150 protein-coding genes, 1 tRNA gene, 3 pseudogenes and 1 riboswitch (1 of these 155 only partly in view) are annotated in these 166,651 nt (G+C 69.4%); of the genes and pseudogenes, 63 read left to right on the top strand and 91 right to left on the bottom strand.

Annotated elements, in window-relative coordinates; all coding sequences use genetic code 11:
* Nucleotides 1-130: 130 nt before the first annotated feature.
* The 3 genes from ACFYW7_RS23665 to ACFYW7_RS23655 form a co-directional block, all read right to left on the bottom strand.
* The gene (locus ACFYW7_RS23665) at nt 131-2,638 is read right to left on the bottom strand and encodes an ATP-binding protein (RefSeq protein ID WP_389505450.1); all 2,508 of its coding nucleotides are present in this window, start codon (nt 2,636-2,638) and stop codon (nt 131-133) included.
* Between the two features lie 265 nt (nt 2,639-2,903).
* Nucleotides 2,904-3,227 carry an STAS domain-containing protein gene (locus ACFYW7_RS23660; protein ID WP_020136551.1) on the bottom strand — a complete coding sequence of 108 codons (324 nt, stop codon included), beginning with the start codon at nt 3,225-3,227 and terminating at the stop codon, nt 2,904-2,906.
* A 229-nt stretch (nt 3,228-3,456) separates the two neighbouring features.
* A complete protein-coding gene (locus ACFYW7_RS23655; protein ID WP_389505447.1) occupies nt 3,457-4,305 on the bottom strand; it encodes a 3-hydroxyacyl-CoA dehydrogenase family protein in 849 nt (282 codons plus the stop codon).
* Nucleotides 4,306-4,598: 293 nt separating this feature from the next.
* Here ACFYW7_RS23655 and ACFYW7_RS23650 point away from each other — a divergent pair.
* A pseudogene (locus ACFYW7_RS23650) lies at nt 4,599-4,820 on the top strand (ABC transporter permease); the annotation flags it as partial.
* Between the two features lie 13 nt (nt 4,821-4,833).
* A complete protein-coding gene (locus tag ACFYW7_RS23645; RefSeq protein ID WP_389505445.1) occupies nt 4,834-5,406 on the top strand; it encodes a cob(I)yrinic acid a,c-diamide adenosyltransferase in 573 nt (190 codons plus the stop codon).
* A gap of 90 nt (nt 5,407-5,496) precedes the next feature.
* Here ACFYW7_RS23645 and ACFYW7_RS23640 read toward each other — a convergent pair whose 3' ends face one another.
* Nucleotides 5,497-6,060 (bottom strand): hypothetical protein, encoded by a 564-nt coding sequence (locus ACFYW7_RS23640; protein ID WP_389505443.1) that lies wholly within the window; start codon nt 6,058-6,060, stop codon nt 5,497-5,499.
* A 152-nt stretch (nt 6,061-6,212) separates the two neighbouring features.
* Between ACFYW7_RS23640 and ACFYW7_RS23635 the strand changes: the two genes are divergently transcribed.
* The 3 genes from ACFYW7_RS23635 (at nt 6,213) to ACFYW7_RS23625 (ending at nt 10,110) form a co-directional block, all read left to right on the top strand.
* On the top strand, nt 6,213-7,418 hold the full coding sequence (locus tag ACFYW7_RS23635; RefSeq protein WP_389505441.1) for a sensor histidine kinase: 1,206 nt from the start codon (nt 6,213-6,215) through the stop codon (nt 7,416-7,418).
* Nucleotides 7,415-8,056 carry a response regulator gene (locus ACFYW7_RS23630; RefSeq protein WP_389505438.1) on the top strand — a complete coding sequence of 214 codons (642 nt, stop codon included), beginning with the start codon at nt 7,415-7,417 and terminating at the stop codon, nt 8,054-8,056. The genes ACFYW7_RS23635 and ACFYW7_RS23630 overlap by 4 nt, the downstream gene beginning before the upstream one ends.
* Before the next feature lie 215 nt (nt 8,057-8,271).
* Nucleotides 8,272-10,110 carry a glycosyl hydrolase family 18 protein gene (locus ACFYW7_RS23625; RefSeq protein ID WP_389505436.1) on the top strand — a complete coding sequence of 613 codons (1,839 nt, stop codon included), beginning with the start codon at nt 8,272-8,274 and terminating at the stop codon, nt 10,108-10,110.
* 293 nt (nt 10,111-10,403) lie between these two features.
* Here the strand turns inward: ACFYW7_RS23625 and ACFYW7_RS23620 are convergent, their stop codons facing one another.
* From ACFYW7_RS23620 to ACFYW7_RS23495, 26 genes are all read right to left on the bottom strand, one after another.
* Nucleotides 10,404-10,850: a DUF2550 domain-containing protein gene (locus tag ACFYW7_RS23620; RefSeq protein WP_389505434.1), complete on the bottom strand. Its 447-nt coding sequence runs from the start codon at nt 10,848-10,850 to the stop codon at nt 10,404-10,406.
* Nucleotides 10,851-11,010: 160 nt separating this feature from the next.
* Nucleotides 11,011-11,385 (bottom strand): F0F1 ATP synthase subunit epsilon, encoded by a 375-nt coding sequence (locus tag ACFYW7_RS23615; protein ID WP_389505432.1) that lies wholly within the window; start codon nt 11,383-11,385, stop codon nt 11,011-11,013.
* Between the two features lie 130 nt (nt 11,386-11,515).
* Complete coding sequence (atpD, locus tag ACFYW7_RS23610; protein ID WP_389505430.1) at nt 11,516-12,952, bottom strand: F0F1 ATP synthase subunit beta; 1,437 nt, start codon at nt 12,950-12,952, stop codon at nt 11,516-11,518.
* Nucleotides 12,952-13,866 carry a F0F1 ATP synthase subunit gamma gene (locus ACFYW7_RS23605; protein ID WP_389505428.1) on the bottom strand — a complete coding sequence of 305 codons (915 nt, stop codon included), beginning with the start codon at nt 13,864-13,866 and terminating at the stop codon, nt 12,952-12,954. Before ACFYW7_RS23605 ends, atpD begins: the two co-directional genes overlap by 1 nt.
* A 21-nt stretch (nt 13,867-13,887) precedes the next feature.
* A complete protein-coding gene (gene atpA / locus ACFYW7_RS23600) occupies nt 13,888-15,477 on the bottom strand; it encodes a F0F1 ATP synthase subunit alpha (RefSeq protein WP_389505426.1) in 1,590 nt (529 codons plus the stop codon).
* 127 nt (nt 15,478-15,604) lie between these two features.
* Nucleotides 15,605-16,426, bottom strand: a complete 822-nt coding sequence (locus ACFYW7_RS23595) for a F0F1 ATP synthase subunit delta (protein ID WP_389505424.1) — start codon at nt 16,424-16,426, stop codon at nt 15,605-15,607.
* Complete coding sequence (locus tag ACFYW7_RS23590) at nt 16,423-16,968, bottom strand: F0F1 ATP synthase subunit B (RefSeq protein WP_351543471.1); 546 nt, start codon at nt 16,966-16,968, stop codon at nt 16,423-16,425. The genes ACFYW7_RS23595 and ACFYW7_RS23590 overlap by 4 nt, the downstream gene beginning before the upstream one ends.
* Nucleotides 16,969-17,010: 42 nt before the next feature.
* Nucleotides 17,011-17,253 (bottom strand): F0F1 ATP synthase subunit C, encoded by a 243-nt coding sequence (locus ACFYW7_RS23585; RefSeq protein ID WP_389505421.1) that lies wholly within the window; start codon nt 17,251-17,253, stop codon nt 17,011-17,013.
* A 75-nt stretch (nt 17,254-17,328) separates the two neighbouring features.
* Nucleotides 17,329-18,150 (bottom strand): F0F1 ATP synthase subunit A, encoded by an 822-nt coding sequence (gene atpB, locus ACFYW7_RS23580; RefSeq protein ID WP_389505418.1) that lies wholly within the window; start codon nt 18,148-18,150, stop codon nt 17,329-17,331.
* Nucleotides 18,151-18,375: 225 nt separating this feature from the next.
* Complete coding sequence (locus ACFYW7_RS23575; protein WP_389505416.1) at nt 18,376-18,813, bottom strand: hypothetical protein; 438 nt, start codon at nt 18,811-18,813, stop codon at nt 18,376-18,378.
* Between the two features lie 294 nt (nt 18,814-19,107).
* Nucleotides 19,108-20,460: an MraY family glycosyltransferase gene (locus tag ACFYW7_RS23570; protein ID WP_389505414.1), complete on the bottom strand. Its 1,353-nt coding sequence runs from the start codon at nt 20,458-20,460 to the stop codon at nt 19,108-19,110.
* 129 nt (nt 20,461-20,589) lie between these two features.
* Nucleotides 20,590-21,828: a serine hydroxymethyltransferase gene (gene glyA, locus ACFYW7_RS23565; RefSeq protein ID WP_389505412.1), complete on the bottom strand. Its 1,239-nt coding sequence runs from the start codon at nt 21,826-21,828 to the stop codon at nt 20,590-20,592.
* A gap of 68 nt (nt 21,829-21,896) precedes the next feature.
* Nucleotides 21,897-22,565 (bottom strand): protein-tyrosine-phosphatase, encoded by a 669-nt coding sequence (locus ACFYW7_RS23560; protein WP_389505410.1) that lies wholly within the window; start codon nt 22,563-22,565, stop codon nt 21,897-21,899.
* Nucleotides 22,562-23,209, bottom strand: coding sequence for an L-threonylcarbamoyladenylate synthase (locus tag ACFYW7_RS23555; protein ID WP_389505408.1), 648 nt, complete (start codon nt 23,207-23,209; stop codon nt 22,562-22,564). Before ACFYW7_RS23555 ends, ACFYW7_RS23560 begins: the two co-directional genes overlap by 4 nt.
* Before the next feature lie 101 nt (nt 23,210-23,310).
* Nucleotides 23,311-24,150, bottom strand: coding sequence for a peptide chain release factor N(5)-glutamine methyltransferase (gene prmC / locus ACFYW7_RS23550; protein WP_389505406.1), 840 nt, complete (start codon nt 24,148-24,150; stop codon nt 23,311-23,313).
* Between the two features lie 78 nt (nt 24,151-24,228).
* Nucleotides 24,229-25,305, bottom strand: coding sequence for a peptide chain release factor 1 (prfA, locus tag ACFYW7_RS23545; protein WP_389505404.1), 1,077 nt, complete (start codon nt 25,303-25,305; stop codon nt 24,229-24,231).
* Nucleotides 25,306-25,476: 171 nt separating this feature from the next.
* Entirely contained in the window at nt 25,477-25,698 is a 222-nt protein-coding gene (rpmE, locus tag ACFYW7_RS23540; RefSeq protein WP_100595864.1) for a 50S ribosomal protein L31, read from the bottom strand.
* Between the two features lie 169 nt (nt 25,699-25,867).
* Nucleotides 25,868-27,004 (bottom strand): LCP family protein, encoded by a 1,137-nt coding sequence (locus ACFYW7_RS23535; RefSeq protein WP_389505401.1) that lies wholly within the window; start codon nt 27,002-27,004, stop codon nt 25,868-25,870.
* A 213-nt stretch (nt 27,005-27,217) separates the two neighbouring features.
* Nucleotides 27,218-28,897 carry a trypsin-like serine protease gene (locus tag ACFYW7_RS23530; protein WP_389505592.1) on the bottom strand — a complete coding sequence of 560 codons (1,680 nt, stop codon included), beginning with the start codon at nt 28,895-28,897 and terminating at the stop codon, nt 27,218-27,220.
* Nucleotides 28,898-29,153: 256 nt separating this feature from the next.
* On the bottom strand, nt 29,154-31,229 hold the full coding sequence (gene rho, locus ACFYW7_RS23525; RefSeq protein ID WP_389505398.1) for a transcription termination factor Rho: 2,076 nt from the start codon (nt 31,227-31,229) through the stop codon (nt 29,154-29,156).
* 389 nt (nt 31,230-31,618) lie between these two features.
* Entirely contained in the window at nt 31,619-32,548 is a 930-nt protein-coding gene (gene thrB, locus ACFYW7_RS23520) for a homoserine kinase (protein WP_389505396.1), read from the bottom strand.
* Nucleotides 32,549-32,962: 414 nt separating this feature from the next.
* Complete coding sequence (gene thrC / locus ACFYW7_RS23515; RefSeq protein ID WP_389505394.1) at nt 32,963-34,021, bottom strand: threonine synthase; 1,059 nt, start codon at nt 34,019-34,021, stop codon at nt 32,963-32,965.
* A 6-nt stretch (nt 34,022-34,027) separates the two neighbouring features.
* Nucleotides 34,028-35,326 (bottom strand): homoserine dehydrogenase, encoded by a 1,299-nt coding sequence (locus tag ACFYW7_RS23510; protein ID WP_389505590.1) that lies wholly within the window; start codon nt 35,324-35,326, stop codon nt 34,028-34,030.
* Between the two features lie 166 nt (nt 35,327-35,492).
* Nucleotides 35,493-36,884, bottom strand: coding sequence for a diaminopimelate decarboxylase (gene lysA / locus ACFYW7_RS23505; protein ID WP_389505392.1), 1,392 nt, complete (start codon nt 36,882-36,884; stop codon nt 35,493-35,495).
* A 22-nt stretch (nt 36,885-36,906) separates the two neighbouring features.
* Nucleotides 36,907-38,130: an ArgS-related anticodon-binding protein NrtL gene (gene nrtL, locus ACFYW7_RS23500; protein WP_389505390.1), complete on the bottom strand. Its 1,224-nt coding sequence runs from the start codon at nt 38,128-38,130 to the stop codon at nt 36,907-36,909.
* A 672-nt stretch (nt 38,131-38,802) separates the two neighbouring features.
* Complete coding sequence (locus tag ACFYW7_RS23495) at nt 38,803-39,246, bottom strand: response regulator (RefSeq protein WP_389505388.1); 444 nt, start codon at nt 39,244-39,246, stop codon at nt 38,803-38,805.
* Nucleotides 39,247-39,445: 199 nt separating this feature from the next.
* Between ACFYW7_RS23495 and ACFYW7_RS23490 the strand changes: the two genes are divergently transcribed.
* Nucleotides 39,446-39,517 (top strand) — tRNA-Arg (locus ACFYW7_RS23490).
* 231 nt (nt 39,518-39,748) lie between these two features.
* On the opposite strand, the gene ACFYW7_RS23485 is transcribed toward ACFYW7_RS23490, so the two are convergent.
* The 13 genes from ACFYW7_RS23485 to ACFYW7_RS23425 all read right to left on the bottom strand — a co-directional run bounded on the left by ACFYW7_RS23485 (nt 39,749) and on the right by ACFYW7_RS23425 (nt 46,911).
* Complete coding sequence (locus ACFYW7_RS23485; protein WP_389505386.1) at nt 39,749-41,122, bottom strand: tyrosine-type recombinase/integrase; 1,374 nt, start codon at nt 41,120-41,122, stop codon at nt 39,749-39,751.
* Nucleotides 41,119-41,289 (bottom strand): AlpA family transcriptional regulator, encoded by a 171-nt coding sequence (locus tag ACFYW7_RS23480; protein ID WP_179857265.1) that lies wholly within the window; start codon nt 41,287-41,289, stop codon nt 41,119-41,121. The genes ACFYW7_RS23485 and ACFYW7_RS23480 overlap by 4 nt, the downstream gene beginning before the upstream one ends.
* 11 nt (nt 41,290-41,300) lie before the next feature.
* Entirely contained in the window at nt 41,301-42,689 is a 1,389-nt protein-coding gene (gene repSA / locus ACFYW7_RS23475; RefSeq protein WP_389505384.1) for a replication initiator protein RepSA, read from the bottom strand.
* The gene (locus ACFYW7_RS23470; RefSeq protein ID WP_389505382.1) at nt 42,686-42,934 is read right to left on the bottom strand and encodes a hypothetical protein; all 249 of its coding nucleotides are present in this window, start codon (nt 42,932-42,934) and stop codon (nt 42,686-42,688) included. Before ACFYW7_RS23470 ends, repSA begins: the two co-directional genes overlap by 4 nt.
* Nucleotides 42,931-43,152 carry a hypothetical protein gene (locus tag ACFYW7_RS23465; RefSeq protein WP_389505381.1) on the bottom strand — a complete coding sequence of 74 codons (222 nt, stop codon included), beginning with the start codon at nt 43,150-43,152 and terminating at the stop codon, nt 42,931-42,933. The genes ACFYW7_RS23470 and ACFYW7_RS23465 overlap by 4 nt, the downstream gene beginning before the upstream one ends.
* A 90-nt stretch (nt 43,153-43,242) precedes the next feature.
* Complete coding sequence (locus ACFYW7_RS23460; RefSeq protein ID WP_389505379.1) at nt 43,243-43,578, bottom strand: SpdD-like protein; 336 nt, start codon at nt 43,576-43,578, stop codon at nt 43,243-43,245.
* 24 nt (nt 43,579-43,602) lie between these two features.
* Entirely contained in the window at nt 43,603-43,758 is a 156-nt protein-coding gene (locus tag ACFYW7_RS23455; protein ID WP_183127172.1) for a hypothetical protein, read from the bottom strand.
* Nucleotides 43,759-43,773: 15 nt separating this feature from the next.
* Nucleotides 43,774-43,965: a mobile element transfer protein gene (locus ACFYW7_RS23450; protein ID WP_326842333.1), complete on the bottom strand. Its 192-nt coding sequence runs from the start codon at nt 43,963-43,965 to the stop codon at nt 43,774-43,776.
* A gap of 19 nt (nt 43,966-43,984) precedes the next feature.
* Nucleotides 43,985-44,653, bottom strand: a complete 669-nt coding sequence (locus tag ACFYW7_RS23445; protein ID WP_389505377.1) for a DUF2637 domain-containing protein — start codon at nt 44,651-44,653, stop codon at nt 43,985-43,987.
* Nucleotides 44,654-44,728: 75 nt separating this feature from the next.
* Nucleotides 44,729-44,923, bottom strand: a complete 195-nt coding sequence (locus tag ACFYW7_RS23440) for a hypothetical protein (RefSeq protein WP_389505375.1) — start codon at nt 44,921-44,923, stop codon at nt 44,729-44,731.
* A 2-nt stretch (nt 44,924-44,925) separates the two neighbouring features.
* Nucleotides 44,926-45,132, bottom strand: coding sequence for a hypothetical protein (locus ACFYW7_RS23435; RefSeq protein WP_389505373.1), 207 nt, complete (start codon nt 45,130-45,132; stop codon nt 44,926-44,928).
* A gap of 82 nt (nt 45,133-45,214) precedes the next feature.
* Nucleotides 45,215-46,552, bottom strand: a complete 1,338-nt coding sequence (locus tag ACFYW7_RS23430; protein WP_389505371.1) for an FtsK/SpoIIIE domain-containing protein — start codon at nt 46,550-46,552, stop codon at nt 45,215-45,217.
* 2 nt (nt 46,553-46,554) lie between these two features.
* On the bottom strand, nt 46,555-46,911 hold the full coding sequence (locus ACFYW7_RS23425; RefSeq protein ID WP_389505369.1) for a hypothetical protein: 357 nt from the start codon (nt 46,909-46,911) through the stop codon (nt 46,555-46,557).
* 159 nt (nt 46,912-47,070) lie between these two features.
* Here ACFYW7_RS23425 and ACFYW7_RS23420 point away from each other — a divergent pair, with 159 nt between their 5' ends.
* A complete protein-coding gene (locus ACFYW7_RS23420) occupies nt 47,071-47,802 on the top strand; it encodes an XRE family transcriptional regulator (RefSeq protein WP_389505367.1) in 732 nt (243 codons plus the stop codon).
* 38 nt (nt 47,803-47,840) lie between these two features.
* On the top strand, nt 47,841-48,311 hold the full coding sequence (locus tag ACFYW7_RS23415) for an NUDIX hydrolase (protein ID WP_389505365.1): 471 nt from the start codon (nt 47,841-47,843) through the stop codon (nt 48,309-48,311).
* Here ACFYW7_RS23415 and ACFYW7_RS23410 read toward each other — a convergent pair.
* Nucleotides 48,299-48,859, bottom strand: coding sequence for an HD domain-containing protein (locus tag ACFYW7_RS23410; protein WP_389505363.1), 561 nt, complete (start codon nt 48,857-48,859; stop codon nt 48,299-48,301). The genes ACFYW7_RS23415 and ACFYW7_RS23410 overlap by 13 nt on opposite strands.
* An 84-nt stretch (nt 48,860-48,943) precedes the next feature.
* Entirely contained in the window at nt 48,944-49,810 is an 867-nt protein-coding gene (locus ACFYW7_RS23405) for a nuclease-related domain-containing protein (protein ID WP_389505361.1), read from the bottom strand.
* Between the two features lie 1,197 nt (nt 49,811-51,007).
* On the opposite strand from ACFYW7_RS23405, the gene ACFYW7_RS23400 reads away from it, so the two are divergent.
* The 3 genes from ACFYW7_RS23400 to ACFYW7_RS23390 all read left to right on the top strand — a co-directional run bounded on the left by ACFYW7_RS23400 (nt 51,008) and on the right by ACFYW7_RS23390 (nt 56,798).
* Nucleotides 51,008-53,794, top strand: coding sequence for a DEAD/DEAH box helicase family protein (locus tag ACFYW7_RS23400; protein WP_389505359.1), 2,787 nt, complete (start codon nt 51,008-51,010; stop codon nt 53,792-53,794).
* A complete protein-coding gene (locus ACFYW7_RS23395) occupies nt 53,794-55,155 on the top strand; it encodes a restriction endonuclease subunit S (protein WP_389505588.1) in 1,362 nt (453 codons plus the stop codon). Before ACFYW7_RS23400 ends, ACFYW7_RS23395 begins: the two co-directional genes overlap by 1 nt.
* 155 nt (nt 55,156-55,310) lie before the next feature.
* Nucleotides 55,311-56,798, top strand: a complete 1,488-nt coding sequence (locus ACFYW7_RS23390) for an N-6 DNA methylase (RefSeq protein ID WP_389505356.1) — start codon at nt 55,311-55,313, stop codon at nt 56,796-56,798.
* 210 nt (nt 56,799-57,008) lie between these two features.
* Here the strand turns inward: ACFYW7_RS23390 and ACFYW7_RS23385 are convergent, their stop codons facing one another.
* Nucleotides 57,009-58,943 carry a TOPRIM nucleotidyl transferase/hydrolase domain-containing protein gene (locus ACFYW7_RS23385; RefSeq protein ID WP_389505354.1) on the bottom strand — a complete coding sequence of 645 codons (1,935 nt, stop codon included), beginning with the start codon at nt 58,941-58,943 and terminating at the stop codon, nt 57,009-57,011.
* Nucleotides 58,944-59,165: 222 nt separating this feature from the next.
* Between ACFYW7_RS23385 and ACFYW7_RS23380 the strand changes: the two genes are divergently transcribed.
* The 5 genes from ACFYW7_RS23380 (at nt 59,166) to ACFYW7_RS23360 (ending at nt 67,353) form a co-directional block, all read left to right on the top strand.
* Nucleotides 59,166-59,303 carry a CPCC family cysteine-rich protein gene (locus tag ACFYW7_RS23380; protein WP_389505352.1) on the top strand — a complete coding sequence of 46 codons (138 nt, stop codon included), beginning with the start codon at nt 59,166-59,168 and terminating at the stop codon, nt 59,301-59,303.
* A gap of 842 nt (nt 59,304-60,145) precedes the next feature.
* Nucleotides 60,146-61,300, top strand: a complete 1,155-nt coding sequence (locus tag ACFYW7_RS23375; protein ID WP_389505350.1) for a DUF262 domain-containing protein — start codon at nt 60,146-60,148, stop codon at nt 61,298-61,300.
* Entirely contained in the window at nt 61,297-62,400 is a 1,104-nt protein-coding gene (locus ACFYW7_RS23370; protein ID WP_389505348.1) for a DUF3696 domain-containing protein, read from the top strand. The genes ACFYW7_RS23375 and ACFYW7_RS23370 overlap by 4 nt, the downstream gene beginning before the upstream one ends.
* A complete protein-coding gene (locus ACFYW7_RS23365) occupies nt 62,384-63,343 on the top strand; it encodes a hypothetical protein (protein WP_389505345.1) in 960 nt (319 codons plus the stop codon). The genes ACFYW7_RS23370 and ACFYW7_RS23365 overlap by 17 nt, the downstream gene beginning before the upstream one ends.
* A gap of 683 nt (nt 63,344-64,026) precedes the next feature.
* Nucleotides 64,027-67,353, top strand: coding sequence for a type ISP restriction/modification enzyme (locus ACFYW7_RS23360; RefSeq protein WP_389505342.1), 3,327 nt, complete (start codon nt 64,027-64,029; stop codon nt 67,351-67,353).
* A 69-nt stretch (nt 67,354-67,422) separates the two neighbouring features.
* On the opposite strand, the gene ACFYW7_RS23355 is transcribed toward ACFYW7_RS23360, so the two are convergent.
* The 6 genes from ACFYW7_RS23355 to ACFYW7_RS23330 all read right to left on the bottom strand — a co-directional run bounded on the left by ACFYW7_RS23355 (nt 67,423) and on the right by ACFYW7_RS23330 (nt 70,972).
* Complete coding sequence (locus ACFYW7_RS23355; RefSeq protein ID WP_389505340.1) at nt 67,423-68,874, bottom strand: tyrosine-type recombinase/integrase; 1,452 nt, start codon at nt 68,872-68,874, stop codon at nt 67,423-67,425.
* Nucleotides 68,871-69,065: an AlpA family transcriptional regulator gene (locus ACFYW7_RS23350; protein WP_067029612.1), complete on the bottom strand. Its 195-nt coding sequence runs from the start codon at nt 69,063-69,065 to the stop codon at nt 68,871-68,873. The genes ACFYW7_RS23355 and ACFYW7_RS23350 overlap by 4 nt, the downstream gene beginning before the upstream one ends.
* Nucleotides 69,062-69,472, bottom strand: a complete 411-nt coding sequence (locus ACFYW7_RS23345) for a hypothetical protein (protein ID WP_389505338.1) — start codon at nt 69,470-69,472, stop codon at nt 69,062-69,064. The genes ACFYW7_RS23350 and ACFYW7_RS23345 overlap by 4 nt, the downstream gene beginning before the upstream one ends.
* A gap of 123 nt (nt 69,473-69,595) precedes the next feature.
* Nucleotides 69,596-70,177: an AAA family ATPase gene (locus tag ACFYW7_RS23340; RefSeq protein WP_389505336.1), complete on the bottom strand. Its 582-nt coding sequence runs from the start codon at nt 70,175-70,177 to the stop codon at nt 69,596-69,598.
* A 116-nt stretch (nt 70,178-70,293) separates the two neighbouring features.
* Nucleotides 70,294-70,521 carry a hypothetical protein gene (locus ACFYW7_RS23335; protein WP_389505334.1) on the bottom strand — a complete coding sequence of 76 codons (228 nt, stop codon included), beginning with the start codon at nt 70,519-70,521 and terminating at the stop codon, nt 70,294-70,296.
* Nucleotides 70,522-70,729: 208 nt separating this feature from the next.
* Nucleotides 70,730-70,972 (bottom strand): bifunctional DNA primase/polymerase, encoded by a 243-nt coding sequence (locus ACFYW7_RS23330; RefSeq protein WP_389505332.1) that lies wholly within the window; start codon nt 70,970-70,972, stop codon nt 70,730-70,732.
* Here ACFYW7_RS23330 and ACFYW7_RS23325 point away from each other — a divergent pair.
* Nucleotides 70,935-71,720, top strand: a complete 786-nt coding sequence (locus tag ACFYW7_RS23325; RefSeq protein WP_389505330.1) for a helix-turn-helix domain-containing protein — start codon at nt 70,935-70,937, stop codon at nt 71,718-71,720. The two genes, ACFYW7_RS23330 and ACFYW7_RS23325, sit on opposite strands and share 38 nt — an antisense overlap.
* 2,033 nt (nt 71,721-73,753) lie before the next feature.
* Here the strand turns inward: ACFYW7_RS23325 and ACFYW7_RS23320 are convergent.
* Nucleotides 73,754-74,044 (bottom strand): annotated as a pseudogene (locus tag ACFYW7_RS23320) (Ku protein); the annotation flags it as partial.
* A 53-nt stretch (nt 74,045-74,097) separates the two neighbouring features.
* On the opposite strand from ACFYW7_RS23320, the pseudogene ligD reads away from it, so the two are divergent.
* Nucleotides 74,098-74,978 (top strand): annotated as a pseudogene (gene ligD, locus ACFYW7_RS23315) (non-homologous end-joining DNA ligase).
* Nucleotides 74,979-75,016: 38 nt separating this feature from the next.
* Here ligD and ACFYW7_RS23310 read toward each other — a convergent pair.
* The gene (locus ACFYW7_RS23310) at nt 75,017-75,820 is read right to left on the bottom strand and encodes a nuclease-related domain-containing protein (protein ID WP_389505327.1); all 804 of its coding nucleotides are present in this window, start codon (nt 75,818-75,820) and stop codon (nt 75,017-75,019) included.
* A gap of 99 nt (nt 75,821-75,919) precedes the next feature.
* Here ACFYW7_RS23310 and ACFYW7_RS23305 point away from each other — a divergent pair, with 99 nt between their 5' ends.
* From ACFYW7_RS23305 to ACFYW7_RS23290, 4 genes are all read left to right on the top strand, one after another.
* Nucleotides 75,920-76,426 (top strand): protein phosphatase, encoded by a 507-nt coding sequence (locus tag ACFYW7_RS23305; protein WP_389505324.1) that lies wholly within the window; start codon nt 75,920-75,922, stop codon nt 76,424-76,426.
* 371 nt (nt 76,427-76,797) lie between these two features.
* Entirely contained in the window at nt 76,798-77,622 is an 825-nt protein-coding gene (locus ACFYW7_RS23300; RefSeq protein WP_389505322.1) for an SH3 domain-containing protein, read from the top strand.
* 80 nt (nt 77,623-77,702) lie between these two features.
* Nucleotides 77,703-79,079 (top strand): FtsW/RodA/SpoVE family cell cycle protein, encoded by a 1,377-nt coding sequence (locus ACFYW7_RS23295; protein ID WP_389505320.1) that lies wholly within the window; start codon nt 77,703-77,705, stop codon nt 79,077-79,079.
* Nucleotides 79,076-80,554, top strand: a complete 1,479-nt coding sequence (locus ACFYW7_RS23290; RefSeq protein WP_389505318.1) for a penicillin-binding transpeptidase domain-containing protein — start codon at nt 79,076-79,078, stop codon at nt 80,552-80,554. Before ACFYW7_RS23295 ends, ACFYW7_RS23290 begins: the two co-directional genes overlap by 4 nt.
* Before the next feature lie 222 nt (nt 80,555-80,776).
* On the opposite strand, the gene ACFYW7_RS23285 is transcribed toward ACFYW7_RS23290, so the two are convergent.
* On the bottom strand, nt 80,777-81,676 hold the full coding sequence (locus ACFYW7_RS23285) for an ADP-ribosylglycohydrolase family protein (protein ID WP_389505316.1): 900 nt from the start codon (nt 81,674-81,676) through the stop codon (nt 80,777-80,779).
* Nucleotides 81,677-81,747: 71 nt separating this feature from the next.
* On the bottom strand, nt 81,748-82,854 hold the full coding sequence (locus ACFYW7_RS23280) for a ferritin-like domain-containing protein (RefSeq protein ID WP_389505314.1): 1,107 nt from the start codon (nt 82,852-82,854) through the stop codon (nt 81,748-81,750).
* A gap of 138 nt (nt 82,855-82,992) precedes the next feature.
* On the opposite strand from ACFYW7_RS23280, the gene ACFYW7_RS23275 reads away from it, so the two are divergent.
* The 5 genes from ACFYW7_RS23275 (at nt 82,993) to ACFYW7_RS23255 (ending at nt 86,892) form a co-directional block, all read left to right on the top strand.
* Complete coding sequence (locus ACFYW7_RS23275; protein ID WP_389505312.1) at nt 82,993-83,922, top strand: diiron oxygenase; 930 nt, start codon at nt 82,993-82,995, stop codon at nt 83,920-83,922.
* Nucleotides 83,923-84,004: 82 nt separating this feature from the next.
* Nucleotides 84,005-84,730 (top strand): TetR/AcrR family transcriptional regulator, encoded by a 726-nt coding sequence (locus tag ACFYW7_RS23270; RefSeq protein WP_389505310.1) that lies wholly within the window; start codon nt 84,005-84,007, stop codon nt 84,728-84,730.
* A 10-nt stretch (nt 84,731-84,740) separates the two neighbouring features.
* The gene (locus ACFYW7_RS23265) at nt 84,741-85,061 is read left to right on the top strand and encodes a hypothetical protein (RefSeq protein ID WP_389505308.1); all 321 of its coding nucleotides are present in this window, start codon (nt 84,741-84,743) and stop codon (nt 85,059-85,061) included.
* Nucleotides 85,062-85,170: 109 nt separating this feature from the next.
* Nucleotides 85,171-86,328 carry an NlpC/P60 family protein gene (locus tag ACFYW7_RS23260; protein WP_389505307.1) on the top strand — a complete coding sequence of 386 codons (1,158 nt, stop codon included), beginning with the start codon at nt 85,171-85,173 and terminating at the stop codon, nt 86,326-86,328.
* A 141-nt stretch (nt 86,329-86,469) separates the two neighbouring features.
* Nucleotides 86,470-86,892 (top strand): hypothetical protein, encoded by a 423-nt coding sequence (locus ACFYW7_RS23255; protein WP_389505305.1) that lies wholly within the window; start codon nt 86,470-86,472, stop codon nt 86,890-86,892.
* Nucleotides 86,893-87,494: 602 nt separating this feature from the next.
* Here ACFYW7_RS23255 and ACFYW7_RS23250 read toward each other — a convergent pair.
* From ACFYW7_RS23250 to ACFYW7_RS23230, 5 genes are read right to left on the bottom strand one after another with little or no spacing between them, the layout of a single operon-like run.
* Nucleotides 87,495-88,748 (bottom strand): styrene monooxygenase/indole monooxygenase family protein, encoded by a 1,254-nt coding sequence (locus ACFYW7_RS23250; RefSeq protein ID WP_389505303.1) that lies wholly within the window; start codon nt 88,746-88,748, stop codon nt 87,495-87,497.
* A gap of 31 nt (nt 88,749-88,779) precedes the next feature.
* Nucleotides 88,780-89,418 (bottom strand): ATP/GTP-binding protein, encoded by a 639-nt coding sequence (locus ACFYW7_RS23245; protein ID WP_389505301.1) that lies wholly within the window; start codon nt 89,416-89,418, stop codon nt 88,780-88,782.
* Nucleotides 89,399-89,809, bottom strand: a complete 411-nt coding sequence (locus ACFYW7_RS23240) for a DUF742 domain-containing protein (protein WP_389505299.1) — start codon at nt 89,807-89,809, stop codon at nt 89,399-89,401. Before ACFYW7_RS23240 ends, ACFYW7_RS23245 begins: the two co-directional genes overlap by 20 nt.
* The gene (locus tag ACFYW7_RS23235) at nt 89,809-90,309 is read right to left on the bottom strand and encodes a roadblock/LC7 domain-containing protein (RefSeq protein WP_389505297.1); all 501 of its coding nucleotides are present in this window, start codon (nt 90,307-90,309) and stop codon (nt 89,809-89,811) included. Before ACFYW7_RS23235 ends, ACFYW7_RS23240 begins: the two co-directional genes overlap by 1 nt.
* A complete protein-coding gene (locus tag ACFYW7_RS23230; protein ID WP_389505295.1) occupies nt 90,306-93,428 on the bottom strand; it encodes a nitrate- and nitrite sensing domain-containing protein in 3,123 nt (1,040 codons plus the stop codon). The genes ACFYW7_RS23235 and ACFYW7_RS23230 overlap by 4 nt, the downstream gene beginning before the upstream one ends.
* Before the next feature lie 370 nt (nt 93,429-93,798).
* Between ACFYW7_RS23230 and ACFYW7_RS23225 the strand changes: the two genes are divergently transcribed.
* Nucleotides 93,799-94,662, top strand: coding sequence for a protein phosphatase 2C domain-containing protein (locus ACFYW7_RS23225; protein ID WP_389505293.1), 864 nt, complete (start codon nt 93,799-93,801; stop codon nt 94,660-94,662).
* Between the two features lie 47 nt (nt 94,663-94,709).
* Here the strand turns inward: ACFYW7_RS23225 and ACFYW7_RS23220 are convergent, their stop codons facing one another.
* Nucleotides 94,710-95,228, bottom strand: a complete 519-nt coding sequence (locus ACFYW7_RS23220; protein WP_389505291.1) for a MarR family winged helix-turn-helix transcriptional regulator — start codon at nt 95,226-95,228, stop codon at nt 94,710-94,712.
* A gap of 300 nt (nt 95,229-95,528) precedes the next feature.
* Here ACFYW7_RS23220 and ACFYW7_RS23215 point away from each other — a divergent pair, with 300 nt between their 5' ends.
* Nucleotides 95,529-96,359 (top strand): lysozyme, encoded by an 831-nt coding sequence (locus ACFYW7_RS23215; RefSeq protein ID WP_389505289.1) that lies wholly within the window; start codon nt 95,529-95,531, stop codon nt 96,357-96,359.
* 100 nt (nt 96,360-96,459) lie between these two features.
* Here ACFYW7_RS23215 and lon read toward each other — a convergent pair whose 3' ends face one another.
* Nucleotides 96,460-98,874, bottom strand: a complete 2,415-nt coding sequence (gene lon / locus ACFYW7_RS23210; protein WP_389505287.1) for an endopeptidase La — start codon at nt 98,872-98,874, stop codon at nt 96,460-96,462.
* Between the two features lie 360 nt (nt 98,875-99,234).
* Between lon and ACFYW7_RS23205 the strand changes: the two genes are divergently transcribed.
* The 6 genes from ACFYW7_RS23205 (at nt 99,235) to ACFYW7_RS23180 (ending at nt 107,630) form a co-directional block, all read left to right on the top strand.
* On the top strand, nt 99,235-99,516 hold the full coding sequence (locus ACFYW7_RS23205) for a hypothetical protein (RefSeq protein ID WP_389505286.1): 282 nt from the start codon (nt 99,235-99,237) through the stop codon (nt 99,514-99,516).
* 852 nt (nt 99,517-100,368) lie between these two features.
* Nucleotides 100,369-101,046: a spermidine synthase gene (locus ACFYW7_RS23200; RefSeq protein ID WP_389505586.1), complete on the top strand. Its 678-nt coding sequence runs from the start codon at nt 100,369-100,371 to the stop codon at nt 101,044-101,046.
* Between the two features lie 113 nt (nt 101,047-101,159).
* Nucleotides 101,160-101,897: a response regulator transcription factor gene (locus tag ACFYW7_RS23195; protein ID WP_389505284.1), complete on the top strand. Its 738-nt coding sequence runs from the start codon at nt 101,160-101,162 to the stop codon at nt 101,895-101,897.
* A gap of 63 nt (nt 101,898-101,960) precedes the next feature.
* Entirely contained in the window at nt 101,961-103,094 is a 1,134-nt protein-coding gene (locus ACFYW7_RS23190) for an ATP-binding protein (RefSeq protein WP_389505282.1), read from the top strand.
* 281 nt (nt 103,095-103,375) lie between these two features.
* Nucleotides 103,376-107,173, top strand: a complete 3,798-nt coding sequence (locus ACFYW7_RS23185; protein ID WP_389505280.1) for a multifunctional oxoglutarate decarboxylase/oxoglutarate dehydrogenase thiamine pyrophosphate-binding subunit/dihydrolipoyllysine-residue succinyltransferase subunit — start codon at nt 103,376-103,378, stop codon at nt 107,171-107,173.
* Between the two features lie 271 nt (nt 107,174-107,444).
* The gene (locus ACFYW7_RS23180; protein WP_030190019.1) at nt 107,445-107,630 is read left to right on the top strand and encodes a DUF6104 family protein; all 186 of its coding nucleotides are present in this window, start codon (nt 107,445-107,447) and stop codon (nt 107,628-107,630) included.
* Nucleotides 107,631-107,714: 84 nt separating this feature from the next.
* Here the strand turns inward: ACFYW7_RS23180 and ACFYW7_RS23175 are convergent, their stop codons facing one another.
* Nucleotides 107,715-108,554, bottom strand: a complete 840-nt coding sequence (locus tag ACFYW7_RS23175; protein ID WP_389505278.1) for a hypothetical protein — start codon at nt 108,552-108,554, stop codon at nt 107,715-107,717.
* Between the two features lie 165 nt (nt 108,555-108,719).
* Between ACFYW7_RS23175 and ACFYW7_RS23170 the strand changes: the two genes are divergently transcribed.
* Nucleotides 108,720-109,733 carry a DUF4097 domain-containing protein gene (locus ACFYW7_RS23170; protein WP_389505584.1) on the top strand — a complete coding sequence of 338 codons (1,014 nt, stop codon included), beginning with the start codon at nt 108,720-108,722 and terminating at the stop codon, nt 109,731-109,733.
* Nucleotide 109,734: 1 nt separating this feature from the next.
* Nucleotides 109,735-110,814, top strand: coding sequence for a helix-turn-helix transcriptional regulator (locus ACFYW7_RS23165; RefSeq protein ID WP_389505276.1), 1,080 nt, complete (start codon nt 109,735-109,737; stop codon nt 110,812-110,814).
* Nucleotides 110,815-110,977: 163 nt separating this feature from the next.
* Here the strand turns inward: ACFYW7_RS23165 and ACFYW7_RS23160 are convergent, their stop codons facing one another.
* The 4 genes from ACFYW7_RS23160 to ACFYW7_RS23145 all read right to left on the bottom strand — a co-directional run bounded on the left by ACFYW7_RS23160 (nt 110,978) and on the right by ACFYW7_RS23145 (nt 114,459).
* Nucleotides 110,978-111,547, bottom strand: coding sequence for a Clp protease N-terminal domain-containing protein (locus tag ACFYW7_RS23160; RefSeq protein ID WP_389505274.1), 570 nt, complete (start codon nt 111,545-111,547; stop codon nt 110,978-110,980).
* Nucleotides 111,547-111,756 (bottom strand): helix-turn-helix domain-containing protein, encoded by a 210-nt coding sequence (locus ACFYW7_RS23155; protein ID WP_389505271.1) that lies wholly within the window; start codon nt 111,754-111,756, stop codon nt 111,547-111,549. Before ACFYW7_RS23155 ends, ACFYW7_RS23160 begins: the two co-directional genes overlap by 1 nt.
* Before the next feature lie 174 nt (nt 111,757-111,930).
* Nucleotides 111,931-112,896 (bottom strand): zinc-binding dehydrogenase, encoded by a 966-nt coding sequence (locus ACFYW7_RS23150; protein ID WP_389505269.1) that lies wholly within the window; start codon nt 112,894-112,896, stop codon nt 111,931-111,933.
* Between the two features lie 339 nt (nt 112,897-113,235).
* Complete coding sequence (locus ACFYW7_RS23145; RefSeq protein ID WP_389505267.1) at nt 113,236-114,459, bottom strand: NADP-dependent malic enzyme; 1,224 nt, start codon at nt 114,457-114,459, stop codon at nt 113,236-113,238.
* 538 nt (nt 114,460-114,997) lie between these two features.
* On the opposite strand from ACFYW7_RS23145, the gene ACFYW7_RS23140 reads away from it, so the two are divergent.
* From ACFYW7_RS23140 to ACFYW7_RS23130, 3 genes are read left to right on the top strand one after another with little or no spacing between them, the layout of a single operon-like run.
* Complete coding sequence (locus ACFYW7_RS23140) at nt 114,998-115,951, top strand: ABC transporter substrate-binding protein (RefSeq protein WP_389505265.1); 954 nt, start codon at nt 114,998-115,000, stop codon at nt 115,949-115,951.
* Between the two features lie 38 nt (nt 115,952-115,989).
* On the top strand, nt 115,990-116,931 hold the full coding sequence (locus ACFYW7_RS23135; protein ID WP_389505263.1) for an amino acid ABC transporter permease: 942 nt from the start codon (nt 115,990-115,992) through the stop codon (nt 116,929-116,931).
* Nucleotides 116,928-117,719 carry an amino acid ABC transporter ATP-binding protein gene (locus tag ACFYW7_RS23130; RefSeq protein WP_389505261.1) on the top strand — a complete coding sequence of 264 codons (792 nt, stop codon included), beginning with the start codon at nt 116,928-116,930 and terminating at the stop codon, nt 117,717-117,719. The genes ACFYW7_RS23135 and ACFYW7_RS23130 overlap by 4 nt, the downstream gene beginning before the upstream one ends.
* A gap of 215 nt (nt 117,720-117,934) precedes the next feature.
* Here ACFYW7_RS23130 and ACFYW7_RS23125 read toward each other — a convergent pair whose 3' ends face one another.
* Complete coding sequence (locus ACFYW7_RS23125) at nt 117,935-118,693, bottom strand: class I SAM-dependent methyltransferase (RefSeq protein ID WP_389505259.1); 759 nt, start codon at nt 118,691-118,693, stop codon at nt 117,935-117,937.
* Between the two features lie 98 nt (nt 118,694-118,791).
* On the opposite strand from ACFYW7_RS23125, the gene ACFYW7_RS23120 reads away from it, so the two are divergent.
* Nucleotides 118,792-119,421 carry a CGNR zinc finger domain-containing protein gene (locus tag ACFYW7_RS23120; protein ID WP_389505257.1) on the top strand — a complete coding sequence of 210 codons (630 nt, stop codon included), beginning with the start codon at nt 118,792-118,794 and terminating at the stop codon, nt 119,419-119,421.
* On the opposite strand, the gene sodX is transcribed toward ACFYW7_RS23120, so the two are convergent.
* On the bottom strand, nt 119,325-119,759 hold the full coding sequence (sodX, locus tag ACFYW7_RS23115; RefSeq protein WP_389505255.1) for a nickel-type superoxide dismutase maturation protease: 435 nt from the start codon (nt 119,757-119,759) through the stop codon (nt 119,325-119,327). The genes ACFYW7_RS23120 and sodX overlap by 97 nt on opposite strands.
* 145 nt (nt 119,760-119,904) lie before the next feature.
* On the opposite strand from sodX, the gene sodN reads away from it, so the two are divergent.
* Nucleotides 119,905-120,300 carry a superoxide dismutase, Ni gene (gene sodN / locus ACFYW7_RS23110; RefSeq protein WP_261707948.1) on the top strand — a complete coding sequence of 132 codons (396 nt, stop codon included), beginning with the start codon at nt 119,905-119,907 and terminating at the stop codon, nt 120,298-120,300.
* Between the two features lie 113 nt (nt 120,301-120,413).
* Here the strand turns inward: sodN and ACFYW7_RS23105 are convergent, their stop codons facing one another.
* Nucleotides 120,414-120,611, bottom strand: a complete 198-nt coding sequence (locus ACFYW7_RS23105; protein WP_389505253.1) for a hypothetical protein — start codon at nt 120,609-120,611, stop codon at nt 120,414-120,416.
* 352 nt (nt 120,612-120,963) lie between these two features.
* Here ACFYW7_RS23105 and ACFYW7_RS23100 point away from each other — a divergent pair, with 352 nt between their 5' ends.
* The 6 genes from ACFYW7_RS23100 to ACFYW7_RS23075 all read left to right on the top strand — a co-directional run bounded on the left by ACFYW7_RS23100 (nt 120,964) and on the right by ACFYW7_RS23075 (nt 126,462).
* Entirely contained in the window at nt 120,964-122,361 is a 1,398-nt protein-coding gene (locus tag ACFYW7_RS23100; protein WP_389505251.1) for a DUF2254 family protein, read from the top strand.
* A gap of 690 nt (nt 122,362-123,051) precedes the next feature.
* Nucleotides 123,052-123,465 carry an SHOCT domain-containing protein gene (locus ACFYW7_RS23095; RefSeq protein ID WP_389505249.1) on the top strand — a complete coding sequence of 138 codons (414 nt, stop codon included), beginning with the start codon at nt 123,052-123,054 and terminating at the stop codon, nt 123,463-123,465.
* A gap of 196 nt (nt 123,466-123,661) precedes the next feature.
* Nucleotides 123,662-124,063: a helix-turn-helix transcriptional regulator gene (locus ACFYW7_RS23090; RefSeq protein ID WP_389505582.1), complete on the top strand. Its 402-nt coding sequence runs from the start codon at nt 123,662-123,664 to the stop codon at nt 124,061-124,063.
* 103 nt (nt 124,064-124,166) lie between these two features.
* Nucleotides 124,167-124,586: a VOC family protein gene (locus ACFYW7_RS23085; protein WP_389505246.1), complete on the top strand. Its 420-nt coding sequence runs from the start codon at nt 124,167-124,169 to the stop codon at nt 124,584-124,586.
* 197 nt (nt 124,587-124,783) lie between these two features.
* Nucleotides 124,784-125,620, top strand: a complete 837-nt coding sequence (locus ACFYW7_RS23080) for a hypothetical protein (protein WP_389505244.1) — start codon at nt 124,784-124,786, stop codon at nt 125,618-125,620.
* Between the two features lie 65 nt (nt 125,621-125,685).
* Nucleotides 125,686-126,462: a VOC family protein gene (locus ACFYW7_RS23075; protein WP_389505242.1), complete on the top strand. Its 777-nt coding sequence runs from the start codon at nt 125,686-125,688 to the stop codon at nt 126,460-126,462.
* A gap of 250 nt (nt 126,463-126,712) precedes the next feature.
* On the opposite strand, the gene ACFYW7_RS23070 is transcribed toward ACFYW7_RS23075, so the two are convergent.
* The 6 genes from ACFYW7_RS23070 to ACFYW7_RS23045 form a co-directional block, all read right to left on the bottom strand.
* The gene (locus tag ACFYW7_RS23070) at nt 126,713-127,060 is read right to left on the bottom strand and encodes a DUF952 domain-containing protein (RefSeq protein WP_389505240.1); all 348 of its coding nucleotides are present in this window, start codon (nt 127,058-127,060) and stop codon (nt 126,713-126,715) included.
* A 236-nt stretch (nt 127,061-127,296) separates the two neighbouring features.
* Nucleotides 127,297-128,526 carry an RNA polymerase sigma factor gene (locus ACFYW7_RS23065; RefSeq protein ID WP_389505238.1) on the bottom strand — a complete coding sequence of 410 codons (1,230 nt, stop codon included), beginning with the start codon at nt 128,524-128,526 and terminating at the stop codon, nt 127,297-127,299.
* Between the two features lie 5 nt (nt 128,527-128,531).
* Nucleotides 128,532-128,945: a YciI family protein gene (locus tag ACFYW7_RS23060; protein ID WP_389505236.1), complete on the bottom strand. Its 414-nt coding sequence runs from the start codon at nt 128,943-128,945 to the stop codon at nt 128,532-128,534.
* A gap of 601 nt (nt 128,946-129,546) precedes the next feature.
* Nucleotides 129,547-130,158 (bottom strand): GNAT family N-acetyltransferase, encoded by a 612-nt coding sequence (locus ACFYW7_RS23055; RefSeq protein ID WP_389505234.1) that lies wholly within the window; start codon nt 130,156-130,158, stop codon nt 129,547-129,549.
* A gap of 451 nt (nt 130,159-130,609) precedes the next feature.
* Nucleotides 130,610-131,656 (bottom strand): family 2 encapsulin nanocompartment cargo protein polyprenyl transferase, encoded by a 1,047-nt coding sequence (locus ACFYW7_RS23050; protein WP_389505232.1) that lies wholly within the window; start codon nt 131,654-131,656, stop codon nt 130,610-130,612.
* A gap of 199 nt (nt 131,657-131,855) precedes the next feature.
* Nucleotides 131,856-133,262, bottom strand: coding sequence for a family 2B encapsulin nanocompartment shell protein (locus tag ACFYW7_RS23045; RefSeq protein WP_389505230.1), 1,407 nt, complete (start codon nt 133,260-133,262; stop codon nt 131,856-131,858).
* A gap of 367 nt (nt 133,263-133,629) precedes the next feature.
* On the opposite strand from ACFYW7_RS23045, the gene ACFYW7_RS23040 reads away from it, so the two are divergent.
* Entirely contained in the window at nt 133,630-134,220 is a 591-nt protein-coding gene (locus ACFYW7_RS23040) for an N-acetylmuramoyl-L-alanine amidase (RefSeq protein ID WP_389505228.1), read from the top strand.
* 149 nt (nt 134,221-134,369) lie between these two features.
* Nucleotides 134,370-135,377, top strand: a complete 1,008-nt coding sequence (locus ACFYW7_RS23035; RefSeq protein WP_389505226.1) for a 1-aminocyclopropane-1-carboxylate deaminase/D-cysteine desulfhydrase — start codon at nt 134,370-134,372, stop codon at nt 135,375-135,377.
* Here the strand turns inward: ACFYW7_RS23035 and ACFYW7_RS23030 are convergent.
* Nucleotides 135,359-136,954: a Na+/H+ antiporter gene (locus tag ACFYW7_RS23030; RefSeq protein WP_389505224.1), complete on the bottom strand. Its 1,596-nt coding sequence runs from the start codon at nt 136,952-136,954 to the stop codon at nt 135,359-135,361. The genes ACFYW7_RS23035 and ACFYW7_RS23030 overlap by 19 nt on opposite strands.
* Before the next feature lie 62 nt (nt 136,955-137,016).
* Between ACFYW7_RS23030 and ACFYW7_RS23025 the strand changes: the two genes are divergently transcribed.
* From ACFYW7_RS23025 to ACFYW7_RS23015, 3 genes are all read left to right on the top strand, one after another.
* On the top strand, nt 137,017-137,277 hold the full coding sequence (locus tag ACFYW7_RS23025; RefSeq protein ID WP_389505222.1) for a UBP-type zinc finger domain-containing protein: 261 nt from the start codon (nt 137,017-137,019) through the stop codon (nt 137,275-137,277).
* Between the two features lie 284 nt (nt 137,278-137,561).
* Entirely contained in the window at nt 137,562-137,975 is a 414-nt protein-coding gene (locus ACFYW7_RS23020) for an anti-sigma regulatory factor (protein WP_389505220.1), read from the top strand.
* On the top strand, nt 137,972-139,108 hold the full coding sequence (locus tag ACFYW7_RS23015; protein ID WP_389505218.1) for an RNA polymerase sigma factor SigF: 1,137 nt from the start codon (nt 137,972-137,974) through the stop codon (nt 139,106-139,108). Before ACFYW7_RS23020 ends, ACFYW7_RS23015 begins: the two co-directional genes overlap by 4 nt.
* Nucleotides 139,109-139,143: 35 nt before the next feature.
* Here ACFYW7_RS23015 and ACFYW7_RS23010 read toward each other — a convergent pair whose 3' ends face one another.
* Complete coding sequence (locus tag ACFYW7_RS23010; protein ID WP_389505216.1) at nt 139,144-139,596, bottom strand: hypothetical protein; 453 nt, start codon at nt 139,594-139,596, stop codon at nt 139,144-139,146.
* Nucleotides 139,597-139,767: 171 nt separating this feature from the next.
* Here ACFYW7_RS23010 and ACFYW7_RS23005 point away from each other — a divergent pair, with 171 nt between their 5' ends.
* Complete coding sequence (locus ACFYW7_RS23005) at nt 139,768-140,736, top strand: diacylglycerol/lipid kinase family protein (RefSeq protein WP_389505214.1); 969 nt, start codon at nt 139,768-139,770, stop codon at nt 140,734-140,736.
* A gap of 318 nt (nt 140,737-141,054) precedes the next feature.
* Nucleotides 141,055-141,312: a WhiB family transcriptional regulator gene (locus tag ACFYW7_RS23000; protein ID WP_006380970.1), complete on the top strand. Its 258-nt coding sequence runs from the start codon at nt 141,055-141,057 to the stop codon at nt 141,310-141,312.
* A gap of 287 nt (nt 141,313-141,599) precedes the next feature.
* On the opposite strand, the gene ACFYW7_RS22995 is transcribed toward ACFYW7_RS23000, so the two are convergent.
* Complete coding sequence (locus ACFYW7_RS22995; RefSeq protein WP_389505212.1) at nt 141,600-143,075, bottom strand: sensor histidine kinase; 1,476 nt, start codon at nt 143,073-143,075, stop codon at nt 141,600-141,602.
* Between the two features lie 596 nt (nt 143,076-143,671).
* Between ACFYW7_RS22995 and nagB the strand changes: the two genes are divergently transcribed.
* A complete protein-coding gene (nagB, locus tag ACFYW7_RS22990) occupies nt 143,672-144,457 on the top strand; it encodes a glucosamine-6-phosphate deaminase (RefSeq protein WP_389505210.1) in 786 nt (261 codons plus the stop codon).
* Between the two features lie 665 nt (nt 144,458-145,122).
* Here the strand turns inward: nagB and ACFYW7_RS22985 are convergent.
* The 4 genes from ACFYW7_RS22985 to ACFYW7_RS22970 all read right to left on the bottom strand — a co-directional run bounded on the left by ACFYW7_RS22985 (nt 145,123) and on the right by ACFYW7_RS22970 (nt 150,151).
* Nucleotides 145,123-146,853, bottom strand: coding sequence for a glycoside hydrolase family 3 protein (locus ACFYW7_RS22985; RefSeq protein WP_389505208.1), 1,731 nt, complete (start codon nt 146,851-146,853; stop codon nt 145,123-145,125).
* Between the two features lie 8 nt (nt 146,854-146,861).
* Nucleotides 146,862-147,737: a carbohydrate ABC transporter permease gene (locus ACFYW7_RS22980; protein WP_389505206.1), complete on the bottom strand. Its 876-nt coding sequence runs from the start codon at nt 147,735-147,737 to the stop codon at nt 146,862-146,864.
* Nucleotides 147,734-148,720, bottom strand: coding sequence for a carbohydrate ABC transporter permease (locus ACFYW7_RS22975; RefSeq protein ID WP_389505204.1), 987 nt, complete (start codon nt 148,718-148,720; stop codon nt 147,734-147,736). The genes ACFYW7_RS22980 and ACFYW7_RS22975 overlap by 4 nt, the downstream gene beginning before the upstream one ends.
* A 147-nt stretch (nt 148,721-148,867) precedes the next feature.
* A complete protein-coding gene (locus ACFYW7_RS22970) occupies nt 148,868-150,151 on the bottom strand; it encodes an extracellular solute-binding protein (RefSeq protein WP_389505202.1) in 1,284 nt (427 codons plus the stop codon).
* Nucleotides 150,152-150,577: 426 nt separating this feature from the next.
* Here ACFYW7_RS22970 and ACFYW7_RS22965 point away from each other — a divergent pair, with 426 nt between their 5' ends.
* The 6 genes from ACFYW7_RS22965 (at nt 150,578) to ACFYW7_RS22940 (ending at nt 158,275) form a co-directional block, all read left to right on the top strand.
* Nucleotides 150,578-151,342: a GntR family transcriptional regulator gene (locus ACFYW7_RS22965; RefSeq protein ID WP_389505199.1), complete on the top strand. Its 765-nt coding sequence runs from the start codon at nt 150,578-150,580 to the stop codon at nt 151,340-151,342.
* 270 nt (nt 151,343-151,612) lie between these two features.
* Nucleotides 151,613-151,894, top strand: a complete 282-nt coding sequence (locus ACFYW7_RS22960) for a DUF3311 domain-containing protein (protein ID WP_389505197.1) — start codon at nt 151,613-151,615, stop codon at nt 151,892-151,894.
* A complete protein-coding gene (gene mctP, locus ACFYW7_RS22955; protein ID WP_389505195.1) occupies nt 151,891-153,504 on the top strand; it encodes a monocarboxylate uptake permease MctP in 1,614 nt (537 codons plus the stop codon). The genes ACFYW7_RS22960 and mctP overlap by 4 nt, the downstream gene beginning before the upstream one ends.
* 418 nt (nt 153,505-153,922) lie before the next feature.
* A riboswitch (cobalamin riboswitch) is annotated at nt 153,923-154,072 on the top strand.
* A gap of 133 nt (nt 154,073-154,205) precedes the next feature.
* Nucleotides 154,206-156,599, top strand: coding sequence for a ribonucleoside-diphosphate reductase subunit alpha (locus tag ACFYW7_RS22950; protein ID WP_389505193.1), 2,394 nt, complete (start codon nt 154,206-154,208; stop codon nt 156,597-156,599).
* On the top strand, nt 156,599-157,633 hold the full coding sequence (locus ACFYW7_RS22945; RefSeq protein WP_389505191.1) for a ribonucleotide-diphosphate reductase subunit beta: 1,035 nt from the start codon (nt 156,599-156,601) through the stop codon (nt 157,631-157,633). Before ACFYW7_RS22950 ends, ACFYW7_RS22945 begins: the two co-directional genes overlap by 1 nt.
* A 159-nt stretch (nt 157,634-157,792) precedes the next feature.
* Nucleotides 157,793-158,275 (top strand): hypothetical protein, encoded by a 483-nt coding sequence (locus ACFYW7_RS22940; RefSeq protein WP_389505189.1) that lies wholly within the window; start codon nt 157,793-157,795, stop codon nt 158,273-158,275.
* On the opposite strand, the gene ACFYW7_RS22935 is transcribed toward ACFYW7_RS22940, so the two are convergent.
* Nucleotides 158,236-158,439: a hypothetical protein gene (locus ACFYW7_RS22935; protein WP_389505187.1), complete on the bottom strand. Its 204-nt coding sequence runs from the start codon at nt 158,437-158,439 to the stop codon at nt 158,236-158,238. The genes ACFYW7_RS22940 and ACFYW7_RS22935 overlap by 40 nt on opposite strands.
* A 92-nt stretch (nt 158,440-158,531) precedes the next feature.
* Here ACFYW7_RS22935 and ACFYW7_RS22930 point away from each other — a divergent pair, with 92 nt between their 5' ends.
* Complete coding sequence (locus tag ACFYW7_RS22930; RefSeq protein ID WP_389505185.1) at nt 158,532-159,497, top strand: helix-turn-helix domain-containing protein; 966 nt, start codon at nt 158,532-158,534, stop codon at nt 159,495-159,497.
* Nucleotides 159,498-159,557: 60 nt separating this feature from the next.
* Here the strand turns inward: ACFYW7_RS22930 and ACFYW7_RS22925 are convergent, their stop codons facing one another.
* The 6 genes from ACFYW7_RS22925 to ACFYW7_RS22900 all read right to left on the bottom strand — a co-directional run.
* Nucleotides 159,558-160,928 carry a cytochrome P450 gene (locus tag ACFYW7_RS22925; RefSeq protein WP_389505183.1) on the bottom strand — a complete coding sequence of 457 codons (1,371 nt, stop codon included), beginning with the start codon at nt 160,926-160,928 and terminating at the stop codon, nt 159,558-159,560.
* On the bottom strand, nt 160,925-162,004 hold the full coding sequence (gene cyc1 / locus ACFYW7_RS22920) for an epi-isozizaene synthase (protein ID WP_389505181.1): 1,080 nt from the start codon (nt 162,002-162,004) through the stop codon (nt 160,925-160,927). Before cyc1 ends, ACFYW7_RS22925 begins: the two co-directional genes overlap by 4 nt.
* Nucleotides 162,005-162,346: 342 nt before the next feature.
* A complete protein-coding gene (def, locus tag ACFYW7_RS22915) occupies nt 162,347-162,997 on the bottom strand; it encodes a peptide deformylase (protein WP_389505179.1) in 651 nt (216 codons plus the stop codon).
* Nucleotides 162,998-163,056: 59 nt separating this feature from the next.
* Complete coding sequence (locus ACFYW7_RS22910) at nt 163,057-164,037, bottom strand: tetratricopeptide repeat protein (protein ID WP_389505177.1); 981 nt, start codon at nt 164,035-164,037, stop codon at nt 163,057-163,059.
* A gap of 153 nt (nt 164,038-164,190) precedes the next feature.
* Entirely contained in the window at nt 164,191-165,489 is a 1,299-nt protein-coding gene (locus tag ACFYW7_RS22905; protein ID WP_389505175.1) for an HD-GYP domain-containing protein, read from the bottom strand.
* On the bottom strand, nt 165,486-166,651 hold the 3' portion of the coding sequence (locus tag ACFYW7_RS22900; RefSeq protein ID WP_389505173.1) for an HD-GYP domain-containing protein. The gene runs 214 nt beyond the window's last position; the window shows 1,166 of its 1,380 coding nt (coding positions 215-1,380); its start codon lies off the right edge, out of view; it ends in the stop codon at nt 165,486-165,488. Before ACFYW7_RS22900 ends, ACFYW7_RS22905 begins: the two co-directional genes overlap by 4 nt.

Genomic DNA, 166,651 nt, shown 5'->3' with positions numbered 1-166,651 from the left:
GGCTCAACGTGGCACACAACGCGGGGGTTTTTCCCCCCCCCCCCCCCCCCCGGGGGGCGGGGGGGGGGGGGGGGGGGGCCGGCCCCGGGGGTGGGGGGGGCCCCCCCCCGGCCCTCTCCCGTGCTCAGGGTCAGATCACCGTGCCGCTCGCCGGTCCGCCGCTCCCCGGCACACCGGCCGACGTGCTCACCGGGGCGCCGCTCGACGCGGGGCCGCTCGCGGAGTCCGAGGTGGACGGACTCGACGACGCGCTGGGCGACGCCGACGGGGACGGTGAGGACGACGTCGACGACGAGGACGAGGGCGTGCCGCTCGGCGACTTCGAGGGCGACTTGGACGGAGATTTCGAGGGCGACTTCGAGGGCGACTTGGACGGCGACCTCGTGGGCCTGCCCGAGGTGTGCGTCCCGCTCGGGCCGGAGGACGGCACACCGCCGGCGGCCGTCGCCGGGGGCGTCGGATCGTCCGAGGTCCCGTACGTGCCGTCGGGTCCCGGGTCGGTGGGCGTGGGCACGGCTCCGGTGGCGGAGTCGTCGCCCTTCTTCGCCTTGTCGGCGCCCAGGCTGTCGTCGCCCTGGCCCTGCGTGACCGACGGGTTGACGCCGACCTTCTCGGACGGGGCGTCGTCGCTGTGCTCCGACGTCGCGCCGAGGGTCACCACCGTGCCGAGGACGGCGACCAGGAGCGCGCCCGCGCCCGCGGCGACCAGGTTGCGCCGGGTGCCGGTGACGAGCCGCCCCGCGACCCCCTGCCGCTTGGCCTCGGGGGTACCGGGACCGGCGGCCAGCACCGTCACCCCGTCGCGGGACGGGTCGACGCGGGAGTAGGCGGCCGGCACGCCGCCGGGAGGCGACATCGACTCCTCGTGGCGCGCGTCGGGCACCTCTTCGCCCGTCGTGGCGGCCCCGTCGGCGACGTACGGGATTCCGGAGCGGTCCGCGACCAGCGCGAGGGCGCGGCGGCCCGCGGTGGTGCCGCGCTTGTCGGCGAGGTCGCCGCGCAGCGCGATGGATCCGTCCAGCTCGGCACGGGACCGGTCCAACTGGCCGGCGCAGAGCGCGAGGATCCCCAACTCGTGGTGGAAATAGGCCTGTTCGGCGATCTCGCCGGACAGCTCGGAGGCCTCGACGCCGAAGCGCAGGGTGCGCTCCCAGGCGTTCCAGTGCAGTCCCGAGGCGAAGGCGGGCGCCGCCGTGCGGGCCAGCTGGACGGCGACGCTCTCGTCCTGCTCGTCCAGCGGGGCGGTGGTGACCGGGACGAGCACGTTGAGGGCGGCGAGCAGCGCGTCGGCCTCGGCGCAGACCCGCTCCGGGGTGACCGAGGGGTGACCGGCCCACCAGGTGTAGTGCTGGGCGGCGGTGAGCGCCCGGTCCTGGAGGGCGTCCGCGTATCCGGAGGCCTCCAGCTGGGTCTGCACCCCGGCGGCCAGCCGGTAGCGGGAGCCGACCGGGGAGACCAGTGCGGAGTCCGCTAGTTCGGCGAGCGCGGCGTCGGCGTGGGTGTCGCCCACGAGCGCGGGCAGGTGCGCCTGGTGGGGCACCTCACCACCGAGCGCGACCGCGAAGCGCAGGGTGGCACGCGCCGACTCGCTGAGCCGCTCCGCGAGCAGCGCGGCGGGCGCGGCGCCCTCGGCGAGGGAGGGCAGCGGCACCTCACGGCCGTCGCCGGTCTCGAACGGCGCGTCGACCGGGGCCTCCTGGAAGACCCCGTAGTCGTCGAAGGCCTCCTCGCCGGCCTGTATCCGGTCGCGCTGCCGCAGCAGGGCGCCGGCCTGCATGAAGCGCAGGGGCAGCCCCTCGGACTCGAACCAGAGGTCGCCCGCCCAGTTCGACTCGTCCTCGGTCAGCACGCGGCCGACGGCGCGCTCCAGCAGTTCGAGGCCGCCGCTGCGGTCGAGGCCGCCGAGGACGACCTCCTCCAGGAGCGCGTCGGCGGACGGTGCCGGGATGTCGGGGGTGGTGGCGATCACGAAGGCGCACTCGGGGGTGGCGTCGAGGAGTTCGTCGAGCGCGCTGCCGCCGATCTCCACGTCGTCGAGGACGACGACCGCGCCTATCTCGTGGACGAGACGGAGCAGTTCCTCGTGGCCGGGGCGGTGCAGGGGGGCTTCGTAGACGGCGCCGAAGAGGTCGTACAGCAGGTCGCTCGCCGTGCGCCGGAAGCCGGAGAGGCGGACGACGCCGTCGGGGGCGAGGTCCGCGCAGTCGTCGGCGACGGCGTCGAGCAGGACGGTCCGGCCCGATCCCGAGGGGCCGGTGAGCCGCACCGAGCGCCCGCGCGCGAGCAGGCGCACGAGCCGCTCCCGCTCCTCCTGGCGTTCCAGGAGGGGCAGCTTGGGCTGGGCCGTGCCGGGCGGTACGGGAGGCTGGGCCGCACGGGCCAGCTCCGCGCGTTCGGCGGCGCCGTGCTTGACGGGGGGCTGCGGCCGCTCGTGCGGCGGGCAGTTCTCGATCTCGCTGCCGTCGACGGGGTTGACCGTGAGCAGGAAGTCGCCGGCGACGACCCGGACCGTGCGCACGGGCACGGGCTTGTGCTGGATCAGGTCGGCGGCCAGCGGGTCGCGCGGCGGGCGCGGGCGAGGCGCCTGGCCGTCGTCGTCATGACCGTACTCTTCGGGTCCCGGGTTGATCGGGTCCATGTTCCAAGCCCCCCAAAAGCGTCGTGTGCCGATGCCCTCCCGGCCTGGCTGCACACCGCTCTGTCGCTTCTGGTCCGGTGCCCGCTCGTAGGGTTTCGGTCGGCGGGCAGCCGAACCCTAAACCTTCGCACAGTATCTACGAACAGGCGGGGTACCGCGCCGTCCGAACCGTCACAGCTTCGTGAGGATTGTGCACGTGGTGCGCGGTGTGCGCCGGTCAGGGCGCGTACGCGGTCGCACACGGAGCCGGTGGCGCGCGCCCGGATCACACCCGGGGCAGGGACTCGACCCCGATACCACCCTCGATCGCCAGGATCCGGTGCAGCCGGGTGGCCACCAAGAGGCGCTGCATCTGTGGTGGTACGTCACGCAGCACGAGCCGTCGTCCGCACCGCCCCGCGCGCCGGTGGGCCCCCATGATGACACCGAGCCCGGTGGCGTCCCAGGAGTCCAGCTCGGACAGGTCCAGCACCAGGTCGCCGGCTCCGTCGTCGACGGCCGAGTGCAGGACCGTACGGGCGTCCGCCGCGCTGCGTACGTCGAGGCGGCCCCCGACGACCAGCTCGGCGTGGTCGCCCCTGATGTACATATGCGCTCCCCGAGAATGGGTCTCGTAACTCCGCGTGGGCCTGTTCCGCTCGTCCGCGTCGCGCGTCCTCGCGTTTGTATGTTGTGCACCCTCTGACTGCCTGAGGGCCGCCAAGGTTGCCGTCTGTAAGCGAACCGATACCGAATTCACCTCATGGGGTGAAACCCGAGAGGCGTGTACGGCGTCCGTGGCGAACGCGGCGACCGGTTCCCCGGCCGCCGCATGATCGTCAGTGCTTGTAGAAGCCCTGCCCGCTCTTGCGCCCGATGTCACCGGCGTCAACCATCCGGCGCATCAGCTCCGGCGGCGCGAACTTCTCGTCCTGGGTCTCGGTGTAGATGTTGCCGGTGGCGTGCAGCAGGATGTCGACGCCCGTGAGGTCGGCGGTGGCCAGCGGCCCCATCGCGTGGCCGAAGCCCAGCCGGCAGGCGAGGTCGATGTCCTCGGCGGTGGCCACGCCCGACTCGTACAGCTTCGTCGCCTCGACGACGAGGGCCGAGATGAGGCGGGTGGTCACGAACCCGGCGACGTCGCGGTTGACGACGATGCAGGTCTTGCCGACCGACTCGCTGAACTCCCGGGCGGTGGCGAGCGTTTCGTCGCTCGTCTTGTAGCCGCGGACCAGTTCGACGAGCTGCATCATCGGCACCGGCGAGAAGAAGTGCACGCCGACGACGCGCTCCGGGCGCTCGGTGGCCGCCGCGATCTTGGTGATCGGGATCGCGGAGGTGTTGGAGGCGAGCACGGTGTCCGGACGGACGATCTTGTCGAGGGCCTGGAAGATCTCGTGCTTGACCTCGAGCTTCTCGAAGACCGCCTCGACGACGATGTCCGAGTCGGCGGCCGCGTCCAGGTCGGTGGTCGCCGTGATGCGGGCGAGCGCCGCCTCCGCGTCCTCGGCCGCCAGCTTGCCCTTGCTCACGAACCGGTCGTACGAGGCCTTGATGCCGTCGAGGCCGCGGTTCAGCGCCTCGTCGGTGACATCGCGCAGAACGACGTCCCAGCCCGCTTGCGCGGAGACCTGGGCGATACCGGACCCCATGAGTCCAGCTCCGATGACGGCGAGCTTCCCAGCCACTCAGACTCCCTTAACACGCTGCTTGTGTATGCCTCTTCGGCGGAGAGTAGCGTTCGGAGGGCGGCGCGAAACCCGTAAGTAACGCGTGTCACGGTCTCAGGGCGTGAGACACCCGTCACGTCCGGTCCCCGGGGCGCGAGGCGGCCCGATCACCTCTGAGCCCGTACGGCGTGGCCGAGAACCTTCGGGCTCAGCAGCTGCTCCAGGTCGTCGAGGAGCACGAGGATCTCGCGCGACCCCTCGTCAGGAGCGCGGCCCGCCTTCGTCTCGCGGGCGACGGCCGCGGTGACGGTCTGCTGCTGTCCGGCCCGATGCTGCCGTCGGCTCTCGCCCCCGGCCGGCTGGACGTCCTCCCGCACCTCATGCCGCTGCGCTACCTGGTGGACGCGGTGCGGGACGCCTGCATCGGCTCGTACGCCACCGCGCACACGCTGTACGGGGCACTGGTGGCCCTCGGCCTCACCGCGCTCGCCGTGACGGTGGGCACACGGGCGTTCCGGACGGCCGGGGCGTAACTAGGCTGACCCCATGGTCAATCTGACGCGCATCTACACCAGGACCGGCGACCAGGGCACCACCGCCCTCGGCGACATGAGCAGGGTCGCCAAGACCGATCTGCGGATCTCGGCGTACGCCGACACCAACGAGGCGAACGCGGTGATCGGTACGGCGATCGCGCTGGGGGGCCTGGAGGCGGAGGTCGTCCAGGTCCTCACCCGCGTCCAGAACGACCTGTTCGACGTGGGCGCGGACCTGTCGACTCCGGTGGTCGAGGACCCGAAGTACCCGCCGCTGCGGGTGGAGCAGTTCTACGTCGACCGGCTCGAGGCGGACTGCGACCTCTTCAACGAACGCCTGGAGAAGCTCCGCTCCTTCATCCTGCCCGGCGGCACCGCCGGAGCGGCCCTCCTCCACCAGGCGTGCACGGTCGTCCGCCGGGCCGAGCGCTCCACCTGGGCGGCGCTGGAGGTCCACGGCGAGGCGATGAACCCGCTCACCGCCACCTACCTCAACCGCCTCTCCGACCTCCTGTTCATCCTGGCGCGCACCGCGAACAAGGACGTGGGCGACGTGCTGTGGGTGCCGGGCGGCGAGCGCTAGGCCGAGCCGGACGTCCGGGGCCGGGCGCCCGGCCCCGGACGGGGTGAGGCGCCCGGGCGGTCGCGGACGGTCCGAGCAGGGCGGGCGGCGTCAGGCGGGCGGGCGGGGCCGCTCCGGTTCGCCCTTCGGGGCCCTCTTCGGCAGGACCAGATACGACAGCGCGATCACCCCGTGGATCGCCACCACCCGCAACGCCGTCCACTGGTACCCGCGCAGCGACTCCGTCGCGCCGTCACCGACGTACCGGACGGCGCCCTGGAGCAGCGCGCAGGCGACCACGGCGGCGAGCACCGTGCGCAGCCAGAGCCGGCCCTCGTGGGCGGCACGGGCCATGCCGTGGCGGGGCGGCCCCGGCGGTCGCGGGCCACCGGCCAGGCGGTGGGCGGCGTGCCCGTCGAGCCACCGGATCGTGAGGTGGCCGTAGGCGACGGTGAAACCGATGTACAGCGCGGCGAGGCCGTGCTCGGGGCCCGGTTCGGCGCCGTTGCGGAGGTCCGCCGCCGTCACCGCGAACAGGACCAGCTCGAGGAGGGGCTCGCCCAGCAGCAGGGCGAGTCCGGTGCGGCGCCACTTCAGCAGGTAGCGGACGGCGAGGCCCGCCGCCAGCAGCACCCAGAAGGCCACCTCGCAGGCGACGATCAGTCCGACGATCACGGTTCGTTCCTCTCGTTCACCGCTCCAGACTCACCGGTCCGGGGGCCCGGCACGTCGTCGGCGAGGACGACCCCCCACTGCATCCTTCGATGCAGTGGCGGGTCACCCGTGACGGTGACGCCCGGCCTCGGCCCGCCGTGTTGGATGGACGCATGGCCCCGCGACTCCCCCGTCCGCACCGCGACGACGTACGCATCGCCGTGGCCGGGCTGCTCGGCGGACTCGGCCTCTGGGCCGCCGGGCTGCACAGCCGCGCCGCGCACGATCCGGTCGTCCGTCTCGACGCGGGCTGGGCGGTCCTCGTCCCGCTGGCCGTCACGGCGGGCTGCGAGGTGCTGCGCCGGGTCCGGCCGCGTACCGCCCTGTTGCTGGGAACTCTGGCCCTGGTGGCGGACCTGCTGACCCGGGGCAATCTCGCCACCCTCGTGATGTACACCGACCTGGTGTACGCGGCGGTCCTCTACGGATCACCGGGCTCGGCCCGGCGGATCCCCTGGATCACCGGGCTGATCACGGTGGTCGCGACGGTGGGGCCGGTCGTCGCCTGGCACCGGCCCGAGGGGCTGCTGATCGGGGTGTTCACCGGCCTCGTGACCTACACCCCCGCCGCCACCGGCTGGATCGTCCGCAACCACCGCGACGCCGCCGACGCCGAGCGGCTGCGCGCCGAGCAGACCGCGCTGCTCGCCGAGATCGACCGCACCCAGGCCGTCACGGCCGAACGCGCCCGCATGGCGCGGGAGTTGCACGACATGGTGGCCAACCACCTGTCGGCGATCGCCATCCACTCGACGGCCGCGCTCTCCCTCGACGACCCGGTGACCTCACGGGACGCCCTCGGCGTCATCCGGGAGAACAGCGTCGAGGGCCTCGCCGAGATGCGGCGGCTGATCGGCATCCTGCGGGACCAGGGCGAGGACCGCCTGCCCGCGGCGGCGCCCACGCTCGACGGTCTCGAAGCCCTTCTGGCGACGGCTCGCGCCAACGGGCTCGACGTCACGCTGGACGCGACGCCCGGGGAACGGCTGCCGGCCCCGGTCGAACTCGCCGCGTACCGGATCGTCCAGGAGTCCCTGACCAACGCCCTCAAGCACGCCGCGCCGGGCCGGGTCACCGTCGCGCTCGCCCGGACCGACGGCTCGCTCAGTGTGCGGATCGCCAGCCCGTACGGCGACCGGGCCGGTCCGCGGGCCCCGGGCTCCGGGGCCGGTCTCGTCGGGATGCGGGAACGGACCGGGCTGCTCGGAGGCACCTTCGAGGCAGGACCCGAGGACTCCCGCGCGGGCCGGACCTGGACCGTACGCGCCGCCCTGCCGTTCACCCGCGGGGCACCCGTCACCGGAGGGGAAGAAGCATGATCCGTGTGCTCGTCGCCGAGGACCAGGCAGCGGTACGCGCCGGGCTGGTCCTGATCCTGCGCAGCGCGCCCGACATCGAGGTGGCCGGCGAGGCCGCGGACGGGGAGCGGGCCGTGGCCCTCGCGCGCGAACTGCGGCCGGACGTCGTGCTGATGGACGTCCAGATGCCGCGCCTGGACGGGGTGTCCGCGACCCGGCAGGTGGTCGCCGAGCGGCTCGCCGACGTCCTCGTGCTGACCACCTTCGACCTCGACGAGTACGTCTTCGGGGCACTGCGCGCGGGCGCCTCGGGCTTCTTGCTGAAGAGCGCCGACGCCCGGGACCTCCTGGAAGCGGTACGGACGGTGGCGCGCGGGGAGGGGATCGTCGCGCCGGCCGTCACACGCAGGGTGATCGCCGCGTTCGCGGCCCGGCCCGGACGGGAGCCGAGCGCCGACCCGGCCGTGCTGGACGCCCTGACCCGGCGTGAGCGGGAGGTCCTTTCCTGCCTGGGTGAGGGGCTGCCGAACGCGGAGATCGCGGTCCGCCTCGACATGGCGGAGGGAACGGTGAAGACGCACGTCAGCCGACTGCTGGGCAAGCTGGAACTCCGGAGCCGGGTACAAGCGGCCGTGCTCGCACAGGAGTTGGGGATCTGAGGGCGACCGGATCCACTGGTCCAGACCTATTGACTCGTGGTCCAGACCTTTCTATTCTCGCCCCACTGCGCTTAGGCATGCCCACGACACCCCCCAGTCGATGGGGCACGGCGCGGGCCGGAGCACGAGCGAGCGCACGCCCCCCACGGGCGGCACGATCGCGACCTCCACCCGCTACGGCGCCCCGGAGCACCAGACCAAAGAGGAGAGGCTTCATGCGCTTCCGGCAGAGAGCCAGACACAGAACCGTCGCGGGGCTCACCACCCTGCTCCTCCCCCTCGCCGCCCTCGTCGGCCTCGCGGGCCCCGCCCAGGCCGCCACCAACGCCACCGCCACGTACGCCAAGACCCAGGACTGGGGCACCGGCTTCGAGGGCAAGTGGACCGTCAAGAACACCGGTACCGCCGCGATCAGCTCGTGGACGATCGAGTGGGACTTCCCCTCCGGCACCTCGGTCACCTCGGCCTGGGACGCGGACGTCACCAGCTCGGGCAACCACTGGACCGCCAAGAACAAGTCCTGGAACGGCAGCCTGGCCGCGGGCGCCTCCGTCTCCTTCGGCTTCAACGGCTCCGGTTCCGGCTCCCCCTCCAACTGCAAGCTGAACGGCGGCAGTTGTGACGGAGGCACCACCGTCCCCGGTGACAGTGCGCCCTCCGCCCCCGGCACGCCCACCGCTTCCTCCGTGGCCAACACCTCGGTGAAGCTCTCCTGGAGCGCGGCCACCGACGACAAGGGCGTCAAGAACTACGACGTCCTGCGCGGCGGCACCAAGGTCGCGACCGTGACGACGACCTCGTACACGGACACCGGCCTCACCGCCGGCACCGACTACTCGTACACCGTCCAGGCCCGTGACACCGCCGACCAGACCGGTCCGGTCAGCGGCGCGGTCGCGGTCCGCACCACCGGCGGCACCACCGACCCGCCGCCCACCGGCAAGGCCGTCAAGCTCGGCTACTTCACCGAGTGGGGCATCTACGGCCGCAACTACAACGTCAAGAACCTGGTGACGTCCGGCTCGGCCGCCAAGATCACGCACATCAACTACGCCTTCGGCAACGTCACCAACGGCCAGTGCGCCATCGGCGACTCCTACGCCGACTACGACAAGGCCTTCACCGCCGACCAGTCGGTCAGCGGCGTGGCCGACACCTGGGACCAGCCGCTGCGCGGCAACTTCAACCAGCTGCGTGAGCTGAAGGCCAAGTACCCGAACATCAAGATCCTCTGGTCCTTCGGCGGCTGGACCTGGTCCGGCGGCTTCGCGCAGGCCGCGGCCAACCCGACCGCGTTCGCCAACTCCTGCTACAGCCTGGTCGAGGACCCGCGCTGGGCCGACGTCTTCGACGGCATCGACATCGACTGGGAGTACCCGAACGCCTGCGGTCTGTCCTGCGACACCAGCGGTGCCGCGGCGTACAAGAACCTCATGGGCGCCCTGCGCGCCAAGTTCGGCACGAACAACCTGGTCACCGCCGCCACCACGGCCGACGGCACCTCGGGCGGAAAGATCGACGCCGCCGACTACGCGGGCGCCGCGCAGTACGTCGACTGGTACAACGTGATGTCGTACGACTTCTTCGGCGCGTTCGCGGCGCAGGGTCCCACCGCCCCGCACTCCCCGCTCACCTCGTACAGCGGCATCCCGACGCCCGGCTTCACCACGGCCGACGCGATCGCGAAGTTCAAGTCGAAGGGCGTGCCCGCGAGCAAGCTGCTCATCGGCATCGGCTTCTACGGCCGCGGCTGGACCGGCGTCACCCAGGCCGCTCCCGGCGGCACGGCGACCGGGCCCGCGGCGGGCACGTACGAGCAGGGCATCGAGGACTACAAGGTCCTCAAGACGAGCTGCCCCTCCAACGGCACCGTCGCCGGCACGGCGTACGCCTTCTGCGGCAACAACTGGTGGTCGTACGACACCCCGGCCACCATCGGCACGAAGATGTCGTGGGCCAAGAACCAGGGTCTCGGCGGCGCCTTCTTCTGGGAGTTCAGCGGGGACACCAGCAACGGTGAACTCGTCAGCGCCATCAACAGCGGCCTGAACTAGTACCGCCGGACCGGACACCGGTCCCCACCGCACCACGAACGAACCGCGGGCAGACCTCAGGGTCTGCCCGCGGTTCTCTGTCGTGGGACCCGGGCCCTGTCGTCACCTTCCCGTCGTCGCCCGGAGGGCGGCCCGCGGCGTCGGGTGCCCGCTCCCGGCGTGCCGGGCGGAAGCCCTCGTACCGGACGCACCCGGGCTTTCGCCCGGTGCGGCGCGTGGGGTGCCCCCTGCCCGCAGAGCTCGGGGGGAGCGTGCGTGGTGTCGCGGGGCAGGCCGGAACGTGACGACAGGACCTAGGCGACGTTCACCCTCTGGCCGGGCGGAGCCGCCTCCAGCCAGGCGAGGAATCCGGTCAGGGCGTCCTCACTCATCGCCAGCTCGAGGCGCGTCCCGCGATGCAGGCAGGCGAGGACGATCGCGTCGGAGAGCAGCGCGAGCTCCTCCTCGCCGTCCGCGGCGCGGCGGCCCGCCACCTCGATCGCCGAGCGTTCGAGGACGCGGCGCGGGCGGGGGGCGTACGAGAAGACGCGGTACCACTCGACGCGGTCACCGTTGTAGCGGGCGACCCCGTAGCTCCAGCCCTTGCCGCTGGTGTCGCCCTTCTCGGGGACGTCCCAGCGCAGGCTGCAGTCGAACGTCCCGCCGGAACGCTGGATGAGCCGGCGGCGGAGGCCGAAGACGAACAGCCCCACCACCACAAGGGCCACTACCACTCCGCACACAGTCAGAGCGAGGACCATCGACACCGACCTCCTCGTCTCCTAGGTAACGGAAAAGAAAAAACTTCCGGATTTGCCTCAGCCGCGGCCAGGGCCGGAGTGATCCGGTCCCAGCCGCGGCTGAGGCAAAGCTTCACACAGTGCTCCCCCAGCGCCTAAAGGGCTGGGGTCGCACCGAGGGTCAGCGCGTCGACACCGCACGCAGACGGACGTCCGCGCGGCGCTCGGCGGACGCGTCGGCGTCCGACTTCGCGCGCTCGAGCGCTCGCTCCGCACGCTGGACATCGATCTCGTCCGACAGCTCGGCGATCTCGGCCAGAAGTGACAGCTTGTTGTCGGCGAATGAGATGAAACCGCCGTGCACCGCGGCGATGACCGTTTCACCTTCACTCGTACGGATGGTCACCGGGCCCGACTCCAGCACACCGAGAAGCGGCTGGTGACCGGGCATGACGCCGATGTCGCCGGACGTGGTACGCGCGACGACCAGGGTGGCCTCGCCGGACCAGACGTTACGGTCCGCGGCGACGAGCTCGACGTGCAGCTCAGCAGCCAAGGTGGGCTCCTCGGGTCACCACCCGGCGTTGCTGCCGGGTGTTGGGTCAAAGTCTAGTAGGCGTACGGAGGGGGGACGGACCGCACCCCGCGAGGCGCGGCCCCGCCCCCCTCACTCAAGAACACGAGGTTCAGGAGACGCCGAGCTCCTTGGCGTTGGCCTTGAGGTCCTCAATGCCACCGCAGAGGAAGAACGCCTGCTCCGGGAAGTGGTCGTACTCGCCGTCGATGATCGCGTTGAAGGCCACGATCGACTCGTCCAGCGGGACGTCCGACCCGTCGACGCCGGTGAACTGCTTGGCGACGTGGGTGTTCTGGGACAGGAAGCGCTCCACGCGACGGGCACGGTGGACGGTGAGCTTGTCCTCCTCGCCCAGCTCGTCGATACCGAGGATCGCGATGATGTCCTGAAGGTCCTTGTACTTCTGAAGAACCGACTTGACGCGCATCGCGGCCGCGTAGTGGTCCGCCGCGATGTAGCGGGGGTCCAGGATGCGGGACGTGGAGTCCAGCGGGTCCACGGCCGGGTAGATGCCCTTCTCCGAGATCGGACGGGAGAGAACCGTCGTCGCGTCGAGGTGGGCGAACGTGGTGGCCGGGGCCGGGTCGGTCAGGTCGTCCGCGGGGACGTAGATCGCCTGCATCGAGGTGATCGAGTGACCGCGGGTCGAGGTGATGCGCTCCTGGAGGAGACCCATCTCGTCGGCCAGGTTCGGCTGGTAACCCACCGCGGAGGGCATACGGCCGAGCAGGGTCGAGACCTCGGAACCGGCCTGCGTGAAGCGGAAGATGTTGTCGATGAAGAACAGCACGTCCTGCTTCTGCACATCGCGGAAGTACTCCGCCATGGTCAGACCCGCGAGGGCCACGCGCAGACGGGTGCCCGGGGGCTCGTCCATCTGGCCGAAGACAAGGGCGGTCTTGTCGATGACGCCCGACTCCGCCATCTCCTCGATGAGGTCGTTGCCCTCACGCGTGCGCTCGCCGACACCGGCGAACACGGAGACACCGTCGTGGTTGTTGGCGACGCGGTAGATCATCTCCTGGATGAGCACCGTCTTGCCGACACCGGCACCACCGAACAGACCGATCTTTCCACCCTTGACGTACGGGGTGAGGAGGTCGATGACCTTGACGCCGGTCTCGAACATCTCGGTCTTCGACTCGAGCTCGTCGAAGCGCGGGGCCTTGCGGTGGATGGACCAGCGCTCGCCCGAGTACTTCTCGTCGCTGTTCAGCACCTCACCGAGGGTGTTGAACACCTTGCCCTTGGTGAAGTCACCGACCGGGACGGAGATGCCCGTTCCGGTGTCGGTGACCGCGGCCTGGCGGACCAGACCGTCGGTGGGCTGCATGGAGATCGTACGGACCAGGCCGTCACCCAGGTGCTGGGCGACTTCCAGGGTCAGCGTCTTCAGCTCGCCGGCGTTGGCCGGGTCGGCCACCTCGACGTGAAGGGCGTTGTAGATCTCCGGCATCGCGTCGACGGGGAACTCCACGTCGACGACCGGGCCGATGACCCGGGCGACGCGGCCCGTGGCAACGGCCGTCTCAGAAGTCGTCGTCATTACTTGTCACTCCCCGCGGTCGCGTCGGCAAGGGCTGCGGAGCCACCGACGATCTCGCTGATTTCCTGGGTGATTTCGGCCTGGCGGGCCGCATTGGCAAGACGGGAGAGAGAGGTGATCAGGTCTCCCGCGTTGTCGGTCGCCGACTTCATCGCGCGGCGCGTGGCGGCGTGCTTGGAAGCAGCCGACTGGAGCAGCGCGTTGTAGATACGGCTCTCGACGTAGCGCGGCAGAAGGGCGTCAAGGACGTCCTCCGCCGACGGCTCGAACTCGTACAGCGGAAGGATCTCGCCCTTGGGCGCCTCCTCCGCCACCTCTTCGAGGCGAAGCGGCAGCAGCCGGCCGTCGATGGCCGTCTGCGTCATCATCGAGACGAACTCGGTGTAGACGATGTGGAGTTCGTCCACGCCGCCGTCCGCCGTCTCCTTCTCGATGGCCTCGATGAGCGGACCCGCGACCTTCTTCGCGTCCGCGTACGTGGGCTCGTCGGTGAAGCCCGACCACGACTCCGCGACCTTGCGCTCGCGGAAGTTGTAGTGGGCCAGACCGCGGCGGCCGACGATGTACGTGTCGACCGTCTTGCCCTCGGCCTCGAGACGGGCGGTCAGCAGCTCCGCCGCCTTGATGGCGTTGGAGTTGAAGGCGCCGGCCAGTCCGCGGTCGCTCGTGAGGAGCAGCACCGCGGAACGGGTCGCCGTCTCCGCCTCCGTCGTCAGCGGGTGCTTGGTGTTCGAGCCGGTGCCGACCGCCGTGACCGCGCGGGTGAGCTCGGTCGCGTACGGCGCGGAGGCCGCCACCTTGCGCTGCGCCTTGACGACGCGCGAGGCGGCGATCATCTCCATCGCCTTGGTGATCTTCTTGGTCGCGGTGACGGATCGGATGCGACGCTTGTAGACCCGGAGCTGGGCTCCCATGAGTCAGGTCCCTTCCTTACGTCACTTGGCAGCGGCCGGAGCGTCCTCGCCGAGAAGCTTCCCGTCCGAGGTCTCGAACTGCTTCTTGAAGTCGACGATGGCGTCCGCGACGGCGGTGAGCGTGTCGTCCGACATCTTGCCGCCCTCCTTGATGGAGGTCATGAGGCCCTGCTCCTTGCGGTGCAGGTACTCCAGGAGCTCCTTCTCGAAGCGGCGGATGTCGGCGACCGGTACGTCGTCCATCTTGCCGGTGGTCGCGGACCACACGGAGACGACCTGGTCCTCGGTCGGCATCGGCTGGTACTGAGCCTGCTTGAGCAGCTCGACCAGACGCTGACCGCGCTCCAGCTGCGCCTTCGACGCGGCGTCCAGGTCGGAACCGAAGGCGGCGAACGCCTCCAGCTCGCGGTACTGGGCCAGGTCGAGGCGAAGACGGCCGGAGACCTGCTTCATCGCCTTGTGCTGGGCGGAGCCACCGACGCGGGAGACCGAGATACCGACGTTCAGGGCCGGACGCTGACCGGCGTTGAACAGGTCGGACTCAAGGAAGCACTGGCCGTCGGTGATGGAGATGACGTTGGTCGGGATGAACGCCGACACGTCGTTCGCCTTGGTCTCGACGATCGGCAGACCCGTCATCGAACCGGCGCCCAGGTCGTCGGAGAGCTTCGCGCAGCGCTCCAGCAGACGGGAGTGCAGGTAGAAGACGTCACCGGGGTAGGCCTCGCGCCCCGGCGGACGGCGGAGCAGCAGGGACACGGCGCGGTAGGCGTCGGCCTGCTTCGAGAGGTCGTCGAAGATGATGAGGACGTGCTTGCCCTCGTACATCCACTGCTGACCGATGGCCGAACCGGTGTACGGCGCCAGGTACTTGAAGCCGGCCGGGTCGGACGCCGGGGCGGCGACGATGGTCGTGTACTCCAGCGCGCCGGCCTCTTCGAGGGCGCCACGCACGGAGGCGATGGTCGAGCCCTTCTGACCGATGGCGACGTAGATGCAGCGGACCTGCTTCTTGGTGTCGCCCGAGCGCCAGTTGTCGCGCTGGTTGATGATCGTGTCGACGGCCAGCGCGGTCTTGCCGGTCTGACGGTCGCCGATGACCAGCTGACGCTGGCCACGGCCGATCGGGGTCATCGCGTCGACGGCCTTGTAGCCCGTCTCCATCGGCTCGTGCACCGACTTGCGGACCATGACGCCCGGGGCCTGCAGCTCGAGGGCGCGGCGGCCGGACGTCTCGATCTCGCCGAGGCCGTCGATCGGGTTGCCGAGCGGGTCGACGACGCGGCCGAGGTAGCCCTCGCCCACCGCGACGGACAGGACCTCACCGGTGCGCTGCACCGGCTGGCCCTCCTCGATTCCACTGAACTCGCCGAGGACGACCGCACCGATCTCGCGCTCTTCCAGGTTCAGCGCGAGGCCGAGGGTTCCGTCCTCGAACTTCAGCAGTTCGTTGGCCATGGCCGAGGGAAGACCCTCGATCTTGGCGATACCGTCGCCGGCGACGGTGACCGTACCGACCTCCTCGCGCGAGGCCGCGTCCGGCTGGTACGACTGGACAAAGTTCTCCAGTGCGTCCCGGATCTCCTCCGGCCGGATCGTGAGCTCCGCCATCTGGGTTCCCTGCTCTCCTTGTTGGGCCCGAAGTTTCACTTTGGGGGGATGGGGACTCCCCCCGATGAGAGGTGAATCCTCTGCACGGCCCAACCAGGGCCGTAAGTGCGTACTGCTTATGGGATTACTAGCTCGCCATGCGGCGGGCGGCGTCCTCGAGACGGTCCGCGATGGAACCGTTGATGACCTCGTCGCCGACCTGCACCCGGATCCCGCCGAGGACATCGGGGTCCACGTCGAGGTTCAGGTGCATCGGGCGGCCGTAGAGCTTGGCCAGAGAAGCGCCGAGGCGCTGCTTCTGTCCGTCGCTCAGCGGCACCGCCGAGGTGACCACGGCCACCATGCGGTTGCGGCGCTCGGCGGCGAGCCGGGACAGGGACTCGAGTCCCGCTTCCAGGCTACGTCCGCGCGGCGCGGTCACCAGACGCTTCACCAGACGCTCGGTCGTCACGTCGGCCCGGCCGCCGAGCAGGCTGTGCAGCAGCTCGCTCTTGGCCGCCGTGGTGGCGGCCCGGTCGGTCAGCGCGGCGCGCAGCCCGGTGTTCGAGGCGACGATCCGGCCGAAGCGGAACAGCTCGTCCTCGACGTTGTCGAGCGAACCCTTCCGCTGCGCCGCCGTGAGGTCGGCGGTGGCGGTGAGCTCCTCGAGGGCGTCCACCAGGTCGCGGGGCTGCGACCAGCGGGAACGCACCATTCCGGACACCAGGTCGGCGGTGGTGCCGCCCACCTGGGTGCCGAGCAGGCGCTGGACCAGCTCGGCCTTGGCCTCGCCGGGCTGCGCCGGGTCGGTGAGGACCCGACGCAGCGACACCTCGCGGTGGAGCAGCGCGGTGACCGCGGCCAGCTCGTCGGCGAGCTGTGCCGCGTCCACGGACGTCGAGTCCGTCAGCGCGTCGAGACGCTCACGTGCGGCTGCGGTTGCCTCGCGGCTCGCTCCGTGCGCTGTCATCGAGTCGCCTCGGCCTTCTCCTCAAGCTCGGAGAGGAAACGGTCGATCACGCGGCTCTGCCGGGCGTGGTCCTCGAGGGACTCGCCGACGAGCTTGCCGGCCAGGTCGGTGGCCAGGTGGCCGACGTCCTGACGCAGCGCCTGAGCGGCGGCCTTGCGGTCGGCCTCGATCTGCGTGTGACCGGCGGCGACGATCTCCTCGCGCTGCCGCTGGCCTTCCGCGCGCATCTCGGCGATGAGCGTGGCGCCCTGCTCCGTCGCTTCCTGGCGCAGGCGCGCGGCCTCGTGCCGGGCTTCGGCGAGCTGAGCCTTGTACTGCTCAAGAACGCTCTGGGCCTCGGTCTGCGCGGCCTCGGCCTTCTCGATACCGCCCTCGATGGCCTCGCGGCGCTGCTCCAGAACCTTGTTGATGTTCGGGAGAAGCTTCCAGGCCAGGAAACCGAAGACGATGACGAAGGCGAGCAGGCCGATGACAAGCTCGGGGATCGGCGGGATGAGAGGGTTTTCCTTCTCCTCGGCCGCCAGAATGAGCAAGTGGCTCATGTCAGTGCCTTTCGTCTAGTGGGCTGTCGCTGATCTGGTGGATCAGACGCCGTAGACGAACGGCATGACCAGACCGATGAGGGCGAGCGCCTCACAGAAGGCGAAGCCGAGGATCTGGTTGGCGCGGATCAGACCGGCGGCTTCAGGCTGACGGGCGAGGGCCTGGGTGCCGTTACCGAAGATGATGCCGACGCCGACGCCGGGGCCGATGGCCGCGAGGCCGTAGCCGATGGAACCGAGGGAGCCGGTGACGCCGTCGGCAGCAAGGGTCTGGAGAGCGGACATGCCGATTCTTCCTTCTTCTTTACGGACCGGTGGGGGTTGGCCACCGGACGATCAGGGGGTGGTGAGGCGGGGCGCTCAGTGGTGCTCGGCGAGCGCGCCCTGGATGAAGGTGCAGGTCAGCAGCACGAACACGTACGCCTGCAGTGCCTGGATGAACAGCTCGAAGGCCGTCATGACGATGACCATGACGAACGAGACGCCGGCGTAGGCGATCCCGAAGCCGTTGAGCAGGTACCAGGACGCGATCGTGAACAGCAGCAGCAGGGTGTGACCCGCGAACATGTTCGCGAAGAGTCGCACCGCGTGCGTGAACGGCCGGACGATCAGGTTCGAGAGCAGCTCGATGAACATGGCGAGCGGCAGAACCGGGCCCAGCGACTTGTCGTAGCCGCTGAAGTTCTTGAACGCTCCGACGAATCCGTGGCGCTTGAACGTCAGGGACACCCAGACGACGTAGACGATCAGGGCGAGAACCGCGGGGTAGGCGATGATCGCCGTGACCGGGAACTGCGCGACCGGAATGATCGACCAGAGGTTCATCATCCAGATGAAGAAGAACAGCGAGACGACCAGCGGGACGTACTTCTCGCCTTCCTTCTTGCCGATCGTCTCGTAGACGACACCGCGGCGGATGAAGTCGTAGCCGGCCTCGGCGACCATCTGCAGCTTGCCCGGGACGACCTTCGGCTTACGGAAGGCGGCCCAGAAGAAGCCGACGACGATGATCGAACCGAGCAGCGCCAGGAGCATCGTCTTGTTGAAGTACAGGTTGCTGTCCGCGTCGCCCCAGAGGGGCTCGAACAGGAACGAGTGCAGGCCGGGAGCCGGGAAGCCACAGCCGTCGAAGATGTGGCAGTCGGTCTCGAAGGCGAGCACCTGTGTCGGGTCAGCACTCACCGCGGGCTCCTTCAGCGTGGCGCATAGGTACGGCAACCTCGTTGTGTCGGCGCGGCGGACAGCCGCGGTTCGGCACTGGACTGGTGTTACGGATGTGGGGGCGGCTGTGGGGCATCAAGCCTCGCGATTGAGCAGGCGTCAGCTCAGATGCCCGCGCCCGCGATGCCGCAGTTGGCACCGGACGATAGCAGGATCTCTTACGCGCACTTATCCCGGCCCTACCCCTCACGACGAGTGCCCCTTCTTTTCGGGCTTTTCGGCCTTCGAAGAGTCGGGTTCGACGTACAGGATCTTGGCCTTCATATGGGCACGCGCCTGTGCGCCGATCCACACGAGAGTGGTGACGAGCAGGGTGAGCGCGAAGGACTTGGGGTTGAACAGCGAGGTGTTCTTGAACACGGCGACAAAGATGAACAGCAGAAGAATCTGCGCCGTGTAGAGCAAGAGGCCCATCGCCTGGAACAAATGCGGAAGCGATTTGGCGGTGCGCTGCAGAACGTAGAGCCCGAGCCCCATGAAGAGGATCACGACCAGCGTCGCGACGACCGCCCCGATCGCTCCCTTGCCGCCGGCGACCACACCACTGACGACGGCGGCGATCGCGCCGACGGCAGCTGTGGGCACAGCGGCTTGAAGGAGAATCCGGGCGTCATTGGACGGCATGGCGGCAACTCCGCTTGCTAAGGGGGGCGTGTCGTCATGGACGAGCGTAGACCCGGGCCGAGAGAGAACCTCACACCAACGGACCGTCGTACTGGGGTCCTTCGGCTCTGCCCTGGGTTCTCGTGAACCGTATCACAAACTATTTGATGAGGTCTTTACCTCATGGGTGTGCTGACCGTCACACATGAGAGTGACACTGCGCGTTTGTGCGCGCCGCGCGCCGACTTGTCTGATATTGGGGTGCTTTCTTACCCCACGTTTTGGTCACGCGTTAGTCAGATTCTTACCTTCGGATCAACGCGACGACTCGGCCTCACGTCGGTCCAGGAGTCGCGAACGGGTACCGATCGCCGTCGCTCCGTTGACTCCTGAGACTCCGGCGGCCACCGGCGCACGGTGCTCACGCGCCTCGTCGGGCTCCTCGGCCCCTGCCGTCTCGTGGGTGACCGCGGCCCCCGCCCCGGCCGCCACGGCGGCCCTGCGGCGGCGGTAGCGCGGCGGCAGGAGGTGTTCGGCCCAGCGCGGGGCGCGGGGCGTGAAGCGGGGCAGCAGGAGCAGCACGAGACCGACCGCACTGAGCGCGGCGATGACGAGCACGCTCCACATGGCTCCCGAGTTGACCGAGTACGCGAGGGCGCCGAAGGAGATCAGCGCCGACCAGAAGTACATGATCAGGACGGCCCGGCTGTGCGAGTGGCCGACCTCCAGGAGGCGGTGGTGCAGGTGCCCGCGGTCCGCCGCGAACGGCGACTGTCCGCGCCAGGTGCGCCGCACGATGGCGAGCACGAGGTCGGCGGCCGGGATCGCGATGATCGTCAGCGGCAGCAGCAGCGGGATGAACACCGGCACGGTCTGGTGCACGGTGTTGCGCTCGGAACCGGAGAAGAGGTTCATCACGTCGGGGTCGATCTGCCCGGTGATGGAGATCGCGCCGGCGGCCAGCACCAGACCGATGAGCATCGAGCCGGAGTCGCCCATGAAGATCCGCGCGGGGTGCATGTTGTGCGGCAGGAAGCCCAGGCACATGCCCATCAGGATCGCCGCGAACAGCGTCGCCGGGGCCGCCGCCTCGATGCCGTACGAATACCAGATGCGGTAGGCGTAGAGGAAGAACGCGGCGGACGCGATGCACACCATGCCGGCGGCCAGTCCGTCGAGACCGTCCACGAAGTTGACCGCGTTGATGGTGATGACGACGAGCGCCACCGTCAGCAGGGTGCCCTGCCACTGGGTCAGCGCGACCAGACCGACACCCGGGATCGGCAGCCACAGGATCGTCAGACCCTGGACGACCATGACACCCGCGGCGATCATCTGGCCGCCGAGTTTGATCAGGGCGTCGATCTCGAACTTGTCGTCCAGCACGCCGATCAGCCAGATCAGGGCCGCTCCGGAGAGCAGGGCGCGCGGTTCGTTGGAGTTCGAGAACACCGCGTTGAGGTTCGTCAGGTGGTCCGCGACCAGCAGGCCGGCGCACAGTCCGAAGAACATCGCGATGCCGCCGAGCCTCGGCGTGGGTTCCCGGTGCACGTCGCGCGCCCGGATTTCCGGCATGGCTCCGGCCACGATCGCGAACTTCCGTACCGGCCCTGTCAGCAGATACGTCACCGCGGCCGTGATGCAGAGCGTCAGCAGGTATTCACGCACGGGCTTCCCCACAGGTCTCGCTGGCCATCACAGCCCCACACCCTAGCGATGCACGCATACGGTTGAGGACTTCCGGGTAGCGACGATGGTTGCACGAGTGGCTGTGCACCTCGGTACGCGTACCCCCGGTCAGTCCGGATAAGGAGGAAATCTTCCCGTCAGCTCCCGCACTTCCTCCCGCGCGGTCCGGCCGTCGATCTCGTCCTTCAGCACCCCCGCGAACAGGGCGGAGACCCGGGCCATCTCCCGCTCGCCCATCCCCTGCGTGGTCAGCGCGGCGGTGCCGAGCCGCAGGCCGCGGGCGTCGCCGTGAGGCAGCGCACAGGTGTCGAGGACCATACCGGCGGCCGCCAGCCGGCCGCGGGCGGTGCGCCCGTCGACACCGAGCGGCGCCGGATCCGCGGCGAGCAGATGGGTGTCGGTGCCGCCCGTGGTGATCGCGAACCCCTCCGCGTCCAGTCCCTCGGCGAGCACGCGCGCGTTGGCGACCACCTGATGGGCGTACGCGGTGAACGCCGGGCCCGCCGCCTCGCCGAACGCGACGGCCTTGGCCGCGATGGTGTGCATCTGCGCGCCGCCCTGGGTGAACGGGAAGACGGCCCGGTCGATCCGCTCGGCCAGTTCGCCGCCGCACAGCAGCATGCCGCCGCGCGGCCCCCGGAGCACCTTGTGGGTGGTGGCGCACACGACGTCGGCGTACGGCACCGGACTGGGCGCCGCTCCCCCGGCGACCAGTCCGATCGGGTGGGCGGCGTCCGCGATGAGATAGGCGCCGACCTCGTCGGCGATCTCCCGGAACAGCGCGTAGTCGATGTGCCGGGGGTACGAGATCGATCCGCAGACGATCGCCTTGGGGCGGTGGGCGCGGGCCAGGGTGCGTACCTGGTCGTAGTCGATGAGCCCGGACTCCGCCGACACCCCGTAGCCGACGAAGTCGAACCAGCGGCCGGAGAAGTTCGCGGGCGAGCCGTGGGTCAGGTGACCGCCGAAGGGCAGCCCCATCGCCAGCACGGTGTCACCGGGGCGCAGCAGGGCGGCGTATGCGGCGAGGACGGCCGAACTCCCTGAGTGGGACTGGACGTTGGCGTGTTCGGCGCCGAAGAGTGCCTTGGCGCGGTCGACGGCGACCCGCTCGGCGACGTCGACGATCTCGCAGCCGCCGTGGTGGCGGGCGCCGGGATACCCCTCGGCGTACTTGTTCGCCAGCGGCGAGCCGAGCGCCGCCAGCACGGCCGGCGAGGTGAAGTTCTCGGCGGCGATCAGCTGGAGCGTGGTCGACTGCCGGTCCAGCTCACCGAGGAGGATCTCGGCCAGCTCGGGATCCTGATGGCTCAGGACATCCGTTTCGAGCATGCTTGCGACCGGCATGGTGGACTCCGGACCTCGGCGGGGCGCTTACGTCCAATGTAGGGCCGGGACCGGTGGGGCGCCCGGTCTCACGTCCGCGCGGGTACTCCCGTCAGAGCGGTGACGACCGGATCCAGCGCCTCGTTGATCTCGTCCCCGATGGACCGGAAGAACGGCAGCGGCGCCCCGTAGGGGTCGTAGACCTCGTCGGCCTCCGCGGTCGGGGCCAGCAGCCAGCCGCGCAGGGCCGCCGCGGCCCGCACCAGCGCGACGGCGCGCTCGATCACGCCGTCCTGGAGGGGCGGCAGGGTCGCGGTGTCTATGGCGCGCACCAGCCGGGTGAACTCCTTCAGGGTGAAGGTGCGCAGGCCCGCCGAGTGGCCCATGGAGATGACCTGGGCCCGGTGGTCGCGGGTGGCCGTCAGGACCAGGTCCGCGCGGATGACGTGGTCGTCCAGCAGTTCACGGCCGACGAAGCCGGAGGCGTCCGCGCCGAAGTCGGCGAGGACGGTCTCGGCGTTGGCCTCCATGGGCGCGCCCTCGTGCCCCCAGGTGCCGGCGCTCTCCACGATCAGGCCGCCCCACAGGGGGTCGCCGAGGCGGTCCGCCAGGGCATGCCGGGTCAGCCGCTCGGTGATCGGCGAGCGGCACACATTGCCGGTGCTGACGTGGAGGATGCGGAAGGACCCCTGGGGGGACCCACCGGTCCCCATGATCCCCGTGCCTATCCATCCACGCCCCGCGTCAGGGGCTGTCAATTCGCCACCTCGAGGTCGGGTACGACCTTCCGGAGCTCCTCCGCCGACAGCGCGCCCGCGCGCAGCAGCACGGGCACCTTGCCGGTCACGTCGACGATCGAGGAGGGCACGTTGCCCGGGGTCGGACCGCCGTCCAGGTAGACCGAGACGGAGTCGCCGAGCATGTCCTGCGCGGCGTCGCAGTTCTCCGGCGCCGGGTGGCCGGTGAGGTTGGCGGAGGAGACGGCCATGGGGCCGACCTCGGTGAGGAGCTCGATGGCGACCGGGTGCAGCGGCATGCGGATCGCCACCGTGCCCCGGGTGTCGCCGAGGTCCCACTGGAGGGACGGCTGGTGCTTGGCGACGAGCGTGAGGGCGCCGGGCCAGAACGCGTCGACGAGTTCCCAGGCCATCTCGGAGAAGTCCGTGACGAGGCCGTGCAGGGTGTTCGGGGAGCCGATGAGGACGGGGGTGGGCATGTTGCGGCCCCGGCCCTTGGCGTCCAGCAGGTCGGCGACGGCCTCCGAGGTGAACGCGTCGGCACCGATGCCGTAGACGGTGTCCGTCGGGAGGACCACCAGTTCGCCACGGCGGACGGCGGACGCTGCCTCACGCAGACCTGTGGTGCGGTCGGTCGCGTCGTTGGTGTCGTATCGCCGTGCCATTTAGCGGGCCTCCTCGTACACGTACTGCTGGCTGGGGGTGCGGGGGAACGCGGTGCGCGCGCGCACGACGGCGCCGTGCGCCGAGGCAGCCCGGGCCGGGCTCACGGCATCGCCTTGCGGGCGGTCGCGAACCGCGGCCGGTTGTTGAGGTCCGGGTGGTCGGCCGCGTCGGCCCAGCCCCGCTCCTCGGTGAAGATCCACGGCACCTGTCCGCCCTGGGTGTCGGCGTGCTCGATGACGACGACGCCGCCGGGGCGCAGCAGCCGGTGCGCGGTGCGCTCGATGCCGCGGATGAGGTCGAGTCCGTCCTCGCCCGAGAACAGGGCGAGTTCGGGGTCGTGGTCCCGGGCCTCCGGCTGCACGTACTCCCATTCGGTGAGCGGGATGTACGGAGGGTTGGAGATCACCAGGTCCACCTGGCCGTCGAGGTCGGGGAAGGACGCGAGGGCGTCTCCCTGGCGCAGGTCGACCCTGGACCCCTCGACGTTCTTGCGCGTCCACCTGAGGGCGTCCTCGGACAGCTCCACGGCGTGCACGCGGGAGCGCGGGACCTCCTGCGCGAGGGCGAGCGCGATGGCGCCCGAGCCGGTGCACAGGTCCACGATGAGCGGTTCGACGACGTCCATCGCGCGGACGGCGTCTATGGCCCAGCCCACGACCGACTCGGTCTCCGGGCGGGGGACGAACACGCCCGGCCCCACCTGGAGTTCGAGGTAGCGGAAGTAGGCGCGCCCGGTGATGTGCTGGAGCGGCTCGCGCGCCTCGCGGCGCGCGGTCACCTCCCAGTAGCGGGCGTCGAAGTCGGTGTCCTTGACGGTGTGCAGCTCGCCCCGCTTCACGCCGTGGACGAAGGCGGCGAGCTCCTCCGCGTCGTTGCGCGGCGAGGCCACACCGGCGTCGGCCAGCCGTTGGGTGGCCTGGGCGACTTCCGCGAGCAGCACGCTGCGGGGGTTCTGGGGTCGCCCCCCAAAATGTTGCTGCACGCTGGTCCTCCGGGGCTGAGCTGTTGTCGTTTGCTGTTATGCGGCGGCGAGCTTGGCGGCCGAGTCCGCGTCGACGCAGGCCTGGATCATCGCATCGAGGTCGCCGTCGAGGACCTGGTCCAAGTTGTACGCCTTGAAGCCGACCCGGTGGTCCGAGATGCGATTCTCCGGGAAGTTGTACGTACGGATCTTCTCGGAGCGGTCGACCGTGCGGACCTGGCTGCGGCGGACGTCGGAGGCCTCCCGCTCCGCTTCCTCCTGCGCCGCGGCGAGGAGCCTGGAGCGCAGGATACGCATCGCCTGCTCCTTGTTCTGCAGCTGGCTCTTCTCGTTCTGGCAGGAGGCGACGACTCCGGTGGGAATGTGCGTGATGCGCACCGCGGAGTCGGTCGTGTTGACGGACTGGCCGCCGGGGCCCGAGGAGCGGTAGACGTCGATGCGGAGGTCGTTCGCGAGGATCTCGACGTCGACCTCCTCGGCCTCGGGGGTGACGAGGACACCGGCGGCGGAGGTGTGGATCCGTCCCTGCGACTCGGTCGAGGGCACGCGCTGCACGCGGTGCACGCCGCCCTCGTACTTCATCCGGGCCCAGACGCCCTGGCCGGGCTCCGTCGCTCCGTTGCCGCCCTTGGTCTTCACGGCGACCTGGACGTCCTTGTAACCGCCGAGCTCGGACTCGGTGGAGTCGATGATCTCGGTCTTCCAGCCGACGCGCTCGGCGTAGCGCAGGTACATGCGCAGCAGGTCACCGGCGAACAGGGCGGACTCGTCGCCGCCGGCGCCCGCCTTGATCTCCAGGATGACGTCCTTGTCGTCGCTCGGGTCGCGCGGGACCAGGAGCAGGCGGAGCTTCTCGGTGAGCTCCTCGCGCTGCTTCTCCAGGTCCTTGACCTCGGCGGCGAAGTCGGGGTCGTCGGCGGCGAACTCCTTCGCCGTGACGATGTCCTCCCCGGTCTGCTTCCAGGAGCGGTACGTCGCGACGATCGGGGTCAGCTCTGCGTAGCGCTTGTTGAGCTTGCGCGCGTTGGCCTGGTCGGCGTGGACCGACGGGTCAGCGAGCTTCTTCTCCAGATCGGCGTGCTCGCCGATCAGTTCCTCGACCGCCTCGAACATCTCCGGCTCCAATGGACTGTCCCCAGCCCTCGGCGGGCTCGGGACGTAGATACGGCGTGGGGGTCCCCCTGCTCGAACGGGGTCGAGCGCCCGGGGGAAGGGGCTGCACCGCAAAGCGCCGGTCCCGGCGTCCCCGTGCGGGGGACTCCGAAGACCGGCGCTGTGGGCTCGCTACTTGTTGGCAGCCGCAGCCTTGCCGAAGCGGGCCTCGAAGCGGGCCACACGGCCACCGGTGTCGAGGATCTTCTGCTTGCCCGTGTAGAACGGGTGGCACTCGGAGCAGACCTCGGCACGGACGGTGCCGCTGGAGATCGTGCTGCGGGTGGTGAACGACGCGCCACAGGTACAGCTGACCTGCGTCTCGACGTACTCGGGGTGGATGTCGCGCTTCAAGGTGTCTCCTAGTTTCGGGAGGGCACCGGGTCGCCACCGCGGGATGCGGGCGCGTGAACCGGGGCCGACGTACCAGTCTGCCAGCACTGGCCGTATCCCCCAAAACGGGGGGACGCGACGATCTATTCCCGAAGGGTCCGCGCACGGGCCGGCCTGGGGCGGACGGGGCTCAGCCGGGGCTGACGACGCCCTTCGCGGTTCCGGTGGCGGTGCCCTTGGTGGCCGCCTTCGGGATCGGCTGGTCGGCCTTGAGCGCCTTCCAGACCAGCTCGGCCTTCTTCTTGTCGACCAGGACCCGGTTGCCGTCGGCCGGGTCGTACTGCACCGGCATCGTGACCATGGTCATGTGGGACGAGCCGATGCCCTTGAGGCCGCCGGCGAAGGAGGCGAGGTCGGTGACGCTGCCGATGTCCGAGTCGGTGGTGACCGTCTTCGTGGCGGTGTCGGCGAGGTCGTACAGGTTTTTCGGGTTGGACAGGATCCCGATGTGCTTGACGCGGTCGACCAGGGCCTTCATGAAGGCCTGCTGGAGCTGGATGCGGCCGAGGTCGGAGCCGTCGCCGACGCCGTGCCGGGTGCGGACCAGGCCGAGCGCCTGCTTCCCGTCGAGGTTGTGCGACCCGGCGGCCAGGTGCAGATGGCTCTCGCGGTCCGAGATGGCCTTGGTCGTGGTGACCGTCACGCCGCCCAGGTCGTCGATCAGCTTCTGGAAGCCGCTGAAGTCGACCTCGATGTAGTGGTCCATACGGATGCCGGTCATGGACTCGACGGTCTTCACCGCGCAGGCGGCGCCGCCGGTGGAGTAGGCGGAGTTGAACATCGCGCCGGAGGCCGCGGCGTGGCGGACGCCCTCGGCGTCGACGCAGGAGGGGCGCTCCACGAGCGTGTCGCGGGGGACGGACACCACGCTGGCCTTCTTGTGGCCCTTGTACACGTGGACGATCATCGCGGTGTCGGAGCGGGCGCTGCCGTCGTCGGTGCCGCCGCCCAGCTTCTTGTTGCCGCCGGAACGGGTGTCCGAGCCGAGGACCAGGATGTTCTCGGAGCCGTTGTCGACCTTGATCGGCCGGTCGCTGCCGAGCGCCTGGTTGATGTCGACGTTCTTGAGGTTGCCGTTGAGCTTGAAGTACAGGTAGCCGGCTCCGGTGCCGCCGAGCACCACGATGCCCGCCGCGGTCCAGGCCGTGACGAGCAGGGCCTTGCTCCGCGTGCCGCGGGGCCTGCGGCGGTCGCCCTTCTGGCGGGGCGGGGTGCTGGGGCCGGGATCGCCCGGTATGGCGGGCTCCGGCGTGCTCTCGGCAGGCATGTATTCCTCGGCTTCCTCTTTGCTCTCGGTTACCCCCTGCTTTCGGGGCCAGACCCCTCCGGTGGTGACGAGGCGTACCGCTCCATGGTCACTCCGTACGGTCAGACGGGGAAACCCGGGAAAGGGTTGCACGACAAAACGTGCCCACCGCGTAGCGCGGTGGGCACGTCGAGTGTTCGGTCCGAGCGGGCGCATACCCGCTCACCTGCGATGTCAGCCGAAAATGTCGTACTGGTCGAAACCGGTGCCGACCGAGATCCGCGTGGCGAAGATCTCGCTGGTGGCCTTGCCCGTACCCGGGTACAGGTACAGCGTGCCGCCGGAGGTGCGGGCCAGGAAGTCGGCCTTGCCGTCGCCGGTCACGTCACCGACGGCGTCGAAGGCGTCGTAGCTGCTCCAGGTGCGCACCTTGATGCGGGAGGAGAAGGCTCCGCTGCCGGTCTTGCCGGTGCCCTTGTACAGGTAGATGTACGAGCCCGTCTTGCTGCGCGCGATCAGGTCGGCCTTGCCGTCGCCGGTGAAGTCGCCGTGGCCGCGCACCGAGTTGTACTGGCTCCAGCCGGTGCCGACCTGGACGCGGGACGAGAAGGTGCCGTTGCCCTTGCCCGGGTACTGCCACATGACTCCGGAGGAGTCGACGGAGAGGATGTCGGGCAGGCCGTCGCCGTTGAGGTCGCCCGGCGCGATGATGCGCTGGCGGGTGCCCCAGCCGCTGAAGATCTGGGTGGTGGACCAGTCTCCGGCCGACGGCACGAAGTGCGACCAGAAGACGTTCCCGGAGGCGCTGTCGCGGACGACGAGGTCCTGGTAGCCGTCGCGGTTCAGATCGCTCTGGAGCACGACGTTGACGCCGTCCCAGTTGCCCCAGGCCTCGCGCGTGGCGAACGAGGTGCCCTTGGAGTCCTTCGAGTAACCCGTCTTCGTCGACTTGGCGCGGACCCACAGGTCGGCCTTGTGGTCGCCGCTCAGGTTGGTGTCCTCGACCCGCGGGTAGGTGGCACCGACGTAGGTGCTGACCTTCGAGAAGACGCTGTAGGCGCCCTGTGCGACGCAGTCCTGGACACCCCAGGAGACGACGCCCACGATGCGGTCGTTGACGATCAGCGGGCCGCCGGAGTCACCGTTGCAGGCCGTGGTGGTGCCGGCGTCGCTGCCGGTCGCCTTGGTGCCCGCGCAGACCATGTGGCCGGAGACGAACTCGCTGCCGTAGGCGGACTTGCAGGTGGTGTCCGAGTTGATCGGCAGCGTGGCCGTCTTCAGCGTCGGGGAGATGTCCTCGGTCGTGGAGGTGGTGCGGCCCCAGCCGAAGAGCTTCGCCTTGGTGCCGGACGCGTACGACGCGGTGTCACCGGACGTCGTCATGCGGATCGGCTTGGCGGTCACGGGGTTCGCCAGCGTGATGACCGCGATGTCGTTGTCGATGGTCGTCGCGCTGTACGACGGGTGGTTCCACTGCCGCCAGGGGGCGGAGACCGTACCGCCGTGGACGCCGTCCTCGTCGGCCAGCTGCGTGGCCCCGGTGATGACGGCGCCGTTGGCCTTCCAGTCGTAGCCCTTGACGCAGTGCGCGGCGGTGAGGATCTTCGTCGGCGACACGACGGAACCGCCGCAGAAGAAGCCGAGGTCGTTGGCCTCGTCGTAGTACCAGAGCTGGGCCATGAACGGAGCCGTGCTGATGGTCGTCGTGGTACCGCCGATGATCTTCGGGTCGACCTTGGCCGTGACGGTGCCGGCGCTCAGCGACGCCTTCTGCGTCGTCCTGCCCGCGATGTCGTCACCGGCGACCGCACCCTCGACCCGCTTCTCCAGCACCGCCTGGGACGGCGTGGAGTTGCCGACCTTCACGTTCGGCGTGGGCGGCGTCGACACGGGCGCCGCGTTCGCCGACGACATCAGCAGCGCACCGGCGACCGCGGCGGCGAGGCCTGCCGCGGCAACCGGAACGGCGATCCGTATACGGCGTCTGTGCTTGCCGCCCCCGGACGTGGACGTGGACGTGTCCACTCAAGTCCCCCCTCAGAGTCAAGAGTTCAGATCTGCGTAAGCAGTACTTCAAGGGCGCGATCGTACACGTGTCCCGGACAGCGCAAGGGGCCGCCCCCGTCACTCGCGTGACGGGGGCGGCCCTGGTGGTTCTTGCCCTGAGAACTCAGTCGTTGTTGTTGCCCGGCGACGGAGTGGTCTTCTGGATCTGGAGCAGGAACTCGGCGTTCGACTTCGTCTGCTTCATCTTGTCGAGCAGCAGCTCGATCGCCTGCTGCTGGTCGAGCGCGTGGAGCACGCGGCGCAGCTTCCAGGTGATGGCGAGCTCGTCGGCGCCGAGCAGCAGCTCTTCCTTACGGGTACCGGACGCGTCGACGTCCACCGCCGGGAAGACCCGCTTGTCGGCGAGCTTCCGGTCGAGCTTGAGCTCGGCGTTGCCGGTGCCCTTGAACTCCTCGAAGATGACCTCGTCCATGCGCGAGCCGGTGTCGACGAGCGCGGTGGCCAGGATGGTCAGCGAGCCGCCGTCCTCGATGTTGCGCGCGGCACCGAAGAAGCGCTTCGGCGGGTAGAGCGCGGTCGAGTCGACACCACCGGACAGGATGCGGCCGGAGGCCGGGGCGGCGAGGTTGTACGCACGGCCCAGACGCGTGATCGAGTCGAGCAGCACGACGACGTCGTGGCCCAGCTCCACCAGACGCTTGGCGCGCTCGATGGCGAGCTCGGCGACCGTGGTGTGGTCCTCGGCCGGGCGGTCGAAGGTCGAGGAGATGACCTCGCCCTTCACCGACCGCTGCATGTCGGTGACCTCTTCCGGACGCTCGTCGACCAGGACGACCATCAGGTGGCACTCGGGGTTGTTGTGCGTGATCGCGTTGGCGATCGCCTGCATGATCATGGTCTTGCCGGTCTTCGGCGGGGCCACGATCAGACCGCGCTGGCCCTTGCCGATGGGCGCGACGAGGTCGATGATCCGGGTCGTCAGCACACCCGGGTCGGTCTCCAGGCGGAGCCGGTCCTGCGGGTAGAGGGGCGTCAGCTTGTTGAACTCCGGGCGCCCGCGGCCGGATTCGGCCGCCATGCCGTTCGCGGAGTCGAGGCGGACGAGCGCGTTGAACTTCTCGCGACGCTCGCCGTCCTTGGGCTGGCGCACCGCACCGGTGACGTGGTCACCCTTGCGCAGACCGTTCTTACGGACCTGGGCGAGGGAGACGTACACGTCGTTGGGACCCGGGAGGTAGCCCGACGTACGGATGAACGCGTAGTTGTCGAGGATGTCGAGGATGCCCGCGACGGGGATCAGCACGTCGTCGTCGGCGACCTGCGGCTCGGCGATCTCGTCGCGTCCACGACGGCCACGACGGTCCCGGTAGCGGCCACGACGGCCGCGGCGGCCGCCCTCGAAGTCGTCGTCGTCCTGCGGGCCGTTGTCACGGGGGCCGTTGTCACGCGGGCCGCTGTCACGCGGCTGCTGACGGTCCTGACGGTCCTGACGTCCGCCGCCCTGCTGCTGGCGGTCGGAACGCTCCTGGCGCTCCTGGCGGTCGGGGCGCTGCTGGCCGCCACCCTGGCCGGCCTGCTGCTCGTCACCCTTGTTGCCGCGGCGGTCGCGGTCACGGCCGCCCCGGTCGCGGTCACGGCGCTCGCGGCGCTCACGACGGCCGTCGGCGCCCTCGGCGTCGCCCTGCTGCGCATCGGCCTTCGGCTCGGTCTTCGCCTCGGCGGTGACCGTCTCCGGGCTGCCCGCCTCGGCGGTGGCACGACGACGACGGCGGTCGGCGGGGGCGTCCTCGCCCGCGCGCTCGGCCTCACCGGCGCGCGAGGGGCCGCCGGCCGGCTGGCCGGGGATCTCGATCTGCTGCTGGGCCACGGCCTTCTCGGCGGCGACCTTCTCGGCCTTCGTCCCGGCCTCGGCGGACTCGTCGGCCGTACGGGCCTTCGAGGTGGTCCGGCGCTTCGGCTTGGTCTCGGCGGCGTCGTCGGACGCCGACTTGGCCGGAGCACCGCCTCCTGCCTGCGCCTCCTTGATGACCTCGATCAGCTGGCTCTTGCGCATACGCGCGGTGCCCCTGATTCCGAGGCCGGATGCGACCTGCTGCAGCTCGGCCAGCACCATGCCCTCGAGGCCGGTACCGCGGCGTCGCCTGGAGCCGGCACCGGTGGCAGGCGCGGAGGCGTCCGTGGCGGGCGCGGCAGCGGTCTCCTCGACACGTGCGCCCATCAGATCGGTGGTGTCGCTCACGAAGGGTCCTTCCCTGGAGCGGACGTCGGCCTGTCTGGCTCGGCGACCGGTTGTGCTGTCCGGCATTGGTCCTGCTATGTGGACCGTGCCGGGGCGGTGGTCCGCCAAAGCGGCGGAAGAAACATGCTGGTGATGACGATTCCCGGAGCCGTGGCACTGAGGTTCGGTGTCATCGGCTCGGTCACGCCGGTTCCGGAGCGTGCTCAGCACTGCTCAGCGCATAGCACCCAATGCAAGGCACGTAGCAGTTTGGGAGGCTCCCGGAAGAATGGGTGTCCCGGACGGGGACGCGAAGCACCTCGCCATGGTGGGGTCGGGTGCAGACTTGAGGTTAACACTACCGGATCCAACAAACATTCCCCCTCTCCAAATCCGGCGACCGTGCGTCGTCAATTGACCCCGACAGGTGCGAGCGGCAACACGCACGCCCCTTGGGCGTCGAGGTCCAGACGGTTGGCGGCCCAGCCCTGACCTGCGAGATCGGCCACCTTGTCGGCCGACGCACGGTCCGCCAGAGCGAGGACCGTGGGCCCCGCTCCGGAGATCACCGCCGGGATTCCGTCGGCGCGCAGGCGCTCCACGAGAGCCGCGCTCTCCGGCATGGCCGGGGCCCGGTACTCCTGGTGCAGCCGGTCCTCGGTCGCGGGCAGCAACAGCTCGGGGCGCCGGGTCAGGGCCTCGACGAGCAGTGCGGCACGACCCGCGTTGGCGGCGGCGTCGACGTGCGGGACGGTGCGCGGCAGCAGACCGCGCGCGGTCTCGGTGAGCACGGGCTTTCCCGGTACGAAGACCACCGGAACGATGGAATCGGCGGGCTCCATCCTGATCGCCCGCGCGGCGCCGGACTCCATCCAGGAGAGCGTGAAACCGCCGAGCAGACAGGCCGCGACGTTGTCGGGGTGCCCCTCGATCTCGGTCGCAAGCTCCAGGAGCGCGGTGTCGTCGAGCCTGCTCTCGCCGCCTATGGTCACCGCGCGGGCGGCGACGATGCCGGCGCAGATGGCCGCCGAGGAGGAGCCGAGGCCCCGGCCGTGCGGGATGCGGTTGGCGCAGACGATCTCGAGGCCGCGCGGCTGGCCGCCCAGCAGGTCGAAGGCGGTGCGCAGGGAACGTACGAGGAGGTGCTTCTCGTCGCGGGGCAGCGTCTCGCTGCCCTCACCCGCGATGTCGATGTGCAGCCCTGAGTCGGCCACCCGGACGACCACGTCGTCGTAGAGCCCCAGTGACAGGCCGAAGGCGTCGAAGCCCGGGCCGAGGTTGGCACTGGTGGCGGGGACGCGCACCCGGACGGCGGCGGCGCGGAACGCTGGACCGGCCATCGCTCGATGACTCTCCTTGAGCTGCGTGATGTACGAGATTTTCGAAGGACCGCGAAAGGAACGACGAACTACGACGGACGGGTACCAGGACCCGGAGGCCGCAAGGACGGCGCGCACCGCGGCATATGCGGCGGGCGGGTTCGGTACAGCCTATCGAAGGAAGGTTCTGTGGCGACATAGGGCGCACAGGAGGCGCACGATGCGTGTCGTAAGCCCCCCGTGCACCCCCGTCGGGTCGCCGTGGGAGACGGCCCGACGGACCGCGGGCGGTTTCCGTCGACTTTCCGGCGGTTTTCCGCCCGCCTTGGGCGTGTTCCGCCGAACACGGCGGGACCTACCGGGCCGGCCCGAGGGGTTCACCCCGACGGACCGGATCCTGGCGGTCCGCACCTGGCGGGTTCACGCCTGGCGGGTTCACGCCAGACCGAGCCGCTCCGCCGCCGTCGCCGCGTCGACCGGGACGGTGACGGGCTGCGGGGCTCCCGCGACGGCCCAGTCGGGGTCTTTGAGACCGTTTCCGGTCACGGTGCAGACGATGCGCTGGCCCGGGTCGACCTTGCCCTGCTCGGCCGCCTTCAGCAGACCGGCGACGGACGCGGCGGACGCGGGCTCGACGAAGACGCCCTCCTGCGCGGCCAACAGCCGGTAGGCGCGCAGAATCTCACGGTCCGTCACCTCGTCGATGAAGCCGCCGGACTCGTCCCGGGCGGCCAGCGCGAACTTCCACGAGGCCGGGTTGCCGATACGGATCGCGGTGGCGATCGTCGACGGGTCCTTGACGACCTCGCCGCGCACGATCGGCGCGGAACCGGACGCCTGGAACCCCCACATGCGCGGGGTGCGGTGGGCGATGCCGTCGGCGGCGTACTCGGTGTACCCCTTCCAGTACGCGGTGATGTTGCCCGCGTTGCCCACCGGGAGGACGTGGATGTCGGGCGCGTCGCCGAGCATGTCCACGATCTCGAAGGCGGCGGTCTTCTGGCCCTCGATACGCACCGGGTTCACCGAATTGACCAGCGCCACCGGGTAGTTGTCGGACAGCGAGCGCGCCAGCGTCAGACAGTCGTCGAAGTTGCCGTCGACCTGGAGGATCTTGGCGCCGTGGATGAGGGCCTGGCCCATCTTGCCGAGCGCGATCTTGCCCTGCGGCACGAGGACGGCGCAGACCATGCCGGCGCGCACGGCGTACGCCGCCGCGCTCGCCGAGGTGTTGCCGGTGGAGGCGCAGATGACGGCCTTCGCGCCCTCCTCCTTCGCCCGCGTGATGGCCATGGTCATACCGCGGTCCTTGAAGGAACCGGTCGGGTTGGCGCCCTCCACCTTGAGGTGGACCTCGCAGCCCGTGCGCTCGGAGAGCACCTGCGCGGGCACGAGCGGCGTACCGCCCTCGCGGAGCGACACGACCGGCGTGCTGTCGGACACCGGAAGACGGTCCCGGTACTCCTCGATGATTCCGCGCCACTGGTGGGTCATTGCTGGTTACTCTCCTTCAACCCGCATGATGCTGGCGACGCCCCGCACGGTGTCGAGGCTGCGCAGCGCCTGCACGGTCCCGTCGAGGGACGCGTCGGACGCGCGATGGGTGACGACGACGAGAGAGGCCTCGCCGTCTCCGTCCTGTCGGCTCTGCTGGCGCACGGTGTCGATGGACACTCCGTGCTCGGCGAAGACGGTGGCGACCTGGGCGAGGACACCCGGCTTGTCGGCCACGTCGAGGCTGATGTGGTACCGCGTGACGACCTCGCCCATGGGCGAGACGGGCAGCTGGGTGTACGCGGAGTCGCCGGGCCCGGTGGAACCGCCCAGCTTGTTGCGGCAGACGGCCACCAGGTCGCCGAGCACGGCGGAGGCGGTCGGAGGGCCGCCCGCGCCCGGCCCGTAGAACATCAGCTGACCGGCCGCGTCCGACTCGACGAACACGGCGTTGTAGGCGCCGCGCACGGAGGCGAGCGGGTGGGTCAGCGGGATCATCGCGGGATGCACGCGCGCGGTCACCGACCCCCCGTCGGCGGCCCGCTGGCAGATGGCGAGCAGCTTGATGGTGCAGCCCATCGCCTTCGCCGAGGCGAAGTCGGCGGCGGTGACCTCGGCCATGCCCTCGCGGTAGACGTCGTCGAGGCGCACCCGCGTGTGGAAGGCGATCCCGGCGAGGATGGCGGCCTTGGCGGCGGCGTCGAAGCCCTCCACGTCGGCGGTCGGGTCGGCTTCCGCGTACCCGAGGGCGGTGGCCTCGTCCAGGGCCTCCTGGTAGCCCGCCCCCGTGCTGTCCATCTTGTCGAGGATGAAGTTGGTGGTCCCGTTGACGATCCCCATCACCCGGTTGATCTTGTCGCCGGCGAGGGACTCGCGCAGCGGCCGGATCAGCGGGATGGCCCCGGCGACGGCGGCCTCGTAGTAGAGGTCCCTGCCGTGCTCCTCGGCCGCCGCGTGCAGGGCGGCACCGTCCTGGGCGAGCAGCGCCTTGTTCGCGGAGACGACGGAGGCGCCGTGCTCGAACGCGGTGGTGATCAGCGTACGGGCGGGCTCGATGCCGCCGATGACCTCGACGACGACGTCGATGTCCCCGCGTTTGACGAGCGCGGTGGCGTCCGTGGTGACGAGATCGGGGTCGATGCCCTCGCGCACCCGGGACGGCCGGCGGACGGCCACGCCCGCGAGTTCGACCGGGGCGCCGATCCTGGCCGCGAGGTCGTCGGCGTGCGTCGTCATGATGCGCGCCACCTCTGAGCCGACAACCCCGCAGCCCAGCAGCGCCACCTTCAGCGGACGCGTACGCATCATCCGACCTCGTTTCCTCATACCGTCTTCGGTTGGACCAGTCTCACTCACCGGACGGGAGTTTCTACCCTTCGTCCGGATCGTGAGACGTCTATTTCATTTTTCTGCTAGGCCACGACAGGAGATCTTCCACCCGACACCCGGGTGCGTCCCTCTCCGCCTCCGCTCACCCGACGTCGAGACGCAGGAGATCCTCCTCCGTCTCGCGGCGGACGATCACCCGCGCCGCGCCGTCCTTCACGGCGACGACCGGGGGGCGCAGCGCGTGGTTGTAGTTGCTGGCCATGGACCGGCAGTAAGCGCCGGTCGCCGGGACCGCGATGAGGTCGCCGGGGGCCAGGTCGGCGGGCAGGAAGGCGTCCTTCACGACGATGTCACCGCTCTCGCAGTGCTTGCCGACGACACGTACGAGCATCGGCTCGGCGTCGGAGGCGCGCGAGACGAGCGAGACGCTGTACTCGGCGTCGTACAGCGCGGTCCGGATGTTGTCGGACATGCCGCCGTCCACCGAGACGTACGTCCGCAGCCCGTCGAGGGGCTTGATGGTGCCCACCTCGTACAGCGTGAACGCGGTCGGGCCGACGATGGCCCGCCCGGGCTCGACGGAGATGCGCGGCGTGCGCAGCTTCGCCGCCTCGCACTCACGCGTCACGATCTCGGACAGCGCCTTGGCGATCTCGTGCGGCTCGCGGGGGTCGTCGTCACTGGTGTACGCGATACCGAGACCGCCGCCGAGGTCGATCTCGGGCAGCTCGACCCCGTGCTCGTCCCGCACGGCGGCCAGCAGCGCGACGACCCGTCGGGCGGCGACCTCGAACCCGGCCATGTCGAAGATCTGCGACCCGATGTGCGAGTGGATCCCCACGAGCTCGAGCGCGTCGAGCGCCAGTGCCCGGCGTACGGCCTCCGCGGCCTGCCCGTCGGCGAGCGCGATGCCGAACTTCTGGTCCTCGTGCGCCGTGGCGATGAACTCGTGCGTGTGCGCCTCGACACCCACCGTCACCCGGATCTGCACCCGCTGCCGCTTGCCCAGGGACTGCGCGATGTGGGCCACCCGCACGATCTCCTGGAAGGAGTCGAGCACGATCCGCCCGACGCCCTTCTCGATGGCCGTACGGATCTCGTTCTCGGACTTGTTGTTGCCGTGGAAGGCGACGCGGTCCGCGGGCATCCCGGCGGAGAGCGCGGTCGCCAGCTCTCCCCCGGAACACACGTCCAGGTTGAGCCCCTCCTCGTGCAGCCACCGCACCACGGCGCGCGAGAGGAAGGCCTTGCCCGCGTAGAAGACGTCGGCGTCGTGCCCGAACGCGGTGCGCCAGGCACGCGCCCGCTCGCGGAAGTCGGTCTCGTCGACGAAGTACGCCGGCGTACCGAACTCCTCGGCGAGCGCGGTGACTTCGAGCCCTCCGACGGTCACGACCCCGTCGTCCGTACGGCTGACGGTGTGCGCCCACACCTTCGGGTCGAGGGCGTTGAGGTCGGCGGGCGGGGCGCTGTAGTGGCCCTCGGTGAGGACGTCGGCGTGACGGGGCCCGGCGGGGTGTGCGGAACGGCTCATGTCGGTAGGACTTTCTGCTGTGTCAGAGGTATTCGGGTGCGCTGATGCCGAGCAGGGACAGGCCGCCGGCCAGCACCGTCCCGGCGGCTTCGGCGAGCGCGAGCCGGGCACGGTGGGCGGCCGAGGGTTTCTCGTCGCCGAACGGCAGCACCACGTGCTGAAAACCGAGCACCGCGTCGGCGACGACGACCAACTGCCGCGCCAGCCGATCGGGCCCCCGATGCCGCGCGGCCACACGGAGAACATGCGGATACTCGGCCAGGGCGACGAGGAGATCGGCCTGGTGGGGTGTAGGCGGCGCCGGGGAGGTCAGGGGGGCTGGGGCTTGCGTGCCGTGGGGCTCGCGCGTGGCGTGCATGCCCTGTGCGTCGCGTGTGTGGTGCGTGGCGCGTGTGTCGTGGGTGGCGCGGGTACTGCCGTGCGCGCTGCCGCGGGTGTCGCGCGTGCTGCTGTGCGCGCTGCCGTGCGTGTCGGAGGCACCGAGGGTTCCGGTGGACGCGCCCGCGGGACGGGCGTCGAGGAGCGCGCCGCCCTCGCCGACGCCGACGTCGTGGGGGGCTCGGGTGAAGCCGAGCGCGGCGGCGTTGCGACGCAGGGCCCGAGTACGGGCGTGGGCATAGCGGACGCGGAAGAGGGGGTTGCTCTCGCGCTGGAGCAGATGGTCGGCGCTGATCCGGGGCCGGTCGTGGGGCGCCGGATGCAGCAGGGCCCAGCGGGCGGCGTCCGCGCCCAGGGGGGCGGGGTCCTCCGGCGCGGGCACGGGCCGCAGGTTCACGGGCTCGGCGTGCTGGACCTCGGCCCGCCCGCCCTGGGTGGCGACGATCCGTACGAGCGTGTCGGCGACGACCTCGGCCCGGGTGTCGTAGGGCACGCGCAGCTCGACGACCTGCCCCGCGAGGCTGTCGCCGTACCCGTACCGCTCCCCCAGCTCCAGGATCTCCTCCACCAGCCCGGTGGACGCCTCACCCTCGAGGGCGATGTTGAGGAAACCCGGCCCGGTGACCGTCACGCCGGCGACTCCGGGCGCACCCGCGAGGTACGGCAGCAGGATGTCGGCGACCTCCAGGGCGGGCAGTGCGGCGGGACCGGCCAGCCGCAGCGCGACGTTCGTCGCGTAGTCCCCACAGCCACCGGGCCCCGGCGGGGTGACCGCCACGCTCGCGGGCACGGCGACGCTCAGTTCCCCCACGTCGACAGCACGACGCACCGCGCGCAGCACGGTACGAGAGAGCTCGACGGGAGTCACGGCCCAAGCCTAGGGGAGGAGGGGGGTGGGTATGCGAACCGATTTGGGCGATGGTCCGGGATGTGGACGGTGAGGGTGGAGACGGGAGTAGGGAGCGGGCACGCTGGAGGCCGGACTCGAGTGCCCGCGGAAGCGCGGACAGCGGGAGCGGGAGCGGGCTCCGGTGACGCGTAGTCGGGTATCGGGTCGGTATCGGGTATCGGGTATCGGGTATCGGGTATCGGGGTCAGCGTGCGGTACTGCCCTCTGCCCCTGCTCTGCCGCCGCCCTGTCCGTGTGCTGCGCGGTGCGGTGCGGTACGAGCCGGGGCCTGGCTGACTCCTGGCCCGACCTCGGACCACTCCGAGGTCTGCGGCCGGGGCCGGCCTCGAGCATCGGGACTCAGAGTCCCGGCACCTCAGTCCTGAGCACCTGAGCACCTGAGCACCTGAGCACCTGAGCACCTGAGCTGGACACTCCCACGGAACGCGGACCGGGCACGGCGACCCCTGTCACAGACCGACGGACAGACGCAGCTCGGTGTTCGAGGGTGCCGATGCGAAGGAACGCCCGTATTTGCTCCACACGGATCAGCCAGCCCACCGTTCCCGACCCTTACCGGACCACCCGGCTGGGCCGATCCACCGGGTCGACAGGGCGGAACACGTCACCGACCGACACGCCGGACGCGCCTCAATGACCGGAGCGCCCCGCCCGCTCGGCCTCCTCGACACTGCCGCCCACGACACCACCGCCGGATTCACGTCGCCCGATCAACTGCCTTACCAGTCCCACAAGTTCGGAAGGCTCGAAGGGCTTGGCGAGAAAGGCGTCGACACCGACGCCGAGCCCGCTCTCGACCTCGTACTGGGTGCAGGCGCTGACGATGGCGATGGGGAGGGTCCGCGTCCGGGGGTCGGCACGCAGCCGAGCGGCGGTTCGCAGACCGTCGAGCCGAGGCATCACGACATCGAGGGTGACGACATCGGGCCGAACCTGGTGGACGACGTCCAGACACTCGGCACCGTCAGCCGCGGTCACGACCTCGAGACCCTCCAGCTCAAGGTTGACCCTGATCAGCTGCCGGATGACCTTGTTGTCGTCGACAACAAGCACCCGGCCGGACGTGCCTGGCACAACTCGAGAGTAGGTCCGCGCCCACCGCCGCGTCCGCGTTTTCCCCACTTCCACCCCGCCCGAGGCCGCCCCCTCTCCACGGGCGCACGACCGCTCCCCCACTCCCCGCGACACCAGCCGGTCCTGACCAAAACACGTGGCGATCACCCCTGAAAGAGCTGGTAGGGTTCTACCCGTCGCCGCACAAAGCGCCCGACACGCCCCCGTAGCTCAGGGGATAGAGCAACGGCCTCCGGAGCCGTGTGCGCAGGTTCGAATCCTGCCGGGGGCACCCCTTATGAGGTGCCCAAAGACCCCGTCACCAGCGGAAACGCTGAGGCCGGGGTCTTCGCGTATCTACAGCCCTGTGCAGCCGAATGCCGCCCTGAGCGGCCCTATGTCGGCGTCTGTGGACTATTCGTGGACAGGATCTTGGAGCGTTTCCCCTGGTCAGTCCCAGAAAACAGCGAAAGCCCCCGGAACTGTCCAGGGGCCCAGCGTAGGCGCGCGACGCTCGCGCCGGTCAGACGTACTCGTTCAGCAGGTCCTCGATGCGACGGTTGGCCACCTCCTGGCGCCCGTCGAGGCACTTCGCGTACCGGCCGAGGAGGACCTCAACGCTGTTGCCCGCCCGCTCGGCTACCTCGGTCGGGTCGACCCCAGCGTTGAGCCACGTGGACAGGGCGGAGTGGCGAAGGTCGTAGGGGCGACGGGCGAGCGGCGAAGCCACCGCGGCTGGCGGGAGCGCCAGCGTGCGGGCTTCCTGCCAGGCCCGAGAGTACGTCGAGGAGGCCACCACTCCCCCGCCCTCGCTGAAGAACAGGCGCCCGTCGGAAGCCGCCCCGAAGGTGTCAACGTGCTCACGGAGCATCGCCACGAGTTGGGGTGGGATCGGCACGGGCCGCACATCCTCGGCCGGTCGGTTCTTCAGCCCGCGGTCGTCGTGGCTCTCCCCTGAATCCGTCCACTGCTTGCCGACGCTCGGACGCGTGCGATGCAGGAGCACGGCTCCCCAGCCCTGTTCAGGCAGCGTCAGGTCAGCCAGAGCGAGACCGACAGCCTCAGCAGGCCGCAGGCCGGCGAAGTACATACAGGCGAAGAGCCCGACGAGTCGACGGCCGCGGGCCCTGCGGTAGCCACCCACGTAAGACACGGCGTGGAGCAGTGAGAGCGCCTGTTGCGGATTCACCACAACGCGCGGGTCTACCTCGCTGGACACCTTGGGCTTCTGCCAGCGCACGGCGGTCAGCGGATTCTCCTTGAATTCGCCGAGGTCAACGGCGTAGTGCAGGGCGTTGACGAAGGTGTAGCGCTTGCGACGTACGGTCTCGGCCGCAGCGGCCTTCCCGTCAATGCGAATCTTGAACGAGTCGAGCACCTCGCGGGCAGTCACAGGATCGGCTAGATCATTCAATGGTCGCGACGCCCTGGCGATCCAGTGCAGGGTGTTCCCAAACTCTGTGGGCGGCTCCCGCTCAGCTGGCCCAGGCAGCACGAACGCCCAGTTCCGTAGAGCCCGCCGGAGCAACGGAACACTCGGCCGCCCGGGACGGTCATCGAGCAGGGCGATCGTCACAGAGGTCAGAGATTCATTCATCCCGTCACGCGTATTGGGTGCGGCGTGAGGCCACTTCATGGCCAGGTACTTCAGCGCGAAGGCGTACCAGGTCAGTTCGGCCTGTTTCTCGGTCATCGATTCCGGAAGGCCGGCGACATCATCGAATTCCTCTCCGTCCCGTGCGGCGCGCATGAGCTTGGTTCGGTAGTGATCCGCCAAAGCCTTGGTCCGGAACGTCTCGGAGAAGACCTTGTCGGCAACCGACCAGCGCACGTCGTAGGAGGGCCGCTTTGAAGCGCGCTTGCGGACCCCCCAGATCTTCACGTTCAGGGATTTCACGCGGCTTCCTCCCGCTCGTGCAGCCACGCAGTGAAGTCGCTTCGCCACACCCGGAGCTCACCATTCGGCAGCTTGAGGGCTTTCGGCGCCTGGCCCAGCTCCCGCCAGCGGTAGAAGGTTCGCCGGGAGACCTTCCCCAGCTCGTCGAGGATCTCCGGAACGGTCATCAGTTCATCCCTCACAGGTGCGCTCCTTCCAGGGCGAGTTGGTCGGACAGGGCTTCGCGTGCGGTTTCGCGGTTGATCTGGAGGTCCCGGGCGATGCCTGCGGCGAGGACGGATTCCCCGGGCGTGTGGCCGTGGCCGGCGTACTGCCAGCTCGCCAGCACGAGGACGGTGTCCGGCTCCGCTTCGTCGAAGCCTCGGTCTTGGCGCTCCTGGGCAGCGCGGTAGTCGGCGCGGATCTGGCGCAGGGCGCCGAGCGTGGTCGAGTAGCGGCGGGACTTGGTGGAGAAGTGACCGCGGAAGCCGAGCATGTGCGCCCACGCTCGCAACCGTCGGCCCGGGTAGAAGGGATCCAGGTCGAAGCAGGCCTCGATGAGCCGGCGGGCGTGGTCAGGAACGCCGAGGATCACTGCGGCTTCGCGGTTGCCGATGGGCCGGTCCAGGGTGCCGGTGTTCTCGGCTGCCTTGGTGGCGTACTTGGCGACGTAGGAGGCCACCGCCTGCTCGGTGATGTCGGAGCCGTCGCCGAACGCCCTGACGGGTCGGATGTCGAGTTGAGTGCCCCACTGGAACGAGCGGGCCAGCTGCTGCCCCGCGGCGGCCACGCGGGCGGTCGAGTAGCGGTGAACAGAGGCAGCCCGAATGGACTCCGTGAGAAGCGCAGTCGTGGCCCAGGACGGCGGCGGATCGTCCGGCCCATCGGCTCCGTCGAGGCGGATCACGGCGTGGAAGTGAACAGCGCCACGCTTCTGGAACTCAGCAACCTTGCCGTAGGAAAGGCGGCAAGTATCGGCCAGTTCGCGTTGAGTCAGGCCCGCGCGGGCGGCGATCTCACGGCGCAGCCGCTTGACGAAGCGGTGCCACAGGTCGCCAGCGTGGTTGTTGAAGAGCACAGCGCCCGCGTAGTCGTACGTTGCCGGGTCTAGCGCCGTGCCGAGCGCGGGATCGTCCTCGGCGTGTCGACTACCGCAGCGGCAGCACCCGCGGGTGGGCCGGTTGTGGACGGGCCCAAAGGACGGTGCGGTGAAGGTAGCGAAGACGCGGGGACGTTCGCGGACGGCGCTTGGGATGCCGTGGCGGTCGTCTCCGGCGAGGCCCGCGCGGATCAGGTGGTACGTGTCGCCCGCGTACGTCCAGGCGCAGGCCGGGCAGCGGGAGGCGCGGCGGTTTCCGCAGGCGATCCGTAACCGTGCGCCCGGCTCGTGCTCGGTGCTGTAGTGGTGCAGCGTCTCACCAGTCGTTCTGTCCTTGGTGAGGGTCCATCCCGTGAGGTGAATGGGATTGGCGCAGCCGCCGGTGCGGCGGATCTGGTCCTGCCAGCGGTCGAAGCCGGGGGAGCCGGCCACCCGGAGTATGTCGGTGAGGGTGGCCGGGTCCTCTGTGAAGGACAAGGGGTTGGTCATATGGCACCCTTCAGTGCCCGCCTGGCCAGCTCATCGAGCACAGAGGCGGCCGACTCAGCGGCCTGCGCCAGGGTGCGCAGAACCGGTGCGGCGGCAAGGTCGGCAATGAGGACCACGTCCACATCGCCGTTGCCGATGCGGAGGCTGATGAAGGGATCCGGGCAGGCATGGTCAGCGCCGTCGAAGACGCGGATCACGGACTGGGTATCAGGCTCGAGATGGGCTGTGGTGGTGAGTGTCTTCACGCGGCCACCCCCCGACGGGCGATCGCCGCGTTGCAGGCGTCGGCGATGAGCTGGAGCGGCAGCCAGCCGAGGCCGTTGCAGCCGATGCAGTTGGCGAAGACGATCGTGTGGGAACCGTCGTCGTGTCGGGTGCCGACGGTGACGGCGGCACGGCCGAAGCCCCAGCAGTTGGGGCACATGCGGCCGTCGTCGGGGAAGAGCTCGGTGTAGTGCGCCATGATGGGCGTTCCTTCCGGTTGAGAGATCGGACGGGGGCACGGCTCCCGGAGCGGACGAAACTTGGCGGTAGAGGCCGCTCCGGGGGCCGGTCAGCGTCGAGTGTCGCTGGCGAGGATCGAGCGGACGACGAGCGCGCACACGGCCAAGGAAGCGGCGGTGATGGCGACCGCGAGCAGCATGGAGACCAGGACCACGCCCACGACGACGACCACGGCGACGCCCGCGCCGGCGACGGCCACGACGGCGCCCGGGGTGAGCTGAACGGCGGGCCGGGACGGTGCGGAAGCCATGGCGGCCGGCGCGTGGTGTTGGCAGCCGCAGGCGGCGGCCGTGGCGTGGTGGGACTGGTCGACGGCGGTCGGAGTGACCACGGGGACGACCTGCTGGCCAGGGGTCGGATTGACCGGGATGCGGGGCTGGAACACGGTGGAACTCCCTTCTGGATCAGCTCATTTGGTGGTGGCGTCGATGGCGGGGGCGAGGAAGCTGTCGGCGAGGAGGTAGCCGCCGATCAGCAGGACGATCACGAGCCAGAGCGGTGGGCGGACGAGCTTGATGCCGACCAGGCCGACGCAGGCGATGAAGAACCACAGCGGCACGGACATGGCGCCGATCCCCTTTCAGCGGACGGGGCAGCGGTGGCCCTGGGCGGCGATCATGGCGGGGCTGATGTCGTCGTATTCGACGGCCCAGCCGCAGTCGTCGGCGGCGCAGGCGGCGACGTATTTGATCTGGCCGCGTCGTCCGTGGGCGGTGCCGACGGTGACCTTTCCGACGCGGTGCAGTTCGCGCCAGATCTGGTAGATGCCCATGGGTGGTGCTCCTTTCGGGTCAGGTGAGGTGAGCTGCGATCGCGTTGGCGAGATGGAGCGGGACGCCGAGGCGGGCGCGCAGGGTGTCGGTGTCGATCGGGGTGCCGGTGCGGGAGCGGTGGTCTTCGGCGACCTTGCGGGCGTGGTCGACCAGTGCGGCCGGGACGGGCGGAAGAGGATCAGCGGCGGGCAGGGCGGGCGGGTCCTCGACAGCGGGCAGCGAGGCGGGCTCTGCCTCGAGGACCGGCCCTCGCTCGATGTCCAAGTCCGTGTTCGGTGCGGTCGGCGGGACTTCGGTTGCCGGGCCTGTGGGCGCCGGGTCAGGGGGCGCGTAGGAGTGGGCGAGGAGCGTCCCGCCGAGGAAGGCGAGCGCGGGCCATCCGGCGATGCCGAACCGCAGCCAGGCCGGCGGGTGCGCAAGGTCGAGGAATCCGGCCGTGGCCACGTTGGCGCCGAGCGAGGCGACCAGGGCGATCAGGAACCAGCACCAGGCCAGTCGGGACGGTCCGTCGGAGCGGAGGCGTCGCCAGGCAGCGACCAGGAGCAGGTCGACCGAGACCGGATAGGCCCAGGCTTTCCAGCCGTCCTGACCAGCAGCGTCGGCCAGGTCGTGCAGGTGGGCGAAGGACAGCGCACCAGCGATCACGGCTTGAACGAGGACGGCGTCCGGGCGGATCGAGCGGGACATGTCTTCACCTCCTTCTGTGGTGCGGAGCCGGGACCGGGCGGGGATCGTGTCCGGCCGCCCGGGCCCCGGCGCGGTTCAGTCGGTGGAGGCTTCGCCGCTGCCCCAGCAGGTGAGGCAGAGTCCGGCCTGCTGATCAGCGGTGGCGCGGCCTTTGCGGTTGCCGACCCGGACGGCTTCGGCGCTCTCGCCTGTGCCGTCGCAGTCCGGGCACTTCGCGGGCTTGGGTGCGGCGGTCCTGCGGCGGCCGGCGGGCTTCTTGGCGGTGGCCATGGTCACCGGCCCTGGTCGGGGTACTCAGGGCCCTCGTTGGGGTCGTAGCCGGGCGGGAACATCCCCGGCGGCGGCTCCGGCAGGGACGCGGCCAGGCACGGACCGACGGTGTCGACGAACGTCTGGTCGGCGTCGTGGAGTTCGGCGTAGACGGCCAGGGAGCCGAGCATCAGCACCGTGCGGTGGAAGTCCTCGCAGTGCTCACACATCGAGTGGTCCTCCTGTTTCAGGCATGGCTCGGGTAGGGACGTGGCGCGAGGCGGTCACGCCGGCCGGTGGAACGGGGAAGGATCAAGCGACTTGAGCTACCGCCGGAGGCTCAGCGGGCGCGAGATCCAGCCCGGGCCGGAAGCGAGCCAGCTCCGGGAGATCGGGCACCAGGTGGGCGTGCCGATTGCAGGCGGCGACGGCCTGCCGCATCGAGGTGTGCGGCGTGCGGATACGGGTCCAGTCGCCGGTGGAGTAGCCGACCACGGCCATCCCGCGGCGGGCGTTGGGAATCTGGGTCGCGGCGAACACCGCGTGCGGGGAGACGTCGCCGAACGCCATCTTGGCCGTCGATTCGTCGTTGACGCGGTGCACGGTCCGGCCAGTCAGCTGAGCGCGGAGCATGGTGATGCCGTCACCGAGTTCGGAGCCGAAGCGCTGCCCGTAGATGTCGAGGAACATGCCCGCCGCGCGGCCGAGCTGGGCGAGGCGGATAAGGGCGGTGACGATCCGGTCCCGTCGCGGATCGTTCCGCTTGGCGCTGAGAGCAAGTTCGGCGATCTCGTCGATGGTGACCACCACCGGGACCGGGCGTAGGGCTTCGGGCAGGTCCCAGATGTTCGCGGCGATCTCGGCATCCGGGGTGTCGGCGCTGATCCGCTGTTCGCGGCGGACCACGTCGTAGATGGACTCCATCCGGGCCACGAGGGCTTCGAGCAGGTCGGCAGCGTCATCGGGATTGTCGGCCAGCGCGGAGAAGCGGCGTGCGAACGGTCCGAGTTCGATCTTCTTGCAGTCGATGCCGACCAGCGCGACCGGCTGTGCGGCGAGCTCCTTGATCACGGTCCGCTGAAGGACGGACTTACCGGACTGCGTGGCACCGACCGTCACCGAGTGCGGCACCTCCCGGTAGTCCCGGTAGTGGATCGAGCCGTCCTCCACGAGAGCAACCGGGATCTTCAACAGGCCGCGGTCGGTCTTGGCGGGCATCTGTACGTGCTTGAGCACGTCGTAGCCGGTCAGCGTGATCTCAACGACGCCCGGCTTCATCTCACGAGAGGTGACCTGATGGACGCCGAAGGAGTGGCGCAGCCGGTCAGCGGCGGCGGAGAACTCGAAGGCGTCCTGACCGGGACGCATCTTGATCCGCAGCCGGATGCCGGTCCGTGTCGGCCGCAGCCACAGCAGTCGGGGCACCCGCTGCTGAGGGACGGGCTTGTTGAACCACCGGGCGAGCGCCAGCCGAAGACGCGAGGCCGGCACTGTCAGGTGGCAGGCGTCCATGACGGCCGCGTAGCGGAAGCGGATCCGGAGCGCAGCCAGAGCGACGCCGAAGGTCAGCCAGTACCAGGCCGGACGGCGCCACCTCAGCAGCAGCGCCACCCCGATCACGATCGCAAGCGCGATCACTAACCGGCCCATGATCAGGCCGCCTTGGGCTTGGCTGCCTCGGTCACCAGCGAGGTGACGGCGACCGCACGGAAGCTGATCCCGTGCCGCTTCTGACCGTTGAACTCGTTCTCCCACGGCCGGGCCACCAGCCCGGTCAGGGCGACCGGCGTACCCATGACCAGCTCGCCGGAGATGTCGGGCTCAGCCACCGTGATGGTCACGACCTCGGCGTTGCCGTTCATCACGAACAGCACGTCCACGGTCATCAGCTTCGGCCCGTTGTCGCCGTCCGTCGCGATCACACCGTTCTTCTTGTCACGCATCTTGACCTGCGGGGGCTGAGCGACCATCAACGTCGCTCCGTTCGTGTCGACCGGGATCTGACGCATCGCTGGTTCTCCTGACCTTGCGGGGAGTTGAACCCGCCATCTGGCGGTGAGATCAGGAGACCGCGAGGAGTGGCGGACACATCACGGTCCGTATGGACGTTTGGGGACGTCTGAGCTACCGTCAAAACGTCCCTAGAACGTCCCGGCGAAGGGCACGTCATGGCCAACGAACGGCTGCGCGCGACGATTTCAGCAAAGGGCGAGACGATACAGTCCGTGGCTCAGCACGTCGGTATCGACCCGAAAACCGTGGAGCGTTGGATCACGACCGACCGCACTCCGCACAGGGGTCACCGATGGAAGGCGGCAGGCTTCCTTGGCGTCGATGAGGTCTACCTCTGGCCCACCGTCGAGAAGCAGGCCGAGACGGCGAGCACATCCGAGCTGATCACTTACTACCCACACCGGGGCGCAGTCCCGGCATCGCTGTGGTCATCGCTGATTCAGAAAGCGAAGAATCAAGTCGACGTCCTCGTGTACGCGGGTTTGTTCCTCTTCGACAGCAACCCGGACCTTCCGGACCAGTTGGTGGAGAAGGCAAATGCTGGAGCTCAGGTTCGCATCTTGATCGGCAATCCGGAGTCAGAGATGGTCCACCAGCGAGGCGTAGAGGAAGGCATCGGTGACGACCTGGCAGCACGAGCCCGGATCACACGGCGCTATCTCGAACCCGCGATGACGACGCCCGGCGTCGAGATCAAGTTGCACGACACGATCCTGTACAACTCGATCTACCGGTTCGACGATGACGTCCTGGTGAACCCGCATGTGCTCGGAGCGCCGGCCGGACAGAACCCGGTCCTGCACTTCCGGTACATCCCAGGCGCCCGGACGTTCCGGCACTACATGCGCAGCTTCGACTACGCATGGGAGCGCGGCCAGACCGCGTAGACAGCAGGTCGATCGACCAGGCATGCGACGCTGGAGGCATGCCCCGAATCGACTACTTCAACGACCCGAATGCCCCGAAGGCGAACAGCATTGTTCCATCGGTCACCGCCGTGGCACTGAACGAGGCCGGTCAAATCCTCTTGATCCACAAAACGGACAACAACCTGTGGGCACTGCCCGGAGGTGGCGTCGACGTCGGCGAGTCGGCCCCGGCTGCCGCCGTGAGGGAAACGAAGGAAGAGACCGGATTCGACGTCGAAGTGACAGGCTTGGTCGGCACCTACACCAACCCGGCGCATGTCATGGCGTACGACGACGGCGAGGTGCGCCAGCAGTTCTCGATCTGCTTCACGGCTCGAATCGTCGGAGGTGAGCTACGGACGAGCAGTGAGAGCAAGGAAGTCTCGTTCGTCGACCCGAGCAGGCTGGACGAGCTGAAGATTCATCCGTCCATGCGGATGCGGATCGATCACGGCTTGGCCAACCTCCCAGAGCCCTACATCGGCTGATCATCAAGGCGTGCGAGTGTCCGCTTGACGGCCGTCCCCAGGTAGGGCCGCGCCTTACTGATCGCGGTGTGCACTTCGCTGCCCGCCTCGTACCGGTCCAAGATCTCATCAATACGCTGATCGAAGTCGAAGGACTGTCCGGCGGGTCCGGTCGTCATGTCCGCATAGATCAGCGCGTCCAAGACCGGGGATTCCTCCCGCTCATACACGGACAACTCGGTTGTGAGCCCACGCTGTTCGGCCTCGAACACGGCTCCGGAATGATGAGCGACCAGCCGTACGAGACGTGCCGGCGCGCTGAGCGTCTCCAGGTGGCGTGCACCGTCGAGGGGGTGAAAGCCGGTATCCCGCAGCTCAGGGGCATAGCCGATGTCGTGCAGCCATGCAGCGGCGACGAGCAGATCCCGATCCTCTGGGGACACAGCCGCGGAAACCTCGGACGCACGTGCCGCCACAGCCTGCGTGTGCAGCCAGCGATTTCCGAGCGGGGGCAGCAGGGACTCGGCCAGTTCAGCCGCCCCCTGGGGCGTGTCCAATGCAGATGCCATGAAACGCACGGTAGCCGACCAGCCAGACCCTGGGACAGCCCAGCATCAGCCGCCCCGGATCATGGTGAGGCCAAACCTGATGCATCAGGAGCGGAGCCACGCGCGCTTGTGTCGCGCGACGGCGTAGACCTGCTCAACCTGCTCGGGGGTTAGCCTGCCTGAGATGGGGCCGAGAGCCGACACCTCGCGTTCCTGATAGACCCGCACGGTGTGCTGAGTGGGTACGCGGACCACGGAGGCGACATCGACAAAGGCGAGGACGGGCACCACGTCGGGGGCGAAGCCGGCGTAGCGCTCCAACACCCCTCGCACATAGGCGGCTTCCGCCCTGCTCGCTGCGGGGTAGGGGTGCGAGGAACCGTTGACCTTGGCCACGTCGTCGCCGACCCAGACCGAAGCACCGGGGTGCCTCTTCGTGTTGAAGACGAACACCCCGCCGGGACCGATCAGCAGGTGATCGATGTCCTCGCCATTGCCCTTGGGAATGCCGTGCAGGACCCGCCAACCATGAACCGTGAGCCGTTCCAGCTCACGGCCCACCCTCTTTTCCCCTTCGAGGCCATCGAGCCATGATTCCCAGCCCGAGGGGCGCTTCATCAGCTTGGACCAGGCTCGCGCAACAACCGAGGGGCCACGGACGGCCATATCGCTGAGAATCGCTGCACCGGGAGGGTTCTTCGCCAAATCATCGGCAACGGTGAGTTCGGGCAGAGACAGCGGACGTCGATCACCCCGGAACTTCGCCGGGGGTGAAGGCTGCTGAGGAGGCTTGGCCGGCCGAGGCCGACGAGTAGGCGAGGGGTCTGGGCGGTCGGTGCGCACGGTCACCGGATCACCGAGGTGTTGACGGAGCAGGGAAACAGCCTCGTGCCGATGTTCGGTGACCTTGACGGTGATGACCTTGGAATCCCGGTCCGCCCAAGCGACGGGCGTGCCGTCCGGCAGGTTCACATAGAGCCTGTCCTTACCGTGTCGCTTCCACCGATTCACCGTGAGGTCCGCCATCGCCCCCGCCCCCCAAGTGCGCATTTGTCCCCAGCACCCATGGCAGCAGCCGACGATGCACCCTGCAAGGGCGGCATGCGGCCAAACTTTCCCTACTTCATCAAGGCTCGCTGCGCTCGCGTCCAGGAGCCAACGGCGCTCATCGATCATCGCCAACCCGACCGCCGCACACTCCGCCCGAGCGCATCAACGGCCGCTTACGGCCCGCCTGCCACCGCCACCACGATCCGACCTCAGGGGAGGAAAGGCACAACTGCGGCCGGACCTCAACACCCCGCTTCCGGGGTCACGCCGCACCCCTCTCCACCCGGTTGCCTACACCAGTAGGTCGGATCAACCGAGGGCCGCACCAAGCGCGGCGGCGCCGGCCGGTCGCCGCCGCGCCGCCTCAATGTCTCCGCCACCGGCCGCACGTCGCCGCCCGTCCGTCGCCGCACACAGCGGCCACATTCCAACACGGGCACGGGGATGAACTGTGATCCCCAACGGTGCAGGTCAAAGACGCTGTGTGTCACCGAAAGAGGCCGGATCGTGGTGTCGGTGGCATGCGGGCCAGCGCTGCCAGATACGCGGGCATCCGTACGGCCCGCCGATCCCGCACCGGGCCACCGGCCGAACGGCGAGCGAGGCCACGGAGGGGGAGAACCCCTCTGTGGCTGGGGCGGTCGGCTCCACGACTTTAGCCAGCCACTTTGGCGCGAGCCTCGAAGATCATGGCCCCAACGTCGTGCTTTACCGGGCAGGTCCACAGACTGCCCGACGCGCCGGAAGCTTACGGGGCCATGATCACTCGCGCCAAAGCAGCTCCAGGCCAAACTCGTTCCACCGACCGCTGTCAACGGGTGTCCGCATCCTGGGTGATTCGAACTGATTTCGGATACATGGGTCGATTTCGCCGCGTCGTTGAACCTAAGACAGAACCGTCCGAACATGCTGCACAGCTGTCCAACGGAGTTGCGTGCCCAAGTTCACCAAGAGCGCGGGTGTTGGCCACCATCACATAGGCCCTGACCAGTATCGGCGGGTAAAATCGGTGGTATTACGAGTGTCTTGTGCCAGCTGGGGACGACAAGGCATGATCAGTCTTTCACCCTCCCTCCGCGCCTACACCTAATTCTTCCTGCTCTCCGGACTGAGGCGATGATGACCGCGACCGAGGACGACAGACTCCCTGCCGAAGCGCGCGCCCGCAAGCGCATCGACGAGCAACTCGCTGCCGCCGGCTGGCAGGTGCAAGATGGCAAAGACCTGAACTTGTTCTCTGGCGAAGGAATCGCTGTACGCGAAGTCCTGATGTCGGCCGGACACGGGCGGGTGGACTACCTGCTATACGTCGGCAAGAAGGTGGTCGGCGTCATCGAGGCTAAGCCTCAGGGAACTACACTTTCGGGCGTGGAGTGGCAGTCGGCCATGTACGCCACAGGCCTTCCGGAGCGCCATCGGAAGCGAGCCCACCTGTGGGACAACCGCCTCCCGTTCGTCTTCGAGGCATCCGGTGCCGAGACCCACTTCACCAACGGCTACGATCCCGAGCCGCGCGCCAGGAAGATTTTCGCGTTCCCTCAGCCAGAAACCCTGGCGCGGATCATCCGAGATGCCGCGGCCGCAACGCACGCCCCCACATGGAGGGCTAAGGTGCGGGCAATGCCACCGCTGGCCACCGAGCATCTGCGCCCCGCTCAGATCGACGCGATCCAGGGCACAGAGAAGTCGCTCGCTGCAGAGCACGCCGACCGCTCTCTTATTCAGATGGCAACCGGCGCAGGAAAGACCCACACCGCGGTCACTCTGTCGTACCGGCTACTCAAGCACGCGGGCTTCAAACGAGTCTTGTTCCTGGTGGACCGCAACAACCTGGCCGACCAGACTGCGGGCGAGTTTGCTAACTACCCCACTCCCGACGACGGGCGCCGCTTCACCGAAATCTACTCGGTACAAAAGCTCGCGGCAGCGGGCATGCTCGCCAGCTCCGGCGTCGTGATATCCACAATTCAGCGAGTCTACTCGGTATTGCGCGACAAAGTAGTCCCAGACGGCGATGATCAGCAGCTTGACGACTGGGCGCCGAGCGAGCCGGTCACCGTCCAGTACAACTCCGCCATGCCACCCGAAGCGTTTGACCTGGTCATCGTAGATGAGGCGCACCGCTCAATCTACGGAGTTTGGAAGAGCGTCCTGGAATACTTTGACGCTCATATCATCGGTCTGACAGCCACACCCGGGAAGCAGACGTTCGCATTCTTCCGGCAGAACCTCGTGTCGCAGTACACATACACGGAGTCCGTTGCGGATAGCGTGAACGTCGACTTCGACATCTATCGGATCAAGACCGAAATCAGCGAGCACGGGGCGGCAATCGAGGCTGGCACATACGTACCGAAGGTGGACCGGCGTACTCGTATCCAGAGGATCGAGGCCATCGACGAAACCCTTGAGTACCGAAAGTCCCAACTCGATCGCGCGGTCAGCAACCCCAACCAAATCCGGACGGTGTTGGAAACATTTCGCGACCGGCTATTCACCGAGATATTTCCTGGCCGCACGGCCGTCCCAAAGACTTTGATCTTTTGCAAGGACGACACCCACGCCGAAGAGGTCGTCACCCAGGTACGGCAGATCTTCAGCAAAGGCAACGATTTTGCCGCGAAGATCACATATCAGGCCAAGGACCCCAAGGGCCACCTCCAAGCTTTCCGTACCTCTGCAAGCCTGCGCGTCGCCGTGACCGTGGACATGATCGCCACAGGCACCGACGTGAAACCGCTGGAGTGCGTCCTGTTTATGCGCGACGTACGATCGGCACAGTACTTCGAGCAGATGAAAGGCCGCGGTGCCCGGACGATCGCCCCTGCCGACTTTCAAGCGGTGACGCCCGACCCCATGGCTCTGGAGAAGACACGGTTCGTCATCGTGGACGCCATCGGTGTCACGGAGCATGGCTTTATCGACCCTCCGCTGAATCGCTGCAACAGCGTCTCGCTGCAGAAGCTGCTTCAGAAGGCCGCGAATCTGACGATCACTGAGGACGAGACCGCCACTCTGGCCTCCCGACTCGCAGCACTCGAGTTGCAACTGAAACCGGCCGAGCGCGCCGAAATCGAGAGCGTCGCCGCCCAGCCGCTCAAGGCGATCGTCAAGAGACTCGTGGAGGTCTGCGACCCTGAGAAGCAGGCGAAGTGTCTTGACGCCGCTGGCCCGGGAGCCACCCGCGAACAGGTTGTGGACGAGATGATCGAGGCCGCCATCGAACCACTCGCGGCCAACCCGGAGTTGCGCAACCGGATCATGGAACTACGCCGTCAGCATGACCTGATCATCGATGACACCAACCCCGATACCCTCTTGGAGGCTTACGGGGTCGTCGACGGCGACAAGGCCATGGAGATCGTCTCAGACTGGCGCGCCTACCTGGACGAGCACCGCAGTGAAATCACAGCACTCCAGGTACTGCAAGAGGCTCACGCTGGCAGTCGCCCAGCCGGCGAGATCTTCGCTCAGATCCAGGAGCTGGCCGACCGCATCGCCCGTCCGCCGCACCGCTGGACGCCGGAAGTGCTATGGAAGGCGTACGAGCAAGTCGAGAAGACCCGGGTACGCCCAAACGCCAAGGCCAAGGTGACGGACCTGGTGTCTCTACTTCGGTTTACTCTGCAAGCCGATAGCGAGTTGATCCCGTACGCCGACAAGGTGCGCGAGCGTTACCGGGGCTGGCTGCTGCAACAGGAGCAGACCGGGGTCGTCTTCACTGAAGCGCAGAGGTGGTGGCTGGACAACGTGGCCGAGATTATCGCGGCGTCGGCAGTTATCGACGCTGACGACCTGGACGAGGCTCCATTCACCGAACGTGGCGGCATCAGCGGGGCCCTCCGCGACCTTGGCGACGGTGTCACCGAAATCCTCGTGACGATGAACAGGGAGCTGACCGCGTGATGAATTGGCCGATCGTGCCGCTGAAGGAAATGGGGTCATGGTTCGGTGGCGGCACCCCTTCAAAACGTCGTTCAGAGTTCTGGGAGAACGGCACAATTCCCTGGCTTTCCCCCAAGGATATGAGAGAGGACGTACTGCGCGGGACGCAAGACCACATCACTGAAGCCGCCATCGCCGAATCGCCTGTACGTCGCGTTCCCGCCAATTCGGTGGCTCTCGTCGTCCGCTCAGGCATCCTTGAACGAAAAGTTCCAGTAACCCTCGTACCTTTCGTAACGACTCTTAACCAAGACATGAAAGCCGTCTTCCCTCGCCCTGACATAGATCCCCGCTGGATCGCGTGGGGTCTACGGGCTTTCGAGCGGGAAATCCTTGCCACCACAAGGAAGGCTGGCACTACCGTTGCTTCCATTGAGGTTTCGAGACTGCTCGCCTTCGGAATCCCCGTACCACCATTGCTGGAGCAGCAGCAGATCGTCGAAGTACTAGAGGATCACTACTCCCGCCTCGAAAAGGCTGAGTCACTACTGATTCGCAGCAGCACCCAGATCCACATGCTTCGCGCAGCACAGCTTCTCTCTCTCACGCTACCCGAACAGGCAATTGATCAACTGCTCCGCGATCCTCGAGAGCTTGGAGGCGACGAGGAGCCGCCGACCAAATTGCCCGCCGGATGGTCCTGGAAGCGCTGGAAAGAAGTCGGCGCATGCCAGAATGGCAAGCCGTTTCCAAGCAAAGACTATCAAGACGAGGGAATCCGCCTCCTCCGTCCGGGAAATTTGGGAAGCGACGGAAAGGTTCACTGGGGTCGCAAAAGTACACGTTGCCTTCCTGAGCAATACCTAGAAGCACATTCAGGGAGTCTGCTCAAACCAGGCGATATCGTGATGAATCTGACCGCCCAGTCCCTCAAGGACGACTTCCTGGGGAGGGTTTGCCTTATAGGAGAAGGTGACGCCGCCCTACTCAACCAACGGATCGCCCGCTTGAGCTCTCACACCCTTCTTCCGGAATACGCGCTCGAAGTTTTCCGATCCAGACTTTTCAGGCACTACGTGAAATCTCTCAGCACTGGAAGCCTGATCCAGCACATGTTCACGAAACAGGTGGATAGGTTTTGGATGCCTGTGCCAGATCGCGAATCGCAGTCCCGCATCGTGGCTAAAATGTCGGACTTCGATAGCGTGTTGGAAAAGTTGTCGATCACACTTGAAATCCAATCCAGGAAAAATGGCGCCCTGAGACGGTCTCTCCTGGATGCGGCATTTTCTGGACGACTAAGCAAATCCGTCTCCGATGTGACAGGCGCTACGGAACCACCGGCCGCGGAGATTGATTCGCTCGAAGGAACTCTTTTCTGATGAAGCGGAGGTGAAATCGTTAGCACCCACGTGCGGGCTTGAGTATCCAACGATGGCACCGAATTTGGCGAGCGGAAGAACCGCAACACGCGGAGGCGCCATCGACATTGACATTCTTATGGGGCGGACGTCCCAGGGTTCTAAGGAAGAAAATCGTGGCGGATGGTCGTCGACTGGTTGACAAGCTGTGGTCATATGCTGGCGTATTGCGTGATGATGGCGTCGGAGTCATCGAGTACACCGAGCAGCTGACGTACCTACTGTTTCTGAAGATGGCGCACGAACGAGCTCACCGAAAGCTCAAGCCGGAGGAAATTGTCCCTGCCGAATTCTCCTGGCAGAATCTGCTGGACGCCAAGGGTGTTGCTCTGGAAGCCGAGTACACGCGGATCCTGTTCGGCCTCGGAAGACAGCGCGGAACCCTGGGCACGATCTTCCGCAAGGCCCAGAATCGAATTCAGGACCCAGCCAAGCTCGAGCGCCTAATTCACGATCTGATCGACAAAGAGAATTGGTCGTCTACCGGCACCGACATCAACGGCGATGCTTACGAGTCCCTCCTGGCTAAGGGAGCCAGTGATAAAGGATCAGGGGCCGGTCAATACTTCACGCCGCGTTCGGTCATCTCCGCCATGGTTGACATCGTGCGGCCCACCGTGGCCGACACCGTCGTCGACCCCGCCTGCGGCACCGGTGGATTCCTTCTGACCGCGTACGAGCACGCCTCCCAGAATGCCTCGCAGATGACGCCGCCGGAGCGCGAGCACCTGCGCGACTCTTTTGTCCACGGCGTGGAGCTCGTGGACGGCACTGCCCGCCTCGCGGCGATGAACCTGATGCTCCACGGCATCGGCACGCCGACCGGGGACTCGCTGATTGACGTAAAGGATGCCTTGATCGCCGACCCCGGCAAACGGTGGTCTGTGGTCTTGGCGAACCCTCCGTTCGGCACGAAGTCATCGGTCACGATGGTCGGCGAGGACGGCAAAGCCAGCCGCGACGACCGAACCATCGAGCGTCAAGACTTCGTCGTTACCACAAGTAACAAGCAGCTCAACTTCTTGCAGCACATCATGACGATCCTGAACATCAACGGGCGAGGGGCCGTTGTGCTGCCCGACAACGTGCTGTTCGAAGGCGGAGCTGGCGAGATTCTGCGCCGCCGCCTGCTGCGCGACTTTGAACTGCACACACTGCTGCGCCTGCCCACCGGCGTGTTCTACGCCCAAGGTGTCAAGGCGAACGTGCTGTTCTTCGACAAGAAGCCGGCCAGCGAAACGCCGTGGACCAGGAAGCTATGGGTCTACGACCTCCGCACCAACCAGCACTTCACCCTCAAGAAGAACCCCCTGGAACGCAAGCACCTAGACGACTTCGTGACCTGCACGAAACCGGGACACCCGCATGACGAACGCGAAGAAACCGAAATCTTCAAGTCGTTCACATACGACGAGCTGATCAGGCGTGACAAGGTCAACCTCGACATCACGTGGCTGCGCGATGAGTCACTCGAGGACCTCGACAATCTGCCGGCCCCGGAGACCATCGCCCGCGAGATCGTCGAAGACCTCGCTGCGGCCCTAGAAGAATTTGCTGCCGTGGCTTCCGCTTTGGAAGACGTTGAGACGGAGTTCGTCGAGTAAGGAGTCCATGCCACGGCTCGGGGTAGCTACCCAGACCTCGCCACCCCGAGCAAAGGGGCCCCGCAATGTTGTGGGGTGGCGTAAGGCGTTGAAGTTTGGGTTCCGATAGTGCTGCAGTAAGCGAGGGACTTCTGGATCCACGTCTGTGGACTATTAGCGCGCTCACCAGCACCCCAACGGTAGGGAAGGCTCCGATGGCACGCGGAAGCGTCAGTCGAGACACAGGTGCGCGGCCACGTCTTTGTACAGATCGGCAACCTTCTGCGGCGTTCCGTGGGGGTAGCGAGCAGCGAAGAGGGCACCCACACGCGGCTTGCTGGTGGTGTCCTTCTGTGCCTGGTCGAGGATGTGGGGGTCCAAGCGTCGCAGGTACGCCTCCAGTTCGCCGGACTTGCTGCCGTCGTCGCCAAACCCGTTGGCGAGGGTGAACACGCCCGCGGTCTCCCAGTAGTTGGTCCAAGCGCTGAAGTCATCCACATCGTCGGGCGGGTTGGGGGGGCGAAGCCGCTGCTTGGCGAGTTGTTTGGCGAGTGCGCTGGTGCCCCGCAGGGCTGGCCCATCGGCGATGACGGCCCAGGGGATGCCGAAGGCAGTGAGGTAGTTGATGTAGCCGCCGAAGTTGTTCTGCCCTCCGACGTCCAGCAGCGGAACGTTGGCTGCCTCCGGCCCTGGTTGGGTGGCTGTGTTCCACCAGTGGCCCAGGGCGCCCGTCTCCGACGCGCCCTCACACAGGATCACGGCGCGGGCGAAGAGCAGGGCCCTGGTGTCGGCGGAGGCTAGGTTCTGGATCCAGCCAGCCAGGGCCGAAGCGGTCGTGGCTGGAGCGCGGCGGACAGTGGTCGCCCCGCGCGGCCCTGAGGCTAGGCGGACGATGCGCTCGAGGTCGGCCTTCGTGGCCACCGGGACCAGGTCCGCGCTGTGGGTGATCAGGAGGGCTTGTACGTCTCGCAAGATGGTTGTAGCGATCCGTCGCTGCATGGTCGGATGCAAGTGGACCGCCGGTTCGTCCAAGACAATGATGCGTCCGGCCCCACCCGCTGTCAGGGCCGCTATCAGGACGGCCTCCTGCAGTCCTGCGCCGCTGAACTCAGCACGGCGTTCACCGTGCCCGGCGTCGATCACGACATCGATAACCATCCCGTCGGCGTCGGGAGATGCCTGGACCTCCAGGTGAGCCCCGGTGATGGTGTGAAACGTGGTCTGAGCTCTGCGGAAGCTCTCACGCTGGTCACGCGAACCATTTTTCAACCTGTACAACTCAGCCCAGGCACGGCTGCCGTCGCTCAGGTCGAGGGGGCCCACCAGCTCCGCGATGGAGAAGTGCCGGCGCGCGGGCAGGCGCCGGTTGACGGTCACCGAGACGCCCGCGGCCCAGATCTTCCCAAGCACGGCGTCGAAGGGCACGGAATGCTGCTCGGTCAGCCGCAGGGCCTTGGCGAGTGCGGTCATGGAGACGGGCCGGGGGCTGGACGCATCGTTGAGTGTGGGCACGCTGAACATGACGGGCTGCTCAAGCCCGTCCAGGAAGGCCGGGAATTCGTCCAGGTCAGGCGCGGGCTCATCGGTCACCCGCTCCATGACTACGGTCTTCCAGCCCTGGGCCGCTCCGGGGCGGAGCTGCTGCTGCCAGGGGCCCTCCAGCTGGATGTGGAAGGTGTCCTGGCCGTAGTTGAACTGCCAGGCGCAGGACCAACCAGTGTGCCGGTGGGAGTCGAAGTCCAACCGGAGTGTGCCGTGAAACAGTGCGGCCACTGAGTCCGTGGTGATGCTGTTCTCGGCGGCCTGCTCCAGCTCTTCGGTACTGGGCCCCATCACGTCGTGTTTCTGGCAGGCAATGCTGATGTACGAGGCCTTCACGAAGTCGGTGACCAGGTTCTGTTCCCATGGCTGGTCCAGTTCGAAGGAGACCGTCAACGTGAATGCGGAGGCCCCGTGGTGGCCGGCCTGCTCGTACAGGGAGAGCAGTTCGCGCTGCTCCGAGTCACGGTGGCGGCCCAGGAACGCAGATACAGCGGTGAGGACTTGGCACAGGTTCGACTTGCCCGCAGCGTTTGGGCCAGTGACCACGGTTAGGCCCTGCCCCAAGTCCATACTCAGCTCGGCGAAGGACAAGAAGCCTTGTGCCGTGATCCTGCTGATCTTCACGCTGTGCCCCACTCGTCCATTGGCTGCTGGCGACGATCCTTTCAGAATCTGCGGCGCCTGACCGCCGACGCGTGGACCTTGGTCTGGAGCGGTCCACACCCCCTGCGGAGTCCAGTTCACAGCATCCAATGAAGCCCTAAGTCATCGCAGCTCTCATAGCTGAAGGCTCAGCCACTGGCAGTTCGCATCTACTTGGGTTGCGATCAGCAGCAGGGTGCCGTGATGGTCAGCCCCTTCGTCACCATCCAGCGGCAACCGAGAACGGTCCGTACCCCCTGTCCCTTCTGCGGCTTCCTGACGCTCGATGAACGCGGAAGCTATGAGATCTCCCCCGTGTGCTCCTGGGAGGACGATGCGTAGGACAGCTACGACTCCAACCGGAGGATGGCAGAGGGGCGCAGCCGAAGTGGGTACACCGCTCGTCACAGGCTCCCGGTCTGACATCAACATCGCCAGACGACGACCGATCCCTACGTCCAAAGCTGCATCCGATTTCGCTTGGCGGGCACGGGCCCCAAGCCGCCCGCAGAACCCATGGAGCACACTCCTAAAGGGTGGCCACAGGGCGAAGTAGCCGGCGGACAGCCGCAGCACTCGGCGGCCCTGCTCAGCAGATAGTCAAGCTGCAGAGCACGGCCAAGGGCGAATTTGCTGCATTTCGCTGAACCGGGCCGCCGAGAGGACTACTTGCGGTACGTATACATGACCAGCGATGGAACCCAGGCCCCAGACGGAGGATCAGCATGCGGGGACGCGAGCTGCCGTATACCAGTGCGTCGGACCAGCGTGACGCGATGGAGTACATGCAGGAGTGTTACGCAGACGAAGGCATCGACCGTTCCAGGGAGCCAGCGGTACTGGTGCGCGCCAGTGCTGCCGGTAGCCGTGAGGTCTTCCACGGCAACGAGCACTGCGGCCTCATGGTCGGCGCCGGACGACACTTAGCTGAAGCCAGTTGGATGCTGTTGGGCGACGCACGGAGTGTGAGATATCGAGCGTGCGAGCGCTGTGGATCTCCCGCCATCGATAGAGAGCCCACCTAGCATCGGCCCCTCAGTCCCACGGCCGTCACCAGCACTGCCCCGGCGGCGCTTGGGCACTCAACGCTCCTTGCTTGAGGGCTTAGTCCCGGCTTAGTCCACCTTGTCAGCTACCGGCTACGCGCAGTCCCGCAGGGAGCGCAAGCGTCCTAGTATGCAGACATGACTTCGGAGGGTAGGAACGCTGCACCGGCAGTGGTCGAGGATGTTTTCGATGGCGAAGCTACTGGTGTGGAAGTCGAGCAGCTCAGCCTCGAAGAGGCCGCGATCGAGCGACCATGGAATCCAGAGCAGATCCGAGTGTCTACTAGTGCCTTTTCACTGCGCAATATCTTGGACCAGATCGACGAAGGGTCCTTGGAACTGGCACCGGATTTTCAGCGAGGCAAGGTATGGAAGGTTGACCAAAAGTCCCGCTTGGTCGAATCACTCCTTTTGCAGATCCCACTGCCTGCCTTCTATTTTTCCGAAGACACCGACGGAGCCTTCCACGTCGTGGACGGCCTGCAGCGACTTTCGACTTTGCATTCGTTTGTCCGCGGCGAAGGATTTCCCCTAAAGGGCTTGGAGTATCTCCGCAACGCGGAGGGGGACCGATTCCAGGATCTAGCGGTCCAGTGGCAACGGCGAATCAACAATGCTCAACTAATCATTAACGTCATCGATCCAACGACGCCGGGAGATGTCATGTACGACATCTTTAAAAGGATCAACACCGGCGGCACGCCACTGAACGCACAAGAGATCCGGCACTGCATGAGCAAGCCTCGCAGTCGGCAAATCCTGAAGTCTATGACTCACTCGAAATCGTTCACTGTGGCAACTAATGGAATGACAGACCACATTCGAATGAACGACCGCGAGATGGCATTGCGATTCGCCGCATTTCGAATTCTTGGCCTCGATACATATATGGATCATCCAGTAATGGAGAGCTTTCTGATGCGAGCTACGCGCCTACTGGATGACGTTGAGGCGTTTCCAGATATCGAAGTAGAGGAGCTTCGACGATCTTTCAGCGCAGCCATGAGCAATGCATACCTGCTATTCGAGGAGAACTCCTTCCGAAAATGGCCCCTCACTGCGTCATGGAAGTCTCCAATCAACCGGGCATTGTTCGAGACGTGGTCCATCACGTTGGCAGATTTTGACCCCTTCGATTTGAAACAGCGACGGGAGCAAATTGTCAGGGCGGCACGGGAGCGGATGACACTCGACATCGAATATCTAAACGCCATTACGTCTTCGACAGCAGATCGGCGACGAGTAGCCTATAGGTTTGATGCTGCTCTTGAAGATGCGAGGACTGGACTATGATCCGCGAACTTGGCCTTAACAACTTCAAGTGCTTCGCTCAAGCCACGCTGGACCTGCGACCGTTGACGGTTCTCACCGGCGTCAACGGCGGCGGAAAGAGCACTGTTCTCCAAGCGCTACTACTCGCCAGAGTCGCCTCAACAACACCCCATCGGATCATTCGCTTGAACGGTCCGTTCGGCCTTGCATTGGGAACTGCGGCCGACGTAATGAGCCGTGCGGCCCAGGAACCGATCATCAAATTCAATCTCACTCGCGAAGATAGCGAGACATTTGAGTACCGATTCGCAGTACCCGAAGACCCAGAAGCTCTACACCTGATTGCGGAGCAGGTACCTGATGGCCCTGTCCCAGGCGTAGGTAACTCACCAGCTGCTTTCACCTACCTTTGCGCCGAACGGCTCGGGCCGCGCGACGTCCTGGCAGTTTCAGCTGAAGCTCCCGACGAAATCGGTGTGGGATCCCAGGGGCAATTCACTGCGCAGATCCTGGCCTTGCGTGAAACCAGAGCCGTTGACACCCGCCGAAATGTACGTCCGCCGCTGCACCACCCCGGGCAGAGCAGTTCGATCTTGCGCCTACAGACAGAGGCGTGGACGTCAGAAATCATCCGCCCGGTAGGAATCCTCGCCCAGCACGCACCCGGGGTGATGGCGAGCACGATCCGATTCCGGGAAGCTAATGCTTTCGCAGAGACAATTCGGCCTGCGAATACTGGATTCGGCATCTCATACGCCCTTCCCATCATCGTCGCTGGATTGCTAGCCGAGCCGGGCGATCTCCTACTGGTCGAGAATCCTGAGGCGCACCTTCATCCCGCCGGACAGTCTCGCTTGGGCCGCTTCCTGGCCCGTGTTGCTGGGAGCGGTGCACAGGTACTACTCGAAACACATAGCGACCACGTGCTCAACGGTGCAAGGCTGGCAATTGCACAGGATCACATCCTTGAAGCCCCTGATGCCATCGTGCACTACTTCGATGACAGCGGTGCACACGCAATCGAGATCAATGATCGGGGGGAACTTAGTCATTGGCCTGAAGGATTTTTCGACCAAATCGAGACAGACCTGGGGGGGTTGGCGCGTGCCCGACGGCAATGATGATTATCGGGTGGTCATCGACGAGGACAGCCTGAACTGGTGCGGGCGAAGTGACGACGAGGTGCAGCGGTTAGTACGAGCCTTCGCTGACGTCCTGGAACCCCTTGCCGATGGGCGTCAAGTCGCGCTCATGCGCAATGCTTGGAGTGCAGAGTGTTGGGAAGGGGTGACCCTTGTAGATATCGCCTACACCAGCGATCGTCGGGTACCGAGGGATCGCCGTGTTTGGCTCGCGAGACTACTCGACAAATGCCGCACGCTGGAGCCGCAGGATCAAGACATCCCCCAGCAGGTCAACTATGGAGGGCACGTAAAGGAGCCCTCCTGGGGTATGACTCACGCATGGGCTCATGCTGTCGCCGGCCGTGCCATGGCTTGTCTGATTGTTACGATTGAGCCGACCCTGGCGGGCTGGACCGTCGTCGATCGCGTGGTGGACCGAGCAACCGCACGCCTCCACTTCTTGAGCGAGGCCTCGCAACTGCGAGAGTTCTGGCGCGGCGTCTTCAAGTATGAAGCGGTCCCCGAGGAGGGCTTCTTCGTCCTTGCGGAACAAGCATTTCCCGGTCTCATTTTTGCAGAAGACCTCCGTTTTCGGCGCTTCGCAGGCAGTTACGGGGACGTGCTCCCATGGATTATCCAGCTCTTCACTGCGCTCGATGATCACTTTGCTGCAGCGCTCGAGCGGCACCGCGGAGACCAAAACAAGGTGATGGCGGAAATGTCTACTTACCACGTAGACATATCTCCTGAGAGTCCCGGAACTCGCAAGAATGCCAGGGCTTGGGCCCAGCGCTTGGTCACTTACCGCGGTGTTGAATACCGCTGCGATTGGCACGGCAAACGACTGTGGAACCTTGACCGAGTTCACTTCTCGCGTCCTCTGGCTGAGCAGGAAAATCGCATCCTGATCGGAATCTTCACAGATCATTTGGACACATAATTGACAGCCTGCGATCTGATCGCATACATCTGAGGCTCAGCATCCTCGATATTGGATCAGGTGGCCGTATACCGCCCACACCTTTTGATCCATTGCCGGAGCGAAGCGTCCCGAAGACGAAGCCCCGACACAAGACGCGGCCTACTCGTGGACTGACGTCGCCGACTTGCCAACGTGCAAGTGCCTGACCTGCTGAAACGTGTGTGCCACACAGGCCCTCCGGAGCCGTGTGCGCAGGTTCGAATCCTGCCGGGGGCACTCGCCACACAGCCAGCAAGAATCACACGCTGAGCTGGGCGGATGCCTAGACGAGAGAGCGGGAGTCAGTCTCACTGACTCCCGCTCTTTCTCGTTCTCTCTCAGTCTTCGCGACACACCCCCGACACACCGCGTCACACTCCGCCAAGGTAAGACAGAGCTGGCAGGCACCCTGCACCAGCGCATAGTCGCCGGCCGCCTGAGCTACGCCTCTGGGCTCCTGGCCAAGCGCGTGCACCCGAGGGTGATGAACGGACCGCACTGCTACCGACTACCGACCGTAGTGTCTCCATCGGACCAAGCCCACTGCTGCGTAAACATCAATCAAGCCACAACCGGAGATCTTGCCCTCGAGCACGGCGAGGCTTACTGTTCCTGACTTGCCATCATGCAGGTTGCCTGCTGGGCGAGTTGGGGGTACTCGGATGCGCGAACCGGTGGGGTACGAGGCGGCCGTCCGCAAGGCGGTTTCAGTGTTCGGTGAGGAGGTGAAACCCAAGCTTAAGGGCTCAACGGGAACGGAAGATCAACTCCGGGCACCGTTCGAGCGGTTCACCACAGCGGTGGCGGGTGCACTGGGTTTGAAATCGACCTTGATCGGCGAGGTTCCACTCGTCGACATAGGTGTGCGGCCGGACTATGCCGTACACATAGCTGACGCGCTAATTGGTCACGTGGAGTTGAAACGACCCGGCGCCGGTGCGGATCCAGAAACCTTCACAGGCCGTAACGCACGGCAGTGGCATAAACTCAAACTCCTGCCGAATGTCTTGTATGCCGACGGCAACGAGTGGAGCCTCTACCGCAACGGGCAACGAGTTGGCAACATCGCGCGGACCAATCTTTCAGTTCGGAGTGCCGGCAGCAAACTGGCACCGGCGGACACTGGAATTTCGAGAGTAATCTTCGACTTCCTCACCTGGAAACCTCAGCCTCCAAGGAACATCAACCAGCTAGTTCGGGCTGTCGCAGGGCTATGCAAATTGCTGTGCACAGAGGTGAAAGAGGCATTGGTCCTAGAGAAGGCAGGTAAGCGTCTGGAGACGTTTACCGTCCTCAAAGAAGACTGGGGCAAACTACTCTTCCCAGACCAAAGCAATGATGATTTTGCCGATCAATACGCCCAAACAGTAGTTTTCGCGCTACTTCTTGCCCGAGTTGAAGGCATCCTCTTCGAGAATGACACGATGCACGGCATCGCCACCAAACTGGGCAAGAAGCATTCTCTCATGGGTAAGGCGTTGGACGTACTGACGGACGACTCCCTTACCGGCCTCTCCACAACCCTCGAAACGCTCCTACGAGTAATCGGGGCAGTCGACTGGGAAGTCCTCGACGATGGGACCGGGGACGCCTACCTGCGCCTGTACGAAGACTTCCTGCAGGTATACGATCCAAAGCTAAGGGAAAGAACTGGGTCCTACTACACTCCAAACGGGGTAGTAGCGGCGATGGTTAGGTTCACAGAGGACGTTCTTAGACTGCGCCTGGGCATATCCAGCGGATTCTCGTCTCCGCAAGTGGTCGTCGTAGATCCAGCCATGGGAACGGGTACCTTTCTTCTGAACATTTTGGAGCGAGCTGCACAATCCATAACCGAAGAAGAAGGGCCGGGCGCCGTCGCTCCGCGCCTCCGGGAGATGACTGCTGAGCGCCTGATCGGTTTCGAGATGCAGACCGGTCCGTACGCGGTGGCAGAACTACGCATGCACGCCAGGCTAAAGGATCTTAAATCCGAGGCTCCGACCCATGGACTCCGACTCTATGTGACGAACACACTGGATAATCCAAAGGATGAGTTTAAATGGCTTCCAGGCACCTTCAAAGCCATCGCCGACTCGCGCCAGCAAGCAAACCGAGTAAAACGCGATGAGCGAGTCATGGTCGTCCTCGGCAATCCGCCCTACGATGCCGTAAAGCGGGGAGCGGGGAAGTGGATCGAACTCGGTGATCCTGAAGAAGGTACACCTGCACCACTTAGTGCATTCAGACTTCCGGGAAACGGAAAGTATGAATCCAAAATGTCCAATCTCTACGTCTACTTCTGGAATTGGGCAACCCGGAAGGTCTTCGAATGCCACGACGACGCGCCGTATGGAGTAATAACTTTCATCACTCCTCGCGCGTGGATCAAAGGGGCTGGATTTTCGGGGATGCGCAAATACCTAAGATCGGTGGCTGACGAAGGCTGGATTATCGATCTATCTCCCGAAGGGCAGCGCGCAGACGTTTCAACACGCATATTCCCCGAGGTTGCACAGGAACTTTGCATTGCGGTCTTCGTCCGCTGGCAGCGACCGGACGACACCAGCACAAAGGGAGCCAAGCCTCCGGCGGTTGTTCGTCATGTGGCACTGGCCGGACATCGCAATCAGAAGACCGAGCAATTGACTTCGCTCACGATCGGCGACAGTCGCTGGAGGACCTGCGCTTCGGGTGAAACAGACCCATTCTTGCCCCCAGGGAGTGACTTGTGGGAGTCGAGCCCTCGCTTGAGCGATCTAATGCCTTGGTCATCGCGAGGTGTCACGCCAGGGCGCAGGTGGGTGTACGCGCCTGATCGCGCGACACTACTTCGACGTTGGCGGCTCTTCGTGGCGGCAGACGAAGAAGAGAAGCTAGAAATGTTCCTCAGGCTGGACCAGCTCGGCAAACCACAAGATCGCGAACTTCACTCGTTGGTCGACTCCCTCCCCGGTGTCGAAGATCGGGGCCGGGTCACTTTGGCCCAAGAAACGCGCGACGCCGTCGAACCCGTACGCGTGGGCTATCGGGCGTTTGATCGCCAGTGGATGATCCCCGACAACCGCTTGGCAGTCCGCCCTAGGCGGGACCTATGGCGTGTGCGCAGTAATGAACAACTCTTCGTGGTTGAGCAAAACGCACACGCGGTACGCGGTGGTCCCGGCCTCGTTTTCAGTGCCGTCATCCCTGACATGGATTATTTCAGCGGGCGTAGCGGAGCGGTGAGGCCGCTTTACCGTACCGCCGCGCGAAGTGCACCGAACGTCACACCAGAATTGTTACAGGTCGTCACGCGGCGCCTCGGCACAGCGGTAACCGCTGAAGATCTGGTTTCCTACATCGCGGCGATCACATCTCATCCCGCCTATAGCGATCGCTTCAAAGATGATCTTGAAGTCCCGGGCGCACGCGTGCCATTCACAGCAGACGTGACGTTGTGGACCCGTGCCGTCGAACTTGGCCGTAACGTATTGTGGCTGCACACTTACGGTGAGCGCTTTTCAGATCCGAGGGCAGGGCGCCCAGCGGCCCCCATGCGACCTCGACTGCCAGAGGGCCGCCGCCCAGTCAACCAGGAGTCCATCCCGGACACCGTCGAAGGTATGCCCACGGATCTTTGGCTCGACCAAGATTCGAAAGTGCTAAGGATCGGGGCGGGCTCAATCGCTCCGGTCGAACGGCAGGTACGTGAATACTCCGTGTCAGGCATGAACGTGCTTGACAAGTGGTTCAGCTATCGCCGGAAGGAGCCTGCCGGCAAGCGCCAACTTCCCCTTGACGAGGAATACTCGCAGACCTGGCTTCCAGACTGGACCTCGGAGTTGCTGGACCTACTCAACGTGCTGGGTCTCCTCGTGGACCTGGAGCCGCAGCAACGGGAGCTGCTGGATAAGGTCTGTGATGGGCCACGTATCACCACAGATGACCTGACTTCTGCTGGTGTCTTGCCCGTGCCTAAGTACGCCACACGCCTCCCTACTCAAGGTGAGGAGCAGGTCATCTTCTAAAGACCTGTCGGCGGCAAAGCGCGGAGTATCTTCACCACCCACGCTTTGCCGCCGTATCCGACTCTCGCGTCAGGCAGTATCTTCGTCCGCTGCCAACGCCTGCGCGATCTTCACGTTGGCCGCTTCCTCGTGGCCGTCCACACAGCCGTGGTATCGGCGGTGGATGACCTCCGGTGAGTTGCCTACCCTGCGAGCTACCTCAGCGATGGGCACTCCGGCGTTCAGCCATCGCGTAATGCATGCATGTCGTAGGTCATACGGGCGGCCGGCAAGCGACGATGCGACGCGCTCAGGTGGAAGGGCATACTCCCGTGCTTCTCTCCAGACGCGCCAGTACGTAGACGAGCCGACGACCGCGCCACGCTCGTTCCCGAACAGCCGCCCTTCCTTGGCCGTCCCGAACTCGCCCAAATGAGACCGCAGGATGGCGACGAGGACGGGGGGAACAGGGACAGGCCGATCGGTGGACGCATCCCCCGCCTTTAGGCCTCGTCGGTCGTGTCGATCTCCCGAGTCCGTCCACTGCTTAGCAGAGACTGGACGCGTCTCCCGCAGCGTCAGCATGCCCCAACCCTCCAACGGCAGTTGACAGTCAGAGAGCCGCAGTCCGACCGCTTCAGCAGGCCGAAGCCCCGCGTAGTAGAGCACTGCGTAGAACGCCACCAGGCGCCGACCGCGATTGCGGCCCCAGGATCCGACGTATGAGACGGCCGTGAGCAGTTGGCGCCCTTGCACGGCGTTCACAAGCACGCGCCGGTCGACCACTTCTTCGGAGCCCACACGCTTCCTTTTGGCCCGCTGAAGCGGATTTTCCGGAAGCTTCTGGCAGTCCACCGCGTGTTCGAGAGCGGTATTAAGGGCGCGTCGGCGCCTCTTGTACGTCTCTCCTGCCGCACGAACGCCATCGAGGCGGTAGGTGAGGCGGTATTGAACATCCTCAAAGACCTTTGCATCGATCAGATCCAGGACCGGCCGATCCGACGTTGTCAGCCACTCGTACGCGGCCTGCAACTCCGCTGGCGGCTCCTCCCCCGCGTTCGCGGGCACGATGCCCCACCGGAAGGCGAGACGAAGATCCGTGTCTTCCGGACTGCCCTCACCGCGCTGAACCATGGCGAGAGCGACGGTCGCGAGACCGTCCGCCATGCTCTCGCGCGACTTGGCCGCGCTGGTGCGCCACCGGCCTGCGATGTAATTCCGGCAGAACTCGAACCACCGCAACGGAGCCTTGGCCTCGGCGGCTTCTGCTGTCGCGCGGACCTCGGACTCCGGTAGTCCCGATTCCTTGTGGAATGCTTCGCCGCGCCGCATGGCCTGCCACAGCTCCGATCGGCGGCTGTCGGCGAGTGCGGACGTGGCGAAAGTGTTGCCATGCACCTGTCCGGCGACCACCCACCGCAGGCGGTAGGGGCGGGACTTCCGGCCGGTCTTCGTGACCTTCCACAGGCGGATGTCGAGGGAGTAGCCCGGCCGGGCAGACCCGCGAGGGCGCCCCGCCGGGGTGTCTTCGGTCGTGCTCACGCGGCGTCCTCCCGCTCCGCAAGCCATCGCTCGTATTCCGACCTGCGGATGCGCACGTCACCGTTCGGCAGCTTGATCGAGCGCGGGCCTTTCCCGAGTTGGCGCCACCGGTAGAAGGTCGACGGCGCCACCTTCAGATCAGTGATGACCTCGGCGACGGTCAACTTCTCGTCCAGCGCACGGGCGCTCATACCGCCGTCCCTTCGACTTCGGTCGACCCGGACAGCCCGGACAGCTCCAATTCCGACTGTCCGGGTTGTTCGTGCTGGTCAGATGGGTTAACCGGACAGTCGGACAGTGCGGACACCTCCGGGGCGCCCTGTGTCCGGGTCTCGGTGTCCGGGTAGTACCGGCCGCCGGCGTCCTTAGTGAGCTGTCCCGCCTCGGCCATGCGGGCGCAGGTCCGGCGGATCGTGTCCATGTCGACGTGCGGCAGCTCGCCTGCCATGTCCTTGGGCTTCGCGCCGGGATGGGCACGGACGTACCGGAGGATTGTGGCTCGGGTGTCTCCGACGGTGTGGTCGGACACCGGTCCGTCCAGCAAATGCCAGGCCCCAGAGGCGGGTTGAAAGCTGAGGGCGTACTCGGCTTCGTCCACGTCGCGGCCGGTGACGTGCAGGATGCCGTCCGCCTGCCCGCGCGCTCACTTCAATACGAGGATGCCGTCCGCCTGCCCGCGCGCTCACTTCAATACGAGGATGCCGTCCGCCTGCCCGCGCGCTCACTTCAATACGAGGGTGGCGTCTGCCGCGCCGGCGATGCCGTTGGTCCCGGGGACCTCGGCGAGGAAGTCCTCGGAGCCTGCCTTGCGCACGTGGTGCACGAGGACGACGGCCACGCCGTAGTGGTCGGCGAGCCGCTTGGCGTAGCCGACGGAGACATAGTCCGCGTCGTAGGCCGATATGCCCTGCGGTGCCTGTCCGCGCATCTTGGCGAACACGTCGATGACGACCATGCGGGCGTCAGGGTTGCGGTCCAGCCACTGTGCGATGGCCTCAGTGCCGCCCTGAGGGAAGGGCGGGCATTCGGTGACCAGGGTCAGCCCGGCGGGTGCTGGCTGTCCGCCCAGGAGCTTGCCCATCCGGGTCTGAAGGCGGCGCGGGGTGTCCTCCAGTGCGAGGTAGAGCACGGGTCCGCCCTGGACGGGCACGGAGTCGAATGCCTGGCCTCCGGCTGCTACCGCGAGCGCCAGTCCGAGGGAGAGCCAGGACTTGCCGACCTTGGGCGGTCCGGCGAGCAAGCTGACGCCCTCGGCCAGGATGCCGGGCACGGCCCATTTCGGCTCGGGGAAGTTGGCGGCCATGAGCTGATCGGCCGTACATGCGGTCCGCGGGCGCTCCCGCTTCGGCGGCGGGACGGGGGCCGCCTCGGTGTCGCTGGGCACGGAGTACAGGTGCAGGGGCGGGATGGGGTTGGCGCTCATGCGGCGACCGTCCGGGGACGCTGGGCGCCGGCCCGGAGACCGGAGGCGATGGTGCGCCATGCTTCGCGTTCGCCCTGGCCGACTTGAAGCGCGGCGGTGAGGAGCCAGCCGGTGACGTCGGCTTCGCTCAGCTCGCCTCCGGCAACGAGCTGTCCCAGGGCAACCGCGGCGATGTAGAGCGCGTTGTTGTGCTCGTGCGGGCCGGAGCTGTTGACCCGCTCCACTTCGCCGTTGATCGCGGAGCGCAGGAAGGCGGTGCGCCGTCCGTGGCCGGTGAGGGCGACCGTGATGGGCCTCTGCGGGGGCAGCGGCGCAGGGCCGCAGGAGTTCGGCGAGCCAGCCCGGCAGGGGTGCTACGGGCCTGTCGTGGGTGATCTTGTACGGGTGTCCGGCGACGGTGCTGCCCGCGCCGACCACGAGCCCGCCCCACGCTCAGGTGTCGACCTTCCAACCGAGCCCGCGGGCGCTGTCTCCGGCGGTGTTGCGCAGGCGTTCGCCCTCGGGTGCGAGGAAGTACAGGTGGGTGCCGCCGCTCCAGGTGCGAACGGTGTAGGTGTCGCAGGGGAAGGGCTGGCCGTGGCGCTCGCAGAGCACGGCTAGCACATCGGCGCCGTCAGTGACCCCGTGCTGAGCCCACGTGGCCGGCGGGGTGTCCATCCGCGAGGAGCCCGACATCCGTAGCGTGCTCCAAGTCCTTATCAGGTACGAGCGGATGTATAACGAGGCTCTGCGTGCCAGCTTGCACGAGGCCGATGCCATCGCGACACTCCACATCGCCCTGGAACTCCCGGGGGCCCGGCGGATCCGCCAAGCTGTGAAACTCGTGGCCGGCGCGTATTACCAGGTCCTCGCCGACTTCCTCGGCCACCGACTGCGACCGCGCCAGGTCTGCTTCACTCATGCAGCACCCGCGAACCTGGAAACTCACCACCGTGTACTGGGAACAGACCTGGCCTTCAGGGCGGGCTTCAACGGCATCGTGCTGGCCTCAAGAGCGCTTGAGGCGGCCAACACGGAAGCCGACCCGATTCTCCGCAGATATGCCCAGCAGTATGTCGAGTCCCTGGCTCCCACGTCTGACCCCTCCGATACGGAACGGGTACGCAAGATTATCGAAGTCCTACTGCCCTCTGGCCGGTGTACGGCGAGCGAGGTGGCACGCAGCATGGGCGTCGATCGCCGCACGATGCAACGGCGGCTTGCCCAATCCGGTGAGACGTTCTCATCACTCCGCAATGCCACCCGCAGCGACTTGGCCCAGCGATTCGTGGCAGACGACCAACGTCCCCTCACGGAAGTTACGCAACTCCTGGGCTTCACCTCGCCAGGCGCCTTCTCTCGCTGGTTTCGAGACCAGTTCGGGATCAGCCCAAGCCAGTGGCGCGGTGTGGGTCAAGGAGCAACCGACACTCAACTTGGCTAACCAAAGTGCACAGCACGAGCCGCCATCTTCGGACTCAAGCCTGAGTTCCTGTTTCCTCCGAAGACTCCGGCTGCAGAACGTTCGTCGGTACTGGACAAAGACCTTAGCGGCTCTGCCCGTTGGAGCCCGCGTCAGACGACAGGTCATCGAGCCGCCTGTGACACCCGGAGTGTTTCAGCCCGTCGGCGAAGCCTGCCTCTCATTGGGCGTAGGAGCCGAACGCAACTTCCGACCCGATCTGCCTCACGAAGGATGGCGTGGAATTTTCCTTACCTGATCAAGGCGTCTCGCTCCGCTCGCCGCGCGGTCTGCCTCTCGCTCAAGTCTTCTGCTCGCTTCCGACCGGCCGACGCCCGTCTCTCAATGCCTTCAACCTTTAGGTACCAGCCAAGCAGCAAGGGAGATGAACAGAGCAAGCAGGCCGGCCATACCACCAACAACAGTCCAAACAGCTTGCGCACGGGCGGACGGGTGCCAAGACAGAAGGCTGGATAGACTGAAAGGAGAACGGGGACGGAGCCACAAGACAACCGAAACCGGAGAAATGCAAATAGCAACCCGCCAATAGAACACCAAGAACAGAGAGAGGGAATAATTTGCCGCAGGGGCACTCCTCAAGAGCGACACAAAAAACCAGATCATTCCACTCAGCTCTGACACCGCAGGAAGAACGGCCGAGAATGCGACAAACGAGTCCTTGATCTTCTCAGTCTTAAGCGTCGTCATTATTACAGCGAGTAGCCTGTCAGCTTCACTTGAACTCGCACTCGTGACCATTAGGCGAATATCCCATATTCTAATTCGCCTGAACCAGCCATTAAGGAAGTCGCACCTCCGGAGACCGTCCCTGATTCCGAATTCCATCTCCATCACGTCAGACTGAGGGGTTGAACTGGATATTGCCGAAATCTTGAGATAATGGAGTTTACGAATTCCAGGCAGCTGGGCAGTTAGGTCCGACAGGGAAGTTCCCGTCACTCGCACACTGCCTTGATTAGCGAATCCTGTTAGTTCTAGCGACATGGCGGGTGAAGCCGCCGTTAGCGCAGAAATCAAGGAGTTCAATTGAGAGGGCTTGGGTGCCGCGAATGGCACACGTCCACATCGCATCTCTGTGCGCATTTTTGACCATCACCCAACATTACAAGCTTCCGACATGAAAGACGTGCCCATAAAGGCTAGATTCTTATATCACATTACGAATCAAGACGAGAAGTGATTCTCAAAATCGCCTGCACCCAGCCTGGGCTACCGACTATGCGGCACAACGCCCATCAACGGTGAACGTCGAGCTCCTGTGACAGGCCTCCGCCACACCTCCGAGTGCCGGTGTCCGGGCTGCCCGGACACCGGCGGGCTGTAACACCCGCACCGGGTGCTACAGCCCGTCGGCGGAGCCGACCTCTCAATGGGCGCAGGAGCCGGAGGCGACTTCCGACTTCGCGCCATTTGCGATACAGGAGGGCGCCGAGCGCCTCGCGGGATCAAGAAACCCGCTGGCCAGAGCCGATTCGCAAGCCGAACTCTGATTGTGCTCCGGAGCCGTGTGCACAGGTTCGGATCCTGCCGGGGGCACCCCTTATGAGGTGCCCAAAGACCCCGTCACCAGCGGCAACCCTGAGGCCGGGGTCTTCGCGTATCTACAGCTACGCGCAGCCGAGTGCCGTCCTGAGCGGCCCTACGCCGACGCCTGTGGGCTGTTCAAGGAAGGGATCTCGGAACGTTTCCCCTGGTCAGTCCACGAAAACGACGAAGGCTCCCGGCAGTTCCAGAAGCCTGGCCCCCGCTACGGGTCAGGTGCTGATCTCACGGATCAAAGCGCAGTCTCCGTCGTAGAGCTCCAGGGAGAAGTCGAACCCGAAGCGGTGGAGGAGAGTGCCGAGTTCATCGAATCGCTCGGGGTCCGCAACCCCGTTCAGCAAGGCCTCTGAACTCTCGATGGGGTCGATCTCAACCTGGCACCAAGCGATCTCAAGTTCGTAGCCATGCCAGGAGGACGACCTCGACCGCCAGCCGGCCCGCACGAATCGGTCGGCCACGATCTCGATCGTCCGGGCGGTCGGGATCGGCAGGGAAGCGAGGTCCTCGTCGGTGATCGGGATCAGCGTGCCGTCGGCGTCCTCGTAGGCCTTGCCGATCTCCGAGGTCGAGACCTCGCTGCCCTCCAGCTCGCAGACCTTGCGGTAGCGGATGCGGCCGCCGCCGTCGAGGTGGATCTGGCGGAAGGAGATCGCGTGGCTCTGCGTGGCGTTCACGACCTTGACGGGGATGCTGACCAGACCGAAGGAGATGGCGCCGTTCCATATGGATCGCACGTGCAGCACCCTTCAGATCACTTTGAACCGTTTCATTCCCTTTTCCGTGGGATTCTCATCGCATGACGCCGATCACCGAGGTGGAGGGCAGAAGGCTCGCGCTCACCAACCTGGAGAAGGTCCTCCACCCGGCCACCGGTTTCACCAAGGGCGAGGTGCCGCACTACTACGCCACCGTGGCGGACGTGCTGCTCCCTCATCTGCGTGACCGGCCGGTCTCCTTCCTCCGCTGTCCCGACGGACCGGACGGCAAGGTCTTCTTCACCAAGAACGTGCCGCCCGGTACGCCCTCCTGGGTCAGGACCGCCGAGGTTCCGCGTACCGAGGGCCCGCCCGGATGGTCCTCGTCCAGGATCTGGCCTCGCTCATGTGGGCGGCGAACCTCGTGACCGAGTTCCACACGCCGCAGTGGACGACCGGCACGCCCGGGATCGCCGACCGGATCGTCTTCGATCTCGATCCGGGGGCCCCGGCGACGGTCGTGGAGTGCTGCGAGGTCGCGCTGTGGCTGCATGAGCGGCTGGCCGCCGACGGGATCGAGGCGTACGCGAAGTCGTCCGGGTCGAAGGGGCTGCACCTGCTGGCCGCCGTCGCGCCCACACCGTCCGCCGAGGTCAGCGCGTACGCGAAGGAGCTGGCCGTGGAGGCGGAGAAGGCGCTGCCCCGACAGGCCGTGCACCGGACGACGCGGAGCCTGCGGCCCGGGAAGGTGTTCGTCGACTGGAGCCAGAACGCCGGGCGCAAGACGACGGCCACCCCCTGCACGCTCAGGGCGCGGACCGGGCCCACGGTCTCGGTGCCCGTGACATGGGACGAGGTCGAGGCGTGCCGGACACCGGACCGGCTGGCCTTCCAGGCGCCGGACATCCCGCCGCGCGTACAGGAGTTCGGTGACCTGCCGGCCCCGTTGTTCGACGCGGACCGCGCGGGCCCGCTGCCCTGATCACCCCGGCGGAGGCTCGCGCGACGTGTGCGCCCGGTTCACATCCGTAGCCATGTGTGCCGGTCCCGGGCCATCGCGTGCAGGGCTTCCACGTCCGCCGGCTTGAGCACCCCGCCGAGCCGGGCGAGACCCGCGAGGTCGGTGTCGCGCAGCACGCGGACGTCACGGGGTGGGGCCGGCGCGTCGAGGGCGGCGGCTCCGACCACGGCGAGGACGGCGCGCACCTCGGCCGTCAGGGCATGGGACGCGCGGTCCGCGTCCGCCCGGACCCGGCGCAGCAGTGGCCGCGGTTCGCGCCGCCCGACGACGACCATCGGACCGTCGACACGGACGCGCTGCCGGTGCGCGGACAGGGTGCGGACGCAGAAGAGGCCGGCGGGGCCGATCACCAGGTGGTGGATGCGGTCGCCGCCCGGGAGCGGGACCGAGTGCAGGGTGCGCCAGCCGCCCGACTCCAGCCGGTCGAGGGCGGTGCCGACGGCCTGCTCGGCGGCGAGCCGGCGGCGGCGCGGGTCGGGGCGCAGCCGGTGCGCCGGGCCGGGGTCGCGGTCGAGGGCGATCACCAGTGCCTCGCCGGGCCGGTTCGGCGCGAGGTCGTCGTCCGGGTGCAGGGTCAGCCGGGCCAGCTCGGCCGGTGTGGGGACGGGTGGCGGTCCGACCGTCACAGGGCCGGTCAGGAACGGGCCCAGCGCGTGGAGCACGTCCGCCCGCCGGTCCTCACTGAGCAGGTTGACCCGGGCCGCCTCACGGTCGTACCAGGCGACGTTCCTCCCGTCGGTCAGGCACACGTACAGGCGCTCCTGTCCGTGGCGCCAGGCCGGTACGACGCGCAGTCCGCTCATGCACCATCACCCCACGACCATGGGAACAGGCGGGGTGCTCCAGGGGCAAGAACCCGGTTACCTTTGGGAGCAGTTGGGGGAGTTGGGTGGGAGGCGCTGTTGCGGACTCGCAGAAAATACCCGGATGTTCCGGCTCCGGGCAGCCCGTGGAGTGAGATCGTGCCCGGCCTGTGGATGGGTGGCCACGAGTTCGCGGGGCGCTCGGGACAGCCCGAATCCGCCGTCGTACACGATGAGTTCGATCTGGTGCTGACGCTTCTGCGACTTCCGGGGCACGGCCCCGATCCGGGGGTCGAGCACCATGTGTGGCCGATACCGGACGGGCCGTTGGACGGCACCCAGCTCGCGGGGGTCATACGGCTCGCGCGGGCCGCGGACGACGGGCTGGAGGACGGGCGCCGGGTGCTCGTCCGCTGCTATCACGGGTACAACCGCTCGGGGCTGGTCGTCGCCCACGCGCTCGCCCTCGCGGGGCACACCGCCGACGACGCGATCCGACTGATCAGGGCCCGGCGTTCCCCCTGGGCGCTGCACAACGATCTCTTCGTGGAGTACCTGCGGGCCGGACTCACCACGGCACGGCTCCTGGAGGAGCTCGCGGAATAGCGGAATGACGAGTGACGGAACAGGCGGGGGTCCCTCTCGCGCGGTGGGCATCGCCGCAGGTGGAAGGGGATCGTCCCGGACGGAGCGCGAACGGGACCTTCGCGACCGTCCCGACCGGACCCGGTCGCCCCGATCGACCTGTCCTGCTCGGGTCGATCCAACTGGCTCGGCCCGGGTCGATCCGATCGGTCCTGCCCGGTCGGCGCGGTCGGTCTTACCCCGGTCGGCGGAGCGGTGGGCGGCGCTGACGCTCCCTCAGGGTGTATCGGAGGGCCCGGGCGTCTCCGATGGCGGAGTGTGAACTGCGCTCCCCGAACCCCACTCCTAATGTGGCGATAAGCCAGGTTATGCCGCCTTCTGGAGGAGCTCCCATGTCCCTGAAATCCACCTACACCCGATTCGCCGTAGCTCTCGCCGCCGGCAGTCTCGTCGCCTTCGCCGCGGCCGCCCCCTCCGTCGCCGACGGTGACGGCGGCTCCGGAAGCGGCGGCAGCCGCGAGTGGAGCGACGACGGAGGCGGGGGTGGGGGTACGGGGGGTGAGCAGGACGGCGACGCCGGGCTCGGCGGCCAGTGGAACACGAGCGGCGGCGGGGGCGGCCAGCAAGGAAATACCGGTGGAGGCGGCGGCCAGCAGTGGAGCACCGGTGGAGGCGGAGGCGGCGGCCAGCAGGCGAACACCGGCGGAGGTGGCGGGGGCGGAGGCGGCGGAGGGCAGCAGGCGAACACCGGCGGGGGCGGCGGGGGGCACAGCCAGCAGGCGAACACCGGCGGAGGTGGCGGGGGCGGAGGCCAGCAGGCGAACACCGGCGGGGGCGGGGGCGGGGGCGGCGGGGGGCACAGCCAGCAGGGGAACACCGGCGGAGGTGGCGGCGGCGGAGGCCGTCAGCCGGGTGACGGGCGGGGTGAGGCCGGCCAGACGACCGGTGGACGGGGTGACGGCCTCGGTCAGAACAACCCGCGCCACTACAAGGGCAGGATCACCGCCCGCGACGGGCTGGCCCTGCGCAGCGCCCCGACCCGCGGCAGCCAACTGATCCGGGTCGCCCGGCGCGGCGAGATCGTCTCCATCTACTGCAAGACCTCGGGCCAGAGCGTCCACGGCAACCCCCTGTGGTACCTCCTCACGGACGGCACCTGGGCCTGGGGTGCCGCCCGCTACATCGACAACATCGGCCCCTCCCCCCGCTGGTGCTGACACCCCCGAAGGCGAACCGGAACAGCCGGTTCACCGTCCCATAACAGGACATCGGGTCGCCCGCTTGCTACGTTCCGGTCATGATCCAGCCCGGAATGTCCGGAACGGCCCTGGCGGCGGGAGCGGCGCCCCCCGCCGACCGCCTGCCCAGGCGCCGTGGCATCGAGTTCTCCCTCATCGTCGTCGCCGTCCTGCTCTGCGTGTACGGCTACTGCGCTGTCGGTCTGGCCAGGAACGGCACCGTCCCGCCCGGCGCCGCCGGTTACGGCGCCGGGCTCGGCGTGCTCGCGCTCCTCGCCCACGTCGCCGTACGCCTGCGGGCCCCGTACGCGGATCCGCTGCTGCTGCCCATCGCCGTCCTCCTCAACGGCCTGGGCCTGGTGCTGATCTACCGGCTCGACCTGGAGACCCCGGCCGACCAGGCGGCGCCCATCCAGCTCATCTGGTCGACGCTCGGGGTCGCGTTCTTCATCGTGGTCGTGTTCTTCCTGCGCGACCACCGCGTCCTCCAGCGCTACACCTACGTCTCGGTGGCCGGCGCGCTCGCCCTGCTCGTCCTGCCGATCTTCTTCCCGGCGGTGAACGGCGCCCGCATCTGGATCCGGATCGCCGGATTCTCCATCCAGCCGGGCGAGTTCGCGAAGGTGCTGCTCGCGGTCTTCTTCGCCGGCTACCTCGCCGCCAACCGCAACGCCCTCGCCTACAGCGGCCGCCGGATCTGGCGGTTCACCCGGCTCCAACTGCCCACCGGCCGCGTCCTCGGTCCGATCGTCGCGATCTGGCTGCTGAGCGTCCTGGTCCTGGTCCTGGAACGGGACCTCGGCACCTCGCTGCTCTTCTTCGGCCTCTTCGTCATCCTGCTGTACGTCGCCACCGGGCGCACCGGCTGGATCGCGGTCGGGCTGCTGCTGGCCTGCGTCGGCGCGGTCGCGGTCGGCCGGCTGGAGCCGCACGTGCACAGCCGCGTACAGGACTGGCTGGCCCCCTTCGCGTCGATCGCCGCGGGCCAGGGTCCCAACCAACTCGCCCAGTCCCTCTTCGCGTTCGCCGCGGGCGGGGTGCTCGGCACCGGTCTGGGACTGGGCCACTCGATCCTCATCGGCTTCGCCGCCAAGTCCGACTTCGTCCTGGCGACCGCGGGCGAGGAGCTCGGACTGGTCGGCCTGTCCGCGATCTTCGTCCTCTACGCCCTCCTCGTGGAGCGCGGCTACCGCGCGGGGCTGGCGCTGCGCGACCCGTTCGGCCGGCTCCTGGCGATCGGCCTCGCCTCGATCATCGCCCTCCAGGTCTTCGTCATCGCGGGCGGCGTGACCGGCCTGATCCCGCTGACCGGCATGGCGATGCCGTTCCTCGCCCAGGGCGGTTCCTCGGTGGTCACGAACTGGATCATCGTGGCCCTGCTCATCCGGATCAGCGACTGCGCCCGCGGTCAGTACGACGGGACACCGGCGCCGTGACCAAGTACATCCGGAGGGCGATGGGACTGTGCGCGGTGCTGTTGGTGGCCCTCCTGGTCAACGCCGCCCGCGTCCAGATCGTCAGCGCCCCGTCGTACGACCACAATCCCGCCAACCGCCGTCAGGCGATCGCCCGTTACGGCCTGCCGCGCGGCGACATCGTCGTCGGCGGCCGCACGGTCACCGGCTCCAACGACAGCGGCGAGCAGCTCCGTTACGAACGGACGTACCGGGAGGGCCCGTTGTACGCGGCCGTCACCGGCTTCGCCTCGCAGCTGTACGGGACGACGCTGCTGGAGAGCACCGAGGACGGCGTGCTCTCCGGCGCCGACCCGATGCTCGCCCCGTTCCCCCTGCTGAACGACGTCACCCGGGCCCGGAACCCCGGGGGGCGGGTCGTCACCACGCTCGACCCGGCCGCGCAGCGCGCCGCCTTCGAGGGGCTCGGCCGACGGCGGGGCGCGGTCGCCGCGATCGAGCCCTCCACCGGCAGGATCCTGGCCCTGGTCTCCACGCCGTCGTACGACCCCGGGGTCCTGTCCGGGACGGGGCCGGCGGTCTCCGAGGCGTGGGCGCGGCTGAACGGCCGGGCGGACAAGCCGATGCTGAACCGGGCGATCCGGCAGACGTATCCGCCGGGCTCGACGTTCAAGGTGGTGACCGCCGCGGCGGCGCTGGACTCGGGCGTCGTGGACGACGTGGACGCGCCCAGCTTCTCGCCGAACCCGTACCGGCTCCCCGGCACGACGACGAGGCTCACGAACGAGATCGAGGGGTGCGAGGACGCCTCCCTGCGGTACGCGTTCACCTGGTCGTGCAACACGGTGTTCGCGAAACTGGGCGTGGACGTCGGTCTCGACTCCATGACCAGGACGGCGGCGGGCTTCGGCTTCAACGACCGCAAGCTGCGCATCCCCTTCTCGGTGGCGCCGAGCAACTTCGATCTGCGGCTGGATAAGGCGCAGTTGGCGCTCTCCTCCATCGGGCAGTTCGACACCCGCGCGACTCCGTTGCAGATGGCGATGATCTCCGCGGCGGTCGCGGGCGACGGTGCGGTCAGGACGCCGTACCTGGTGGAGCGGACGACCACACCGGGCGGCGGGACGCTGGCCTCCCACGGTCCGCGGACCCTCCACCAGGCGATGAGCGCGTCGACGGCGCAGCGCATGCGCGAGCTGATGACCGACGTCGTGGAGAACGGCACGGGCACGGTGGCCGCGATCCCCGGAGCCACCGTCGGCGGAAAGACCGGCACGGCCCAGCACGGCATCGGCAACTCCGGTACCCCGTACGCCTGGTTCATCTCCTGGGCCCGCGCCGACGACTCCATGGAGCCCGCGGTGGCCGTCGCGGTCGTCGTAGAGGACGCGGCGGCTGACCGGGGGGACATCACCGGAGGCGGGTTCGCGGGTCCGATCGCCCGGTCGGTGATGGAGGCTGTGCTGGGGCGCGGCGGCGCCGGGCCGAGGCCGTGACGCGCCGAGGGTGCGAGAGGGGCGGGCCGTGACGCGCCGAGGCTGCCGGAGGAGCGGAGCCGTGACCCGCCGAGGCTGCCGGAGGAACGAGCCCGTGATGGGCCGGGGCTCCCACAGGGGAGGGCTGTACAGGCCGGGACTGTGAGACGGGCTGGGCTGCGAGACGGGCTGGGCTGCGAGACGGGCTGGGCTGCGAACGGCGCGGGTTCGCGAGAAGCGAGGTCAGGCGGCCCCCGGGACCGCTTCCCTGCGCCGCAGCCAGTCGGCGGCGACCGCTTCGACGCCGGTGCGGGCGCCGACGATTCCGCCGGTGATCGCGCAGGTCGTGTCGACGTCGCCGAACCCCTCGGCCGTGCTCCAGAGCGCCGCGGTCAGGTCGTCGGGGTGACGGGACGCGCACCAGACGGCGAAGGGGACGGTGTCGTCGGCCCGGATCCGCTGACCGTTGCCCAGGATGTCCGCGGCCTTCCAGGGCTCGGTGGAGAAGGGCAGCTCCGCCGCGCGGACGAGCCCGTCCCGGACGGCGCTCCGCGGGGTCGCGGCGACGACGGCGGCCAGGTCCGGCCCGCCGCGCGCGGACAGCGCCGCGGCCGTGGCCACGGCGATCGCGCCGGCGATGCCCTCCGGGTGGGCGTGGGTCACCTCGGCCGACAGGGCCGCCTGTTCGGCGACGGCCCCGAGGTCCGCGTGGAACCACGCGCCGAGCGGGGCGACCCGCATCGCCGCGCCGTTGCCGAGGCTGCCCTCGCCGCCGAACAGGCCGCGCGCCGACTCCGGCCACCGGTGCGGCTCCCGGAGCAGCCGGGGAAGGAGTTCGTGCATGCCGTAGCCGTATCCGCGGGCCGGGTCGGCGTCGTAGCCGAGGGCGAAGGCCAGGGCCAGCTCCGTCTGCCGGATCTCGCCGTGCTCGTCGAGGACCCGCAGGACGCCGAGCGCCATCGCCGTGTCGTCGGTCCAGTGCCACGGGGACTCCTGAGGTGTCCGGCGGGCGCGGATCTCCTCGTAGGCCTGGAGCCGGTCCCTGAAGAGCGGGAACCACCGTTCCCCGAAGGCGTCGCCGAGGGCGAGGCCTTCGAGGCTGCGGCGGGCGGCCGTACGGTTCGCGGTGATCGACGGGGTCATGGGGCGATGGTGCCGGGCGGGCGGTGGAACCGCGAGTCCTTTACGGCCGCCCCTCTCCCCACCGCGCGGGCCTACGGATTCGCCCCGTCCTCGATCATCTCCGCGACCTCCGCGACGCGGGCCCGCTCCTCGACCGCGAACCGTTCCCGGTCCAGCCGTTCGGCGATCTCCTCGTCCTGGGCCATCAGTTGGTCCAGGTTGGAGTTGCCCATGTCGAAGACCCCCATGTCGACGTAGGCCTGCTGGAGGCGTTTGCCCCACAGGCCGATGTCCTTGACGCAGGGGACGATGCGGCTGAAGAGCAACTGCCGGAAGAGGTGCAGGAATTCGGACTGTTCGCTGAAATCCTCGGCCTGCGCCTTCGGTATGCCGAAGTTCTCCAGGACCTCGACGCCGCGCAGCCTGTCCCGCATCAAGTAGCAGCCCTCGATGACGAATTCCTCGCGCTCGCGCAGTTCGGCGTCGGAGAGCTGCTTGTAGTAGTCGCGCAGGGCCATGCGGCCGAAGGCGACATGGCGGGCCTCGTCCTGCATCACGTAGGCCAGGATCTGTTTCGGCAGGGGCTTGTCGGTGGTGTCCCTGATCATTCCGAAGGCGGCCAGCGCCAGGCCCTCGATCAGCACCTGCATGCCGAGGTAGGGCATGTCCCAGCGGGAGTCACGAAGGGTGTCGCCGAGGAGGGCCTGGAGGTTGTCGTTGATCGGGTAGAGCATGCCGATCTTCTCGTGCAGGAAACGGCCGTAGACCTCGGCGTGCCGGGCCTCGTCCATGGTCTGGGTGGCCGAGTAGAACTTGGCGTCCAGGTCGGGGACGGATTCGACGATCCGCGCCGCGCAGATCATGGCTCCCTGCTCGCCGTGCAGGAACTGGCTGAACTGCCAGGAGGCGTAGTGCTTGCGCAGTTCACCCTTGTCCCGGTCGGTCATCTTCGCCCAGTACGGGGTGCCGTAGAGCGTCATCGCCTCGTCGGGGGTGCCGAGCGGATCGGCCGGGTCGACCTCCAGGCCCCAGTCGATGCGCTTCTGGCCGTCCCACTGCTTGTCCTTGCCCTTCTGGTAGAGGGCGAGTAGCCGGTCACGACCGTCGTCGTACTCCCAGCTGAAGCGTGCCGCCCCCGAGGCCGGTATCTGCCAGAGGGGATCTCCCGAGTCCGCGGCGTACAGCTCATGCGTCGGCATACTTCGCAGGCTCACACGGAGTAGACGAGTCGTCAACAAGTCCGGCGCAAGGGATTGACGAGCTTGCTGACAAGCAGTCTCATAAGACGTGACCGCCGGTAACTCCCGTGGATCCGGTACGACGAGGTGGGAACAGCCATGACGACGGTGCCCGAAGCCGATGTGCTCCGTGACGCGCTCGGTCTACTCAAGGACCGGGAGCAGGTGGCCGAGCGCCTCCTCGACTCGTCCGCCAAGCACTCCTTCGACCCCGACAAGGAACTCGACTGGGACGCGCCCTTCGAGGAGGGCAAGTGGTTCTGGCCGCCCGAGCTCGTGTCGCTGTACGACACCCCGCTGTGGCGGCGGATGAGCGAGGAGCAGCGGATCGCCCTGTCCCAGCACGAGGCGGCGGCGCTCGCCTCGCTGGGCATCTGGTTCGAGATCATCCTGATGCAGCTGCTGGTGCGGCACATCTACGACAAGGCGGCGACGAGCGCGCACGTGCGCTACGCGCTGACCGAGATCGAGGACGAGTGCCGGCACTCGAAGATGTTCGCCCGGCTGATCACGCGCGGGGGCACCCCGTACTACCCGGTGAGCCGGGCGCACATGAATCTGGGGCGGCTCTTCAAGACCATCTCGACCACGCCCGGTTCCTTCACGGCCACGCTGCTCGGTGAGGAGATCCTCGACTGGATGCAGCGGCTGACGTTCCCCGACGAGCGGGTGCAGACGCTCGTCCGGGGTGTCACGCGGATCCACGTCGTGGAGGAGGCGCGGCACGTCCGCTACGCCCGGGAGGAACTGCGGCGCCAGATGGTCACGGCGCCGCGCTGGTCCCAGGAGTTCACCCGGATCACGTCGGGCGAGTTCGCCCGCGTCTTCTCGGTCGCCTTCGTCAACCCGGACGTCTACACGAACGTCGGCCTCGACAAGCGCGAGGCCCAGGCCCAGGTCAAGGCCAGTGGGCACCGACGCGAGGTGATGCAGACCGGCGCCGGGCGGCTGACGGACTTCCTGGACGACATCGGGGTACTGCGGGGGGCCGGGCGGCGGCTGTGGAAGTCGTCGGGGCTGCTGGCCTGAGGCGGGGGTCTCGGCCGGGGGCCGTGGGTGGGGGCCTCGGGCGGGGCTCGGGGTGTGCGGGTGGGCGGTTACGCTGCCCGGCATGACCTCGCAGGCTCCCACCCCCGCCTACCGTCGGCTCAGTGTCGAGGAGCGGCGCAGTCAGCTGCTCGAGGCGGCGCTGTCCCTGTTCGCCCAGCGGGTGCCCGAGGAGGTCTCGCTGGACGACGTGGCGGAGGCGGCCGGGGTGTCGCGGCCGCTCGTGTACCGGTACTTCCCGGGCGGCAAACAGCAGTTGTACGAGGCCGCCCTGCGGTCCGCCGCGCAGGAACTGGAGCACTGTTTCGCGGAGCCTCCCGAGGGGCCGCTCACCCGGCGGCTCGCCCGGGCCCTCGACCGCTACCTCGCGTTCGTGGATCAGCACGACGCCGGGTTCAGCGCGCTGCTGCGGGGCGGCAGCGTCATCGAGACCTCGCGGACCACGGCCATAGTCGACGGGGTCCGCAGGGCGGCGGCCGAGCACATCCTCGATCACCTGGTGGTGCGCGATCCCGGCCCCCGGCTGCGGATGACCGTGCGGATGTGGATCACGGCCGTCGAGGCCGCCTCGCTGATCTGGCTCGACGAGGACAAGGAACCGCCGCTGGACGAGCTGCGGGACTGGCTCGTCGAGCAGTTCGTGGCGGCGCTCACCGCGAGCGCCGGACGCGATCCGCAGACCGCCGCGGTGGTCCGGGCCTCGCTCGCGATGGAGAGCCCGGACGGCATCGTGGGGGAACTGCTCCGCCGGGTGCTGCCCGTTGTCGGGGACGCGGCCCACCTGCTGTGACACTGGTCCGGTGAAGAGCGAAGACACCCCCTTTGTCGGCGGCCCGCTGGACGGGCGCGTCCTGCCCGTCCTGCTCGGGATCACCGGTCACCCGCCGAAGACGTACCGGATTCCGGTGCCCGACGCGGCGGGCGGCAGGCCCACCGTGCTGGTCTACCGGCGCGTCCAGGCGGCGACGAGCAAGCGGCTCGGGCTCCATCAGGGATGGAGGTACGAGTACGACCCCGAGGGCGACACGTCGGGACGCCGGTTCACGTGGCCGCGGTCCGGGGGTGCACGCGAGGGCCGGGGCAAGGGCGACGCCACGCCGGACGGCAACGCCGACGAGTGACCTTCTTGGGCCGAAGCGGCCACCCGGGGTGCGCCCGGTGCGAGGTCGCCCGATCCTGCCGGTGCGAGACGGGTGGTGGACGGACCACCCCGGCACCGGAGGTGATGGCGTGTCAGGAAGGCTTCTGCGTCTGGTCTGTGCGGGGGCGACGGCGGCTGGGGTACTACTCTCCCCGGCCCCGGCCACGGCCGCCCCGGAGCCCGGCCCGACTTCCGGGACCGAGGACCGGCAGTCCGTCGCCTCGCTGCTGACGGATCTTCAGCGGCTGTACCGGGACGCCGAACGCGCCACCGAGACGTACAACGGGACCGACGAGAAGCTGAAGAAGCAGCGCGCGGAGGTCAACAGGCTCGACGCCCGCCTCACCAGGGCGCGCCTCTCCCTGCACGACAGCCGGGGCGCCGCGGGGCGGCTGGCCCGGCAGCAGTACCAGAGCAGCGGCGAGATCTCCTCGTACGTACGACTGCTGCTCGCCCGGGATCCGCAGCACGCCCTCGACCAGGGGCACCTGATCGGCCAGTTGTCCCTGGAGCGGGCCGGGGCCGTGCGGCGGGTGGCGGGCAGCGAGCAGCGGACCGACATCCTCGCGCGAGCCGCCCGCAAGGCGCTCGACGCCCAGCTCTCCCTCGCCGCACGGCAGCGGAAGGAGCGGGACGAGGTGCGCGCCCGACTCGACGACGTCCAGACGCTGCTCGCGTCGCTGACCGCCGAACAGCTCGCCGAACTGGACCGGTTCGAGAAGGCGGGGACCGCCGCGGCGCAGAGGAAGGTCATGGCGTCCGGCGCGCTCAGCAGTGTGCGGCCGCCGTCCCGGGAGGGCGAGGAGGCGCTGCGGTACGCCGTCGGGCAGATCGGCAAGCCGTACGAGTGGGGCGCGGAGGGTCCGGCGGCCTACGACTGCTCGGGGTTGACGTCGCAGGCGTGGGAGCGGGCCGGTCTGACCATCCCCCGGACCAGCCAGGAACAGTGGGCCCGGCTCCCCGAGATCCCGCTGAGCGACCTGCGCCCCGGCGATCTGGTGATCTACTTCCCCGAGGCCACGCACGTCGCCATCTACCTGGGTGAGGGAATGGTGGTGCAGGCGCCGCGGCCCGGTTCGAAGGTCAAGGTGTCGCCCATCGCGGCGAACCCGCTGCTGGGTGCGGTCCGTCCGGATCCGGACGGCAAGCCGCTGGGGCGCTACACACCGCCGAAACTGCCCGCGGGCGCCATGGAGGGCAGCGACGAGGGGTACGCCTCCGGGCCGCCCGCCGCCCCGTCCACGTAGCGCTCCGCTCCCGCCGGGACCTGTCGTGGCCCGAGACCGGGACCGCGACGGTACGAGACCCCCGGCTCGAGAGTCGGCCCTGGACCGCCGGGGCCGCGGGGACCGACCGAACGGAAGCGGCTCCCAGGGCGTCCTGGGAGCATGAAGACATCGCACCGAACCGTCGTCCTGCTCCTGAGTGCCGGGCTGATGCTCACCGGCTGTTCGTCCCTGACCGACACCTCGGTCTCCGGGGGGCACCGGGGCCCCACCCTGCCCGCCCGCACCCCCGAAGGGGACCACTGGGAGAAAGGGCCGGCGAAGCCCGTTCAGCACAAGGCGTACCCGTACGACCTCTACACCCATTGCGGGATCAAGTGGACTCGTTTCGGAGGTCGTTGGTGGGTCCTCGACACGGTCTTCCCCGGTGTCGAGCAGGTCCGGGGGGAGCAGCCCTCGCAGTACACGCAGACGCTCGCCGGCTACATGACCCTGATCGGGCCGGACACCGCGAACTTCGACGCCGCCGGGATGCCCACTCTGCAATTCGTGCCGGCCGAGAAGAACCCGCCGGGCTGCGCCTAGCCCGCCGGGGCGGAGGGGTCCGTCGCCGCCCGGCCGCGGGAAAAGGGCCGGGCGGAGGCCCCGGCCCCTTGGCGACGGATCGGACACCTGTTCCACTGCGCGCATGATCACGGCGCTCTGTTCTCTCCTCGGCGGGGTGACCGGGCGCCTTCTCCTGGCGCGACGAGTGCGGCGAACAGCCACTCAGACCGAAGCGGGGCAAACAGTCTTCTTCCAGGCCGGAGCCAACCTGCCGGACGAGGGACGCCGATACGGCCTTGGCCGGGTACGCGCCGGAGGCAGGTTCCGATGGAAGCCCCGCCGGTCGAGGACGCGGCTGCGCGAACTCCCGAAAGACCTGCGCTGCATCCGCCCACACCGGGCGGTCTTCCGCGAAATGTTGTGGGTCCCGATCGAAGCACTGGTGATCGAGTGCGAGTCGTCTGCGGGGCCCGTACGGCTATGGACCTACCCGGAACAGGCGGTGCGCGTCGTGGAGATGATCCGGCGTGAACACGGACGGCCCAGGGATTACCCCTGGGCCGTCCGTGGGCCGTCCGAGAAGAACCGACGGTGGCAAACGACGACAGGTGACGACGGCTGGACCGCAGGTCAGAGGGGCATCAGGCCCCGGTCACCGAAGCCAGGTAGGCCGCCGTCTTCTCCGGGTCGAAGAAGAAGTTCTCGAAGTCGGCCGGGTTGTTGAAGCCGTTGGCGAAACGGTCGGCCACCGGGGGGAGTTGGCCCGCGGCGCCGATCAGGTTGAGGACGTGCTCCGGCGGGGCGCCCAGCATCGCGTTGGTCCACTTGGTGACGTGCTGCGCGGTGTCCCAGTAGCGGTCGAACGTCGCCTGCATCCACTCCTCGTCGAAGGGCTTGTCGCCCTGTTCGACGATCGAGTCGAGGTAGGCGGCGGCGCACTTGGCCGCCGAGTTGGAGCCCTGACCGGTGATCGGGTCGTTGGCCACGACGACGTCGGCGACACCGAGGACCAGCCCGCCGCCGGGGAGGCGGCCGATCGGGTTGCGGACGGTGGGGGCGTACCGTCCGGACAACGTGCCGCCCGCGTCGGTCAGTTCGACGTCGGTGGCGCGCGCGTACTCCCAGGGCGTGAACTTCTCCATGAGTTCCAGGGTCAGGGCGAGGTGCTCGCCGGGGTCCTTGACGCCGTTGAAGACGTCGAGGGGACCGCCGGGCACGCCCTCCCAGAAGAGGATGTCGGCGCGGCCCGAGGTGGTGAGGGTCGGCATGATGAACAGCTCGCCGACACCGGGGACCAGGTTGCAGCGGACCGCGTCGTAGTCCGGGTGCTCCGGGCGCGGGCCCAGACCGTGGACGTAGGCCACCGCGAGGGCTCGCTGCGGCTCGGTGAACGGGGAACGGGAGGCGTCGCGGCCGAACAGGGAGACGAGTTCGCCCTTGCCCGCCGAGACGAGGACCAGGTCGTACGCGCGGGAGAAGTAGTCCAGGTCGGAGACCGCCGCGCCGTGGATGACCAGTTGGCCACCGCGCTGTGCGAACGTCTCCATCCAGCCGGCCATCTTGACCCGCTGGTCGACCGACTGCGCGTACCCGTCGAGCTTGCCGACCCAGTCGATGACGCGCTGCGAGGGGCCCGGGTCGAAGGAGCCGGGGGCCGCGACGGAGACGCCGAGACCTTCGATCCTCGGGGCCTGCGACTCCCAGAAGTTCAGCTGGAGATCACGCTCGTGCTGGAGTGCCGTGTCGAACATGCACTGAGTCGACATGACCCGGCCGGAGCGGATCTCGTCCGCCGTCCGGTTCGACATCAGCGTGACCTCGTACCCCTGCGACTGGAGGCCGAGGGCGAGTTGGAGTCCGGACTGCCCGGCTCCGACAACGAGTATCTTCCGCATGCGGGTTGCTTCTCCTAGGACCTGGGAACCCCTATTCGGGGCTGACTTCGAGCGCGTGGCCGACCAGGGCGAGCAAGGTCTCGACGACCGAGATACGACGGCGCGCGTCCATGATCATGACAGGTATGTGCGAAGGAACCGTGAGGGCCTCGCGTACGTCCTCCGGCTGGAACACGTCGCTGCCGTCGAAGTGGTTCACCGCGACGACGTACGGCAGTCCGCAGCTCTCGAAGTAGTCGAGCGCCGGGAAGCAGTCCGAGAGGCGGCGGGTGTCGGCGAGGACCACCGCGCCGATCGCGCCGCGGACCAGGTCGTCCCACATGAACCAGAACCGCTGCTGGCCCGGCGTGCCGAAGAGGTAGAGCACCAGGTCGTCGTCGAGCGTGATCCGGCCGAAGTCCATGGCCACGGTGGTGGTCAGCTTCTCCGGCGTGCCCGTGAGGTCGTCGGTGTCCTCGCTGGCCCGGGTCATCAGCGCCTCCGTCTGGAGGGGCGTGATCTCCGAGACGGAGGTGACGAGGGTGGTCTTGCCGGCGCCGAAGCCGCCCGCCACCACGATCTTCGTGGCGATCGGCGCGCGCGTGCGATCCGTCTGCCAGGCCTGCAGATTCTCCTCGTCGTCGAGGAGAGGGGTGACGCCAGGTTCGGCGTCAGAGACGACGGAGTCCACTCAGAACCCTTTCCAGCAGAGCACGGTCCGGCTGTCCCGGGCCGTGACCTGTTCCGTACACACGGATCTTTCCCTGGTCCGCCAGGTCGCTCAGCAGCACCCGGACCACTCCGAGCGGCATCCTGAGGAGGGCGGAGATCTCCGCCACCGTGCGCATCCGGCGGCAGATCTCGACGATGGCCCGCATCTCGGGCATCACCCGGTGGGTGAGGGAGCCGTTGGTCAGCTCCTTGCGCTCCTTCGGGGCCTCCAGCGCGGCCACGAAGGTCTCCACCAGCAGGACGTGGCCGAAGCGCGTGCGTCCGCCGGTGAGCGAGTAGGGGCGGACGCGGGCGGGCTTGCGGTCACCGCCGCGGACGGGGAGCTTCCTGACGCCGTTCGACACGGTCATCAGGCGCTCCCGGACGCGTCGGCCTCGAGCGATTTCCTCAGCTCGCTGCGCAGTTCGGGGGTCAGGACGTGTCCTGCCCGGCCGACGAAGAGCGCCATGTGGTACGCCACCACGCTCATGTCGCAGTCCGGGGAACCGTGCACGCCGAGGAGCGAGCCGTCGCTGATCGCCATGACGAAGAGGCTGCCCTCGTCCATGGCGACCATGGTCTGCTTCACGCCACCGCTGTCCATCAGCTTGGCGGCGCCGATGGTGAGGCTGCCGATGCCGGAGACGATGGTGGCGAGGTCTGCCGCGGAGCCCTTGGGTCCCTTGGGTTTGGTGCTGTCGGCCACCCTCGCCTCGGCGTTGCGGCCGGGGTCGGAGGAGAGCAGCAGCAGGCCGTCGGAGGAGACGACCGCGACCGACATGAGGCCCGGCACCTCCTCGACGAGATTGGTCAGCAGCCAGTGCAGGTTACGTGCTTCGCTGCTCAGGCCGAAGGTACTGGTCGCGGTCAACTGCTTGCCTCCTCGGCTGTGCCCCCCGATGCTTCTACGTCCTGTGCGTCGAGCTCGCGCGCCGTGGGCGCGTGTCCTGCGGGCGCGTGCGTGGCGGGCACGGGTGCCGGTTCGTTCCGTCCGTCGGGCGCGGGGGTCTCCGCCGTCCGGTCGGCGATCTCCGCCTCCACGTCACGACGGCCCTCGACCGCACCCCGGTGGAACCCGCCCAGCCTGCGACGCAGGGCGTCGGCGTCCACCCCGCCCACGCGCGGCCGCGGGGCGGCGACGGGGGCGGAGATCTTCGGCGTCCGCTTGGGCAGGCCCTTGTCGGTGAGCCGGGGGTGTTCGTCGGAGGCGCGTTCGTGGCTGTCCGGGCCGATGGCGTAGGGATCGGCCTCGCGGGGGTCGGTGGCGGTCCCCACGGGCAGGTCCGCGGCCGGTGCGCCGGTGCCGGGGGCCGGCTCGGCGGCACCGGGGGCAGGCTCGGCGTGGTCGGCGGCGCGCGCGTCGGAGACCGGTGCGGGTGCGACGGGGTCCGAGGCCGGCGCGGTGGTCGCGGTGGCGGGCACCGCGTCCGTCTCCGAGGAGCCGGTGGCCGGGGCGGCGGAGTCCCGTACGGGAGCTTCCGGGGCGGGGGCTTGCGGTGCGGGAGCCTCCGACAGGGAGTCCTCGGCTACGGCGGCGACCGGTGCCGGGGGCTGCGACGCGAGCTCCGGGAGCAGCAGCTCCATCGTGGTCTCGGGCGTGAACTCCGGCTCGGCGGCCGGCTCGGGATCGCGCGGCGCCGGGATGACCGGGGTCCGCGCGGACTCGGGCGCGGGGGCCGGGGTCCGCTCGGACGCCGGGTCGGGCTCGGGTCCGGCGTCCCGCACCGCCGCCTGCGCCGCCGCGATCAGCGGGTCCTCGTCGTCGGCCGGGGCCAACGGCGTGCGGACCGAACGACCGCGCAGGACGTTGGAGTTGGCCTCGGCGTCGGCGCCGGGCAGAGCCACTTGAGGGGCGCCGCCGACGACCCGGGCGGTGGTGGGGACGGTGACGGCCGGTGCGGCGGCCAGCAGCGACTTCGGGAGGACGACCACGGCGGCCACACCGCCCTGCTTCTGCTCGCGCAGCTGGACCCGCAGGCTGTGCCGGTGGGCGAGCCGGGCCACCACGTACAGGCCGAGCCCGAGTCCCTCGCCGCTCTCCTGGTCGTACGTGTCCTCGGGGTCGAACTCGGAGAGCCGGGCGTTGAGGTGGCTCATCCGCTCGTCGGTCATGCCGATGCCCTCGTCCTGCACGGAGAGCATCACCTCGCCGCTCTCCAGGAGCCAGCCGGAGACCTCGACGGGCACGTCCGGCGGCGAGAACGAGGTGGCGTTCTCCAGGAGTTCGGCCACCAGGTGGCTCATGTCGTCGGCGGCGAAGCCCGCGATGTGCGCGTGCGGCGGCAGCACGGCGATCCGTACCCGCTCGTAGCGCTCGATCTCGCTGACCGCGGCCCGGACGACGTCCACGAGCGGAACGGGGTGCGCGTGGTGCTGGACATGCTCGGCGCCGGCGAGGACCAGGAGGTTCTCGCTGTGCCGCCGCATGACGGTGGCGAAGTGGTCGAGCTTGAAGAGGGTGGCGAGGCCGTCCGGGTCCTGCTCGCGCTCCTCCAGACCCTCGATGACACCGAGCTGGCGCTCGACGAGACCGAGGGTGCGCAGCGCGAGGTTGACGAAGGTGCTGTGGATCGTCCCGCGCACCTGCTGCAGGTGGGCCACGGACTCGGCGAGTTCGCCGCGCAGCTTGTCCCGCTCGTCGGCCATCAGCTGGCGCCGGCCGATGAGGTGGTTGCGGTCGCCTTCGAGGGTGGCGACCCGCGCCCGCAGCGTGGCGGCGTGCGCGTGCAGCGCGTTGACGGAGCGGACGACCTGGGCGAACTCGTCGTTGCGGCCGGTGAACTTGACCGGTTCCTGGGAGGCCGGGTCTGCTGCGAGCCGGGCCGAGCCGATCCGCAGGACGGCGAGCGGCCGGGTGAGGGTACGGGCCATGGCCATCGCGACGCCCACCGCGACGAGCAGCAGGACGCCCAGGAGGGTGACGCGGATCTCCAGCGCGGTGACGTCGTCGTCCCGCAGCGCTTCGAGGTCCTTGGTGCGGTGGTCGTTGAGGGAGGCCTCGACCCCGCGCATCAGCTCGATCCGGGCGGACAGCGCGGCGTCGAGCTTCTTGGTGCCGGTGTCGAGCGCGGATCCGGAGAGCTTCGGCTGGCCGGTGAGGCTCGCCAGGTACTTGTCCGCGGAGGCGACGTCGGGCCCGGTGACCGTGGAGTCGTAGGACGCCACGGCCTTCTCGGGCGCGGTCTCGCGGAACTCGGCGATGGCCGCGTCGGAGCGGACGCGGGCCTGCAGGGCGGCGGCGCTCAGCGCGTCACGCTGCTTGGTGTCCGCCTGCGACGAGGTGTTCGTGGTCGTCGCCAGGCCCGTGACGGGGTCGATGACGGTCTCGGGGGTGCGGGGGATGCCGAGCGCCGCCAGGAGCAGTCCGCGGGCGGCGGCGGACTGCTGGACGGCGCTGTCCAGTTCCGCGAGGGAGTGCGCGCCGGAGCCCGCGCGCGGCGGCATCCGGTCGGCGAGGTCCTCGGCGAGGGCGTGGAGGTCGGTGATGGCGTCGTTGTACGCCTGGTGCGCTTCGAGGGCGGTGCTCTTCCCCGTGAGCGCGGAGCGCCTGAGGGCCGCGATGGCGTCGAGGTCCTTGAGCAGCGCGGCGGGGACGTCGTCGTCCGCCCGCAGCTCGTCGACCTGCCGGTCGACCCGGGCGCTGTGCTGTTCGGAGGGCGCGTCGGCCTTGGGCCGGCCGGCGGCGACGTACGCGGTGACGTCGTCGCGCTCGTCGGCCAGCGAGTGCGCGAGGGTCAGCGCCTGCTGGGTCCGCTGGGCGAGCGTCACCAGGTGCTGGGAGTCGTTCAATTGTTGCGAGGCGGACAGCACCGTGGGCGCGCCGGCGGCCGCGATGGCGGCGGCCACGACCGCCACCGCCACGATCAGCCTGTTGCGTACGTGGGCGGTCCTGCCCCGGCCCGTGGAGTCGGTGGCGTCGCCGACGGCGCCACCCTCTGTGGAGTTGGAGGCCGTCTTCTTGCCTGTGCGCCTCGGCCGCGTCTTCTGCACCGGTGCTCGCATTCCTGACTCGTTTACCCATTCGGGGCCCGGGTGACGTCCCGTCAATCGCGGCGTCCGCCCGGTACGGCTCCCGACCCTCCCAGTGCCGGTGGGCAGTGGTACCGCATCATCTGACCCGCCACCCGAAGGAGTGAACATCGGAGGGGAGTTGGCGGGCAAGTTGCCGGGGTCCACGCGAGGGGCCCGTGCGGCGGGCCGGTTGGACGTCGGGGACGCGCTTTGGCAGTATGCGCCGCCACGTGTCGCCGGAGTCGATCATTCCATGGCAAATCTGGCGCCTGAGCTGCTGGTCCGTCCGATCGAACGACCGTCGCCGCCGTTTCGGGGACCTTGTGAAGGGCTCGTGCAGACTGACGGGATGCGCACCGAACTCGTCTCGGAGCCCGGCGACCCGGGCCGCCCCAATGAGGACTTCGCTTCCGTCGGACTTCCCGCTTCAGGACAGGGCGGTTCACTGGTGGTGCTGGACGGGGTGACCCCTCCCCGCGGCGACTACGGCTGTTCTCATCCGGTCCCCTGGTTCTCCGCGAGGCTCGGCGGAGCACTGACCGAACTGTCCGTTTCGCAGGAGGATTTACCCCTGCGAGAGGTCCTGTCCCGAGCGATCGCGCGGGTGGCCGAGGCCCACGCGGCAACCTGTGACCTTTCTCACCCGCGTACGCCCCAGGCGACCGTCGTCCTCGCACGGTGGACCGCTTCCGAGGTCGAGTACCTGGTCCTCTCCGACTCGGCCCTGCTGGTCGAGTCCCCGACCGGCGAGGTGACCGCCCTGCTGGACGACCGCCTCTCCCGCCTCCCGCGCGGCGCGCTCGCCACGGACGCCGTCGCCGACGCCACCGTCCGCAACAAGGAGGGCGGGTTCTTCACGGCGGCGGCGGACCCCTCCGCGGCCTTCCGGGCGGTGACGGGCACGATCCCCCGCGCGTCCGTCCGGTCCCTGGCCGCCCTCACGGACGGTGCCACCCGCTGGGTGGAGAAGTTCCGCATGGGCGACTGGGCCGAGCTGTTCGCCCTCGTGCGCGACGACGGCGCCGCGGCTCTCGTCGAGCGCGTCCGGGCACTGGAACGCGCGGACGCGCGGGAGCGACTGTGGCTGGGCCGGAGCAAGACGCACGACGACGCGACGGTCGTACTCGTCGAGTTGCGGGAAACACGCCCGCGTCAGAATCCGCATCCGAGCAGTACGCACGACGACGCGCCGGTCGCACCCTCGGAGTCGTGAGGGACCGGAAGAGGCCGGGAGGGACCGGGGGCCGCGCGGACGGACGCCTACTTCTCCATGCCGAGGTTCAACTGGTGCAACAGGCGGGCGAGTTCCGCGACCTCGTCCTGGTCCCAGTGGGCGAGCTGACTGACGTAACGGGCACGACGGGCCTCGCGGACGCTCGTGACCCGGCCGCGGCCCTCCTCGGTGAGGTGGACGAGCCAGGCGCGGCCGTCGGCGGGGTCGGGTTCGCGCGCCACCAGGCCCAACTCCTCCAGGGCCCGCAGCTGCCGGGACATGGTGGCCTTCCCTACGCCGATGTAGGCGGCGAGTTCCGTGGCCCGCTGCCGGCCGCACTCCTCCAGGCGGACGAGGAGCCCGTACGCGGCGGACTCCAGGTCCGGATGGACCTCGCGGGCCATCTCCCCCTGGTTGGCTCGGGCGCGGCGCAGGAACACGGTCAACTCGCGTTCCAGGGAGAGGAACTCGCGCTCCACGCCACCGTGCTCCGCGGGCCGGTCCATACCTCTTCCCGGCACGCCGGATTCGGCCGGACGCCCGCCGTCGTTCGCGTCCTCGTGCACGTCAGCACCCCTGACCCGGTTTCCCGATCCTGAAAGTTTCTGCCAGAACTCACCGTTGCCGCAGCTCCGCCAGTATTTCGCAGGCGTAGACCAACGGCAGCCTCCGGCCCCCCTTCCACGCCGCCCCCGCCGTGCGTAGCTTCCTTGCCAGACACTTTTTTACTGGCATGCGCACGCCACTCCAGGTCGGGAACGGCCTGATCCCCCTTCGGCACGCGTGCCCGCGCTGTCCCCCCACCGAGCTCCGTCGAGCTCCACCGAGTCACCCGCGGAGCTCCCTCGCCCTTCGGAGGCACGCATATGCCCGTGCACAGATCCGGAACGGCCCACCGCCGACGCCTGCTCGCGGTAGGAACCCTGCTCGCCGCCTTCTCCCTCCTCTCCCCTCTCCCCTCCTCCTCCGCTGCCGCCGCCACCGACATCCCCGACCGCGGCTCCGCCCACATGGGCATGGGGGTCATAGCCCACGACGGCGAGGACGGTACGCCGACCAGCGGTGACGCCGTCCAGACCGAAGGCGTGGACGTCTCCGGCCACCAGGGCAACGTCGCCTGGGCGACGCTGTGGAACAGCGGCGTGCGGTGGGCCTACACCAAGGCGACCGAGGGGACGTACTACACGAACCCGTACTTCGCCCAGCAGTACAACGGCTCCTACAACGTCGGCATGATCCGCGGCTCGTACCACTTCGGGACCCCGGACACCACGACCGGTGCCGCCCAGGCCAACTACTTCGTCGACCACGGCGGCGGCTGGTCCAGGGACGGCAGGACGCTGCCCGGTGTCCTCGACATCGAGTGGAACCCGTACGGGGCGGCCTGCTACGGCAAGACACAGAGCGCGATGGTCAGCTGGATCGGCAGCTTCCTCGCCCAGTACAAGGCCCGTACCGGGCGGGACGCGGTGATCTACACGGCCACCACCTGGTGGACCCAGTGCACCGGCGACCACGCCGGTTTCGCCTCCGCCAACCCGCTGTGGATCGCGCGCTACGCCTCCGCTCCGGGGACGCTCCCGGCGGGCTGGGGGTACTACACGATGTGGCAGTACACGTCGTCCGGACCGACGGTCGGGGACCACGACAAGTTCAACGGCGCGCCGGACCGGGTCGTGGCGCTGGCCAACGGCTGACGCCGCACACGGTCCCCGTACGGTCCACGCGCGATCCCCGCGCACGGCGAAGGCCCGGGCCTCCCTCACGGGACCCGGGCCTTCCCCTCCGGCAGTGGCGTCACGCCGCTACCGGAACCTCCGGCGCCGCGCCGTTCGTCGCCGGCGACAGCGCCAGCTCCAGGACCTGGCGGACGTCCGTGACGGCATGGACGTCGAGCTTCTCCAGGACCTCGGCAGGGACGTCGTCCAGATCGGCCTCGTTCCGCTTCGGGATGATCACCGTCGTGACACCCGCCCGGTGTGCGGCGAGCAGCTTCTGCTTCACGCCGCCGATGGGCAGGACCCGGCCCGTCAACGAGACCTCGCCGGTCATGGCCACGTCGGTGCGGACCGGCCGGCCGGACAGGAGCGACGCGAGGGCGGTCGTCATCGTGACGCCCGCGCTCGGGCCGTCCTTGGGCACCGCGCCCGCCGGGAAGTGGATGTGCGCGCCCCTGTCCTTCAGGTCGCCGACCGGCAGTTCGAGCTCCGCGCCGTGCGAGCGCAGGAAGGAGAGCGCGATCTGAGCCGACTCCTTCATCACGTCGCCCAGCTGACCCGTGAGGGTCAGACCCGCCGCGCCCGTCTCCGGGTCGGCCAGTGACGCCTCCACGTAGAGGACGTCGCCGCCCGCGCCGGTCACGGCCAGACCGGTGGCGACACCGGGCACCGCCGTACGGCGCTCGGCCGGGTCCTGAGCGGACTCGGGCACGTGGTGCGGACGTCCGATGAGTCCGCGCAGGTCGGCCTCTGTCACCGTGAACGGCAGCTCCCGGTCGCCCAGTTCGTGCTGGGCGGCGACCTTGCGCAGCAGCCGGGCGATGCCCCGCTCCAGGTTGCGCACGCCCGCTTCCCGGGTGTACTCCCCGGCGAGCCTGCGCAGCGCGCTCTCGTCGAGGACGACCTCGCCCTTCTCCAGGCCAGCCCGCTCCAGTTGGCGCGGCAGCAGGTGGTCCCGGGCGATGACGACCTTCTCGTCCTCGGTGTAGCCGTCGAGACGGACCAGCTCCATACGGTCGAGCAGGGCCTCCGGAATGGCTTCGAGCACGTTGGCCGTGGCGAGGAACACGACGTCGGAGAGGTCGAGTTCGACCTCCAGGTAGTGGTCGCGGAAGGTGTGGTTCTGCGCCGGGTCGAGGACTTCGAGCAGCGCCGCCGCCGGGTCGCCCCGGAAATCGGAGCCGACCTTGTCGATCTCGTCGAGCAGGACCACCGGGTTCATCGACCCGGCCTCCTTGACCGCCCGGACGATCCGGCCGGGCAGGGCGCCGACGTACGTACGCCGGTGTCCGCGGATCTCGGCCTCGTCCCGCACGCCGCCGAGGGCGACCCGGACGAACTTGCGGCCCATGGCGTGCGCGACGGACTCGCCGAGCGAGGTCTTGCCGACACCGGGCGGGCCGACGAGCGCGAGGACGGCACCGCCGCGCCGTCCGCCGACGACCCCGAGGCCGCGGTCGGAGCGCCGCTTGCGCACCGCGAGGTACTCGGTGATGCGCTCCTTCACGTCCTCCAGGCCGGCGTGCTCGGCGTCGAGCACGGCCTGGGCGCCCCGGATGTCGTACGCGTCCTCGGTGCGCTCGTTCCACGGCAGCTCCAGGACGGTGTCGAGCCAGGTGCGGATCCAGCTGCCCTCGGGCGACTGGTCGCTGGACCGCTCCAGCTTCTCGACCTCCTTGAGGGCGGCCTCCCGAACGTGTCCCGGAAGGTCGGCGGCCTCGACGCGGGCGCGGTAGTCGTCCGACTCCTCCTCGCCGTCCTCGCCGTTGAGATCGCGCAGTTCCTTGCGTACGGCTTCCAGCTGGCGCCGCAGCAGGAACTCGCGCTGCTGCTTGTCGACGCCCTCCTGGACGTCCTTGGCGATGGACTCGGCGACGTCCTGCTCGGCCAGGTGCTCGCGGAGCTGCTCGGTGGCGAGCTTCAGCCGGGCCACCGGGTCGGCGGTCTCGAGGAGCTCGACCTTCTGCTCGACGGACAGGAACGGTGAGTAACCGGAATTGTCGGCGAGGGCGGAGACGTCGTCGATCTGCTGCACCCGGTCCACCACCTGCCAGGCGGCGCGCTTGCGCAGCCAGCTGGTGGCCAGGGCCTTGTACTCCTTCACGAGGTCGGCGACCCGGCCGGGCAGCGGGTCGGGCACGGTCTCGTCGATCCGGGTGCCCTCGACCCAGAGCGCGGCGCCGGGACCCGTCGTCCCCGCGCCCACCCTCACCCGGCCACGCCCGCGGATCAGCGCGCCCGGGTCGCCGTCGGCCAGCCGGCCGACCTGCTCGACGGTGCCGAGCACTCCGGTGCTCGCGTAGGTCCCGTCGATGCGCGGCACCAGGAGTACCTGAGGCTTGCCGGGCGTTGAACGGGCGGCGGCCTGGGCCGCCTCCACCGCGGCACGCACATCGGTGTCGTTCAGATCCAGCGGGACCACCATTCCGGGCAGCACGACCTCGTCGTCGAGCGGCAGCACGGGCAAGGTGAGTGATGCGGACGTCGAAGCCATGATCTCCCCTACGGCAGTCAAGTTGAGCTATGCCGACTCAATGCTTGGGAGCCCCGCAATGTTCCCCAGGCGCTGTTCGCTGTGAGCGATCACTTCCGATCCGTGCCGCCCAGGACGGATCACCGCTGGTCATGGGCCGTGGTCCCGATCGGTTGCCGGTCCTGCGGGCTGCCGTCGCCGGTGGTCCGCGGAGGGTGGCCGGTGCGGGAGCCGGTCCCGGCAGACGCGCCGTCGCCCATCGCCCGTCCGCCGTCGCCCTCCGCCCGTGCCCCGGGCGGCGCGAGGCGGCACGGACGGGGACGGCCGCTCCCGGCCGATGATCGGGATGCGGGGTGGCCGCGCGCCTTGGAAAGTGGAGTCATGAACCATCACCACACCCAGCACACGTCGTTCGACATCGACCGCCGGCTCGTCACGGCCGGTGCCGTGCTCACCGCGGCCGGTGCCGTGGTGGCCTGCACCGGCATGGCCGTCATGGCCGTCGCCGTGTTCACCGCCGGCCAGCGCATGATCCGCGCCATGGACGTGCCGCCGGCCCAGCAGGCGGCCATGAAGTGGCAACAGGCCAAGGAGGCGTCCCGGGCGGGCGTGCAGGCATGGCACTCCGCTTCCGACGCCCAGAACGGATCGATGGCCCGCTAGGCCTTGTCGTCCCATTCCCGCCCGCCTCCGGGCGACGACGGGAAGGTGACGACAGGACCTGGACCCCGTCCCGCCCGCCGGCCCTCGAGGACCGCCGAACACCGGTCGTCCGACCCCTGCCCGGACGGAATCACCGTGGGGCCGACCGGTCCGGGCGCGCCCGGTGCGGCCGGCTCGCGGACGGCGCCGTCCCCCGACCGGCTCAACCTCCTCGTCCTCTTCAGAAAGAGGGACGGGCGCTCCTGAACAAGGGGAGGCGCTCCTGAGCCGGCCGGCACGTGCCCGAACAGGAGGACACCGGCCGCCCGCGCGGTGCCGGTCCGACGCATCAGCGCCGCCGGCGCCGGCAGGACACCGGCCGCGCACGGTGAGGCGACCCCGCCGACGATCCGCAGGGCGCTCGCGACCGGCAAGAGCGCAGGTCGGCGCGCGACGTCCGTACCGGACGCCTCGTGCGGGGCGTGGACGAGCGACGGGTGCGCGTGGTCGGCGCCATAGAAGGGGACGGCGAGAACGATCGCCTACCCGAAAGCGCGGGACGTACTCCTAGGGATCCGCAGAAGCCGCCGGACACGGAATCCGTCGGACCGCAGGGCGAGGACCTCCGGCCGCCCACCGCGTCAACCCGTGCGACGCACGGTCACCCCCGCGATCGCCGGAGAGGTCGGATCGCGCCCGCACCACCAGGAGACCCGGACCCCATCGGCGGTCGGCGGCACGGCACGACGGCGGACGACCGCGGAGAGCTGCGGACAGAACCCCACGGCTGCGGACGAAGGCGGTCGGACGCGAGGCGGGGCGTCCTCGAAAAATCCGGCCACCCGTCCCGGTGAAAATGCCAGGATGGCGGCCATGACCACCTCGTACGACACGCCCGTGGTGATCGACCGACGTCAAGGCCCGTACGGCGAGGTCGTGCTGCGGAGCCACGGCGCACTGCTGCAGATCATCTCCAACGGGTGCTTCCTGATGGACACGTCCGACGGCCGTTCCGAGCGCCTGCTCGTGGACGCCGCGTTCGACGCCCTGGACGGCCGCCCGGAACCGAGCGTGCTGATCGGCGGGCTCGGCGTCGGGTTCTCGCTCGCGCACGCCGCGGCGGACGACCGCTGGGGGCGCATCAGTGTTGTCGAGCGCGAACGGGCGATCATCGACTGGCACCGGGACGGACCGCTGTCCGGAATCTCGGCCGAGGCGCTCGCGGACCCGCGCACCGAGATCATCGAGACCGATCTCCTCGATTACGTCAATGAGATCTCCGCCACGTTCGACGCGCTCTGCCTCGACATCGACAACGGACCCGACTGGACGGTCACCGAGGGCAACGCGGGGTTGTACGGAAAGTCCGGACTGGCAAGCTGCGCACGGGCGTTGAGGCCTGGCGGCGTACTCGCCGTGTGGTCGGCCCAGCCCTCTCCGGAATTTGAAGGATCGCTGCGGAATGCCGGATTTCAACGGGTCCGCACCGAAGTGATCCCCGTTGCCCGGGGCGTTCCCGACGTGGTGCATCTCGCGGTAAGGCCTGGATAGCCGAGGCGCGGTGCCTGCCCGTACCCTGCTTGCCTGACGCGGATCATTCAAGCGTCAAGCGCAGTCATGGGATCACCCCACGGATTCCGGAAAGCACACTTCAGGGGCGGGCGATGGAGCAGACACACACCTCCCAGAACGGCACTGCGGCGACCCCGGGCGCTCAGCGCCGGGTCCTGGTCGTCGAGGACGACCCGACGATCGTCGACGCCATTGCGGCCCGCCTGAGAGCCGAGGGATTCCTCGTGCAAACCGCGGGCGACGGTCCGGCCGCCGTCGACACCGCCGAGGCCTGGCAGCCCGATCTGCTGATCCTCGACATCATGCTGCCCGGCTTCGACGGTCTGGAGGTCTGCCGTCGTGTGCAGGCCGCCCGCCCGGTGCCGGTCCTGATGCTCACGGCGCGCGACGACGAGACCGACATGCTGGTCGGGCTCGGGGTCGGCGCCGACGACTACATGACCAAGCCGTTCTCCATGCGGGAACTGGCGGCTCGCGTGCACGTCCTGCTCCGCAGGGTCGAGCGCGCGGTGGTCGCGGCCTCCACCCCGCGCAGCGGCATCCTGCGCCTCGGCGAGCTGGAGATCGACCACGCGCAGCGCCGGGTCCGGGTGCGCAGCGAGGACGTCCACCTCACGCCCACCGAGTTCGATCTCCTCGTCTGCCTCGCGAACACCCCGCGTGCCGTACTGTCGCGCGAGCAGTTGCTCGCCGAGGTGTGGGACTGGGCGGACGCCTCCGGCACCCGGACCGTCGACAGTCACATCAAGGCGCTGCGTCGCAAGATCGGTGCCGACCGGATCCGTACGGTCCACGGCGTGGGCTACGCACTGGAGACCCCGACTCCCTGAGCCGGGCCTCCGTCGGAACGTTCGGGACCCGCGTGACCGGGACCAGCGTGAGGGGCTGATGTGATGAGCGGACCAGGACAGCGCGGGTTCGGCCAGCGAGCGGTCCGGCAGCGCCGGAGCGCGGGCCCCTGGGCCGGCGTGCGGCCCTTCTCGATCAAGACGAAGCTGGGCACGCTGGTCGTCGTCTCCGTGCTCATCACCACGGGCCTGTCGATGATCGCCGTGCACACCAAGACGGAGATCCGCTTCATCACGGTCTTCTCGATGATCGCCACACTGCTGATCACGCAGTTCGTCGCGCATTCGCTCACCGCGCCGCTGGACGAGATGAACGCGGTGGCCCGCTCCATATCGCACGGCGACTACACCCGCCGGGTGCGTGACGACCGGCGGGACGAGCTGGGCGACCTGGCCGAGACGATCAACCTCATGGCGGACGAGCTGGAGGCGCAGGACCGCCAGCGCAAGGAACTCGTGGCGAACGTCTCGCACGAGCTGCGCACCCCCATCGCGGGCCTGCGCGCCGTCCTGGAGAACGTCGTGGACGGGGTCTCGGCCGCCGACCCCGAGACGATGCGCACGGCGCTGAAGCAGACGGAGCGGCTCGGCCGACTCGTGGAGACACTTCTCGACCTGTCGCGGCTGGACAACGGCGTCGTACCACTGCGCAGGCGGCGCTTCGAGGTGTGGCCGTATCTCTCCGGTGTGCTGAAGGAGGCCAACATGGTCGCCTCCGCGCGCGCGGAGATGACCTCGGGTTCCGGCGGCGGTCACACCCGCACGGACGTCCACCTGCACCTCGACGTGTCGCCGCCGGAGCTGACCGCGCACGCGGACCCGGAGCGGATCCACCAGGTCGTGGCGAATCTCATCGACAACGCGGTCAAGCACAGCCCGCCGCACGGACGGGTGACGGTGAAGGCCCGGCGGGGCGACCACCCGGAGTCGCTGGCGCTGGAGGTCCTGGACGAGGGGCCCGGCATCCCGAAGTCGGAGTGGCACCGCGTCTTCGAGCGGTTCAACCGGGGACGGGTGCCCTCACCGCACGGTCCGGGCAGCGACGGCGGTACGGGCCTGGGGCTCGCCATCGCCCGCTGGGCGGTCGATCTGCACGGCGGCCGGATAGGAGTGGCCGAATCCGAGCGGGGTTGCCGGATCCAGGTCACCCTTCCGGGACTCCCTTCTCTGCCAAGTTGACGTAAAGTTCGAACCGGAGTCGCAAGATCCGTCGTTGTCGCCGTCGGCGTACACGTGTGATCAGGCACAGGGCCGCGCGAAGGATGCCGTGGCCCCTGGTCGACGTACCCATTCCGAAGCGGAACCTCGCTTGTTTCCCGCCATTTCCACAGCCGAAACGCGGATTCCGATGTGACTTGCGCGACGTTGGACGGGCCCGGCCTGACCTTCTCGGCCAGGGAGGCGTAGCCTTTATTCCCGCTGTCCATCACCTTGTGAAGCGGAAGAGGGCGGTTACCGCCGTGTCGCCACAGTCCCCCAGTAACTCATCGAGCGTCTCGACCGAGGACCAAGCCGGGAAGAACCCTGCTGCCGCCTTCGGTGCCAACGAGTGGCTCGTCGACGAGATCTATCAGCAGTACCTCCAGGACCCGAATTCGGTAGACCGAGCCTGGTGGGACTTCTTCGCCGATTACAAGCCCGGGGCGCCCGCCGCCTCGGCTCCGGCGGGTACTGCGGCCGCGGGGGCCGCAGGGACCACCACGTCCGCGCCTGCCGCGCCGGCCGCCTCCGTGCCGCCCGCGGCACGCCAGGCTCCTCCCCAGGCCGCGCCCGCGCCCGCTCCGGTCGCCGCTCCCGCGGCTCCGAAGCCCGCCGCGGCCGCCCCGGCTCCCGTGAAGGCCGCTCCGGCCGTCGCGCAGCCGAAGGCCGAGCCGGCCGGCGGAGCGCCCGAGGGCCCCGAGTACGTCACCCTGCGCGGTCCCGCCGGTGCCGTCGCGAAGAACATGAACGCCTCGCTGGAGCTGCCCACGGCCACGTCCGTGCGCGCGGTCCCGGTGAAGCTGCTCTTCGACAACCGCATCGTCATCAACAACCACCTGAAGCGCGCCCGGGGCGGGAAGATCTCCTTCACCCACCTCATCGGCTACGCGATGGTGCAGGCCATCAAGGCCATGCCGTCGATGAACTGGCACTTCGTGGAGAAGGACGGGAAGCCCACCCTCGTCAAGCCCGCGCACATCAACTTCGGCCTCGCCATCGACCTGGTGAAGCCCAACGGTGACCGCCAGCTGGTCGTCGCGGGCATCAAGAAGGCCGAGACGCTGAACTTCTTCGAGTTCTGGCAGGCCTACGAGGACATCGTCCGCCGTGCCCGTGACGGCAAGCTGACGATGGACGACTTCACCGGTGTCACGGTCTCCCTGACCAACCCCGGCGGCCTCGGCACCGTCCACTCGGTCCCGCGTCTGATGCCCGGACAGTCGGTCATCATGGGCGTCGGCTCGATGGACTACCCGGCGGAGTTCCAGGGCACCTCCCAGGACACCCTGAACAAGCTCGGCATCGCGAAGGTCATGACGCTCACGTCGACCTACGACCACCGGGTCATCCAGGGCGCGGCCTCGGGCGAGTTCCTGCGCGTCGTCGCGAACTCCCTGCTCGGCGAGAACGGCTTCTACGACGAGATCTTCGAGTCGCTGCGCATCCCCTACGAGCCGGTCCGCTGGCTCAAGGACATCGACGCCTCGCACGACGACGACGTCACGAAGGCCGCCCGCGTCTTCGAGCTGATCCACTCCTACCGGGTCCGCGGCCACGTCATGGCCGACACCGACCCGCTGGAGTACAAGCAGCGCAAGCACCCCGACCTCGACATCACCGAGCACGGGCTCACCCTGTGGGACCTGGAGCGCGAGTTCGCGGTCGGCGGTTTCGCGGGCAAGTCCCTGATGCGGCTGCGCGACATCCTCGGTGTCCTGCGCGACTCGTACTGCCGCACCACCGGCGTCGAGTTCATGCACATCCAGGACCCGAAGCAGCGCAAGTGGATCCAGGACCGCATCGAGCGCCCGCACAGCAAGCCGGAGCGCGAGGAGCAGCTGCGCATCCTGCGCCGGCTGAACGCCGCGGAGGCCTTCGAGACCTTCCTGCAGACGAAGTACGTCGGCCAGAAGCGCTTCTCCCTGGAGGGCGGCGAGTCCGTCATCCCGCTCCTGGACGCCGTCATCGACAGCGCCGCGGAGTCCCGCCTGGACGAGGTCGTCATCGGCATGGCCCACCGCGGCCGGCTGAACGTCCTCGCGAACATCGTCGGCAAGTCGTACGCGCAGATCTTCCGCGAGTTCGAGGGCAACCTCGACCCGAAGTCGATGCACGGCTCCGGCGACGTGAAGTACCACCTGGGCGCCCACGGCACCTTCACCGGCCTGGACGGCGAGCAGATCAAGGTCTCGCTGGCCGCCAACCCGTCCCACCTGGAGACGGTCGACCCGGTCATCGAGGGCATCGTCCGCGCCCGCCAGGACATCATCAACAAGGGCGGCACGGACTTCACGGTCCTGCCCGTCGCCCTGCACGGTGACGCGGCCTTCGCGGGCCAGGGTGTGGTCGCCGAGACGCTCAACATGTCGCAGCTGCGCGGTTACCGCACGGGCGGCACGGTCCACATCGTCATCAACAACCAGGTCGGCTTCACCGCCGCCCCGGAGTCGTCGCGCTCCTCCATGTACGCCACCGACGTGGCCCGCATGATCGAGGCGCCGATCTTCCACGTGAACGGCGACGACCCCGAGGCCGTCGTCCGCGTGGCCCGGCTGGCCTTCGAGTTCCGTCAGGCGTTCAACAAGGACGTCGTGATCGACCTCATCTGCTACCGCCGCCGCGGTCACAACGAGTCGGACAACCCGGCGTTCACGCAGCCGCTGATGTACGACCTGATCGACAAGAAGCGCTCGGTGCGCAAGCTCTACACCGAGTCCCTCATCGGTCGCGGCGACATCACCCTCGAAGAGGCCGAGCAGGCGCTCCAGGACTTCCAGGGGCAGCTCGAGAAGGTCTTCACCGAGGTCCGCGAGGCCGTCGCGCAGGCGCCCGAGGCTCACGTCCCGGACGTCCAGGCCGAGTTCCCGGTCGCCGTGCCCACCGCGGTCTCCCAGGAGATCGTGAAGCGGATCGCCGAGTCCCAGGTCAACATCCCCGACAACGTCACCGTGCACCCGCGGCTGCTCCCGCAGCTCCAGCGCCGTGCGTCGATGATCGAGGACGGGACGATCGACTGGGGCATGGGCGAGACCCTCGCCATCGGTTCGCTGCTCCTGGAGGGCACGCCGGTCCGGCTGTCCGGCCAGGACTCGCGCCGCGGCACCTTCGGTCAGCGTCACGCGGTGCTGATCGACCGGGTCACGGGCGAGGACTACACCCCGCTCCAGTACCTCTCGGACGAGCAGGCCCGTCTGAACGTCTACGACTCGCTGCTCTCCGAGTACGCGGTCATGGGCTTCGAGTACGGCTACTCGCTGGCCCGTCCGGACGCGCTGGTGATGTGGGAGGCGCAGTTCGGCGACTTCGTCAACGGCGCCCAGACGGTCGTCGACGAGTACATCTCGGCCGCCGAGCAGAAGTGGGGCCAGACGTCCGGCGTCACCCTGCTGCTCCCGCACGGCTACGAGGGCCAGGGACCGGACCACTCCTCGGCCCGCATCGAGCGGTTCCTCCAGCTGTGCGCCCAGAACAACATGACGGTCGCCCAGCCGACGTCCCCGTCGAACTACTTCCACCTCCTGCGGTGGCAGGTGCACAACCCGCACCACAAGCCGCTGGTGGTCTTCACCCCGAAGTCGATGCTGCGCCTCAAGGCCGCCGCGTCGAAGGCGGAGGAGTTCACCACGGGTCAGTTCCGCCCGGTCATCGGCGACGACACGGTCGACGCGGCCGCCGTCCGCAGGGTCGTGTTCTGCGCCGGCAAGCTGTACTACGACCTGGAGGCCGAGCGGAAGAAGCGCGGCTCCACGGACACGGCGATCATCCGTATCGAGCGCCTGTACCCGCTGCCGGGTGCCGAGCTCCAGGCGGAGATCGCCAAGTACCCGAACGCCGAGAAGTACCTGTGGGCCCAGGAGGAGCCGGCGAACCAGGGTGCCTGGCCGTTCATCGCGCTCAACCTGATCGACCACCTCGACCTCGCGGTCGGAGCGGACGTTCCGGGCGCCGAGCGCCTGCGCCGCATCTCGCGTCCGCACTCCTCCTCCCCCGCCGTCGGTTCCGCGAAGCGGCACCAGGCGGAGCAGGAGCAGCTGGTGCGTGAGGTGTTCGAGGCGTAGTCCTCCGGCACGGCGGTACGAGGGCCCGGCCCGGGTTCACCTGAATCCGGGCCGGGCCCTTCCGCGTACGGCGTGGAGCCGGGGCCGGCGCGGCCTACGGGCCGACGTGTCGTGCGCCCCGGTCCCTCGGTCGTCGGACCGGTCCCGCCCGCCGATCACGCCCGGCCGGTCACGCGAGGGGCTCTCCGGGAGCCCTGCGACCCCGCCTATCCTTTTTTCAGCGTTCCCCTCCCCTTTCACCGGCTTCCCTTTCACCGACGGAGCACCATCCATGTACTTCACCGACCGCGGCATCGAGGAACTTGAGAAGCGGCGCGGCGAGGAAGAGGTCACCTTCGAGTGGCTCGCCGAGCAGCTGCGTACGTTCGTCGACCTCAACCCGGACTTCGAGGTGCCGGTGGAGCGGCTGGCTACCTGGCTGGCCCGGCTGGACGACGAGGACGAGGACGAGGAGTAGGCACACAGACGCCCTCTCCGGAGGAGCGACGGGTCCCCTCCGCGGTGCCGCGGGAGGCGTGGCCCCGAGGAGCCGACGTCCGCCTCAGTCGAAGGCGCGCAGCCTGTCGTACGCCAGACCGAGGGCTCCGCGGAGTGTCAGGACCGCTCCGGCCGTGATCCAGCCGCCGCTGCGGTGTCTCACTCCCCAGGCGGTGAGCGGGAGGCCGACGGCCAGCTGGACCACGGCGAGGGTGCGTGCCCTCGGGCCGCGCAGCCAGGGCCCGAGACCGCCGCTCTCCACGACGTCGAGTTCGGCGCCGACGGCGGCCCGCCAGCCGGTCCACTCGATCTGTTCGGCGTCGGGCCGGGTCCGGACGGCGTCACGGAGCAGGTCGACGGAGCGTCCCGGCTCGAGTCCGGCGGGCAGTGCCAGCCCCGCGCGGGTGAGGACGGCGATCAGGCCCCGCACGCGCGCGGGGGCGTCCGCCGCCGGATCGGAGTGCGTCAGCGGTTCCAGGGACTGCATGTCGAGCACCGGGTCGAGCCCGAGGCGGGCGGCGAAGGTGCGCATCGCCTCGTCCTCGCCGACCGGGGTGCCGTTCGCCAGCCATTCGTAGCCCACGGTGCGGCGGAAACCCGAGGCCAGCGTGAAGCCGCTGCGGTCGGTGTCCCACCACAGGGCGAGGACGGGCCAGGGGGCTCCGACGGCGAGCGCGGTGGCCCAGCCGGTGAGCACCCGGTCGACGGGTTCCGCGCCGTCCCGCCAGGGCCTGCCCTCGGGAACCAGCACGCTCCACTCCGGCCCCGCCCCCGCGAGCAGCATCGGCTCGCGCAGCAACCGGGCGGCGGCACCGACCGAATCGGGACGGGCCCGGCACAGCAGCAGGGCGCCGGGAGCCCGGGACGGAAGGTCGTCCCGGGAGTCGCCGGGGTCAGTCGACATGGCCCCACTTTAGGGTGATTTGCCCAGCATGACGCACCCATGATCCCCAGAACGGGTGTCTTGACTTTCCGTACCCGCGATATATCGTGAATGGCGGAAGACGCGATATGGCGCGTCGAGTTCGGACTCGTGAGCGGGTCCGGCCCGGTCGAGGAGGTCTGCACCATGTCCGAGTGGTCCGTGGCAGAGCCGAAGAAGCTCTCCTTCGACGACCCCGTGACGACCCTGCGGGTGCGCGTCGTCAACGGAACAGTGAACGTCGTGGGGACCGACGAGGGTTCCGCCAGGCTGGAAGTGTCCGAACTCGACGGCCCCCCGCTCCAGGTGACCCAGGAGGGCGGCGCCCTCACGGTGGCCTACGAGGACCTTCCCTGGAAGGGCTTCCTCAAGTGGCTCGACCGCAAGGGCTGGCGCCGCACGGCGGTCGTCTCACTGGCGGTCCCGACCGGCACGCGCGTCGAGGTGGGCGTGGTCGGCGCCGCCGCCGTGGTGTCCGGAGTGGACGGCCGGGTCGAGGTGAAGGGCGTCACCGGTGACACGACCCTCGTCCGCGTCGCCGGACCCGTGCGCGTGGAGACCGTCTCCGGGAATCTGGAGGCCCAGGCGGTCACCGGCGACCTCCGCTTCAACTCCGTCTCGGGCGACCTGACCGTCGTCGAGGGTTCCGGCTCCTCGGTGCGGGCCGAGTCGGTGAGCGGCTCGATGATCGTGGACCTCGACGCCACGGGCGCGCCCACCGACGTCCAGCTGTCGAACATCTCGGGCGAGATCGCCATCCGGCTTCCCCACCCGGCGGACGCCGAGGTCGAGGCCAACACGGCGAGCGGCTCGGTCTCCAGCGCCTTCGAGGACCTGCGGGTCGCCGGCCAGTGGGGCGCCAAGAAGATCACGGGCCGCCTCGGCGCGGGCAACGGCAGGCTGAAGGCGGTGACCGTCTCGGGCTCCATCGCCCTGCTGCGCCGGCCCCCCACGGAGGACGAGCCGTACGAGGAGGCCCCGAAGCCCGGGGACACGACCCCCTCGCCCAGCCTCACCGACACCACCCCGGGCCACACCCCGCACGGCACCACGAGCGACACCGCGGACGACATCGCCGAGGACACGGTGAGCGACACTGCTGGTGACGGTGACGCCGAAGGCCGGCCGGGCGGCGCCGCGACCGACAAGAAGGTGCTCTGACATGGCTCCCGTCTTCGCCCACGGCCGACTGCGCCTGTACCTCCTCAAGCTGCTGGACGAGGCGCCGCGCCACGGCTACGAGGTGATCCGCCTCCTGGAGGAGCGTTTCCAGGGCCTGTACGCACCCTCGGCGGGCACCGTCTACCCCCGGCTGGCGAAGCTGGAGGCCGAGGGGCTGGTCACGCACACCTCCGAGGGCGGCCGCAAGGTGTACGCGATCACCGACGCGGGCCGCGCCGAACTGGCGGACCGCAGCGGCGAACTGGCCGACCTGGAGCTGGAGATCCGCGAGTCGGTCGCGGAGCTCGCGGCGGAGATCCGCGCGGACGTACGGGGCGCGGCGGGTGACCTGCGCCGCGAGATGCGGGCGGCCGCCACGGAGGCCCGGCGCGGCCCCAAGGGCGGCACGGGGGCCGAGCGGCACGACACCCCGCCGGGCGGGTTCCCCGGCACGGAGGACTTCCAGGACAAGGAGTCGTGGCGGGCCGCGAAGGAGGAGATGCGGCGCGTCCGGCAGGAGTGGAAGGAGCAGGCCCGCCGCGCCAAGGACGAGAGCCGCCGCGCCCGTGACGAGGCCCAGCGCGCCCGCCGCCAGGCCAAGGAGGCCCAGGAGCGGGCCCGTGCCCAGGCCCAGGAAGAGATGCAGCGGATGGCCCGGCACGTCCAGGACCAGGTCCAGGACCACTTCGCACGAGGCGACTGGCCGACGGGCGTCCGTGAGGGGCTGACCGAACTGGCCAAGGAGTTCGGCGACTTCGGGAAGAACTTCGGCAAGGACCTGGGGAAGGACTTCGGCAAGGAGTTCGGGTTCGGCCGGACGCCCTCCGGAGCAGCCACGGCCCCGGAGTACACGGCCACCCCGGAGGACTTCCCCGCCGAGTACGAACCCGCCTGGGCCCACGAGGACTCCACCGGCAACCCCGGCCGCGATCTGGACCGCATACTGGACCGCTTCCGCGACGACATCCGGGACGCGTCCCGGGACCACGGAATCTCCGAGGATCAACTCCGGGACATCCGAAGCCACTTGTCGGCGGCGGCGGCCCACATCGGATCGACCCTGCGGAGCAAGCGACCGTAACCCTCCGGGCACCCCGCCCCCGGGGCGCCCGGCAGGCCTTCCCGACTTCCGCCAGCCGTCACAGTCACCGGTCGTCACGGCCGCCGGTCGACACCGCTCCGGCCGTCACCGCCGGCGGCTGTCACGGCCGCCGATCGTCACGGCCGCCGGTCGACGGACCCGCTCAGCCGGCCTTCGCCACTCCGTCCTCCCCGTACAGCACGCGCGTCACCGACCGGTGGGTGACACCGTGATCGGCCAGTACCTCACCGGCGACCCCGCCCCGCAGGGTGATCGCCAGCAGCAGGTGCTCGTCACCGATGTGACGGTCCCGGCGGGCCAGGGCGACCCGCAGGGACCGCGTCAGCACGTCCTTCGCCCCCTGCCCGAAGGGCGTGCGCCAGGACCGCCGGCCCTGCTCGCCCCGCCCTCCCGACGCCAACGCCCCTTCCCCGTGCGCCTCCTCGATCCGGGAGACGATCTCGGACAGGTCGATCCCCAGACCGGAGAGGGCGTCCATGTCGGCGCGCGACAGCCCGCCCCGGCGACGCGCCTCGGCGAGATCCCGCTCCAGCGACTCCCGGAACCCCGCCGCCCCGAGCGAGGCGAGAGCGAAGGAACCCCGGCTGCCCTCCCGGCCGAGGAGGGCCAGCAACAGGTGCTCCTCCTCGACGGTCTCGGCCCCCACCCGCGCGGCTTGCGACACCGCGTCCTCGACGACGGCTCGCGCATCCTTCGTGAAGCGTTCGAACATCACTGCCTCCCGTACTTCTTGTGCACGGCCTGCCTGCTGACCCCGAGCTCCGCGGCGATCTCCTGCCACGACCAGCCCTGATTGCGCGCACTGCGCACCTGTACCGCCTCCAACTGCTCCAGCAGCCTCCGCAGCGCGAAGACCGCCCGCAGCCCGACGCGCGGATCGCGATCACCCGCGCGCTCGGCAAGATCCGTTGCTTCGGTCATGATGTCAACCTATGTTGACAGGATCGCCATGTCAACCAAAATTGACATCCGGGCCCGCCCGGACACACGGGAACGGCGGGCCCGGAACCCGGACCCGCCGCGACACGACCAGCCGATCGTCAGCCACCCTCCGCGCCCGGCGTCGGGCATCGGTATCGGGCGTCGCCCCCCCCCTCAGCCCGTGGTCAGCACGATCTTGCCGAACAGGTCACCGGACTCCAGCCGCTGGAACCCCTCACGGGCCCGGTCGAGCGGAAGCACCTCGTCGACGACCGGCCGCACACCCGTGGCCGCGCAGAAGGCCAGCAGATCCTCCAGCTCGTCCTTCGTCCCCATCGTGGAGCCGACCACCTTGAGTTCGAGGAAGAAGATCCGCGTCAGCTCGGCGTGCGAGGGGCGGTCGCCGCTGGTGGCACCCGAGATGACGACGGTGCCGCCGGGACGCAGCGACTTGACGGAGTGGGACCAGGTGGCGGCGCCGACCGTCTCGATCACGGCGTCCACGCGCTGGGGCAGCCGCGCCCCGGACTCCAGCGCCTCGACGGCGCCGAGTTCGAGCGCCCGCTTCCGCTTGGCCTCGTCACGGCTGGTGGCGAACACCCGTAGCCCGGCGGCCTTTCCGAGGACGATCGCGGCGGTGGCCACACCACCGCCCGCGCCCTGCACGAGCACCGAGTCGCCCGGCCGCACCCCGGCGTTGGTGAAGAGCATGCGGTACGCCGTCAGCCAGGCCGTGGGCAGGCAGGCGGCCTCCTCGAAGGAGAGCTCCTTGGGCTTCGGCAGCACGTTCCAGGCCGGTACGGAGACCTGCTCGGCGAAGGTGCCCTGGTAGCGCTCGGTGAGGATGGACCGGGGTTCGTCGGGGCCGACCCCGTGCCCGCTCTGGCCGATGACGGAGTGCAGGACGACCTCGTTGCCGTCCTCGTCGATTCCGGCGGCGTCGCAGCCGAGGATCATCGGCAGTTTGTCCTCGGCGAGGCCGACCCCGCGCAGCGACCACAGGTCGTGGTGGTTGAGGGAGGCGGCCCGGACGTTCACGGTCGTCCAGCCGGGCCTCTGTCCGGGGGCCGGGCGCTCCCCCAACTCCAGGCCGTTCAGCGGCTGGTCACGGTCGATTCGGGCGGCATAGGCAGCGAACATGACCTCGACGATAGGCTCCGCCCCCGACCGGGGGAACCGCCTCCGCCTGTGACACGTCCCCCACCGACCGGGTGGCCCCGAGCACAAACCCCCTTTCGCCTCCCCGCCCCTTCCCGTCCCGTTCCCGGGGGCTGCCGCCCCAGCCCCGCTTCGGCCTGACGGCCTCGTCCTCGATCACCGGACCCGCTGGAACTTTCCGGCGGGAAAATCCAGCCCTCCGGCGATCGAGGAGCCGGGGTCCGGGGCGGCGCCCCGGGGGCGGGACGATGCGGGGCCGGGGGAAACGAAAGACCCCGCCGGGAGGAACCCTCCCGGCGGGGTCACGGCGACCGCGCCACGTCACCGACGGGCGACACCCTCCGCCCGGGCGGCCGCGGCCACAGCCGCGGTCACCGCCGGAGCCACCCGCTCGTCGAACGGCGAGGGGATGACGTAGTCCGCGGCGAGGTCGTCACCGACGACCGCGGCCAGCGCGTCGGCGGCGGCGATCTTCATGCCCTCGGTGATCCGGGAGGCCCGGACCTGGAGCGCGCCGGCGAAGATCCCCGGGAAGGCGAGCACGTTGTTGATCTGGTTCGGGAAGTCCGACCGTCCGGTCGCGACGACGGCCGCGTACTTGTGGGCGATCTCGGGGTGCACCTCGGGGGTCGGGTTGGCCATCGCGAAGACGAAGGCGCCCGGCGCCATCGAGGCGACCGCCGGCTCCGGCACCGTACCGCCGGAGACGCCGATGAAGACGTCGGCGCCCGCGAGCGCCGTCTCCAGGGAACCGGAGATCCCCGCCCTGTTGGTGATCTCCGCCAGCTCCCGCTTGACGTCCGTCAGGTCGTCACGGTCCCGCGACACGACGCCCTTGCGGTCGGCGACCGCGACGTCGCCGAGGCCCGCCTCCAGCAGGAACTTGGCGATGGCGATCCCCGCCGCGCCCGCACCGGAGATCACCGCGCGCAGGTCGCCGAGCGAGCGCCCGGTCAGCCTGGCGGCGTTCCGCAGGGCCGCGAGGGTGACGACGGCCGTCCCGTGCTGGTCGTCGTGGAAGACGGGAATGTCCAGTCGCTCCTGGAGCTTCCGCTCGATCTCGAAGCACCGCGGTGCCGAGATGTCCTCCAGGTTGACGCCGCCGAAGGAGGGAGCGAGCCGGACCACCGTCTCGACGATCTCGTCGACACCGGTGCAGGCGAGCGCGATCGGCACCGCGTCCACCCCGCCGAACTGCTTGAACAGGATGGCCTTGCCCTCCATGACGGGGAGCGAGGCCTCCGGGCCGATGTCACCCAGCCCGAGCACGGCCGTGCCGTCGGTCACCACAGCGACCACGGACGACTTCCACGTGTAGTCGTGGACGAGTTCCGGCTGCTCGGCGATCGCGCTGCACACCTTCGCGACGCCGGGCGTGTACGCCAGGGACAGGTCGTCCCTGTCGCGGATCGGCACCGTGGCTTGCACAGCCATCTTGCCGCCGCGGTGCAGCGCGAAAGCCGGGTCGAAGGAATCGAGGGGCTCGGCCCCGCCTTCCTGATCCGTAGTGCTGTCGCTGCGAGGATTGAAGATCTCCGCTGCCACTTTGTTTTACCCCTTAAGTCTTTATTGTCTGAGGGTGTCCACTCCTGGTTGAGGGGTGGGCGGGCACCGCACAGGCCCTGCCGCCGTGGTTGCGTACGGGCCTTGCGCGACGGGCGCGCCGCACACGCGCCCTGAGCCCCGGATGAGGGGTGTAAAGAACCTTCTTACCGGACGGACGGCGTCGAGGACGAGTCCATAACGCCAAGATCACATGTCGCTGAGGTGACTCATGCCTGGATCCAGGGAAACATCAGTACATGTCCGTGTTCAGTAGCGAGTGCGGCGTTGCGGATGTCCGTATCTCGCGCTGAACCGAAGATCTTCCGGCCGGAAGGAGGGATTCCCGCACAAGATCCGGCCGCGCCGTCCGCCTCCGGAGCGGTTCGGGGGTCACCCGTTATCCGATTTTGACATAGCGGGCACCCTGAATGCCGCAATCCGAATGGCAAGATGCCGTCATTACACGAGGTCGCGACACTCGAAGGTGTGTGTTCTCGTCGACCTATCGGCTACTCCCTCATCCGCCGGAGGAACCCTCATGACCGCTCGCACCACCCGTCGTACGACCGCCGCTCAGTCCCGGATAGCAGCGGTCGGTGCGATCGCGGTCGCCGGCGCGCTGATCCTCACCGGCTGCGGTGACCAGACCAAGAACGACTCGAGCAGCTCGTCCGAGACGAGCTCGGCGCCGCTGGCCGACAAGCTGCCCAAGGCGATCCGCGACGCGGGCGTCATCAAGGTCGGTTCGGACATCGCCTACGCCCCCGTCGAGTTCAAGGACAGCTCCGGCAAGGTCGTCGGCATCGACCCCGACCTGGCCGCGGCGATGGGCAAGCAGCTCGGGGTGAAGTTCGACTTCCAGAACGGCACCTTCGACACGCTGCTCACGGGTCTGCGCTCCAAGCGGTACGACATGGCCATGTCGGCCATGACGGACACCAAGGACCGCCAGGAGGGCATCGACTCGGACACCGGCAAGAAGGTCGGCGAGGGTGTCGACTTCGTCGACTACTTCACCGCCGGTGTCTCCATCTACACCCCCAAGGGCAAGACCCAGGACATCAAGACCTGGGCCGACCTCTGCGGCAAGAAGATCGCGGTGCAGCGCGGCACGGTCTCCGAGGACCTCGCCAAGTCCGAGTCGAAGAAGTGCGCCGGCGGCAAGAAGATCGCCATCGAGGCGTACGACAACGACCAGCAGGCCCAGACCCGCCTGCGCGGCGGTGGCGCCGACGCCGGTTCCTCGGACTTCCCGGTCGCCGCGTACGCGGTGAAGACCTCGGGCGGCGGCAAGGACTTCGAGATCGTCGGCGAGCAGGTCGAGGCGGCGCCGTACGGCATCGCGGTCGCCAAGTCCAACACGCAGCTCCGCGACGCCCTCCAGGCCGCGCTGGACGCCATCATCAAGAACGGCGAGTACGACAAGGTCATCGCGAAGTGGGGCGTCGACGCCGGCGCCGTCAAGACGGCCGTGGTCAACGGCGGCAAGTGACCGCGGAACCGAGCGGGCACTGAAAGGCAACAACTCCCGTGACTGTTGACATCGACAAGACGGCGGGCCCGGAGGACACTCCCCCGGCCGGACCGGAAGCCATCAAGGCGATCCCGGTCCGGCACTACGGGCGGTACGTCTCCGCGGTCGTCGCGATCGCGCTCCTGGCCTCCGTGATCTACGCGTTCTCGCAGGGCCAGATCAACTGGGGAGCGATCCCCGACTACTTCTTCGACCAGCGCGTCATCGACGGCGTCCTCAAGACGCTGCTGCTGACGTTCCTCTCGATGGTCATCGGCATCGGCGGCGGCATCCTGCTCGCCGTGATGCGACTGTCGAAGAACCCGGTGACCTCGTCCATCGCGTGGTTCTACATCTGGTTCTTCCGCGGTACGCCGGTCCTCGTGCAGCTGGTGGTCTGGTTCAACCTGGGCCTGGTGTTCACGTACATCAACCTCGGTCCGATCTACAAGGACTACTGGTCCAGCTTCATGACGCCGCTCCTGACGGCGCTGCTGGGCCTGGGCCTGAACGAGGCCGCGTACATGGCCGAGATCTGCCGGGCCGGTCTCCTCTCGGTCGACGAGGGCCAGACCGAGGCCTCGCAAGCGCTGGGCATGAGCCACAGCAAGACCCTGCGCCGGATCGTCATCCCGCAGGCGATGCGCGTGATCGTGCCGCCCACGGGCAACGAAGTCATCAACATGCTGAAGACGACCTCGCTGGTCGCCGTGATCCAGTACTCCGAGCTGTTCCGCGTGACCCAGGACATCGGCCAGACGTCGGGCGCCCCGGTCGAGATGCTGTTCCTCGCCGCCGCCTGGTACCTGCTGCTGACCTCGGTGTTCAGCGTCGGCCAGTACTACCTCGAGCGCTACTACGCCCGGGGCAGCAGCCGCAGCCTCCCGGACACTCCGTTCCAGAAGATCAAGTCCCACGTTCTGTCGCTGGGCAGCCCGAGGGGAGGTGTGTCGTCATGACCGCCAACGTGACCAAGGCGGACTCCGCCACGGCGATGGTCAAGTCCGAGGGCGTCCACAAGTCCTTCGGCCCCGTCGAGGTCCTCAAGGGCATCGACCTGGAGGTGAAGTCCGGCGAGGTGTTCTGCCTGATCGGCCCCTCCGGCTCCGGCAAGTCCACCTTCCTCCGGTGCATCAACCACCTGGAGCAGGTCAGCGCCGGCCGTCTGTACGTCGACGGGGAACTGGTCGGCTACCGCCAGAAGGGCGACAAGCTCTACGAGCTCAAGGACAGCGAAGTCGCTCTGAAGCGCCGGGACATCGGCATGGTCTTCCAGCGCTTCAACCTGTTCCCGCACATGACGGCGCTCGAGAACGTCATGGAGGCACCGGTCCAGGTCAAGGGCGTCAGCAGGTCCCAGGCGCGGGAACGCGCGGGCCAGCTCCTGGAGCGCGTGGGCCTCGCCGACAAGGCGAAGAACTACCCCTCGCAGCTCTCCGGCGGCCAGCAGCAGCGTGTGGCGATCGCCCGCGCGCTGGCCATGGACCCGAAGCTGATGCTCTTCGACGAGCCCACCTCGGCCCTGGACCCGGAGCTGGTCGGTGACGTCCTCGACGTCATGCGCGACCTCGCCGAGTCCGGCATGACGATGATCGTCGTCACGCACGAGATGGGCTTCGCCCGCGAGGTCGGCGACAGCCTGGTCTTCATGGACGGCGGTGTGGTGGTCGAGTCCGGCAACCCGCGCGACGTCCTGACGGACCCGCAGCACGAGCGCACGAAGTCGTTCCTGTCCAAGGTCCTCTGACCTGGGCGTCGGCACGTACGCGCGCGACGAACCGAAGGAACAAGGGGCGGTACGGGTCTCCCGTACCGCCCCTTCCTCATGCCCGCTCCCTCGTGCCCCGTCCTCGTTCCCTCGCCCCTGGCCCCCGTTCTCACGCCCTTCCCACCGCTTCGGCAGCGCCGGGTTCCGGATCGGCCCGGTGGACGGGGCCCGGTCGGCGGCGGGGACCGCGGGGCCTACTTGACCGCGAGCACCAGCGCGTCCGAGGGGGAACGCCACACCGCCCGGGCCTCCCCGAAGCCCTTCTCGCGCAGCACGCGCGCGTGCCAGTCGGCGGAGGGGGTGTCGCCGTCGGCGTGCTCGCCGTAGATCTCGAAGCGGCGGGCGGTGGGCCCGGCGAGGACGGGGTCCGCGGCGGCCACCTCCCACCACTGGGCCCAGTCGAGGGCCCCGTCCTCACCGGCCCGGTCCATGCGGGCGTGCCGCTGGGCGCGGTCGGCGGCGTTGATCCGGGGCGTCGTCTCGTCGATCATGTGGTCGGCGTTCATGAAGACACCGCCGTCGCGGACGAGTTCCGCGATCTGGCCGTAGAGGACCGTGAGGGGTTCGCTGTGCAGCCAGTGCAGGGCCGTGGCGGTCAGCACCGCGTCGTACGTGTCGCGCGGCAGCCGCTCGCGCCACCGCGGGTCCTTGAGGTCGGCGGTGACGAGGGCGACCCGGTCGTCGCCGGCGAAGGTGCCCTCGGCGATGGTCAGCAGGGCGGGGTCGAGGTCGACCCCGGTGCTGGTGGCCCCGGGGAGGCGGGCGAGCAGCCGGGCGGTGACGGTGCCGGTCCCGCAGGCGAGGTCGAGGACGCGGGGCTCGGGTCCGACGAGGGCCTCGACCATGTCGACCATCACCCGGAAGCGCTCCTCCCGGTCCGGCATGTACCGCTCCTGCTGCCGGTCCCAGCTCCGCTGCCAGGCGTGCCAGTCGGTTCCGGTGCCGATGTCCACGGGGCCCTCCTCCACTCGACCGCGTAATACCCTGTAAGCGCGATCATCCGTTACCTGACCGCCGTCGCGACGATAGAGCGCTTCCGTAAGGACTACAAGTGGAACTGGCCTATTACTCGGACTACGCCGTCCGCCTCGTCAACACCGAGGAACCGGCCCGGGGCAAGGACGCGCTGACCTCGGTCGAGGCCGTCCGCGACCTGTTCGTGGGCAACGCCTCCGCGGCCCGCCGCGCCGCGGAGGCGGACGTCACCCGCTTCCGTTCCGTACGGGCCCGGCTGCGCGCGGTCTTCGAGGCGGCGGACACCGGCGAGGAGACCCTCGCCGTCGACCTGCTGAACTCCCTGCTCCTCGAATTCCCGGTGAGTCCGCAGATCTCGGGACACGACCACCGCGACGACGACGACCGTCCGCTGTGGCACATGCACCTCGCGGACCACCCCTCGAACGCGACCGCGGGCTACGCGGCGATCGCGGCGATGGGCCTGGCCTTCCACCTCACCGAGTACGGCGTCGACCGCCTCGGCCTGTGCGAGGCGGCCCCGTGCCGCAACGCCTACCTCGACACCTCGACCAACCGCTCCCGGCGCTACTGCTCGGACCGCTGCGCGACCCGCGCCAACGTCGCGGCCTACCGGGCCCGCAAGCGCCTGGAGGCGGACCGGGCGGAGAGCACCGGCCTGGCGGCCGCTAGCACCCAGCGGGCGACGGCGAACGGCGAACGCTGACCCCCCTTGGGCGGCCGGAACCGGAACCGCACCTTCCCGAGGACGAGTTCCTCGGGAACGGTTCCGTAGTCGGTGCTGTCCCCGCCCGCGAACGTGTTGTCCCCGAGCACCCACCAGCCGCCCTCGCGGCGCTCCGCGATCCGCTTCACGACGAGCAGGTCCTGCTGGAAGGGATGCCGCAGGACGACGACGTCACCCGGCCCCACCCGCGCGCCCCACTGGACCACCAGCCGATCCCCGTGCTGGAGGGTGGGCACCATGGACGGGCCCGTCACCTCCGCCGCCCCGAACGGCAGCAGGGCCTTCCCCCGCTCGGTCTCCTGCGACAGTTCCGGCATCACCGGCACCTCCCCGGTCCTATCCTCCACCAGTCCCAGTCTCACCCCGGACTTTTGTCCTAAGCCCATGGGGGCACTCGCGAAAACCCGTCTCCTACGGAGTAATGTCCCACCTGAGAAGACGATCACGAGGAAGGACAGCTCAATGCTTTCCCGCCTGTTTGCCCCCAAGGTCAAGGTCAGCGCGCACTGTGACCTGCCCTGCGGCGTGTACGACCCGGCCCAGGCCCGCATCGAGGCGGAGTCGGTCAAGGCCGTCCAGGACAAGATGGCCGGCAACGACGACCCGCACTTCCAGGCTCGCGCCACCGTCATCAAGGAGCAGCGCGCCGAGCTCGCCAAGCACCACGTGTCGGTGCTCTGGAGCGACTACTTCAAGCCCCCGCACTTCGAGAAGTACCCGGAGCTGCACCAGCTGGTCAACGACGCCCTGAAGGCCCTCTCGGCCGCGAAGGCGTCCACCGACCCGGCGACGGGCCAGAAGGCCCTGGACTACATCGCCCAGATCGACAAGATCTTCTGGGAGACCAAGAAGGCCTGATCCTCGATCACGTCTTTTGGCCTGCGATTCCTTCTGGTCGCCTGGTCCACTCGTCCGCACCCGGTCCGCGGGACGCCGAACACGGCGTCCCGACGGGCCGGGTGCGCACTGTTTCACACGGGCAGTTGGCGCATCTCGATCACTCGCAGGCCCAGCGCCTGGAACCGGGTGAGCAGTCCGTACAGGTGGGCGTCGTCGATCACGTGGCCGAAGAACAGGGTCTGTTCCGCCGTGGGAACCCTGTCGAGTTCCGAGAAGGCCGAGGCGAGTGTGTCCGAAACGATGCCGGCGATGCGGAATTCGTAGCGCATACGAGCACTTCCCTCGGGGCCGGGGCACGGGGTCCGCTGTGATCCCCCGCCATGGTCGACCTCCGCGCGCCTGTGTCGCATCCCCCGGTGCGGGCGACATCCGCCCACCTCGGGACCCTCCCGCGACCATCCTCGCCCCCGCCTCGACGGTCCGCTAGGCGGCCCCACCACCGGGCCGGTCCTCCCGGCCTCTCCCCGACCCGGCCTGGTTCTCCCGGGCGCCGGAGAAGGTGAGCGGGCGGGCGGCGTCGGACGGGGCACTCACCTTCGGCGGGTGATGCGGGTATCCGTTCCGGCGGAGAGTCTTGGGGGGCGGGTCCGCGTTCCGCCGGCCCCGCGACCGGCTCGGAGGATGTCCGATGAAAGCTCGCGCGAGGCCGCCCCACCCGGGCGCACCGGCCACCAGACGGCCGGTCCCGGAGCCGGCCGCGCGGGCGTGACCGTGGCACGCCCCGCCGATCACGGCGCCACCGTCCGCACCGGCCGGGCCCCGCTCAGGCGGAGGCGGCGGTTGCGCGCGGGCATCCTCCAACTGATCTTCATCGCCGTCGGGCTGGGACTCGGCCTCGTCGTCGGGGAGATCACCCGGGGACCGGTGCTCCCCTCCCGCCAGGTGAGCGAGCTGCTGCTCGCGACCGGCTTCGGGGTCCTGGGCGCGGCCACCGTCATCTTCTCCGTGCTGTTCCTCGTGGTGCAGTGGGCCGCCACGACGTTCACGCCGCGCCTCACCCTTTTCCGGGACGCCCCGATCGTGTGGCGGACGTTCGCCTTCGCCGTCGGGCTGACCGTCTTCTGCGCCACCGCCGCCCTGACCATCGCCAACCGCGAGAAGGTCTCGGTGGTCGTGCCGGTGAGCGCGGGGGTCCTGCTGCTCCTGCTGCTGGCCCTGCTGCGCAGCCTGCTGCTCCAGGCGGTCGCCGCGATCCAGCTGGCCCCGGTGCTCGGCTCCGTCACCGAGCGGGGACGCCGTGCCCTCGACCACCTGGTCGCGGATGTGCGACGGGCCCCGGACGAGATACGGGATCCGCGTGAACCGGCGGGTCCGGCGGGTCCTGAGGGTCCGGCTGGCCCGGTGGGTCCAGTGGGTCCGGGCGGGCCGTGGTCCACGGTCCACTGGCCGAAGGCCTGTGCGGTGCTGCAACGCGTGGACGTGACCCTGCTGGCGGGCGCGGCACGGGCGGCGGACGCGGTCGTGGTGCTGCGGGTGACCCCGGGGGCCACCTTGCAGGACGGCACCGCCGTCGCCGAGGTGTACGGCGGTGAACTGCCCGACTCGGCTGTTCTGCGCGGACTGGAGACAGGCGTCGAGCGGGTCTTCGACCAGGACTCCGGACTCGCCTTCCGGCTGCTCGCCGACATCGCGCTCAGGGCGTTGTCCCCCGCGGTCAACGACCCGGCCACGGCGGTACAGGCGCTGGACGCCACGGAGGACCTGCTGCGCCGGCCGGCCCCCTCCCGAGGTCGGCCGCGTGAGGTCGCCGACCTCGCGGGCGTCCTGCGCGTCGTCGTCCCGATGCCCGGCTGGGAGGACTTCCTGCGGACCGCCGTCGACGACGTGATCCCGGCCGCCCGGAACTCCCCGATGGTCCTGCTCCGTCTCCGCAGGCTGCTGGAGGACCTGCGGAGCACCGGCCGCGTCCGGGGCGACGCGCTGCTCGCCGAGCGGCTCGCCTGGGTGGACGAGGAGCTCGGCGCCCGCTTCTCCCGGTTGCGGAACGCCCGCGTGCGGGAGCGCCGGGACAACGGGTGAGCCCGTCTCCGGCGGGCCGCGATGCCGGTGCGCCGGGGCCGCGAGGGGGCCGCGGCGCCGGATCCGAGAGCTCACCCGCGGGGGGTGAGGCGGCGGAGCGGGGCCGGGCCCACTCTGGAGCCGAAGCAGGACGTACGCGTCAGAGAGGCACCCCTCATGGCCTGCACCCAGCGGCGGACCCGGCCCCCACCGGGCGTGCCGCGCCCCGGGCCGGTCCGCCCGTGCGCGACGGACCGCGGAACCGCCTCCGCGGCTCCGCGGCCCACAGGTCTCGCACGGCCCGCCGTGCCCGACCGGGCCGCACGGCCGACGCGGCCCCGGCCGCCGTCGCCCTCGGTCCCGGACGACGCCCCGGACTCCCCATCGGGCTCCCCACGGGTCGCGTCGATCACTCGGACCGCACGGCCCGTCACGCCGGACGAGGTCGTCACGGCGCGCCCCGTGCGTTCGGGTGGGCCTGCCCGCCCACCGCCTTCGAACGTCTGTCCAAGGGTGGACACCGCTCCACCGTCCGCCCCACCGACCCGCTCTGCGCACCGATCCGCCAGGCCCCGCTGAACGGCCGCACACGCCCGCTGACGGGCCCGGACGGAAACCCGAGATCGTGACCCGGCGCCCGGCGACAGCTCGATCCGCCCGACACCAAGGCAACGCTCGCGGAGATGTCGCACGACCGACAGGAGTTCGACCATGAACGGCTCAACGCTCAATCTGGCAGCGGACTACCCCCTGCTGAACGTCTTCTGGACCACGATGTGGTTCTTCCTCTGGATCCTCTGGTTCATGCTGCTCTTCCGGGTCATCGGAGACATCTTCCGCGACGACGCGCTGAGCGGCTGGGGCAAGGCGGGCTGGTGCGTCTTCGTCGTCATCCTGCCCTTCCTGGGCATCTTCGTGTACCTGATCGCACGGGGCCGCGGAATGGGCGAGCGCGAGATGCGGCGCATCCAGCGCAGCCAGGAGGACATGAACTCCTACATCCGTGAGACCGCGGGAAGCTCCGGCAAGGCCGACGAGCTGGCCAAGCTCGCGGATCTCAAGACCAACGGCCACATCACGGCCGAGGAGTTCGAGAAGGCCAAGGCCAAGGTGCTCGCCGCCTGAGCCTCCGAGACACCTCGCGCTCACGAGACGCGAGGGCCGCCGCCGTCCTCCGGGCCAGTGATCTCCCGGAGGACGGCGTGCCGTGTCCCTCCGGAACGACCCGAGCCGCGTTGTCGGTGGCGCGTGCCATTCTGGTGACGTGGGCAATCCCAGACTCATCGAAGACCTGGTCCGGCTGCGTCAGGCCCGCGACCGGATGAACCGCGACTACGCGGAACCGCTGGACATGGCCACGCTCGCGCGCGCCGCCCTGATGTCAGCCGGGCACTTCCAGCGGAGCTTCAAAGAGGCCTTCGGCGAGACCCCGTACACGTACCTGATGACCCGCCGGATCGAGCGGGCCAAGGCCCTGCTGCGGCGGGGCGACCTGACGGTGACCGAGGTGTGCTTCGCCGTGGGGTGTACGTCGCTCGGTTCGTTCAGCTCCCGCTTCACGGAGCTGGTGGGCGAGACGCCCAGCGCGTACCGGGCCCGCCCGCACGACCACGGCGCTCCCATTCCGTCCTGTGTGGCCCGCCGCCTGACCCGTCCGGCCCGCCGCCTGACCCGTCCGGCCCTCCACCGCAACCCGGAGGCGGAACCGGGCACGCGCCTGTGAGGACGCCGGCCGAGCGGAGAGCGGCCCGTCGGCCGCCCGGGGTCCGCCTTCCCCGCCCCGGCCGCCGGGCGGAGGTCGCCTGTCGCGGCACTAGGTTGGACGCATGGATCTGAAACTCTCCCAGTGCTTCATCTCCGTCGACGACCACGACAAGGCGCTCGCCTTCTACCGTGACGTGCTGGGCCTGGAGGTCCGCGGTGACGTCGGGTTCGAGGGGATGCGGTGGGTCACGGTCGGCTCCCCGCTGCAGCCCGATGTGGAGATCGTCCTGGAGCCCCCGGCCGCCGACCCGGACGCCTCTCCCGCGGACAAGCAGGCCATGGCCGAGCTGCTGGCCAAGGGGATGCTGCGCGGGGTGATCTTCTCGACCACCGACTGCGACGAACTCTTCGAGCGGGTCCGCGCCTCGGGCGCCGAGGTCCTCCAGGAACCCGTGGACCAGCCCTACGGCCTGCGGGACTGCGCCTTCCGCGACCCGGCGGGCAACCTCCTGCGCTTCGCGCAGCCGCGCCGCACCGGCTGACCGGGTCCCCGGGCGGTCGGCCGCCGCGAACGGCTCGCGGAGCCTCACCCCGCCCCGCCCCGGAGTGCCGACGGACGGACACCGACGGGGTGCCGGGTGGCCGTGAACGGGCGGGAGGGACACTACGTCCACGTGTTCCGCGGGCGCAGTGCTCCTTCCGCGGGGCGAACCGTCCGAGCGCCTTCCAGGAGTCACCCGTGCCGTCCCCGCGCCCCCGCGTCCTGTTCGTGAGCGACCTGGCCTATCCGGCCAAGGGGCGACGGTACTGCGACGAGGACATCGTCCTGACCTCGCGGCTGCGCGAGGACTTCGACATCGCCGTGTGCCACCCGCTGGACGCGGCCGCGCTGATGGCCGGCTTCGACGCCGTGGTCGTCCGCAACAGCGGGCCGGTCCTGTACCACCGGGCCGCGTACGACACCTTCCGGGAGCGGGCGCTCGCGGACGGCGTACGGGTCTACAACCAGCTGTCGGGCAAGGGGGACATGGCCGGCAAGGGGTACCTGCTGGAGCTGACCGCCGCCGGGTTCCCGGTCATCCCCACCGTCGACAGCGCCACCGACCTCGACCGGCTGCCGGAGACCGACACCTACGTCGTGAAGCCGAAGCAGGGCGCGGACTCCATCGGCCTGGAGTTCGTGCCGCGCGCGGCGCTCGCCGCGCTGTCGTACGGCGACATCCTCGTCCAGCCGCGCGTCGACTTCCGCTACGAGGTGTCGTTCTACTTCGTCGACGACACCCTCCAGTACGCCCTGTACGCGCCCGACCCGGACCGCCGGTGGGCCCTGGAGCCGTACGAACCGACCGACGAGGACCGGGAGTTCGCGCGGCGCTTCGTCGACTGGAACGACATCACGTACGGCATCCAGCGCGTGGACGCCTGCCGCGCCCCCGGCGGTGAGCTGCTCCTCGTCGAGCTGGAGGACCTGAACCCCTACCTCTCCCTGGACGTCCTCTCCCCCGAGGCCCGGGACGCCTTCGTCGCCCGCATGAAAACCTCGTTGCGCGCCCTCGTCGCACAGGAGACGGTCTGAGCCGTACCGCCCGCACCGCGCCTGCACCGCCCGTCCGCACCACCCGTCCGGCAGGGAGATCACCCATGACCGTTCCCACCGTCCGGTGGACCCACGCCTTCATCGACCGGCCCCGCCGGGACGCCGGTCCGGCCCTCGGCTTCTGGACCGCGGTCACGGGGACGAGCGCGTCCGAACCGCGCGGTGACCGGGGCGAGTTCCTGACGCTGCTGCCCGGCACCGGGGACGCGTGCCTGAAGGCGCAGGAGGTCGGGGACGGTGCCGGGGGCGCGCATCTCGACCTCGCCGTCGAGGACGTGCCGGCGCTGGTGGAGTCGGCGCGGCTGCTGGGCGCCGAGGTCGTCTCCGGCCACGACGGATGGGCCGTCCTGCGGTCGCCCGGCGGGCAGTCGTTCTGCGCGGTGCCCTGGCAGGGAGAGACCGTGCGGCCGCCGGTCGTCGAGGGTCCGGGCGGGGCGACGAGCCGGCTGGACCAGGTGAGCATCGACCTGGCGCCGGAGGTGTACGCCGCCGAGATCGCGTTCTGGAGCGGGCTCACCGGGTGGGAGTCCCAGCCGGGCGCCTTCCCTGAGTTCCACGTGATCAGGCCGCCCGCCGGGCTGCCGCTGCGCATCCTGCTGCAGCGCCTCGACACCGCCCGCCCCGCCTCCGCCCACCTCGACCTCGCCTGTTCCGACGTCGAGGCGGTCCGGGCCCACCACGAGGACCTCGGGGCGACGCCGGTCGGCCGGGGTGCCCGCTGGACGGTGATGCGGGACCCCGTCGGGGGCGTCTACTGCCTGACCGGCCGCGATCCGGGGACGGGCAGCCTGCCCCACGGGTCGGTGGGCGGACCGACCTGACGGACGGTCGCGTACGCGCACAGGGGGGCGCCGTCGTCGGTCGAGCTCGGACAGGGCGGTTCCGAGACGTCGGCGGAGAGCAGCGGCGCCGGGGTCTCCCCGCCACCCTGATCCGAGCGGTACCAGCCGGCGGGCGGTGGCGGCTCCGCGGAGTCCTGGAGCCAGAGGGTGAGCGCACCGCCCACGGCGACCGCGACCGTCCACATCCCGACGGCCCACCACCACATCCGGCGTCGTCCCCCCGCCGCGCTCACGCCGAGGCCGCCCCGCCCCGGTCCCAGACCTCCACGTCCACGACGGCGTCCACCGGAATCGGCCCGTAGACGTGCGGGAACTCCTCACCACCGGGCTCCATCGCCTCGAACCGGACCGGCGCGTCGAGCCGTCGCACGTCGACGACGAGGACCACGAGTTCGTCGGGCCCCTCGTACGATCCGTACACCATGGCCGCCACCGGCTGGAGTTGGTGGCGCAGCGAGCAGTGGATGAAGCCCTCCTCCTGGAGGGACCGGCCCCGGGTGGACGTCTCGTAGACGCCGGAGGCACGGGCGGCGTCCCAGAGGGAACGCTCGGTCAGATGCAACAGATGTTCGGGCATGGCGCCAACGCTAAGGGCTGTCACGTGACCCGCGGTGGATCAGCGCGCGACCTCGGCCACGGTGCGCCGCGGGGCGACGGCCCGTTTCCACGCCGGACGCGTCGGGGGCACCGGGCGAATTTTGCGGGTGAAGGCGGGGGATGCGGAGGGGGAGGTGCAGGGGCGTGAATCCGGGTCCGGCGACGCGGCGAAGTGCCGTGGCCGTCGTCGTGCGCCCGCCGGGACCGCGGGGACAGCTATCGGTGCCTCAACCGGGTGGCGCGCGCCTCCAGATAGCGCCGCTCGGGAAGGCTGAGGGTCTTCCCGGCCGCCGCCGCGTAGGCGGCCCGGGCGCCGGCCGTGTCTCCCGCGCGCTCCAGAAGATGGCCGCGGACGGCGTCCAAGCGGTACCCGGCGGCCGACGTGTCCTCCAGCCCGTCGAGTTCGGCGAGGGCGGCCCGCGGACCGTGCACCATGGCCACGGCGACCGTGCGGTTGAGGCGTTCGACGGGGCCCGGGACCTGCCGGACGAGGACGTCGTAGAGGCCGAGGATCTCGGTCCAGTCCGTCTCCTGGGGCGAGGTCGCCTCGTCGTGGACCGCGGCGATCGCGGCCCGGAGCAGGTAGGGGCCCGCAGGCCCCCGCGCCAGCGCGTGGGTCACCAGGGCCACGCCCTCCGCGATCTCCGCCGGGTCCCAACGGTCGCGGTCCTGCTCGTCGAGGGGGACGAGCTCCCCGTGCGGCCCGGTCCGCGCGGCGCGCCGCGCGTCGGTCAGCAGCATCAGCGCGAGCAGGCCGGTCACCTCTCCGTCCGCGGGCAGCAACCGGTGGACCGCGCGCGTCAACCGGATGGCCTCCCGGGCGAGTTCGGCCCGCTGGAGCGTCGAGCCGGAGGTCGCCGTGTAACCCTCGTTGAAGATCAGGTACAGGGTGTGGAGGACGGCTGGAAGACGCTGCTCCCAGTGGTCGGGGCGGCCGAGGCCGACCCCCCGCACCCGTTGCTTGGCCCGGCTGATCCGCTGCGCCATGGTCGCCTCGGGCACCAGGTACGCCCGCGCGATCTCCGCGGTGGTCAGGCCGCCGACCGCACGCAGGGTCAGCGCGACCTGCGCGGGCGGGGTCAGGTCGGGGTGGCAGCACAGGAAGAGCAAAGACAGCGTGTCGTCCTCGGACGGGGCTCGGTCCTGGCCGGGCGGCGGCGCCGTGAACGCGTCCCGCGGCGTCAGCGCCGCCGCCTTCTCCTCCCGCAGCCGCCGTGCCTCCTCGGCGCGCAGGGCGTCGACGAGCCGACGTGAGGCGACCTTGATGAGCCAGCCGCGCGGGTTGTCCGGCACCCCCTTGGCGGGCCACTGCGCGGCGGCCGCGAGCAGCGCCTCCTGCGTGGCGTCCTCGGCGGCGTCGAAGTGCCCGTAGCGACGCACGAGAGCGCCGAGGACCTGCGGCGCGTGGCGGCGCAGCAGGTCCTCGGTCCCGGTCGTGCCCGTCATCCCGCTCAGATGTCCCCGGCACCGTCCTGGATGGCCCTGATGACCACGGGGCGTTCGGCGAGGCCCTCGGGGCCCGGGCAGCGGGTGACGCGTTCGGCGATCTCGGTGACCCGCTCCAGGCTCGCGCAGTCGACCACCCAGTAGCCGGCCATCAGCTCCTTGGTCTCGCTGTACGGGCCGTCGGTGATCACGGCCTTGCCGTCCGGGCCCCGGGTCACCAGGCGGGTCCGCGCGGGTTCGACCAGGCCCTGCGCGTCGACCAGTTCCCCGGACTCGGAGAGGTCGTCGCTGATCGCGCCCATGTAGGCGTACATGGCCTGCAGTTCCTGCTCGCTCCAGGCGGGCGACCCCTCTGACACCCTGCCCCGCATCGCTTCGTAGTCCGCCTGCGTGCCCTGCACCATCACGAGGTACTTCATGAGTCCGCTCCTTCGGTTTCCTCGGCTCGGACCGCCCGTGCCGGGCGGCTCTCACAGGGAACGTCGGAGCCGGCCCGCGGTTCTCTACACGTCGGCGGCCGGCGCGTCAGGATTTCTCGGCGGCGGGCTCCTCCGGAAGGCTGGGGCCGGGCCCGGGTTCGTGGGCATAGGCCTCGCACTTCAGGTTCTGGCAGGGTCCCGGCCCCCATCGGGGGACCCAGGCGCCCATCGTCTTGTACCGGTGCACCACCGTGGCGACCGGTTGTCCGCAAGCGGGACATGTGTACTCATCGGTGCCCATAGCCTTCAGGGTAGGGCGGCCGGGGGCTCGGCGCTTCCCGCGGTGCGTGCGCGCGAGCGGCCGCTCCCGGGACGTCCGGCCTCCGTCGGGCATGCCCCCCCGGAGGCGTCGGACCCACGGCCGGAAGGCGGCGCACCGGGTCCGAGACGCGCGGACGCGGGCCGCGCGCGCCGAACACGGGCCGGACCACGCCGAACACGGGCCGAACACGGGCCGGACGCGGGCCGGACGCGGGCCGGGGCGCCTACCCGATGCGCGGATCGTCCTGCGGTCGGGAGGCCGGTACCGCGGCGGCGCCTGTCACTCGGGGCGCGGGTCCCGCCACATCGGCCACATCCGCGGGCCGTCCGGCAGATCGAGGGGGTCGCCCGTGACGACGAAGCCGAGCCGTTCGTACAGCGCGCGGCTGCGGTCGTTGCTCGCCTCCAGGTAGGCGGCCAGGCCCTCGCTGTCACAGCGGTCGAGGACCGACCCGATCAGCGCGCTGCCGAGCCCCTCTCCCTGACGCTCCGGGGACACCCCGATCATCCACAGGTACGCGTGGGCCCGTCCGGCCGGGTGGACGTCCGCCGTCAGCCGGCCGATCAGCTCGACCCGTTCGTTGTCCGGGTCGACGGCGGCGCGCAGCTGGGCGGGACCGTCCTCGTCCGCGCCGTCGCCCCCGGCCTCGTGCTCTCCGGCGGGGACGGACAGCCACAGGGCGCAGGCCGAACCGTCCTCGGCAAGATCGACGCGCCCCTCGGCGAGCACCACGTCGGTGAACGCGGCCATCAGCCTGGGGTGCGTCGCGCGGCGGTGCGCCGGGTCCGGGAACACCCAGCCGCTCACCGGGTCGTCCTGGAACGCCTCGTCCAGCAGCCGGACGACCAGCTCCCGGTCCGCCTCGCCCGCCACGCGTATCGCCACACCCATGACCCGCCCCACCCCTCGCCCAACCAGCCTCGTCCGTACGGCGGTTGAGCCTATTACGCACCGGCGCGAGCAAGCCGCCCCGGGTGCCCCGGGGCGGGGGCGACGGATCGACCAGGTGCTCGGCACGGGCGAACCCGGTGGTTCCCCGGCGAGCGGGTGCCGGCTCCCGGCTCCGCCGCCTGCGGTCTGCGGTCTGCCGGACCGGGGTGACCGGCTCGGGTCCATGGTGATCGACTCGGGTCCGTGTGAACGCGTTCGGGCGTGTTTCCGGACCGCCCGGCCGGCCGGGCTTCGCGGCCGTGGTGGCCGGATGGCGGACGCCGGGGTGTTCCCGGGTGCGGGGCCCCGCACGCCGTGGGGATGTGCGAGGCCCCTCCGGAGCCGGGCACCGGACGGATGTCAGGTGCCGTGGCGGTGTCCGGCTCCAGGTCCTTCGACCGGCCCGCGCCGGTCAGTTGTCGCGTCGGGTGACGAACTCGGCGAGGGCGAGAAGGCCGCCCGCCGCTTCGGGGTCGGGGACCGCCCGGGACAGTTCGTGCATCGCCCGGGACATCCGGTCGGCCGCCTGGACCTGCGCCCAGTCGCGCCCGCCCGCCCGTTCGACGGCGAGCACCGTGCGTTCCAGCTCCCCCTCCCTGTAGGGCGCCGCGTACAGCTCGGCCAGTTCCGCCGCCGCCGGGGTCCCCGAGGTCAGCGCGGCGACCACGGGCAGCGACTTCTTGCGGGCCACGAGGTCGGCCCCGGCCGGTTTGCCGGTCCGGCCCGGGTCCCCCCAGATGCCGATGACGTCGTCGATCAGCTGGAAGGCGAGCCCGGCTTCCCGGCCGAACGCGTCGAGCGCGTCGACGTCCTCGGTGTCCGCCCCCGCGTACAGGCCCCCGATGGCACAGGCGCTGCCGATCAGGGCACCGGTCTTGGCCTCGGCCATGGCGAGGCACGCGTCGAGGGTGACCTCGCCGGGGCCGAGCCGTTCCATGGCCGTGTCCGTGTGCTGTCCGGCGCACAGTTCTACGACGCAGCCCGCGAGCCGCGCGGCGGACGCCGAGGACGCGGGATGCGGGTCCTCGGCGAGCATCCGCTGGGCCAGTGCCTGCAGGGCGTCCCCGGCGAGGATCGCGTCGGCGTCGCCGAACACGGTCCACGCGGTGGGACGGTGTCTGCGGGTGGTGTCCCGGTCCATCACGTCGTCGTGCAGCAGGGTGAAGTTGTGGATCAGCTCGACCGCGGCGGCCGCCCGTACGGCCGTCGCCTGCTGCCCGCCGAGCGCCTGGACCGCGGTCAGCACGAGTGCGGGCCGGACGGCCTTGCCGGCGTTCCCCGCCGCCGGGGTGCCGTCCGCCTGCTCCCACCCGAAGTGGTACAGCGCGACCTTGCGCATCGAGCCCGGCAACGAGTCGATGGCTCCGCGCAGTTCCGGGTCGACGGACGCGCGGGCCCGCTCCAGGATGCCCGCGGCCTCCTGCGCCTCTCGCGGTTGCGGCACGCCCTGTCCGTCCATGGACCTCCCGCCGGGAGCCTGCCTGACCGGCGCCCCGGCCGGGCGCCGTCTGTTCGGGATTCCGGCCGACCCCTGCCGCGTCCGCATCGTCATGAGGTCACCCGCGCGATCGCGCGGGACGGTCGGCGGACGGACGCGCGCCCCCGTCGTGGACCCGCTCCGGCGGGCGGGAACACGAGGGGCTCCGCTGCGCGGATCGTCACCGCCAGCGGCCGATCTCGACGTTCTCCAGGATGCCGAGGGCGTCCGGGACGAGCACGGCGGCCGAGTAGTACGCCGTCACCAGGTAGGAGATGATCGCCTGCTCGTTGATGCCCATGAAGCGCACCGACAGGCTCGGCTCGATCTCGTCCGGGATACCTGCCTGCTGGAGCCCGACCACTCCCTGCTCGGCCTCTCCGGTACGCATGGCGATGATCGAGGTCGTGCGGGCGTCGCTGACCGGGATCTTGTTGCACGGGAAGATCGGCACCCCGCGCCAGGTCGGGATGCGGTTGCCGCCCATCTCGATGGTCTCGGGCACGAGTCCGCGCTTGTTCAGTTCGCGGCCGAAAGCGGAGATCGCGCGCGGGTGGGCGAGGAACAGCTTGGTGCCGCGCCGACGGCTGAGCAGTTCGTCCATGTCGTCCGGGCTCGGCACACCGTCGTGCGGCTGGAGCCGCTGGTCGTACTCACAGTTGTTGAGCAGGCCGAACTCGCGGTTGTTGACGAGCTCGTGCTCCTGGCGCTCCTTCAGCGCCTCGACGGTGAGCCGCAACTGCTGCTCGGTCTGGTTCATCGGCTGGTTGTAGAGGTCGGCCACGCGCGTGTGCAGGCGCAGGACGGTCTGGGCGATGCTCAGTTCGTACTCGCGCGGGGCGGCCTCGTAGTCCACGAAGGTGCCCGGGATGTCCTGCTCACCGGTGTGGCCGGCCGCGAGGTCGATCTCCTTCTCGCCGTACTTGTTGGTGCGCTGCGAGGGGATCGCGCGCAGTTGCTGGAGATGGGCGTTCAGGGACTCGGAGCGCTCAGCCACCTGTTCGAGGTCCCGGCGGGGCAGCGCGAGCACGGTGACCGCCGTCACCGCGCGGGCCGTGTACTCCCAGATGGCCTCCGGGTCGATGAGCGCCGGCTCGCCGAAATAGGCGCCGTCGGCGAGGACACCGAGCACCGCGTCGTCCCCGTAGGGGCCGGTGCCGATCTTCTCGACCTTGCCGTGCGCGAGCAGGAACACCTCGTCGGCCTGGCTGCCGAACGACGCCAGCACGTCACCCGGGGAGAACTCCCGCTGCTGGCAGCGCTGGGCGAGTTCGCCCAGCACCTCCAGGTCCTCGTACGACCGCAGTACGGACAGTTCACCGAGCTCCGCGGGGATCACCTGGACGCGGTCGCCGGTCTTGACGAACGTCACGCGTCCGTCGCCCACGGAGTAGCTGAGCCGCCGGTTCACGCGGTACGTGCCACCCTGCACGTTCACCCACGGCAGCGTGCGCAGCAGCCACCGTGAGCTGATCTCCTGCATCTGTGGCGCGGACTTCGTGGTGGTGGCCAGGTTCCGCGCGGCTGATGTGCCGAGACTCTGTTGCGGGCGGTTCTGCTCCGCGCGGACCTCTTCGCCTACCGACATGAAAATTGCCCTCTCGGTCGTGCACTGATCTTCGGGAGCAAGCCTTCCATCACGGAGCGTGCTGGTGCTATTACACGAATGAGGGGGAATGGATCACTCCAGACTTGGGCAGAGAGGGAGTTTTCGTCGGCCGATCGCCCCTCGCCTCGCCTCCGCTCCCCTCTCGACCTCCCCTCGACCTCCCCCGCGAGGTCACCTCTCTCCGACCCCGACCACTTGCGACCGATCTCGACCACTTCCTGATGGTCTGTCCGGATCTGCTCGCTCGCCGTGCGAACGGGTGGGTCCGGCGGCCCGGTCGGAGATACAAGCTGCGATACGAGACGGCCGCGAAAGGTGGCCGCCGCGCAGCGCGAAGGAGGCGGCCATGGCCTCGCCCATGTCCGCGGGCAGCTTCCTGGACCGGATCAGGGAGGAAGGCGTCCACGTCGTCGAGGTCGGCGACTGGAGGCACCACAACCGCAATCACAAGGGCCCGTGGGGGCCGGTGCACGGGGTGATGATCCACCACACGGTGACCTCGGGCGCCGAGCGCACGGTCGGGATCTGCCGCGAGGGCCACGGGGACCTGCCCGGGCCGCTGTGCCACGGTGTCATCACCAAGGACGGCATCCTCCACCTGGTCGGATACGGCCGGGCCAACCACGCGGGCCTCGGCGACGACGACGTGCTGCGCGCGGTGATCGCCGAGAAGGCGCTCCCGCACGACAACGAGGCGAACACCGACGGCAACCGTCACTTCTACGGCTTCGAGTGCGAGAACCTCGGCGACGGCAAGGACCCGTGGCCCGAGGTCCAGCTGGACGCGATGGCCAAGGTCTCCGCCGCGATCTGCCGGCACCACGGCTGGTCGGAACGCTCGGTCATCGGCCACCTGGAATGGCAGCCGGGGAAGGTGGACCCGAGGGGATTCACGATGGGCTTCCTGCGGGGGCGCGTCCGCGAACTGCTGAAGTGAGCGGCGAGGCCCCGGGCTGAACCGCGGGGCCGGTCCCCGGAGCCGAACCGGGGACCGTCCGTCCGGAGCGCGGGCCCCGAGACCGTTCTCCGGAGCCGGTCCCCGGAGCCCACCCCTGGGGCCCCCTCCGAAGGCGAACGGTCGGACGGATGTCCGACAATGGGTGGGTGACCAGCCCCGACGCCCCGGATCCCGCCCCCGCCCCCGGCGCGCTCGATCCGACCGGCCCCGGCGCGCTCGGCCCCGGGCCACGGCTTCCGTCGCCGCTGCGGGAGGCCGCGGACGGGCGTTTCGCGCGCCACGGCGTCCGGCTGCTGCTGAAGCGGGACGACCTGATCCACCCGGATCTGATCGGGAACAAGTGGCGCAAGCTGACGCCGAACCTCGAAGCGGCGGCCGGACGCACCCTGGTCACCTTCGGCGGGGCGTACTCGAACCATCTGCGCGCCACGGCCGCCGCCGGCCGCCTGCTGGGCCTGCCGACGCTCGGCGTGGTCCGCGGACAGGAACTGGCCGAGCGCCCCCTGAACCCCTCCCTCGCCCGCTGCGCGGCCGACGGCATGCGCCTGCACTTCGTCGACAGGTCGACCTATCGGCTCAAGGCGGACCCGGGGACACTGGCCCACATCCTGCGGTCGACGGACACCGAGGACGGATTCGTGGTGCCCGAGGGTGGCAGCAACTCCCTCGCCGTACGCGGCTGCCGGGCCCTCGGCGAGGAGCTGCGCGACCACGACGGCATCGACGTGGCCGCCCTCGCCTGCGGTACCGGCGGCACCCTCGCGGGCCTGGCCGCGGGCCTCTCCCCCGGCCAGCGCGCCCTCGGCGTCCCGGTGCTCAGGGGCGACTTCCTCGAGGCCGACACGACGGCCCTCCAGATCGCCGCCTTCGGGACGCGGCGCGGGAACTGGTCCCTGGACGACCGCTTCCACTTCGGCGGATACGCCCGCACCACTCCGGAACTCGACGCCTTCGCCGAGGACTTCGAGCAGCGGCACGGGCTGCCCGTCGAACGTCTCTATGTCGCCAAGATGCTGTACGGACTTGTCACCCTCGCCGAGGAGGGCGCGTTCCCGCCCGGTACGACGGTGGCCGCGGTGATCACCGGAGCGCCGTTCCCCGTCTCGCGGACCGGGCCTCAGGCCGCCTCCCGGTAGGCCGCCGCCTCCTCCAGGTCCAGGCGGCGCAGCAGGGTGCGCAACATCTCGTCGTCGATGTAGCGGTGGTCGCGCAGCTTGACGAAGACCTCGCGCTCGGCGCTGATCATCTCCCGGGAGAGACGGCGGTAGGTGTCGTCGACGGTCTCGCCGGTGACCGGGTTGACCGCGCCGAGCCGTTCCCAGACGGCGTTGCGGCGGCGCTCCAGGACCGTGCGCAGACGCTCGGCGAGCGGCGGGGGCAGGGCGTTGCGCTCGTCGCCGAGAAGGTCCTCCAGCCGCTGCTCGGCGGCGCGGGAGGCCTGCGCCTGGGCGTTGGCCTCGGCGAGCGTCTCGGCCTGGGTGTCACGTCCCGGCAGTTTCAGCAGCCGGATGAGCGGGGGCAGGGTCAGGCCTTGGACGACCAGGGTGCCGATGACGGTGGTGAAGGTCAGGAAGAGGATCAGGTTGCGGTCCGGGAAGGCTTCGCCGCCGTGCAGGGTCAGCGGGATGGAGAAGGCGATGGCGAGCGAGACGACGCCGCGCATGCCGGCCCAGCCGATGACGAACGGCGCCTTCCAGGTGGGGTTGTCCTCCCGTTCACGGATGCGCGCCGAGAGGATCCGGGGCAGGAAGGTGGCGGGGTACACCCACAGGAAGCGGGCCGCGACGACGACCAGGAAGAGGACGACCGCGTACCAGGCGGCGCTCGTCCCCTCGTAGGCGCCGAGGCCCTTGAGGACGACCGGGAGCTGGAGCCCGATCAGCGCGAACACCGCGGACTCCAGGACGAACGCGACCATCTTCCACACCGCCTCCTCCTGGAGCCGGGTCGCGAAGTCCACCTCCCAGGAGCGGTGTCCGAGGTAGAGCGCGACGACGACCACCGCGAGCACGCCGGAGGCGTGGAACTGCTCGGCGACGCCGTAGGCGACGAAGGGGATCAGCAGGGAGAGGGTGTTCTGCAGGAGCGCTTCGTTCATGTGGGTGCGCAGCCAGTGGATGGGGATCATCAGCACCAGCCCGACGACCACCCCGCCGACCGCCGCGAGCAGGAACTCGCGGACGCCGCCCGCCCAGGTCGCGCCCTCGCCGACCGCCGCGGCGAGAGCCACCTTGTAGGCGGTGATCGCGGTCGCGTCGTTCACCAGGGACTCGCCCTGCAGGATCGTGGTGATCCGTGACGGCAGTCCCACGCGGCGCGCCACCGCCGTCGCGGCCACCGCGTCGGGCGGCGCCACCACCGCGCCGAGGACCAGGGCCGCGGGCAGCGGCAGGCCCGGCACGAGCAGATAGGCGACCCAGCCGACGACGAGGGTCGCGAAGAGGACGTACCCCACCGACAGGAGAGCGACGGGCCTCAGCTGGGCCCTCAGGTCGAGGTAGGAACTGTCGGTGGCCGCCGTGTACAGCAGCGGGGGCAGCACCAGCGGGAGGACGACGTCGGGGTCGAGTTCGTACGTCGGCACCCCGGGGATGTACGAGACCAGCAGGGCCACGGCGACGATCAGCAAGGGTGCCGGGACCGGGGTGCGGCGGGCGGCGCCGGCGACCGCCGCGCTCCCCGCGACCAGCAACAGCAGTGGCAACACGTCCATCGTCTTCCGCCCGCCCTCTTTTTCGCGCGGCAATCCCGCACGCCCGACGTAACCTGGCAATCATGAAACAGTGCACGCACACCGACGCGCTGCCGCAGCCCGATCCGGAGCCCCGGAGCGAGACCTGTCTGGAGTGCGTGGCCGCGGGGACCCACCCGGTGCAGCTCCGGCTCTGCCTGGAGTGCGGACACCTGGCCTGTTGCGACTCCTCACCGCTGCGGCACGCGACGGAGCACCACAACGACACCGGACATCCGATCATGCGCACGTTCGAGCCGGGGGAGAACTGGCGTTGGTGCTTCGTGGACCACGTACTCGTCTGAGCCGTGGATCACGTACGCGCGTGACTCGCGATCCGGACGGTTCGACCGTCTGACGCCTGGGTACGTCAACCCGGCGCCCGCTCTTCCTATTTGGGGCCGCAGACCCCTAGCCACTGTCCGTACTCGTAGGCTTACCATGAGTGACAGCAAGGGGCGGGGTCCCCAGGACAGGAAAGTCGGGAGCGCGGTAGCGTCACCGCTGAACGACGTAGCGCGTTACCCCGGGGGGCGACCCTCGGACCCCGAGAAAGCTCGAATGAGCTTGTACCACCATGGAGGTGAGGGTGTCCCAGATCGCAGGCGAGCCCGCGACGAAGGACTTCGTGGAAGTCCGGCTGCCGGCCGCGGGTGCCTACCTGTCGGTACTGCGCACGGCCACGGCCGGGCTGGCAGCCCGTTTGGACTTCACCCTCGACGAGATCGAGGATCTGCGCATCGCGGTGGACGAGGCCTGCGCGATCCTGCTGCAGCAGGCCGTCCCCGGTTCGGTGCTCAGTTGTGTCTTCCGGCTGATCGACGACTCACTGGAGGTCACGGTCTCGGCGCCGACCACCGACGGTCACGCTCCGTCACGTGACACGTTCGCGTGGACCGTGCTGTCGGCCCTCGCGGGCAAGGTCGATTCCGTCGTCGCCGAGGACAAGACCGTTTCGATCAGCCTCTACAAACAACGCGGCGCGGGACCCGGGCCGGCGTGAGGAACGGGGACGGGCCGGTGCGGGACGAAGAGCGTGGCACACGGGAGCCTCCCGCGGAGCGCGCCGACGGCCCCGGCGGGCCTCGGCACACGACGGACGGCGTCGACGGCATCCCCGAGCAGGCCCGGCCGCATCCGGAGAACGGCTTCGCCTCGGCAGCCGCGGCGCGGCCGGGGGTCTCGCCCGTCCGGGGAGGTCCCCCCGGTCCGAGCGCGGCAGAAGACACGGGGGAAGAGCCGCGAGCTCGGGGAATGGTGACGGGCGGGACTATGAGCGAGCACGAGCGAAACGCGGAGCAGAGCGTGCAGGGCGCGCAGCACGGGCCGAGCGCCCAGCCGATCCAGCACGGGCCCAGCGCCCAGCCGATCCGGCACGACCCGCACGACCGCAGCGGGGCACGGGCGATGTTCATCGAGCTGCGCAAGATGCAGGACGGCAGTGCCGAGTACGCAGAGCTGCGCAACCAGCTGGTCCGCATGCACCTGCCGCTCGTCGAGCACCTCGCGCGCCGGTTCCGCAACCGCGGTGAGCCACTGGACGATCTCACCCAGGTCGCGACGATCGGGCTGATCAAGTCGGTCGACCGGTTCGATCCGGAGCGCGGGGTCGAGTTCTCGACGTACGCGACCCCGACGGTGGTCGGCGAGATCAAGCGGCACTTCCGCGACAAGGGCTGGGCGGTGCGCGTCCCGCGCCGCCTCCAGGAGCTGCGGCTCGCGCTGACCACGGCGACCGCGGAGCTCTCCCAGCTGCACGGCCGCTCCCCGACGGTCCACGAGCTGGCCGAGAAGCTGGCCATCTCGGAGGAGGAGGTCCTGGAGGGCCTGGAGTCCGCGAACGCGTACTCCACGCTGTCCCTGGACGTCCCCGACACGGACGACGAGTCCCCGGCGGTCGCGGACACCCTGGGCGCCGAGGACGAGGCGCTGGAGGGCGTCGAGTACCGGGAGTCCCTGAAGCCGCTCCTGGAGGACCTGCCGCCCCGCGAGAAGCGGATCCTGCTCCTTCGCTTCTTCGGCAACATGACCCAGTCGCAGATCGCCCAGGAGGTCGGCATCTCCCAGATGCACGTCTCCCGGCTGCTGGCCCGCACCCTGGCCCAGCTGCGGGAGAAGCTCCTCGTCGAGGAGTGAGCCCCCTTACGGGCCGACCCGCCTCCGGGCCCGGCCTACTTCTGGTTCTCCACGTCTCCGCCGGGCCCTCGGATGCCGAGGGCCCGGGTCGTCGCCGGGTTCAGCAGCAGCACCAGGGAAGCCACCGCGACGGCCGCGAGGGCGATGCCCGCGGGGATCGCCACGCTGTCGGCCTGGAGCAGGGTGTAGGCGACGGGCAGCGCCATGATCTGGGTGATGAGGGCCGGGCCCCGGCTCCAGCCGCGGCGCAGCAGCAGTCCGCGCGCGGCCAGGAGCGGCAGCAGCGCGAGCACGATCAGCGTGACGCCGCCGGTGACGGCCTGGCGCCGGCTGTCCGGGTCGCCGGTGAGGCCGAGCACGAGGACGCAGACGCCGCCCGCCACGAGAGCGGTGCCCTCCAGCGCGGCCAGTGCCGCGGCGGCGGTCAGCCGCCCGGGGCGGGGTTCGTCGAGGGGGGCGTCGGGAGTGGGATTCTGCACACGGCTCACTCCTGAAGAGTAGCCGTCGGCCCCGGACCGCCGAAGGCCCCGGGGCCCGGTACCGCGAGGTCACGGGGCCTCGTACCGACGCGTCGCCGCACCCCGGCCCACCCCCTGGTCTCTTACTGGATCCCTACCTCGGTCTGGGCCCGCCATCACCCACTAGGTACGCTGCAACGCATGCGTGCACTTCTCGTGGTCAATCCGGCAGCAACCACCACAAGTGCGCGGACGCGTGACGTCCTGATCCACGCACTGGCCAGTGAGATGAAGCTGGAGGCGGTCACCACCGAGTACCGCGGGCACGCCCGGGACCTCGGACGGCAGGCCGCGGACGGCGAGGACATAGACCTGGTCGTGGCCCTCGGCGGGGACGGCACGGTCAACGAGGTCGTGAACGGTCTTCTCCACCGGGGCCCCGACCCGGACCGCCTCCCCCGTCTCGCCGTCGTCCCCGGCGGATCCACCAACGTCTTCGCCCGCGCCCTCGGCCTGCCGAACGACGCCGTCGAGGCGACCGGCGCCCTGCTGGACGCACTGCGCGAGGAGCGCGAGCGCACGGTGGGCCTGGGTCTCGCCGCGGGCACCCCGGGCACCGAGGACGAGGCCGTGCCCTCCCGCTGGTTCACCTTCTGCGCCGGCCTCGGCTTCGACGCCGGGGTGGTGGGCCGGGTCGAACAGCAGCGCGAGCGCGGCCGACGCTCCACCCATGCGCTGTATCTCCGCCAAGTGGTACGCCAGTTTTTGGACGATCCTCACCGCCGGCACGGAACGATCACCCTGGAGCGCCCCGGCGCGGACCCGGTCACCGATCTGGTCCTGTCCATCATCTGCAACACCACGCCGTGGACGTTTCTCGGCAATCGTCCGGTGTACGCGACACCTAAGGCCTCGTTCGATACCGGACTCGACGTACTCGCCCTCAGTCGCATGTCGACGGCCTCGGTCGCCCGGTATGCCACGCAGTTGCTCACTTCGTCCCCCGAACGTGGCCCCCAGGGCAAGCACGCCGTATCCCTGCACGACCTGACGGACTTCACCTTGCATTCGAAGGTTCCACTACCCCTTCAGATGGACGGCGACCACCTGGGACTGCGCACTAGCGTGACGTTCACAGGCGTACGCCGTGCACTGCGTGTGATTGTGTGAGCGGAAGACCCCAAACTCCTTTCACTCGAACGTTTAGACCAGGGTCCACCCCATGGAAGTACGGCTGTGACCTAGTCGACACCGAGGAATCAAAAAAAACTTTTCAGAAGGGGTTGTATCCGCCGCCGAGGTTTGCGAGTCTCTACGTGGCGCTTGGGACGGCCCGCAACATCGGCCCCACAGAGCACCGGAACCCCTCCTCACTTCAAAGGACCACACCAGTCCGTCTGGTTGTCGGCCCTTCACTTGTTGAGGGATTCGTGAAAGCGTTCACATTCACAAGCAACGTGCATGTAATACCAAGGAGAGGTAGCAGCCATGGACTGGCGTCACAACGCCGTTTGCCGCGAAGAAGACCCCGAGCTCTTCTTCCCTATCGGCAACACCGGTCCTGCGCTGCTGCAGATCGAGGAAGCCAAGGCCGTCTGCCGCCGCTGCCCCGTCATGGAGCAGTGCCTGCAGTGGGCGCTCGAGTCCGGCCAGGACTCCGGCGTCTGGGGTGGTCTCAGCGAGGATGAGCGTCGCGCAATGAAGCGCCGCGCCGCCCGCAACAGGGCTCGTCAGGCCACCGCCTGACGTTCCACCCCGCACGAGCCTGAGGTTGGCGGCGCGTACAGCGAGTACGCAACTCCCGCCCCCGAGCCGCAGCGCGCAGTACCCCGATGCGCTTGATGCAACGAGCTTTCAGCCCCGGACCACCTGGTGGTCCGGGGCTCATTGCTGTCCGCTGCGGGTTTCGTCACTCACGGTGTCCGGCACCCGTCGCCCCTCACGTCCCGACGCCGGTCACCGTGAGTGACGACCCTTCAAGGCCTCGACCGCCCCTGCCGACCGGCCACTTGTGCGGGCCACGGCCGGGCCGGTCACTTGGGCACGAGCACCGGAATGTCCAGGATCACCCGGGTGCCGCGCTCCGGGGCGGCCACCATGTCGAAGGTGCCGCCCAACTCGCCCTCCACCAGTGTCCGTACGATCTGCAGGCCGAGGTTCCCCGAGCGGTGCGGGTCGAAGCCCTCGGGCAGTCCGACCCCGTCGTCCTGGACGGTGACGAGCAGCCGGGCGTCCTTGGAGGTCCCGCCGCGCACCGCGGAGACCTCGACGGTGCCCCGGTCGCCCTCGCGGAATCCGTGCTCCAGCGCGTTCTGGAGGATCTCGGTGAGGACCATGGAGAGCGGGGTCGCGACCTCGGCGTCCAGGATGCCGAAGCGTCCGGTGCGCCGGCCCGTGACCTTGCCGGGCGAGATCTCCGCGACCATGGCGAGCACCCGGTCGGCGATCTCGTCGAACTCCACCCGCTCGTCCAGGTTCTGGGAGAGCGTCTCGTGCACGATCGCGATCGAACCGACCCGGCGCACGGCTTCCTCCAGGGCCTCCCGGCCCTTGTCGGAGTCGATGCGGCGGGCCTGGAGTCGCAGCAGGGCGGCCACCGTCTGGAGGTTGTTCTTCACCCGGTGGTGGATCTCCCGGATGGTGGCGTCCTTGGTGATCAACTCGCGCTCGCGACGACGCAGTTCGGTGACGTCGCGGAGCAGGACCAGGGAACCGACGCGGGTGCCCTTGGGCTTGAGCGGGATCGCCCGGAGCTGGATCACGCCGTCGGCGCTCTCGATCTCGAACTCGCGGGGTGCCCAGCCGCTGGCCACCTTCGACAGGGCCTCGTCCACCGGGCCCCGGGACGGGGCGAGTTCGGCGGTGGTGGTGCCGAGGTTGTGACCCACCAGGTCGGAGGCCAGGCCGATGCGGTGGTACGCCGAGAGCGCGTTCGGCGAGGCGTACTGGACGATGCCGTCCGCGTCCAGGCGGATCAGTCCGTCGCCGACCCGCGGCGAGGCGTCCATGTCGACCTGCTGGTCGGGGAACGGGAAGGTGCCCGCCGCGATCATCTGCGCGAGGTCGGAGGCACTCTGCAGATACGTCAGTTCGAGGCGGCTCGGGGTGCGCACCGTGAGCAGGTTGGTGTTGCGGGCGATGACACCGAGGACGCGGCCCTCGCGTCGTACGGGAATGGACTCGACCCGGACCGGGACCTCCTCGCGCCACTCGGGATCGCCCTCGCGCACGATCCGGCCCTCGTCGAGCGCCGCGTCCAGCAGCGGGCGGCGCCCGCGCGGGACGAGGTGGCCGACCATGTCGTCCTGGTACGAGGTCGGTCCCGTGTTGGGGCGCATCTGGGCGACCGAGACGTAGCGGGTGCCGTCGCGCGTGGGCACCCACAGCACGAGGTCGGCGAAGGAGAGGTCGGAGAGCAACTGCCACTCCGAGACCAGCAGATGCAGCCACTCGAGATCGGAGTCACCGAGAGCGGTGTGCTGGCGTACGAGGTCGTTCATGGAGGGCACGAGTGCGAGCGTACCCGGCGGATCCGACAGGTCCCGAAATCGGCCGCCCCCGCGAGGCCCTCACGAAGGCCGCGCGGCCCCAAAGACACCCGCGGGCCGCGGCGCCTGGGAGGGACCCTCGACCCTCCCGGCACCGCAGCCCGGAGCAACATCGGCCGTGGGGTGTGCGGTCCCGGTCGGCCGAGGAGAGGAGCCGGAGCAGTCAGGGCAGAGAGCGCCGGTTCCTCGGTCCGCCTTCCTGTGCGGGGAAGGCGGAGGTTTGTTCAGTTTCTCAAGACATTGTGGACTAGACCATGCTCCTGCGTCCATGTGTCCGCGCGCCCGCGGACGGCGATTCTTGTCCGCTTATCCAACACCAGAAGCGCCCGTCAGACTATCCCGCTTCGGTTCGTGAACGGGCGGAGTCACCGGATGAGCGCGTCCGGGATCGTCCACGGACGCGCGGGCCGTTCCCCGCGGTTGTGCAATGGAGGCGCGCCATGACACATCGGGGCGACGGAAGGGTGACGCTCTGCTAGATTGGTCTATACCACACGCGTCCTCTTCGGATGCCCGTTGAGTCCCCTGAGTCCTCTCTCCAGATCGGCAGGCCCAGCGTGGAAGTTGTCATCGTCCCGGACGCCAAGGCGGGTGGCGAGCTGATCGCCGAGGCCATGGCGGAACTGCTCAGGCGCAAGCCCGACGCCGTGCTCGGCGTGGCCACCGGCTCGACGCCGCTGCCCGTGTACGAGGCGTTGACGGCTCGTGCGGGTTCCGGTGCCGTGGACGCCTCCGGCGCGCGCATCGCGCAGCTCGACGAGTACGTGGGGCTGCCGGCGGACCATCCCGAGTCCTACCGTTCCGTGCTGCGGCGCGAGGTGCTGGAGCCGCTGGGCCTCGGCATGGAGGCGTTCATGGGTCCCGACGGCACCGCGGCGGACGTCCAGGCGGCGTGCGAGGCGTACGACCGGGCGCTGGCGGCGGCCGGCGGGGTGGACCTCCAGCTGCTGGGGATCGGGACGGACGGCCACATCGGGTTCAACGAACCGTGCTCCTCGCTCGCCTCGCGGACCCGGATCAAGACGCTGACCGAGCAGACCCGGGTGGACAACGCGCGGTTCTTCGACGGCGACATCGAGCAGGTGCCGCACCACGTCATCACGCAGGGCATCGGCACGATCCTGGAGGCGCGGCACCTGGTGCTCCTCGCGACCGGTGAGGGCAAGGCGGACGCCGTGGCGGCGACGGTCGAGGGGCCGGTCGCCGCGGTCTGCCCGGCGTCGGCCCTGCAGCTGCACCCGCACGCGACCGTCGTCGTCGACGACGCCGCCGCGTCCAAGCTGAAGCGCGCGGACTACTTCCGGGCCACGTTCGCGGCGAAGCCGGAGTGGCAGGGCATCTAGCCCCGCCCCCGCCCGACCACGGCGAAGCCGGTGGCACGCCACCGGCCCCCACCACCGCGATCGACCGAACGGGTCGGCCCCGGCTCCCGTCCGAAATCGGACCAGGCCCCGGGGCCGAGTTCCGGCCCGCCTCTGGAACCCGAGCCCCGGGCCGGTCCCCTTCCGCGCTGGGCCAAGCTGGCCGAACCGGGCCCAGCCGCACCCGCGCCCGCCGCTCCGGACCGGGCCAGTCCGGAGACGCGCTGGTCCGAGCCCCGCTGAGCCGCACCACACCAGCCGGACCAGGCCGGCCGGGCCACGCGATTCCGCACCACACCTGGCCGACCGACCGAGCCACTCCGGTCCGGGGCCGGCGGAGCGACGCCGGTCCCGGCCTGTCCGGGCCGCCTGTCCGGGCCGCACTCACCCGGTCGGGGCCGGGCCCCGAGCCGGTCCGAGCCGCGCCCTGTCCCGCTCCCGGCGGGCCGGGTCCCGCCTCCGCGCACCGCACCCCGGGCCGTCGGCCGGCCCCGCACACCCGCACCCCGTACACGCAACCAGGTACCCCCGCGGGTCGACGTCCCCGTGGACGCCGGGGAGACGCGGCCGCCGTGGACGCACCGATGCCGGGCCTCCCCCGGGGGCCCGGCATCCGTGTCCTGCGGTCCGGTCCGGAGGAACGGGGTCTACCGGTCCGTGACGGCGTCCGCCGCGATGACCTCCGCCGCCGCCCTGCCGCACACCCGTGCCGCGCCGTGGGTGGCGATGTGCAGGGCGCCGCGGGGCGCCGACTGCGGGACGCCCATCTCGACCACGACGGTGTCGGGGCGGGCGGCGAGCAGGGTGTCGAGGGCCGTCGCCATCCAGGGATGGCGGTGCTCGTCGCGGACGACGGCGACGACCGGGCGTCCGCCCGCCGCGAGGAGCGCCGCGGCGCCCGCGTCCTCCCCGGTGAAGCTGCCCGTCCCGGTGCCGGGGATCAGCCGCATCAGCTCCGCGGCCACGCCCCAGGGGGTCTCGTCCCCGACGGCGATGTTCGCGACCGGGGTGAGCGCCGCCACGTAGGGCGCCTCGGCCGGCGGGAGGTACGCCGCCGAACGGGTCACGGTGAGCGCGCGCCGAGCGGCGACCAGACCGACCTCGGCGGCACCGCCCGTACCGTTCGAGGCACCCGAGGCGTTCGGGGTGATCGAACGGTTCGGGGCACCCGAGACGTTCGAGGCGTTCGAGTCGGCGGGGCTGTTCGATCCGCTCACGCCGTTCGACGCGTTCGAACCGTTTGAGCCATTCGTGTGGTGCGGGCCGGGGACCGTGAGGCTCCCTCCGGTCACCACGGCGCGGTTCCCCGTCCCGGTGACCGCCCGCTCCTCGACGGACGCCGCCGCGGCCTCGGAACGCCTGGCGGCCTCGGCCGTCCACGCGGCCAGCGCCCGCACCCGGTCCGCCGCGTCCGCGAGGCGTTCCTCGGCGAGTTCGCCGGCGCGGACGGCGGAGACCAGCGCGTCACGGAGGCGGCGCACCGTCTCGTCGTCCGCCAGTCCGCCGCCGACGCAGATGGCGTCGGCGCCGGCCGCGATGGCCAGCACGCTGCCCCGCTCGATGCCGTAGGTCGCGGAGATGGCCTGCATCTCCATGCCGTCGGTGACGATGAGGCCGTCGTAGCCGAGTTCCTCGCGCAGCAGGCCGGTGAGGACGCGGCGGGAGAGGGTGGCCGGGCGGTCCGGGTCCAGGGCCGGGACGAGGATGTGCGCGCTCATCACGGCACGGCTGCCCGCGGCGATCGCGGCCCGGAACGGGACGAGTTCGCGCGTCTGGAGCACTGAGAGGTCCGCGTCGATGCGGGGCAGCGCGTGGTGGGAGTCCACCGCGGTGTCCCCGTGGCCCGGGAAGTGCTTGGTGCAGGCGGCGACGCCGGCGGCCTGGAGCCCGGTGACGTAGGCGGCCGTGTGCCGGGCCACCAGATCGGTGTCGGCGCCGAAGGACCGTACGCCGATGACCGGGTTGGCGGGGTTGGAGTTCACGTCGGCGGACGGCGCCCAGTTGAGGTTCACCCCGCACGCGGCCAGCCGGCGGCCGAGTTCGAGGGCGACGGCCTCGGTGAGCGCCACGTCGTCGACGGCGCCCAGCGCGTGGTTGCCCGGGAAGGACGAGCCGGTGCGCACCTCCAGGCGGGTGACGTCACCGCCCTCCTCGTCGATGGCGACCAGGACGTCGTCCCGCTCGACACGCAACTGTGCGGTCAGGGCGGCGAGTTGACCGGGCGAGGCGATGTTGCGGCCGAACAGGCCGACGGAGGCGAGGCCTTCACCGAGGCGGCGCAGCAACCAGTCCGGGGCCGTGGTCCCGGTGAAGCCGGGCTGCAGGACCGTCAGGGCGTCGCGCGTCAGCGTGTCGGTGCCACTGGCGAATGTCGTCATCGGGAGCGTCATCCCTTCACGGCGCCCGCGGTCAGACCCGCGGCCATCTTGCGCTGGACGAGGAGGAACAGGACGACGATCGGCACGGCCATCATGGTGGATCCGGCCATCATCGGGGCGTACTCGGTGCCGTGCTTGGTGGTGAAGTTACCGAGCCACACGGTGGCGGTCTGGTTCTTCTGGCTCATCAGCATCAGGGCGTAGAGGTATTCGTTCCACGCCTGGATGAAGGCGTAGACGGAGGTGGCGACCATGCCGGGGGCCAGCAGCGGGAAGACCACGCGGATGAAGGCGCCGGTGCGGCTGCACCCGTCGACCATCGCCGCCTCCTCCAGCTCCTTCGGGATGTTGACGATGAAGCCGCGCAGCGTCCACACCGTGAAGGGGAGGATGAAGGTCAGATACGTGAGGATCAGACCGGTGAGCCTGTCGTACTGACCGAGGTCGTTCAGCAGCAGGAAGACCGGGATGATCATGGCGACCAGCGGGACCATCTGGACCGCGAGGATGCCGACGATCACGACCTTGCGTCCGCGGAAGGCGAAGCGGGAGATGGCCAGCGCGGCCAGCATCCCCACCGCGATGCCGATCACGACCACCGAGAGCGACACGATCAGGCTGCGGCCCACCGGACCCCAGAAGTCGGCGATGTCCAGCGCGCGGCGGAAGTTGTCGAGCGTGATCCCCGTCGGGAACAGGCTCGGATCCGAGTCGATGGCGTCCTTGGCCGGCTTGAAGGCCGTGTTGAACATCCAGTACACGGGGAAGCCCGCGGTGACGAAGACGAACAGACCGAGCAGGTTCCAGCCGAGCTTGGACTTGCGGGGCCCGGAGGACTCGCGCCCCGCGGCGGACGTACGCCCGGTCGTGGTGACGGCGCTCATTCGACCTCTCCGATCTTCAGCATCTGGCGCATGTACACGGCGACCACGCCCAGGAGCAGCAGCACGGTCAGCAGGGCGATCGCCGAACCCTGCGCGTAGTCGTTGACGACGAAGGCGCGGTCGTACGAGTACGTGGTGAGCAGTTGGAACTCGGCCTCGGGGTGGCCGCCCCGCATGACGAACACCTGCGGGAAGACGCCCATGTCCCAGATGACGGAGAGGGTCGTGAGCATCACGATGATCGGCTTGAGGATCGGCAGCGTGACGTAGCGGAAGACACCCCAGGAGCCGGCGCCGTCGAGCCGCGCGGCCTCCTCCAGCTCCGCGGGCACCTGGGTGAGTCCGGCGCTGAGCGTGATGACGACGAACGGCACCGCCCCCCAGACGACCAGGAGCATGATCACGGTCAGGCCCTGCGGTCCGCTGGCGAACCAGTTGTGGCCGACCATGTCGACGCCGGGGAGCTTGCTGAGCAGCGCGTTGAAGACGCCGTAGTCGGAGTCGAAGAGCCATTTGAACACCGTGGTGGCCACGATGATCGGCATGCCCCAGCTGGCCACCAGCACGATGTTGATGAGCGTCTTCACCCAGCCCGAGACCCGCTGGAGGAGCAGCGCGATCAGCATGCCGATGACCATCGTGAAGACGACGGCCCCGCCGGCGAAGAGGATCGTACGGACGACCACGGCCCAGAACTCGCTGTCCCCGAGCACCTTGGAGAAGTTGTCGAAGCCGACCGACTCGGCCGGCTGGAAGCCCCAGAGCTGGGACTGCCCGAACTTCTGGAAGGAGAGCGTGACCAGGCGCACCAGGGGATAGCCGAGGACCACGGCGAGGATCAGCAGACAGGGGGCGAGCAGGGCCCAGGGGGCCGCCGCCGCGCTCGAGGTCCGCTTCGCGCGTGGCGCTTTGCGGACGGCCGGTGGCGGCGCCTGCCGCGGTGGCGGCACCTTGGCGGTTGTGGTCGTGTCTGCGGCACTCATCGCGCGCTCCTCAGCGGTCCCTCAGGTCGTACGAAAGCGAAGGCCCGCACGGCCGGGCGGTCCGGGAGGCGACTCCCGGACCCGGCCGTGCGGGAGGCGGGGCCCCGCCCCTCCGTGAAGGAGGACCGGCGGGGCCCCGCTCTCAGGTCACTTGGTGTTGATGACCTTGTCGATCGCGGCGTCCGCGTCCTTCGCGGCGTCCGCCACCGACTTCTTGCCGGTGCCGATGCTCTGCAGCATGGTCTGCAGGACCTGGGCCTTCTCGACCTGGCCCCAGCCCGGCGCCATCGGGACGAACCAGTTGGACTCGGCCGCGGTGGCCGGGACGACCGTCGCGGGGTCGTCCTTCAGGGTGGCGAGGTCCGTCTTGTTGTTGGGCAGGTTGCCCTTGCCCATCAGGCCCTTCTGGCCCTTGGCGCCGGTGAACGCGTTGATCCACTCGGCGGCGACGGTCTGCGCCTTCGACTTCACCGGGACGGCGAGGTCGGAGCCGCCCAGGAAGACCGGGAGGTTCTTGCCGGACGGGCCGGGCATCACGAAGTTCTCGAGGTTGCCCTTGAGCTTGCCGGTCTTGTCGCTCTTCGGGTCCTCGGCGGTCGCGCCCTCCCAGGCCGCGCCGAAGATCATGCCGGACTTGCCCTGGCCGTAGACGATGTAACGGTCGGACTCGTCCTTGGTCTTGTCGCCGTGCATGTACTTGTCGACGACGTTCTTGAACGCGGTGAGGCCCTTGACCGACTCGGGCGAGGAGAGGTTGGCCTTCCACTGGCCGCCCTCCTCCTTCGCGATGGAGCCGCCGGCGTCGTAGACGAAGGACATGGCCGCGTACCAGTCACGCGTGGGCTGGTACCAGGCGCTGAACTTCTTGCCCTCCTTCTTCTGGATCTTGTCCAGGGCGGAGGTGAGCTCGGCGTAGGTCTTCGGCGGGGTCTTCACACCGACCGAGGCGGCGAGGTCCTTGCGCCAGTTGCCGACGCGGCCACCGGCGTAGTACGGCACGCCGTAGGTCTTGCCCTCGTAGGTGACGGAGGCCTTGAGGCCGTCCAGCCAGGCGTCCGAGCCCTCGAACTTGGCCGTGTCGAGGGGAGCGAAGGCGCCCTTGACCATGTAGCCGAGCATCTCGGTGTTGCCCATCTCGACCACGTCGGGCGCCTTGTCGGTGGCGAGGACGGCGTCGAGCTTGGCGTTCTTGTCCGGCCAGCCGTAGTACTCGTGGTTGATCTTGATGCCGGGGTGCTTCGCCTTGATCGCCGTGTCGGCCGCCTTGACCAGCTCGGGCCAGTTGTTCTGCGCGTCGACCGTGAGCCAGACCGTCAGCTCCTTGGCGTCCGCACCCTTGTCCGACCCCCCGGACTTGTCACTGTCACCGCACGCCGCGATGGAGAACATCATGCCCGCGATACCGATCGCGGCTATCAGCTTGCGCTTCACGCCACCCTCCTCAGGGATGCCACAAACCCCCCTGCTCCCCGCGGTGACATACGCCGTGTACCGCCCGTGGGGCCGGGACTGGACCAATGGTGTAGACCAGTACCGGGAGCTTGGCCTAGACCTAGGGGGGTGTCAAGGGTGCGTAAGCCCGTCCAGACGGCCGTTATGGGACCTACATATGCAAGGACCTTTAAGTAGGTAAGCGGCATAAACAGCGGGCCCGTTCACCGCCCGCGGGCAGACCACTCCCGGGGCCGCCCGCGCGACCCCGTGCGCGCGATGGACTAGACCAACGGGTACGCCGACGGTATATAGAGGGGATCACGGAGCGTGCGGGGGACACTCGCACGTCAAGCCGTGCCACGATGTGAGCCGTGGCCGACGGTACGTCGGTCGCTTCGGCATCCGGAGCCGGGAAGGCAGAGCATGAGCACCGAGGTCAGCAGTGCGGACAACGAGGGTGGGGTGCCCATCCGTACCGCGCGCGTGCCCAAGTACTACCGCCTCAAGAAGCACCTCCTCGAGATGACGGAGACGCTGCCACCCGGTACGCCCGTACCGCCCGAGCGGACCCTCGCCGCCGAGTTCGACACCTCGCGCACCACGGTGCGCCAGGCCCTTCAGGAGCTGGTCGTCGAGGGCCGCCTCGAACGCATCCAGGGCAAGGGCACCTTCGTCGCCAAGCCGAAGGTCTCCCAGGCGCTCCAGCTGACCTCGTACACCGAGGACATGCGCGCCCAGGGTCTCGAACCGACCTCGCAGCTGCTGGACATCGGCTACATCACGGCGGACGACGCCCTCGCCGGGCTGCTCGACATCTCCGCCGGCGGCCGGGTGCTGCGCATCGAGCGGCTGCGCCTCGCGAGCGGCGAACCGATGGCCATCGAGACGACGCACCTCTCCGCCAAGCGCTTCCCGGCCCTGCGCAGGTCGCTGGTCAAGTACACCTCGCTCTACACCGCGCTGGCCGAGGTGTACGACGTCCATCTCGCCGAGGCCGAGGAGACCATCGAGACCTCCCTGGCGACCCCGCGCGAGGCCGGCCTGCTCGGCACCGACGTGGGCCTGCCCATGCTGATGCTCTCCCGCCACTCCCTCGACCGGCAGGGCGAGCCGGTGGAGTGGGTCCGCTCGGTGTACCGGGGGGACCGCTACAAGTTCGTGGCCCGCCTCAAGCGCCCGCAGGACTGAGACCCGGGGCCGGCGGAGGGCCGGCGGGCGGGTGGCGGAAGGCAGTGGACGGGCAGCGGGCAGACGACGGAAAGCCGGCGGAAGGCAGCCGACGGGCCGTCAGGAGGCTTGTTCCGTCACGGAGTTCCGCTCCCGCCGGACCACCGCACTCGCCCGCACGAACCCTCCACATCCGCCGTCCGGGCAAAGGTGTTCCCTAAAAGCGGAACCGTCGCCTAGATTGCCTGCGCGTTGTTGCCCAGGTGATCGATGAGGGGACGGAGCCGACCCATGTCAGACCTGCCCGAAGTGAAACCACCGGTGGTGACACCGGTCCGCGTGGTGATCGCCCTCTGTCTGCTGGCGCCCTTCGTGGCGATGCTGTGGGTCGGTTCCTACGCGAAGACCGACCCGGCCTTCATCGGCGTCCCGTTCTTCTACTGGTACCAGATGATGTGGGTGTTCCTCTCCACGGTGCTGACCGTGGTCGCGCACCAGCTGTGGAAGCGCGACCAGCGGACCCGCGCCTCCGCCCGGGGACGCGCCTCCACCGAGGAAGGTGCGGAAGCATGAACGACGGTGTGAACGGCGTCGCGCTCGGCGTCTTCGTCTTCTTCTTCGTGGCCGTCACGGCCATGGGCTTCCTGGCCGCCCGCTGGCGCAGGGCCGACAACGAGCACAGCCTCGACGAGTGGGGCCTGGGCGGCCGGTCCTTCGGCACCTGGGTGACCTGGTTCCTGCTCGGCGGCGACCTCTACACGGCGTACACCTTCGTCGCCGTACCCGCGGCGATCTACGCGGCGGGCGCGGCCGGCTTCTTCGCCGTGCCGTACACGATCCTGGTCTACCCGCTGATCTTCACGTTCCTGCCCCGCCTGTGGTCGGTCTCCCACAAGCACGGCTACGTGACGACCTCGGACTTCGTACGCGGCCGCCACGGTTCCAAGAGCCTTTCCCTGGCCGTGGCCGTCACCGGCATCCTGGCCACCATGCCGTACATCGCGCTCCAACTGGTCGGCATCCAGGCCGTCCTCGACGTGATGGGCGTGGGCGGCGGCGAGAGCACCAACTGGTTCGTCAAGGACCTGCCCCTCCTCATCGCCTTCGGCGTGCTGGCCGCGTACACCTACTCCTCGGGCCTGCGGGCGCCCGCCCTGATCGCGTTCGTGAAGGACACCCTGATCTACATCGTGATCGCGGTGGCCATCATCTACATCCCGATCAAGCTGGGCGGCTTCGACGAGATCTTCAAGGCGGCGAGCGACAAGTACACGGCCGCGGGCGCGGGCGGGCTCGTCCCCGCCGAGGCGGGCCAGTGGACGTACGCCACCCTCGCGCTCGGCTCGGCGCTGGCGCTGTTCATGTATCCGCACTCGATCACCGCGACGCTGTCCAGCCGCAGCCGCGAGGTGATCCGCCGCAACACCACGATCCTGCCGCTGTACTCGCTGATGCTGGGGCTGCTCGCCCTGCTCGGGTTCATGGCGATCGCGGCCGGCGTGAAGGTGCAGAACGGCCAGCTCGCCATCCCCCAGCTCTTCGAGAACATGTTCCCGGACTGGTTCGCGGGCGTGGCCTTCGCGGCCATCGGCATCGGGGCGCTCGTCCCGGCGGCCATCATGTCGATCGCGGCCGCGAACCTCTTCACCCGCAACATCTACAAGGACTTCATCAAGCCGGACGCGACCCCCCGGCAGGAGACCCAGGTCTCCAAGCTGGTCTCGCTCCTGGTGAAGGTGGGCGCGCTGGTCTTCGTCCTCACCATGGACAAGACCGTCGCGATCAACTTCCAGCTGCTCGGCGGCATCTGGATCCTGCAGACCTTCCCGGCGCTGGTCGGCGGGCTGTTCACCCGCTGGTTCCACCGCTGGGCGCTGCTGGGCGGCTGGGCCGTCGGCATGCTCTACGGCACGATCGCCGCCTACGGGGTGGCCTCGCCGACCCAGAAGCACTTCGGGGGCAGTTCGAAGGAGATCCCCGGCATCGGGGAGATCGGCTACCTCGGCCTGACGGCGTTCGTCCTGAACGTGGCCGTGGCCGTCGTCCTCACCTTCGCCCTGCGGGCGTTCAACGCCCCCGAGGGCGTCGACGAGACCTCTCCCGAGGACTACACGGCCGACGCGGGGGACCCCGGAGTCGCGACGGAGCTCCCGCCCGCCACCGCGGCGGAGGCGAGCCACTGACCGGCGGCCGTCGGTGACCGGCAACCGGACACGGTGACGGCCACGGGTCCTGAACGGCATCACAGCGGCGTACGACGGGCCGCCGGACGGGGATCCGGCGGCCCGTCGCCGTGCCGGGCGGGCCTGCGTGCGGGCGGGCGGACCAGCCGGCGTGGACATCGCCCTCGGGCCCGCGTAGCCCGAGGAGCACCCGGCGGCGGGCGGGATCACGGCACGAGTCCGTCCCGCCGGGGGCGCCCCGCGCGGCGCCGTCGCGGCCGGGGCGAGGCGGCCCCGCCCGTCCCGGAGCGCGCCCGTGCCCCCTTTTCCCGGGTTCGACGACATCCGCCGCTCACCTACGAGTTGACGATCCGGCACGCTCCGTAACGCCCCTCGACGTCGACCTGACACAACATGTGGGGGTACTCCCGGAGCCCGGCACAAGATGTATGCTCATGGTCGCTGTCGCCGCAGGGGAATCCGGTGCAAATCCGGAACTGTCCCGCAACGGTGTACTTGTGTGCTTCCGCGTTCCCGCGCGTCCGCACCCGTGTCAGTCCGAGGACCTGCCGACAGCGCGCCCCGGCCGTCCGGCCCGGGTGCCGACGACGTCCGGGCCTCGCGGAATGGGCCGGTGGACGCGGTGCGCTGCCGCCCAGGAGCGCTCCCGTGTGCCCCGTGCCTCCCCGCCAGGCCCCGTGCCGAGCGAGGGAGAGCCCCACGTGACCATCGCGCCAGCCGATCCGGCTTCAGTGACCGCGCAGCAGGCCCCGGTGGAGACCGACGGTCCCGGAGTCACGCTGCTGCGGACCCTGACGGATCTCACCGCCGACCTCCCCGACGCCGACCCGGGCCGGGTCGCCGCCGCGGCGCTGCGCGGCCGGTCCGCCCGCGCCGACGAGGCCGAGCTGCGCGAACTGGCCACCGAGGCGGCCGCGGGTCTCATCTCCGAGGACCCCGCCTACTCCCGGCTGGCCGCCCGGCTCCTCACCGTCAGCATCGCCGTGGAGGCCGCCTCCCAGGGCGTCACGACCTTCTCCGAGTCGGTCGCCGTCGGCCACCGCGAGGGCCTGATCGCCGACCGCACGGCCGAGTTCGTCCGGCTGCACACGGCCCGCCTCGACGCGCTGATCGCCGCCTCCTCGGCCGAGGCCGCCGACGACCGCTTCGGCTACTTCGGGCTGCGCACGCTGCACAGCCGCTACCTGCTCCGGCACCCGATCACCCGTCAGGTCGTCGAGACACCCCAGCACTTCATGCTCCGGGTGGCGTGCGGCCTCGCCGAGGACGACACGGCCCGCTCCGTGGACGAGGTCGGCGCGCTCTACCGGCTCATGAGCCGCCTCGACTACCTCCCCTCCTCCCCCACGCTCTTCAACTCCGGTACGCGGCACCCGCAGATGTCGTCCTGCTACCTCCTCGACTCCCCGCTCGACGAGCTGGACTCCATCTACGACCGCTACCACCAGGTGGCGCGCCTGTCGAAGCACGCGGGCGGCATCGGCCTGTCGTACTCCCGCATCCGCAGCCGCGGTTCGCTGATCCGGGGCACCAACGGGCACTCCAACGGCATCGTCCCGTTCCTGAAGACGCTCGACGCCTCGGTGGCCGCGGTGAACCAGGGCGGCCGGCGCAAGGGCGCCGCCGCGGTCTACCTGGAGACCTGGCACTCCGACATCGAGGAGTTCCTGGAACTGCGCGACAACACCGGTGAGGACGCCCGGCGCACGCACAACCTGAACCTCGCGCACTGGATCCCGGACGAGTTCATGCGCCGGGTGAACGAGGACGGCGCCTGGTCCCTGTTCTCCCCCTCCGACGTGCCCGAGCTGGTCGACCTGTGGGGCGACGCGTTCGACGCGGCCTACCGCAAGGCCGAGGAGGCGGGCCTCGCCAGGAAGACCATCCCGGCCCGCGACCTCTACGGCCGCATGATGCGCACCCTCGCGCAGACCGGCAACGGCTGGATGACCTTCAAGGACGCCGCCAACCGCACCGCCAACCAGACGGCGGAGCCGGGCCACACCGTCCACTCCTCGAACCTGTGCACCGAGATCCTGGAGGTCACGGACGACGGGGAGACGGCGGTCTGCAACCTGGGCTCGGTCAACCTCGGCGCGTTCGTCGTCGGCGACGACATCGACTGGGAGCGGCTCGACGAGACCGTGCGCACCGCGGTCACCTTCCTCGACCGCGTGGTGGACATCAACTTCTACCCGACCGAGCAGGCGGGCCGCTCCAACGCCAGGTGGCGTCCGGTGGGCCTCGGCGCGATGGGTCTCCAGGACGTCTTCTTCAAGCTGCGGCTGCCGTTCAACTCGCCCGCGGCCCGCGCCCTGTCCACCCGGATCGCCGAGCGCATCATGCTCGCCGCGTACGAGGCCTCCGCGGACCTCGCCGAGCGCAACGGCCCGCTCCCCGCCTGGGAGAAGACCCGTACCGCCCGCGGTGTGCTGCACCCGGACCACTTCGAGGTCGAGCTGAACTGGCCGGAGCGGTGGGCCGCCCTGCGCGAGCGGATCGCCGCGGTCGGCATGCGCAACTCGCTGCTCCTCGCGATCGCGCCCACCGCCACCATCGCGTCGATCGCGGGCGTGTACGAGTGCATCGAGCCGCAGGTCTCGAACCTGTTCAAGCGCGAGACGCTCTCCGGCGAGTTCCTCCAGGTCAACTCCTACCTGGTGGACGAGCTGAAGAAGCTCGGCGTGTGGGACGCGCAGACCCGTGAGGCGCTGCGCGAGTCCAGCGGTTCGGTGCAGGGCTTCACCTGGGTCCCGCAGGACGTCCGCGACCTGTACCGCACGGCGTGGGAGATCCCGCAGCGCGGCCTGATCGACATGGCCGCCGCCCGGACACCGTTCCTGGACCAGGCCCAGTCGCTGAACCTGTTCCTGGAGACGCCGACCATCGGCAAGCTCTCCTCGATGTACTCGTACGCCTGGAAGTCGGGCCTGAAGACGACGTACTACCTGCGCTCCCGTCCCGCGACCCGCATCGCCCGCGCCGCCCAGGCGCAGGCGCGCCCCGAGACGGCCATCCCCGTCCAGCAGGCGGCCGACCCCGACGCCGTCGCCTGCTCCCTTGAGAACCCCGAGTCCTGCGAGGCCTGCCAGTGATGAGCGACACGAACACCGAGAAGGCCGCGTCCGAGAAGAACCTCCTCGACCCGGGCTTCGAACTCACCCTGCGCCCCATGCGCTACCCGGACTTCTACGAGCGCTACCGGGACGCCATCAAGAACACCTGGACCGTCGAGGAGGTCGACCTCCACTCGGACGTCGCCGACCTCGCGAAGCTGTCGCAGGGCGAGCAGCACATGATCGGCCGGCTGGTCGCGTTCTTCGCGACGGGCGACTCGATCGTGGCCAACAACCTGGTGCTGACGCTGTACAAGCACATCAACTCCCCCGAGGCGCGGCTCTACCTGAGCCGGCAGCTGTTCGAGGAGGCCGTGCACGTCCAGTTCTATCTGACGCTGCTCGACACCTACCTGCCCGACCCCGAGGACCGCACGGCGGCCTTCGCGGCCGTCGAGAGCATCCCCTCCATCCGCGAGAAGGCCCAGTTCTGCTTCAAGTGGATGGACTCGGTGGAGAAGCTGGACCGGCTGGAGACGCAGGCCGACCGCCGCCGCTTCCTGCTGAACCTGATCTGCTTCGCCGCGTGCATCGAGGGGCTCTTCTTCTACGGGGCCTTCGCGTACGTCTACTGGTTCCGCAGCCGGGGTCTGCTGCACGGCCTGGCGACCGGCACCAACTGGGTGTTCCGCGACGAGACGATGCACATGAGCTTCGCCTTCGAGGTCGTCGACACCGTCCGCAAGGAGGAGCCCGAGCTCTTCGATGACCGGCTCCAGGAGCAGGTGACGGACATGCTGCGCGAGGCCGTCGAGGCGGAGCTGCAGTTCGGCCGTGACCTGTGCGGCGAGGGTCTGCCGGGCATGAACACCGAGTCGATGCGCCAGTACCTGGAGTGCGTCGCCGACCAGCGTCTGCAGCGGCTGGGCTTCGCCCCGGTGTACGGCTCCGAGAACCCGTTCTCCTTCATGGAGCTCCAGGGTGTCCAGGAACTGACCAACTTCTTCGAGCGCCGGCCGTCCGCCTACCAGGTCGCGGTGGAGGGCACGGTCGACCTCGACGAGGACTTCTGACCGTCCGCCCGCCGGAGGACCCGATCGGGGTCCCGCCCCTCGGGCGACCTGGGGGGACACGGGGACAGGGCCCCGGTCGCGATCGCGACCGGGGCCCTGTCCCACGGGGAGGGATCCTGATCCGGCGATGGCACGTCCAACCCGCGAGGAGGCCACCCCATGCGTCGAAGGACCCCCATCCGGATCATCGCCCTCACCGCTCTGCCCCTGCTCCTGGCGGGCTGCGGCACGGGAAGCGGAGACGACACGGCCGGCAGCGTCACCGTGTCACCGTCACCCGCCCGGCCGTCCGCACCGTCGTCCACCACGTCGCCACGGGACTGCGCCACGGCGCGGGCCGAGCTCGGCGCCGCCGACACCGGGGACACGTACTGTCTGGCGCCCGGCGAGACGATCCGGGTCACCCTGGACGGCACCACCCGCAGGCCCTGGGAGCCGGTGAAGGCCGCCGGCGACGCCCTGGAGGCCACCAACAGCGGCATCGTCCTCCAGCCGGGCGACGCGTCCGCCGCCTACCGGGCGGTCTCGGCGGGGACGGTCCGGCTGACGTCGTCCCGGCCGAGGTGCCCGAGCGATCCCGCCCGGGTCTCCTGCGACGGCCTTCAGGAGTGGACGGTCACCGTGGTGGTGACGAGGGCGTGAGACCGCGGCCGCCGCCCGGTCTCCCGGCTCGGACCCGCGGCGGCCCTGAGCTGACGGTCGACGCGCCGCTCACGCGCCAGCCCGATCAGGGAGGGGAGCGCCAGGGCCGTGAAGATCCCGAGGACGGCAAGGATTCCGACGAGGTTGTCCATCGCTGAGTTCATGACACCAGTCTCGTGCCGTTGACTCCTTACCGTCAGTGGCAGAACTGCCGCACCCCCTCGAATTACTGCCACTTGCCGGGCACACTGGGGACATGCTGAACAACGTGGCGGCCGTCCTGCTCGACGGCGTGCATCCCTTCGAACTCGGCGTCGTCTGCGAGGTGTTCGGCCTGGACCGCAGCGATCAGGGGCTGCCCGTCTACGAGTTCGCTGTCGTCTCCGCCGAAGGACCGACGCTCAACACCCATGTCCCCGGGTTCACCGTGTCCACCCCGTACGGCCTGGACCGGCTCGAGGAGGCCGACCTGGTGGTCGTGCCCGCCGGGGACACCTACGCCGTACGCGGCTATCCGCCCGAACTGCTCACGTCGCTGCGCCGCGTGGTGGACCGCGGGGCCCGGGTGCTCAGCGTGTGCTCCGGGGTCTTCGCGCTCGGCGCGGCCGGACTCCTGGACGGCAGGCGCTGCGCCGTGCACTGGCAGCAGGCCGAGGAGCTGGCCCGGCAGTACCCGCGGGCGGTCATCGAACCGGACGTCCTGTACGTGGACGAGGACCCGGTGATCACCTCGGCAGGCACCGCCGCCGGCATCGACGCCTGTCTGCACATCGTCCGCAAGGAACAGGGACCCGAGGTCGCCAACACCATCGCCCGGCGCATGGTGGTCCCCCCGCACCGCGACGGCGGCCAGGCCCAGTTCATCGAGCGGCCCCTGCCCCGGACACGCTGCGACACGGTCGGCGAGGTGCTGGTCTGGATGCAGCACCACCTCGACGAGGAGACGACCGTCGAACAGCTCGCGGCGCGCGCCCACATGGCGCCGCGCACGTTCGCACGCCGCTTCCAGCAGGAGACCGGGACCACGCCCTACCGCTGGATCCTGCGCCAGCGGGTCTTGCTGGCACAGGAGTTGCTGGAGGCCTCGGACGAGACGATGGACGCGGTCGCGGGCCGCGCCGGTTTCGGCAACGCGGCGGCGCTGCGCCATCAGTTCGTCCGGAGCCTCGGGACGACTCCGCAGGCGTACCGGCGCACGTTCAGGGGCCCCAAGGCGGCCTGAACGCGCGCCGTCGGACGTGCGCGGGGCGGGGACCGGTCCGCGCGGGACCGGCCCTGGGCCCTAGCGGGGATCGGCCTTCAGCCGCAGCTCGTGCGGCCGCAGGGTGATGCCGACGCGGGTCGCGTCGTTGGATCCGGACACCGGCCCGAAGCGCCACCGGGACGCCACGGTCGCGGTGACCAGGGTGAGCAGCGCCATCGAGAAGTGGTCACTCGGACATTTGCGGTTGCCCACGCTGAAGGGGCGCATCGCGTACTTCGGGATGTCCTTGGAGCGTTCCGGAAGCCAGCGGTCGGGATCGAAACCCAGGTGCTCCTGGTACGACCGCGGGTCCCGCTGGATCGCGTACGGACTGTAGATGATGTCCGCACCCGCCGGAATGCGATACCCGCCGAGTTCGGTTTCGGCCACCGCGCGGCGCGTCAATATCCATACAGCCGGTCGCAAACGCATCGCCTCGATGACGACATTGTTCGTGTGCGGCAGCTTCCGGACGTCGCCGAATCCGACAAGCCGGTCTCCGGTGACGGATTGCACCTCCTGGGCCACCTTGTCCGCCTGTTCCGGATGTTCGGTCAGGACTTGGAGCAGCCACATGATCGTGGACGCGATGGTTTCACTGCCGGGGGTGAGTATCGCGACGACTTGGTCGTGTATCTCCTGTTCGCCGATGGGGTCGCCGTCGTCGTTCTTCGCTTCCAGCAATGCCGTCAGCAAATCGTCCGGCTTTTGACCAGATGCCCGCCGCTCGTCGATGATCTCGTCGACGAGCGCGTGCAGATCGGCCAATGCGCGGTCGAATGCCCGGATCGACGGGAGCGGGAGCCGATAGAGCGGCCCCGCAGGTATGACCATGCGCCGGTACATACCGCGGAACACGGTGGTGAGCGCGAGGCTCAGCCGCTCGGCGCGCTCGTCCATGAACCGCCCGCGCAGCAGGCAACGGGCGGCGACACGGACGGCGACGCGGAACGACTCGGAGGTGCAGTCGACGGCCGCCCCCCGCTCCCAGCGCGCCGCGAACGCGCGCGCCTCCTCCTCCATGATCGGGCCGTACTCGGGGATGATGTCGGCCCGGAACGCGGGTTGGATGGTCCGCCGCTGGCGCCGGTGCAGCGGCCCGTTGGCCGTGGCGACGCCCTCCTTGCCCAGCAGCCCTTCGAGCGACTCCCACAGGGGGCCGCCGATCTCGTAGTCGGGGCTGAGCGCCAGCGCCCCGGTGAGCGCCGGGGCGGTGACGGCGTACACCGTCTTGGGGCCCAGCCGGAGCCTGACGACATCGCCGTGCTCGCGCAGCCGGGCGAGGAAGCCCAGCGGGTCACGGACCAGTTTCCAGCCGTGCCCGAGACCGGGCACCCCGCCTCCGGCGAGGGGCGGGACGGACAGCTCCCGCACCTCTGACACCTCGGGTCGTACCGATTCGACGGTCATTTCTCACCTGCCGCTTCATTGTTGACGTACGGGGGTGTGGAGCGGTCGTCCCAGCTGTCGACCATGTACCGGCCCGACTCGTGGTGGAACCAGTACACGGAGCTGAACCAGTTCCGCATGTTTTCGAGGCAGGCCCTTAACGCGGCACTCGTCTCTTTTCCTCGCACGGTGCCGTCCACGAGCGTGTCGGCGAACAGTGAGGCTGCTTTCTCGGCGCGGAGGAACTGCTCGATGCATTCCTCTATCCGCCGCCTCAATTCGGTGACGGCTTCTTCGAGCGTCAGCCCCTTGTGGTGAATGAGACTGATTCCGAGATTGTGCACCTCGGCGCCCGCTATTTCCTTGGGCAGCGAGCAGAGGTCGTTGTACCAGGCGGCGAATTCCTGGCTGAGCAGTGCCGCCCGGTGAAATGCGGGATGGTGGCGCACCTTTGCGGGGAGTTCCTGGCCCGCGGCCGGTTCCAGAAGATCGGTCCAGATCCAGTGCGCGAAGGTGAGACGGCGGAGTTCGAGATATTCCGCGACCGTGGGGACGGTTCCGGAGGTACGGTTCCGGAACTCCCGGTCGTACGCCTCGATCACCGCGTGGAAGTGGAGTGCGAACCGTTTGTTCCAGTTCTCCCCGAGGAACGAGTACAGCCGCACCATGCTGTCCGCGAACCCCGCGACCAGGGGATCCCGGTGGTGCAGATGGTTCTCCGGGGCGTCGAGGGCCGCGTGGAGCTGGAGCCTGAGCCTCCGCCAGGCGTCCGCCCGGCCGTGGATGACGTCGCGGTCGTGGCGGTCGTCCCAGACGAAGAACCACGCGCTGTAGTCCGCTATCGCCTGTATGACCTCGTCGGGGGCGCCGATGTAGTAGCCCGCCATGAGGTCCGTGTAGCACAGTCCGTCGGCGTACTCCTCGACCTTGTCCGCGGGCATCAGCCGCATTTCGAGGAGCCAGGCCCTGGTCCTCTCCTGAAGCCTGGGCCAATACGGGTGCAGTTGACGGGGAAACTCGGACTCGATCACCGGAAGAGAGAGCGCCGATGGAACCGCGGTCGCTGTCGATGAAGAGCCGTGTGAGAAAGCATGCACGAACAAACCCCTCTCAGCCGCCTGTTGGCGTCACGCCCCTCCCGCTGTGCCAGGCGTGCGCCGTTGCGTATCCCCGCACTTCCCATTCAGCACCACAACTGACCGTTCTGGGAACGGATTTGCCCTACCGGCTACCTCGCCGTGCCGAGAATCTCCCCCTGCGTGACTGATTCTGGATCACTGGGAGAGCACAAGGGATCGAACGTCCGACGCACATGCGAACGGTGCCTGGTCAGGACGTTCGCCTGCCCAGGCACCGTTTCGATCACACCCACGAGGGGTCGTGCGTCCCGCCTGTCAATATGCGTCACAGCCGTGCGGAGCGCACGGCGAGGTGGTGGTTCAGTCGTTCGCCACGGTCGCGTAGCGGGGCTCGTTCTCGGCCATCTGCCGCAGCGCGTCCTTGCGCTCGCGCTTGGAGAGCCGGTCGATGTACAGGTATCCGTACAGGTGGTCCGTCTCGTGCTGGAGGCAGCGGGCGAAGTAGCCCGTACCGCGCACCCGGATCGGGTTGCCCTTCTCGTCCTGCCCGGTGACCTCGGCATAGTCGGGGCGGGCGAGCGGCGCGTAGGCGGTCGGCACGGACAGGCAGCCCTCGTTGCTCTCGTCGAGCTGGCGCTGATCGGCCGGCAGGTCGACGAGCTTCGGGTTGCACACCACACCGACGTGCCGGGTGCCCTGGTCGTCCTGGCAGTCGTAGACGAAGACCTTCAGGTCGACGCCGATCTGGTTGGCGGCCAGGCCCACACCCTCGGCGGTGCGCTGGCTCGCGAACATGTCGGCGACCAGCTGGTCCAGCTCGGCCCCGAAGTCGGTGACGTCCTTGCACTCCTTGTGCAGGACCGGGTTCCCGACCACCGTGATCGGCCGCGAGGTGCCGCGCTCGCGGTAGGCCGCCTCGCGCTCCTCGCCGTCCTCGGTGTCGATGACGAACCCGTCGTCGTCCACGGGGAGCACGCCCGCGTGCTGCTGATCGGTGTCCTGCTGCGCCATGACGACGTACGCCTTCCTCAGACCTCGGTGAATTCTGCGAGTACAGCCTAAAGGCGTACTCAGCAGACCTCTTCCAGATCCCGCCAGTCACGGGAGTCCGGGCTGTCCGCGACCCAGCCGTCGAGCAGACCGCGCACGAGCGAGGCGGGTGCCGCGAGCCCGCACTCCCGCTCGGGCACCCACAGCTGCCCGTCGGTGCGGTGACCGAGCGGTCCCGGGTGCCCCGGCTCGCTGTGGTCGTGCGGGTCGAGGTGTTCCTCGTCGCCCTCGTCGGACGGCATCCGGGACTCGGAGCACATCCGGCACAGCAGCCGCACCGACGACGACCAGTCCTCCGCGGCGAAGCCGGCGTCGGCGGCGAGCTGCTCCAGCGCGTCCCGGTCGTCCTCGGTGGCCGCCTCCAGGAGGACGACCCAGGTGGGCACCGGCGAGGGGGCCCACAGCTCGATCTCGTCGAAGACCGGATAGGCGTGTCCCGCGGCGGTGGTCCGCTCGCCGTGCGGAACCCCGTCGTGCAGCACGACCTCGCCCCAGCGGCGTCCCGAGGACGGCAGCGGGATCGACAGCACCTCGACCCGGGCGGGGTCCAGCCTGCGCCCCCACACCACCTCGGCCTCGCCCTCGGGCGACAGCCGGACGGCCGCGCTGCCGAGGTCCATGCCGACCGGCTCGCTGGAGACGGCGGCGCCCCCGGGCACCCGCAGCCCGTACGCCTGCCAGGAACGGCGGGCCAGCGGCCAGTCCTGGAGGGCGGTGGCCGCGATCCCCACGTTCCACCAGTCAGGGGCGCCGGTCTCCCGGTCCAGCAGGGCGACGGCCCGCAGTCCCGCGGCCCGCGCCTGCTCCCAGTCGTGCCGGAACTTGTGCAGCAGGGCCAGGTTGAACCAGGACTCGGACAGCCAGGGCTCCAGGTCGGCGGCGCGCGTCAGCAGCGCTCCCGCGTCCTCGTACCGCCCGTCGCCGATCAACGTGAACGCGCGGTCGGTGGCCTGCCGCCATGAGGCGGAGGGCCGGTGTCGTCCCTTGCCGAAGATCCTCACGATTCCCGCCTGCCAGTTCCTTGCGATTCCCGCCTGCCGGTCCTTTGAAGAGTCCCTTGAAGGCAGTGCGGGCCCGGGCCGGCCCGTGCCCCCGAACACCCTCTTCCTCGCATCCAACCACGGACCGTCGGACGGCCGCTCATTACCCATGGGTTACCCAGCCCAGGGCAAGGTCAGACCGGGTCGGGACAGGACCCGGGCCAGCGATTCGACGACCTCCGGCTGATAGTCGCGGGCGGTGGCCAGCCGCAGCTTCTCCAGTGCCGTCAGCGGTCCTCCCGGCCCCGCTGCCCGGGACATCTCCTCGTACGCGTTCACGGCCCGGACGATGCGCGCGGTGACGGGCTGCTCCCGGTAGGGGTCCGCCTGCCGCTCCACCACCACGGCGACCGCGGCGTCCACCCCGGTCTGCCGGACGACCGCGCCGCCGAGCAGCGCGATCCGCCGCTGGTCCTGCGCGGGGAGCGCCGCGGTGGCACCGGCCGGTACGGGGTCGACCAGGCTGAGCTGTCCGATGTCGTGCATCAGCGCCGCGTACTCCAGAACGGTGAGGTCGGGCTCGGACAGGCCGAGCTCACGGCCGACGGCCCGGCTGAGCGCGGCCACCCGCCGGGCGTGCCCGGCCGGGGTGTACCCGGCGATCTCGGTCGCCCGCGCGAGGGAGGCGATCGTCTGCCGGTAGGTGACCCGCACGGCCGCGTACCGCCGGAAGGACAGCTGGGTGAGCAGCAGCGGCAGCGAGAACACGGGCAGCGCCCACAGCCCGGCCACCGCGACCGCGAGCGACATGACGGCCCCGGTCGCGCACACGGCCGAACCGATCCCGGGGGTGGCCCGCAGTTCGTCGCGCAGCAGCGGCCCGAACGGCCAGCGGGTCCGCACATGGGCCGTCGCCGCGGCGAGCACGGCGTCGCACAGGGTGGTGAGCACGAGCAGCGCGACGAGCAGCAGGGCGTGGGCCGGCCCGCCCCACGCCGACAGCCTGCCCTGGCTGTAAAGGGGTTGGAAACAGACGGCGGCGAAGGCGACGGTGAGGACGCGGCGGGCGAGATGGTCGGCCGTGGGCCCGCGCCCCCGTGCCACGTGCGGGACGCAGCCGATCAGTGAGGCCGCCACGACGACGGCGACGACCTGGAGGGCGCCGTGGTCGGTGCGGTGTCCGGCGTTCTCGCCGAGCAGCGCGTAGGCGAGGGCTCCGGCGGCGCCGAGGGGCGCCGACTCGCGCTCCTCCGCGCCGTTCCACCGGGTGAGCTCGCCGACGGCGATGAGGATGCCGAAGGCCAGGGCCGTCCCGCGTTCGTCGATGCCGTCCCAGAGAGTGACGCCGAGGGACAGGACCGCGAGGAGGAGGGCCGCGGCGCGGACCGCGGTGAGCGCGGCGGGGGTCCTGCCGGACGCGGGGAGACGGGCGGAGCGGACCGAGAGTCCGTGCCGCGGAGCGGCGGTGCTCACGGCGTCCTCCGCCCCACGGTGCCCGAGGGATGCCCCGGCGGGCCGCCGGGGCCGGACGCCGCGAAGGGGCCGACGTCCGCGGTCACCGCGGGGTGCCAGCCCTGCCGGCCGAGCGCCCGCACCAGCGCCCGCACCATCCGGGGGTCGAACTGCGCCCCCGCGCACCGCTCCAGTTCCTCCAGCGCCGCCGGTACCGGCCGGGCCCTGCTGTAGGACCGGGTCGACGTCATCGCGTCGAACGCGTCGGCGACGGCCACCACCCGGGCGAACTCCGGGATCTGCGGCCCCGCGAGCCCGTACGGATATCCGCTCCCGTCCAGCCGCTCGTGGTGGTGCAGGATCGCCGAGCGGGCCTCGCCGAGGAACGCGATGCCCCGGACCATCTCGTGCCCGTACTCGGGATGCAGTTCGATGACCCGCCGCTCCTCGGGGGTCAGCGGACCGTCCTTGCGCAACAGTCGCGTGGGGACCCCGAGTTTGCCGACGTCGTGCAGGATTCCGGCGAACCGGAGCCCCTCGACGCGCTCGTCGTCCATGCCCAGCTCACGGGCGATCATCACGGACGCCCGGCCGACCCGTTCGCTGTGCCCGCGGGTGTAGCCGTCCTTGATGTCGACGGCCTGCACGAGAGCGCGGATGGTGGCCTGGTGGGCGGCCCGTTCACGGTGGTACTGGGCGAAGACCCAGGAGGACACGTACATCGGCAGCAGGACGAGCAGCGCGGCGACGGGCCCGTAGGGACTGCGCCACAGCACCGCCATCATCAGCCCGGCAAGTCCGTGGACGGCGACGGGTGCCAGCGAGCGGACGAGGAGGCCGCGCCAGGCGACACGCGCCGGCACGCGCTCGGCGAGCGCCAGGATCCCGCCGTCGAGGACGGTGAGCACGGCGCAGAAGGTGAGCACCGCGGCCCCGGCGGGCACCAGCGCGTAGGGGAAGTCGGGCGTGCGCACCGCGGCCGGGCCGCCGAGCGCCCCGTACGTCCGGGAGGCCGCCCAGACCGCGACGGCGAGCTGGGCCGCGCGCCAGAGACGGCGCGGTCCGCGCGGCCGTTGTTCGACCCGGGCGAGCAGCGCCCCGGGCAGCGCGACGAGGGCGGCGGCGGGCGGCGGCAGCAGAAAGGCCCCGGCCAGCAGTACGGGGAGGAAGGTGCCCATTCCCT

This window comes from Streptomyces sp. NPDC002580 (assembly GCF_042889485.1).
Taxonomy (GTDB): domain Bacteria; phylum Actinomycetota; class Actinomycetes; order Streptomycetales; family Streptomycetaceae; genus Streptomyces.
This window is presented reverse-complemented; position numbering and strand designations above follow the sequence as displayed.

Excerpts from the sequence above, each read along its gene's own strand:
- ACFYW7_RS23665 (WP_389505450.1), bottom strand. The coding sequence starts at position 2,638 with ATGGACCCGATCAACCCGGGACCCGAAGAGTACGGTCATGACGACGAC.
- ACFYW7_RS23660 (WP_020136551.1), bottom strand. The coding sequence starts at position 3,227 with ATGTACATCAGGGGCGACCACGCCGAGCTGGTCGTCGGGGGCCGCCTC.
- ACFYW7_RS23645 (WP_389505445.1), top strand. The coding sequence starts at position 4,834 with ATGGTCAATCTGACGCGCATCTACACCAGGACCGGCGACCAGGGCACC.
- ACFYW7_RS23635 (WP_389505441.1), top strand. The coding sequence starts at position 6,213 with ATGGCCCCGCGACTCCCCCGTCCGCACCGCGACGACGTACGCATCGCC.
- ACFYW7_RS23630 (WP_389505438.1), top strand. The coding sequence starts at position 7,415 with ATGATCCGTGTGCTCGTCGCCGAGGACCAGGCAGCGGTACGCGCCGGG.
- ACFYW7_RS23625 (WP_389505436.1), top strand. The coding sequence starts at position 8,272 with ATGCGCTTCCGGCAGAGAGCCAGACACAGAACCGTCGCGGGGCTCACC.
- ACFYW7_RS23620 (WP_389505434.1), bottom strand. The coding sequence starts at position 10,850 with ATGGTCCTCGCTCTGACTGTGTGCGGAGTGGTAGTGGCCCTTGTGGTG.
- atpD (WP_389505430.1), bottom strand. The coding sequence starts at position 12,952 with ATGACGACGACTTCTGAGACGGCCGTTGCCACGGGCCGCGTCGCCCGG.
- ACFYW7_RS23605 (WP_389505428.1), bottom strand. The coding sequence starts at position 13,866 with ATGGGAGCCCAGCTCCGGGTCTACAAGCGTCGCATCCGATCCGTCACC.
- atpA (WP_389505426.1), bottom strand. The coding sequence starts at position 15,477 with ATGGCGGAGCTCACGATCCGGCCGGAGGAGATCCGGGACGCACTGGAG.
- ACFYW7_RS23595 (WP_389505424.1), bottom strand. The coding sequence starts at position 16,426 with ATGACAGCGCACGGAGCGAGCCGCGAGGCAACCGCAGCCGCACGTGAG.
- ACFYW7_RS23590 (WP_351543471.1), bottom strand. The coding sequence starts at position 16,968 with ATGAGCCACTTGCTCATTCTGGCGGCCGAGGAGAAGGAAAACCCTCTC.
- ACFYW7_RS23585 (WP_389505421.1), bottom strand. The coding sequence starts at position 17,253 with ATGTCCGCTCTCCAGACCCTTGCTGCCGACGGCGTCACCGGCTCCCTC.
- ACFYW7_RS23575 (WP_389505416.1), bottom strand. The coding sequence starts at position 18,813 with ATGCCGTCCAATGACGCCCGGATTCTCCTTCAAGCCGCTGTGCCCACA.
- glyA (WP_389505412.1), bottom strand. The coding sequence starts at position 21,828 with ATGCCGGTCGCAAGCATGCTCGAAACGGATGTCCTGAGCCATCAGGAT.
- ACFYW7_RS23555 (WP_389505408.1), bottom strand. The coding sequence starts at position 23,209 with ATGGCACGGCGATACGACACCAACGACGCGACCGACCGCACCACAGGT.
- prfA (WP_389505404.1), bottom strand. The coding sequence starts at position 25,305 with ATGTTCGAGGCGGTCGAGGAACTGATCGGCGAGCACGCCGATCTGGAG.
- ACFYW7_RS23535 (WP_389505401.1), bottom strand. The coding sequence starts at position 27,004 with ATGCCTGCCGAGAGCACGCCGGAGCCCGCCATACCGGGCGATCCCGGC.
- ACFYW7_RS23530 (WP_389505592.1), bottom strand. The coding sequence starts at position 28,897 with ATGTCGTCGGCGAACGCGGCGCCCGTGTCGACGCCGCCCACGCCGAAC.
- thrB (WP_389505396.1), bottom strand. The coding sequence starts at position 32,548 with ATGGCCGGTCCAGCGTTCCGCGCCGCCGCCGTCCGGGTGCGCGTCCCC.
- thrC (WP_389505394.1), bottom strand. The coding sequence starts at position 34,021 with ATGACCCACCAGTGGCGCGGAATCATCGAGGAGTACCGGGACCGTCTT.
- ACFYW7_RS23510 (WP_389505590.1), bottom strand. The coding sequence starts at position 35,326 with ATGCGTACGCGTCCGCTGAAGGTGGCGCTGCTGGGCTGCGGGGTTGTC.
- lysA (WP_389505392.1), bottom strand. The coding sequence starts at position 36,884 with ATGAGCCGTTCCGCACACCCCGCCGGGCCCCGTCACGCCGACGTCCTC.
- ACFYW7_RS23480 (WP_179857265.1), bottom strand. The coding sequence starts at position 41,289 with ATGACCGTTCCGGAGATCCTCGACGAGCTGGGGAAGGTCTCCCGGCGA.
- repSA (WP_389505384.1), bottom strand. The coding sequence starts at position 42,689 with ATGACCAACCCCTTGTCCTTCACAGAGGACCCGGCCACCCTCACCGAC.
- ACFYW7_RS23465 (WP_389505381.1), bottom strand. The coding sequence starts at position 43,152 with ATGGCGCACTACACCGAGCTCTTCCCCGACGACGGCCGCATGTGCCCC.
- ACFYW7_RS23455 (WP_183127172.1), bottom strand. The coding sequence starts at position 43,758 with ATGTCCGTGCCGCTGTGGTTCTTCATCGCCTGCGTCGGCCTGGTCGGC.
- ACFYW7_RS23450 (WP_326842333.1), bottom strand. The coding sequence starts at position 43,965 with ATGGGCATCTACCAGATCTGGCGCGAACTGCACCGCGTCGGAAAGGTC.
- ACFYW7_RS23445 (WP_389505377.1), bottom strand. The coding sequence starts at position 44,653 with ATGTCCCGCTCGATCCGCCCGGACGCCGTCCTCGTTCAAGCCGTGATC.
- ACFYW7_RS23440 (WP_389505375.1), bottom strand. The coding sequence starts at position 44,923 with ATGGCCACCGCCAAGAAGCCCGCCGGCCGCCGCAGGACCGCCGCACCC.
- ACFYW7_RS23435 (WP_389505373.1), bottom strand. The coding sequence starts at position 45,132 with ATGTGTGAGCACTGCGAGGACTTCCACCGCACGGTGCTGATGCTCGGC.
- ACFYW7_RS23430 (WP_389505371.1), bottom strand. The coding sequence starts at position 46,552 with ATGGGCCGGTTAGTGATCGCGCTTGCGATCGTGATCGGGGTGGCGCTG.
- ACFYW7_RS23425 (WP_389505369.1), bottom strand. The coding sequence starts at position 46,911 with ATGCGTCAGATCCCGGTCGACACGAACGGAGCGACGTTGATGGTCGCT.
- ACFYW7_RS23420 (WP_389505367.1), top strand. The coding sequence starts at position 47,071 with ATGGCCAACGAACGGCTGCGCGCGACGATTTCAGCAAAGGGCGAGACG.
- ACFYW7_RS23415 (WP_389505365.1), top strand. The coding sequence starts at position 47,841 with ATGCCCCGAATCGACTACTTCAACGACCCGAATGCCCCGAAGGCGAAC.
- ACFYW7_RS23410 (WP_389505363.1), bottom strand. The coding sequence starts at position 48,859 with ATGGCATCTGCATTGGACACGCCCCAGGGGGCGGCTGAACTGGCCGAG.
- ACFYW7_RS23400 (WP_389505359.1), top strand. The coding sequence starts at position 51,008 with ATGACCGCGACCGAGGACGACAGACTCCCTGCCGAAGCGCGCGCCCGC.
- ACFYW7_RS23395 (WP_389505588.1), top strand. The coding sequence starts at position 53,794 with ATGAATTGGCCGATCGTGCCGCTGAAGGAAATGGGGTCATGGTTCGGT.
- ACFYW7_RS23380 (WP_389505352.1), top strand. The coding sequence starts at position 59,166 with ATGGTCAGCCCCTTCGTCACCATCCAGCGGCAACCGAGAACGGTCCGT.
- ACFYW7_RS23375 (WP_389505350.1), top strand. The coding sequence starts at position 60,146 with ATGACTTCGGAGGGTAGGAACGCTGCACCGGCAGTGGTCGAGGATGTT.
- ACFYW7_RS23370 (WP_389505348.1), top strand. The coding sequence starts at position 61,297 with ATGATCCGCGAACTTGGCCTTAACAACTTCAAGTGCTTCGCTCAAGCC.
- ACFYW7_RS23360 (WP_389505342.1), top strand. The coding sequence starts at position 64,027 with ATGCGCGAACCGGTGGGGTACGAGGCGGCCGTCCGCAAGGCGGTTTCA.
- ACFYW7_RS23350 (WP_067029612.1), bottom strand. The coding sequence starts at position 69,065 with ATGAGCGCCCGTGCGCTGGACGAGAAGTTGACCGTCGCCGAGGTCATC.
- ACFYW7_RS23340 (WP_389505336.1), bottom strand. The coding sequence starts at position 70,177 with ATGGCCGCCAACTTCCCCGAGCCGAAATGGGCCGTGCCCGGCATCCTG.
- ACFYW7_RS23330 (WP_389505332.1), bottom strand. The coding sequence starts at position 70,972 with ATGTCGGGCTCCTCGCGGATGGACACCCCGCCGGCCACGTGGGCTCAG.
- ACFYW7_RS23310 (WP_389505327.1), bottom strand. The coding sequence starts at position 75,820 with ATGAGCGGACTGCGCGTCGTACCGGCCTGGCGCCACGGACAGGAGCGC.
- ACFYW7_RS23300 (WP_389505322.1), top strand. The coding sequence starts at position 76,798 with ATGTCCCTGAAATCCACCTACACCCGATTCGCCGTAGCTCTCGCCGCC.
- ACFYW7_RS23295 (WP_389505320.1), top strand. The coding sequence starts at position 77,703 with ATGATCCAGCCCGGAATGTCCGGAACGGCCCTGGCGGCGGGAGCGGCG.
- ACFYW7_RS23285 (WP_389505316.1), bottom strand. The coding sequence starts at position 81,676 with ATGACCCCGTCGATCACCGCGAACCGTACGGCCGCCCGCCGCAGCCTC.
- ACFYW7_RS23280 (WP_389505314.1), bottom strand. The coding sequence starts at position 82,854 with ATGCCGACGCATGAGCTGTACGCCGCGGACTCGGGAGATCCCCTCTGG.
- ACFYW7_RS23275 (WP_389505312.1), top strand. The coding sequence starts at position 82,993 with ATGACGACGGTGCCCGAAGCCGATGTGCTCCGTGACGCGCTCGGTCTA.
- ACFYW7_RS23270 (WP_389505310.1), top strand. The coding sequence starts at position 84,005 with ATGACCTCGCAGGCTCCCACCCCCGCCTACCGTCGGCTCAGTGTCGAG.
- ACFYW7_RS23255 (WP_389505305.1), top strand. The coding sequence starts at position 86,470 with ATGAAGACATCGCACCGAACCGTCGTCCTGCTCCTGAGTGCCGGGCTG.
- ACFYW7_RS23250 (WP_389505303.1), bottom strand. The coding sequence starts at position 88,748 with ATGCGGAAGATACTCGTTGTCGGAGCCGGGCAGTCCGGACTCCAACTC.
- ACFYW7_RS23240 (WP_389505299.1), bottom strand. The coding sequence starts at position 89,809 with ATGACCGTGTCGAACGGCGTCAGGAAGCTCCCCGTCCGCGGCGGTGAC.
- ACFYW7_RS23225 (WP_389505293.1), top strand. The coding sequence starts at position 93,799 with ATGCGCACCGAACTCGTCTCGGAGCCCGGCGACCCGGGCCGCCCCAAT.
- ACFYW7_RS23215 (WP_389505289.1), top strand. The coding sequence starts at position 95,529 with ATGCCCGTGCACAGATCCGGAACGGCCCACCGCCGACGCCTGCTCGCG.
- lon (WP_389505287.1), bottom strand. The coding sequence starts at position 98,874 with ATGGCTTCGACGTCCGCATCACTCACCTTGCCCGTGCTGCCGCTCGAC.
- ACFYW7_RS23205 (WP_389505286.1), top strand. The coding sequence starts at position 99,235 with ATGAACCATCACCACACCCAGCACACGTCGTTCGACATCGACCGCCGG.
- ACFYW7_RS23200 (WP_389505586.1), top strand. The coding sequence starts at position 100,369 with ATGACCACCTCGTACGACACGCCCGTGGTGATCGACCGACGTCAAGGC.
- ACFYW7_RS23195 (WP_389505284.1), top strand. The coding sequence starts at position 101,160 with ATGGAGCAGACACACACCTCCCAGAACGGCACTGCGGCGACCCCGGGC.
- ACFYW7_RS23190 (WP_389505282.1), top strand. The coding sequence starts at position 101,961 with ATGAGCGGACCAGGACAGCGCGGGTTCGGCCAGCGAGCGGTCCGGCAG.
- ACFYW7_RS23180 (WP_030190019.1), top strand. The coding sequence starts at position 107,445 with ATGTACTTCACCGACCGCGGCATCGAGGAACTTGAGAAGCGGCGCGGC.
- ACFYW7_RS23175 (WP_389505278.1), bottom strand. The coding sequence starts at position 108,554 with ATGTCGACTGACCCCGGCGACTCCCGGGACGACCTTCCGTCCCGGGCT.
- ACFYW7_RS23170 (WP_389505584.1), top strand. The coding sequence starts at position 108,720 with ATGTCCGAGTGGTCCGTGGCAGAGCCGAAGAAGCTCTCCTTCGACGAC.
- ACFYW7_RS23165 (WP_389505276.1), top strand. The coding sequence starts at position 109,735 with ATGGCTCCCGTCTTCGCCCACGGCCGACTGCGCCTGTACCTCCTCAAG.
- ACFYW7_RS23160 (WP_389505274.1), bottom strand. The coding sequence starts at position 111,547 with ATGTTCGAACGCTTCACGAAGGATGCGCGAGCCGTCGTCGAGGACGCG.
- ACFYW7_RS23155 (WP_389505271.1), bottom strand. The coding sequence starts at position 111,756 with ATGACCGAAGCAACGGATCTTGCCGAGCGCGCGGGTGATCGCGATCCG.
- ACFYW7_RS23150 (WP_389505269.1), bottom strand. The coding sequence starts at position 112,896 with ATGTTCGCTGCCTATGCCGCCCGAATCGACCGTGACCAGCCGCTGAAC.
- ACFYW7_RS23140 (WP_389505265.1), top strand. The coding sequence starts at position 114,998 with ATGACCGCTCGCACCACCCGTCGTACGACCGCCGCTCAGTCCCGGATA.
- ACFYW7_RS23130 (WP_389505261.1), top strand. The coding sequence starts at position 116,928 with ATGACCGCCAACGTGACCAAGGCGGACTCCGCCACGGCGATGGTCAAG.
- sodX (WP_389505255.1), bottom strand. The coding sequence starts at position 119,759 with ATGCCGGAACTGTCGCAGGAGACCGAGCGGGGGAAGGCCCTGCTGCCG.
- sodN (WP_261707948.1), top strand. The coding sequence starts at position 119,905 with ATGCTTTCCCGCCTGTTTGCCCCCAAGGTCAAGGTCAGCGCGCACTGT.
- ACFYW7_RS23105 (WP_389505253.1), bottom strand. The coding sequence starts at position 120,611 with ATGCGCTACGAATTCCGCATCGCCGGCATCGTTTCGGACACACTCGCC.
- ACFYW7_RS23100 (WP_389505251.1), top strand. The coding sequence starts at position 120,964 with ATGTCCGATGAAAGCTCGCGCGAGGCCGCCCCACCCGGGCGCACCGGC.
- ACFYW7_RS23095 (WP_389505249.1), top strand. The coding sequence starts at position 123,052 with ATGAACGGCTCAACGCTCAATCTGGCAGCGGACTACCCCCTGCTGAAC.
- ACFYW7_RS23090 (WP_389505582.1), top strand. The coding sequence starts at position 123,662 with ATGAACCGCGACTACGCGGAACCGCTGGACATGGCCACGCTCGCGCGC.
- ACFYW7_RS23085 (WP_389505246.1), top strand. The coding sequence starts at position 124,167 with ATGGATCTGAAACTCTCCCAGTGCTTCATCTCCGTCGACGACCACGAC.
- ACFYW7_RS23075 (WP_389505242.1), top strand. The coding sequence starts at position 125,686 with ATGACCGTTCCCACCGTCCGGTGGACCCACGCCTTCATCGACCGGCCC.
- ACFYW7_RS23070 (WP_389505240.1), bottom strand. The coding sequence starts at position 127,060 with ATGCCCGAACATCTGTTGCATCTGACCGAGCGTTCCCTCTGGGACGCC.
- ACFYW7_RS23065 (WP_389505238.1), bottom strand. The coding sequence starts at position 128,526 with ATGACGGGCACGACCGGGACCGAGGACCTGCTGCGCCGCCACGCGCCG.
- ACFYW7_RS23060 (WP_389505236.1), bottom strand. The coding sequence starts at position 128,945 with ATGAAGTACCTCGTGATGGTGCAGGGCACGCAGGCGGACTACGAAGCG.
- ACFYW7_RS23055 (WP_389505234.1), bottom strand. The coding sequence starts at position 130,158 with ATGGGTGTGGCGATACGCGTGGCGGGCGAGGCGGACCGGGAGCTGGTC.
- ACFYW7_RS23050 (WP_389505232.1), bottom strand. The coding sequence starts at position 131,656 with ATGGACGGACAGGGCGTGCCGCAACCGCGAGAGGCGCAGGAGGCCGCG.
- ACFYW7_RS23045 (WP_389505230.1), bottom strand. The coding sequence starts at position 133,262 with ATGTCGGTAGGCGAAGAGGTCCGCGCGGAGCAGAACCGCCCGCAACAG.
- ACFYW7_RS23040 (WP_389505228.1), top strand. The coding sequence starts at position 133,630 with ATGGCCTCGCCCATGTCCGCGGGCAGCTTCCTGGACCGGATCAGGGAG.
- ACFYW7_RS23035 (WP_389505226.1), top strand. The coding sequence starts at position 134,370 with ATGTCCGACAATGGGTGGGTGACCAGCCCCGACGCCCCGGATCCCGCC.
- ACFYW7_RS23030 (WP_389505224.1), bottom strand. The coding sequence starts at position 136,954 with ATGGACGTGTTGCCACTGCTGTTGCTGGTCGCGGGGAGCGCGGCGGTC.
- ACFYW7_RS23025 (WP_389505222.1), top strand. The coding sequence starts at position 137,017 with ATGAAACAGTGCACGCACACCGACGCGCTGCCGCAGCCCGATCCGGAG.
- ACFYW7_RS23005 (WP_389505214.1), top strand. The coding sequence starts at position 139,768 with ATGCGTGCACTTCTCGTGGTCAATCCGGCAGCAACCACCACAAGTGCG.
- ACFYW7_RS23000 (WP_006380970.1), top strand. The coding sequence starts at position 141,055 with ATGGACTGGCGTCACAACGCCGTTTGCCGCGAAGAAGACCCCGAGCTC.
- ACFYW7_RS22985 (WP_389505208.1), bottom strand. The coding sequence starts at position 146,853 with ATGACGACATTCGCCAGTGGCACCGACACGCTGACGCGCGACGCCCTG.
- ACFYW7_RS22980 (WP_389505206.1), bottom strand. The coding sequence starts at position 147,737 with ATGAGCGCCGTCACCACGACCGGGCGTACGTCCGCCGCGGGGCGCGAG.
- ACFYW7_RS22975 (WP_389505204.1), bottom strand. The coding sequence starts at position 148,720 with ATGAGTGCCGCAGACACGACCACAACCGCCAAGGTGCCGCCACCGCGG.
- ACFYW7_RS22965 (WP_389505199.1), top strand. The coding sequence starts at position 150,578 with ATGAGCACCGAGGTCAGCAGTGCGGACAACGAGGGTGGGGTGCCCATC.
- ACFYW7_RS22960 (WP_389505197.1), top strand. The coding sequence starts at position 151,613 with ATGTCAGACCTGCCCGAAGTGAAACCACCGGTGGTGACACCGGTCCGC.
- mctP (WP_389505195.1), top strand. The coding sequence starts at position 151,891 with ATGAACGACGGTGTGAACGGCGTCGCGCTCGGCGTCTTCGTCTTCTTC.
- ACFYW7_RS22945 (WP_389505191.1), top strand. The coding sequence starts at position 156,599 with ATGAGCGACACGAACACCGAGAAGGCCGCGTCCGAGAAGAACCTCCTC.
- ACFYW7_RS22940 (WP_389505189.1), top strand. The coding sequence starts at position 157,793 with ATGCGTCGAAGGACCCCCATCCGGATCATCGCCCTCACCGCTCTGCCC.
- ACFYW7_RS22935 (WP_389505187.1), bottom strand. The coding sequence starts at position 158,439 with ATGAACTCAGCGATGGACAACCTCGTCGGAATCCTTGCCGTCCTCGGG.
- ACFYW7_RS22930 (WP_389505185.1), top strand. The coding sequence starts at position 158,532 with ATGCTGAACAACGTGGCGGCCGTCCTGCTCGACGGCGTGCATCCCTTC.
- ACFYW7_RS22925 (WP_389505183.1), bottom strand. The coding sequence starts at position 160,928 with ATGACCGTCGAATCGGTACGACCCGAGGTGTCAGAGGTGCGGGAGCTG.
- def (WP_389505179.1), bottom strand. The coding sequence starts at position 162,997 with ATGGCGCAGCAGGACACCGATCAGCAGCACGCGGGCGTGCTCCCCGTG.